The sequence below is a fragment of the Leptolyngbya sp. DQ-M1 genome, assembly GCF_039962505.1.
Taxonomy (GTDB): Bacteria; Cyanobacteriota; Cyanobacteriia; order Leptolyngbyales; family Leptolyngbyaceae; genus Leptolyngbya.
The window spans coordinates 576,716-755,738 of the sequence record NZ_JAMPLJ010000003.1 but is presented as its reverse complement, the minus strand read 5'-3'; the positions used below and the strand labels follow the sequence as shown (position 1 = coordinate 755,738).

General features: G+C 48.9%; 172 protein-coding genes, 1 tRNA gene and 1 rRNA gene (1 of these 174 only partly in view). 88 read left to right on the top strand and 86 right to left on the bottom strand.

Annotated features, from left to right (window positions below; translation table 11 throughout):
* Positions 1 to 112, bottom strand: a 16S ribosomal RNA gene (locus NC981_RS13330); the annotation flags it as partial.
* A gap of 309 nt (positions 113 to 421) precedes the next feature.
* Here NC981_RS13330 and glyQ point away from each other — a divergent pair.
* Positions 422 to 1,309: a glycine--tRNA ligase subunit alpha gene (gene glyQ, locus NC981_RS13325; RefSeq protein WP_348243217.1), complete on the top strand. Its 888-nt coding sequence runs from the start codon at positions 422 to 424 to the stop codon at positions 1,307 to 1,309.
* Between the two features lie 57 nt (positions 1,310 to 1,366).
* Here the strand turns inward: glyQ and NC981_RS13320 are convergent, their stop codons facing one another.
* The gene (locus NC981_RS13320; protein ID WP_348243216.1) at positions 1,367 to 1,546 is read right to left on the bottom strand and encodes a type II toxin-antitoxin system HicB family antitoxin; all 180 of its coding nucleotides are present in this window, start codon (positions 1,544 to 1,546) and stop codon (positions 1,367 to 1,369) included.
* 275 nt (positions 1,547 to 1,821) lie between these two features.
* A complete protein-coding gene (locus tag NC981_RS13315) occupies positions 1,822 to 2,019 on the bottom strand; it encodes a DUF433 domain-containing protein (RefSeq protein WP_348243214.1) in 198 nt (65 codons plus the stop codon).
* 525 nt (positions 2,020 to 2,544) lie between these two features.
* On the opposite strand from NC981_RS13315, the gene NC981_RS13310 reads away from it, so the two are divergent.
* The 4 genes from NC981_RS13310 (at position 2,545) to NC981_RS13295 (ending at position 6,224) form a co-directional block, all read left to right on the top strand.
* The gene (locus NC981_RS13310; RefSeq protein ID WP_348243213.1) at positions 2,545 to 2,937 is read left to right on the top strand and encodes a hypothetical protein; all 393 of its coding nucleotides are present in this window, start codon (positions 2,545 to 2,547) and stop codon (positions 2,935 to 2,937) included.
* A gap of 154 nt (positions 2,938 to 3,091) precedes the next feature.
* Positions 3,092 to 3,574 (top strand): DUF4079 domain-containing protein, encoded by a 483-nt coding sequence (locus tag NC981_RS13305; protein ID WP_348243212.1) that lies wholly within the window; start codon positions 3,092 to 3,094, stop codon positions 3,572 to 3,574.
* A 312-nt stretch (positions 3,575 to 3,886) separates the two neighbouring features.
* Entirely contained in the window at positions 3,887 to 6,115 is a 2,229-nt protein-coding gene (locus tag NC981_RS13300; protein ID WP_348243211.1) for a ComEC/Rec2 family competence protein, read from the top strand.
* A gap of 24 nt (positions 6,116 to 6,139) precedes the next feature.
* Positions 6,140 to 6,224 (top strand) — tRNA-Ser (locus NC981_RS13295).
* Positions 6,225 to 6,227: 3 nt separating this feature from the next.
* Here the strand turns inward: NC981_RS13295 and NC981_RS13290 are convergent.
* Positions 6,228 to 7,307: a glycosyltransferase gene (locus tag NC981_RS13290; protein WP_348243210.1), complete on the bottom strand. Its 1,080-nt coding sequence runs from the start codon at positions 7,305 to 7,307 to the stop codon at positions 6,228 to 6,230.
* A gap of 337 nt (positions 7,308 to 7,644) precedes the next feature.
* On the opposite strand from NC981_RS13290, the gene NC981_RS13285 reads away from it, so the two are divergent.
* A complete protein-coding gene (locus NC981_RS13285) occupies positions 7,645 to 7,827 on the top strand; it encodes a hypothetical protein (RefSeq protein WP_190377259.1) in 183 nt (60 codons plus the stop codon).
* Here the strand turns inward: NC981_RS13285 and NC981_RS13280 are convergent.
* The 3 genes from NC981_RS13280 to mug are packed head-to-tail and all read right to left on the bottom strand — an operon-like array spanning position 7,824 to position 9,712.
* A complete protein-coding gene (locus tag NC981_RS13280; RefSeq protein ID WP_348243209.1) occupies positions 7,824 to 8,528 on the bottom strand; it encodes an SGNH/GDSL hydrolase family protein in 705 nt (234 codons plus the stop codon). The genes NC981_RS13285 and NC981_RS13280 overlap by 4 nt on opposite strands.
* The gene (locus tag NC981_RS13275; RefSeq protein WP_348243208.1) at positions 8,525 to 9,106 is read right to left on the bottom strand and encodes a cytochrome b; all 582 of its coding nucleotides are present in this window, start codon (positions 9,104 to 9,106) and stop codon (positions 8,525 to 8,527) included. The genes NC981_RS13280 and NC981_RS13275 overlap by 4 nt, the downstream gene beginning before the upstream one ends.
* 48 nt (positions 9,107 to 9,154) lie before the next feature.
* Positions 9,155 to 9,712: a G/U mismatch-specific DNA glycosylase gene (gene mug / locus NC981_RS13270; RefSeq protein WP_348243206.1), complete on the bottom strand. Its 558-nt coding sequence runs from the start codon at positions 9,710 to 9,712 to the stop codon at positions 9,155 to 9,157.
* 274 nt (positions 9,713 to 9,986) lie between these two features.
* Between mug and lepB (NC981_RS13265) the strand changes: the two genes are divergently transcribed.
* Positions 9,987 to 10,580, top strand: a complete 594-nt coding sequence (gene lepB / locus NC981_RS13265; protein WP_190377256.1) for a signal peptidase I — start codon at positions 9,987 to 9,989, stop codon at positions 10,578 to 10,580.
* On the opposite strand, the gene NC981_RS13260 is transcribed toward lepB (NC981_RS13265), so the two are convergent.
* Together NC981_RS13260 and NC981_RS13255 are read right to left on the bottom strand one after the other, a co-directional pair.
* On the bottom strand, positions 10,577 to 11,809 hold the full coding sequence (locus tag NC981_RS13260; RefSeq protein WP_348243205.1) for a dihydroorotase: 1,233 nt from the start codon (positions 11,807 to 11,809) through the stop codon (positions 10,577 to 10,579). The genes lepB (NC981_RS13265) and NC981_RS13260 overlap by 4 nt on opposite strands.
* A 79-nt stretch (positions 11,810 to 11,888) precedes the next feature.
* Positions 11,889 to 12,659: a DUF1350 family protein gene (locus NC981_RS13255; protein WP_348243204.1), complete on the bottom strand. Its 771-nt coding sequence runs from the start codon at positions 12,657 to 12,659 to the stop codon at positions 11,889 to 11,891.
* Positions 12,660 to 12,814: 155 nt separating this feature from the next.
* Here NC981_RS13255 and NC981_RS13250 point away from each other — a divergent pair, with 155 nt between their 5' ends.
* The 3 genes from NC981_RS13250 (at position 12,815) to NC981_RS13240 (ending at position 17,480) form a co-directional block, all read left to right on the top strand.
* Positions 12,815 to 14,233 carry a HAMP domain-containing sensor histidine kinase gene (locus NC981_RS13250; RefSeq protein WP_348243203.1) on the top strand — a complete coding sequence of 473 codons (1,419 nt, stop codon included), beginning with the start codon at positions 12,815 to 12,817 and terminating at the stop codon, positions 14,231 to 14,233.
* A gap of 188 nt (positions 14,234 to 14,421) precedes the next feature.
* Complete coding sequence (locus NC981_RS13245; RefSeq protein ID WP_348243202.1) at positions 14,422 to 15,195, top strand: (2Fe-2S) ferredoxin domain-containing protein; 774 nt, start codon at positions 14,422 to 14,424, stop codon at positions 15,193 to 15,195.
* Positions 15,196 to 15,278: 83 nt separating this feature from the next.
* Complete coding sequence (locus NC981_RS13240) at positions 15,279 to 17,480, top strand: ATP-binding protein (RefSeq protein WP_348243201.1); 2,202 nt, start codon at positions 15,279 to 15,281, stop codon at positions 17,478 to 17,480.
* A 12-nt stretch (positions 17,481 to 17,492) separates the two neighbouring features.
* On the opposite strand, the gene NC981_RS13235 is transcribed toward NC981_RS13240, so the two are convergent.
* Positions 17,493 to 18,026 (bottom strand): hypothetical protein, encoded by a 534-nt coding sequence (locus tag NC981_RS13235; protein WP_190377250.1) that lies wholly within the window; start codon positions 18,024 to 18,026, stop codon positions 17,493 to 17,495.
* The gene (hisB, locus tag NC981_RS13230; protein ID WP_348243253.1) at positions 18,026 to 18,658 is read right to left on the bottom strand and encodes an imidazoleglycerol-phosphate dehydratase HisB; all 633 of its coding nucleotides are present in this window, start codon (positions 18,656 to 18,658) and stop codon (positions 18,026 to 18,028) included. The genes NC981_RS13235 and hisB overlap by 1 nt, the downstream gene beginning before the upstream one ends.
* Before the next feature lie 110 nt (positions 18,659 to 18,768).
* On the opposite strand from hisB, the gene NC981_RS13225 reads away from it, so the two are divergent.
* Together NC981_RS13225 and fghA are read left to right on the top strand one after the other, a co-directional pair.
* Positions 18,769 to 19,878 carry an S-(hydroxymethyl)glutathione dehydrogenase/class III alcohol dehydrogenase gene (locus tag NC981_RS13225; RefSeq protein ID WP_348243200.1) on the top strand — a complete coding sequence of 370 codons (1,110 nt, stop codon included), beginning with the start codon at positions 18,769 to 18,771 and terminating at the stop codon, positions 19,876 to 19,878.
* A complete protein-coding gene (gene fghA / locus NC981_RS13220; RefSeq protein ID WP_348243199.1) occupies positions 19,878 to 20,714 on the top strand; it encodes an S-formylglutathione hydrolase in 837 nt (278 codons plus the stop codon). The genes NC981_RS13225 and fghA overlap by 1 nt, the downstream gene beginning before the upstream one ends.
* Here the strand turns inward: fghA and NC981_RS13215 are convergent.
* Positions 20,656 to 22,080, bottom strand: a complete 1,425-nt coding sequence (locus NC981_RS13215) for a hypothetical protein (protein ID WP_348243198.1) — start codon at positions 22,078 to 22,080, stop codon at positions 20,656 to 20,658. The genes fghA and NC981_RS13215 overlap by 59 nt on opposite strands.
* A gap of 239 nt (positions 22,081 to 22,319) precedes the next feature.
* The gene (locus NC981_RS13210; protein WP_348243197.1) at positions 22,320 to 23,750 is read right to left on the bottom strand and encodes a hypothetical protein; all 1,431 of its coding nucleotides are present in this window, start codon (positions 23,748 to 23,750) and stop codon (positions 22,320 to 22,322) included.
* A gap of 78 nt (positions 23,751 to 23,828) precedes the next feature.
* On the opposite strand from NC981_RS13210, the gene NC981_RS13205 reads away from it, so the two are divergent.
* Positions 23,829 to 24,110 (top strand): hypothetical protein, encoded by a 282-nt coding sequence (locus tag NC981_RS13205; protein ID WP_348243196.1) that lies wholly within the window; start codon positions 23,829 to 23,831, stop codon positions 24,108 to 24,110.
* A gap of 12 nt (positions 24,111 to 24,122) precedes the next feature.
* On the opposite strand, the gene NC981_RS13200 is transcribed toward NC981_RS13205, so the two are convergent.
* Complete coding sequence (locus tag NC981_RS13200) at positions 24,123 to 25,640, bottom strand: UbiD family decarboxylase (RefSeq protein ID WP_348243195.1); 1,518 nt, start codon at positions 25,638 to 25,640, stop codon at positions 24,123 to 24,125.
* Positions 25,641 to 25,936: 296 nt separating this feature from the next.
* Between NC981_RS13200 and NC981_RS13195 the strand changes: the two genes are divergently transcribed.
* Positions 25,937 to 26,251, top strand: a complete 315-nt coding sequence (locus NC981_RS13195; RefSeq protein WP_348243194.1) for a hypothetical protein — start codon at positions 25,937 to 25,939, stop codon at positions 26,249 to 26,251.
* A 46-nt stretch (positions 26,252 to 26,297) separates the two neighbouring features.
* Here the strand turns inward: NC981_RS13195 and NC981_RS13190 are convergent, their stop codons facing one another.
* Positions 26,298 to 27,302, bottom strand: a complete 1,005-nt coding sequence (locus NC981_RS13190; RefSeq protein WP_348243193.1) for a RodZ domain-containing protein — start codon at positions 27,300 to 27,302, stop codon at positions 26,298 to 26,300.
* Between the two features lie 159 nt (positions 27,303 to 27,461).
* Here NC981_RS13190 and NC981_RS13185 point away from each other — a divergent pair, with 159 nt between their 5' ends.
* A complete protein-coding gene (locus NC981_RS13185; RefSeq protein ID WP_348243192.1) occupies positions 27,462 to 27,947 on the top strand; it encodes a class I SAM-dependent methyltransferase in 486 nt (161 codons plus the stop codon).
* A gap of 90 nt (positions 27,948 to 28,037) precedes the next feature.
* On the opposite strand, the gene petH is transcribed toward NC981_RS13185, so the two are convergent.
* Positions 28,038 to 29,279: a ferredoxin--NADP reductase gene (petH, locus tag NC981_RS13180; RefSeq protein ID WP_348243190.1), complete on the bottom strand. Its 1,242-nt coding sequence runs from the start codon at positions 29,277 to 29,279 to the stop codon at positions 28,038 to 28,040.
* Positions 29,280 to 29,551: 272 nt separating this feature from the next.
* Between petH and NC981_RS13175 the strand changes: the two genes are divergently transcribed.
* A complete protein-coding gene (locus NC981_RS13175; RefSeq protein WP_348243189.1) occupies positions 29,552 to 30,799 on the top strand; it encodes a hypothetical protein in 1,248 nt (415 codons plus the stop codon).
* A 315-nt stretch (positions 30,800 to 31,114) separates the two neighbouring features.
* Positions 31,115 to 32,125, top strand: coding sequence for a phosphoribulokinase (locus NC981_RS13170; RefSeq protein ID WP_190377238.1), 1,011 nt, complete (start codon positions 31,115 to 31,117; stop codon positions 32,123 to 32,125).
* Between the two features lie 262 nt (positions 32,126 to 32,387).
* Here the strand turns inward: NC981_RS13170 and NC981_RS13165 are convergent, their stop codons facing one another.
* Entirely contained in the window at positions 32,388 to 32,546 is a 159-nt protein-coding gene (locus NC981_RS13165) for a hypothetical protein (RefSeq protein ID WP_348243188.1), read from the bottom strand.
* Positions 32,547 to 32,574: 28 nt separating this feature from the next.
* Between NC981_RS13165 and NC981_RS13160 the strand changes: the two genes are divergently transcribed.
* From NC981_RS13160 to NC981_RS13150, 3 genes are all read left to right on the top strand, one after another.
* Positions 32,575 to 33,003 carry a hypothetical protein gene (locus NC981_RS13160; RefSeq protein WP_348243187.1) on the top strand — a complete coding sequence of 143 codons (429 nt, stop codon included), beginning with the start codon at positions 32,575 to 32,577 and terminating at the stop codon, positions 33,001 to 33,003.
* Between the two features lie 191 nt (positions 33,004 to 33,194).
* Positions 33,195 to 36,278 carry a valine--tRNA ligase gene (locus tag NC981_RS13155; RefSeq protein WP_348243186.1) on the top strand — a complete coding sequence of 1,028 codons (3,084 nt, stop codon included), beginning with the start codon at positions 33,195 to 33,197 and terminating at the stop codon, positions 36,276 to 36,278.
* Positions 36,279 to 36,582: 304 nt separating this feature from the next.
* Positions 36,583 to 37,041, top strand: a complete 459-nt coding sequence (locus NC981_RS13150; protein WP_348243185.1) for a hypothetical protein — start codon at positions 36,583 to 36,585, stop codon at positions 37,039 to 37,041.
* On the opposite strand, the gene NC981_RS13145 is transcribed toward NC981_RS13150, so the two are convergent.
* On the bottom strand, positions 37,038 to 38,273 hold the full coding sequence (locus tag NC981_RS13145) for an O-antigen ligase family protein (RefSeq protein ID WP_348243184.1): 1,236 nt from the start codon (positions 38,271 to 38,273) through the stop codon (positions 37,038 to 37,040). The two genes, NC981_RS13150 and NC981_RS13145, sit on opposite strands and share 4 nt — an antisense overlap.
* Positions 38,274 to 38,285: 12 nt before the next feature.
* Complete coding sequence (locus NC981_RS13140; protein ID WP_348243183.1) at positions 38,286 to 39,128, bottom strand: hypothetical protein; 843 nt, start codon at positions 39,126 to 39,128, stop codon at positions 38,286 to 38,288.
* A gap of 190 nt (positions 39,129 to 39,318) precedes the next feature.
* On the opposite strand from NC981_RS13140, the gene NC981_RS13135 reads away from it, so the two are divergent.
* Positions 39,319 to 40,371, top strand: a complete 1,053-nt coding sequence (locus tag NC981_RS13135; protein ID WP_348243182.1) for an FAD-dependent oxidoreductase — start codon at positions 39,319 to 39,321, stop codon at positions 40,369 to 40,371.
* 80 nt (positions 40,372 to 40,451) lie between these two features.
* On the opposite strand, the gene NC981_RS13130 is transcribed toward NC981_RS13135, so the two are convergent.
* Positions 40,452 to 41,054 carry a peptidoglycan-binding domain-containing protein gene (locus tag NC981_RS13130; RefSeq protein WP_348243181.1) on the bottom strand — a complete coding sequence of 201 codons (603 nt, stop codon included), beginning with the start codon at positions 41,052 to 41,054 and terminating at the stop codon, positions 40,452 to 40,454.
* A gap of 169 nt (positions 41,055 to 41,223) precedes the next feature.
* Between NC981_RS13130 and lepB (NC981_RS13125) the strand changes: the two genes are divergently transcribed.
* Positions 41,224 to 41,802, top strand: coding sequence for a signal peptidase I (gene lepB, locus NC981_RS13125; RefSeq protein ID WP_348243180.1), 579 nt, complete (start codon positions 41,224 to 41,226; stop codon positions 41,800 to 41,802).
* Between the two features lie 3 nt (positions 41,803 to 41,805).
* A complete protein-coding gene (locus tag NC981_RS13120) occupies positions 41,806 to 42,345 on the top strand; it encodes a Uma2 family endonuclease (protein WP_348243179.1) in 540 nt (179 codons plus the stop codon).
* A gap of 9 nt (positions 42,346 to 42,354) precedes the next feature.
* Here NC981_RS13120 and NC981_RS13115 read toward each other — a convergent pair whose 3' ends face one another.
* Genes NC981_RS13115 through NC981_RS13105 form a run of 3 tightly spaced genes read right to left on the bottom strand, consistent with a single transcriptional unit; the run spans position 42,355 to position 45,675 of the window.
* Positions 42,355 to 43,074, bottom strand: a complete 720-nt coding sequence (locus NC981_RS13115; protein WP_199298557.1) for an ABC transporter ATP-binding protein — start codon at positions 43,072 to 43,074, stop codon at positions 42,355 to 42,357.
* 1 nt (position 43,075) lies between these two features.
* The gene (locus tag NC981_RS13110; protein WP_348243178.1) at positions 43,076 to 44,293 is read right to left on the bottom strand and encodes an ABC transporter permease; all 1,218 of its coding nucleotides are present in this window, start codon (positions 44,291 to 44,293) and stop codon (positions 43,076 to 43,078) included.
* An 11-nt stretch (positions 44,294 to 44,304) separates the two neighbouring features.
* Complete coding sequence (locus NC981_RS13105) at positions 44,305 to 45,675, bottom strand: efflux RND transporter periplasmic adaptor subunit (protein ID WP_348243177.1); 1,371 nt, start codon at positions 45,673 to 45,675, stop codon at positions 44,305 to 44,307.
* 565 nt (positions 45,676 to 46,240) lie between these two features.
* Between NC981_RS13105 and NC981_RS13100 the strand changes: the two genes are divergently transcribed.
* On the top strand, positions 46,241 to 47,275 hold the full coding sequence (locus tag NC981_RS13100; RefSeq protein WP_348243176.1) for a hypothetical protein: 1,035 nt from the start codon (positions 46,241 to 46,243) through the stop codon (positions 47,273 to 47,275).
* Positions 47,276 to 47,302: 27 nt separating this feature from the next.
* Here the strand turns inward: NC981_RS13100 and NC981_RS13095 are convergent, their stop codons facing one another.
* The 3 genes from NC981_RS13095 to NC981_RS13085 all read right to left on the bottom strand — a co-directional run bounded on the left by NC981_RS13095 (position 47,303) and on the right by NC981_RS13085 (position 50,030).
* Positions 47,303 to 48,157: an alpha/beta fold hydrolase gene (locus tag NC981_RS13095; RefSeq protein ID WP_348243175.1), complete on the bottom strand. Its 855-nt coding sequence runs from the start codon at positions 48,155 to 48,157 to the stop codon at positions 47,303 to 47,305.
* A 123-nt stretch (positions 48,158 to 48,280) separates the two neighbouring features.
* Complete coding sequence (locus tag NC981_RS13090; RefSeq protein ID WP_348243174.1) at positions 48,281 to 48,556, bottom strand: hypothetical protein; 276 nt, start codon at positions 48,554 to 48,556, stop codon at positions 48,281 to 48,283.
* A gap of 268 nt (positions 48,557 to 48,824) precedes the next feature.
* Positions 48,825 to 50,030 carry a homocysteine biosynthesis protein gene (locus NC981_RS13085; RefSeq protein WP_348243173.1) on the bottom strand — a complete coding sequence of 402 codons (1,206 nt, stop codon included), beginning with the start codon at positions 50,028 to 50,030 and terminating at the stop codon, positions 48,825 to 48,827.
* Between the two features lie 38 nt (positions 50,031 to 50,068).
* Between NC981_RS13085 and NC981_RS13080 the strand changes: the two genes are divergently transcribed.
* Both NC981_RS13080 and NC981_RS13075 read left to right on the top strand, forming a co-directional pair.
* The gene (locus NC981_RS13080; protein ID WP_348243172.1) at positions 50,069 to 50,401 is read left to right on the top strand and encodes a DUF565 domain-containing protein; all 333 of its coding nucleotides are present in this window, start codon (positions 50,069 to 50,071) and stop codon (positions 50,399 to 50,401) included.
* 102 nt (positions 50,402 to 50,503) lie between these two features.
* A complete protein-coding gene (locus NC981_RS13075; RefSeq protein ID WP_348243171.1) occupies positions 50,504 to 50,731 on the top strand; it encodes a hypothetical protein in 228 nt (75 codons plus the stop codon).
* Here NC981_RS13075 and NC981_RS13070 read toward each other — a convergent pair.
* Complete coding sequence (locus NC981_RS13070) at positions 50,728 to 51,723, bottom strand: J domain-containing protein (protein ID WP_348243170.1); 996 nt, start codon at positions 51,721 to 51,723, stop codon at positions 50,728 to 50,730. The two genes, NC981_RS13075 and NC981_RS13070, sit on opposite strands and share 4 nt — an antisense overlap.
* A 98-nt stretch (positions 51,724 to 51,821) precedes the next feature.
* Positions 51,822 to 54,278 (bottom strand): molecular chaperone DnaK, encoded by a 2,457-nt coding sequence (gene dnaK / locus NC981_RS13065; protein ID WP_348243169.1) that lies wholly within the window; start codon positions 54,276 to 54,278, stop codon positions 51,822 to 51,824.
* 160 nt (positions 54,279 to 54,438) lie between these two features.
* Here dnaK (NC981_RS13065) and NC981_RS13060 point away from each other — a divergent pair, with 160 nt between their 5' ends.
* A complete protein-coding gene (locus NC981_RS13060; RefSeq protein ID WP_348243168.1) occupies positions 54,439 to 54,942 on the top strand; it encodes a L,D-transpeptidase in 504 nt (167 codons plus the stop codon).
* A 44-nt stretch (positions 54,943 to 54,986) separates the two neighbouring features.
* On the top strand, positions 54,987 to 55,547 hold the full coding sequence (locus NC981_RS13055; RefSeq protein WP_348243167.1) for a Uma2 family endonuclease: 561 nt from the start codon (positions 54,987 to 54,989) through the stop codon (positions 55,545 to 55,547).
* A 43-nt stretch (positions 55,548 to 55,590) separates the two neighbouring features.
* On the opposite strand, the gene NC981_RS13050 is transcribed toward NC981_RS13055, so the two are convergent.
* Positions 55,591 to 56,193 carry a DUF4126 domain-containing protein gene (locus NC981_RS13050; protein WP_348243166.1) on the bottom strand — a complete coding sequence of 201 codons (603 nt, stop codon included), beginning with the start codon at positions 56,191 to 56,193 and terminating at the stop codon, positions 55,591 to 55,593.
* Between the two features lie 148 nt (positions 56,194 to 56,341).
* Here NC981_RS13050 and NC981_RS13045 point away from each other — a divergent pair, with 148 nt between their 5' ends.
* Entirely contained in the window at positions 56,342 to 56,701 is a 360-nt protein-coding gene (locus tag NC981_RS13045) for a tetratricopeptide repeat protein (RefSeq protein WP_348243165.1), read from the top strand.
* 294 nt (positions 56,702 to 56,995) lie between these two features.
* Here the strand turns inward: NC981_RS13045 and NC981_RS13040 are convergent, their stop codons facing one another.
* Together NC981_RS13040 and NC981_RS13035 are read right to left on the bottom strand one after the other, a co-directional pair.
* Complete coding sequence (locus tag NC981_RS13040) at positions 56,996 to 57,208, bottom strand: hypothetical protein (RefSeq protein ID WP_348243164.1); 213 nt, start codon at positions 57,206 to 57,208, stop codon at positions 56,996 to 56,998.
* Positions 57,209 to 57,259: 51 nt separating this feature from the next.
* A complete protein-coding gene (locus tag NC981_RS13035; protein ID WP_348243163.1) occupies positions 57,260 to 58,432 on the bottom strand; it encodes a DNA double-strand break repair nuclease NurA in 1,173 nt (390 codons plus the stop codon).
* A 107-nt stretch (positions 58,433 to 58,539) separates the two neighbouring features.
* On the opposite strand from NC981_RS13035, the gene bchD reads away from it, so the two are divergent.
* Entirely contained in the window at positions 58,540 to 60,576 is a 2,037-nt protein-coding gene (gene bchD / locus NC981_RS13030; RefSeq protein ID WP_348243251.1) for a magnesium chelatase ATPase subunit D, read from the top strand.
* Positions 60,577 to 60,632: 56 nt separating this feature from the next.
* Positions 60,633 to 61,553 (top strand): alpha/beta fold hydrolase, encoded by a 921-nt coding sequence (locus NC981_RS13025; RefSeq protein WP_348243162.1) that lies wholly within the window; start codon positions 60,633 to 60,635, stop codon positions 61,551 to 61,553.
* Here the strand turns inward: NC981_RS13025 and NC981_RS13020 are convergent.
* On the bottom strand, positions 61,489 to 62,472 hold the full coding sequence (locus NC981_RS13020) for a DMT family transporter (protein ID WP_348243161.1): 984 nt from the start codon (positions 62,470 to 62,472) through the stop codon (positions 61,489 to 61,491). The genes NC981_RS13025 and NC981_RS13020 overlap by 65 nt on opposite strands.
* Before the next feature lie 325 nt (positions 62,473 to 62,797).
* Here NC981_RS13020 and NC981_RS13015 point away from each other — a divergent pair, with 325 nt between their 5' ends.
* The 4 genes from NC981_RS13015 (at position 62,798) to NC981_RS13000 (ending at position 68,991) form a co-directional block, all read left to right on the top strand.
* Positions 62,798 to 65,122, top strand: coding sequence for an ATP-binding protein (locus NC981_RS13015; protein ID WP_348243160.1), 2,325 nt, complete (start codon positions 62,798 to 62,800; stop codon positions 65,120 to 65,122).
* A 69-nt stretch (positions 65,123 to 65,191) separates the two neighbouring features.
* Positions 65,192 to 66,076, top strand: coding sequence for an isoaspartyl peptidase/L-asparaginase family protein (locus NC981_RS13010; protein ID WP_348243159.1), 885 nt, complete (start codon positions 65,192 to 65,194; stop codon positions 66,074 to 66,076).
* 19 nt (positions 66,077 to 66,095) lie between these two features.
* Positions 66,096 to 67,367 (top strand): ATP-grasp domain-containing protein, encoded by a 1,272-nt coding sequence (locus tag NC981_RS13005; RefSeq protein WP_348243158.1) that lies wholly within the window; start codon positions 66,096 to 66,098, stop codon positions 67,365 to 67,367.
* Positions 67,368 to 67,449: 82 nt separating this feature from the next.
* On the top strand, positions 67,450 to 68,991 hold the full coding sequence (locus NC981_RS13000; protein WP_348243157.1) for a hemerythrin domain-containing protein: 1,542 nt from the start codon (positions 67,450 to 67,452) through the stop codon (positions 68,989 to 68,991).
* A 96-nt stretch (positions 68,992 to 69,087) separates the two neighbouring features.
* Here the strand turns inward: NC981_RS13000 and bioB are convergent, their stop codons facing one another.
* Positions 69,088 to 70,038, bottom strand: a complete 951-nt coding sequence (gene bioB / locus NC981_RS12995) for a biotin synthase BioB (protein ID WP_348243156.1) — start codon at positions 70,036 to 70,038, stop codon at positions 69,088 to 69,090.
* Between the two features lie 190 nt (positions 70,039 to 70,228).
* Between bioB and NC981_RS12990 the strand changes: the two genes are divergently transcribed.
* The 6 genes from NC981_RS12990 to NC981_RS12965 all read left to right on the top strand — a co-directional run bounded on the left by NC981_RS12990 (position 70,229) and on the right by NC981_RS12965 (position 75,283).
* Positions 70,229 to 70,786, top strand: coding sequence for a biotin transporter BioY (locus tag NC981_RS12990; RefSeq protein WP_348243249.1), 558 nt, complete (start codon positions 70,229 to 70,231; stop codon positions 70,784 to 70,786).
* Between the two features lie 51 nt (positions 70,787 to 70,837).
* Positions 70,838 to 71,356 carry a signal peptidase II gene (gene lspA, locus NC981_RS12985; protein ID WP_348243155.1) on the top strand — a complete coding sequence of 173 codons (519 nt, stop codon included), beginning with the start codon at positions 70,838 to 70,840 and terminating at the stop codon, positions 71,354 to 71,356.
* 190 nt (positions 71,357 to 71,546) lie between these two features.
* A complete protein-coding gene (locus NC981_RS12980; RefSeq protein ID WP_348243154.1) occupies positions 71,547 to 72,911 on the top strand; it encodes a gluconeogenesis factor YvcK family protein in 1,365 nt (454 codons plus the stop codon).
* Positions 72,908 to 73,366, top strand: a complete 459-nt coding sequence (gene tsaE, locus NC981_RS12975) for a tRNA (adenosine(37)-N6)-threonylcarbamoyltransferase complex ATPase subunit type 1 TsaE (protein ID WP_348243153.1) — start codon at positions 72,908 to 72,910, stop codon at positions 73,364 to 73,366. Before NC981_RS12980 ends, tsaE begins: the two co-directional genes overlap by 4 nt.
* A 32-nt stretch (positions 73,367 to 73,398) precedes the next feature.
* The gene (locus NC981_RS12970) at positions 73,399 to 74,598 is read left to right on the top strand and encodes an NAD(P)/FAD-dependent oxidoreductase (RefSeq protein WP_348243152.1); all 1,200 of its coding nucleotides are present in this window, start codon (positions 73,399 to 73,401) and stop codon (positions 74,596 to 74,598) included.
* 43 nt (positions 74,599 to 74,641) lie between these two features.
* On the top strand, positions 74,642 to 75,283 hold the full coding sequence (locus tag NC981_RS12965) for an HAD family hydrolase (protein WP_348243151.1): 642 nt from the start codon (positions 74,642 to 74,644) through the stop codon (positions 75,281 to 75,283).
* An 80-nt stretch (positions 75,284 to 75,363) separates the two neighbouring features.
* Here the strand turns inward: NC981_RS12965 and rpsF are convergent, their stop codons facing one another.
* Positions 75,364 to 75,681 (bottom strand): 30S ribosomal protein S6, encoded by a 318-nt coding sequence (gene rpsF / locus NC981_RS12960; RefSeq protein ID WP_190377202.1) that lies wholly within the window; start codon positions 75,679 to 75,681, stop codon positions 75,364 to 75,366.
* A gap of 191 nt (positions 75,682 to 75,872) precedes the next feature.
* Between rpsF and NC981_RS12955 the strand changes: the two genes are divergently transcribed.
* Positions 75,873 to 76,664 (top strand): fumarylacetoacetate hydrolase family protein, encoded by a 792-nt coding sequence (locus NC981_RS12955; protein ID WP_348243150.1) that lies wholly within the window; start codon positions 75,873 to 75,875, stop codon positions 76,662 to 76,664.
* Here NC981_RS12955 and NC981_RS12950 read toward each other — a convergent pair.
* The 6 genes from NC981_RS12950 to NC981_RS12925 all read right to left on the bottom strand — a co-directional run bounded on the left by NC981_RS12950 (position 76,661) and on the right by NC981_RS12925 (position 84,630).
* The gene (locus tag NC981_RS12950; RefSeq protein ID WP_348243149.1) at positions 76,661 to 77,146 is read right to left on the bottom strand and encodes a Tic20 family protein; all 486 of its coding nucleotides are present in this window, start codon (positions 77,144 to 77,146) and stop codon (positions 76,661 to 76,663) included. The genes NC981_RS12955 and NC981_RS12950 overlap by 4 nt on opposite strands.
* Before the next feature lie 109 nt (positions 77,147 to 77,255).
* Positions 77,256 to 77,453 carry a hypothetical protein gene (locus NC981_RS12945; RefSeq protein ID WP_190377199.1) on the bottom strand — a complete coding sequence of 66 codons (198 nt, stop codon included), beginning with the start codon at positions 77,451 to 77,453 and terminating at the stop codon, positions 77,256 to 77,258.
* 280 nt (positions 77,454 to 77,733) lie between these two features.
* The gene (locus NC981_RS12940) at positions 77,734 to 78,762 is read right to left on the bottom strand and encodes a two-component system response regulator (protein WP_348243148.1); all 1,029 of its coding nucleotides are present in this window, start codon (positions 78,760 to 78,762) and stop codon (positions 77,734 to 77,736) included.
* Positions 78,763 to 78,932: 170 nt separating this feature from the next.
* A complete protein-coding gene (locus tag NC981_RS12935) occupies positions 78,933 to 80,453 on the bottom strand; it encodes an ATP-binding protein (protein ID WP_348243147.1) in 1,521 nt (506 codons plus the stop codon).
* A gap of 272 nt (positions 80,454 to 80,725) precedes the next feature.
* Positions 80,726 to 81,901, bottom strand: coding sequence for an FIST N-terminal domain-containing protein (locus tag NC981_RS12930; protein WP_348243146.1), 1,176 nt, complete (start codon positions 81,899 to 81,901; stop codon positions 80,726 to 80,728).
* 62 nt (positions 81,902 to 81,963) lie between these two features.
* The gene (locus NC981_RS12925; protein WP_348243145.1) at positions 81,964 to 84,630 is read right to left on the bottom strand and encodes an RNA helicase; all 2,667 of its coding nucleotides are present in this window, start codon (positions 84,628 to 84,630) and stop codon (positions 81,964 to 81,966) included.
* Positions 84,631 to 84,803: 173 nt separating this feature from the next.
* Here NC981_RS12925 and dnaA point away from each other — a divergent pair, with 173 nt between their 5' ends.
* The 3 genes from dnaA to NC981_RS12910 all read left to right on the top strand — a co-directional run bounded on the left by dnaA (position 84,804) and on the right by NC981_RS12910 (position 88,043).
* Entirely contained in the window at positions 84,804 to 86,189 is a 1,386-nt protein-coding gene (dnaA, locus tag NC981_RS12920; protein ID WP_348243144.1) for a chromosomal replication initiator protein DnaA, read from the top strand.
* Between the two features lie 155 nt (positions 86,190 to 86,344).
* Entirely contained in the window at positions 86,345 to 86,749 is a 405-nt protein-coding gene (locus NC981_RS12915) for a hypothetical protein (protein ID WP_199298559.1), read from the top strand.
* A 94-nt stretch (positions 86,750 to 86,843) separates the two neighbouring features.
* Entirely contained in the window at positions 86,844 to 88,043 is a 1,200-nt protein-coding gene (locus NC981_RS12910) for a DUF2252 family protein (RefSeq protein WP_348243143.1), read from the top strand.
* A gap of 3 nt (positions 88,044 to 88,046) precedes the next feature.
* Here NC981_RS12910 and NC981_RS12905 read toward each other — a convergent pair whose 3' ends face one another.
* From NC981_RS12905 to NC981_RS12890, 4 genes are all read right to left on the bottom strand, one after another.
* Positions 88,047 to 88,931 carry a tetratricopeptide repeat protein gene (locus tag NC981_RS12905; RefSeq protein WP_348243142.1) on the bottom strand — a complete coding sequence of 295 codons (885 nt, stop codon included), beginning with the start codon at positions 88,929 to 88,931 and terminating at the stop codon, positions 88,047 to 88,049.
* 66 nt (positions 88,932 to 88,997) lie between these two features.
* Positions 88,998 to 90,545 carry an ABC transporter ATP-binding protein gene (locus NC981_RS12900; protein WP_348243141.1) on the bottom strand — a complete coding sequence of 516 codons (1,548 nt, stop codon included), beginning with the start codon at positions 90,543 to 90,545 and terminating at the stop codon, positions 88,998 to 89,000.
* Between the two features lie 284 nt (positions 90,546 to 90,829).
* Complete coding sequence (locus NC981_RS12895; RefSeq protein ID WP_190377190.1) at positions 90,830 to 91,777, bottom strand: ABC transporter permease; 948 nt, start codon at positions 91,775 to 91,777, stop codon at positions 90,830 to 90,832.
* A 3-nt stretch (positions 91,778 to 91,780) separates the two neighbouring features.
* Entirely contained in the window at positions 91,781 to 92,875 is a 1,095-nt protein-coding gene (locus tag NC981_RS12890) for an ABC transporter permease (protein ID WP_348243140.1), read from the bottom strand.
* 177 nt (positions 92,876 to 93,052) lie between these two features.
* Between NC981_RS12890 and NC981_RS12885 the strand changes: the two genes are divergently transcribed.
* The 7 genes from NC981_RS12885 to NC981_RS12855 all read left to right on the top strand — a co-directional run bounded on the left by NC981_RS12885 (position 93,053) and on the right by NC981_RS12855 (position 98,314).
* Positions 93,053 to 93,802: a ferritin-like domain-containing protein gene (locus NC981_RS12885; protein WP_190377188.1), complete on the top strand. Its 750-nt coding sequence runs from the start codon at positions 93,053 to 93,055 to the stop codon at positions 93,800 to 93,802.
* Positions 93,803 to 93,922: 120 nt separating this feature from the next.
* Entirely contained in the window at positions 93,923 to 94,672 is a 750-nt protein-coding gene (locus NC981_RS12880; protein WP_348243139.1) for a DUF3153 domain-containing protein, read from the top strand.
* A 6-nt stretch (positions 94,673 to 94,678) separates the two neighbouring features.
* Positions 94,679 to 95,761, top strand: a complete 1,083-nt coding sequence (locus NC981_RS12875; RefSeq protein WP_348243138.1) for an AI-2E family transporter — start codon at positions 94,679 to 94,681, stop codon at positions 95,759 to 95,761.
* Between the two features lie 64 nt (positions 95,762 to 95,825).
* Positions 95,826 to 96,188, top strand: a complete 363-nt coding sequence (locus tag NC981_RS12870) for a LapA family protein (protein ID WP_190377185.1) — start codon at positions 95,826 to 95,828, stop codon at positions 96,186 to 96,188.
* Positions 96,189 to 96,350: 162 nt separating this feature from the next.
* Positions 96,351 to 97,172 (top strand): ScpA family protein, encoded by an 822-nt coding sequence (locus NC981_RS12865; RefSeq protein ID WP_348243137.1) that lies wholly within the window; start codon positions 96,351 to 96,353, stop codon positions 97,170 to 97,172.
* 15 nt (positions 97,173 to 97,187) lie between these two features.
* Entirely contained in the window at positions 97,188 to 97,766 is a 579-nt protein-coding gene (locus NC981_RS12860) for a Uma2 family endonuclease (RefSeq protein WP_348243136.1), read from the top strand.
* Positions 97,767 to 98,155: 389 nt separating this feature from the next.
* Entirely contained in the window at positions 98,156 to 98,314 is a 159-nt protein-coding gene (locus NC981_RS12855; RefSeq protein ID WP_348243135.1) for a hypothetical protein, read from the top strand.
* A gap of 5 nt (positions 98,315 to 98,319) precedes the next feature.
* On the opposite strand, the gene NC981_RS12850 is transcribed toward NC981_RS12855, so the two are convergent.
* Positions 98,320 to 98,832 (bottom strand): hypothetical protein, encoded by a 513-nt coding sequence (locus tag NC981_RS12850; protein ID WP_190378953.1) that lies wholly within the window; start codon positions 98,830 to 98,832, stop codon positions 98,320 to 98,322.
* 190 nt (positions 98,833 to 99,022) lie between these two features.
* Between NC981_RS12850 and NC981_RS12845 the strand changes: the two genes are divergently transcribed.
* The 5 genes from NC981_RS12845 (at position 99,023) to NC981_RS12825 (ending at position 102,405) form a co-directional block, all read left to right on the top strand.
* Positions 99,023 to 99,307 (top strand): response regulator transcription factor, encoded by a 285-nt coding sequence (locus tag NC981_RS12845; protein ID WP_190378954.1) that lies wholly within the window; start codon positions 99,023 to 99,025, stop codon positions 99,305 to 99,307.
* Positions 99,304 to 99,573 (top strand): hypothetical protein, encoded by a 270-nt coding sequence (locus tag NC981_RS12840; protein ID WP_190378955.1) that lies wholly within the window; start codon positions 99,304 to 99,306, stop codon positions 99,571 to 99,573. The genes NC981_RS12845 and NC981_RS12840 overlap by 4 nt, the downstream gene beginning before the upstream one ends.
* Before the next feature lie 30 nt (positions 99,574 to 99,603).
* On the top strand, positions 99,604 to 100,290 hold the full coding sequence (locus NC981_RS12835) for a diacylglycerol/polyprenol kinase family protein (protein ID WP_348243134.1): 687 nt from the start codon (positions 99,604 to 99,606) through the stop codon (positions 100,288 to 100,290).
* Positions 100,291 to 100,438: 148 nt separating this feature from the next.
* Positions 100,439 to 101,041, top strand: a complete 603-nt coding sequence (locus tag NC981_RS12830; protein WP_348243133.1) for a DUF3038 domain-containing protein — start codon at positions 100,439 to 100,441, stop codon at positions 101,039 to 101,041.
* Entirely contained in the window at positions 100,996 to 102,405 is a 1,410-nt protein-coding gene (locus NC981_RS12825) for a DUF4335 domain-containing protein (protein WP_348243132.1), read from the top strand. The genes NC981_RS12830 and NC981_RS12825 overlap by 46 nt, the downstream gene beginning before the upstream one ends.
* Before the next feature lie 49 nt (positions 102,406 to 102,454).
* On the opposite strand, the gene NC981_RS12820 is transcribed toward NC981_RS12825, so the two are convergent.
* Positions 102,455 to 104,296, bottom strand: a complete 1,842-nt coding sequence (locus tag NC981_RS12820; RefSeq protein ID WP_348243131.1) for a serine/threonine-protein kinase — start codon at positions 104,294 to 104,296, stop codon at positions 102,455 to 102,457.
* Between the two features lie 581 nt (positions 104,297 to 104,877).
* Here NC981_RS12820 and NC981_RS12815 point away from each other — a divergent pair.
* The 3 genes from NC981_RS12815 to NC981_RS12805 are packed head-to-tail and all read left to right on the top strand — an operon-like array spanning position 104,878 to position 105,982.
* A complete protein-coding gene (locus NC981_RS12815; RefSeq protein ID WP_190378960.1) occupies positions 104,878 to 105,087 on the top strand; it encodes a DUF2997 domain-containing protein in 210 nt (69 codons plus the stop codon).
* A 41-nt stretch (positions 105,088 to 105,128) separates the two neighbouring features.
* On the top strand, positions 105,129 to 105,515 hold the full coding sequence (locus NC981_RS12810; RefSeq protein WP_348243130.1) for a DUF1257 domain-containing protein: 387 nt from the start codon (positions 105,129 to 105,131) through the stop codon (positions 105,513 to 105,515).
* The gene (locus tag NC981_RS12805; protein ID WP_348243129.1) at positions 105,515 to 105,982 is read left to right on the top strand and encodes a ferredoxin; all 468 of its coding nucleotides are present in this window, start codon (positions 105,515 to 105,517) and stop codon (positions 105,980 to 105,982) included. Before NC981_RS12810 ends, NC981_RS12805 begins: the two co-directional genes overlap by 1 nt.
* A 44-nt stretch (positions 105,983 to 106,026) precedes the next feature.
* On the opposite strand, the gene NC981_RS12800 is transcribed toward NC981_RS12805, so the two are convergent.
* The 4 genes from NC981_RS12800 to NC981_RS12785 all read right to left on the bottom strand — a co-directional run bounded on the left by NC981_RS12800 (position 106,027) and on the right by NC981_RS12785 (position 111,146).
* Positions 106,027 to 106,605, bottom strand: a complete 579-nt coding sequence (locus NC981_RS12800) for a hypothetical protein (RefSeq protein ID WP_348243247.1) — start codon at positions 106,603 to 106,605, stop codon at positions 106,027 to 106,029.
* Positions 106,606 to 106,700: 95 nt separating this feature from the next.
* On the bottom strand, positions 106,701 to 107,924 hold the full coding sequence (locus NC981_RS12795) for a type II secretion system F family protein (RefSeq protein WP_190378963.1): 1,224 nt from the start codon (positions 107,922 to 107,924) through the stop codon (positions 106,701 to 106,703).
* Positions 107,925 to 107,967: 43 nt separating this feature from the next.
* Positions 107,968 to 109,080, bottom strand: coding sequence for a type IV pilus twitching motility protein PilT (locus tag NC981_RS12790; protein ID WP_348243128.1), 1,113 nt, complete (start codon positions 109,078 to 109,080; stop codon positions 107,968 to 107,970).
* Positions 109,081 to 109,145: 65 nt separating this feature from the next.
* Entirely contained in the window at positions 109,146 to 111,146 is a 2,001-nt protein-coding gene (locus NC981_RS12785; protein ID WP_348243127.1) for a GspE/PulE family protein, read from the bottom strand.
* 212 nt (positions 111,147 to 111,358) lie between these two features.
* On the opposite strand from NC981_RS12785, the gene grpE reads away from it, so the two are divergent.
* The 5 genes from grpE (at position 111,359) to rsgA (ending at position 116,769) form a co-directional block, all read left to right on the top strand.
* Complete coding sequence (grpE, locus tag NC981_RS12780) at positions 111,359 to 112,033, top strand: nucleotide exchange factor GrpE (protein ID WP_190378966.1); 675 nt, start codon at positions 111,359 to 111,361, stop codon at positions 112,031 to 112,033.
* 176 nt (positions 112,034 to 112,209) lie between these two features.
* A complete protein-coding gene (dnaK, locus tag NC981_RS12775; protein WP_190378967.1) occupies positions 112,210 to 114,183 on the top strand; it encodes a molecular chaperone DnaK in 1,974 nt (657 codons plus the stop codon).
* Between the two features lie 86 nt (positions 114,184 to 114,269).
* Complete coding sequence (gene dnaJ, locus NC981_RS12770) at positions 114,270 to 115,403, top strand: molecular chaperone DnaJ (RefSeq protein WP_190378968.1); 1,134 nt, start codon at positions 114,270 to 114,272, stop codon at positions 115,401 to 115,403.
* Positions 115,400 to 115,639 (top strand): sulfurtransferase TusA family protein, encoded by a 240-nt coding sequence (locus NC981_RS12765; protein WP_068385209.1) that lies wholly within the window; start codon positions 115,400 to 115,402, stop codon positions 115,637 to 115,639. The genes dnaJ and NC981_RS12765 overlap by 4 nt, the downstream gene beginning before the upstream one ends.
* A 17-nt stretch (positions 115,640 to 115,656) precedes the next feature.
* Entirely contained in the window at positions 115,657 to 116,769 is a 1,113-nt protein-coding gene (rsgA, locus tag NC981_RS12760) for a small ribosomal subunit biogenesis GTPase RsgA (protein ID WP_348243126.1), read from the top strand.
* Here rsgA and NC981_RS12755 read toward each other — a convergent pair.
* The 4 genes from NC981_RS12755 to NC981_RS12740 all read right to left on the bottom strand — a co-directional run bounded on the left by NC981_RS12755 (position 116,766) and on the right by NC981_RS12740 (position 120,653).
* On the bottom strand, positions 116,766 to 117,995 hold the full coding sequence (locus NC981_RS12755; protein WP_348243125.1) for a DUF445 family protein: 1,230 nt from the start codon (positions 117,993 to 117,995) through the stop codon (positions 116,766 to 116,768). The genes rsgA and NC981_RS12755 overlap by 4 nt on opposite strands.
* A 39-nt stretch (positions 117,996 to 118,034) precedes the next feature.
* Positions 118,035 to 118,727, bottom strand: coding sequence for a bifunctional demethylmenaquinone methyltransferase/2-methoxy-6-polyprenyl-1,4-benzoquinol methylase UbiE (gene ubiE / locus NC981_RS12750; protein WP_348243124.1), 693 nt, complete (start codon positions 118,725 to 118,727; stop codon positions 118,035 to 118,037).
* A 101-nt stretch (positions 118,728 to 118,828) separates the two neighbouring features.
* Positions 118,829 to 119,746, bottom strand: a complete 918-nt coding sequence (locus NC981_RS12745) for a response regulator (RefSeq protein WP_348243123.1) — start codon at positions 119,744 to 119,746, stop codon at positions 118,829 to 118,831.
* A 127-nt stretch (positions 119,747 to 119,873) separates the two neighbouring features.
* Positions 119,874 to 120,653, bottom strand: a complete 780-nt coding sequence (locus NC981_RS12740) for a hypothetical protein (protein ID WP_348243122.1) — start codon at positions 120,651 to 120,653, stop codon at positions 119,874 to 119,876.
* Between the two features lie 333 nt (positions 120,654 to 120,986).
* Between NC981_RS12740 and NC981_RS12735 the strand changes: the two genes are divergently transcribed.
* The 4 genes from NC981_RS12735 to NC981_RS12720 all read left to right on the top strand — a co-directional run bounded on the left by NC981_RS12735 (position 120,987) and on the right by NC981_RS12720 (position 124,495).
* On the top strand, positions 120,987 to 121,805 hold the full coding sequence (locus NC981_RS12735; RefSeq protein WP_199298718.1) for an HpsJ family protein: 819 nt from the start codon (positions 120,987 to 120,989) through the stop codon (positions 121,803 to 121,805).
* A gap of 99 nt (positions 121,806 to 121,904) precedes the next feature.
* Positions 121,905 to 122,774 (top strand): glycosyltransferase family 2 protein, encoded by an 870-nt coding sequence (locus tag NC981_RS12730; RefSeq protein ID WP_190378974.1) that lies wholly within the window; start codon positions 121,905 to 121,907, stop codon positions 122,772 to 122,774.
* Between the two features lie 197 nt (positions 122,775 to 122,971).
* Positions 122,972 to 123,682, top strand: a complete 711-nt coding sequence (locus NC981_RS12725; RefSeq protein ID WP_190378975.1) for a DUF502 domain-containing protein — start codon at positions 122,972 to 122,974, stop codon at positions 123,680 to 123,682.
* Between the two features lie 36 nt (positions 123,683 to 123,718).
* The gene (locus NC981_RS12720; RefSeq protein WP_348243121.1) at positions 123,719 to 124,495 is read left to right on the top strand and encodes an HAD family hydrolase; all 777 of its coding nucleotides are present in this window, start codon (positions 123,719 to 123,721) and stop codon (positions 124,493 to 124,495) included.
* A gap of 80 nt (positions 124,496 to 124,575) precedes the next feature.
* Here NC981_RS12720 and psaC read toward each other — a convergent pair whose 3' ends face one another.
* The 5 genes from psaC to NC981_RS12695 all read right to left on the bottom strand — a co-directional run bounded on the left by psaC (position 124,576) and on the right by NC981_RS12695 (position 129,021).
* Positions 124,576 to 124,821 (bottom strand): photosystem I iron-sulfur center protein PsaC, encoded by a 246-nt coding sequence (gene psaC / locus NC981_RS12715; protein ID WP_009458117.1) that lies wholly within the window; start codon positions 124,819 to 124,821, stop codon positions 124,576 to 124,578.
* 167 nt (positions 124,822 to 124,988) lie between these two features.
* Positions 124,989 to 125,888, bottom strand: coding sequence for a heterocyst differentiation master regulator HetR (gene hetR / locus NC981_RS12710; protein WP_348243120.1), 900 nt, complete (start codon positions 125,886 to 125,888; stop codon positions 124,989 to 124,991).
* 321 nt (positions 125,889 to 126,209) lie between these two features.
* Positions 126,210 to 126,392 carry a hypothetical protein gene (locus NC981_RS12705; RefSeq protein ID WP_348243119.1) on the bottom strand — a complete coding sequence of 61 codons (183 nt, stop codon included), beginning with the start codon at positions 126,390 to 126,392 and terminating at the stop codon, positions 126,210 to 126,212.
* A 131-nt stretch (positions 126,393 to 126,523) separates the two neighbouring features.
* The gene (locus NC981_RS12700) at positions 126,524 to 128,275 is read right to left on the bottom strand and encodes an FAD-dependent oxidoreductase (RefSeq protein ID WP_348243118.1); all 1,752 of its coding nucleotides are present in this window, start codon (positions 128,273 to 128,275) and stop codon (positions 126,524 to 126,526) included.
* Between the two features lie 272 nt (positions 128,276 to 128,547).
* Positions 128,548 to 129,021 (bottom strand): hypothetical protein, encoded by a 474-nt coding sequence (locus NC981_RS12695; protein WP_348243117.1) that lies wholly within the window; start codon positions 129,019 to 129,021, stop codon positions 128,548 to 128,550.
* 102 nt (positions 129,022 to 129,123) lie between these two features.
* On the opposite strand from NC981_RS12695, the gene NC981_RS12690 reads away from it, so the two are divergent.
* Positions 129,124 to 129,348 carry a type II toxin-antitoxin system HicA family toxin gene (locus tag NC981_RS12690; protein WP_348243116.1) on the top strand — a complete coding sequence of 75 codons (225 nt, stop codon included), beginning with the start codon at positions 129,124 to 129,126 and terminating at the stop codon, positions 129,346 to 129,348.
* On the top strand, positions 129,345 to 129,563 hold the full coding sequence (locus tag NC981_RS12685) for a type II toxin-antitoxin system HicB family antitoxin (protein WP_348243115.1): 219 nt from the start codon (positions 129,345 to 129,347) through the stop codon (positions 129,561 to 129,563). The genes NC981_RS12690 and NC981_RS12685 overlap by 4 nt, the downstream gene beginning before the upstream one ends.
* A gap of 163 nt (positions 129,564 to 129,726) precedes the next feature.
* Here the strand turns inward: NC981_RS12685 and NC981_RS12680 are convergent, their stop codons facing one another.
* Positions 129,727 to 129,981 carry a hypothetical protein gene (locus tag NC981_RS12680; protein WP_348243114.1) on the bottom strand — a complete coding sequence of 85 codons (255 nt, stop codon included), beginning with the start codon at positions 129,979 to 129,981 and terminating at the stop codon, positions 129,727 to 129,729.
* Between the two features lie 98 nt (positions 129,982 to 130,079).
* Between NC981_RS12680 and NC981_RS12675 the strand changes: the two genes are divergently transcribed.
* Entirely contained in the window at positions 130,080 to 131,132 is a 1,053-nt protein-coding gene (locus tag NC981_RS12675) for a zinc-dependent dehydrogenase (RefSeq protein WP_348243113.1), read from the top strand.
* Here NC981_RS12675 and NC981_RS12670 read toward each other — a convergent pair.
* On the bottom strand, positions 131,123 to 131,818 hold the full coding sequence (locus NC981_RS12670; RefSeq protein ID WP_348243112.1) for a Mo-dependent nitrogenase C-terminal domain-containing protein: 696 nt from the start codon (positions 131,816 to 131,818) through the stop codon (positions 131,123 to 131,125). The two genes, NC981_RS12675 and NC981_RS12670, sit on opposite strands and share 10 nt — an antisense overlap.
* Before the next feature lie 109 nt (positions 131,819 to 131,927).
* Between NC981_RS12670 and NC981_RS12665 the strand changes: the two genes are divergently transcribed.
* On the top strand, positions 131,928 to 132,296 hold the full coding sequence (locus NC981_RS12665; protein WP_348243111.1) for an EamA-like transporter family protein: 369 nt from the start codon (positions 131,928 to 131,930) through the stop codon (positions 132,294 to 132,296).
* 2 nt (positions 132,297 to 132,298) lie between these two features.
* Here NC981_RS12665 and NC981_RS12660 read toward each other — a convergent pair whose 3' ends face one another.
* The 11 genes from NC981_RS12660 to NC981_RS12610 form a co-directional block, all read right to left on the bottom strand.
* Positions 132,299 to 133,357, bottom strand: coding sequence for a glycosyltransferase family 1 protein (locus NC981_RS12660; protein ID WP_348243110.1), 1,059 nt, complete (start codon positions 133,355 to 133,357; stop codon positions 132,299 to 132,301).
* On the bottom strand, positions 133,354 to 134,475 hold the full coding sequence (locus NC981_RS12655) for a glycosyltransferase family 1 protein (protein ID WP_348243109.1): 1,122 nt from the start codon (positions 134,473 to 134,475) through the stop codon (positions 133,354 to 133,356). The genes NC981_RS12660 and NC981_RS12655 overlap by 4 nt, the downstream gene beginning before the upstream one ends.
* On the bottom strand, positions 134,472 to 135,434 hold the full coding sequence (locus tag NC981_RS12650; protein ID WP_348243108.1) for a GDP-mannose 4,6-dehydratase: 963 nt from the start codon (positions 135,432 to 135,434) through the stop codon (positions 134,472 to 134,474). The genes NC981_RS12655 and NC981_RS12650 overlap by 4 nt, the downstream gene beginning before the upstream one ends.
* A 139-nt stretch (positions 135,435 to 135,573) precedes the next feature.
* Complete coding sequence (locus NC981_RS12645; RefSeq protein WP_348243107.1) at positions 135,574 to 136,740, bottom strand: glycosyltransferase family 4 protein; 1,167 nt, start codon at positions 136,738 to 136,740, stop codon at positions 135,574 to 135,576.
* Positions 136,737 to 138,224, bottom strand: a complete 1,488-nt coding sequence (locus NC981_RS12640) for a glycosyltransferase family 4 protein (protein WP_348243106.1) — start codon at positions 138,222 to 138,224, stop codon at positions 136,737 to 136,739. The genes NC981_RS12645 and NC981_RS12640 overlap by 4 nt, the downstream gene beginning before the upstream one ends.
* Positions 138,225 to 138,300: 76 nt before the next feature.
* A complete protein-coding gene (locus NC981_RS12635; RefSeq protein WP_348243105.1) occupies positions 138,301 to 139,686 on the bottom strand; it encodes a glycosyl transferase, group 1 in 1,386 nt (461 codons plus the stop codon).
* A gap of 24 nt (positions 139,687 to 139,710) precedes the next feature.
* Entirely contained in the window at positions 139,711 to 140,715 is a 1,005-nt protein-coding gene (locus tag NC981_RS12630) for a class I SAM-dependent methyltransferase (RefSeq protein ID WP_348243104.1), read from the bottom strand.
* Positions 140,716 to 140,812: 97 nt separating this feature from the next.
* Positions 140,813 to 141,649, bottom strand: a complete 837-nt coding sequence (locus NC981_RS12625) for a TylF/MycF/NovP-related O-methyltransferase (protein ID WP_348243103.1) — start codon at positions 141,647 to 141,649, stop codon at positions 140,813 to 140,815.
* 79 nt (positions 141,650 to 141,728) lie between these two features.
* The gene (locus NC981_RS12620; RefSeq protein ID WP_348243102.1) at positions 141,729 to 143,027 is read right to left on the bottom strand and encodes an ABC transporter ATP-binding protein; all 1,299 of its coding nucleotides are present in this window, start codon (positions 143,025 to 143,027) and stop codon (positions 141,729 to 141,731) included.
* A gap of 37 nt (positions 143,028 to 143,064) precedes the next feature.
* A complete protein-coding gene (locus tag NC981_RS12615; protein ID WP_348243245.1) occupies positions 143,065 to 143,910 on the bottom strand; it encodes an ABC transporter permease in 846 nt (281 codons plus the stop codon).
* Positions 143,911 to 143,957: 47 nt separating this feature from the next.
* Positions 143,958 to 144,500, bottom strand: a complete 543-nt coding sequence (locus NC981_RS12610; protein ID WP_348243101.1) for a hypothetical protein — start codon at positions 144,498 to 144,500, stop codon at positions 143,958 to 143,960.
* A gap of 35 nt (positions 144,501 to 144,535) precedes the next feature.
* Here NC981_RS12610 and ruvB point away from each other — a divergent pair, with 35 nt between their 5' ends.
* Positions 144,536 to 145,669, top strand: coding sequence for a Holliday junction branch migration DNA helicase RuvB (ruvB, locus tag NC981_RS12605; RefSeq protein WP_348243100.1), 1,134 nt, complete (start codon positions 144,536 to 144,538; stop codon positions 145,667 to 145,669).
* A 15-nt stretch (positions 145,670 to 145,684) separates the two neighbouring features.
* Positions 145,685 to 146,503, top strand: coding sequence for a tetratricopeptide repeat protein (locus tag NC981_RS12600; RefSeq protein ID WP_348243099.1), 819 nt, complete (start codon positions 145,685 to 145,687; stop codon positions 146,501 to 146,503).
* Between the two features lie 644 nt (positions 146,504 to 147,147).
* On the opposite strand, the gene NC981_RS12595 is transcribed toward NC981_RS12600, so the two are convergent.
* Complete coding sequence (locus tag NC981_RS12595; protein WP_348243098.1) at positions 147,148 to 147,933, bottom strand: TIGR01548 family HAD-type hydrolase; 786 nt, start codon at positions 147,931 to 147,933, stop codon at positions 147,148 to 147,150.
* A 94-nt stretch (positions 147,934 to 148,027) separates the two neighbouring features.
* Here NC981_RS12595 and NC981_RS12590 point away from each other — a divergent pair, with 94 nt between their 5' ends.
* Complete coding sequence (locus tag NC981_RS12590) at positions 148,028 to 148,327, top strand: 30S ribosomal protein PSRP-3 (RefSeq protein ID WP_190378995.1); 300 nt, start codon at positions 148,028 to 148,030, stop codon at positions 148,325 to 148,327.
* Positions 148,328 to 148,558: 231 nt separating this feature from the next.
* A complete protein-coding gene (gene glgB, locus NC981_RS12585) occupies positions 148,559 to 150,844 on the top strand; it encodes a 1,4-alpha-glucan branching enzyme (RefSeq protein WP_348243097.1) in 2,286 nt (761 codons plus the stop codon).
* On the opposite strand, the gene NC981_RS12580 is transcribed toward glgB, so the two are convergent.
* The 7 genes from NC981_RS12580 to NC981_RS12550 all read right to left on the bottom strand — a co-directional run bounded on the left by NC981_RS12580 (position 150,845) and on the right by NC981_RS12550 (position 162,042).
* Complete coding sequence (locus NC981_RS12580) at positions 150,845 to 151,432, bottom strand: prepilin-type N-terminal cleavage/methylation domain-containing protein (protein WP_348243096.1); 588 nt, start codon at positions 151,430 to 151,432, stop codon at positions 150,845 to 150,847. It lies immediately after the preceding gene.
* A gap of 93 nt (positions 151,433 to 151,525) precedes the next feature.
* Positions 151,526 to 152,080 carry a prepilin-type N-terminal cleavage/methylation domain-containing protein gene (locus NC981_RS12575; protein WP_348243095.1) on the bottom strand — a complete coding sequence of 185 codons (555 nt, stop codon included), beginning with the start codon at positions 152,078 to 152,080 and terminating at the stop codon, positions 151,526 to 151,528.
* A 22-nt stretch (positions 152,081 to 152,102) separates the two neighbouring features.
* Positions 152,103 to 153,215, bottom strand: a complete 1,113-nt coding sequence (locus NC981_RS12570) for a prepilin-type N-terminal cleavage/methylation domain-containing protein (RefSeq protein ID WP_348243094.1) — start codon at positions 153,213 to 153,215, stop codon at positions 152,103 to 152,105.
* 150 nt (positions 153,216 to 153,365) lie between these two features.
* Complete coding sequence (locus NC981_RS12565; RefSeq protein ID WP_348243093.1) at positions 153,366 to 154,154, bottom strand: type II secretion system protein; 789 nt, start codon at positions 154,152 to 154,154, stop codon at positions 153,366 to 153,368.
* 10 nt (positions 154,155 to 154,164) lie between these two features.
* Complete coding sequence (gene hpsA / locus NC981_RS12560; RefSeq protein WP_348243092.1) at positions 154,165 to 159,774, bottom strand: hormogonium polysaccharide biosynthesis protein HpsA; 5,610 nt, start codon at positions 159,772 to 159,774, stop codon at positions 154,165 to 154,167.
* A gap of 569 nt (positions 159,775 to 160,343) precedes the next feature.
* The gene (gene rpmB, locus NC981_RS12555; RefSeq protein ID WP_190379002.1) at positions 160,344 to 160,580 is read right to left on the bottom strand and encodes a 50S ribosomal protein L28; all 237 of its coding nucleotides are present in this window, start codon (positions 160,578 to 160,580) and stop codon (positions 160,344 to 160,346) included.
* Between the two features lie 208 nt (positions 160,581 to 160,788).
* Positions 160,789 to 162,042 carry an aspartate aminotransferase family protein gene (locus NC981_RS12550; RefSeq protein WP_348243091.1) on the bottom strand — a complete coding sequence of 418 codons (1,254 nt, stop codon included), beginning with the start codon at positions 162,040 to 162,042 and terminating at the stop codon, positions 160,789 to 160,791.
* Between the two features lie 121 nt (positions 162,043 to 162,163).
* Here NC981_RS12550 and NC981_RS12545 point away from each other — a divergent pair, with 121 nt between their 5' ends.
* Complete coding sequence (locus NC981_RS12545; RefSeq protein WP_348243243.1) at positions 162,164 to 163,759, top strand: sodium:proton antiporter; 1,596 nt, start codon at positions 162,164 to 162,166, stop codon at positions 163,757 to 163,759.
* Here the strand turns inward: NC981_RS12545 and xdhB are convergent.
* From xdhB to NC981_RS12530, 3 genes are read right to left on the bottom strand one after another with little or no spacing between them, the layout of a single operon-like run.
* Positions 163,756 to 166,080: a xanthine dehydrogenase molybdopterin binding subunit gene (xdhB, locus tag NC981_RS12540; RefSeq protein WP_348243090.1), complete on the bottom strand. Its 2,325-nt coding sequence runs from the start codon at positions 166,078 to 166,080 to the stop codon at positions 163,756 to 163,758. The genes NC981_RS12545 and xdhB overlap by 4 nt on opposite strands.
* The gene (gene xdhA, locus NC981_RS12535; RefSeq protein ID WP_348243089.1) at positions 166,077 to 167,492 is read right to left on the bottom strand and encodes a xanthine dehydrogenase small subunit; all 1,416 of its coding nucleotides are present in this window, start codon (positions 167,490 to 167,492) and stop codon (positions 166,077 to 166,079) included. The genes xdhB and xdhA overlap by 4 nt, the downstream gene beginning before the upstream one ends.
* A gap of 18 nt (positions 167,493 to 167,510) precedes the next feature.
* The gene (locus tag NC981_RS12530) at positions 167,511 to 167,924 is read right to left on the bottom strand and encodes a gamma-glutamylcyclotransferase family protein (RefSeq protein WP_348243088.1); all 414 of its coding nucleotides are present in this window, start codon (positions 167,922 to 167,924) and stop codon (positions 167,511 to 167,513) included.
* A 312-nt stretch (positions 167,925 to 168,236) separates the two neighbouring features.
* On the opposite strand from NC981_RS12530, the gene hpxO reads away from it, so the two are divergent.
* The 3 genes from hpxO to NC981_RS12515 are packed head-to-tail and all read left to right on the top strand — an operon-like array spanning position 168,237 to position 171,153.
* Positions 168,237 to 169,397: an FAD-dependent urate hydroxylase HpxO gene (gene hpxO, locus NC981_RS12525; RefSeq protein WP_348243087.1), complete on the top strand. Its 1,161-nt coding sequence runs from the start codon at positions 168,237 to 168,239 to the stop codon at positions 169,395 to 169,397.
* On the top strand, positions 169,397 to 169,897 hold the full coding sequence (gene uraD / locus NC981_RS12520) for a 2-oxo-4-hydroxy-4-carboxy-5-ureidoimidazoline decarboxylase (protein ID WP_348243086.1): 501 nt from the start codon (positions 169,397 to 169,399) through the stop codon (positions 169,895 to 169,897). Before hpxO ends, uraD begins: the two co-directional genes overlap by 1 nt.
* Positions 169,894 to 171,153 (top strand): Zn-dependent hydrolase, encoded by a 1,260-nt coding sequence (locus NC981_RS12515; RefSeq protein WP_348243085.1) that lies wholly within the window; start codon positions 169,894 to 169,896, stop codon positions 171,151 to 171,153. Before uraD ends, NC981_RS12515 begins: the two co-directional genes overlap by 4 nt.
* Before the next feature lie 36 nt (positions 171,154 to 171,189).
* On the opposite strand, the gene NC981_RS12510 is transcribed toward NC981_RS12515, so the two are convergent.
* Positions 171,190 to 171,564: a hypothetical protein gene (locus NC981_RS12510; RefSeq protein WP_348243084.1), complete on the bottom strand. Its 375-nt coding sequence runs from the start codon at positions 171,562 to 171,564 to the stop codon at positions 171,190 to 171,192.
* A gap of 143 nt (positions 171,565 to 171,707) precedes the next feature.
* Here NC981_RS12510 and NC981_RS12505 point away from each other — a divergent pair, with 143 nt between their 5' ends.
* From NC981_RS12505 to grxD, 3 genes are all read left to right on the top strand, one after another.
* On the top strand, positions 171,708 to 173,204 hold the full coding sequence (locus NC981_RS12505; RefSeq protein ID WP_348243083.1) for a caspase family protein: 1,497 nt from the start codon (positions 171,708 to 171,710) through the stop codon (positions 173,202 to 173,204).
* Between the two features lie 78 nt (positions 173,205 to 173,282).
* Positions 173,283 to 173,528, top strand: coding sequence for a BolA/IbaG family iron-sulfur metabolism protein (locus tag NC981_RS12500; protein WP_190379011.1), 246 nt, complete (start codon positions 173,283 to 173,285; stop codon positions 173,526 to 173,528).
* A gap of 27 nt (positions 173,529 to 173,555) precedes the next feature.
* Positions 173,556 to 173,879: a Grx4 family monothiol glutaredoxin gene (grxD, locus tag NC981_RS12495; protein WP_348243082.1), complete on the top strand. Its 324-nt coding sequence runs from the start codon at positions 173,556 to 173,558 to the stop codon at positions 173,877 to 173,879.
* Between the two features lie 35 nt (positions 173,880 to 173,914).
* Here the strand turns inward: grxD and NC981_RS12490 are convergent, their stop codons facing one another.
* Positions 173,915 to 174,157 (bottom strand): DUF6761 family protein, encoded by a 243-nt coding sequence (locus NC981_RS12490; protein ID WP_190379013.1) that lies wholly within the window; start codon positions 174,155 to 174,157, stop codon positions 173,915 to 173,917.
* 250 nt (positions 174,158 to 174,407) lie between these two features.
* On the opposite strand from NC981_RS12490, the gene NC981_RS12485 reads away from it, so the two are divergent.
* Positions 174,408 to 175,181 (top strand): winged helix-turn-helix domain-containing protein, encoded by a 774-nt coding sequence (locus NC981_RS12485; RefSeq protein WP_190379014.1) that lies wholly within the window; start codon positions 174,408 to 174,410, stop codon positions 175,179 to 175,181.
* A 6-nt stretch (positions 175,182 to 175,187) separates the two neighbouring features.
* On the opposite strand, the gene NC981_RS12480 is transcribed toward NC981_RS12485, so the two are convergent.
* Positions 175,188 to 175,643, bottom strand: coding sequence for a hypothetical protein (locus NC981_RS12480; RefSeq protein ID WP_190379015.1), 456 nt, complete (start codon positions 175,641 to 175,643; stop codon positions 175,188 to 175,190).
* A 228-nt stretch (positions 175,644 to 175,871) separates the two neighbouring features.
* On the opposite strand from NC981_RS12480, the gene NC981_RS12475 reads away from it, so the two are divergent.
* The 3 genes from NC981_RS12475 to treZ all read left to right on the top strand — a co-directional run.
* The gene (locus NC981_RS12475; protein WP_348243081.1) at positions 175,872 to 176,051 is read left to right on the top strand and encodes a hypothetical protein; all 180 of its coding nucleotides are present in this window, start codon (positions 175,872 to 175,874) and stop codon (positions 176,049 to 176,051) included.
* Positions 176,052 to 176,191: 140 nt separating this feature from the next.
* On the top strand, positions 176,192 to 177,004 hold the full coding sequence (locus NC981_RS12470; RefSeq protein WP_190379017.1) for a carbon-nitrogen hydrolase family protein: 813 nt from the start codon (positions 176,192 to 176,194) through the stop codon (positions 177,002 to 177,004).
* A 317-nt stretch (positions 177,005 to 177,321) separates the two neighbouring features.
* Positions 177,322 to 179,023: the 5' portion of a malto-oligosyltrehalose trehalohydrolase gene (gene treZ / locus NC981_RS12465; RefSeq protein WP_348243080.1), read on the top strand. The gene runs 155 nt beyond the window's last position; the window shows 1,702 of its 1,857 coding nt (coding positions 1-1,702); the start codon lies at positions 177,322 to 177,324; the stop codon falls past the right edge of the window.

Here is a 179,023-nt window from a genome sequence, read left to right as displayed (position 1 = left end):
CTCACGCGTTACTCACCCGTCCGCCACTAAAGACCGAAGTCTTTCGTTCGACTTGCATGTGTTAAGCATACCGCCAGCGTTCATCCTGAGCCAGGATCAAACTCTCCATGTTGTAATAGATGTTTGTAGCTCTGGTAATTATTTCCGGTTTTCCTTCCGGTTCCTAAACACTTAGGAACATTTTCTTGACGAAGGCTTTCCTTTCTCTGGCTTCTAAACTATTCTGTTGTATATCGGTTCAAGCACTGTGAAGTGCGTCGCTTTCGCTCGGCTTCCCTCACCGCTTAATCAATATAGCCGGAACAGAAGGAGGATGTCAAGCAGGTTTTGAAAGTTTTTTCTAATCTGTTCTCAAACAACCGCTACGGCTTGCTTTACGCGACAATGGGCAAGTGAATTTGGTTGACGAGGATAGGACATCGTGAATTTTCAGTCTGTAATTTCGACGTTGAATCAGTTTTGGGCGGAGCGGGGTTGTTTGGTGGTGCAGCCTTACGATACGGAGAAGGGGGCTGGCACGAAGAGTCCGCATACGTTTTTAAGGGCGATCGGTCCTGAGCCTTGGGCGGTGGCTTATGTGGAACCTTGCCGTCGTCCGGGGGATGGGCGGTATGGAGAGAACCCGAATCGGGTGCAGCATTATTATCAGTACCAAGTTTTGATTAAGCCGTCGCCTGACAATATTCAGGAGATTTATTTGGAGTCGCTGAAGGCGTTGGGGATTACGCCGGAGGATCATGATATTCGGTTTGTTGAGGATAACTGGGAGGATGCGGCGGTCGGTGCTTGGGGGGTCGGTTGGGAGGTTTGGTTGGATGGGATGGAGGTGACGCAGTTTACTTATTTCCAGCAGTGTGGGGGGCTGGATTGTCGTCCGGTGTCGATCGAGATTACTTACGGGTTAGAGCGATTGACGATGTATCTGCAAGGGGTGAACTCGATTTTCGATATTCAGTGGAATGATGACATTACTTATGGCGATGTGCATCTGCAAGGGGAAATTGAGTGTTCGACCTATAATTTTGAGGCATCGAATCCGGAGTTGCTGTTTACGTTGTTTAAGTTGTATGAGCAGGAGGCGGAACAACTGATGCAGCGTGGGCTAGTGTTGCCTGCTTATGATCAGGTGCTGAAGTGTTCGCATACGTTTAATTTGCTGGATGCGCGTGGGGTGATTTCGGTGACGGAACGGGCGCGGTATATTGGGCGGGTGCGGAATTTGGCGCGGCAGGTGGCGCAGCTTTATCTGAAACAGCGCGAAGAGTTAGGGTTTCCGCTGTTGAAGACGGAGAAAGTTGAGGCGGTTTAGTAGGAAAAAAGGGCGATCGTTCATCAACCGTTAGATTGTTGAGGACGATCGCTTTGATTATTTGAAGATCAAGGTAACCTGATCATCTTCGAGCGGCATCTCTATCACTTCTCGCAAGTTCTCGCGTAATTCATCTAATGTTTCACCTTGAGAATGCGCTCCAGGAAAGCCAGGAATGTGACCTACATAGAGGTTAGTGTCAGTATCTCGCTCTACTAGGGCGGTGAATGTTGTCATACTACTTGCTATATTTAGCGCCTCAAACTTTCTCAGAAGCTAGTATCGCTGAAATGATTCAGTATGCTGAGCGATCGCACATTTACGTTGAAGTGGGAAATGCGATCGCTTTTGTCATTTCGGTAAGAATCGATAGGGATTGAAGATTTGCTCAGATTGCGCTCTCGATCACTTTACCTAGTTGAATTGCATTCAACGCATCGTAAACGTTAGGAATTAGCGGAAGCAATTCAGGTAGACAATTTGTTGATGCAACCATCACAACAATTGCTACTTCAGTCTTTAGCTAATTCCAAAGCTGCGATCGCTTGTTCGCGGCTGACGGAGGGAAAGTGATCTAAAAATTCGTTGAGGGAGTCGCCTGCTTCGAGATAATCCATCAGAGTTTTGACGGAAACTCGTGTTCCGACAAAGACAGGCGTTCCTCCTAAGATTTCACGATCGCTGTGAAAGACTGGCGATGAAGATGTCATACAAATAGCTTTAGAAGCGTGTTAGTGCGAGGATAACACAGTGGTTCAGCTTGTTTGGAGTCTCATGTTTGCTCCTTGTTTTTCTTGTAGCAACTTGAAGTGATCAATTATCAATGAGGAGTTACAGTCAGTCTGCCCAAAGAAGTAAAGCATGGAGCGATCGCATTAAGTTGTTCATTTCCCCTTCGCTCTAACCAAAACTGCAACTTCTAACAGAAAATCATGCTTGTCGTTAGGAACATCGCGCTTGTCGTTAGAAACATCGTGATTTTTAACAAAAAATCGAAATTTTACTTAGAAAAATCGCGCTTGTCGTTAGGAACGTCGCGATTTTTTCAACTTAACGCATCATTTTTGCTAAGCCGATCGTGATTACGCTGAGCAAGAAGAAATATTATCAGCACAGCTACTCAAATTGCTTCAGAATCTTAACAGAGAAAATATAATTCTTCGCGCTTTTTGCTGAACTGAAACACAGTACAAATGAGCCAAGCTGACAGTAATAGTTTACAAAGGAGCGCATTTATGACTCGTCAGAAACGAACCTCCCGAATTCTCGAAAAAGCTGAACTCCGAATCTCTGGATTGAAAGCAGTCGATCCCGTAATGGACTTTGGGGATTCGCGGAGTCTGGTGCAGATGAGTTTGCAGATGAATCGATTGCGCGATCGACTCGAAGACTACAATCTCGCTTTAGCAAGGCTCGACTCGTCGAAAAAGGAGATTGATGAACTAGAGAAAAGCTTGGGCGACTTCATTGACAAGATGTTAATCGGAGTGGCGTTCAAGTATGGCAAAGATAGTCGGGAATATGAGATGGCGGGCGGAATGCGGAAGAGTGAGCGGATTCGGAAGAGCAGCGCGACCCGCATGAGAGCGAAGGCGGCGCGGATGGCTGACGAGGAGCAGAGCGCATAGTTAGAAAAGAGAAAGGTTGCACAATGGCGATCGCATCTCCAACATTAGGAAGCGATCGCTTTTTTATCAGGAAACGCTTTGAATTTCAGCACTTGAACCCTTCTTCTCATAAAATGCTCTTAATATTTCTTAACGGTGACGCAAGAGGGAGAACATGGGTACAAATTTGAGTGAAATGCTGGAGCCGATCGCGCAATTTTTTCGCTCTTTGAATTTGCCAGAGCCGATCGTTCATTGGGGACATCCGGTGATGATGGGAATTGTGGTTTTGGTGATGGGAGGCTATTCGGCTTGGGCTGGATGGCGGGGACGGTTAGCAGAAGATAAGGAAGTGGCGTTAAAGAATCGGGCGGATCACCGGAAGCTGATGCCGTTAGTTGTGCTGTTTATGACGCTGGGAGCAACGGGCGGAATCTTGTCGCTGGTGATGCAGAAGAAGTCGATTCTAGAGAGTCCGCATTTCTTGACTGGGATGGTGGTGTTGGGATTGCTGTATTTGAATGGAGCAGTTTCGCTGGCGGGATTTGGAGGAAATAAGCCAGGGTTGAGACTGTTTCACGCTTACTTAGGCACTGCGATCGCTGGAATCGTACTGCTTCACGGTGTATTTGGCATTATGCTCGGACTCTCGATCTAAAAACATTTGCAAAAGCTGATTAGGAGTTGGCTGCGGCTGACTCCTTTTTTTGTGGTTACTGAAATTTTTGGGCACTCTTAAGTCAGCGTGAGTTTGATTGAGAAAATTCGCTGCGATTGTGGATTTGGGTTGCCCCCTAAATCCCCCACGTGTGGGGGACTTAGAGAAGAGGGATTCCCTATATTTAAGAAGTGTTTTAACCTTCAAAGTCCCCCAGAATGGGGGATTTAGGGGGCAAGAAGCCGCTCAAATCGCAGCGAGAAACCTGATCAAATTCACCATAAACAGATCCTGCATGACAAAGAGTAAAAGATGGCTTCTACCAGTGTGGTCATTTGGTGTTTGGCTTACATCGTCGGATTGCTAATGACCGCAGTTCCATTTGGAGGCGCGATCGTACTCATCTCTGGTGTGATTTGTGCGCTTGTACTTTCAAGATTGAAGCTGAGACGAACGATCGCAAAGGTCTGGATTATTGCAGGATTGATTGGACTGGCGGCGGGGTTTTATCTACAGCTTCGGACACCGCAACCGAGCGCGATCGACGTGAGCCAATTTGTCCCGAAAGAGCGGCAAGAAGTGACCGTATCGGGAATCGTTGAATCGCTGCCGAAGTTAACACGCAGAGACAATCGGCAGGTTTGGCTCAATGTGACAAAGGTTGGAGAGCAGAAAGCGGACGGAAAGCTCTATGTCACGTTGTCAAAGATTGACGGAGAGGACTTGTATCCGGGACAAGCGATCGCCATTCAAGGCAATCTCTACAAACCGAAGCCGAAAATGAATCCGGGCGGATTTGATTTTCAGAAATACTTGGCGCAAGAAGGCAGCTTTGCAGGGCTGAAAGGAACATCAATTCGACTACTCGACACGAATCAGAAGCCGACATGGGGATGGTGGATGATTCAAAGGGAGATCGTGCGATCGCAAGCGAAACAGTTCGGGAACGTAGAAGGATCGCTGATCAGCGCAATGGTCATCGGTGGGCGCGTCGTTGATATCCCGGTTGATGTTAAAGATGCCTTTAGTAAGATTGGGTTGTCTCATGCGTTAGCAGCATCAGGATTTCAAGTCACGCTGATTTTAGGCGTGTTGTTAGCGTTGACGCGGCGATTTCCTAAAGCGATACAGTTTGGAGCGGGTGCGACAGGATTAATCGTTTTTATGGGGCTGACGGGAATGCAGCCTGCGGTGTTTCGAGCCGTGATCATGGGGTTTGCGGTTCTGCTTGGAATCCTGTTGGAAAGATACACCAAGCCGTTAAACACATTGTTAATTGCGGCGATTATTTTGTTAATCGTCAATCCATTGTGGATTTGGAATTTAGGATTTCAGTTTAGCTTTCTCGCAACGTTGGGATTGTTGGTTACAGTTCCGGCGATTTCAAAACGGTTAGATTGGTTGCCGAGTGTGATTGCTCCTGCGATCGCTGTTCCAATCGCCGCATTTATCTGGACATTACCTTTACAGCTATTTTCATTTGGAATCGTTTCTCCCTATTGCATTCCCGCTAACGTTGCTGCGACTTTGTTGATCTCATTTATTAGCATTGGCGGAATTATTAATGCGGTATTGAACTTGATTTCACCCGCGATCGCAAACATTACTACACCGTTCTTGTACTATCCAACTCATTGGTTAATTGCTGGAGTCAAGTTTGTTTGTCAATTGCCAGGGAATTCGATCGCAGTTGGCACGATTTCAATCCTATTAATGCTCGTACTGTATGGATTGCTCTGCACACCTTGGATATTTCCTCGATTCCAACGGCAATGGTGGGCGTTTCTTCTAGTTGGAATCAATTTGGTCTTTATTCCCGCTTGGTATGTGCGATCGAGCTTATTACAAGTCACCGCATTATCGGTGGGTCAAACTCCGGTCATGGTTGTTCAGGATCATGGACGGGTTGGATTGATTAATAGCGGTGATGTGGATGCGGTACGATTCACAATCCTGCCGTTTTTGCAAAAGGAAGGGGTTAACCGGATTGATTGGGCAGTGGCAGCGTCTCCTTCAGAAGGTTGGAGTACGTTGATCAAGGAATTGCCCATTCGATCGCTCTACGACTTCTCTGGTGAAAAACAGCCAGCCGTCTCACTTGAAGCAATCCAGCAATTAACAGCACAAAAAGGCAAGCATTTACCGATTACAACCGGACAAGTGATTAAAACAGGCACAATCGACATTCAAGCATTGAGCATCGAGCCAACGATTTTACAGCTTGGCGTTGAACAACGACGCTGGTTATGGCTGAAAGATGTACCGAATGTTAGTCAGCGGCAAGCGTTAGGCAATCATTTAAGTGGTAATGAAATTCTTTGGTGGTCGGGACGGCGATTGCATCCGAGATTGTTAGGACAAATGCAGCCGAGTGTCGCGATCGCCTATTCGAGAACAATTCACCCTGAAACGCTGCGTCAGTTGCAGGTGGGTCAAGTTCAGGTTTACCAAACCCAAGCAGAGGGCGGATTGCAATGGTCAAAAAATCAGGGATTTAGGACAACTTTAGAAGTTGATGAGCCAGAAGCTTCATTCCTGTAGTATATTAATTGAGCATATGCACCTGGAGAGGTGGCAGAGCGGTTGAATGCGGCGCACTCGAAATGCGTTTTGGGGCAACTCAACGGGGGTTCGAATCCCCCCCTCTCCGTTTCTAAAGCTGAGTTGTTTTGACCATCTGTTGCCAACGGTGTCGGATGACTAAATCGTATGGCTTCCAGACGTTGGAATGTGAAGGAGCGGGGAGTTGAGTTTCGATCGCGATCGTTGAAGGGGATAACGGCTTTGAAACTGATCGCTTTGAAGTAAAATTCCGTAGCGGGCGAGTTAGAGCTTTAGAAATCGCAACCAGTGTCACTTTATAAATTCCTGGACGCAGCAACAGCGCGAAATCTCCTTTCAAACTGCGATAGAGCCACCGAAACATCAAGCGATAATTGCCCGCAAGATAGCTTTTGCTCAGTAAGTTGTTGTAAAAAGCGGTGTTTGCCCATTGACGAACCGAACTGGGTAGCTCCGGGTGACGCGCATAGACTCGCGACATAATTAATTCGTAAAAGTGCGCCATTGTGGTGCATTTCGTAGACATACTGCCGCTATATTGCCGATAGCCGATGAGATACTCTGGAACGATCGCAAAGTGATAATGTTCAGCAATCCGGAGAAACAGATCCCAGTCTTCACAAGTTTCTAGTTCAGTGTTGTAATCCCCCACCGTATCGATACAGCTTCGACGGAACATTACCGTACTTGCATTGTCGAGAAAGTTGTAGAACACAAGAACGGCTAGAACGTTTCCTTCAACTGCTCCAAGCTGACCAAAAGGTGAGTAGCCTTTAATCTTGCCTGTTTCAGTAAGATATGTTGACCAAGAGTAAACTAATCCAATGGATTCATCAGCAGTTTCTAGACAATGAACGTGCTTTTCTAACCGTTCGGGATACCAAATATCATCAGCATCGATCGGCGCAATATATAGACCAGAAGACTGCCGAATTGCTAAGTTTCGAGAAGCAGCGACTCCTGAATTTTCCTGCTGAATCAGTTGAATACGATCATCAATTGCCATATACGATCGCACGATTTCCGCCGTGCGATCGTTTGACCCATCATCGACCACAATCACTTCAAAATTGCGGTAAGTTTGCGCCAAAATTGACTTTAGCGTGTCTGAAATAAATGCCTCAGCATTGTAAGCAGCAATAATCACTGAAACAAGCGGATTCGAGATCATTAATTTCTTCCTTGAACGCTCTGCAAATATTGTTAACGAAATGGTTTCTAATTTGCAACTCTCTCCAACTAATACCAAATTGATCTTTAATCGCTACAGATCTTGCAAGCCCCCTAAATCCCCCATTCTGGGGGACTTCAAGCCAAAGAAGGATTGAATATCTCAAAGTCCCCCACGAGTGGGGGACTTAGGGGGCAAAGGATCTGTAGCATTAACAAATTGATTGGGTACAAGGCAAAACATCTCTAACAACAGACAGAGAGTAGTTCTACTGCAGGAGACAGGATAACGATCGACAGAATCGCTACGGTAAAGCTAAGAGTTCTGATTAATCGTTATGGATTTTGAATCACGATCGCGCCGCAATTTCACATACGTTATGTGGATGCTTGGAACGGCTTTTATGCCCGTAGGTCTAAGCTTTGAAGTTGGAAGTTTTTGGCAAATTCTATTTTTAGGAGCAGGAGTTATTCTGTTTCTGATGGGTCATTTTATGTACCGGGATGCATGGAATCGTTAGGGCTTTTTAGGCAGCACTTTGTTTAAGGATTGAAACCAGCGACTTGCCATTTTTTGTTCTCCGGCTTCATTTGGATGCAGTCCATCGTATGTATCTTGCTGCACATCATATCCGCTAAATTGATCGACTAGAATGACTGGACTTGTTTGAGAATTTATCGATCGAGCCAACGCCGCAACTTGTTGATTAAACTGTTGGGTTAAGGCTTCACCACCCGACGAAGGAATCAACTGTGCAATCAGAATCTTTAAGTGAGGATTCCGTTGCCGCATTGTCTCAATTAATTGTCTCAGTTCCGCGATCGTACCGTCAAAACTCTGTCCGCCTAGAATATCGTTTGTTCCTAAATGAAGTAATACAACGTCGGGTTTAGCGACTTCTGACCAGCGAGCGATTTGAGCCAACACTTCATCCGCTTGCCAACCCCAATGTCCCTCATGATCTTGATCAAAATCAGATTTAGGCGCATTTCCTAAATAATGAGACTTTGTTGAACCGACAAAATTCACGTCATAGCCTGCGGCTCGAAGTTTAAGCCACAACGGACGACGATAACTATTGTGATTGCGATCGGCTTGTGTAATCGAATCTCCAAGCGGCATGATCCGAATGCTAGTTGGAGTGCCATCCACTGAAGCAACAGGCGTACACCCTGATATCAATAACCCCGTTACGATAGCACTCCAAAAAACCTGCTTCATGTCCGAACCGTTTTAGATTTTAGTTTCAAGAAATTGCTAAACCGTCGCCAATGAGCGCGAGCTACTTTCCATTGTGCGATCGTATGCAGAACAATGAACGCCAAAAATGTGTAAGACAGCCAAAAGTGAGCATTACGCCCGACTTCCGCCATCGCAGCATTTTGGGGAAATAGATCCGGTAAAACAATCCCAAAGAATTTGACATTGTTAGGACGGAACGAGTTTGAGAGTAAAAATCCAGTTATTGGAACTGCCCACATAAATACATACAAACTTGTATGCAGTGCAAGTGTTTTAAACCAAGCAGGCGTAAATTTTGGAAGACGCTTCGTGTATTTCTTCCACCACACCTGCAACAGCAGAAAAATCCGCCAAGTCAGCAGCGCCATCGATAGCACTGCGATCGACTTATGAAAATCGTACAGCGAACCCCGGTAAGATACAGAGCGATCGAGTTGTGACATGAACGTTCCCGTCACGAACAGAACAAGATACGCTCCACTCATCCACCAATGAACCGACATCAACTGCTTGAAAGCACTATTCAATCTAGGTTTGAGCGCATGAACGATCGACATGGCATTCCTCTCAAAGCTTAAACTTTTGTTAAGTCTAGACGCCTGAGATTAACTTTGTGTTGCAAATTCGTAAAATTCCCCATACACCTCAGCCAGATCCTTGATCTGATAGTGAGCATTCAAACCGCTCGGATTTGGTAACACCCAAATCGTTGTATTGTGTAGCAGCTCTTTTTGCAGTCCCATTTGCGCTTTCGGTTGCTTAAACGCCGTTCGGTAAGCGCTCACTCCTAAAACGGCTAGATATTTCGGTTGATATTGTTCGAGTTTTTCGGCGAGATCCTGATGCCCGATCGCTAAGTCTTCATTCGTTAACTCATCGGCTCTTGCAGTTGCACGAGCAGCTAAATTGGTTAAGCCGAAACCACGATCGAGCATGGTTCTGTCTTCAAACGGAGATAAGAGTCGATCGGTAAATCCAGCTAAATGGATGGCTTTCCAAAATCGATTCCCAGGACGGGCAAAATGGTGTCCCACGGCTGCACTGTACAAACTGGGATTAATCCCGCTAAACAGAACTTTGAGATTTGGCGCAATAATATCCGGCAGCGTTGTATTGTAAGCGGCGTGAACTTCAGCTTTTGTCGGTTTGTAGATTGAAGGCATTTTCAGAGCGAGTCGCGAACTTCTCCATCCTAAGAAATTCACGCTCAACTCTAAGCATCAAATCTCAATGCCCGTCCTCGAACTTCGGTATTGAATTTGCCGCGATCGCGCTCAACTGCCAAAAGTTTTAATCATGCCAATCGGATTGAAAAAGTAAGCACCTCTTGCTACAGTTCGGAGAATTGATACTGAAAGTGTAAATCCACCCGTGTAGATTAGACTGGGAACGAAGGTTTCTATTTCAGCCTCTAGAATCTGTAGTCGTTAAGGTGATATGAATCGCGTGGATAACCCGGCTCCTAACAAAAAAGCGCATCAGAAAAAAGACGAAAATCCCTGGGTAGAGGGACTCAAGACCATCGGTTTAAGTGCGGTTCTCGCGATCGGGATTCGGCAATTCGTCGCAGAAGCTCGCTACATTCCGTCTGGTTCGATGTTGCCCACCTTACAGATCAACGATCGTTTGATCATCGACAAGATCAGTTATCGGTTCAATAATCCACAGCGCGGCGATATTGTTGTCTTCTCTCCGACTGCTGCTTTAGAGAAACAGAATTTCCACGATGCGTTTATCAAACGGGTGATCGGACTACCCGGTGATAAAGTTCAGGTCAAAGGCAATCGGGTCTACGTGAACGATCAGCCACTCCGAGAAAACTACATCGGCAAAGACGAAGCACCCCAATATGAATGGGGGCCTCAAGTGGTTCCTCCAGATTCTTATCTCGTGCTGGGCGACAACCGCAACAACAGCTACGATAGTCACTATTGGGGCTTCGTCCCTCGCGACAAGATTATTGGCAGAGCGGTTGTCCGGTTCTGGCCCCCGAATCGTGCAGGTGAGCTTGCACCAGAACCAAAATATTAGAAACACCAAGCTTGCAGCACTCGTCCATTAATGGACTGACTGAACCAAGCGGTATTTGTGGACAGCGATCGTAGATGGGAACGATCGACTGTCCATTTTTCATTCGGATTGAACAGAATTAAATCACTCGGTTGGTCGGGCGCGATCGCGCTCAAGTCCTGTCCCAAACACTGAGCCGGACGCACGCTAAGACTCCGCCATAAATCCAACGCCGACCAGCGACCCGACTCAACTAAATTCGACCATAAAAGCGGTAACGCCAGTTCTAAGCCGATCGCTCCGGCTGGTGCTTCTCCGAACGCAACGGTTTTTTCTTCATAAGTGTAAGGAGTGTGATCGACCGCGATCACATCGATTACGCCATCTGAAACTGCCTGAATTAAAGCGTCTCGATCGTTCGGGTTGCCAAGCGGCGGATCAAGTCGCAAGCTCGGATCATAAGACTGCACAGAATCGGTACTCAGGAGCAAATGCAGCCAAGTGGTACTCGCAGTGATGGGAACCCCTCGCGCTTTTGCCGATCGCACAAGTTCTACCCCTCGCGCTGTTGAGATTCGCATCAGATGGGCTGGTGTTCCAATCTCTTCAATACATTCAAGCAGGGCAGATAATGGAGCGGATTCTGCCATAATTGGCACTCCCGGCAGTCCAAACCGCATCGAATTTACGCCTTCTCGAATCACGCCTTTTCCGGTGAGTCCTGGATCAGATGCCCAAAGCGCGATCGGCTTCTGCATGGGCTGCAAATATTCCAACAATCGCCGCACTAATGCCAAATTTGAAATCGGTTTGCCATCGCTAAATCCGATCACACCTTCTGCGAGTTCCGTGAGTTCAGTCATTTGCTGCCCCTGAACACCAAGCGTTAACGCACCCCAGCAGCTAATTCTCGAAGATTTGGTGCGAATTTGAGCGACGATCGCGCTCTGATCGATCGCAGGATTCGTATCCGGCAGAATGTTCAGACGAGTAAATCCACCCGCGATCGCCGCTGCTTGCAAAGATTCCAAAGTTTCGCGTTCTTCAAATCCGGGTTCGCCACTGTGACTGTACAAATCGATCAATCCAGGTGCGAGAACATAGCCCGAACACGATCGTCGCTCCGCTTCTTGGGGAACTTCTGAAGGCGAGAAAGACCGCACAATCCCATCTTCGAGTAGCACATCGGTCACGCGATCGACATTCGCTACTGGATCAAGCAATCGGACTTGCTGAAGCAAAACAAACATGATTTTCCATCATTGAAGAACAGACGATCGGGCAACTCCCGAATCCCCGTTTAATATTCAAGTACGTTTTGGCGCTAATTTAAGCGAACGGATTCAGCCATTTCAAAATCGTTTTTTCTAGCTGATGTAATTCCCGATAAATCTCCTGACGCATCCACTGTCCGATCGCATCGATCGGCGTAAACGAGCCTCCAACCTGCCATTTCATATCAGGGCCTAACGGCGTAAGGTGCGTTCCTTTGAGGCGATGAGTGGTAATCAGTCCCGGATAGGACTCTTCTAGAAGCTGCGCTAACGGGATCGATTGATCGATCGAATCATCCGCAAATTTAATAATCAAATTGCGTCGCACCGAATAGCGATCGCGAATCAAGGCAGTCGTCTCCGTGGGCGAAGGCGTGAATTCAACAGAGATCCCCTGCGGCTTTAGAAATTGCGAAAACTGCTCAACAAACGGAACGGCTTCTTTTGCAGCGTAGTTATTAAACGAGATGAAAATATTTCCCGCTCGCTCAACCGAAAACAAGCTACCAGCCAGCAAATGCAGCTTACAGCCCATACTGTGCCCCATGCCATAAATCGGCAAATAGCGCACTGAATACTGCGATCGCACACCGTTCAACGCTTTCTCAAAATTGATCAAAACCGACTCTGCAATCTCAGCATGATCAAACGTATTCACAAACGGAGTCGCTACGATTAGGTAGCCTTGATCACCTAAAAACTCTAGCAAACGGCGGTAAGTTAACTGTGGAGCCGTTGCGACAAAAGCGCCGCCAAGAAAATGAATAATCGCGATCGGACGATCGGGAACGAGAACCCAATTCCCAGAAATTTCTTGCCAATCCATGAGCGAAATTGAAGATTAGGGGGTATCTCTAGCCTAAACCGATTCTCTAAAATTCAACGGCTTCGGACATCGCATTGCATTTGGTACGGTTCTACGATCTTTCTTTAATCGAGAAACCAGATACGCTCTAAGGTAGTCGCAGTGAAAGTCGTGTTATGTCTGAGTGGATCTTCCCAACCCTGAGTGAAATTTTGGCAGCCAGTAATGAAACACTGGATCTTCCTGAACTTGAAGCGCCCGTTTCAGTCGCATCTCGACAACTGCGAGCAGAGCGGGAGTGGTTTGGCGCGATCGCCGCACTCGAAGCCCTCTTGCAATCGACCGAAGGCGCAGTGTTTTCTGCTCCGCTCCCAGTTCTCAGCCAGCCCGGAGTGCCTAATATCTCCGCTTGGCTGTTTACGCCCAGCGTGATGTTTTCGGGCTTCCCGTTCCAATTACCTTCTGCCGATGGCAACATTACAAAGGGTGAAACGACCGATACTCTAGCGCTGCTCCCCGGTGATCCGCTCGCATCGCAGCCGTTCTGTCTAGCGCTGACTCGTGAATTTAGCCTGTTAATGGTGCAGGGTGAAAACGGCTCCGGCGATCCGATTTTCCAGTTTTCGTTTGATCCAGAAGCGATCGATCGCGCCTGGCAAACCTTGAGACTGCGCGTGGTGCTGATGAATCCGGGACATCTTCCCAAGCTCGATCGTCTCTACAAAACCTTTCCGCCTGTCGAACCCAAATACAAATTAGTCACGCAGTTTACTCATGCACTCCTGAGCTATTTGCCAGACCCAATCACAGAATCCGAAAAGCGCACGATTCGCGCTCCTCGACCGATGCAAGCGCAAACTGCCGATGTGCTAGCAGGTGCAGATGTCGAATTGCTGCAAGCAATCTCGCACGAAGTTCGCACACCGCTCACCACGATTCGGACACTCACGCGGTTATTGTTACGCAGAAAAGACCTACCCGCAGATGCCGTGAAACGATTGGAAGTGATCGATCGCGAATGTAGCGAACAAATCGATCGCTTCAATCTGATCTGTCATGCAGTCGAAATCGAAACTTCAGCAACTAAGGTTTCATCGCTGGCGACAACTTCGCTAGAACAGGTACTAGAACAAAGCATTCCGCGTTGGCAAAAACAAGCGAGTCAGCGCAACCTCACGCTGGACGTAATTTTGCCGCAGCACATTCCCTCGGTAATGAGCAATCCGACCATGCTGGATCAGGCGTTGACGAGCTTAATTGAACGATCGGCGCGGAGTTTGCCCTCTGGCGGTTCGATTCAAGTGGAGGTGTCGTTAGCAGGACATCAGTTGAAATTGCAGCTTCAACCCCAGGCAAAGGACGATTATGTCAATTGTTCGAGCAAACACCGAATGCCGCTCTTGAAATCTCTGGGACAAGTTTTGATGTTCCAGCCCGAAACAGGCAACCTGAGTTTGAATCTGAACGTTACTAAGAATATCTTTCAGGCATTAGGCGGAAAGCTAATCGTGCGAGAACGCCCAGAGCAGGGTGAAGTATTTACGCTGTTCTTGCCATTAGAACCGAGTAAAGCGGCTACGGAAGTACGAGTTTAATAAGCATTCAAACTTTGAGATCTCCGGCTTGTGACCTTAAGCCGGAGATTTTTGCTATTGGGGATCAAAGATCGACCGTTGGTTTTTATTGAGAAGTATTTGCAAAAGCTGAGCAATTCGAGTATGTTGGTTGTCAGAGGTTATTGCATATCTTTAGCAATAACTGAGTCGTTATTTTCACTTGAACCATGACTCTAGCCCTTCAATCTGGTGAATTTCGTTTCTCTGGTCAGTTTCTCGGCTACGTCTTCAAAGATGGCTACAAAATCAAGCGACTGACGATCGCAACTTCAGAAGGCGAGTTTTCGATCAAAATGACGAAGTTAGCAAGAGCAAGTCTCAAGCAAACGCTACTTCCCGGAGAGCAGATTCAGATTCGAGGATGGAAGAAGTTCGATCGCAAAACTAACACCCTGAAATTTAAGGCGTATTGGATTCAGCCAATGTCGATTTCGGCAGCCCTTCCTTGTCAAGCAGCAGCGAAAGTGAACGCTACGAAAATCGGCCATCCCAAGCCGCAAAAGCCTGGAAAAGAAGCGATTCTGATGTGTCAGAAATCAAGCTGCATGAAGCGAGGCGGAAAAGCCGTTTGTAGCGCGATCGAAAAAGCAATTAGCGATCGTGGACTCGAAGATCAAGTCAAAATCAAGGGCACAGGCTGTATGAAAGCTTGCGGGAAAGTCCCCGTGGTCTTTATGCCCGGAAAAACGCGCTACACCAAAGTTGATCCGAAAGATGTCGCTAGTTTAGTGGATGAGCATTTTGCACTGGTTAGCAGACCTGCAACGGAACCCACACTGCCAGTAGAATCCACAACTGTTTTAGAATCCACAGCTGCTTTAGAATCCACAACTGCTTTAGAATCCACAGCTGCTTTAGAATCCACAACTGCTTTAGAATCCACAACTGTTCTAGAATCCACAACTGTTCTAGAATCCGCTCCAGTATTGGCTACCGTCTAGTTTTCAGGCATCTAACCCAAACCCAACCACATTTTTCTGTGTAGATTGGGAATTCTCGTAGAAGTTGTGCAGAAGCCCCCTCTATGAAAGTTCCCTTCATAAAGTCATCTGTACCAAGAATTTCGCTTCGCTTGGTACTGGTTCTACCATTTGTTCTACAGATTTTTGGTGCAGTTGGATTAGTCGGCTACTTGTCTTTTAAGAACGGGCAGCAGGCAGTCAACCGCTTAGCCGATGAGTTAGTTGAGAAAGCCAATCAACGCATTGATAGCCATCTCGATCAATATCTCGCTTTGCCTGCACAACTGTTGCAAATTAACGAAGATGCCCTTGCCAATGGAGAGATTAAGCTTGATGATTTCTCCGCCACTGAACGGTACTTTTGGAGACAGGCAAAAGCGTTTCCAGAGGTTGGGTTTGTGGGGTACTCCTTATCAACGGAACGATCGTCTGGAGCAGGGCGCTGGCTTGAGGGAGTCGATGTCATTTTGTTTCGGGCATTACCAGACGGGCAAGCATATGATTTTTTGCCAAATTATCGTGGCGCGATCGCCAAATTAGCGCAAACCTACACTTATCGCACGACTGAAAGAAGCTGGTATCAAAGAGCCGCAACAACCGGGAAAACAGGCTGGGGCGAAGTCGAAATCACTTCCATGAACCGACTTGAAGGCTCAATCCCGAAGGGTGAGGTGATGCTAGATGGTGTGTCGTACTACACAGCGATCGGCATGACCACGCCAATCTACGACAACAATCAGAAATTTATTGGGGTGCTTAATGTAGATCTAACCTTGGGAAATATCAGTCGCTTTTTGCGCGATTTCAAGGTCAGTCGGACTGGGCAGATGATGATTATCGAGCGGGATGGATCGCTGATCGGCAGTTCGATGCCGAGTCAGCTTCTCCGTAAGGAACAGGATCAGGTGAAGCGCTTCACCATCTTCAACAGTCCTGATCCGTTGATCAAAGCAATGAGCAAAAATTTGCAGCAGCGGTTTTCGTCGCTCACTGCCATTCAGTCACAGCAGAAATTTGCGCTCGAAATTGATGGAGCGCGGCAGTTTATCAATGTGTTGCCCTGGCGCAATGATCAAGGTCTCGACTGGCTGATCGTGGTGATTGTGCCAGAGTCGGACTTTATGGCGCAGATTGATCAAAATCTCCGCTTAACGATCTTGCTTTGCGCGATCGCGACAATTGTAGCAGCGCTCTTGGGTTGGTGGACTTCGCACTGGATTGTTCAGCCGATTTTGAGGCTGAGCCAGGCATCTGAGGAGATCGCTAAGGGAGAGCTAGATCAAACAATTCAAATTTCCAGAATTCGCGAATTGCGGCAGTTAGGACGATCGTTTAATCGGATGGCACAGCAGTTGCGCGATTCTTTCATGACGCTGGCAAAAGCCAACGAGCAATTAGAACAACGAGTTGAAGAACGCACTGTAGAGCTGAGTGAAACGCTTCGGACTCTGCGCCAGACTCAGACCCAGATGATTCAAACAGAAAAGATGTCGAGTTTGGGGCAAATTGTTGCGGGTGTGGCGCATGAAATCAACAATCCAGTTAATTTTATTCACGGCAATTTGGTTTACCTCGATCGCTATACGCAAAGCTTGTTAGAGTTAGCAGCAATTTATCAAAAGCATTATCCTCAACCTGATTCAGAAGTAATTGAAGTGTTGGAGACGATCGATTTTGAGTTTTTAAATCACGATCTTGAAAAAGTGTTTAACTCGATGCAAACAGGTACAAGACGGATTCAGGATATTGTGCTTTCTTTGCGAAATTTTTCGCGCTTAGACGAAGCCGAATTGAAAGCCGTTGAAATCGAGAGCGGCATCGAAAGCACATTAATGATTTTGCAGCATCGACTAAAATTTACGAGCGATCGACCTGAGATTAAAGTAGTGAAAAACTTCGCGCAATTGCCAAAGATTGAATGTTATCCAGGTCGGCTCAATCAGGTGTTACTGAATTTGATGAGTAATGCGATCGATGCGATTGAAGCCGATCCCAAGCTTGATCCAACGATTTGGATCAGCACAGAACTCACTCAAGATGGATGGATCGCAATTACGATCGCTGACAATGGCTGCGGCATTCCCAAGGAGATTCAAAGCGAAATTTTCAACCCATTTTTTACGACTAAACCTGTGGGTAGAGGCACAGGTTTAGGATTATCGATCAGCTATCAGATTGTGAATGAGCAACATCAGGGTCGATTGTGGTGTGATTCAACCGTGGGAGAAGGCACGAAATTTGTGATTGAAATTCCGGTTAGTTGATCGACAATTCCCTTAGCGCCGACCGACCAATCGAAACGAATTGAGAAACACATTAATGCTGGTTGCTAAGCCTTGTTCTTGATTCTCTTTCGTCGTTGTGACATTGACAAAATAGGCGCGGCGATTCACAAGATAAACGCGCCACTTTGCGACCATATCATCAGGTAGCTTAAAGCTCATTTCTCGACCTGGAAATCGATTGAGTTGAATCGTGCGAAATGAGATTAACTCTCCTTGATCTTTCGCCGCACCTTTACGAACGCCTTCGTACACTTCGTTCTGGAGGCGTTTATCGTTTCCCGGTGCAACCGGCAAATCGAGATAACCCACCGAATAGCGCACCGATTCATCGTCTCGAATCAGTTCAAAGAGCGTCAAACCATTCTCTTTACGCTCTTTGGGTGTTCCGGGCATGACCACGGAAAATCCACCACGTTGTGACGTAAACCGCTTCCAAATGCTCTCCTGAGCAATAACGCTTTTGAGTTCAACCACAGGCGATCCGACCAAAATCGCCACGCCTAACACCAATTGCCAGCCCCGCATCACAGTACACCCTTCGAGCTTGGAATTTCATGTGCCCGTCGCGGATCGGTTTCAACTGCCATCCGTAGCGATCGTGCAAATGCCTTAAACGTCGCCTCAATAATGTGATGTGAATTGATGCCATCCAACTGGCGAATATGCAGCGTCATTTGAGCGTGATTGACGATCGCCACAAAAAATTCTCGAACTAACTGCGTATCATAAGTTCCGACTCGCTGAGTGGGAATTTCTAGCCCGTAACTCAGGTGCGGACGACCAGAAAAATCTAGCGCCACTTGGATCAGCGCTTCATCAAGCGGTGCGACAAAATGCCCGAAGCGAACAATGCCTTTACGATCGCCTAATGCCTTCGCAAGCGCCATTCCCAGCGTGATTCCAACATCCTCATTTGTGTGGTGATCGTCGATCTCCAAGTCCCCGATCGCCTGCACCGTCAAATCGATCAAGCCATGCGACGAAATCTGATGCAGCATATGGTCGAGAAACGGAATCCCTGTCTTTGCCACACATTTCCCGGTGCCATCGAGATTAACCGTGACTTGAACATCGGTTTCCCCGGTTTTACGAGAGACTGAGGCAATTCGAGCGACAGGAAAAACGGAAGAAGTTTGAGGACGATCGCTAGTCTGCATGGAATCCATCACATGAAAGGCAGACTCTATTATGTCAATTTTTTACCCGTGTCTAAAGATCGAAATTGATCGACGCTACACTTTCAAGAAGTCAGACCAGGTTGGAAATTATGGATACCAAAGCGGCTGTTGCCTTCAAAGCTGGAGAGCCTTTAAGAATTGAAACCGTACAACTCGAAGCCCCGCAAGCGGGAGAAGTGTTAGTCGAAATCAAAGCGAGTGGAGTGTGTCATACGGATGCCTACACGCTTTCAGGAGCAGATCCGGAGGGCTTGTTTCCAGCGATTTTGGGTCACGAAGGAGCAGGAGTCGTAGTCGAAGTGGGCGAAGGCGTGAACAGCGTCAAACCTGGGGATCATGTGATTCCGCTCTACACGCCAGAGTGCCGTAACTGTGAATATTGTCTCAGTGGTAAGACGAATCTGTGTCAGGCGATTCGGACAACTCAGGGCAAAGGAGTCATGCCGAATGGAACGAGTCGGTTTTCGATCGACGGTGAACCCATCCTGCACTACATGGGCACTTCAACTTTCTCGAACTACACGGTTTTACCAGAGATTGCAGTTGCTAAAATTCGCGAGGATGCTCCGTTTGAGAAAGTTTGCTTAATTGGTTGCGGTGTCACTACCGGGGTCGGGGCTGTGATCAACACCGCGAAAGTCGAACCCGGTGCAAATGTTGTCGTATTTGGATTAGGCGGCATCGGCTTAAATGTGATTCAAGCAGCGCGAATGGTTGGGGCAAATATGATTGTTGGAGTTGATCTGAATTCCAGCAAACGCGCACTAGCTGAGAAATTAGGCATGACTCATTTTGTCAATCCCAGCGAGGTTGAGGGCGATCTTGTTCCTTATCTTGTGGAGTTGACCAAAGGCGGAGCCGATTACAGTTTCGAGTGTATTGGTAATGTGAAAGTGATGCGTCAGGCACTCGAATGCTGTCATAAAGGCTGGGGCGTGAGTGTGATTATCGGGGTTGCGGGCGCAGGTCAGGAAATTAGCACAAGACCGTTTCAGCTTGTGACTGGGCGCGTTTGGAAGGGAACAGCATTCGGCGGTGCAAAAGGGCGAACCGATGTCCCTAAGATTGTCGATTGGTACATGGATGGCAAAATCAACATTGATGATCTGGTAACGAAGATTCTCCCGATCGATCAAATTAACGAAGCGTTCGATCTGATGCACCGGGGAGAAGTAATTCGATCGGTGGTGACGTTCTAATGGAATTACTCAGTAAAACTCGCTGTTTCGGAGGATCGATTGAGGTGTATTCGCATCGATCGACCTCGTGCAACGCTCCGATGAAATTCTCGATTTATTTACCACAGCAAGCGAGGGAGCGATCGCTGCCGGTGCTGTATTTTCTCGCAGGTTTGACCTGTACCGAAGAGAATTTCATGGTGAAAGCCGGGGCGCAACAGTTTGCTGCAAAGCATGGATTGATCTTAGTTGCGCCGGATACCAGTCCGAGAAACACAGGGATCGCGGGCGAGGATGACGATTGGGATTTTGGAACCGGGGCAGGATTCTATGTGGATGCGACTCAAACCCCGTGGAATCAGCACTATCGAATGTACAGCTATACCGTGGATGAGTTGCCTGCTTTAATTGCTGAAAGCTTTCCGGTGAGGAATGATCGTCAAGGCATTTTCGGGCATTCGATGGGCGGACACGGTGCTTTGGTGTGTGCCTTGCGAAATCCTGAGCGTTATCGATCGGTTTCTGCCTTTGCGCCAATCTGTGCGCCGACGCAATGTCCTTGGGGTGAGAAAGCATTCTCGAATTATTTAGGATCAGATCGAGCCAGTTGGAAATTGTATGATGCAACCGAATTAGTTCAAGTGCAGAAATTTCCGCGATCGATTTTGATTGACCAAGGTACAAGCGACAAATTTCTTGCAAATCAGTTATTGCCTGAAGTATTTCAAAAAGCGTGTGAAACTGTCGGGCAACCGTTAACACTTCGATTTCAGGAAGGTTACGATCATAGCTACTATTTCATTGCGTCATTTGTTGAGGATCATGTTCAGTTTCACGCGGAAATTTTGCTTGCATAAATGCCCTGATCTTCGATCGCATTAACAAAGCAGCGAGCGGAGATCCCATCGTTAGAATCGTCGCTAAAATTCCCAGTGGATGTTTCCCCCATTCCAAACCAAGTGCAGCCGCAGTTCCAATCAATGAGAAGGCAAAACTCGCGATCGCAAAAATCGGTGCTTGTAAATTCAACGCCGCGATCGGGAGTAAAACTGTTGCATACCAAGGCTGATACCAGGGAGTGGCAACGGTAAATAAAGCAAGCGTGACCCATCCGATTTCTACCATCAATCGCTCTTCTAAAATTGATCGATTTCTGTAGATTCTGTAGAGGGTTATTGCATAGTAAATAGCAAACAAAATAATGGTAAAACGATGGAATGAAGTCAGGATGGTTTCTTGAGTAGAACTTGGCACGCTCGTTCGCATCAAAATAATTTCTAGCAAACTGTGCCATGATCCTGCTCTTAAACCTTCTACGGCTGGATTTACCAAGCTTTTCCAAGCAGCAATGGATGGTAAAAGCGTAAAGGATAAAACAAGAACAGCGATCGAAGAAATCAGCAGGAATTTTCCGATCATTTGCCAGCGTCGTTGCCGAATTAAAAATACTCCAATTAATGGAATCCAAATAATCGGCAAGGTCTTTGTTAGAAATCCAATTCCAGTGGCGACGAGAGCAAGCAGATATCGGCGAGTTTTAAGCAACTGATCGATCGCGATTAAAACAGTACATAAGAAAATATCAAGATGTGCTTCTGCCACTTGTTCAAACAGAAGAACTGGACTGAGCAAATACGCCAGCGTTACTTTGTCTCGATAAGCCTTAGTTTCTAGAATTCTCCAAATTAAGTAACTATTCAAAATGTGAAAAACTAAGCAAATAAGCTTGAAACCATAAACACCAAGAAGCAGATTAATCTCAGCTAATTTTGCAGGAATCAAAAAGAATAAAAGTGAAACAGCTCCATAGGTCGAGCTATAATTCCAGTCTACTAAATTGCTAAGACTAGAGCCAAAATCCCTCGCCTTTGTCAGATAAGGATTAACTCCATTTAGGCTCATCAGACCATACTGTAAATATAGATAAATATCATTCGTGACCGGATGAGATAACCAAGAAACCGCTAAAAATAAGCTTGCGGGCTTCAAAAGTTCGGCGAAATTTGCCGCGATCGTTTTTGAACGGAATCGTATTAGCCAAACCAGATATAAACCGCACAGCGCAAAAAACTCTACTGCTAATAAACGCTTGCGAACTAATCCCGAAAATCCCGAAATTGACACCACTCCGAGCGCATTCAGTTCATTCAGAGACAGTTGTATTGCAATTGCGATCGAGAGCGCGATCGCAACGATAAAAATTATTCTCTGTTTTAGTACCATACTTCTCCTTAGTTAACTATGCGCGAACAGAGTGCGGCTGTTTCTCTCTGACTAGGATTTGTTTTGCTCGAACTGTATCACCCGAAAACCAGCGCCGCTAATTGAGGCACTCAATCTTCATCAATCAAGGCATAAATCATAAATTTCTTGCAAATTGACTTTACCCAGAACTTCGTGGGAGGTTTGTCAATGCGTCGAGCAACCCATTATTCTATGAGGGTCGCGATTGTCGTCTTTGATTATTGCCTTACTTGTTCAAGCTCGCGTTTAGTTTCGTGCAGAAACTTTGCGTGGATCAATGCCGTAATCTTGTGTCGCATCAGGAGAACTACGATCGGGGAACCCATTGTTGGGACGATCGCAATGATTGCGAGGATGCGGGAACCCCACTCCAGACCAAGGGAAGCCGTTGTTCCGATCAGTGAGAAGGCAAAACTGGCGATCGCAAAAGTCGGTGATTGTAGATTCAGGGCCGCGATCGGAAGTAACACGGTTGCATACCAAGGCTGATACCAGGGAGTTGCAATCGCAAATAAAACGAAAGTAACCCACCCAATTTCTATCATCAATCGACTCTCCGAAATGGAGCGATTCAAAAAGATTCTGTACAGCGTTACTGCATAATAAGCCGCAAACAAGAGCAGCGTGAAACGATTAAATAAAGCAGTAATACTCGTTTGAGCAGAACTCGGCATGATCGCTCCAGCTCGCATCAGGATGCTGTCTAAGACATCATGCCATGACCCCACAGTTCTATTTCCGACACCTGGATTGAGAATACTTCTCCAAGCATCAATAGTTGGAAACAATGTAAAGTGCAAGATCAGGATGCCGATTACACTAAGAAATAGAAATTTTACGATCGTTTTCCAACGTCGCTGTCGAATTAGAAACACACCGATTAATGGAATCCAAATAATCGGTAGTGTCTTTGTTAGAAATCCAATTCCAGTTGTGACTAAAGCAAGCAAATATCGACCTGTCTTGAGAAATCGATCGACTGCGATCAAAACAGTACAGAGCATGACATCGATATGCGCTTCTGCAACTTGCTCAAACAACAGCACCGGACTGATCAAATATGCCAGTGTGACTTGATCTCGATAGGTTCTAGACTTGAGATTTTTCCAGATTAAATAGCTATTTAAGATGTGAAACCCCAAGCAGATTAACTTAAATCCGTAAACGCCAAGAAAGAGATTAATCTCAGACAACTTTGAGGAAACCAAAAAGAAGAAGAGTGAAACAACTCCATAAGTTGAACTTTGATTCCAATCGATTAAATTTGTGATACTAGAGCCAAAATCTCCAGCTTTTGTGAGGTAAGGATTAAGTCGGTTTAGGCTGATCAATCCGTACTGTAGATACATATAAATATCGTTTGTACCCGGATAAGACAACCAACAAACGGCCAAGAACGCGCTTACAGGCTTCAATAGTTCTCTAAATCGTGAAGCGATCGTAACTGGACGAAATTGAATTAACCAAGCGAGATAGAGCCCGCACAAAGCAAGGAACTCCAAGCCTAATAAGCGCTTATTTAATAACATCGAGAATCCCGATGTTGATACAATTCCAAGTATGCCGAGTTCGTTTAGGGTCAGTTGCATCGCAAGGGCGATCGATAGCGCGAGCGCAACAATAAAACCAACTTTTTGCTTTGAAATCATGCTTCCTATTGATTGATTAGGCGCAAGCAGAGCGAATCTGTTACTCTCTGGCTAGAGTCTGTTGTGCGCGAATATATCATGCAAAAACCATTAAGTCTGTCTGCCTTAAGATTGATGCAGCGAGAGTCGCCCGATCAAAAACCACCATCTCTCACTACCGTTTTGCTGATTAGCGCGATCGGGTTGCTGTTGGTGCTACCTGCAATTCTGCATGGTGTCTTTGATGCAATGGATATTCCATTCCATTTGCGCTGGACTCAACAATTTTCGGAGCAACTTTGGAGCGGCGACTTTTATCCCAGATGGCTCTACAACATGAATGCGGGATTAGGAAGTCCTGCCTTCTTTTTTTACCCGTAGGGCAACCGTGCGTTAAGGCTTGCCCATCTGATAGCCAAACAGATTTGGATCAACTTCTCCCAGCTTGAGATCGGCTAACCCATATTCCGCCCAGCGTCGATCGACCATCGCTGCCACATCCGGATCGGACTTGAGCGGATCAGCCCAAGGTCGATCGGTTTCCGGGAAAACTTTCGTCGTTGCGTCAATGCCCATCCGACTGCCTAAACCTGGTTTTTCTGTGGCAAAATCCAGCGAATCAAACGGATTTTCCGGCAAGATAAACACATCTCGCGCTGGATCAACCTTCGAGGTAATCGCCCAAACGACCGCTCTCGGATCGCGAATGTTAATGTCTTTATCCACCACAATTACAAACTTGGTGTAAGTAAATTGCGGTAACGCACTCCAAAACGCTAACGCCGCTCGTCTCGCTTGTCCGGGATAAGCTTTATCGATCGAAATCACCGCCGCTTTGTAGCTCAAAGCCTCCATCGGCAAGAAGAAATCGATAATCTCAGGCACCTGCTGCCGCAAGATCGGCGTGTAGATGCGATTGAGCGCGATCGCCATCATTGCATCTTCTTTCGGGGGTCGGCCGCTAAACGTCGTGAGATAGATCGGATCTTTGCGATGGGTCAGACAGTGAAACCGCAGTAAGGGCGCTTTCTCGTTTACGCCACCGTAATACCCCATGTGATCCCCCGCAGGGCCATCGATCGCCGTGTCTCCCGGCGTAATCGTGCCTTCCAACACAAACTCCGAATCCGCAGGCACTTCCAGATCGACAGTCTTACACTTGGCGAGGTGAACACCCGCTCCGCCATACAAGCCTGCAAACAGCCACTCAGACAGATCTACAGGGAGCGGAGTCGCCGCCGCCATGATAATTAGTGGATCAACCCCAAGCGCGATCGCCACTTCTAATTTCTCGCCGCGCTCCGCCGCTTTTCTCAAATGCCGCGTCGCTCCCCGCACTGAGAGCCACTGCACCGTCATCGTATTTTTCGACTGCAACTGCAACCGATACACTCCAACATTTGGAATCTTAGTTTCGGGATCTTTCGTAATCATCAATCCCAACGTCAGCACCTTCCCCGCATCACCCGGATATACCCGCAGTAAGGGTATTTGATTCAAATCCACCGCATCGTCTTTAAGCACGATCTGCTGACAAGCAGGAAGAAAATCACGGGCAGGTTTTGCTTGCACCACATCGTAGAGAACCTTACCTAACTCGATCGCTTGCGAAAACTTCTTCGGCGGACGCGGTTGATACAGCAGCGCTAATTTCTTACCCAGCGTTTCGAGTTCCTGCGGCGACTCCATATTCATCGCCAAACACACCCGCTCCACCGTACCCATCAAATTGACTGCAACCGGATAAGGCGACCCCTTGACATTTTCAAACAGCAGTCCAGGCCCACCATGCTGCAACATCCGATTCGCAATCTCAGCAATTTCCAAGTCAGAATCAACCAGCGTTGAAATCCGGCGCAACTGTCCGCGTTCTTCTAGCTGTCTGATAAATCCGCGCAAATCTCTCGGCATGATTGAGCAATGTAAAGAACTTCTTTCATTATGAAGGCGGAAGGAAAAGGATTGCGAACCAGATGGGCGGCGGAGCAGTCTCGCTAGTAAGAATTCCAATTGTAATCAAGGGCACTTTAGACCTAAATCTTTGTCACTCCTGACTTGTCCTTCTCTACTCATGTCTATCCAAAGAGTTCCACTCGAAGCCCTACAGAAAATTAGACAGCACCTCAAAACGATTCTGATAGTGCCAGAGTCAGAGAATCGCCCGGATAGATACACCGAGCAGGACGAACCCCCCATACCCGAATCTCTTGAAGAGTTGGGCACTTTGTTTCACTTCGGCATCTCCTTGGAGCAAACCCTCCAAATGCCCAATCGTCAGAAAAGCGTTAATCAGTGCTGGCGATGCTTGTACCGCGCTCCACGATCGCAATACACCCCCTAAACCTGAGGCTGCTTTACCAAACTTGATGGACGCGATCGACGGCGATCATTCTCCGATTTCGTTTATGATTGCTTCCCTGTTCCATCGCGAATTGCTTGAATTCGGTAAAGTTGGGCGGCTTGCGAGTTGGAGCCAGCAGCGTTTAATCAGCGCTCTTCCACCCCATCCTGGCTGGCAGTAGATCGAGCGATCGCCGTTCTTCAACCAGCCAGCGGCGGAGTTAAGCGTTAGGGCGTCGGTGGAAACGTCGCAGTTTGAACTTCCCCAGCACCGCCCATCGGTTTGAAGGTGGCGTTGTTGTAGGAAAGAGCCACTCCGCCTGCATTGCCAGCCCTCACACTAACTTGATTTTTCCCGCTCCACGATCGCTGAGTTCCCTGAGGCAGCGTTCCTTCAAATTCCGTTTTGCCATCAACCACCACTTCAACCCAGCTTTCCTCGTTGACATTCATCTTCACCCCGACTGCACCCGTTGGAGTTGGGCTTGCTGGAGCAGAAGCGGCAGGAGTCGGACTAGGAGCAACGATCGGCGGTTGAGGCGGTTGCGTTACCGGAGCGGTTGCAGTCGTTGGAGCAGGACGCTCCGCCGGACGATTGAAAAGACTGGCAGCTAGTACACCAATCACACCGAGAGCGATCGCTCCTCCTAGCGCGATTAGGGGCAATCGGGTCGTTTCTTTTGGTGCAGGCGCTTCGCCTTTTACTCTTGGCTCATCCCGAATTAGCTCAGGCTCTAACCTTTTCGGTTCATCCCGAATTAACTCAGGCTCTGACTTTTTCGGCTCGCTGCGAATTAGCTCAGGCTCTGATTTTTTCGGCTCATCCTGAATCAGTTCAGGTTCTGGCAGCTTCAGGGCGGGAGGAGGCGTAATGGGTGCAGCCGGTTTTGGCGGCACAGGCGCTTGAACAGCGGGCTTCAAAGGTGGCTCTGGGATGGAAGTGATTAAGGTTGCCGCAGAGGAAGTGGGGAGCGGAGACAAGTCTACTGTAAATTCTTTCGACAGGGCAATACCATTCAACCCGATCGCGTCTGCATAGCGCCGAATAAAGCCCTGGACAAAAACCGGTTCTGGAAGGCGATCGAGGTTCGCGTCTTCGATCGCGTTGAGGAGGCGCAGCGGAATGTAGGTCTTTGCAGCAATTTCTTCGAGCGACATTGACTTTTTCTGGCGCTCTTCACTGAGGCGAGTTCCGATCGCTTTGAGTTGTTCTTTTTGTGCTGAATTGCCCATAAGTCCTATCGCTTTCCCTTAGCCTAGCGTCACACAAAGCACTTTAAATCAAGTCTATGCAGTCGAGTCAAGCGTATCGCATCTTGTTCTGGTGTACAAAATTGCAATTGTATTTTCAGTATGATCAGCAACAGCCCAGCATTTGTAAAGTGAGACAGGATGCCGCGTAGACCAGATATTGCTTTTATTCCAACGCCTCAAAACGCGATCGAGACGCTGCTTGAGACGTTACAGGTGAATCGATCGGATGTGATTTATGACCTCGGTTGTGGTGATGGTCAGGTGTTGATTACGGCAGCTTTGAAGTACGGAGCGCGGGGTGTAGGGATTGATATTGATCCAGCGCGAATTGAAGCAGCCCAAATGAAAGCAGAACAGGCGGGAGTGAGCGATCGCCTAACCTTTCGAGAGCAAGATCTATTTGAGAGCCGATTTGAAGACGCTTCGATCGTGGTTCTTTATCTGTTACCGCATTTGAATCTCAGACTTCGACCTGCATTACTAGAACAGCTTCGACCGGGAACTCGGATTGCGTCGATCGATTTTGATATGGGCGATTGGCAACCCGAAAAAGTGATCAAACTTGAGATTGAAGAAGAAACAACTTTGTATTTTTGGACGGTTCCAGCAGCGATCGCACGTTAAGGCTAGAGAGATAAAACAACAAGAATTTCCGCAAAAAACCGGAAGAATCGCAAAATTCTCCCGGTTTTAATTCAGATTCGCTAATCGAAATTAGTACGTTTCAACGTGCCAACGACCCGCTTTCTTCATTGCGCTGCGGAACTCTTTCCACTCGATTCCTTCTTTTGCTGCTTCCGCACCGAGAGCCGCATCAATGCCGTCCTCCATGCCCTTCAAACCGCAAATGTAGGTGTGAGTCTTCTCGCTCTTCATCATCTGGAAGAGTTCAGCCGCGTTTTCAGCTACGCGGTCTTGAATGTACATTCTGCCGCCGTCCTTATTCTTCTGCTCACGGCTGATTGCAGTCGTTAAGCGGAAGTTCGTCGGATACTTCTCAGCCATCTCTTCAAGCTCTTCCTTGTAGAGAATATTTGCGCTGGTCGGAATTCCAAAGATCAGCCAGGAGAAACCTTTGAACTGATAATTGGGGTTCGCTGCTCTTTCGTTGTCCTTGAACTGTCTCCACAGATAGGCACGCATCGGAGCAATTCCCGTTCCGGTTGCCATCATGATCACATTGGTATCTTCCTCTTCCGGCAAGAGCATTTCTTTTCCGGTGGGGCCTGTGATCTTCACGTCTGCACCTGCTTCCAGGTTGCACAGATACGTGGAACAAACGCCGTAAACGGTTTCACCGGTTTCGGGGTGCTTGTACTCTAGCTGACGCACACAGAGCGATACGGTTTTGTCATTCACATCATCGCCGTGACGAGTAGATGCGATCGAATATAAACGCAGTTTTTCTGGCTTGCCGTTCTTGTCCGTTCCCGGCGGGATAATGCCGATACTTTGACCTTCCACGTAAGTCAGATCACCGCTCGAGATATCAAATTTGATATGTCGAACCGTTCCAATCCCGCCTTCACCCACTAGCTCAACATTGGAGATGCACTTTCCAACGAAGGGGTTATTGGGCTTGTAAATGTTGACTGGAACATCAGCGTGTTTTTTAGCCTTGGCTTGTGTCATCGGCTTAGATCCTGGTGTGTTGCTCTCAGTAGCATTTTCCTGCTTGACAGCAGGCGCTTTCTGTTCAACAGTAACGTTTCCAGTTCCGTTGCCGTTTGCCTCTAAAGGCTGAATGCTGACGATCTTGCCGCCCAGACGGGTAATCCGCTGCATGAATTCGTTCATGCGATTGTAGGGGACATTGATGAAAGTGCTGCCACTTTGCCGAATCGGGTAGTTTTGCTGATCGGTTGTCTCGTTTTGGCGCAATCCGACCACTTCATACCGGAAGACGCGGCTCCCAGAAGGGGTGTTCGCAGCACCCGACGCGCTGGAATAATACATCGCTCTGTGTTTCTCCGACCTAAATGAACTAAAACTGTGCTGCAAGTAGCTTGTTTAGATTAATATGCAACGTTTGGGGATCGATCGCAAATTTACCCCAACCTGATCTAAACGTGCTTAGAAGCTAAAACGACTCCCGTTCCTACTTTACAGAGGCTTTGAGACATTCGATCGCGCTAATTGTAAAGCTGAGATTAATCTTTTGTCTTGAGGGGCGCATTGCCCAGGGCGGAATGCCATTAAATTAGAGTCTGGAGAATTTAGCCCCAGTTGTGAAGCAGTTAACGATCGCCAACTTTCACCCCAAACATTCCCCCTATTTCTATGTGATTGCTGCGTTAATAATCGGCAGTTTACTTCGGGTAATTTATCCCGAAGATATGGAGTGGAAAGCAGACGAGATTTGGAATTATACAAACGGTGAAGCGCTCGCACAGGGTCAAATTCCCTTTACCTGGGTAGGAATGCCAAGCAGCGCGAAAGTTTTGAATCCAGGGTTTAGTCTGTGGATCTTTACGGCGTTCGGTTGGTTTTCCGCTTCACCGATCGAAATGGTGCAGTGGGTGATGTGGCTGAATGTTGCAGCGCTGTGGGCAATGTTTGGATTTGTGATTTGGCAAATTCTCGAAGAAGAACGATCGCCTTGGCTGTGGGGTTTAGCGATCGTGGCTGTAAATCCCCTATCGATTTTGTTTTCCCGACAGATTTGGACAACCGATTTACTTCCACCGCTTGCAGTCTTGACGATCTTAGGACATTGGTTTCGTCGGCATCCCTTTGGCGCATGGCTCTGGGGCTTGATGAGCACGATGATCGGGCAGTTGCACATGAGCGGTTTTTTTTACGGAGCGGGATTGTTTCTCTGGACAGTTTGGCGAGATTACAAAGAGAATCGCTTAGCAGAAACGGCTTGGAAGGCTTGGGCAATTGGAACCATTTTGGGATTGATTCCGTTTGCGATGTGGCTGCACTTGGTGATCGATACTTTCGGGGGTGCGGGTCGTCCGATTCTGTCGCTGTTGTTTCCGAAGTTTTATTTGCAGTGGATTGTCTTAGGGCTAGGCACAAATCTGAGTTATTCACTTGGGAAGATTATGTGGAGCCACTTCATCCAGGAGCCGCTAATTTTCGGACAGCCGACTTACTTGATTGGCATTGCTCATCTAATTCTCGTTGCGATCGGGCTTAAAGTTCTCATTGCCTTCATTCGCCGCAAGCCGCTAAATCCGCCCGTGGCGCGATCGCTCGACTTTTATTTCAATGCAATGGGAATTGGCATGGGAGGATTAATCACCTTGTCGATGCTCAACATTCCGCCGCATTATGTAGTTGCTCCATTTCCGTTTATCCACGTCTGGTGGGCAACCCACTTGCAGAACCGGTGGCGATCGCTCGTGGCGCTGATTTTGCTTCAGCTTTTTATCTCTGTGACGTTTATTGCGTTTATTCACCGAACAGGCGGATTTACGGATTCAGGCTATGGCGTTACCTACCGGATTCAAATGCAGCAAAAACAGTAGATAGTACAGTAGTACAAAGTTTTATATTTTATTAAGGCTTGTACCAGGGATCGCGATTTGGTAGAATCCCCTTAACCGATAGTATTAAATACTTATCGCTATACCTTGAGCCTTGATCGGCTGCTTGCAAGGTATTTTTTTGCGGCGACTTGGAGCAATCTCAAATCCCGTAGTAATACTTTGCGCTGTGACTCGTTAAGGTAAAGCGATCGATAAAGCAATTTGTCGATCAAACGAAGCACTATCGATGCAGCCTCGACTCTCCGGGCTGATCTCATAAACCGTCGTTGACTTTTTTGTTATTAGAGGAACCTTATGACCAGTAAGCCAGACCGCGTGGTTTTGATTGGCGTTGCCGGAGACTCCGGATGCGGTAAGTCCACGTTTCTGCGCCGAATCACAGATCTGTTTGGGGAAGATTTCGTCACTGTGATCTGCCTGGATGATTACCACAGTCTGGATCGGAAACAGCGCAAGGAAACGGGCATCACGGCACTCAACCCGAAGGCAAACAACTTTGATTTGATGTACGAGCAAATCAAAGCGCTGAAAAACGGAGAAACGATCGACAAGCCGATTTACAACCACGAAACCGGCATGATCGATCCGCCAGAGAAAGTCGAGCCGAACCACATTGTTGTGATTGAGGGCTTACATCCGCTCTACGATCAGCGCGTGCGTGAGTTAATCGATTTCAGCGTCTATCTCGACATTAGCGATGAAGTCAAAATCGCCTGGAAAATCCAGCGCGATATGGCAGAGCGGGGTCACAGCTACGAAGATGTGTTGGCGCAAATCAACTCGCGCAAACCCGACTTTGATGCGTATATCGATCCGCAAAAAGAATTCGCGGATGTGGTGATTCAAGTGTTGCCCACGCAATTAATCAAAGACGATCAAGAGCGGAAGGTTCTGCGCGTTCAAATGATTCAGCGTGATGGCATCGAAGGATATGATCCGGTTTACCTATTTGATGAAGGTTCCACGATCGATTGGACTCCTTGCGGTCGCAAGCTGACCTGTTCGTATCCCGGCATCAGAATGCACTACGGCCCCGATGTGTACTACAAACACGGCGTTTCAGTCCTCGAAGTCGATGGTCAGTTCGACAAGCTCGAAGAAGTGATCTACATCGAGCAGCATTTGAGCAAGACTTCAGCGAAGTACAACGGCGAAGTCACCGAACTGTTGCTGCAACACCGGGAATATCCGGGTTCCAACAATGGAACAGGGCTGTTCCAAGTGCTGACTGGTCTGAAAATGCGGGCAACTTACGAGCGTCTGACAAACACAGTTGGCGCAACCAAAGTACCTGCAAAGGTCTAGGACTGATTGAAATGGCGAAAGGAAGCGCGATCGCGCTTCCTTTCTTTTTGAGATCAACCAATTACGATCGCCAATGTCTCCAATAAGTTCTCCTGGGGATCAAGCGATAAGTGGCACAGCCTTTTGACTTATAATAATCCCTTAAGAATCGTGATTTATCAAAATATTTGTTTGCAGCGCCACGGGTAGGTTCTTCCGGTCGTGAGCAAGCGGTAATTCTGTACAAGAGAGGACAAGGCGCGATGGCGACGAGCCGTAGGAATCAATCAACTACTCGCAGAGCATCCAGCCGAAACAACACAGCGGCGAAAACTTCGGTTCCAGTTGATTCTTCACCCGCAACACCGGAGACTTCCACTTCAGAAGCTCCCGTTTCACAACCCCCTACTGAACCGATCGACGAACCTGCCGAGCCGTCCACACCAGCACCTACACAAGAGGAAATCCCTATGAGTAATCCAGAATTGATTGAAGCAACGGCAACACCTGCAGAAGGCAATGGAAGCGCGCTCGAAATTCTTAGCCTTCCGAGCTTGTCTGCTGGAAATCGTCCGATCATGTCGGATGATTTTGAGGTGGCAGGTACGATTCAATCGGCGGGAATTCGCCCGATCGAAGCGAGCCACATGGCAATCTACGGCACGATTATGAATGGTCGTCCGATTATGTCGAGCAATCTGAAAGTGGCTGAAATGCTTCCGGGAAATCGCCCGATTTTTTACAGCGATTTTCATGCAGTCGAAGGGTCGGAAACACTTGGGCGACCTGTGATGGCGAGTGAACCTGGATTGCTATCGGCTAATCGGCACATGGGCGATCGTCCCGTGTTTTCCAACGATCTGGATGACTCCACCGCGCTGATGGGTTTCATCGATTAATTGCTTGCTGAACTCGCAAATCAGAACCCCTGCTCCAAAGCTTGTGCTTTAGAGCAGGGGTTCTGATTTGGAGATTGAGCCTTTTGATCGCGATCGCTTGATTCATTTGCACAGACTCGATTTTTAACGCTTGCTCATGCAAAGAACCGTTTATCATAGGCTAAATGTCCCCAACCTTCTAGAAACTTCTCATGACTGCTACTCTTCCAACTCAATACAGCGCCGCAACCACTGAAGCGAAATGGCAAAAGTTTTGGGAGGAGAATCAGGTCTTTAAAGCTGATCCAAATCAACCCGGTGAGCCGTATTGTGTCGTGATTCCGCCGCCGAATGTGACGGGCAGTTTGCACATGGGTCACGCTTTTGAAAGCTCGCTGATCGATGTATTGATTCGATATCAGCGAATGCTCGGTAAGAATACGCTGTGGCTGCCCGGAACCGATCACGCCAGTATTGCGGTTCAGACGATTTTAGAACGGCAACTGAAAGCGGAAGGCAGAACCCGCAATGATTTGGGTCGTGAACGGTTTTTAGAACGTGCTTGGAAATGGAAGGCGGAATCGGGCGGAACGATCGTTAATCAGCTTCGACGCTTGGGCGTGTCGGTGGATTGGTCGCGTGAACGCTTCACAATGGACGAAGGGCTTTCGGCTGCGGTGCTGGAGGCGTTTGTGAAGCTGCACGATGAAGACTTGATTTATCGCGGCAATTACCTCGTCAATTGGTGTCCGGCAACGCAATCGGCAGTGTCGGATCTCGAAGTTGAGAGCAAAGAAGTTGACGGTAATCTGTGGCATTTTCGCTATCCGATTAAAGAGCAGGACGGCTTTATTGAAGTCGCAACCACCCGACCAGAGACGATGCTGGGCGACACAGCGGTGGCAGTGAATCCGAACGACGATCGCTACAAAGAGCTAATCGGTAAGACTTTGATTTTGCCGCTCGTCGGTCGCGAGATTCCGATCGTTGGCGATGAACATGTTGATCCGAGTTTCGGAACAGGCTGTGTTAAAGTCACACCCGCGCACGATCCGAACGATTTCGAGATGGGTCAGCGTCATCAATTGCCGTCGATCAATGTGATGAACAAAGACGGCACGATGAACGAGCAAGCCGGGGAATTCGAGGGGCAAGATCGCTTTGTAGCGCGGAAAAACGTCGTGAAGCGACTCGAAGAAGAAGGCTTTCTGGTCAAGATTGAGCCATATAAACATACCGTGCCCTACAGCGATCGCGGTAAAGTCCCTGTCGAACCGCTACTTTCGACTCAGTGGTTTGTCAAGATTAAGCCATTGGCTGATTTTGCGCTGGAATCCTTAGATGAAGAAGATTCGCCGCGATTTGTACCGGAGCGGTGGACAAAGGTTTATCGCGATTGGTTGGTCAGTCTGAAAGATTGGTGTATCTCGCGGCAGTTGTGGTGGGGACATCAAATTCCCGCTTGGTATGCGATCAGTGAGACAAACGGCGAGATTACCGACTACACACCGTACATCGTGGCGCGATCGCAAGAAGAAGCGCAGACGAAAGCGATCGCGCAGTTCGGCGAGAATGTCCAAATCAAGCAAGATCCAGATGTCCTCGATACCTGGTTCTCTTCGGGATTGTGGCCTTTTTCAACACTAGGTTGGTCGAACACCGAAGCAGAAGACTACAAGCGCTACTATCCAACCTCAACACTCGTCACTGGATTTGACATCATCTTTTTCTGGGTCGCTCGGATGACAATGATGGCGGGACATTTCACCGGACAAATGCCGTTTAAGGATGTCTACATTCACGGTTTGGTGCGGGATGAGAACAATAAAAAGATGTCGAAATCGGCAAACAACGGCATCGATCCCCTCATCCTGATTGATAAATACGGAACCGATGCCCTGAGATACACCTTAATTCGGGAAGTCACAGGCGCGGGTCAGGATATTCGGATTGCTTACGATCGCAAAACCGACGAATCCGAAACAGTCGAAGCGTCGCGCAATTTCACCAACAAACTGTGGAATGCGTCGCGCTTTGTGATGCTGAATCTCGACGATAAAACGCCTGCTCAATTGGGTCAGCCGCAGAATTTAGAACTGAGCGATCGCTGGATTCTCTCACGATTCAATCAAGTCACGCGCCAAGTCCGTAACTATATCGACAATTATGGGTTCGGTGAAGCGGCGAAAAGCCTCTATGAATTCATCTGGGGTGACTTCTGCGATCAATATATCGAGTTAGTCAAATCGCGACTGCAAGACCAAAATTCACCCACGCGCCTTGCAGCCCAGCAAACCCTTGCTCATGTGCTAGAAGGAACGCTCAAACTGCTGCATCCCTTCATGCCACACATCACCGAGGAAATTTGGCACACCCTAACGCAGACCCCGGAAAGCGATCATAAGTCTCTTGCGCTCCAAAGCTATCCCGTCCCGGATGCAGCATTCATCAATCCGAGTCTTGAGCGGCAGTTTGAGCTAATCATCAACACGATTCGCACGATTCGGAATTTGCGATCGGGAGCCGAGATCAAACCCGGAGCAAGAATCACCGCTGCGCTCTCGACCGAAGACGAGCAAGAAAAGCAAACGCTGATCACAGGACAGTCTTATATCAAGGACTTGGCAAGGGTTGAAACGCTGACGATCTCAGGAGCGGGAAATGCTGACGCTCAAAAACGATTGATCAATCTCAATCAGCCCATTCTCGCAACCGCATTGGACACGCTTGGCAACTTCTTCGGTAAACATCAAAGGATTTTGCTGTCACTTCTGCTAATTGGCGCGATCGCGTTTGCCCTCAAGCTTGCGGCGACAACGCTGGATGCCATTCACGATGTCCCACTGTTTGCCCCGCTCCTCGAAATCGTCGGGATCGGCTACACCGTTTGGTTTGCAAAAACGCGACTCTGGCAAAGAGACGATCGCCAGACCTTCTTTAAGCAGGTGAATCAATTCAAGACTGAAGTGATCGGAGAACCGAAACCGCCCGCACCTCAGGTTGCGCCCGCACCACAACCTGAGCCTGTAGACGATGCCAAAACGATCGTCGGTGTAACCGGAACCGTCAAAATCTCGATTCCGCTAGCTGGACTGGTCGATTTTGAAGCACTCAAAGCTAAGACCGAACGAGATTTGAAGAAAGTAGAGGCAGAAATTCAAGCGCTGAGGGGTCGGTTGAGCAATCCGAAATTTGTCGATAAAGCGCCGCCCGATGTGGTGCAATCGACTCGTGAAGCCCTAGCCGAAGCAGAAAAACAGGCAGAAATTCTCAAAACTAAGCTCGATCGCCTTTAAATTTATCGATTCTTAACGTTTGCGTCAGAGATGCGCCATTTCAGCATCTCTTTTTTTGTGATTCTGTGAGGTAGACCTATCAATAATTCCGATAGAAAACAGGGAGGTTATACTATTTTGATAGGTACAAACTCCGATCGCAGTTGTCAAGACTGCTCCATGAAAGTGCCCATCAGGTTAGTGCATCTACGGACGATGGAACGGGTAATCTAGCGTTGAATGCTGTTAGCACACTAGCAGGTAAGACCGCCCTGTAAATGCCCCTGAGCATCGTTCCCACCGAGACGACATCGAGAGAAAATTAATGCTGCACTTGGCGCAAATTCAAAAAAAGGGCTATCTAGGCAAAGCAGGATTGCGCTTACTGGCTGCTCAAAAGTCAGAGCATATTTGGACAAAGCTTCCTGAAGAAGAGACGGTGCTTTCCACCGAAGCCAGCGGCTTTAGCGATGGCTTATTAGTTTTAGTCGATATCTCGAACAGCAATCAGATTTTAGACATTCGAGAAGCAAAAGACTGGGTGCTGGAGTTGGTGCAGCGATATCTCACCTACGGAGTCACTCCCAGTCATTTGCAGCAGGAGATCGAGCGGGCAGAACAATGGCGACAATCGTTAACGCTTGAGAGCCAAGAACTAGCGCGACGGCAAATCGAGCTTGAGGCACGGCGCGAACAAATCCAGGTCTTAGAAGAAGAACTCAAAAGCGAGAAAAAGCAGCTAGAAACGCGAATGGCAGAACTGCGATCGCAGAGTCAGGATTAGCTTACTGCCTTCGTTTTCCAAATTCCAGCTAGTAGCACCCAGCCCATCAAATTAATCCGGGCATCGAATAGCGGCACATCTAGAAAGTTGAAGAGTGTACAGGCAAGAAAGGCAATCCAAAAGGTGAAATAAATTCGCTGGTCGAGTTTGTGTAGCTTGCGCCACTGGAGAACCCCTTGAGCCAGAATCCAGCTCACCAAGCTGTATAGCAACAAAGCTGCGGGCAATCCGGTTTCAGCAGCCATCATCAAGAAAAGATTGTGCGGGTGTCCAAGCCAAAGGTGCATTTGCTCAGTATAGAGTTTCGAGAAACTGCGGAGTCCCCAACCTGTCAAGGGGCGTTGTTCTGTCATCGACCAGGCAAATTCCCACTGGGTCGATCGCAGTTGGTTCACAGGTCGATCGCTGTACATTTGATCGTTTAACCGTGCCCAGAAAAATCGCGGCACGATCGTTCTTAACGGCAATACGATCGGCTCTGGAGCAAACGCGGCTCCTAACATCAAGCCTGTTACGGCTCCGACCAGCGCGACGATCGTTTTCCAGCCCTGATAGAGCGCAAACGCCAAACACGCTAGAACCGCAATCGCCCAAGCATTGCGCGAATGGGTCAAAATTAGCCCGATCATATTGAGGCAAAGAATCACACCTAAAATTGGCTTGCGTTCTTCTAGCCACACTCCCAAGCCGAGAATAAATACGATCGCGTAATAGCTCGCCAACACATTTGCATAAGTGAACACCGAGGACATCCGACCCAAAGGCTCACCCCCAGGTGCGATCGTCCATTCAATCAATCCCCAAAGCAACGAGGGCGATCCCCCGACCTGAAAAAACAGTTGCATCAATCCAATCAGTGTCACCGGAATGGAAGTCAGCACCCAAATCCAGGCGATTTGCCTGAGCTGCTGAGGCGATGCGATCAGTTCACCCAGTCCGGCAAACACAACAAAGAAAGGCAGGAAGTTGAACAACCCCAAAAAGGCGGTGGGACGATCGACAGCAAACGTCGCTGCCCCAATCATCAGCACGCTCAGCACCGCCAAGCCGCGATTTACGGGTTCACGGCTCATGCGCGAAAATAGCCGTCGCCAAATGTCCAGTGCCACCAATAGAACCGGAATCCCACCCAGAAACACGCTAAAAGGCAGCAGCAATAATCCAACTTGAACGACAGTCCAATGTTTCTGCAAAGCTGGATCAGGATGAGATTGAAGGCGCTGCGTTTTCAATTCCAACCTCAATCAAGCAGGTTCAAAATGCTCAGAGCGCGTTAACCGGATCTGAGCCAATGCAAAGATCGTTGGGATCACTCGCCCGTAGTTCGTGGAGATCGCCCTCCAGCCCAAATCTGCCAAGAACCAAGCCCACAAAACCGACCCTACAAAGGCAAAGGCTGCGCGAGTGGCACCATACCGCGCTGTCGCCACCGTCATTCCGCGTCGTGCAAGCTGCATCGAAACTTGCGTTTGAATCTGCGTGGCAGCAGCAATACTGCCTTGGGCGATCGCTTGCTGTGCGACCTGGTAGCGGGCAAAATGAAGAGCAAACTGACGGGCAATATGTTCGAGTAGAAGGGGTTGTACTACCGTATTGACTGCCAATGCACTACCGCCTTTCATCACTAGTGATAACGGATTTTTCTGCAAAGATATCGGCAGTTCTTCAACAAAACTGGTATCCGCCAGGGATTTTTCAATTCGATGAGTTAAAGCCGTTTGTTCACGCGATGGAAGTTGCTTCCAGGCCCGATTTAGTAAACTCAGAAAGACTTCAGCTTCGAGGTCTGTGGTAGACATCTTCGCCTCATAGGGCAGTTTTAGATAGCAGCAAACCTGAATGAGCACTTGGCGATAGGTCACTTGTCCAGTTTGGCGGCGCAGGACGGTGATACCATCAGCAGCTAGAAAGCGAAATCGATCGTCGATCGCATTTAGCCAGTCTTCTCGGTCACGGCTTTGTAGTTCGATCGGGTCAGGTGCGTTAACGTAATCCAGCGGATTGAACTTTGGACGAAATAGAATCTCGGTTAGTTCGCGCAGTTCATCATCCGTTGCCAATTCCAAAGCGGCTCTAAATTCATCCACTGGTGGTCTTCCTCCCGATGCAGCGTCAGTCTTATTCTACATAAGTGATACCAGATTGATTTGTGGATGCGACAGATTCTCGCCCCCTAAATCCCCCATTCTGGGGGACTTTGAGTATGATCTGTCGCATTCTATGTTTAATTCGGTATGAGACGGCACATCGAATCATCCTGTTTCACAACGGTTTACCATGCTCGATTCTCAGTTTGACATCGCGATCGTTGGGGCAGGGATGGCTGGTTTGTCCTGTGCCCAATCTCTTCATCAAGCAGGCTATAAGGTTGTGGTCGTCGATAAATCACGAGGTTTAGGCGGGCGAATGGCAACCCGTCGCCTGCATGGAACTCACGCAGATCATGGGGTGTGTTATCTCAAACCAAAATCGGCTCAGTTTCAAGCGTTACTGAATTGGCTTGTCGATCGCAAAGTGATTCGCGTTTGGACAGACACGATCCATGAGCTTAACTCACAAGGACAAATTCAACCGGCTGAACGTCAAGCTCCTTGTTATGCCGCAGCAAATGGGATCGCAGCGATCTCGAAATTTCTCTCGCTTGGGTTAACGCTGCGATTAAATCATCGAGTCGAACGGATTGAAGCGCGAGACGGGTGGCGATTGTGTTGTGAATCCGGGGAAATCATTTCGGCATCTGCGATCGTGGTTGCAATCCCGGCTCCACAAGCAGCAATCATTTGCGGGTCGCTGGATCACGCCTTTGTCGAGCGGCTTAAAGCAGTTGAATATTTCCCTTGCATCAGCGCGATCGCCGTTTATCCGTTAGAGCGGCAAGCAGAGGTTGAAAAACTAGGCTACAAAGCGATCGTCTGTCCGTCTGATCCGGATTTAGGCTGGATTGGGATCAACAGTACAAAGCAGTTCAATCCGGTACAGCCTGCGATCGTCGTTCAAAGTAATGCTCGTTTTGCTGCACAACATCTCGAAGAGAGCGACCTTGAGCAAGTTGGAGAACGGCTGTTGCATCGAGCAGCAGAAGTGGCGGAAGACTGGTTTACCCGCCCTGAAGTGTTACAGGTGCATCGCTGGCGCTATGCTTTTCCAGTTGCTCCGGTTGCCGATCGATACCTTACAGCAAATACCTCAAATCCTTTAGTTTGTACAGGTGACTGGTGCGGAGGAAATCGCGTTGAGAGTGCATTCGAGGCTGGACTAGCGACAGCAAATTATGTGAATCAACAACTCGATCGTCGAGTTCTTCCAGAGCAGTTTTGGCTCCGACTTTAGACCAACGCCATCAATCGCCTCACCGCAACAATGAATCGCTAACTCAGATTGCTCATTTTCTGCGTGAGCGATCGCTAGGGTTAAGGCACTCGGCTGAAGACTTCTCGAATGAATTCTTCGTCGGTAATTTGTCGAGCTTGAAGACTATTTTTTAGGGTAATGAGGTCGCTTCTAAGTTTTCGTAAAGTCTCCAATTCTGATGAAGAAGAGGGCGTTGGAGAAGGGGTTGGGGTCGCGCCGCGTGCTTCATCATTTAATCGTCTACGAACCGTTAGAGTCGCGATGCCAGTGACGGGTAAGCCGCGGGTACGCTGATAGGTTTTAACTGCACTGTAAGTCGTGCGGCGGTAATTTCCGCTGAGTTCGATCGAAATCCCCAATACTTTTTTCAGGTTGTCTTGCAGAATTCTGACCGTTTTTTCGATCGCGCTTCTGAGCTGCGGCCCGTCGTTTCCGGTTGCAGCCATGTTGCTATCGAGTTGATATTGCAAAATGGCTGCACGGGTGTAGTCTTCGATGTTGGCAAGTTGCCGCAGGGAAGTCGCGTTGCAGTCGATCGCGCCTAGAACCTCGCGATCGCAAGCGCTAACGCTGTTTCCTAATCCATCCAGTCCTCTTGGCCCAAGATAATATCCAAGTCCATCTAAATTCTCTCTAAGATCCTGTAGTGACGTGACTGGCATACTCTTGACACTCCTTTTCTAGTCAGCAAATGCGCGTGATTACAAACGGTGTATGCTCATTTTGCTACAAGAAGCAGCAACAAAATCCGTAAATAATTTGAAGCCAAAGGGCTAAACATCGAGAGTTCACAATCCTCGGTAGAATATCGCATAGTACGTTAAATGCGCTATGACTCCTGAATCTAAAGTTGATCCGGCTGTTGTTCCTTCAAGTTCTGCTCCAAAATGGAAAACTTGGTGGGAGAACTTTCAAATCTTATTTATTGCGTTGATTCTGGCGTTGTTAGTGCGATCGTATATTGCAGAACCGCGATTTATTCCGTCAGATTCGATGATGCCAACGCTGCAAATTGGCGATCGTCTGGTGGTTGAGAAAATTTCCTACCGCCTGCATCCGCCGGAGTTTCAAGACATCATCGTTTTTGATCCACCCACCCAGTTACAAGAACTTGGATATTCTAAAGATCAAGCCTTCATCAAGCGGATCATTGGCAAGCCAGGACAAACGATCGAGATTAAGTCCGGTAAGGTCTTTGTAGACAATCAGCCGCTTCTAGAACCGTATATTGCTGAAGCGCCGTCTTATCAAATGCCACCTGTCCAAGTTCCTGAAGGCTGTTACTTTGTGATGGGCGACAATCGCAATAACAGCAACGATTCTCACGTCTGGGGATTTCTGCCGCAGGAGTTCATTTTAGGTCGGGCTTGGTTGCGATTTTATCCGGTCGATCGACTTGGGAGAGTATGAACGATGCTAACTGTCAAAGATTTAGAGCAATTTCAAGCACAACATCCTGATTATCGGATGGAGTTGGTAGGCGGAGAAATTATCGTTATGAGTCCATCTGGCTACGAGTCTGATGAAGTCGCATCACGCATGAGTGGCAAGTTATTTAGCTGGGTTGATGAAAGACGACTCGGACGAGTTACTGGCTCGTCAGCGGGCTTTATCTTGCCAAACTCTGACACTCGCGCTCCCGATGTTTCGTTTGTCCGAGCTGAACGCTTGCGTCAGAGTCCTCGGGGTTTTGCAGAATTAGCTCCTGATTTGATGGTAGAAGTGAAATCTCCAACGGATAGGCTTACCAAATTGAGAGAGAAGATCCAACAATTTCTGGAGCTAGGAACGCAAGTTGGAATTCTGCTCAATCCTGAAACCCGAACTGTGGAGGTTCACCGTCCAGGGCAAAAGACGATCATGCTTCAAGACGGTGATATTCTCACGATTCCGGATCTCTTTCCGGGGTGGCAAGTTGCCGTCGAGGAGTTGTGGTCGCCCCGGTTTGATTAACCCATTTGATTAACCAACAGGTGCAACTCCAACCTCTTCTGGTGCAAGATACGGTGTGAGAACCTGACCATCTTTGAACCAAATCACGCGGCGGGTACAGCGAGCGACATCTGGTTCATGTGTCACCATCACTACGGTCATTCCACTGGCGTTCAATTCAGTGAAAATGCTCAAAATCTCTTGAGTTGTTGTAGAGTCAAGCGCTCCAGTTGGTTCATCAGCTAGTAGCAAAACAGGGCGATTGACGATCGCTCGTGCGATTGCCACCCGTTGCTGCTGACCTCCAGATAACTGCGTCGGCTTATTCTGCAATCGCTTTTCCAATCCCACTCGAATCAGCGCCTCTGTCGCTCGATCGCGCCGTTCTGCTGCGGGTACGTTTGCGTAGACCATCGGCAACATCACATTTTCGAGTGCCGACAACTGCGGCAACAGATGAAACTGCTGAAACACAAAGCCAATTTTGCGATTGCGAATGTGAGCGAGGGCGAGATCGTCGAGTTGAGCAACATCCTCGCTGTCGAGATAGTAGCGTCCAGCAGTCGGGCGATCAAGGCAGCCGATAATGTTCATCATCGTAGACTTTCCCGATCCAGAAGCGCCCATAATCGCGCAATATTCCCCTTGTTCGATCGTTAAATCAACCCCTGCTAAGGCATGAACGGTCGCTTCGCCAATCCCGTAAACCTTAGTGATTTCTTCTAAACGAATGATGACAGACTTCGGCATATTAAGCACTCCGGAGCGCAACGATTGGGTCGAGTTTGGCAGCTTGACGAGCGGGAATCACACCGAATCCGAGACCGATCGAACCCGATACCCCAACTGCCAGAATAATTGCGGCAGGCGAGACGATCGCCTGAAGCGGAGTAACGGCAGCGACGATTACAACTCCTCCGATTCCAATCACCGTTCCAATCAAACCACCGGCTGCGGACAGAATGACTGCCTCGATCATAAATTGCATCAAAATGTCGTTTCCAGAAGCCCCGATCGCTTTTCGCAGTCCAATCTCTGAGGTGCGTTCGGTCACAGAAACCAGCATAATATTCATAATGCCGATACCGCCGACGAGTAGAGAGACTCCTGCGATCGCCGCTAACATCGCAGTCAACCCACTGGTAATCGTGCCGACAATTTGCAAAATGTCTTTCTGAGTTTGCACCGTAAAATCATCTTCGTTGACAATTTTGTGTCGCCGCCTCAGGAGGTTTGTAATCTGAAATTCTGCGGCTGGAATACTGGCTTCATCTTTGGCAGAAACCGAAACAAACGTCAGATTCAACCCATACGGAGAAGTCCGTCCGGTAAGCGTACTCGACATCGTTGTGAGCGGTACATAAGCGGCATCATCCTGGTTACTCCCTAGAAATGAGCCTTTTGCTTGCAAGACACCCACGATCTTAAAGCTGACATTGCGAATGCGGATTTCTTCACCGATCGGATTGCGATCGCCAAAAAACCGATTCGCCAAATCTGCCCCCAAGGTCACTACGCGCTGATTCCGTTTCAGGTCAATTTCTGAAATAAACCGACCCTTTGCCACATCAAAGCTGCGGACGATCAAAAATTCGGGAGTCGCTCCCACGATCAGCGAGGATGAATTCCGATTGCCATAAACGACCGGAAACTGAGCATTTTTCTGAGCGGCAACTCCGGAAATCATCGGGATTTGTTCGGCGATCGCCTTGGCATCATCCCAAACTAGGGTTTGCGGTAAGTTCGTGGTTCTCTGCCGCGCCTGTCCGCTTCCCGGAGTCACAAACAAAACGTTGGGTCCCAACGATTCAAACTGCTCTGAAGCTAACCGTTGAGCCCCCTGCCCAATCCCGATCATCGCAATCACAGACGCATTGCCGATAATCATGCCCAGCATCGTCAAGCTACTGCGAAGCTTGTTGGCGGTAAGCGTCTTTGCCGCCATCTTTAAACTTTCAACAAAATCCATTGCTCGTTGCCTTAGCTATTTGCGTTGTCGATTTTCTGACCTTCTGGCGGCTGTACGAAAATGCGATCGCCCGCTTTAATTCCCTCTAAAATCTGAGTCTCGTTGTCAAAACTCAATCCAGTCGTCACGCGCTGGAATCGCGGTTTATTGTTCTCACCCGGAACCCAAACGCCCGTCTGTCCCCTCTGTGTCGAAAGTGCCGCCGTGGGAACAACCAGCGTATTTGGAATCGAATCGCCCAAAAAGTTGACGTTGGCATTCATTTTCGATCGCAGCTTATCGCGCCCCGTGAGAATGTCGATCCGCACCGAGAATGAAGTCACATCTCGTTCGGTCACGGCTTCCGGGGCAATCAATCGCACCCGTCCCTTAAAGGATTCCTCCGGATAGGCATCGACTCGAATATCGACTTCCTGACCGCGCCGGATTTGCCCGATATCGACTTCCGGCACTTTCGCCCGCACTTCTAACCCATTTGCCAGCGCAAAGATCGAAGTCGAGGCAGAACCATCCGCTCCTGCGGTTGCCTGTGTCGTCGGGGTCACAAATGCGCCCACGGTCGCGTACCGCTGCGTAATCACTCCTGAAAACGGAGCGCGAATGTACGTGTCTTCGAGCCGATTTTGTACTTGTTGAAGCTGCGCGATCGCCGCTGCTAACTGCGCCTCGGATTGCCGAATTTCTTCTGGTCTTGCACCGTTCTGCCGCTGCGCTAATTGCTGATTCGCTTGATTGAGTTGCGCCTGTGACTGGCTCAGTTGCGCCCTAGCTTGGCTCAAAGTTTGGTTCGCATTCTGCTCACGACGAATAAATTCATCGAGCGAATTTGTCGAGATTGCCCCTTGGCTTGCTAGTTCACGCTGTCTTCGGGTTTGCGTCCGGGCAAACTCTGCCGCTTGCGTTGCATCTGACACAAGACCTTGAACGCGATCGACCTCACCTCTTGCCCGCGCCACTTCTGATTCTGCCTGCCGCACCTCCTCGACACGGGTTCCGGCTCTGAGCTGATCTAACCTCGCTTGCGCTTCTGCAACTCGCGCCTGAGCCTGAGCGCGCTCAGCTTCAATATCTTTGTCGTCCATTCGAGCAACCACCTGCCCTTGCATCACTTGGTCGCCTTGATCCACAAGCAGTTGGGCAATTTTTCCGGTCGTTTTGGGGCTGAGATTGACCGTCCGAATTGGAATTACTTCTCCACTGGCTGAGATACGTGCCGTCACCGTCTTCGATTCAACAGAAATTGTGGCGGCTTCCTGACGCGGGGCAAACTGCCGTGAAACTAGAAAAGCACCCCCTGGAAGCGCGATCGCGCCTGCTGCAAGTAGCGCCAATAGCCAACGGGTCGGTTTTTTACTAACTTTGCCAAAAAGGGGAACTTGCATGAATCAAACTCGCCAAACTGAGAGCGAAGCGATAATAAGAGCACGAACTTATCTACATTTTAAAGATGCAACTTGAGTGCGAAAGATTCCTGAAGGTTGATTCTGTAAAGGATAAGACCCTTCTTCACAAATTTTAACGCGCTTTTTTAAGGACGAGCGTTTTCTAAAGCAGGATTGGTTCTCTGCACGCTTCTAGGCGATAGATTTCAATGTTGAGATTTTCAAACTGGCAGAATGCTGATTCTTTCGTGTTGATCTCAAACTAGCCAGGGGAAAACTTAAAGTTATCTATTCGAGAAATCGAAGAGCGCAGCATTAGAAATCAGTATCATGGGCATAGTGCTATTGCTGACACTGTGCCGGAAATGCTAAGAAGTTCTATAAACTGTCGTATTTTTTATTATGGCAGTTTTACCAGAACTAGGGAGATTCCGAAAAAGATGCAAAGCTGGGTGAGTTTTTTGTAAACCCGTTGCAAAGCGTTCGGATTCCGTTAAATCAGCCTGCATTCAGTACAATAAGCGCCTGAAATGCTTTTGCCCTCAGCCTGTGACGATGACAGCCTATGAGTCCCTTGCCAAACCGCCCACCCCAGCCTCCTAAACCCTATGCCGCTCAGAATGCGGCTGAAGGCTCTACCATGCCCCAACCCTCAGAAGCCTCTGATTCAAAACACACGACTGTTCAGCGCCCGTTGGTGCGCCCTGTGGCTCGTCCACAGTCGCCTGCTCCGGCTCCGCCTCCAGCAGTTGAGTCTCCGTCAGAACCAGCGTTTGATCCGGCGAGTTTGAGACAGCAACCGATTCCCGCCCCAAGCGAACCGATGCAGTATCGTGCCATTGGGTTACTGCGCGGTCGGTATAAAGCCTCGGACGAGCAATTCACCCGCGGCGAGATGATCACTGCCGATGGCACGACGATCGAAGCGGTATTGCTCGGTCGCGTCATGAGCCTGGTGAAAAATCATTTAGACCTCGAACAAGAGCATCTCTGGGTTGTGTATCCGCGCACTCGCGAAAAGCAGGAAGATTTGCACGTTCAGATTGTCGGAGTTTGGGAGCCTGAAAATCTCAGTAAGCCTGACGAGGAAGAAGCAGAATCACCTGCATATCTGCCCTCCTCGGAAGTTGAAGATAATTATTTCTCGATTCGGGGAGAAGTTATCTTTCATACACCTGAAGAGAAGTCTGTTGTGGTGAAGATTCAGCAGTCGCCGCGCAAGAAAGACGATCGAGCGAAGTCTTTTAAGCTAAAGCTCAATGGTGAGTTAAGCGGAAAAGTGGTCGGTTATTTCTGGGAACTCAACGTCCAGCGTGAAGGAGCCGATCTCGTCATCAAGAGCGCTAAATCGATCGGAATGATTCCGCCTCGCAAAAAATCGAAGGAGGAAAGCGCTAGGGAGCGCTCAGGCGGTCGTCCAGGATTTCGTCCGGGCGGAAGACGACCGTTTAGTCCGCGTCCGGGTGGAGGTGATCGCCGACCCGCAAGTGTCGCTTCTGCGCCAGAAGCACCGCGTCGATCGGAACCGCTGCCCAAGCCCGTGAAGCGTCGGGCTGAAAGCAGTCCCCCTGCGGCAGATAGCGCGATTAGTGAAGCATAGGTTGAACGGGCGGTCTTCGGATCGCCCTTATTTTTTGTAAACGATGAAGCCTGCGATCGCATCAAGTAGCGCTTCAGGTTCATCCACTCGAATCAAATGTCCGCTGTTCTCGAAGATGCGGAGATCTGAATTGGGGATCGCTTGGGCAATTTCTTCAGAGAATTCAGGCGGACAAATCCAATCGTGGCGACCTGCGATTACGAGCGTTGGAGCCGTAATTTTGTGAAGCTGATCGAGGACATCGTACGACCGCAAAAATCCGCCAAAGGCTTCGTTAATTGCCTCGATCGAGAGAATCGATCGGCGTTGAACCGCTTGAGTTGAGTCAGCCGTAAATGAGTAAAGCGGGTGCATGATGCGGAAATAATCGCTGAGCTGCTCTTCGGTTTCAAAGTTGCCATTCCAGAGATATTGCGCGATCGCGATTTGTTCGGATGTGCCGCGTTCTTGCAAGATTTCCTGAGCACGTTTGAGAAAGCGAGAATCGGGGACTGTGGCAATCACGATCAAGTGTGAGAGGTTTTGGGGGTAGCGAGTTGCGTAAGTGAGCGCCACCATACCGCCGTAGGAGCCACCGATCGCAATAATTTTCTCTAACCCTAAATACTGCCGCAGCGCTTCCATATCCTCGACGTTTTGATCGAGGGTATAAGTAGATTGATCACCTCTTGCCGATCGTCCTTGTCCACGATGGTCGAAGTAGACAAGCTGCATCTTGTTGCTTAATGCAGAAAAGGTCGGTTTGTAGGAAGTGTGATCAGCTCCAGGCCCTCCATGAATCAAAAAGGCGACTGGTTTTTCGCGCATTTGATTGCCTTGAGGAACAAGTCCTGCACCTTCAATATCGAAATAGATTTGTGTGCCTCGAATGTTAGCGTACATGAGCGTCTCAATGGGGGTTGCATCGGGAGCGCGATCGGCTCAGCAAATTAAATCTGCCGCAGAGTTCAATTTGCTGAGTTTCCGCACGGCTCAACCCGAAGCGCTGTACTTTTCTTCGTGGCTTCAGCATTTAAGCCGAAACTTTGGAGAATCCAGCTCTACAAGGTCAAGCTGCTGTTCCCGATAAAGCTCGATCACAGCATAAATCAGGTTAATGTGTACTGCTTGTAGGCAAAGATTTGCACTAAGTAAGACGAATTCTGATTCACCCGCCCAAATCAGCCCCAAACCTGCTGGATCAAAAGCTTGATTGCTAAATTTTTTCTCCAATTCAATTTTGATCTGATTGATTTGATGACGATCGATCTGCTCATCAGAAGCCTTATTAACGATAAACACAACTGTTAATTTCTTCCCAAAGTATTCTTAATTCAACTTTACATTAGTAATTTGAAACGAATCAAGTAGAACGCAAAAGCCCCGTCAAATTGCCGCTAAATCAGATTAGATCTAAGCGAAATTGCGTATAGGGCGACCTGAATGAGTTGTGAAGTGGAGGTGGGGAGCCGTTCCCTTTTCAGCCCCCTACTCCTTTTAGCGTTTACCACTCAAACAGGAACACTACAAACAGGATCACTATAGTGTTCTGCTAACTCTCCAAAGGTAATCAACTGCCGCGCATATCTTGTGGAATAAATGTTCGATCGCTCGGAATTGGTGCAACTGCCTCGGTCAAAGTAAACGTTCCAGCTTCGATCCAGCGTTTCAATTCCAAAGCGACCTGTCGCGACAGATAAACGCTGGCAAGTGGAGCAACCCGGACAGATTTACCGTCGATCGTTAATCGACCTGATTTCAACTGAGCGTAACTGACAAGCCCAAACGTTGGACGCACACGCCGAGGAATAGAAAAATCAACGATCGGAGCCACCAGATCTTTATCGCGAACGGCACAATGAGCGATTACTTCTTCACTCAGCACAGGCAATGGAATGCCAACACCCAACATTAACGAAGCACCATAGCCGCGAAAATAGCAACCCCGTACCCATTTCGCATCCATTTGTTTCGCATCACCAATCAGCGCCAGCGTAGAAGCAGGCCCGATCGGGGTGCGGTTTGGTAAGCGCTTTTGCAGCGGAAAATGTTGCGTTCCTTCCCAAGCAACATAGCCCACTCCACCACCAAGAAAGATTCGTGATCCGATGCCAATTAATTGCAGATCTGGATCATTGAGCAATGGCGAAATTGCGCCCGGATTTGAAAAGACGGCATTCCCTAAACGCGGTTGAAGTGCGCCTAAATAGGTGTACAAGGGACGATCGCCGCCGTTTACTCCAACGATAAAATTTTGGTACAGATTGCGAGGATTGAACAAATAGAATTGATTAATCGTATCGCGGGTAATCGTCGTTTCGAAGGACGAGCGCGGATAACAGTCCGTCACCTGCCCGATCGCACGTAGGTTCACCGCCTTTCCGGCAATCAAATCCTCGATCACATGACCGCCGCCGCGCTGTCGTTGCCGTACATCCGGAGACTCGCGATCGTCACTATCGAGCGGCTCTCCTCCACTGGGGTATTCAACTAATTGAGACGCGCCTAAATACAGATCCACCGCTCCAAACCCTGCATAAGCAGGCACGCCATCCATCCAGCACTGGCGAATTTTGATTGGCGGATCGGTCTGTCCTAAGTTCAGAATTGCGCCTGAAGCTTCCATCGGCTCGAAAGTTCCAGTCGTAATCACATCAACGACTTTTGCCGTTTCCGTTACGCCCATTTCCGCCACTTGAGCTTTCACTTCCTCAGCAGTGCGAACGATCGCGGTTCCACGCTGAATTTTTTGATTAATTTCGGCAAGAGTTCGCATACAGTTTGGATAGTCTTGTGATCAGGCGCACTTGAATTATGCAGAATACTCGACTGAGTACGATCGTGAATACCACTGCGGCACAACTTAATCAGGTGTTTCGCAATCCTTGGCGGCGCACGTCCTTGCTGATGATCGGACTGCTGCTCGGTTTTTTCCTTGGTAGTGCCATTTCAACCAGTGCAGGTCAGAAAGCGGAACTCGATATCGTGGAAGCTTTTTTTCTGCTGTTATTAACAGAAGCGGTGAGTCGGTTTACTTACGGGGGAAATGATCGCTTGCGTCGATCGCTCCTGATTGAACTTGCAAATGCGCTCAAGCTCGGACTGATTTACAGCTTATTTCTCGAAGCCTTCAAACTCGGAAGCTAACCGTAGATTGATTCTCGCATACCACGAGGGAGATAGGTACGATCGTCGATGCCCGCTAGAATGACAAGTGGGCAGACTGTCGCGACTGCTTGAGAACACCTGATGAATGACTCTGGAGAGACCATGACGGAAATTAACTGCGCTGAACTGTGTCAGAACGGCTGTGTTCTGGGGGATGAATGTCCAAACCGGGAGTACACCGAGAAAACCAGCCAATTTATCAGCGATACGCCGCTCGATAAGCTGCTAGAAATGGCAGATGAAGCGGTACGGAAAAAAGCGCTAGAGCGCATGTCAACCCCAACGCAATGGATTCTCCCGGAAGATTAGACGGGTAAGTCCTTCCGAGGATTAAAAGTTTCAGCTTGCCGCAGCTTCTCGTAGAGTTCGCGTTCTTGTTCGCTGAGTTCTTTGGGGACGGCGATCTGAATTTCTACAATTTGGTCGCCCCGATCGCCGTTTACATCGGGGTAGCCCTTGTTTGCCAGTCGTAAGCGCTGTCCCGATCGCACTCCGGCTGGAATCACCATCTTCACCAATCCATCGAGTGTTGGGACTTCGACGGGTGCACCTAAGACTGCTTCACTCGGCGTAATCGGCAATTTACAGCTAATGTCTAATCCTTCGAGTCGGAAAAACGGATGCGGTGAGACTTCAATTTTGAGATACAGATCGCCACCGTTCACACCTTGCTCCCGCAGCCGGACTTTTTGCCCAGTCATCATCGCAGGCGGCATATCCACTTCGAGCGATCGACCATCTTCGAGCCGAATGCGCTCCCGTCCCCCAGAGTAAGCCTTTTCAAGCGGAACCGTTAACCTTGCTTCTGCATCTCGCTTCGGCTTGGGAGGTCTCACGGTGTAACTTTCCTTCGAGGTTCCCGGACGAAATGGATCAGGTTCTTGTCTCGGAGGCGGCGGTGTTGCAGTACGGACGGTGCGAGTGGTTCGGGTCTGACGTGGAACCGGATCGAAGTCTGGTTCTGGTGCGGGAGTCTTCCGGCTGAGAACCTCATCGAAGAACTCATTGAACGTCTTAAATTTGCCATAGGTCGATTTGTCGTCTCGTCCCCCACGCCCGGTTTGAAAGCCGCGCTGTTTCCAAAAACCGCCGTATTGGTCATACTGCGCCCGCTTCGTTGGGTCGGACAATACGCCATAAGCTTCTCCCAAAGCTTTGAACTTGTCTTCTGCTGCTGTGTTTCCTGGGTTGAGATCCGGATGATATTGTCGCGCTAAGCGTCGATACGATCGCTTAATTTCATCAGCCGATGCATCATTAGCAACGCCCAAAATCTCGTAATAATTGCGGAAACTTTGCATAGGAAAACAGAGCTAGGAGGGTTGAAAAGAAGCTTAGGGACTAGAGTGTAGCACTGTTTTGAAATCTCGGCGCATTCCTCTTTGTCCCTGGCTTCTCGTTACAGCCAGTCGTCCTCATCATCCCAGTTGTCTTGCTGATAGTTGGGGCGACTGGGACGCTTGCGAGGGGTATCATCGCGGCGGGGCTGATCGCTGCTGCGGGATTGGCGATCGTTGTAATAATCGGCATCGTAATCGGGGCGCTTACGAGTTGGGGGTGAATCATAGCTGTCCCGACGCGGCGAATCGTAGTCGCTGTCTTGTCGGGGTGAACGATCCGATTGGGGGGAACCGTAGTCGTAATAATCGGAACTGCGGGATGAACGATCGCTGGTGCCGTAGGAATCCCGCGAACCGTAAGCATCGCCATACGGATCAGCACTGCGGCGCGGCGGTGTGCTGAAGTCAGAATCACGGGCTGATCGACTAGAGCCATAATCAGCATCGCGGGTCGATCGACCACTTGAGCCGTTAGCATCTCGTCCGCCTGAACTGTACGGATCGCTGTAGGAATCCCGGCGCGGATAATCTGGGCGATACAAATCAGGCTCACGCGCGGGATTCAGCGCATAACCACTGCGTCCACCGCTCCAATAGTCATCTCGATAATCGCGGCGATTGTCGTAGTAGTAATCGTCGTCGTCTTCGAGGAAAAAGTCTTTGATTGATTTGAGGATGCCGCCTTCGCCTTCTTCCTCTCTGTTTTGCTGATAAACTTCGCGATTTAGGTCGTAAAGGGCATCTCTGAGGTCGGCTTCTGCGATATCAACTCCGCGATCGTCGTTGTTTGCGAGTGCTGCTCGCAGTCGCTGCACCAGCGGTTCAATGCGATTGCGGTAAGGCTGAACAAACTGGAATCCGAAATCTAGAGTGGCTTCTCGCAGTTGGCGCTCTGCCTGATAGGTCATGGCTTCGGCACGGTTGCGCTTCTCGACTTTGGCTTTGCGGAGTTCATCAATTTCGGCAAATTCTTCGGCGCTGCGAATCATTTGCTTAATCTCTTCGTCGCTTAAGTTCGATGCCCCTTGAATGGTGATGCTCTGTTCGCGTCCAGTGGTGCGATCCATCGCCGTCACTTGCATAATGCCGTTGGCATCAATATCAAACGCGACCTGAATTTGAGGAATGCCACGCGGTGCAGGCGGAATGCCCATGAGCTTAAACCGCCCTAGCGATTTATTCCCGGATGCCATCGGACGCTCACCCTGTAGGATGTGAACTTCAACGACGGTTTGGTTGTCTTCGGAGGTTGAGAAAACGTCCGATCGTCGAGTTGGAATCGTGGTTCCGCGTGGAATCAGCGCTTTCATAATGCCGCCGATCGTTTCCAGCCCAACTGAGATCGGAGTGACATCGAGCAGCAGAATGTCCTTGACTTCGCCTGCTAGGATTCCGGCTTGAATGGCGGCTCCAACCGCGACGACTTCATCCGGGTTGACGTTTTGATTCGGTTCGAGATTGATCAACGATCGCACGACTTCTTGCACCATCGGCATTCGAGTTCCGCCGCCGACGAGTACGACTTCATCGATATCGCGGGGACTCATACCTGCATCGCGGAACGCTTCTCGCAGGGGAAGTCTCAGACGAGAGAGCAGGTCTTCGCATAAGCCTTCAAACTGCGATCGGGTTAATCGCGTCTCTAAGTGTTTCGGGCCGTCTTTATCGGCTGCAATAAAGGGAAGATTTATCTCCGTTACGCCCACGCCGGAAAGCTCGATTTTCGCTTTTTCTGCGGCTTCGGTGAGTCGCTGTAACGATTGGCGTTCTTTGCGTAAATCAATGCCTTCGCGCTCTAAAAACTGCTCTGCTAGCCAGTCAACGATCTTTTTATCGAACTCGCCTCCGCCTAACTGCGTATCGCCGCTGGTGGCTTTTACTTCAAACACACCATCGCCAACATCAAGAATCGAGACATCAAACGTGCCGCCACCGAGGTCAAACACAAGAATGGTTTCGCTTTGCACGCGATCGAGTCCATATGCCAACGATGCCGCAGTGGGTTCGTTAAGAATGCGCTTCACTTCTAGTCCGGCAATTCGTCCAGCATCGCGGGTAGCTTGGCGCTGGGCATCATTGAAATAAGCGGGTACCGTAATCACTGCACCCGTTACGGGTTCGCCCAAATATCGAGCAGCTTCGTCGGCTAATTTCTTCAGAATTTGCGCGGAAATTTCCTCGGGAGCAAAATCGCGATCGAGTCTAGGGCACTTCAGCTTGATGTTGCCCGCTTCGTCTTTACGGATTGTATAAGGAACGCGCTTCGATTCGGGGTTGAGTTCGGCATATCTGCGCCCCATAAACCGTTTCACGCCAAAAAACGTATTCTGCGGATCAAGCACCGCCTGACGACGCGCCAATTGTCCAACGAGACGTTCGCCTTCTTTACTCACGCCGACTACCGATGGCGTGGTTCGCATTCCTTCGGCATTGGCGATGACTACTGGCTTACCGCCCTCCATGACTGCCACGACCGAGTTGGTTGTTCCCAGGTCAATCCCAACGACTCTACCCATTCGCTTCTTTAACCTTTACTGCGATCATAAGGTTTGCTGGACTTATTCTATCCTGTCGTTTCCACATCCGCTGTTCAGGCTGATCAGATGTGCCGATCAGCGCTTGATTATTTTAACCAGATGAGCAGGAATGATAGAAAAAGCGTGAAAGGTGAGTGAGATGAAACGAATTTTAGCTCTCGTAAGCGGATTTTTGCTGATTGCTGGACTGCCAGTGCTAGCGGCTCCAGATTGGCGATCGACGGCTGAAATTCAACTGTCGGAACCAGAGGTTGCACCCTTGCGAGTGGTGATACGGACGAAAGCACGGCGAGCGTTTGTATATGAAGGAAAAGCGGTGGTTGCAAGTTATGCGATCGCGGTGGGTAAATCAGGCTGGGAAACTCCTCCCGGTGAATATAACGTGTTCTCGAAAGAAGTGAATCCGGTGTTCAAAAACTTTAGAACCGGAAAAATCATCAAGCCCGGACGAGATAATCCCTTGGGTGTGCGTTGGATTGGGTTTTGGACAGATGGAAAAACGCAGCTTGGATTTCACGGTACGAATGAACCGGAGCTAATCGGACAAGCGGTATCGCATGGATGTATTCGGATGCGAAATAAAGATGTGGTGGCGCTCTTTGAAAAGGTGTCGATCGGGACTCCTATTATCGTTGAGCCTTAGATTCTTGATAACCTAGACGTACTACTAACCTGGGGGATTTCGTCATGACAACCGAGGTGTTAAGACGACTATTTACGGTTAAGCAGTATCACCGCATGATCGAAACCGGAATTATTCAAGAGGGCGATCGTGTCGAGTTGATTCGAGGGGAAATTATTGAGATGGCATCCCTCGGGACAAGACACGCAGCGGGGGTTAATCGGCTGAATCGGCTATTCTTCAAAAAGTTTGGTGATCAAGTGTTAGTCGCAGTTCAAAATCCAGTTGAAGTTGATGCACATTCAGAACCTCAACCTGATATTGCAATCTTGAGACCGCGTGAAGATTTTTATGCGTCTGCTCATCCCACTCCAACTGATGTATTTTTGCTGATTGAGGTTTCAGACTCAACCATTCGCCACGATCGCACTGTCAAAATTCCGCTCTATGCCGAAGACAGCATTGCTGAATCTTGGGTTGTTGATGTGAATGCAGAACTAATTGAGGTGTATCGGCAACCAAGTGCTACAGGATATCGATCGCTTCAGACCTTTATGCGGGGTCAAGCGATCGAGCTTTTGGCATTTCCCGGAGTCTCAATTACAGCTGATGAAATTTTAGGATGAGTTTTAGCTCAGAAAATTATATTTAGCTAAGTTGCAAGGGCAGTTATTCTTGCAAAGTTTTGACTCTGCCCTGAGTCCGCCAGCGTGTGACGAACTTTGTCAGTCGATAGAATCCAAAGCTGAACAATCCAATCACCAGCAGTCCGGCGACGATCGGGGCGGTGAGCGCTAACACAGAAAGCAGAACTGCGATCGCGAGTTCTACCGCAGCGAAGATCGGATTCGTCAAGCCACCCGAAGCAGCCGTCGATGTGCCTCTGAGTAAGTTTGTTAATAACTTTGTAATGCCTGCGGTTCCGCCTCCTGCAACGATCGCTAATGTCCATTGAATCAATGGATTCATGTCCGGTGCAACCGAAGCAGCGACAACCGTTCCGGCAATCATCGCGGCGGGAGTTGCAAGCACATCGAGCGCATGATCAAACCAGGGAATCGAATATCCAATCACTTCGAGAATGCTGGCGATCGCAAACAATCCAAGTGCTTGAGAATTTTCCAGCCAGTCGAAGTCAGCAGGTAAATCGTAATGTCCGAATACAGAGACACCGCTCACAATCAGCAGGGGAATAAACACGCGAAATCCTGCTGCCGCACTTAAACTGATGCCCAAAAGAATTTCAATAATCGTGTGAAGTGTCGAGTCCACTGACTTTATCCAAATTTCTAATTCGAGTGTAGGGCGCGATCGCGCATTCCTGTCTCTGCTAACCGAATCAAATCGAGTCGAGAAATCCCTCCCACACGGTAGAGAACTTCGATCAGATACTTAAGATGCAGAGATTCAGGTGTTTGGGATGGATAGTTTAGAAAAAGGTTGTGAATGTTGTCAGCGAGAAGAATATTTAGAGGCAATCAAGCATTTTGATCAAGCAATTGGAACTGATGCAAGTTGCTCGAAGGCTTGGAACTTTCGTGGGAATGCGCTTTCTGCATTAAAACGGTATGCAGAAGCATTGAGTAACTACGATCGTGCGACGTTCTTACAGCCCGATTATCATCAAGCTTGGTTTAATCGTGGATTGTTATTGATGGAAATGGGCGCGTATGGCAATGCGATCGAGTCCTACGATCGCGCAATCGATCGCTATCCCGATCCGGCTTACATTCACGCGAGAGCGTCGATCGGATTGAAACAGAAATTAGTTTTTGTGTAAAGCAAGGATTGTCGCGACGATTCAGCCAATTTCATAGACTTATAAATCGTGCCTCGATAATCAATGTCATAAACAATCAATTCATCTTCTTCAGCATTGATCTTGAAGATAACTCTGATTTTTCCAACTCGCATTCTGGAAAAATCTTTCCACTCGCCTTTCAATGCTTTGATGTCTAGCTCATTGAATGGAATAACGTCTTCGACTTCGATCGATTCCAGGAGACGAGACAATTTCTCTCGAATCTTTTCTGCCTCCTTTGCCGACAGCTTGTTTAAAAACTTGACTGAACTCTTAGTGAAGCTTAGTTCCATGCCTCACCCAGTCACTCATGTTGACTAATTCGGAGTCGTCTAAATCGGCTGGTGTCCCTAATTTCTGCTGGATCTCTTGCATTTCCTTATCACTCACGACCGGAATTAGAACTTGACATAATTTCAGGCGTTCTTCGCGCAATACTTCGCGCAAACTTTCTTTTACGAGTTGTTTTAATTCATCTGCTTGCATAATAAATTTTCCCAACAATAGAAAACATTATTGTAATGGGCTGGCTGTGAATTATCTTCGCCTTACTTTACTGATCATTTTGCGCGAGAGTCGGAGGGTGAGATCTTCCTTCTCTGCCCAATCCTGTAGTAATCGATAAAAGGTTTGCCGATCGTCATTCTTCAAGACTGCAACCTGATCGGCCGTCTCAATCACATAAGGATATCCGCCTCCGATCGCCACTTCTGCGCGTACCCAATCTAAAACGCGCTCGTGCCAGCCTTCTTCGTAGATCCAGACAGGTAATTCAATTCGAGCCGGATAGCCATCTTGTGTGGTTTTTAGATAGGTGAAGGCAATGCGATCGCGATGTTCAAAATATAAATCTCGAATGCCAGGACGTTGAGAGAGAAAGATCGGAGTGCGATCGCCCCATTGCATCTGGTTCTTAGCGCGATTGAGCAATTGGGCATCATGGATGGTTTTGCGTTCAGGTAGCTGACACAATCGCTGTAGCATTTCTGTGAGATCTCGCGCTGTGGAAGTATCGACATAGCCCACGACAGGAACGCGATAATCTTCACTCGCTTGTAATACCGTACGAATACATCTGACATAAAAATTCTTTGTCTCTTCGTCGAATGCTTCTGCAAACGTTGCAATCAGTGAGCCATCGAAGAAGGCAAGACAAGATCGACTTCCAGCGTGTTCTTCTATGTATTGAACAATACGATCGCACTCCATTTCAAAGCGACGTAAATTGACTCGTCGATCGGCAAGATCACCCCGTCCCACTTTCAGATCATTCGGGGTCATCACATCGAGAGCAATGTCTTTTTCATACTTGCCTGATTCAAGATGATCGTTCTCGAACCAGCCAATTTGCACTAAGGCAACCGGAATTGAGAAATCTTTGCTTGGATAGATTTGAGAACCATCGACTGAAAAAGTCGAAACTCCGGTAATGCGATCGCGCACCCACTCTAAACTCTCTTCGCGATTTTGCCAGCTTAGATTTGAGTGCATCATCCATTCGGGAAACAAGCCCAACGGCTCTAACGGTCTTGCCCCACAATCTTTTATCCCCTCTAATGCTTTGAGTAAGGCTTGATCAGACTTTTGCGACATCTGAATCAATGCGGTTCCGTACTGCTGAAGCGCTTGGAGGGCAGTACGATCGAACGACATAAACTCCTCGCGCTTACGATCGAGCAAGCTCAAAATCTGGGAAGGTTTGATAGGCATGAGCAACACAGTTGGTATTTGGGTACTATATCAAACCTTTTGGAGTACAGCGAAATCGAGCCGCAGATCTTGGTATGGTGGAGATTGATAGCAATCTAAATTTATCAATGCCTGCCACGATCGATTCTCAAATTACTGCTTTTCCTCTCGCTGCCGTTGTGGGTCAAGAAGCGATCAAACTGGCGCTGCTGCTTGCTGCGGTTGATCCCGGCTTAGGTGGCGTGGTGATCGCGGGGAGGCGCGGAACCGCTAAATCTGTAATGGCGCGAGCAATTCACGCGCTCCTGCCGCCGATCGAAGTTGTGAAAGACTCAGTGAGCAATTGCGAACCGGGTGCGATCGCAGAGTGGGACGACTTCACGCTGGAGCAATTTGGCGATGCCGAAGATGTGCCAACGGAAGTGATTCGCGCCCCATTTGTACAGATTCCTTTAGGTATAACCGAAGATCGATTACTCGGCTCGGTAGACGTGAGCCAATCGATTAAGCAAGGCGAAACGGTGTTTCAGCCTGGATTGTTGGCAGAAGCAAATCGCGGCGTGTTGTATGTCGACGAAGTTAATCTGCTGGATGATCAAATTTCAAATTTATTGTTGTCAGTTCTAACCGATGGACGAAATCAGATCGAGCGTGAAGGCATCAGTTTTCAGCATCCTTGTAAGCCGTTATTGATTGCAACCTACAATCCTGAAGAAGGAACATTGCGAGAACATTTGCTCGATCGTATTGCAATCTCCTTATCGGCAGATATGGTGTTGGGATTAGACGATCGTGTTCAAGCGGTCGAACAAGCGACGAACTATTCCAATTCGCCACAAGCATTTCTTGAACAGTACAACGAAGATATTGACGCGCTGAAAACGCAAATTCTCTTGGCGCGGGAATGGCTCCAAGATGTGCAGATTAGCTTGGATCAAATTGAATATTTAGTCACAGAAGCCATTCGCGGTGGGGTTCAGGGACATCGTGCCGAACTGTTTGCGCTGCGGGTTGCGAAAGCTCATGCCGCATTAGAAGGACGCACACAGGTCAATGCAGAAGATTTGAGAAAAGCGGTGGAACTGGTGATTATTCCACGATCGACGATCGTTCAAACGCCACCCGAAGAAGCGCCACCGCCACCGCCACCGCCACCGCCTCAAGACCAATCTGATCAAGAGCAAGACCATCAGGAAGATCAAGAAGACCAAGACGAACCGGAAGATCAACCAGAGCAAGAGACTCCGAACATTCCTGAAGAATTCGTCTTTGATCCAGAAGGAGTGATTCTCGATCCAGAAGTGCTGTATTTTGCACAGATGGCAACGCGGCAAGGGAAATCCGGCAGTCGAACGATCGTGCTCTCTGAAGATCGGGGGCGCTATATCAAACCGATGTTACCGAAAGGTAAAGTCCGGCGAATTGCAGTGGATGCGACTCTGAGAACGGCAGCACCCTATCAAAAATCAAGACGATCCAGATCTCAGGAAGCCTCGACCGGACGCAAACGAGTGTTTGTCGAAGAAAGTGACATTCGGGCAAAGCGACTGGCTCGAAAAGCCGGAGCGCTGATCGTGTTTGTGGTGGATGCGTCTGGTTCAATGGCACTCAATCGGATGAATGCTGCCAAAGGTGCGGTTCTAAGTTTGCTGACTGAAGCGTATCAGAACCGAGATCAAGTGTCGTTGATTCCATTCCGGGGTGAACAGGCTGAGGTGTTATTACCGCCGACTCGATCGATTGAAGCCGCGAAACGCAGGCTCGATCGCTTACCCTGTGGTGGCGGTTCTCCGTTGGCGCATGGACTCACGCAAGCAGTTCGAGTCGGACTGAATGCAAAACAATCCGGGGATATCGGGCAAGTTGTGATTGTGGCGATTACGGACGGGCGCGGCAATATTCCACTGGCTCGATCGCTGGGTGAAACCCTTCCCGAAGGTGAAAAACCCGACATCAAAGGCGAGCTTTTAGAACTTGCAGCGAAGATTCGCGCCTTGGGCATTCAGCTTTTGGTGATAGATACGGAAAACAAATTCATTTCAACTGGATTTGCTAAAGAACTTGCCAAACAAGCGGGTGGAAAGTATCATCACTTGCCGAAAGCGACGGATGCTGCGATCGCTGGAGTTGCCCGAAACGCGATCGCCGATATCAAAACCAAGTAGCGCAACTTTGTGAAGTTTTGTACGCTTAAAGAGTACGACTACTTCACAGCGCCATCATGCTAACGGCTTCCACAGTTTCAACCGAATACAAGATCTGGATGTGGAAGGGGTTCCAAGTTGCCTATCAAACTCAGGGAACTGAAGGAACTCCAGTCGTGTTAGTGCATGGCTTTGGTGCATCGTTCTTTCATTGGCGCAAGAACCTGCCAGAACTGGCGAAAACTTGCCGCGTGTATGCGATCGACCTCGTTGGTTTCGGCAAATCGGCAAAACCAAAACCTGTTGAACAGATTGAATATACGTTTGAAACTTGGGGCGATCAAATTGCAGATTTCTGTCGCGAAGTGGTCGGAGAGCCTGCGGTTTTAATTGGCAATTCGATCGGCTGTATTGTCGTGATGCAGGCAGTGGTGGATCATCCTGAAATTGCACGATCGCTCTCCTTGCTCAATTGCTCTTTACGGTTGCTGCACGATCGACATCGGGCAACCCAACCCTGGATTAAACGCATTGGTGCGCCCATTCTGCAAAAAGTGCTGAAAAATCAAGCGTTCGGGCAATGGTTTTTCAGCCAGGTTGCCAAACCAAAAGCGGTGCGAAACATTCTGCTCAAGGCATACGCTCGACCCGAAGCGGTGACTGATGAATTAGTTGAACTCTTGCTTGGAGCCGCAAGCGACCAAGGAGCCGCCGCCGTTTTCATTGCATTTACCGGATATTCTTCAGGGCCGTTACCCGAAGATTTGTTCCCGAAATTGCCTTGTCCAACGATCGTTCTCTGGGGCGAAAACGATCCGTGGGAGCCGATCGCGCTTGGTCGCAAATTTGCCGAGTATCCTCAAGTCAAAGAATTCATTCCGCTGCCACAAGTTGGTCACTGTCCGCAGGATGAAGCCCCAGAATTAGTGAATCCTATTCTGCAACGGTGGATCGAGCAAACGACTCATGATTTTCCGCCTTCGGAGCCGTCACTGTGAGATAAATTCCACCTAAAACCACGACAAACGCGATCGCGCTTCCGATCTGAATCGTTTGCCTGAATAACACCAGCGCTAATCCGGCTGCAATAATCGGAACCGCTAAGAGCGCAACCGAAACCAGCCCGGCTGAAAACTTCTTCAGACTGTACGTTAACAATCCATGCCCTGCAACTTGCGTAATCAATGCGGCAGCAATCACGGCTGAACCACTCTGCCAAGAAGGTGGAAGGATGGCCGAACCACTGAATAGTATTGTGGGAAGAATTAAGACAGCAGCGATCGCCGCTTCGCACATCGCAATCGTTGGGGTTGTCAGTCGCGTCCGCAGTTGTTCGACGATCAGCATTTCGATCGCAATCAACACTGCCGCCAGTAAAGCCGCAGCATCCCCCCAGATTGTTGCATTCGACAAGCTAAAATCTCCCGCTCCGATCGCAACTGCACCCGATAATGCAATGACTAAACCCATCCAGAACTGTGAGCTAAACTGCTGCTTGAGAAACAACCACGCTCCCAAGGTTGTGAAGATGGGCATCATGTGAGTCAGTAATGTCGCGGTTGCGACTTGAGTATGTGCCAGTGCCCAAGCCAGCGAAACGATAAATCCTGCAAAACTAGCACCCGCAGCAATCAGTAACCTCACCTCGTGCCAACGGATTTGATCGGATTCTGGCTCTTTCCTTGGGGCAACGACTCGAATACTATTCCAACTTGCAAACACGATCGCCGCGATCGCCACTCGGTAAAATGCCACTTGATTCGCGCTCATGTCTTGCCGAGCGATCGTCATAAAGATTGAACCACTTGCAAGGGCGAACAAAGCAAAACAGAGCGTGAGGACGGAAAGAATGGACGGTAGGGTGAAAGTTTGAAACCGAGCAGGGCGCTGAATCAAATCGGTCTGAGGTTGGGTCATAACGTCGAGAATTTGAGGATAGCAATGCGATCAACACAGGCTGTTCGCCTCTCTCAAAGTATATTCTTTAAGTTTCTTAACGATTCGACCCTAAATTGTGTTTAGCCAAAATCTGCGACGGAATTTCAATAACCAAAATTGCTAAGATGGCGGAGCCGCCAGAGTACCGAGTGATCAGTGCCAGGATGAGATCTGAGCAGCTCGGAGGATCACGGATGCGTTGCTTAGAATGTGCCCCTTGATCAGTGGATCTGCTATCGGGAATATACTCATATTTTATGTCTATCATAAGACAGATCCCGTCTAGCACAGGCTTGAGTTTGACATGAACGATGCCACTGGCACCCGCGATCGCAATCGCGGCTTCAAGCAAAATTGGCTGCCATTGCTGCTTGGTGCGGGTGGTCTTGTATTCGCACACTACGCCGCACTACTGTTTCGGATACACCCAGCGGTATCGCTCTGGTTTCCGCCGTCAGGAGTCGCGATTACATTAGCGATTTGGTTTGGACCTGCCGCCGCGATCGTTGCTGGACTCGTCTCTACTATTCTCGCGCCGCTCTGGGGCAGTAGCGGCTGGATGCAGTGGGTTGGTATGACCGATGCGGTTGAACCCTTCGTTGCATGGTGGCTTTACCGTCAGTTTTGGCAGCGATCGCTGTTTCTGGGGCGGCTCAAGGATGTCAGCGCCTTTATTTTGAGTGCGCCCGTGTTTGCTTGTGCAAGTTCTGCGGTTGTAGGGAGTTTGTCTTTAGCTTTGACTGGCACAATGTCTTGGCAAGCCGTAGTGAACACAATCCCACCCTGGTGGCTGGGAAACGCGATAGCAACGATGGTGCTTGCCCCGATCGCGCTTCTGACGCTGACTCCAACTCTACAGCGCTGGCAATGGTTACCAGAAGATCTGCCTGCTCCGTCTCCCCGGTGTCAAGATTCACCCCGACTGAGAGCAGAGAAGATTGTAATTGTCGGTCTGTGTTTTGCGATCGCGCTGTTGAGCGTTTCCCAAACCAGTCAAACAGGATTTGCGTTTCAGCAATTTTCTTTTCTGAACTTTGTGCCGATTCTCTGGGCAGCACTGCGGTTTGGAGCCGTGGGGGGTGCCAGTACAGCTAGCCTTTGTGTCATCTCCGCCTTATTAAGCTATGTGCTGAAATATCCTCAAGCACTAACCCTGCCTGAATTTCCAATTAGTTCAGACGTACTGACGGTGCATAAGCTCAGTTTGCTGACTCAATGTGTGATTGGATTATTTACTGGAACCGCGATCACTCAACAGACTCAAGCGCAGGTTAAACTCGCAATTTCTCAAATCCAACTTGCAGAATACGAAGCCCGATCGCGCCTGAACGAAATTCTAGAACAGACCAATCGCACCTTAGCAAAGACGAATGCTCAATTAGAGCGAACGAATCTAGAAAAAGATCAACTGCTAGTGCGAGAGCAAGCAACTCGATCGCAAGCTGAGACAGCCAACCGCATCAAAGATGAATTTCTTGCTGTCGTTTCGCACGAACTGAGAACGCCGCTGAATCCCATTTTAGGCTGGGCAAGATTATTACAGAGCGGTAAGCTCGATGCCAGCACCACGCAAAAAGCGATCGAAACGATCAGTCGAAACGCCAAACTGCAATCGCAACTGATCGAAGATTTGCTCGATGTGTCCCGGATTCTGCGGGACAAGCTGGTGCTGCGACAGATTGCACTAGAGATTGGGTTAGTGGTTCGATCGGCGATCGAAACGGTTAGACTATCCGCAGAAGCAAAAGGCATTTCGATCGCGTTTTCGCCTCCAAACTTGGAGTCTAGGCTGTTAGTCCACGGCGATCCGAATCGATTGCAGCAGGTGGTTGTTAATTTGCTGACGAATGCGGTTAAATTCACCCCACAAAACGGACGAGTCACGATCGCACTTGAATACCCTCCGAACGAGACACTCGGTTTTGTGCAAATCAGCGTCAGTGATACTGGGAAAGGGATTCATCCAGACTTTTTGCCGCACGTATTTGAGCGATTTCGGCAGGAGGATAGCGGCACAACTCGGAATTTTGGTGGGTTGGGGTTGGGTTTAGCGATCGTGCGGCACTTGGTCGAACTGCATCAGGGCAAGGTTGAAGCAAGAAGTGAAGGAGTGGATCGCGGTGCGACCTTTATCGTGAAGCTTCCTGTATTGAATCCTAGTGCTGAATTGATGCCTGAAGTGATTTCCCTGACTCCACAGGTAACTGGATGTCTCAGCGGCTACAAAGTTTTAATTGTTGAAGATGAAGCAGATGCGAGAGAGTTGCTGCGATTTATTTTGGAAGATGAGCAAGCGATCGTTTCGCTCTCGGACTCGGCTCAAGACGCGATCGCTAAATTCTCGTCATTCGCGCCCGATTTGATTCTCAGCGATATCAGTATGCCGGGAATGGATGGGTACGATTTTATCCAGCATATTCGTGCTGTTGAGTCCTGCCGCATCCCGGCGATCGCGCTGACGGCAAATGCGAGAGAAGAAGATCGACTAAGCGCGATCGCCGCAGGATTTGATGCTCACATTGCCAAGCCGATCGTGCTGGAAGTTCTATTCACTGAAATCAAAAACCTGCTGCAATTAGCGTGTCCGGTTCCGTCGGCTCAAAACCGCGAGTCTGCTCCACGATCGTGATCCCTGCGGTAGAGATGGCGCTGATTCGCAATCGCTATTGTAGTGAGTAAATGTTGGGCTAGGGCAGAAATGAGCAGCGTAAAACCCGTGATCATTGTTCATGGCGGGGCGAAAACGATTTCAGAGGACAAAGTGGCAGCGAATCAAGCAGGTTGTCGATCGGCAGTCGAAGCTGGATGGGCAGTGCTGAGTCAAGGTGGAAGTGCAGCAGAAGCCGTCGAAGCCGCGATTCGGGTACTAGAATCGGATCAAACTTTTAATGCGGGTTTCGGTTCGACGCTGAATCGCGAAGGTGAAGTCGAGGTCGATGCTGCAATCATGGACGGAGCAACATTAGGGTGGGGGGCTATCGCTGCGGTTCAGGGAGTACGTCATCCGATCGCAGTTGCTCGAAAAATTATGGAAAAGCGCTCCCGCTTCTTGGTGGCTCGCAGTGGAGAACGGTTTGCTCACGAACATGGCCTAGAGATTTGTGCAAAAGAAGCCTTGGTGAGCGGAGAACAATACCAGGAGTGGAAAGAAGAGGCAGAAGTTTTGGATCGTCCAAATACAGTGGGGTGTGTGGCGCTGGATGCGAATGGCAACCTGGTTGCGGGGACATCCACAGGTGGAATCACGGGACAGCCTCAAGGTCGAGTGGGCGATTCGGCGGTGGTTGGGTGCGGACTGTATGCCGATAATCAGGTCGGTGCTTGCTCAACCACAGGCGATGGTGAATCGATTATTCCAGTTGTGCTAGCAAAGACTGCGATCGATGCGCTCAGACACCAGCATCCAGATGAGGCAGCCCAATTTGCGATCGAGACCTTAGTTAGCCGGGTAGAAGGTGAAGCGGGATGTATTTTGCTTGATTCTCAAGGGCGGATCGGTTGGGCGCACAATTCTCAAGATATGGCAGTTGCGTACATGAATGAGGATTTAGAGCAACCTGCTACTTTTACTCGCAAAAAATAACCTCCGACTCCGGTTCACTATGTCTTTTCAGCACACATTTCAATTTTTTCAAGGGAATTCGCTGTCCGATTTGTTTGCTCAAGACATTCAGCGCGATCGGGATACGTTGATTTTGAACTATCCTGCAACTGCAAGCTGGGCGGCATATCCAAACACGCGAAAGTATTTTTTGCAGGATGGCAGCAGTGAAGCGACCAAAACTTCGTTTGATAAGATTTGCCAAAAAGAACCTTGGAAAAATTTAGCTGTGTTGGGCGACGGGTTGCCCGGTGTGATGATTGTTCCGCCACCGCCTTTATTGATGCAATACTGGCGTGATCAGTTTGGCTTTCAATATAGTCAGATTGAACAATTGGATTGCTCCACTTATTTGGATGACCTCAGTGAGAGCGGGCAGATCGATCGTGTGATTACTCTGTTTCCGTTCGATCGATTGCTTCCCGAAAAACACGCAGTTGATCCAGACATACACTATCATCTGCTGAGTAAAGTGACTCTTTCTAAGCTAGGAGTGCCTTGTCCGAACTATCAAACCTATCAGCTTAAGCAAACTCGTCTTGACGAGATCCAGCTTCCAGAGCAGTTTCCTTACCTGATCAAAACCTCGCATGGTCTTTCCGGTGAGGGAACTTATATCATTCGTAACCCTAGTGATTTGCACTATTGTCTGGAAGAACTAAAGAAGTATCTAAGAATTCATTTATTAGAAACAATCATTGTTTCAGAGTTTGTTCAACACGAAGTTCAAAACTACTGCATTCAGTTCTATGTGAATCAACAGGGTGAGATTACGTTAATCGGTGTGACTCAGCAGCTTACGACTTCTACAGGGGACTATCTGGGCGGCTTGATTGACTATACTGACGACTTGAGCCAGTTCTCTCAATTGATTGCCAACGTCGCGCAGTATGCTCACCAACAAGGCTATTTTGGCGTGATTGGTGTAGATGTGTTGGAAGACCGAGACGGGCAACTGTATGCGATCGATGCCAACTTTCGCATTAACGGCTCTACTCCTCTGTGTCTACAGCGCCATGAGTTGTTGAAGTTGGATAAAGCGATCGCTAAATACTCTAGCGACTACCGGATGGAAGGCACATTAGATTCTATCTTGACCCGCTTAAAGCCAGAGCTAGAGCAAAAAGACTTTTTAATCCTATCAGCCCTAGAAAAAGTGAAATACGGCAAAATCTACACCGAAATTTATGGCATTGTCACCGGAGCCACAATAGAAGAAATGCAGCAAATTGAGCAGCATTTGCACAACAAAGGATTGCAGCGCTCAAGTTGAAAACGTGCTTCCTAGAGTAGAGGAAGGGTCATTTTGGGTTGAGTATTGTAGCGGCTGTAAGCCTTTCAGAAGAGAGGGAGTTATGGTGATGCCGCTAAATGCCACAAACAGAGGCGCGATCGCAATTCAGTTAGCAGAGATGCGATCGCTGCAACAATTACTAATTTCTAATGATCAATGCTTAATTAACTTAGTTAACGATGATCATATTCGCCGGCGATTGCTAAAAATGCTGGAAGACGATCAAAAAAACTTAGGCATTCTAGAGACCGTGATTATTCAGTCCGGTATTCAATCTCAGCCTAAAAGGAGTATCCAACAGCAGCTAGAAGAGATTCAAACTCAGATGCAAGATTCTAAACTGTCTGTGTTTGAGAAAGTCTTTCAGCATGAGCTTCTCAAACACCGGCAAACGATGACGGGTCTCACGATTCATAAAGCAGCACAGTTGGTTGGGGCTGATGTTGAGGCTGCGATCGCTCCGATTCACACGGTTAATTTTGAAAATCGCGCCCATCAAGAACAACTCAAAGGCTTCTTAGAAATCTTGGGTGTGCGAGAACTGACCGGACAAGAGCCAGATCAAGGACTTTGGGCACGAGTCGAAGATGCGATCGCCGCGCTCACGGGTGTCGCAGGCAGTGTGATTACTCGCACGGATGATGAGATGTCGATTCGGGATCTGTTGCTGATGGATCACACCAAGTCAGATATTTTGTTTGCTGAAATTCTGGCAACTGATGATCCGGAAAAGATTCAAGAGTGCTTTGTCCAACTTTACAAGGATGTCAGCATTCATGGTCTTGCAGAAGAGCAGATTGTTTATCATGCGGCTAGTCCCTACTATCGAGCTATGCCGGACATTGTGGAGCAAACCGATGAGGCGATCGGAATGTTAGATGAGGTGCGATCGCTTGATGTTAGAGATCCAGACTTCAAATCGAAAGTGAAGCAAGTGAGGCAGGCTGTTCGAGACCATATCAATCAAGAAGAAAAAGATATCTTTCCAATTTTGAAGCACAACTTTAGCCCAGAACAGCAAAAGCAAATGGCAACTGACTTCAAAGCAGCGAAAAGCAAACTACAAGCACACGAGCAGCTTCCACATCTACTGCAACAAACCAGCGATCGAAATCATAACCATCAATGGGAGGAAGGTTCGATAAACAATGCAATGAACAATGTAATGAACAGCGCAATGGCTTGGAAACGGATGTTTCAAGTTAAAGCAGTGATTAACTGGATTGAAGCGATCGTTTTTCTCTTTGCCGATGGTTGGATTCGGACTGCCTTGAATACTGAATCTCTCATGAATCCTGAATATAACCAACTATTCTATGGTTTTGTAATTGTGATCGGGATTGGTTATTGGTGGGTGGGTCGCGATATTTCTCAAAATCACGACATTGTTAGGTTAGGGATTATTGGTCAATCAAGCGTTTTTGCAATTCTGGCATATCACACGCTGCTGGGTAAGCTTCACCCGTTTTATCTACTTTCTGGTGTGATTGATCTGACCTTTGCAATTCTGTTTATTGTGTTTCTTTCGACTTATCGCGATCGCAATAAAACTGCTCAACTCAAAGGAAATGAGTTCGATAGAGAAGGTTCGCTTCGATATTAGATTCGGAGTTGCTCCCTAAATTCCAGGGCTGATTCATCCCTTGAAATAATCAAAAAACTCCCACGATCGCTGTAATCTGCCGTGGGAGTCTGAACCTTAAAGCGGTTTCGGCATCATTCCCAATCGATCGATAATCAGCTCCTCATCGTGCGATCGTTCTGGATTCGGAGCCGTTAACAGCTTCGCACCCGTAAAAATCGAGTTTGCTCCTGCAAAGAAACACATGGCTTGCAGTTCATCACTCATTTGAGTTCTACCTGCGGACAATCTCACCATCGCTTTCGGAAACAGAATCCGAGTGGTCGCAATCATTCGCACCAAAGCAATACCATCGATCGGAGTCGCAGTCTCAAGCGGTGTCCCTTCAATTGGAATCAAGGCATTGATTGGGATCGATTCAGGGGGCGGATCAAACGTCGTCAGAGTTTCGAGCAGCGAGAGGCGATCGTTCACTGATTCACCCAGCCCCAAAATGCCACCACAGCACACCGAAATCCCTGCCTCACTTACCGCCCGAATCGTCTCTAAGCGATCCTGATAAGTCCGGGTGGTAATAATCTTGTCGTAATATTCTGCGGACGTATCTAGATTGTGATTGTAGGCTGTTAGCCCTGCCGCTTTAAGTTGTTGTGCCTGATGCGGTTTGAGCATTCCAAGCGTACAGCAAACCTCCAGATCCAGCGCTGCCACCTGACGCACCATCTCCAGAACGCGATCGAACTGTGCCCCGTCTCGCACCTCTCGCCAAGCGGCTCCCATACAAAACCGCGTTGATCCGCCTGCTTTTGCCGCCTTTGCTTCTTCAAGCACCGAATCAATCTCCATCAGCGGTTCCGGCTTCAAGCCCGTATTGTGATGCACACTCTGAGCACAATAGCCGCAATCTTCAGGACAAGCACCGCTCTTAATATTTCCTAGAGTGCAAAACTGTACCGTGCGCGGGTCGTGGTGTTCGCGATGAACGCGCTGCGCCTCAAACAGCAAATCAGGGAACGGCTGATGATAAATTTGGGCAATCCGATCGCGAGTTTGAACAGCAGCAATCATAAGTCAACGCTAAAGAACGATTCTTTATCATTATCGATTCTGCCGTGCGATACAATCTCCACTGCCGGGTTTTGCGATTGGCGCTTCCCGTACACGACTGATGGAAAACTTCTTCACGATGACTCGTACCCCCTCCCGCCGCCCCCCGGCCCGATCGCGCCCCCGATTTCGGATTACGATCACCGATTTGATGTGGGCACTGATTGGACTGATGTTGACGATCGGAGGAACGTTGCTGAGGGCATCAATTGTGGGGCTTCCCTGGGCATCGCAATCGGTTCCGCTGTATTTTCTCGGTGTGAGCTATCAAATCGGAGCCGTGCTGCTGGTGGGCTGCCTGGGTGGGAAAAATGCGGCAGTCATGTCACAAATTGCTTATCTGACGCTGGGACTGGTAGGACTTCCAGTGTTTTCGCAAGGAGGCGGGCTTCAGTATGTCAGCGCTCCTAGCTTTGGGTACTTACTGGGATTTGTTCCAGGTGCCTGGATTTGCGGCTATCTTGCATTCAAAACAGTACCCCGCTTGGAAACTCTCGCATTTAGCGGGCTTTGTGGGCTATTCGTGATTCACTTGGTCGGCATTCTATACTTGGTGGTCGGTTCGGTGCTGCGATGGGTGGATCTCGGAACGGCTTCGATTTGGCAAGCGTTTCTCACCTATTCCGTGAATTTACTGCCGGGACAATTAGCAGTGACTTGCGCGATCGCTGTTCTAGCCTTGGTGCTGCGCCGCATCATGTTCTACTAAGCGGATCAATTTTCTGTGAGAATTGGAATCTGCTCCTCTTACCGTCACGTCATGCTAAAAAACCGCTTTTTCTGGATCGTCGCGATCGCGGGATTGATCATCGATCGGCTCACCAAGCTAATCGTGGTCAGAACGATGGCGCTGACGATTCCGCCCCAGGATATTCCAGTCATTCCAGGGATTTTGCACTGGGTTTATGTGATTAATGATGGAGCCGCATTTGGCATTCTCTCTGGGAGTCCGCTCTTGCGGTGGTTGTCGCTGTTGGCGAGTGTCGCGCTGATGGCGTGGGCGTGGTTTGGCAGACGGATGCCACGCTGGGAGCAGATCGGCTATGGTTTGATTCTGAGCGGAGCGCTAGGCAACGGTATCGATCGCTTTGTGTTGGGTCATGTGGTCGATTTTATTAAAGTTCCGTTTGTGTATGTCCCTTATCCGAATCCGTTTCCGCGCTTCATCTGGATTCAATTTCCGATTTTTAACTTTGCCGATATTTTCATCAATGTCGGCATTATCTGCTTGTTAATCGGAATTTATCGCACCCCCGACCCGCAAAAGCACCCAAATTAGATCCGTAATACTTCTGGTCTTCTAATAAATTTTCCGTAAATTCTTCCCGGTTAGCGAGGCAAAGTCGGAGAAAACAAGGTAGTTGTCAGAATAACTGCGCGTCCTCCGTTCAGGATTGCCCCGTTGCAATTCCAAACTTAGGGTATGCTGCATAGCTAGATCGAGCCATCCCGCTAAGGTTTACCCCAGCATGACGACCAATCGTTTTCTCAAAAAGGCAATGCGCGTTTCGCGTTCGTATTCGCGCCGTCTTCCCGATCGAGCGGGTCACTGGTTTAAGTGGCTGTCTCCGGGTTTGCTCGTCAAGCGCTGGATGTTTATCAGCGTCAGCGGCATTTTGATGGTGTTACTGGGTGTAGCAATCTGGAGCCGATTGACTCCGGTGTTTTATATTATGCAGTTCTCCGGCGAGTTGCTGGAGTTAATCACGAGCCTGGTTCCAAACTACATTAGCGGCCCACTGGTACTGATTTTGGGACTGCTGCTGGTGTTTTGGGGACAGACGCGCACGTTTGGATCGATTACCGAAGTTTTGATGAGCGATCGCGATGAAGATTTAGTCGATGTGCTGATTAGCCACCGCAAGCTGAATCGAGGCGCGAAAATTGTAACGATCGGGGGTGGAACTGGGCTGTCAACGCTGCTGCGAGGACTAAAAGGCATTAGCGCAAATATCACGGCGATCGTCACGGTGGCGGATGATGGCGGCTCGTCGGGACGCTTGCGGCGCGAAATTGGTGTGTTGCCTCCGGGAGATATTCGCAACTGTATTGCGGCGCTAGCAGACGAAGAAAAACTTCTAACCGAACTGTTTCAATATCGATTCAAAGCAGGCGATGGACTGGCTGGACACAGCTTTGGAAATCTATTTCTCACTGTACTCAGCGACATTACCGGAGATTTTGAAAGAGCGATCGCAGCGAGTTCCAAAGTGTTAGCGATTCGCGGTCAGGTGCTACCCGCCACTTTAAGCGATGTGAAATTGTGGGCAGAATTCGCCGATGGTCGCTACGTTGAAGGCGAATCGAGCATCACAGAAGCGCGAGGAAAAATCGTTCGCATTGGCTGTAAACCCGAAAATCCCCCTGCACTGCCAAAAGCGATCGACGCGATCGAGGACGCAGACTATATCGTAATCGGGCCTGGAAGCCTCTACACCAGCGTCATTCCGAATTTACTGGTGCCTGAAATTGCCGAGGCGATCGCGGCTCGGCAAGTCCCCTGCATTTATATTTGCAACATCATGACGCAACCCGGAGAAACCGATGATTATTCGGTTGCAGATCATATTCGGGCGATCGATCAAGCTTGTGGACAGCAATTATTTGATTCGGTCTTGGTGCAAAAAACGCCGCCTTCCTCCAAGGCGCTCTTACGATACGCTCAAGAACAGTCTCGTCCGGTTGATCTCGATCCAGATCGAGTGATGCAGCTCGGACGAAGGGTGATTCGCGCCAACATCATGACCGAGGATGAAGAAACAGGCTATGTGCGTCATGATTCGCGCAAGCTCGCACGGGTCATTCTTCGCTGGTATGAACGCTCAAGACGATGAAAACGATCGACCTCAAAACCGCCGCCGATACCCGATTGCTCGGTCTTCAGTTCGGGCAGCAATTGCCTGCGGGAACGGTGCTTTTATTGCAAGGCGATTTAGGCAGCGGCAAGACCGCATTTGTGCAGGCATTGGGTGAGGGATTGGGGATCGAAGACTCGATCGAAAGCCCAACATTTACCTTAATTAACGAATACCTTGACGGACGAGTGCCGCTTTATCACTTCGATCTGTACCGATTAGAACTGCACCAAACCGCCACGCTTTACCCCGAAATCTACTGGGAAGGCATCGAAGTAGAACCAGGAATCTGCGCGATCGAGTGGGCAGAACGACTCGCCTATAAACCAGAGTCTTACCTGGAAATTTGCCTAAGTTACCAAGCCACCGGACGTAAGGTAGAAATTCGGGCGATCGGCGCAGCAGTCATTCCGAATTTAGAATTCCGAACTTAGAATTAAGAAAGTTGCCCTTTCTCGCGTGTCTTATGTCTCACACTCCTGCAAAAGTTTGTATTCTCGGTGGTGGCTTCGGGGGCTTGTACACTGCGCTCCGTTTGCATGGTCTTCCTTGGACAAAGACCGAGAAACCAGAAATTACGATCATTGATTCGCGCGATCGCTTTGTTTTCTCTCCGTTGCTCTACGAGGTCGTTACCGGAGAACTGCAATCGTGGGAAGTCGCGCCACCTTACGAAGAACTGCTCCAAGGCACGTCGATCCGGTTCCGTCAGTCGGCGGTGACTGAAATTAACATCGAAACGCAGCAAGTCCGGCTAGAGAACGGCGGATTGCTCGACTACGATCGCCTAGTTTTAGCAATGGGCGGGGAAACTCCGTTGGATCTCGTTCCGGGTGCGGCAGAATTTGCGATTCCGTTTAGAACAATTCAAGATGCCTATCGGCTAGAAGATCGGCTCAGACAGCTAGAAACCTCAGATGCCGATAAGATTCGGGTTGCGATCGTCGGGGCGGGCTACAGTGGCGTAGAACTCGCTTGCAAGATTGCCGATAAGCTCGGTGATCGCGGTCGGGTTCGGTTGATTGAGCTTTCGGATCAAATTTTGCGATCGTCCTCTCCGCATAATCGCGAAGCAGCCACGCAAGCCCTTGAAAAGCGCAGCATTTGGACGGATTTAGAAACTTCAGTGGAATCGATCGCGGCTGACAGTATCTCGTTGCTCTACAAAGGCGTAGTCGATACGATTCCGGTCGATTTGGTGCTTTGGACGATCGGCACTCGCATGAATGAAGTCGTGAAGAATCTACCCCTCAAGCAAAATTCACGCGATCAAATCGTCGTTACGCCCACGCTACAAGTCGTCGATCGGCCTGAAATTTTCGCGATCGGGGATCTCGCCGACTGCAAAGATGCTGACAATCAGCAAGTTCCCTCCACAGCTCAAGCGGCCTTTCAGCAATCGGATTACGCAGGCTGGAATATTTGGGCATCGCTGAGCGATCGACCGCTTCTGCCTTTCCGTTATCAATATCTCGGTGAAATGATGACCCTGGGCATCAATGAAGCGACCCTGACTGGGCTTGGAATTCAGCTCGATGGTACCCTAGCTCATCTGGCTCGCCGCTTAGCTTACCTGAATCGAATGCCAACCCTCAGACATCAACTCCGCGTTGGGTTCAACTGGATCACCCGCCCGATCGTCAACACATTGACCCAAAACAATTGATAATAGGAGTTCGATTCTTTGTTGAGTTTGGCGTGATCGAGCGATGAAGCGTCCCCGTGTGGTGTTTTTTGATGCAGTTGGCACACTGTTTGGGGTGCGAGGCAGTGTTGGTCAAGTGTATCGTGACATCGCTCAGAAATACGGGGTCGCAGTCAATGCTAGCGTGATTGATAGTGCCTTCTACGAAGCGTTCAAAGCGTCTCCGCCCTGCACCTTTCCGGGAGTGGACATCTTAGAAATTCCCCAGCTTGAGCAGCAGTGGTGGAACACGATCGCACAGCAGACCTTCGATCAAGCGGGCGTGTTACACCAGTTCGAGGATTTTTCCGGCTTCTTTTCCGATTTGTATGTGCATTTCGAGACGGCTAAACCTTGGATCGTTTATCCCGATACAGTTCCAACCCTGACAAAACTCCGGAGTCTTGATATTCCGCTAGGCATTCTCTCGAATTTCGATTCTCGACTGTACAAAGTTCTCAGAGCGCTGGATCTGGCAGACTTCTTTGCATCGATCACTATCTCAACAGAAGCAGGAGTCGCCAAACCTGACCCGAAGATTTTTGCGATCGCGCTTGCTAAACATCAATGTGACCCTGGCGATGCGTGGCACATTGGCGACAGTCTGCAAGAAGATTACGAAGCCGCCAACGCTGCGGGATTAAGGGGAATTTTGCTCAGTCGATAAGACTGGGCTGAAAATTTTCATTAAAAAAACTCCGGTTTCGGAATGAAACCGGAGTTTTCTAAACTTCAAACTGCGAAATGCTAAGCCTCAACCGCCTCAGCGACTTCCGGCTCCTCTTGCTTCACCGTCAAATACCGAACCACCTCGGTACTTAACCGCATTGCTCGCTCCATCGGCGCAATCTGGTTGCCGTTCGCTCGGAAATTCATCTGCACGTAAATTCCTTCGCGCAGTCTGTCAATCTCGTAAGCCAACCGCCGCTTACCCCGATGCTGAGTCTCGATAATCTCCCCACCGTTCTCTCTCAACATCGATTGATACTTCTCGATCGCCTGATCGACTGCTTCGTCCCCGATGTCAGGACGTAAAATATACATCGTTTCGTACAACTGACTCATCAAACAACTCCTTACGGGCTAAATGGCTCTTTCAAGTTATTCGGGTAACTGCATAAATTAGTGATTCGCACTTGATTTAGGCAGAGAAACCCCAATAATAAAAGGGCAAGGAATTACAATTCTATACCAGTTTCTCGTGAATTCGTCGCGCTCATTGATCTGGTCTACCCCTATCGATTCTGGTTATTTTTATGGCACAGCGTTATGTCCGCGTTCAAACTCCTGATGGCAAAATCTACTATGGATTGCTGCAAATCGATCGCACCGTTCAGGTTTTAGACGCTCCCCCCTGGCTAAAAGGACAACCGACCGATCAGCGACTCACCAACTATCATCTGCTTGCGCCTTGTGCGCCCTCAAAAATCATCGCCGTTGGCAAAAACTACGCAGACCACGCTGCAGAAATGGGAACCCCAGTTCCCCAAGAGCCGCTCTTATTTCTCAAGCCTCCAACGACGGTGATTGCACTGAATGCCGAAATTCTATATCCCGCGCAATCTCAACGGGTTGACTATGAAGGCGAATTAGCACTCGTCATCGGCGATCGCGTCAAAGACTGCCCTGCCCAAGAAGCGCACAGCAAAATCTGGGGCTACACGATCGCCAACGATGTCACAGCGCGAGATTTGCAAAAAAAAGACGGGCAGTGGACACGCGCTAAGGGCTTCGATACGTTCTGTCCGTTAGGCCCTTGGATCGTGCGTGAAATCAATCCCGATGCGCGGCTGCAAACCTTTCTCAACGATCAGCCGGTGCAGTCGGCTTCGATCGGAGACATGGTGTTCTCACCGGATAGGCTTGTGTCTTACATCAGCCAGATTATGACGCTGCTTCCAGGAGATGTGATTCTCACCGGAACTCCAGAAGGTGTTGGGGCGATGCAAGCAGGGGATCGCGTTCGAGTCGAAATCGAAGGGATCGGATTTCTCGAAAATGGAGTCAGCTTGCGATCGCCGCTTTATCAAATCCAATTACAGGATTAGCGGACGTAGGTGTAAACGGCATCCGAGATCGTGGGAATCTCGGCATATCGCCCTAGAACGGTTTGAACGATCGAGTATCCAACTGCTGCAATCATGCCTAAGAAAACGGCATTGAACAACGTTTGGGTAAGCAGTGTCCCGAATACTGGAGAGAGTGCAAACTGCCAGATAATCTCGACCAAGCTCAGCACAATTCCAAAGAAGATCGCCTGTAAAGTATTGAATCGGATGAAGTGCGGAATGTTTTCGTTTCGCACAACGAGAGCAAACAGCGCAATAAACACAATAAATGGGACAAAGCCTGTGTAAATCGAGAGGAGAGGTCTGAGCGGCGTTTCAACGAGCACAATGAGTGGACTCAGAACAGAGCCTGTGAGCCTCAGAATTTGTCCCACAAAGCGCAAGACATCTAACAGCGGCAAAAGATAGACCAGAGAAGCAAAGATGCGATCGGACACCGTTGTAGATCCGCGCCACGACATAACTAAATTCTCCTAAGCGTTGTCATGCAAATAAGCTATGCCCAGAATAACGCACTTCGCAGACGATGAAAGAACACAGTCTCCCGGCTATCACGTCTACAGCCAAGGATTACTCGATATTGGCGACTCTAAATCCCATTTGGCACTCAAACTGCGCTGGCAGCTTTTCACCCAATCGACTAATCGCTTGACCGCAGCGCAATTGCCCTTGTCGCCATCGGGGTTGGCCGCTTTGGTCTGCCATTAAGCAGCCTTGACAGACCTGGTGTACTGAAAGGAGTTGATCGCCCGCTAGAATGACTAACATCGCGCCTCCAACATTTCGATTAAATAACAACTTAAATTCAAACCTGCTTCAGATGATGGGTTGAAGCATTGCTTTGCCGTTTCTGCGTTCATCGACTCAAGGAAGCATTACACCAATTCTAAAGCAGCTTTCCCAAAAAGAAAGATATAGCGATCTTAAATTAGTGGGGAGTGAGATGTCGTTCCCTTCTTAGCCCCCTACTCTCTACCTCACTTCTTTTAGCGCTCACAACTCATTTTAGTGCTCACAGCTCAAACAGAATTCGCCATAGCCTCTTCGCCTAAACGTGATTCTCAAGCTTAATGTACTGTTGAAACCAAACCGGTTCATTCGTCGTTTGCATCTCGATCGCTCGAATAAAGCTGCAAAAGGCTTCGATCAGCTCTGGATTGCGCCAGCCTTGGTTGGTTTCTTCAACAATTTTTCTCAGGGCTTCTTCAGAAGAAAATGCTCTTTTATAAGGACGTTCGCTCGTTAACGCATCATAAATATCGAGAATCTGAAACACTTGCGCCAGGAAGGGAATGTCATCGCCCTTCAAGCCATCTGGGTATCCAGAACCGTCCCACCGCTCATGGTGATGCCGAATAATCGGCAAAACGCCTCGCATCGTCCGTAGCGGCTGACAAATTTTTTCGCCAATCAGGACGTGCTGTTTCATAACGCTGAACTCTTCTACGGTGAGATTGCCTTTTTTCAACAGCACCGCGTCTGGAATGCCGACTTTGCCAATGTCGTGGAGGTAGCCGCCCCACATCAAATCTCGGATCTGCGATCGCGTTAACCCTAAGTATTCTGCAAACGCTTTTCCTTGCAATACCAATCGTTCACAATGATCTCCGGTATTGGGGTCGCGGCTTTCTACGGTGCGAGCGATCGAAAATAACACTTTCTCTGCGTGGTCGAGGTCTTCATTGAGCCGCTTTTGCCGAACCAGCGATTTGACTCGCGCAGAGAGTTCGAGTTGATCAAAAGGTTTCGTGAGAAAGTCATCGCCGCCTGCTTCGATTCCCTGCAAGCGCGATCGACGATCGTCGAGTGCCGTAATAAAGACAACCGGAGTTAAACGAGTCTGCTCGTCTTCCTTGAGGCGGCGGCACACTTCGTAGCCGTCCATTCCTGGCATCATCACATCGAGCAAAATCAAATCTGGAGCGGCTTGGTGCAGTTTTGCTAACGCTGAAGCGCCGCTCTCGGCTTCGATCACGTCGTAGCCTTCGATCGTCAGTAGCGCCACAGCCGTCATCCGGCTTGAAGGATGATCATCTACAACTAAGATTCTGGGTCGCTCTAAGTCCAGGTCGTTCACAAAGACAATGCCTACGTCACTGAAACAGTTTGTAAGGTGGGCAAATGACTTGAGCGCTTTAAGAAAGACCCGACACGCTCTTCTAGCCCTTTTGTCAGTATGAGCAAAGTTATGGCTAAAGCAATCAGGTATTTTACGGAGAGAACTCTTTAGGGGTGAATTCGTGCTTGTTACTGGGATTGTGAAGGAATGGTAATTCTAAATTCGGTGCCCATTCCTGGCTTTGAAATGCACTCAATGTGACCTTTGTGACGCTCTGTAATAATTTGATGACTGATTGAAAGCCCCATGCCTGTTCCTTTTCCAACAGGCTTTGTAGTGAAAAAGGGATCGAAAAGCCGGGATTGAATTGGTTCTGGAATCCCAATGCCATTGTCGCTGATGCTGATAATGACTGAGGTTGAGTCGAGTAATGCAGTCGTGATTCTGATTTGAGGACTGAAGTTCGGGTGCTGTTGAGTATATTCTTCTAGAGCATCGATCGCGTTACTGATGAGATTCATAAATACTTGGTTGAGTTGTCCGGCATAACACTCAATGAGCGGGAGGCTGCCGTATTCCCTGATAATCTCAATCGCTTTTCGGCGCGGGTTTGACTTTGTACGATGCTCCAGAATCATTAAGGTGCTATCAATTCCAGCATGAAGATCGACGGCTTTACAGTCGGCTTCGTCCATGCGCGAGAACGTCCTCAAGGATGCAACAATTTCTTTGATACGATCGGCTCCCACTTTCATTGAAATCAAAAGTTTTGGCAGATCTTCCAGCAAGAACTCTAGATCGATTTCTGCGGCTCTGGCTTGAATGTTGGGCATTGGCTGCGGATAGCAAGCCTGATACAGCTTGAGTAATTCAATCAATTCATCTGCGTACTCGCTGGCATGAACTAGGTTGCCATAGATAAAGCTGACGGGATTATTGATCTCATGTGCGACTCCGGCAACCAGTTGACCCAAGCTCGACATTTTCTCACTCTGAACCAATTGGCTCTGGGCTTGCTGGAGTTCTTGTAGCGTTTGTTCAAGGGCTGAGGCGCGATCACGAATTTGAATGTAAAGATTCGCTTGGCTAATGGCGGATCGAACGCTCTGTAGCAGATTGATTAGACCGAGAAGCGAGTCGTCATCCGGTTGAATGCGCTGATGGTATTTGGCTCGCGTACGCCTGTTGCCAATCAGAATCAGAAATTCAGGCAGCGAGGGTTTCCCGATCGCAAAGCCGACAAACTCGTCCATCTCAATTTGTTGGCTCAAGTCTTGCAGCACCGAGGCATCGTTGTCTTGCTGCACCAGAATAAATTCTGCTCCATTCACAAGCGGCTGGAAGGCTGGATGCTGCCAAGCAAGGACAAGAGATGCGATCGCAGAATCATCGTCGTAGTAGCCTTCACACTGTTCTACGGTGAAGACCTGCCCAGAATTTCTATGTAGAATCAGACAACGCTCAAAATTGTATTCGTAGACGACGAATTGCACAGTGCGCTGAAAGATTTCAGCGATCGAAAACGTTCGGCTAAACTGTCTGCCGATTTCATTCAGTCGTCGGTACCTGACGACTTGAGCATCGCGTTTTTCTTGGGATTCAATCATGCGGCGCTCTGCTCGAACGAGTCGCTTGACTTGTTCAGAAAGCTGCTGATTCTCGGCTCGAAGCCGGACAATCTCTTGCTCAGTTGAGGATAAAGGAAGCATACAAATCAATATCACCAAGCGTACTGAGGCTGCTGAAGAATACGCGAGTTCGACAGAAAGAATTCGCTCGACGCTGAACGTACCTGAATTTGATAAAAAGAATTTGCTTCGATGCTGCATCTGGGTTGCTCTTAGTTCCCCACTTGTGGAGGACTAAGAGCAAAGAGATTTTCTAGGCTTTAGTGATGACTAACTCTTAAAGTCCCCACGAGTGGAGGATTTAGGCGGCAAGAAGCCGCGTAAACCGCAGCGAAGAATCTGTCGAACTTGCGTTAATAAATTGCTGCAAGAACCAGTGTGTAGTTGTGAAAGCTATTTCTATTCTGAAGTGGAGCAATTTCGCCGTGAGTGTACAATCCAATCCAGGGAAGGGAGGTACCAACCTGCTGCTGCAAATGTTGCTCAAGGTGCTGCTTTTTCACTTCACCTAAAACAGATTTTCCGCGTCCGTAGCAATCAAACTGGAAGATCAGCTTCGCAGGTCGATCGCCAAGTTGCGTATTCACAGTTTGAGCAATTAAATCAATGCCTTGTGTAATCTTCTCGACATCGCGGCGAGTAATCCAGATGCTACTTCCTTCTACAACTTCGGTTTGCAGCGTTACGGAACCTGCAACTTCATCTCTACTGGGCAAGTATCGAATGAAAAATTCGTCTTGTGCCTCGTTGGGTGCTTTCAGCCCAAAGCAAAAGGCAACGATCGTTCGATCCCACGCCTTGATTTCTTCGTCGGTGAGATACTCTCTCAGCACGTTGAGCACGGGTTGACCATCGATTTCATAAATTCGGTTCCCTTCAGCACGAGTGATTTTACGCTCATAGCCGATCGGAACGCAGCCATGATTCAGCGCCCAAACCAAATTGCAGTGACCGGAAATCAGCGTGGCAACGACCCCATCGGAAAACACTTGATCATTGCAGTATTGAAACGTCTCCCGCATTTCAGCATCACTGCCTGCGGCTCCTCCTAAAAGGGGAAGTGAGCGCGGTAGTTCCGATTCGATGCCGTCACGTAGGAGATCGAAATTCACCGCCATACCATCGGTGAACACGAACATCGCTTGGCTGTCATCGCTGAGATCAACCGATAATTTACTGGCGATCGTTTTTCCAACCTCGGTGGCATCGTCTTGCAATCCCACCGCATACCGAGTGGTGAAGCGAATTTCGTCGGAGCGAATCACCATCACTGCGATCGAGAAATTCGATTCATCGGCTTCGTTTTGCACAATAACGCCTTGCCCTGAACAGCCCGCTAGTGGGCAGTGTCCGGTGGCTTGACGCACGGTTTCAACTATTGTTTGCTGATCGTATCCAAGCGAGGCAAAGAGAAAAACGAAATCCGGCTGATCAATGTGGGCGGCGCTGAGCGCTTTCTGTACTGCTTCTTTTGCGGCTTGGGTGACGTTGCGAAGATGACTAATCCCAACACCAGCTTGAGTTCCCATTGCAAGTTTTTAAAAACACTTCAAACTTAGAGTGCCCAACGTATACTCTCATGAACATAAAATTATTCCACCCCTTCATTCACCGGGAAGCGATCAAGCAGTTGAATAGCGCGATTGGCATTGGAGCGTAGCGCTTGTGTGAGGTGTGGGGTATGGGGGATTTGAGAGAGCAAATCTAAGGTGCGGCGTAGGATTCTGACAACATCACCTTCATCGAGGCTAGTATTGCTGCATAGTTCTAACCAGTCTGTCCCCAGCGCCCATTGTTCCACCAGTCCCAGCAGTTCGTCTTCGAGCCAGACGGGAAGGGCAACCTGATAACGGCGTTGGAGTTGAAACAGTTGGCGGCGAATGCTGCGGAGTTCGCTCAGGGCTTCGAGCACAGGTTCAGAGACATCGTAGCGTGTCCAGGTGTCTGGGCGTGAAACCTCAGTCACCAGTGCAGCACAGGCGGCAGCAAGATGATGGGGATCAAGATGATCAAGATCGCCAGACATCAGTGCTAAACCGAGCCAGAGTTCGTTATCGCCTCGGATTGCTGCGGTGGCTTGTCCGAGAGTCGTTGGGGCTAGGTCGTCGAGACAGCCAAATCGCCGCAAGATTTCGATCAGCGCGACGAATTCTTCCCAGTGGCGCTGCGTTTTTTCGTCGAGTTTAGCTTGGCGATCGGTGATCTCTTCTTGCAAGCTTTGCATCCTGCGTTGACGTTTGAGCGTTTGCGGACGATCGCCTCGTTGGTGAACCGGATGCGCTTCGATTTGGGCTTGTACGGCTTTGAGGCGTTGCCCTTGGGCATAGACTTCAGGTGCTTCGTCGGGCAGTCCGGGTGGATCGGGGACGAGTTCGGCGATCGCTAAGCTGTCTTCTGTCCCTTTGCGGGCTTGTCCAGCCTTGAGCACCAGTTCTGGCGGTGGTGTCAGATGATCGACCTCTTTTAAGCGAGGAATTTCACCGCGCAGGGCGGCAACATCTGAAACCGAGGCAACATACCAGCGATTGTTCTGTCCTAAGCAGACGAGATAAGGAAACTGACCAGAGCCAGAAACTTTCGTGACGAGAACGGCAGGAATGATTGTGCCTCCGTCACCCTTGAGCGCCAAGATCGTACCCGCAACCGCAAACTGTAGCGCGATCGCTCGTTCTCCCGCCTGCATTTCATCCGCTTGATTTTGCAGCGTTTTAAGTAGGCGTTTTTCTTCTTTAAGGCGTTCTTGCAGTTTTTCGTACTGAGCAAGCAGTTTCCAATCCACCTCAGAGACGATCGATTGCAGTTGGTTGAGTTCAAGTTTGCAGCGTTCGAGTTCCTGCTGCTGCGGTCGCAGATAGAGCGTAGAAAGATATTGCCCAAAGCTTCGTTCGATTAAGGCTCTGGTTTCTTCGATCGAATGCGTTTGCAGCAAGTTCAATACCATGCCGTAACTCGGTGTAAATTGGCTCACCAACGGATCAGCTCCGGAGGTTGCAAGATATGCCGCTTCTTTTGACCCCTCGAATGGGGTTTGCACTGTAACGACATAGCCGCGATCGTCCATGCCGCGCCGTCCTGCCCGTCCTGACATTTGCAGAAACTCAGACGGATTGAGCAGGCGGTGTCCGGCATCAGTGCGTTTAGACAGACTGGAAACGACTGTGGTTCGAGCAGGCATATTGATTCCAGCCGCAAGCGTCTCAGTCGCAAAGACGACTTTGATCAAGCCTTCTTGAAACAGTTCTTCGACCAAACCTTTCCAAGCCGGTAAAATTCCCGCATGATGGGCAGCGACTCCGCGATACAGGGGTTCGACTTGTCCAGCGCGACCTGCTTCGGGGTTGCGATCGAGAAACGCATCAATTCGCTCTTTCAGTTGTGCGGCTTCTGCTTCATTCACTAGCGTCAGATTGTCGAGTTCTGTCACCGCTTTATCACAGCCGCGCCGACTGAAAATGAAATAAATTGCAGGCAGCATATCTTTGGCTGCAAGCTGACTAATCACAAAGCTGAGGCTGGGACACTCTGGACGAGGTGCGCCCCGCTGGTTCGCGCCTCTGGGGCGGTATTCACTTCGCTTTGGCTTTAAGCGGGGACTTAAGCGCTTGCCCGATTCATCCAGCAAGGGAAACAGCCCTTTCGTGTTGCAGAACGAAAACTGAAGCGGAACTGGACGAAAATCAGAATAAATTAGCTCTGTCGCGCCGTGAACTTGAGCAATCCAGTCGGTGAGTTGATCGCTATTTGCGACCGTTGCAGAAAGAGCAACGAGCTGAACTTCCGACGGGCAGTAAATAATTGACTCTTCCCAAACTGTCCCGCGCTGACGATCGTTCATGTAGTGACATTCGTCCAGCACGACGGCTTCGACACCCACTAGAGAGGTTCCCACTTCGCCGATCGGCGTTCCGTACAGCATATTGCGGAAGATTTCGGTCGTCATCACCAGAATGGGGGCATCGCGATTAATCGAGACATCGCCGGTGAGGAGTCCAACGTTTTCGGCTCCGAACTGATCGCGAAAATCCCGGAGTTTTTGATTAGAAAGCGCTTTGAGTGGGGTGGTGTAGAAGACGCGCCGACCTGCTGCTAATGCTCGATGAATCGCATATTCTCCGATTAATGTTTTTCCTGAGCCTGTAGGAGCGCAGACGACAACAGATTTTCCCGCTTCTAGAGCCGCGATCGCTTGGCGCTGAAATTCATCGAGTTCAAACGGATAAAGCTGAGCAAGATCGACTCTAGGAGAGGGAGTATTCACAACAGGGAGTAAGCCGTAAAAATCAAGGAAAATATTTCTTTATCCTAGCGCGAGGATTGCAGTTCTTGACTTTCACTCTCGGTCGCTAAGAGATCTTAAGCACTTCGTTATCCGCTCACCGGCAAAGTAGAGTAAATTATTCTATGCTTTGGTCTGGGGTTCGGAGCGGAAATATGGCGGTAGAAAGCTCGTCGATCGATGCGATGTGGTCGCAAGTGCTGGAAATTTTGAAGCTCAAGTTTAGTCCGCCAACCTTTGACACTTGGGTCAAAACTGCCGTTCCAGAGGAGTTGACCGAGAATTGCTTGACGCTGCGAACGGCGAATCCGTTCGCGAAGAACTGGATTCAGAAGCATTACATGAAGACGGTTCAAGAAGCCGTTCACAGTATCGTAGGGCGACCCGTTGAGGTACAGTTTCGCTTTGTGCCGAACGCAGAAGGTGACGATACGGATTTGTTTTACCCGTTTGTAATTGAGTCTTCGGCGCAGTCGGAATTACCGGTGTTGGCGATGCGATCGAGCCATTCCGCCGATCTCAACTCGAAGTATGTGTTCTCGCGTTTGGTCGTGGGGCCAAATAACCGCATGGCACACGCAGCATCGCTAGCGGTTGCGGAATCTCCGGGGCGCGAGTTCAATCCCCTCTTTCTCTGTGGGGGAGTTGGATTAGGCAAAACGCATTTGATGCAAGCGATCGGGCATTACCGCATCGAAATTTCGTCAGATGCCAAGGTCTTTTATGTCTCAACTGAAAAATTCACGAACGATCTGATTACAGCAATTCGCAAAGACGACTTACAGAGTTTTCGCGATCGTTATCGGGCAGCGGATGTGTTACTGGTTGATGACATTCAGTTCATTGAGGGCAAAGAATACACCCAGGAAGAATTCTTCCATACGTTCAATACGCTGCATGAAGCGGGTAAACAGGTGGTGCTGGCTTCCGATCGTCCCCCGAATCAGATTCCTCGTTTGCAAGAACGGCTTTGTTCTCGCTTCTCGATGGGGTTGATTGCAGATATTCAACCGCCGGATCTCGAAACCCGGATGGCAATCTTGCAGAAAAAAGCCGAATACGAGAATATGCGCTTGCCGCGTGAGGTGATCGAATATATTGCCTCAAGCTATACCTCGAATATTCGGGAGCTAGAAGGGGCATTAATTCGAGCCGTCGCGTATATCTCGATCTCTGGCTTGCCGATGACGGTGCAAAATATTGCCCCAGTGCTCAATCCTCCGGTTGAAAAGGTTGAAGCCTCGCCGGAAGTGGTGATTCAGGCAGTTTCCGAAGCGTTTGGGGTGTCGATCGATGACCTCAAAGGCAACTCACGCCGCCGGGAAATCAGCGTAGCGCGGCAAGTTGGTATGTATCTGATGCGGTATCACACCGAGCTAAGCTTGCCCAAAATCGGCGAGGTCTTTGGTGGCAAAGATCACACAACCGTCATGTATAGCTGCGAAAAGATCGGACAGCTTAAAGAGAAAGATTCCAGTATGGCGCAGACTTTACGCCAGCTTGGGGATCGAATTAATCTTGCGAGCCAAGGGCGAAAGTGATGGTATCGAATATAGCGATCGTCCTGTTCGAGAACTGTCCATTACCCATGACAGAATGAAAAAAAGCTTTTAGATTGTAATCACACAAGCCCCCTAATTATTTTTTTAAGATCGTGTCTGATATTCTGTCTCAGCTTCACCAGGGGCAACTGCTAATGGTGAATAGCCGTAGACGAAATGGATTAATTCTTTTTAAGCAATTTCACGCTGAGTTTGCAGGGCCGGGAGCAGCGGTCGGTAACCTGTTTGATCGAGATTGTAAGGCGGTGATCGAGGTCGGGGATTCGTCGCCACTCATTGATCCGAGAGCGCATGAAGAACGCCAGAAGGCGTATCTAATTCGCCGTCAGTGGATTCGCCTGACGCAGCAGATTACCGACAATCCGATGCCGTTTCAGCGGGCACAAATGATTTTGAATCAGTTTGAGAACTATTTTGGTGCGGAAATGGTGGCGCGGTTGCCGAGTGAGGCGTTTGCGCTGATGGTAGGTGTGTTGCCGCAAACGGTGGAAATTGTCAGATATTACCCGGACTATCCAGGACTGAAAGGACGGGGCTAAGTAGATTGGAGATGTTGAAATTAATCTCAGAGATTAGGCGATCGCAGATCCGATTGTTAAAATTGGAACCTAATTTCTGAGTGAATCTCTGCAAATGCCAAATCAATCTGTTGTTGATCGGATTCGGGAATTCAATCGAGGACGCAATCTCGAATGGCTGAAGCTGAAATACAAAGCGATGCAAAAAGATGCGTTTGGATTTCTGCGAGGAACTTGTCATTTGTTTTATCAGGATTTGCCTGTGGAGGGCATATTTCGATCGGCTCCGCCTGTTTGGATCTGTGGCGATTTGCATTTGCAGAATTTCGGCACGTTTAAAGGAGACGATCGTCTCGTTTATTTCGATGTGAATGATTTTGATGAGGCGCTGTTAGCCCCCTGTACGTGGGATATTACGCGACTTGTAACCAGTATTATTGTCGGTGCTCATACGCTGAATATTAGTGATGAAGATGCACTTGCGCTTTGTGACTACTTCCTTGAAATCTATACAAAAGAACTCTCAACCGGAAAAGATCGAACCGTACACAGCGAAATTTCAACGGGATTGGTGAAAGAGTTAATCGATAGTTTGAAAACGCGAAAACGCAAAGATTTTTTAGATGAGCGAACCGAGATCGAAGGCAAACAGCGATCGCTCAAACTGATCGAAGGTAAAACTACACCTGTAACCGAAGCCGAACGTCAAAAAGTGACGGACGCGATCGCCGAATGTGCCGCGACCCAGCCGAACCCGGAATTTTATCAAGTTCTGGATGTGATGCACAGAATTGCGGGGACTGGAAGTTTGGGACTCGATCGCTATGTGATTCTAGTTGAGGGCAACGGTTCACCGAATCAGAATTATTTACTGGATCTCAAGGCTGCCCGATCGTCTTCGCTACAACCTTATACGCCTTATTCACAGCCTAACTGGAAAAACGAAGCCGATCGAATTACCGCCATCCAAGACCGATTTCAAGAATCTCCGCCCGCGTTGTTGACTTCCTTACTAATTGGGAATCAACCTTACGTTCTGCGAGAGCTTCAGCCGACTGCCGATCGAGTCAATCTTGAAAGCAAAGATGGCAAAACGAAGCAGCTTAAAAAAGTGATCAAAACAATGGCAGAAGTGACCGCTTGGGGACAAATGCGGAGCACCGGACGACAAAACTCTGCGATCGCAGATGATCTAATCGCGTTTTCTCAAACTGCTCAAGAATGGCATCCGAATGTGATTGACTATGCGCGATCGTATGCGGCACAAGTTGAACAGGATTATCAGGAGTTTAAAACCCAAGCGGAAGAAGTGTAATCTTTACTGTCTCGCTTGTCGTTGCCGCGCTATCAATTCCTCGTACATTGCCTGAGTGCCAAACTGCCGCGCTAACTCGATCGCTCTCTGCATATCGGCGTGAGCGGCTTGAGCTTGTCCGGCCTGCTCGTAGGCGCGGGCGCGGTACTCATACGCCTTGACGTAGAACGGATTGAACCGAAGTGCAGTCGAGAAATCAGCGATCGCCGATCTATAGTTCTGCATCCCAAAGTACGCAACTCCACGATCAATATAAGGACGCTCTGATCCCGAAGGCATTAATTCAACTGCCTGGTTAAGCGTGCTCAAGGCTGCCCGAAAGTTGCGATCGTTAATTTGGCGATTTCCTTGTTCAATCAGAGCCCACATTTGAGCTTTTGAAGGTCGTCCGGCAGTCGCGACGGAAAGTTCAAGAATGCTCAATTCACTGTGATATAGATGGCGGGCTGTTTGGTGAGCGAGTAGAGCCGCGCTTTTTTCGGTGTCCAGCTTTGCTTGGCGATCGTCACCCAATCGCGCTCTCACCAGCGCCAACCCTGAATAAGCGATCGCAGATTTCGGCTCGATTTGCAAAATTCGACGATAGCTTTCGAGCGCCTGTGAGAGTTCACCGCTTTGCAGTTGTGCGAACCCCCGTCCGCTATACGCCTCTTTGAAACTGGGATCAAGCTGAATCGCCCGATTAAACTCTGCGATCGCGGCTTGATAACTCCGGTTCTTGAGATGCCTTAATCCTTGCTCAAAAGCACGATGGCTTGGGGGAGTTTCTTCTGCAAGCGCCGGAGGTGTTACTTGGGCAAGACTTTCGGCTGGTGCAATGAGCATCGGAGTCAAGAGGACTGCAAACGCGAAATGCGGTGCAAGCAACGATCGCCAAAATAGTTTCATAAAGGCATCTAGTCAGAAGCGGCGATCGCTCTGTAAATTTTCTACAGCATCGCCGTGTGCTTCTTATTAGTGCCCAGTCATACTGCGTCCGATCTCATTAAAGTCCGCATTGTCAATTGTACTTTCGTATAAAAATCGTCCGCCGCTAATGACGAGGATACGATCGGACAGTTTTAGCAGTTCGTCTAAATCCTCGCTGACGAGCAGCACTGCAACACCGCGATTCCGCGCTTGAAGAATCTGGTTATGAATGTCTTCGACTGCCGCAAAATCTAGCCCAAAGCAGGGGTTTGCAGTAATCAAGAGCTTGACGTGATCCGACGAGAGTTCCCGCGCTAAAACCGTTCGCTGGACGTTACCGCCTGATAAATTTCGTACCGGAGTTTCTGGAGAAGGCGTTTTAATTTTGAACTGTTGAATCAGCCCTTGCGCCGCTTCCCGAATCGCCTTGAAGATCAGCAGTAAGCCTTTTGATTGAGGGGGACGATCGAACGTTCTCAGCGCTAAGTTTTCCGCCACGCTCATATGCGGCACACAGGCATTTTTTAGCGGCTCTTCGGGCAAGAGAAATACGCCATGCTGAAACATTTGCGATCGGCTTGCCTGATAGAGTTCCCCGTTGACGATGACTTCGCCCGATGTTGCGGCGCGCTGTCCCGCTAAGACCTCCACAAATTCGCGCTGTCCGTTGCCGGAGATGCCTGCAATGCCAACAATCTCGCCGCTACGAACATTGAGGTTAATTCCTGAAACCGCTTCGAGTCCATTGTCTTTATCTGCATGAAGATCGCGGACTTCGAGCACCGGAACCGGATTATCGTGCGGCACTTTCTCGACGGGTTGCGCCTCCCGCCGTTCGCCCATCATCATTTCAGTAATATCGGGAACGGCTAGAACGCTCATGCTGCCCGTGCCTGCAAGCTTGCCGCGCCGCAGAACGGTAATTTCATCGGTAAAGCCTGTGACTTCGCGCATTTTGTGGCTGATGAGCAGAACGCTCAGTTGTCCTGCGCTCACTTGTTCCCGCAGCAATCCGAGAATTTCGTCGGCTTCGTTCGGGGTGAGAACTGAAGTCGGTTCGTCCAGAATCAGAATTTTGCTTTTGAGATAAAGCAGCTTGAGAATTTCTAACTTTTGTTTTTCGCCCGCTGCTAGCTGTGAAACCGATGCGTCTAGGGGTAACTGAAACGGAGAAGTTTGCATAAATGCCGCCAGCTTTTCTGTTTCCGCTTTCCAGTTGATCACTAGATTGCCGCCTGATCGTGCAATCACCAAATTTTCTGCAACCGTCATCGCTGGAACCGAGGTGAAGTGCTGATACACCATGCCGATTCCGTATTTCTGGGCATCGCGGGGAGAAGCGATCGTGCAGTCTTGTCCATCTAGCTGAATACTGCCGCTTGTGGGGGTGTAAAAGCCCATAATGCACTTCACAAGTGTACTTTTTCCGGCTCCGTTTTCCCCCAAAAGCGCGTGAAAGGTTCCGGGCTTGAGCGTCATCGAGACGTGATCCAACGCCGTAAAGCTTCCGAAGCGCTTGGTCATTTCCCGAACTTCGAGCAGTGGCGGGAGGTTTTGAGTGTTTGATATGGAAAGTTCAGTTGCGGTTGTCATAGGTTTAGATGCGATCGCTTTGTCGGGTTGTACACGCCATTCCGTAATTCTGGCGGAATGGCTGTACGGATTCGAGAAACCAAAATTGTTTTAGAGAAACCAAGATCGTTTTGGAGAAACCAGGATTGTTTTAGAGAAATCGGTTTGGGAATCGAGAAACCAGAATTGTTTTAGAGAAAACAGAATTGTTTGAGAAAAATCAAGTCTGTTTTAGAGAAACGAAACTGAGAATCGAGAAATCAAACTGAGAATCGAGAAATTAAACTGAGAATTGAGAAATTGGATTAATTCAGCGTTCCCAATGCCCCCGGCGCACCCGAAATTGTGCGTTTTGGAGAACAAGTCAAAATCATAATCACCAGCGTCAGAACATACGGTGCTGCATTAAACAGATAGGTACCCCCGTCAATTCCGACTGCTTGTAGCGAAGGCCCGATCGCCTGTGCTCCACCAAACAGCATCGAAGCCCACAAACACTGAACCGGATTCCATCGGGCAAAAATCACCAGCGCTACCGCCATCAAACCCTGACCGCTCGAAATCCGCTCCGACCAGCTTCCGGGATAATACAGCGACAAATACGCTCCACCAATTCCCGCCAAAAATCCGCCTGCCATAATGCAGAGCATCCGCACCCTAGAAATCGAAATCCCCATCGCCAATGCTGCATCAGGATTATCGCCGACCGCTCGGATGAACAGCCCCCAGCGTGTAGCCTTGAAGAACCAGGACATTAACGGCGCGATCGCAATTCCCAAGACAAACAGTAAGTTAATCCTGAAAGTCTGCTGCATTTGCGAAATGCCTGTCCAATCTGCAAGCCCGATCGACGGTAATCCGGGTGCAGAAGGCTGAATAAACGGTTTACCCAAAAAGAACGCGAGTCCACTGCCGAAAATAATCATCGCGATGCCCACCGCAACATCATTCACTTTTGGCTGTTGAGATAACCAAGCATGAATGAATGCCAAGAGCATTCCAGCAATTCCCGCCGCCAGCACACCGAGCCAAGGAGAGATTGCACTCCCAACGGTGCCTTGAGTCAAATACGACACCGCATAAGCGCTCATCGCGCCCAGCAGCAAATTGCCTTCTAAACCGAGGTTAATCTTGCCGCTTTTCTCGGTCAAACATTCCCCCAAGCTGACAAACAAAAAGGGTGCGCTTCCTCGCAGCGTTCCCGCTACGATCGCTAAGGGCACTCCCCACCATCCGATCGCTTCTGTTGCCATGTGTTAACCTCCCTGAATGGCTGATGTTGCGGGCATTTTTGGTTCTGGTTCTTTGAAAATTTTGAACCGTCCGTACAGCGATTCGCTATACAGCACCACAAGAAAGACTAAGCCTTGTAAAACAAAGACCGTTGCATCCGGCAAATCTAATCGTCGCTGCAAGATACTGCCGCTTGCGAGAATTCCACCGAATAGAATGGCAATAATACTGGCTGCGATCGGATTATTTCGGGCGACAAATGCCACTAGAATTCCTGAATATCCGTAGTTGGCATTGAGAGATTCATTCGCGCGTCCATGTACGGCGGCGATCTCAACCATTCCTGCCAGTCCCGCACAAGACCCTGCTAGAAAACAAATTGCCAGCGTTAACTGTCCGACGGGAAGCCCAGCAATTCGCGCTGCTTTGACGTTGCCACCTGCCGTCCGCGCCGCAAATCCAAACGTCGTGCGCTGAATCAGAAAATAAGCAATCACACAGGCAAAAATTCCATAAATTAATCCGTAGTGAACTCTAGGAAATAGCGGAATGGTGCCTAAGCGATCGAGATCCGGAATCGCGTAGCTAGAAGGTTTATTCAACGAACTCGGATCGCGCATCGGGCCTCCAACCAGATGATTCAACAGCGCGATCGCAATATAGTTCATCAACAAACTGCTGATGGTTTCATTGACGGCGCGGTAATGGCGCAATGCTCCGACTGCTCCGATCCACAGTCCGCCCCCGATCATGCCCGCAATCGCCATCGAGACTTGCGTAACGACCGCAGGCGCTTGATTCAGGCTGGAGAGTCCGACGATCGTCGCTGCAATTCCGCCGATGACTAACGCCCCTTCATTGCCGATGATCACCAATCCCAAACGAGCGGGCAAGGCTGTACAGAGCGAAGTCAGCATCAATGGAGCCGCTCGAAGCAGAGAGTTCTGAAACGACGACCAGTTCCCAAAGGCAGCTTGATAAATTGCAGAATAAACCTCAAAGGGATTTGCACCCGCAGCAAAGCAAAATATTCCAAACAAAACCAGTGCGAAGAGTAGAGCCGCGATCGGGATACAAATCGCCTCCAAGGTTTTGCGCCAATTTCCGACAGTGAGCATCTCAACAACCTATCGCTGAATTCCCCATATTTTTACTCGTTTACTGCGTCAAAATTGTACTCCTGCTCACGAATACAAAATTAGTTACTTATAGACAAAGTTAGTTACTCACATCGTTGGATTGCACATTCAAAATTGCGCGTTAGCCTGAGCAGTAGCAATCTCTGACTTTACGTTATGAATCTTTTAACTCAAGTTCTGCATATTATTGGCTCAGGTGCAAGCGCTTACATTCTGTCGAGCAGCATTCGCGACTCTAAAACTCGTCCGAATCTCATCGCTGGTTTTCAGATGGCAGAATCGGGTTCAGTGCCGTTTTTACAAGCACTCCGCGATCGTGCCGCCACAGAAGGAGAAACTTGGCTAGCTGAACGGCTCGATCGCCACGCCAGCGATGAAAAGCGGCATGGTCAAATCTTTGCTCACGGGCTGAAACAACTGAATCGCCGCGTGATGGACTTTAGCAAGATGCGAGAGCGAGAGCTGGACGAACTCGGCGAAAAACGGAGTCCGTTTTTTGACGCTTATTTCAAGGGCTATTCTCAAGAGCAATTAAAACCTCAGAATATAGAGTGGAGTACGTTTCTTGCCAGCACTTACATTCTCGAACTCGATGCCAGTAAGGACTTTTTACGACTTGCAGATGCACTTCCCAATGATGCGGTCAGCGCAAATTTGAAAAAAGGAATCATCAGCGTTGCTCAGGATGAAACCGGACATGCAGCCTATCTTCGCGAAGCAATGGAGCGACGATATGGAGCGCGTGAAACTCAAAAGCTGATTGATGAATGGCGCACTCGTAAAGTGGATGCCATGCTTGCGGCGATGCAAGGCTTCATCAACAAGGGCGGAAAGATGGCACAAATGGTGGAAGAAGGTGCGCCTGTCGATATGACTGAGACACAAGCAGAGCCAGTTGCGGCATAGTCGCTTCTCAAGTGGGAACAATCGAAGCGGGCAATTTCTTAATTCAGATGAAGCGAACTATCCACGATCGCCGATCGTGCGCCATCATAGAAATCGCTCTTCTCGATTGTTCCTGCGGATATGATTGCAAAACTCTCTCGGTTTTTGAAACATTGCGTCATCTTACTGGGTGTCTGTCTGGTGACGACTGGATGTGTAAACTATGATGTCGGGATTCAGTTTGATAGTCCCAACCGAGGCGCGATCGTGCAGCGAATTCAACTCGACGATCGCTTAAGCACGTTTACGAGCGGAACAGCGCAAACCTGGTTAGCCAACCTTGATCAGCGAGTCAAACGACTGCAAGGAAAGACGCGCAAACTTTCAAACCAAGAAGTTTTGGCAACCATTCCATTTAGCAATGGGCAGGATTTAGAGAAGAAATTTAATCAGTATTTTAGTGCTGAGCTAGCTGCGAAAATCCGTAACAAAAAGCCTTTGGAATTGCCGAAGATTGATTCTAAATTAGTAGTAAAACAAGGCAACTTTATTCTATTTGAGCGGACGCGATTAATTTACGATGTGGATTTACGATCGCTCGGTATCCCTGCTCCTGATGGTAGTGCTTTAGTCAATCCAAATTCACTCTTAGATTTGCAATTTAGTTTAGATGCACCCTGGGGTGCGAAGAGCATCACAAAAGGGGCTGTCCGTCGCGAGGGTAAACAGTTAGTTTGGACGCTTCAGCCCGGACAACAAAATCATATTGAAGCTGCATTCTGGATGTTAAACCCATTAGGAATTGGAACCGTAATTGTTGCTGCGATCGTTGCTGTTGGAATCTATTTTAAAAATCAGCAATTACCGCCTGTGGCAAAGCCAGCGAGTTAAGACACTATGGCGCGTCGTCAACCTGATTTACAACGATGGTTAGTGATTGGATTGATTGGCCCGATCGCTGCTCTGAATATTTGGTTGTTAAGCCAGCTTTTCATTTATTTTGATCATTTAATTGCGGTGTTGACGATTGCAGCAATTCTGTCATTTCTGCTAGATTATCCAGTCCGCGCTTTCCAAAAAGTAAGAATTAAACGCCAAGGTGCGATCGTCATCGTCATTTTGATTACGATCGCACTTCTGGCAATCCTAACGCTGACTCTGATGCCGATTCTATTGGCTCAAACCTCGCAATTACTCGAAAAAATCCCCGGTTGGTTAGAATCGAGTCGATTGAATTTGGATGCTTGGGATAGTTGGGCAAAAGCGCGAAATTATCCGATCGATCTCAAAGGTTTTGGCAGTCGATTAAGCACTCAAATCGAGAACCAAATTCAAAACTTTGCGCCGCAAGCATTAGGTCTTGCGTTGGGAACAGTGACCGGATTAGTAGACACAATCTTAGTCATTGTTTTGGCATTTTATATGCTGCTATATGGAGAAAAACTTTGGCAGGGATTGCTTAATTTAATTCCGCCTAAGATTGCTGTGCCTTTTGGTGAATCACTGCGGAAGAATTTTCATAACTTTTTCTTGAGCCAAATTCTTCTAGCGCTATTTATGGCATTAGCAGTCATTCCCGTATTTACTGCTTTAAAGGTTCCATTTACCTTAGTTTTTGCCTTAATCATCGGTGTTGCTGAAATTATTCCATTCATTGGTGCGGCGCTTGGAATTGGAGTGGTAACGCTGTTGGTCGCGTTTCAAAATGGCTGGCTGGCGTTGCAGGTGGCGTTTGCGGCGATCGTTCTTCAGCAAATTCGCGACAACCTGCTTGCTCCGAAAATTATGGGAGACTTTACCGGGCTGAATCCGCTTTGGATTTTTATCGCGTTGTTAATCGGGCTGCAAGTGGCGGGCGTGTTAGGAATTATTGTTGCGGTTCCCGTCGCAGGCACGATTAAGGGCACGATCGATGCGATTCGGCTTGCGGACTCTACGATCATTGTTGAACCTGAAACCAAACTGCCACCGCTTGATTAGATTTTCTTTTGATCAGTTTGGAGCGAAGCTTGCTAGACTAGCGGCGTGATTTGGAGCATCAGCGATGAGACAGATTAACTTTTTAATCATTTTCGTGATTTGTTTAGCTCTGGTTTTTTTCGGAATTGAGAACACCGAACCCACGACGATTCATGTCGTCAAAGATATTCAAGTTCAAGCGCCTTTGTCGATCGAGCTAATTTTAGCGGGTGGAATCGGTGCGGTTTTAGCGTGGGTCTTTAGTGTTTGGTCGCAAGTTCAGCGAATGGTTGAAATTCGTAAAGAAGTGACGGTGCGCGAAAATCGCATCCACGCGCTTGAAGACGACCTTGAGCGCTACAAAGCAGAACTCGAAGAGCAGCAGCGCCTCTTACCCGCCGCTCAGACTGTACAAGATGCAGAAGCTCGCGAGATTTACGCTCAGTAGGACGCGAGAATGTCGCTCTTATTAATGCCCCTCGCATTCCTGAATCTAGACGAGTTAACGAGTCGAGATTGGAGTTTTTGTGTACCATTGACCCTATTAGCCTTTATTGTGCTGGCTGCTGTTTATTTCGCACGGGTCAAGATTCGCTAATTCTCCCAATCTATGCCAGTTTCTCTCGCTCAAGACGCGATCGCGCTTTTAATTGATTTAGCTGAACGCGGTGAAATTGATCCGTGGGATGTGAAGGTGATCGATGTGATCGATCGCTTTCTGAGTGAGCTTGCCCCAGCGACCGGACGAGAACTCTACGAAGCGAATCTCACCCAATCGGGGCAAGCATTTCTCTATGCGTCGATGCTGCTCTTGCTCAAAGCCAACACTTTAGCGCAAGTAGACACCACGCCAGAGATTCCAGAGTTTCCCGAAGGTGACGAATTTCTCGATTCTTTAGAGTTGGGTCAAACGGCTTTGCCGCTCAATTTGGAGCGCCAGTTACGCCGCAGAGCCGTCGCCCAACCTCCTCAACGGCGGCGCGTCACCCTCAAAGAACTCATCGAACAACTGCAAATTATTGCCACTGCGCTGGAAGAAAAAGAGCCGCGCCATCGAGCGAAGCGCACCAAGATTCCGAGATCAGAAGCCGTCAAAGCGATCGCCGCACTCGCCCACGAAGAGAATTTGTCAGAAATGGCGGTAGCGATCGAGGGCTTTTTTGCCGATTACTGGTCGGAAGTTGCTAAAGGGCAAGACTGGATTGATTTTGAACTGGTTTTAGAATTCTGGGTGGCACTGCAAGAGCGCAACAATAAGATCGATCCACATCATTCGGAGAATCATGAGCGCGTGGGTGTCTTTTGGGCGTTATTGCTGCTTTCCGCCCAATCAAAAGTGGAATTATCGCAGGATGAGTTCTATCAAGAATTGCGAGTGAAATCGCTGGTCGGCTTACCAATGGAGCTTGCAGAAAGCGTCTTACTGGATTAGCAAGGAGGATAAGCGATGTCTGCACTAATCATCAATCTGCGTCCGACGATCGATCTCACCGACGATGAATTCTACGAATTCTGTCAGCAAAATCCAGATCTTAAGCTTGAGCGCACTGCGAACGGAGCATTAATTATCATGCCACCGACAGGAGGAGAATCAGGATACCGTAATGCAGACTTGATAACAGATGTCAGCATTTGGAATCGACAAACAGAATTGGGAGTTGTTTTTGATTCTTCAACGGTCTTCAAGCTGCCGAATGGAGCTAATCGATCGCCCGATGTGACCTGGATTGAGTACGATCGCTGGAATACGTTAACTCCTGGACAACAAAAGAAATTTCCGCCGATCGCGCCTGACTTTGTGATCGAATTGAGAGCCGAAACTGATGCTTTGAGCGATCTTCAGGAGAAAATGCAGGAATACATGGACAATGGAGTGCGGCTCGGTTGGCTGATTGATCCACAAACAAAACAAGTTCAAATCTACCGCCAAGGTCAACCCGTCGAAATCTTACAAAACCCATTCACGCACTCTGGTGAAACGGTCTTACCCGGACTTGTTCTCGATCTCAGCCGCATTTTTCGCTGAATCAGATCTGCAAAGCTTTAGGTGATCGACAAAAAGGAGCAATTTTTTCTCACAGCCGAGCTTCTGAGAGTCGCGATCGAGTCTTTGAGCCTCGTCCATAAAGTTCTGAGAGTCGGCAATGAGCTTTTAAGAGTCGCGGATGAGGTTTTGAGAGTCGTGATCGAGTCTTTGAGCCTCGTCCATAAAGTTCTGAGAGTCGGCAATGAGGTTCTAAGACTCGTCAATCAGTTTCTGATACCGAATTAAACATAGAATGCGACAGATCATACTCAAAGTCCCCCAGAATGGGGGATTTAGGGGGCGAGAATCTGTCGCATCCACAAATCAATCTGGTATGAGAGTCAGCAATGAGTCTGTGAGACTTGTAAATGAGTCTTTGAGATTCAGGGTTGAGTGTTCTGCTCGGCTGGCTAATCGATCCAATTCCTCAACAAATCAAGATCGATCGTCAAGAGCAACCTGTAGAAACGTTGCAAAGTCCCGACATCCTCTCAGGTGAAACCGTTCTACCAGAATTTGTTCTCGATCTCAGCCGCATTTTTCGCTGAATCACTTAGGATGAAAACCGCTCTAACCAGCGTCGAATCCTAACTTTACCCGCAACATAAAATGGCAGTTGATAGTGTTCTGCCAACAGCCAAGAGACAAATCCGAAATGACAAGCAAACGTTAATGTGATCCAAAACCTCGGAAACCAAGCACCAGAACTGCCATCAAGCGGTACAAAAACTTGTGACGGCAACCAAATCAAACTCGGTGGCAGCACCACTAATGCCAGTCCCACCAGCCAAATCACGATCGACAAATCCACATCAGTTTGATTCGCCGCCTGCCATTTGCGCCCATTCCACCGCCACGTCATCGGCTGCGAACTATCCTCCACATGAACCGTCTGCTCGTTCAAGTTCGCCGTGAAAATATGACGACAGAAATTACAGGCAAACGCATCCATCAGCGTTAATCCTTCCACCTGTCCATGACGACAAATCGGGCAGGGGTAAGCTTCTTGATAATTCAATGTCCGTCGATCGAGCGACACAGTTGGAACCGACTTCGGATGCTGCATGATTCGCCCTAACAAATTTGATTTGAACTAACGCCTCTCTTAGTCTATCGATTTTCTCAAAACCAATGCTGATCCCCCAACATCCCTTGAACTTCAAATCGTTGCCGCCTCAGATCTCATTTGCGAATTGAGCATTTCCACCTAGAATGGAATTAGAGATGAGTACATATACACAGCGTAGGATATCGTTATGTCAGACGGTGAATCTCAAGCACAAGCGCCGCTCTCGGAACGCGAGTTGCAGGTTATTGAATTAGTAGCCGCTGGCTTAACCAACCAAGACATCGCGGAAAAACTAGAAATCAGCAAGCGAACGGTTGATAACCATATCAGCAATATCCTGACCAAAACTGAAACCGAAAACCGCGTCGCCCTCGTTAGATGGGCGCTCCAATGGGGCAAAGTTTGCCTTGATGAAGTGAATTGCTGTACCCTGCCTCCTTACAATGCGAATGGAAACGGAAAATCGCTGTGAGTTATTCAGTTCAAAATCCAACCCTACCGCTGGCAGTCTACCGCGAAGTTGCAGCCCACCTCACTCAAGTCGATGGCGTTCAAACTCGCCTCACTCCCCAGGCTTCCCAGCAATTTGAATACACGCTGAGCCAAATTGGCAGCCTGGAAATCGAATTTTCTGATCCCAATAACTCGCAAGTGCGAAACCAAGTAGAGAAAATTTTGGCGCATTATAGCGATCGCTATGGCGCATGGACGATCCTTTCTGACAGCCAAACCCGATAAAGTGAAAACATCGGGTTAGATGGAAAATCTGTGGATTCTAGCTGGACTCATTCTCTATTTGGGCAAATTGCGATCGTCCTCCTCTGGCTTTCGCTAGTCGGCGTGTGTGCCGAAATTGCCAATCGATCGACCAACAGTAACGAACTGGTTCGCAAGGTGATTCACATCGGCACAGGCAACGTCATTCTGATTGCCTGGTGGCTGAATACTCCGCTCTGGCTGGGTGTGGGGGCCTCAATCGTCTTTAGCGCAATCACACTGCTCTCCTATTACGTCCCAATCCTGCCCAATATCAACAGCATTGGACGAAAAAGCTTCGGGACGTTCTTCTATGCCGTCAGTATTGGCGTTTTAGTCGCATGGTTCTGGACGATCGCTCAGCCACAATTTGCCGCGATCGGAATTCTTGTAATGACCTGGGGAGACGGATTCGCCGCATTGATCGGACAGCGCTTCGGCAAGCATTCCTATCACCTTTGGGATATGAAAAAAAGCTGGGAAGGATCTGGCGCAATGGCAATCATTAGCGCGTCCGTTTGTGCCTTAATTTTGCTAGGAACGATCGGTAATCTCTGGCAAATCTGGCTGATTGCGCTAATCGTAGGATTGAGTGCAGCCGCATTAGAAGCATTCTCGAAATTTGGCATTGATAACTTAACGGTGCCGATTTCGAGTGCAGCGATCGCGTTTTTCCTGACTCAGAACCTGCTCGGTTGAAACTCTATCTATTGGCAGAACTTTTCTCGTCCCTTGCCTGATCTGTGGTTGAATTTAGGCGAGGAAACAAATTGAAATTGAACGCAGTCGCTGTTTCAAGACCTGTAACCATCCGCCCATTCTCAAGGGTGTTCCTTAAGCTGAATTTATGACCTCGATTGTGCAGCCCTCCGCCTCTCCCTCCAACTGGGAAAACCATCACCTTTCCGCCCAGCCCAATCCCGACCAGTTAGACAACATCAAAGCTCAACTGGATCTGATTTTGCTGGCAATCGAAGCGATCGCCAATCTCTCCTCAGAAGCCATGCTGCAAGCGGCAACTGAATTGAATCTCGAATCAATGATTAGCGATCGTGTCTCACTCTGGCGGCTGAGGCAATCGAGTCCCTTGCGGAAAGGACAAGGCGGACGCAAAAAACTGGATGTCGATGAAGCAAGGGCACTCACGCTGATTATCTGTCACCTCGCAAAACAGCAAAATGAACTGATTCGTCGTGCTGTGGCTCTGCTCGAACAACTCACCGAGCAAAATCGCGAACCCCATCAAGCGGCGCTCTTAGGCAACTACCTGGACACCTTCCAAAACACCTACCAAGAGCGCATGGAACAGGGCGATACCGTTTCCACGGAGATCCTCACCCAGCTTGCTCTAAAATTGCTGATCGATTTGCTCTTTTATGGCAGTCCGCAGGGCGTTCGACGGCTTTGGCTAACCTTGCTCGATCGCTCACTGCCCGCCTCTCCGAACTGACGTGCTTAACTGTTGAACCCATGCCCTCACCTAACTCTGTGATTCGCCGTTACACTCCACCCACCTGCACTTTAGAAATTGCCGCGAAAGACTCACCGCTTTCCCGCTGGATGGGACAATCGGTGCTAAAGAATCTTCGCTTTAAACTCAGCTTTGACGATCCACGAGTCAGCGAGGATCAATGGGCTACCGTTCGAGGCGATCGTGTCCAACTCGAAGCCCTCAGCGATGCCGTCAGCCACTACGTTCAAAACTTCCTCAGTCAGTCCAGTCGTTTCAGCCAGTATTCCACAACGACTGTTGCAGAACCCGCTCCCGATTTAATCGCTCAGTCCCAGCAAAATTCTGCGGGAATCTATCTGCAACCCAAGGGTTTAATCTCCCACCAGCTTTATCTCGGCACCCTCGCTAACGATGCTTCGGGCGCAATGCTGCAACTGAGCGCAGTGCAACTCGCAGATCTCGCAGCGGCTCTCGACGAATATTCTGCAGATGTCACAGCTTTGCCAACTTTAGAAAAACCTCGTTGGCTCAACGCGACACCCGCCTGGGGCACGATCGCAGCCGGATTAATTGTTGCAATCGGTATTACCGCCTCGATCGCGCGCGTCTTCGAGCCATCTGCCCCAACTCAAATCGCCACCAGTCAAGGAGCCAGCAGCAACGATCAGCGGCTTCCGGTTCAACCTTTGCCGAGTCCGACCGCACCCAACACGATCGCAACCCTGCCAACTGCTCCACCTCCGCTCACTTCCCTGCCTCCCGGTACAGCCGTGCCGACTCCTGGTACCGCTCCGACAACGCCAACCCAGCCTGCTCAAGCTCCAAGGCTTAAAGTCTCTCAAGAACCCGTGGTGACTGCTCCCCCCCCTCAGCTTGAGATTCCCGTGCGAGATGTGCCAGTTGCGGCGATTCCCGACCAGACTAAAGCACCCGCGACTCCGCCAAATGCAGCGGCTCGATCGGCGAATTCCGACACGGCTCCCGTTCCGCCAGCTACCGGAGATGTCCAGATTGCCGGTCGCAGCGCTTCTTCACCTGCTGCTGCTAGTCTTCAAGCTCCCCCCTCTCTTGCAGCAGGAACAGCCATTCCACAAGTTGCCGAAGTGAAAACATTCTTCCAGAAGAACTGGAACCCCCCCCAAGGCATGACCGAGGATGTCGAATATCGCCTCACTATTAAGCCTGATGGCACGATCGATAGAATTGAGCCGTTGGGTGAAGCTGCGGGTCGCTTTCTTGACTCTGCATTTCCGGTTACTGGTCAGGCGTTCGTCTCGCCGATTAAAGGGGGTGGCTCACCTACAATCCGGTTACGCCTCACTCCAAAAGGCGTCGTTCAAACTTTCCTGGAAGCACAGTAGAAAAAGGGCGATCGTACTGCACGATCGCCCTCACCACGCTGGTAACGCTTTAATAGATCTCGAATGCTAGAGCAAAGGGCTGCTTGCGCTTTGAGGTGACTTCAACCGTGTATTCTCCATCCATCGGCAATCGCCCCTGCCAGTGGTGCGCCTCTGCTGAACGGCTCTCAACTCGCTGTCCTGTCGGAGCCAGCACAGCCACAGAAACATCGCCCTTGAGCGAACGAACTGTCATAATCTGACGACCAGATGCCTTGAGCAAGTATCGTTGTCCTTGTTTTGGCTGAACTTCCCCGGTGACAGTGGTTTGATTCTGCCCCCTAGGAAACTGGATATGCTGAATCTTGGAGTCTACAAACTGAGAAGCGGGCGGAATTGCCACATCTATCGAATATGCTCCGGTTCCAGTCACTTCGATCGTATATTGACCCGTTTTTGGCAGCTGACCCATCCAACTGCGGGTCTGGTTCGATGATTTATTGATCGGCTGTGCGTTTTGCTGAAGCAAGTTCATAAGGACACCCGTTCCCTCGATCGTCACCGCCATAAACTGTCCTTGAGACGCTTCGAGGGTATAAGACTCAGAATTTCGCTCGTCTAAATTTCCCACTACTACTGCCGAAATGGCACCCGGCGCAAACTGAATCTGCTGGGGCTGACCATTACTGGTGATTCCAGATTTGTTGCGAAATGGCGCATCGGTTTTAATCTGCTGGGTGCTGGGGAGTGGCTCAGTGACTCTAAATAAATGCAGCCCGATTCCGCCTGAGATGATCAAGCTAGAGGCGATCGCGCTCGGCACCGCCCAGCGGTTCATCCTTGCCAATCTTCTGTTTGGATGCTTAGCGGTTCCAGGCTTCGGCTTGTCTGCTATTCCACGACCTAACTGAGTTGCCATCAGCAGAGAAGTTTTTCTGGTCGTAGTAGATTGCTTCTGACTCAGATCCCGCGCTGCGGGTGCGATTTCTCGATCGATTGATTGAGAAGGTTCCAGGTTTGGATTGAGCAGCGTTGTTTTCACTGCGGCTTGGATCAACGGCTGCACGTCTGCTAAGGCTGCTTGAGCAGATTGATAGCGATCATTTGGATGTAGCGCCAGCATTTTCTGAAGTGCGTTGGCGAGTGGATCACTCAGCTGCGTGTAGGGCTGCCATCGCCAGGTTAAAGTTTGGCTATCGAGCAGCGCTTGTGGCTCTCGTCCAGTTAACAGTACCAAGCAAGTTGCACCTAGCGCATACAAATCGCTATGCGGAAAGACATTTCCGGTTTGCAGCTGCTCCGGTGGAGCATAGCCAATCTTACCCACGCGAGTCATCGTCGAAATGATCGGCCAATGGCTTGCTGCTTCCTTTACGGCTCCAAAATCAATCAAGACAGGCAGCCCTTGAGGGGGGATAGCCTCGGCTGGAATTACGCGCTCCGGCAGTTTCAGAATGATATTTTCCGGCGAAATATCTCGGTGGATGATGCCGCGATCGTGTAAATAAGCCAGAACAGGCAATAAATGACTCAATAAGTAAAGAATCTCAGCTTCAGAGAACGTCTGTTGTTGCGATCGACGCGCTTGTAGCAGGCTGCGGTAAGTTTGCCCCTGGATGTAAGACTGTACAAGGAAGAGCCGTTGGTCGCTCTCAAACGCTGCCCAAAACTGTGGAATCTGCGGATGCTGAATTTGATAAAGGGTACTCGCTTCCCGTTGAAACAGCGCTTTTGCTTTCTCTACCAGGGTGTCATCCCGATACGGAACCGTGAACTCTTTGATGACACACAATTCATTGAAGCGTTCCTGATCGGCCGCGAGATAAGTCCGCCCAAATCCTCCTTGACCGAGAACTTGTTTGATCAAATACCGCTGCCGTAACAGGGTTCCTGGCGTGATAGAGGGCACCATGTTGGTTACAGAGTTCTAGAAACAGGACAAAACGTGACTCGTTGTAACAATATTTACACATAGTTCATGAATTCCCCCGTAGGGCAAGACCCCTCACTTGCTACTTTTGAAATCCGGCGATACTCCTGATTCAATTCGATCAGGCTGAGCAGCATCTGGGGATCAGCCTATTGATAGAAGTCTGCGAGAATTAAACAAATGCATACTTCTGTAAAGCGTCCCGCGAGCTTACCTCGCAATTCTGTTGGATCAAGAGGTTATTGCGCCCTCGCTTCAGTCTTCGTCAAGCTGGAAGGGGATGCAGACTTTCGCTTTTCTCTTCTGCTTCTTCGTGAAGAAGCATTGAGAGCAATCCGGCATTTATAACCTGTACAGAGTTGCGATGTCTTGACTCTAATTTGAAGTTAAGCGAAACTGACAATTAATTAGAAGCTACTTCTATTCACTGCAAAGTTCTGTAACGTTTTAAAGCGAAATAGCTAAGCTCTTAAAAACAGGTAAATTTCGATAAATCCCATTGAAATTTATCTCTGAAGTGAGGTCGCTGTTTTGCTGGATATTTCTTACCTTGGGCAAGCCACATGGAAACCTTAGAGTTCATTATTTATCCAGATGGTCGAGTGCAGGAAAAAGTGACCGGAATTGTGGGAACCTCCTGCGAGGAAGTCACAACTGCGATCGAAGCGCAATTGGGTCGAGTGATGGCTCAAGAGCGCACCTCTGAATACTTTGCCCAGACGGTCAAACCCTCCGAAACCATTAAGACCCAAGCAACCTACAGCGATTGGTAAGTTTGTTTAAACCCCTTGCAATTTGAATCATAACCACTGCCATGTCACACTTTAGCCAAATTAAAACACAAATCCGTAATCTGACTTCTTTGCAGTCCGCCCTGTCTGATTTGGGCATGGACTGGAAATCTGGCCCCCGTGATGTCCGAGGTTATCGCGGTCAGACTCAAGCTGCGGAAGTCGTCATCGAGCAGGATAACGGCTACGATGTCGGATTTGCCTGGAACGGTCACGAGTATGAATTGGTTGCCGACCTGCAATTCTGGAAGCTCGATCATTCAGTTGATCGTTTCTTAAGCAAGGTGACGCAGCGTTACGCGTATCACACGATCGTCAATGAAAGTGCTCAAAAAGGCTTCCAGTTGTCTGAGCAGCAAAAGAATGAAGATGGCTCGATTCGCCTCGTCCTACAACGCTGGAGTGCGTAATGCCTGACTCCTTTCAACTGCCTCAAGAGGAGCATTTCTCTTCTGACCTTGCTCCTGAACGTTCAGGTCTAGAGCCTGAGTTGGGTGGGTTCCTGCGGGAAGCGGAGGGACGATCGGGCCTAGAGCCTGAGTTGGGGGGAGTTTTTCGACAGCGCGGAGTTTACGTTGACGAGATTACTTGCATTGGCTGTAAGCACTGCGCTCACGTTGCACGAAACACGTTCTACATCGAGCCAGATTATGGTCGATCGCGGGTCATTCGACAAGATGGCGATTCTGAAGAATTGATTCAAGAAGCGATCGACACCTGTCCGGTTGATTGTATTCACTGGGTCAACTATGCCGAGTTGAAGCAGCTAGAAGAAGAGCGCAAGTATCAGGTGATTCCGGTTGCCGGATTTCCGGTTGATCACGCGATGATTGCTGTGAATCATCGCAAGCAGAAGTCGAAGCGCAAGCCAAATTAGATCGAGCAACTGGAAAGCTCCAAGTGGTTTATCACTTGGAGCTTTTATGCTTCAGCTTGGTTAGAGAGTGTTGTTTCCAGCGCTTCAGCAGAGTTCTCAGGGGCTGCTTGAATTGCAAACGGTAAGTGTGCTCCAGTTAGACCCCGCTTAATCCGCTCAGCAGTTTGCTCGAATACAACGAAAAGCGGATAAATTTTCTCTGCGCCATCGTTGAGAAAGTGCTGATATCGCGGTGGCATTACCCATTCGTATTCTCTGCCCAAGGCTAGCTGTGTGCGTCGCCATCGACCGAGTAGATCTGAGAAGTCTTCATCAGGTCGGTGGATAAACACGAAGATTTCTTTACCCGTTTTAATCTTCCACTCTGGATCACACATGAGAATTGCCAACTCACAGGGTAGGAGCTGGGATTCGGTGGCTGTGATGTTGGTCGCATCGATCGCGTGGACGGTCTGACGGATTCGCACGATCGGCAATGGAATTGTAATGACGCTCTCTTCGGCACGACGCATACTAGGAATCATTTCAAGATAACTACGATGGCACTTTAAAAGCTCGATCGCTTCGAGCGAATGGCTATAGGTAGCAAGTAGTTCCTCGTACTGGGCTTTTTGAACGGAAATTTCCATAGCATTCAATCCAGAGAACAAAGGTCAGATGCTAGCAGTCTCAGCGCCAACCACCTGACCCAAATCACTATGAAGAGCGCGATCGTGGTCTAACCCAGCTTGTCGAAAATCGCGAACATTGGTAGGTACATCGCAACTAGAATACTTCCAACCATGCCGCCAAGAAATAGAATCATAATTGGTTCCATAATGCTCGTCAGGGCTTTGACGGCTTGTTCTACTTCATCCTCATAAAAATCAGCCACTTTCATCAGCATCTTGTCAATTTCTCCAGTTTCTTCTCCAATGCTGATCATCTGAATTGCCATTGCTGGAAAGACTTGCTCTTTTTGGAGCGCGATGCTGATCATGCCGCCTGTTTGAATTTCTTTGCGGGCTTCGTCGATCGCATTTGCCACAATCTGATTGCCTGATGTGTCTCGCACAATCTCTAAACAAGTGAGGATCGGAACCCCGGAGCGTGTTAAGGCACCAAAGGTGCGGCAGAATCTTGCGGTTGCCGTTTTTTGGATCAAATCTCCAAACAATGGCATCTTCAGAAAGAAGCGATCCATCGTCTCTCGTCCAACCCGCGTTTTGTAGTATTGCTTATAGGCAAAAACGATGAGCGGAATAATGATTAAGAGACTAAAGGCGGCAGGACTCGTCAGAAATGCACTGATGTCCAGCATTAACTGCGTGAAGGCGGGCAAGTCGCCTCCAAGCTGCTTGAAAATACCTGCAAAAATTGGGATGAGAAAGATCGTCATTCCTAGAAAGATCGCTGTTGCGAGAAAGCCAACGACAACCGGATAACTCATCGCGGATTTAATTTGGTTCTGCAATCGAGCGACATCTTCGAGCAGCTTGGCAAGACGGTTAAGCACTTCATCTAGCACCCCACCTGTTTCTCCGGCTTGCACCATACTGACGTACAAGCCATCAAAGCATTGAGGATGTTTCCGCATCGCGTCGGATAAGTTCACCCCCTGCTGAACATCGCTGCTAATCTCCATTAGTGCTTTTTTTAGCTTGGGATTTGTGCATTGATCCGCTAGTACGCCTAGCCCCCGAACCAGGGCAACCCCTGCATTAACGAGGGCAGCAAATTGGCGGGAGAAAACCGCTCGATCTTTGACCGAAACAGAGACCAGTGAAGTTTGGAAATTTTCAAAACTTTTATTGATGTCAAAGCTCTCATTTTGCTTTAGTTCTTGCACAAACAGTCCTTGTTCGCGCAGTGCCGATCGTGCTTCGCTGAGAGAATCAGCAACGATTTTTTCTTTTTTGGCGTTTCCTTTGGCATCTCGGACGCGGGCAACGTAGATTGGCATAGGATTTCAGTAGGAGTGGTGGGAACGAAGTGCGAAAGTGGGACTAGCGCTTGACTGCGGCTCCGGCGGCAGCGCCGTTTGGTGTTCCGCCGATGAGGCGTTGAAGTTCGTCTGGGCGGGAGGTTTTAGAGGCAGCGGCTTCAAAGGTGATCAGTCCTGCTTTGTATTGATCAGCAAGGACTTTTTCCAGGGTCTGCATTCCCAGCTTTCCGCCCGTTTGAATCGCAGAGTAGATTTGCGCGGTTTTACCCTCGCGAATCAGGTTTGCGATCGCAGGAGTTACGATCATGATTTCTTGCGCCATCACTCGTCCGTATTCACCGGGTTTTGGATTTTTCTTGGGAACCAGCGTTTGACTGAAGACAGCAACCAGCGAGTTGGAAAGCTGGACTCGGACTTGAGTTTGACGCTCGGAGGGGAAGACATCGATCATCCGGTCAACAGTTTGAGCTGCAGAACTGGTATGCAGCGTTCCAAACACTAAATGACCTGTTTCAGCCGCAGAAATCGCCAGCGAAATGGTTTCTAAGTCCCGCATTTCACCCACCAGAATGATGTCTGGATCTTCACGCAGCGCGGCTTTGAGGGCATTGGCAAAGCTCTTCGTGTCTTCACCGAGTTGACGCTGGTGAACCAAACTTTTAATCGGCTCGTACACGAATTCGATCGGGTCTTCGATCGTGAGGATGTGTTCAGCGCGGGTGCGATTGATCAAATCAATCATCGCTGCCAGTGTGGTTGTTTTTCCTGATCCAGTCGGGCCTGTCACCAGAATCAATCCTCTTGGCTTTTCGGACATTTCCCGCACGACATCTGGCAGATTCAGCTTCTCAAAGTTCGGAATTTTGGAACTGAGTGCTCGTAAACAAGCGGCATAGGTTCCGCGGTCTTTGTAAACATTGACCCGGAATCGTGCCAGTCCACGAACGCCATAAGAGCAGTCAAGCTCCCAGTTTTGCTCTAAGTTCTTACGCTGTGTGTTGTTCAGCATACTGAAGATCAGCCGTTGACACTCTTCGGCGTTGAGAACCTGATCGCTGATCGGCTGAAGATGACCACTGATGCGGAAATAGGGCGGCAGTCCAGCCGTCAGGTGCAGGTCTGAACCGCCCATTTCGATCAGTTGTTCCATCAAGTCTTCGATCATTAATTCCATTTGATTTGCTCCTGATTGCTAGATTGAGAAAATTGAAAATTAGTTCACTCTGGAGGACAGCTAGATCAATCCTGAAAGCGGGGAGTCGTGCAGTAACGGCAATCGAGCCAGTCTTGCTGTAGCTCTGCACCACAAGTCCGGCAGGTAAGTGTACTTTTGCGCTTCGCTTTGAGTTCTGCTTCTAGCCCTGTGTCAGTGAAAGTGACACGCTCGACTTCTTCGAGGGTGCAAAGTCCCTGGCGCACAAGTTCTAAGCTGTAGGCAAGCAGGGTTTGCATTCCTTCTTCGACTGCGACTTCTTTGATGCGCTCGGTCGGTGCGCCCTCAGTGATTAGGGTTTGTAGACTCTCGGTTACGCGCATGACTTCGTAAACACCGCACCGCCCTTTGTAGCCCACCCCGTTACACTTTTGACAAAGCTGACTCCCTACCTTTGCGTCTTGAATTTCTTGTGCTGTTAGTGTGTTCGCTTTATACAAGGTCAACTGAGCATCTCGCGCACCGGTTAAACCAAATCGCGCCAGTTCTGCTTGAGTGGGAGTGTAAGGAATGCGGCATTCATCACAGACCTTTCGCACGAGCCGCTGAGCGACAACGCCGATCAGTGCACCAGAAACCATGAATGGTTCAACGCCCATTTCATCCAGTCGAGCGATCGCACCTGCCGCATCATTGGTGTGCAGGGTCGTCAAAACCAAGTGACCCGTTAACGCAGCTTCGATCGCGGTTTTTGCGGTTTCTTTATCTCGTGTTTCACCCACCAGAATCACATCGGGATCTTGTCGGAGAAAGGCCCTCAAGATTGCGGCGAAGTCCATGCCTTTTTCGCGGATCACTTGAACCTGGGTGATGCCGGGAAGCGAATATTCGATCGGATCTTCTGCTGTACTAATATTGACTCCTGGATCATTTCGCTCTGCCAGGGCTGAGTAGAGCGTCGTCGTTTTTCCTGACCCAGTTGGACCTGTTACCAGGATCAATCCAAACGGTCGCCGCACCATTTCTTGAACCGTATGAAGCGAGGTTTCGTCGGTAATCAGCTTGTCCAAGCCGAGCTGAGTGGCGGAGTTATCGAGAATCCGAAGCACCACTTTTTCGCCGTATCGACTGGGGAGCGTGTTCACCCGGAAATCTACCTTGCGTCCATCAAAAATTCGGCGAATCCGACCGTCTTGGGGCTGGCGACGCTCGGCAATATCGAGTTGAGCAATAATCTTGAAGCGGGCGATCACAGCCGGAATAATCTTCTTCGGGAATGGCTCAAACGCTTCTCGCAAGACACCGTCCTTGCGAAACCGAATGCGGAGGGATTCTTCTTGTGGCTCGACGTGAATGTCAGACACCGCCATTTGCAGGGCTTTGATCAAAATCTTGTTCACCAGCGCAATGATCGGAGCCGCTTCTGCATCTGCTGACGCATCGAGATCCATTTCGGCGCTGTCGTCTTCTTTCAGTTCTGCCAGTCCTTCTAAGCCTTCAAGGTCAGAGCGAACATCGACCCTAGATTGCGCTTCGAGCTGCTTTTCCTGTTCAAGCCGTGCATCCATGTAGCCTGACATCAGGCGCTGGTAATCGTCGATCGTAATCACCAATCGCTGAAGCCCCAATCCCTTTGGACGCAGAATTCGATTCAGCTCATCTTGAGCGGCGAGGTTGTCTGGATCAACCATTGCCACCAAGAGCGACGGGGGATTGCCCTCGTTTTGAGAAAGCGGGATGAGATTGTAGCGGCGGCAGAGTTCGACCGGGATTAATTCGCCGATCAAGCTGCCGATTTGAGTTGCGGAAACTTGATTTAACTCAGGATCTAGCGATTCAACTCCGTAGAGAATCTTCAACTCAAACAGTTGCTGCTTTTTATATTGACGAATCAGATCGGGCGACAACTGCTGTCCGGTCATCGCCTCTAGAACTGCGGTAAGCGGTCTACCTGACTTGCGGCACTCGATCAGTGCCTGCTGCATCTGCTCGTTATTGACATAGCCAGATTGAATCAGTTTGTTACCAAACGGCGAAAAGTTGTTTTGGACAACAAGAGCACGCCGGGCAGAAGAAGAATTTGTCATAACGGATGAACGAAGATCACCATATTGAGAATGCCCAAAATGTTTTTTGAAGAACGCATGAAGCCGATCGCTTCATTTCGGAGCGAGATTAAATCCAGAGCAGTGCGATATGATGCTTAACGGTTATAAGCGGCGCGGCATCCAGCATCCCATTCGCTAGGATGAGAGAGGCTTGCTTAAGCCAGCGTTCTATACAGGGGAATTAGCGCACAATGATCGACGAACAAAATCAGCAGCAGCAGCCCGATGAAGTTCAAGCACCCGTCAGTGAATCTTCTGATCCTCTATCTGAGCCAGCGAGCGACGCTGTGGAAACCAACTCTGGTGTAGAAGGTTCTACTGACCAAGACACGACGGATTATGAAGCGGCGTTTATGGAGCTACGATCGAACTATGCCGCTAAAGAACGAGAAATCGAAGGACTGAAAAAGCAGGCGGAAGAACTGAACAATCAGTACATGAGAATCGCCGCAGACTTCGAGAACTTCCGTCGTCGCACTCAGAGAGAGCGAGAAGAGCTAGAAACGCAAATTAAATGCAATACGGTGAAAGAGTTGCTGCCTGTGGTGGACAACTTTGAGCGTGCTCGATCGCAGATCAAGCCCCAGACCGAAAGCGAGTCGAATATCCACAAGAGCTATCAGGGTGTTTACAAGGATATGGTCGATCGCCTAAAGAAAGTCGGAGTAGCACCGATGCGGGCAGAAGGTAAGGAGTTCGATCCAAACCTGCACGAAGCAGTGATGCGCCAACCGACGAGCGAACATCCTGAAGGAACGGTCGTAGAAGAGCTAATGCGCGGCTATACGCTCGATGACAAAGTATTGCGTCATGCGATGGTGAAAGTTGCCGCACCGCCCGAAGACGAATCTACTAGCCAAAGTTAGCGACCTGTGAAAGTACGACGATCGACAAGCGTGGCTTGTCTGTGAACGCAACGTTAAGAAAATTCTGAAACAGGGAAACCTTTGTAAAGTTAGTTCAGCTTTGTCCGTAGCTACGGAAAACTAACTAGGAACCTTGCGTTCTGCGTTCACCTCGCGTACTTTCGGCAGCGCTAGATATGGGAAAAGTCATCGGCATCGACTTAGGAACAACGAATAGTTGTGTAGCTGTGTTAGAAGGCGGGCAGCCCGTCGTCATCACGAATTCTGAAGGCGGAAGAACCACGCCAAGCATGGTGGGATTCGGTAAAACGGGCGGTGCCCAAGGGCACAGCGAAGCTGTCCGTCTAGTCGGTCAATTAGCAAAACGGCAGGCTGTCACCAACGCTGAAAACACGGTATTTAGTATTAAGCGCTTCATCGGACGGCGATGGGACGATACACAGATTGAGCGATCGCGAGTCCCCTACAACTGCGCGAAGGGCAAAGACGAGACCGTGGATGTGCAAATTCGCGGTCGCCATTACACCTCGCAGGAAATTAGCGCCATGATCCTGCAAAAACTCAAGCAGGATGCAGAGAATTACTTAGGCGAATCAGTGACACAGGCGGTGATTACGGTTCCTGCTTACTTTAGCGATGCTCAGCGTCAGGCGACAAAAGACGCAGGCACGATCGCTGGACTCGAAGTGTTGCGAATCATCAATGAACCGACTGCGGCAGCTCTAGCTTATGGAATGGATAAGCAAGATCAAGATCAGTGCGTTTTAGTCTTTGACTTAGGCGGCGGCACCTTTGATGTCTCGATCTTGCAGCTTGGGGATGGCGTATTTGAAGTAAAAGCCACATCAGGCAACAATCATCTGGGCGGTGATGACTTTGATGCTTGTATTGTAGATTGGCTAAACGAGGTGTTTCAGCAGCAGGAAGGCATTAACCTGACTGAAGACAAAATGGCGCTTCAACGGCTAAGAGAAGCGGCCGAGAAAGCAAAAATCGAGCTTTCCGGGACGCTCAGCACTTCGATCAATTTGCCGTTTATCACCGCAGACGAAACAGGACCGAAACACCTGGAAATCGAGTTGACTCGTGCCAAATTTGAGGAGCTGTCAAGCCGATTAATTCAAGCCACGATCGATCCAATGGAGCAGGCGTTAAAAGATGCGAGCTTGTCTACGGCAGATATCGATCGCATTTTGTTAGTGGGTGGCTCGACGCGCATTCCTGCCGTTCAAGAAGCACTGAAGAAGTTTTTTAACGGCAAAACCGCCGATCGCTCTGTGAATCCTGACGAAGCGGTAGCGCTGGGAGCTGCAATTCAGGCGGGAGTTTTAGGCGGTGAAGTCAAAGACCTGCTGCTGCTTGATGTCACACCTCTGTCTTTGGGAATTGAAACGTTAGGGGAAGTGTTTACCCGCGTGATCGATCGCAACACCACGATTCCCAGCAGCAAAACTCAAGTCTTCTCAACTGCAACCGATGGACAGACCTCGGTTGAAATTCATGTCCTGCAAGGGGAGCGGGCAATGGCAAGAGATAACAAGAGTCTGGGCAAATTTCAACTGACTGGAATTCCGCCCGCACCCAGAGGTGTGCCTCAAATTGAGGTGGCATTTGAAATCGATGCCAACGGAATTCTGAAAGTTTCGGCCCGCGACAAAGGGACAGGACGCGCCCAAAGTGTGGAAATCTCAAACACAGGCGGCTTGAGCAATGCTGAAATTGAGCGCATGCGGCAAGAATCCGAATTCTTTGCTGAGGAAGATAATCGTCGAAAGCACCTCGTAGAACTGAAGAACCAAGCAGACAACTTATTCCACAGCTATGAAACGACGCTGAGAGAAAGCGGCGCATTCATTAACGATCGTCTGAAAGTGCAGGCAAACGAGAAAATTGTGGGGCTGAAAAGCGCGATCGCTGATCCAAAGGTTAGTATCGATGAAGTAAAGACGCATCTCGACGGGTTGCAGCAACTGTTGTATACCATTGGTTCATCAGTTTATGAAAGTGCTCAACCTTCCGAAAATTCTGCCTTTGAAATGCGCACCACTTCTGGTATGAATTTTGAAGATGAAACGGTTGCAGCAGATATGAGCCGATTCAGCTTTGAGACAGATGCGACCGTCACTGCGGATTACGAGACAGTCGATTAGTTGAGCGTGTAGGGTAGTAATATAGGGAGTCTAGACCGTTGCCCTACGCCTCTTTTTAGCCCTCTTACCCCCTGAATCTCTACCCTATGGCTCGTGATTACTACGAAATTCTTGGCGTTTCCCGTGATGCGGACAAGGAAGAAGTCAAGCAAGCCTTCCGTCGTCTCGCTCGAAAATATCACCCGGATGTTAACAAAGAGCCTGGTGCAGAAGAGCGCTTCAAAGAAATCAACCGCGCCTATGAGGTGATTTCTGATCCAGAGATGCGGGCGCGGTACGATCGCTTTGGTGAAGCGGGTATTGGTTCTGCCGCCGGTGCAGGGGGCTACCAAGATTTCGGCGATATGGGTGGCATTGCTGATATCTTTGAAAGCTTCTTTAGTGGATTTGCGGGTGGGGCACCTGGGGGTCAAACCCGACGGCGAGGTGGCCCAGTCCGAGGCGATGATCTGCGGCTAGATTTAAGGCTAGATTTTCGCGAAGCCGTGTTTGGCGGTGAAAAGGAAATTCGGATCAGCCATCTGGAAACCTGTACGAACTGTAGTGGCAGTGGTGCGAAGCCAGGAACTCGCCCTAAGACTTGCTCAACTTGTTCGGGTGCGGGTCAGGTTCGTCGTGCAACTCGGACTCCGTTTGGCAGTTTTACTCAAGTTTCCGTTTGTCCAACCTGTAACGGTACTGGGCAGATGATCGAGGAGAAATGCGAAGTTTGTAGCGGCAATGGACAGCGACAGGAAACGAAAAAGCTCAAAATCACCATTCCGGCAGGTGTCGATAATGGCACTCGATTGAGAGTATCAGGTGAGGGTGATGCGGGGCAGCGCAGCGGGCCTGCGGGCGATTTGTATGTCTATCTCTTCATCAACGAGGACGCTGATTTTCGTCGTGATGGAATTAATGTTCTGTCGGATGTCAAAATTAGTTATCTACAGGCAATTCTGGGTTCTCGGATCGAAGTCAAGACGGTTGATGGTGAAGAGGAGTTAACGATTCCTGTGGGGACTCAGCCGGGAACGGTTTTGACGCTAGAGAACAAGGGCGTACCGAAACTTGGGAATCCGGTGAGCCGTGGGGATCATTTGATCACAGTATCGGTGGATATTCCAACGCGAATTAGTCCAGAAGAGCGAGAGCTGCTGGAAAAACTGGCAAAAATTAGGGGCGATCGCGTCGGAAAAGGCGGTGTTGAAGGCTTTATCGGGAAGATTTTTGGCGGATGAGTCAAGCAGCAGAAACCTCAGATGTGCAGATGGATTTACGCGGGACACCTTGCCCGATCAATTTCGTTCGCACCAAGCTACGGCTAGAGCAGATGACTCCGGGTTCGCTGTTGGAAGTTTGGCTCGACCCGGGAGAACCGATCGAGCAGGTACCAGACAGCCTGACGATGGAAGGCTACAAGATTGAGAGTATCGAGGATCGATCGAGCTTTTTTGCTGTCAAAATTCGTCGTTAATCTTCCGTTGAGATCTTATGAGTTTTGAAGACTTCAGCAAGATTTTGGAAGGTGATCAGCCGCGCCAAATCACAGGTACGGTTTTAGCAGTGCAAGCGAATTTCTATCAGGTGCGACTTCAGGAGGAGACGCTACCCAAATTAATGTTGCTTTGTACTCGACGAACCCGGCTAAAGAAGATCGGGCAGCGTGTCATGGTGGGCGATCGCGTTCTCATTGAGGAGCCAGACTGGAACGGAGAGCGCGGCGCAATCTCGCAGGTGTTTCCGAGGCGCTCAGAATTGGATCGTCCGCCGATCGCCAACGTCGATCAAATTTTGCTTGTATTTGCGCTTGCCTCTCCGACGATCGAGCCTTATCAACTGAGTCGATTTTTAGTTAAAGCCGAGTCAACTGGAGTAGCGGTTTGCTTGGCGTTAAGTAAGAGTGATTTAGTGTCGATCGACGAGCAGGAATGCTGGAAAGCTCGACTAGGCGAATGGGGCTATCAGCCGATTTTTATCAGTGTTCATCAACAACTTGGCTTAATTGAGTTAAAGCAACGTTTAAACCAGAAAATTACCGTTGCCTCTGGTCCTTCTGGTGTTGGCAAATCTAGCTTAATCAACCAGATTATTCCTAATATTGATTTGCGGGTGAGTGCGGTTTCTGGAAAGTTAGAAAAAGGGCGGCATACGACGCGCCACGTTGAGTTATTTGAGCTTCCAACAGGCGGATTACTTGCAGATACCCCAGGATTTAATCAGCCAGATTTGTGCTGTTTGCCCCAAGAATTAGTGCAGTATTTTCCAGAAGCGCGTCGAAGACTAGCAGAGGGAAGCTGTCAGTTTAGTAATTGCTTACATCGAGACGAGCCTGGCTGTACTGTGCGAGGAGAGTGGGAGCGGTATGAGCATTACTTGAATTTTCTGGAAGACGCGATCGTATATGAAACTCAATTGAATCAGCAATCTGATCCCGATGAGGTTCTAAAGCTCAAAACAACGGGCAAAGGGACAGAATATGAGCCGCGCTTAGAACTGAAAAAATACCGGCGCGAATCTCGTAGAAATCGACAGCAATCTCTCCGTAAGCTCGACATTGATCAGCTGATGAAAAGCGAGGAAAACGAGAATTTAGATGACTCTTAGCGGAGTAAGAGTGAGGCGGATTGCAGCGCCCCGATCAGCAATCCCAAAACTCCACCAAGATTCACGATCGCCTGCAATTCACTCCGAACAATCCCGTTGATTGCGGCTTCTAAATCGGCTGGAGAAGTTGCTTTGACTCGATCAACAATGACTTGATCAATATTCAAAATTGGAATGGCTTGAGCAACAATATTTTCTAAATCTTTTTCTAGATAACGCTCCAGAATTAACGCTAGTTCTTCGCTCACAAGCTCCAAAGAAGAATTGACCGCTTCTGAACTTTGTAATCGGTTTAACACTACCGACGCAACATTCTCCCAATCGACCGATTCACTCAGTCCTTGCAGGACTTCCGAGCCTCGATCTTGCAAATAATGTCGGGTGCTATCTCGCATTGTTTTACGAAGTTGCCTAACGGTAGAAACAGGTAGATTTTGGAGTGAGATATTTTGCAGCCATTCTTTAAAGCGCTGTTTCACACCGAGCGAAAACATTAGCTCAGACAAAACAGAATTGCTGGCTTCTTTCTCATCTAAACAAAATGTTCTCAGTCGAGTGAGAGTATTCCGAATGCCGAATAAATTTGCAACAACCCAATAAGTACCACTTGTTTTTTCTCGGAAGCCTTCATCGATCACCTGGATATTACGATCGGTGAGAAAATCTACCAAAGTTTGACGCAAAACATCCGGCGGAATTACCATTTGAATCAGCCATTCCGAGAGCTTTTCTGCTTGGTCTTCGGTAAGCTGAAACTCCAGAATAACTTGGTCGAAAATATGATTTAACTGGTCTTCAAGAAATTCTTCTTGACGCGCTAAAACTTTCAGCAATCGCGGCAAAGACTGACCAAATAGGTCTCTCAAAATATTGCCTAAAATCTTTGCTGTTTTTTGCCCTTTGCTTTCCTGAACTTGCTCGATCGCGAGTTGTAATAGCCAAAGAATTGCTGCCTGAACTCGCTCCGTCTGTAAAAGTCGTCGCGCCAAATTCTGCAATTCTTCAGGAGTCAATAATGACCCCATAATTGTGTCAGAAATTCGCTTTGCTAAGCGCTCCTGATTGCGAGGAATGAGTCCGGGCGTAAACGGAAGTCGCTGTTTGCCGAGGTAAAGCGCTCGATACGGGCGAAACAGCATTTTAATCGCAATATCGTTGGTGAAGTAGCCAATGACTCCACCAACCACAGGAGGGCCTAGAAAAAGCCAGAGCGTCGAGAGATCCACAGGGACTAAGAAGTAATGAGGGGTAAACAGGCGATCGCCTTATTTTGTAATCACCAATACTCCCATCGTACCGCCCGCGATCGGATAATGGGTAGCACTGGTAAAACCCGCTTGATTTGCTAAGCCAACCTGCTCTCTGCCTGTCGGAAATTTGTCGAGACTGGGTGAAATATAGGCGTATTCCTCAGTAAAGCCAAAGCGCTGAGCAGCCGGAACCACCACTTCGTCGAGATACCACTGCTGAAACGCACGCACGAGATTGCTGTCTGGGCGGTGCATATCTAGAATTGCGGCTTTTGCTCCAGGTTTTAGCACTCGGTGAATCTCTTTGAGGCTGCCAAGAATATCCACGACGTTCCGCAAGCCGTATCCCATCGTCGCGCAATCAAAATGATTATCAGAAAACGGTAAATCTAGAACATCGGACTTGACCCAGTGAATGGGAGGTTTAATGCAGCGACGTTCACTACGATCGCGGGCAACTTCCAGTTGAGCGGCAGAAAAATCAACGCCGTACACCTGTCCGGTTCTACCAACAACTTCCGCTAACATCTGGGCAATATCGCCGCTACCACAGCATAAATCAAGGGCAATATTTCCGGGCTTGGCACCGCTCCACTTCACGGTCATACGCTTCCAGATGCGATGCTGTCCAAAGCTCAGACCGTTGTTAAGCTCGTCGTAGACTGGAGCGATACGATCGAACAACGCTTGAATATGATCAGAATTCATTTATGATGAGTGCTTCTCTAAAATTGTTCTGTTTAAAATTCTAAGTTTCGGGCGGTTCAATTGGGACGAGCAATTTTAGAGAAGCGGCTCATCGGGCTAGATTAGGCAGCAACGGCACTCTTGATCGAACGGGTACAGGTTAACGCCAGAGCGACTTGCTGGGCTGAGAGATGCAGTAACAAAAGCTCATCTTCTCGCAGACTTTGCGGCTGTTTCCATTGCAGGGAGAGCACCGCGAGAACTTCGCCTCGGAGTGTGACTGGAACAACGAGATGGGCGCTGAAGGCGACATCGTTAGTTTCCGTGACAATTTGCATTTGCTGAGTTGCGATCGCGTCTTTCACCGCTTGCGATTGCACGAGATCGAAATCGCTGCTCATGCCATAAGTTCCCGCAATTGTTAGAGTACCATTTTCAACCAATTGGACAGTGCAGCGATCGGCAGCGAAGTTTTCACCAAAGGCAGTCGCGATCGGCTCTAGCGCGCTTTCCGGGGTGCTATGGCTCTGAGCAACAGAAACGATCGTGGACAACAAAGCGGTTTGCGACTGCGATCGGCGTAATTCTTCCGTACGCTGTTTGAGCAATTCGTAAGTTTCGGCTGCTCGTTGCACGACGGCTTTGAGTTCGTTTGGATCCCAAGGCTTTGTGATGTATTTGTAAACTTGTCCAGAGTTAATTGCCTCGACTAAGTCTTCAACATCGGTAAACCCAGTCAGAATAATCCGCATCGTATCGGGGAATTCGGGCACGGTGCGGCTGAGAAACTCTGTTCCCTTCATTTCGGGCATCCGCTGGTCGGAAATAATAACCGCAACCTCGCCCTCTTGCGCTAAGACTTGCAGCGCATGAATGCCACTTTCTGCTTTCAGAACATTGAATTCGCGACGAAAGGTTCGGTAGAGCAAATCGAGGTTATCGGGTTCGTCATCGACGACGAGCATTTTCGTTTTCTTTGGTCGATCGAGCATCATGAATTGGCGGCTAATGGGTTCTAGTTCTGGAATGGTGTATTCCATGCGATCAGCACTCCTTCGCGTCACGGGAGACAGAGGTTTCAGTATCCCTAGTCTTGCCAATTTGTCCCGATTCGTAACAGCTACAGGCACGAATTCAGGCTGCGACGGCCTCACATTCCAGTTTGCTCTAAGCGGAAATTCTCAAGACAAATCCGCCGTTTGTCGTCACAATCAAATCTTCGCCCAGCGTTGCAATCCCTGATGGAATTTGATATTTCGCTTTTGCTAAATCCGCGATCGTTTTCACTTTTCCATTTGCATCGACCTGGACGACTCGCCCAGAATTGGTTGTTGCAGTTAATTGACCGCGCCAAATCGTGACATCAAAAGGAATTCCAAACCCTTGCGCTTTGAGATCCACGATCGTGCTTGCTTTGCCTTTTTCGACTCGTACCAACTGCCCGTAAGATTGCGCCACGACGATCGATTGATCCTGTACCACTAGACCGAACGGATTGCCAAACAAAGTCAAATTGGCGATCAGGCTAATTTCTCCGGTTGGGCTGACCCGAATCAATTCACTCGCTGAATCAATCACATCGGTTGCCAACGTCACAATGTAATCACCCTGCTCCACTATTACCCCAAAGGGCGCACCATAAAATCCGCTCCGTCGCGTCAAATCTGCGATCGTTTCGACTTTGCCATCAGGTTGCACTCGCAATAAATAATGTTGAGGGAGATAGCCTGAAACCGTCACAATCAAATTTTCGCCTTGCTCGCTAATTCCGAATGGCACACCTAACTCAGCTTGCACTAAATTGACGATCGGGGCTTGTTTTCCATCTGGCGTAACTCTTAGCAATTGTCCATCTAACATCGGTACAATCACGTTACCTTTACTGACTGCCACACTTTGCAGCGTATAAATATTTAGCTTTTGAGCGATTACTGCAACTTCAGTCATCGGAGAGGTGGGAACAGAATGGATTAATCGACACCATAAAGCCAAAACCCTAGATGTTTCAAGTCAGAAAAGCTTGTGATTTCTTGACGCGGCAATGTTACCCTCTACTTGCGGTGCAACTCTCAGATTCTCATCGCTCTTTCGCGCAATTTTTCTTCGGTATTCCTGCGCTTGAATCGTGAGATAACCCATGTAAAATGACTGAGTTTCTAAGGCGACTTTATGCACTTTCCTTAGAAAAATGGCGCAGAGGTCTCAATTGCCCAGAGGGTTTGAGTGATTTGCGATGCCCTAGACAGATGCCCTAGACAACCGTTAGAACTGTAAAGCCCGATGAAAGCAACGAATTCTCTTCCTACCGCCCCCTTCATCCTCCGAATTGTTGGCATTATTTTGATTTTGTCAGCGCTGGTGGACTATATTTCTCTTCTAATTCCCCCGAATTTTTCGGACAAAGCCTGGTTTGCCAGTGTAGTGACGCAGTTTGTCGATCGCGGTATCATCCCGATGGTCGGACTCGGTTTCCTATCACTGAGCGCATTTCTTGAAGCGGGTTCTCTCGCTTTAGGCGATCGCGCCAAACCGTTTACGACGTTTCGCTTCTGGGCGCTTCTGCTCTCGCTTCTGCTGGGACTGGCGTTTCTGATCGCGTTCCCGCTGCATTTGAATAACACCCGTCAAGTTTCAGACCAAGCATTAGAGCGCATTGATCGAGAATCCAGAGATGCTGAAACCCAGCTCAATGCCCAAGTTCAGCAGCGACAAGACCAAATTAGTGCAGCTCTGCGCGATCCCAATCAGGCGAAGCAGTTGGATGACCAGCTAAGACAAATCGATGCTGCGATCGCAAGCGGTCAACTCAAAGGCGATCAATTAACTCAAGCACAACGCGCTCAGAAAGAACTGCAAGCGCTGAAAGCAAATCCGGGCTCGGTTGCCGATCGCGCTAAAGAATTTCGTAACCAGCAGCTAACTCAACTGCGCGAACGTCGCCAGCAAGCTGAGAGTCAGGCTAGAGGTGAATTTTGGAAAACCGGAGTTCGAGTTGGAATTAGTAGTCTCTTGCTGTCACTGGGCTATTTTCTCATTGGTTGGACAGGCTTGAAGGAGATGGGAGTTCTCGGTGGCAAGCGCAAGCCTGTGATGCGCTAAATTCAACCCCATGAAAGATGAAGCGTGAAAAAAGGGAGAAATAGAGAAGGAATTTAACCTGAATATTCGTCCCTTTTGCCCTCTTCATCTTTTTGTTTTATGTTCTCCATCTTCATCCTGACCCATAACGAAGAAGTCGAAATTGCTGCCTGTATTGAATCGGCGCTGTTATCAGATGATGTAGTGGTGGTTGATTCTTATAGCGACGATCGCACGATGGCGATCGCGCAGTCTTATCCAATTAGAACGGTTCAACATCGATTTGAGAGCCACGGCAAGCAGCGTACTTGGATGCTGCGATCGGTTCCGGTGAAATACGAGTGGGTTTACATTCTTGAAGCCGATGAGCGGATGACTCCGGAACTGTTTCAAGAGTGTCTGGATACGATCGCGACGGCTGAACACGCAGGATATTATGTCGCTGAGCGGGTGATGTTTATGGGTCACTGGATTCGCCGCAGTACCCAATACCCACGTTATCAGTTGCGCCTATTTCAGCGCGAGAAGGTGTGGTTTACGGATTACGGACATACCGAACGCGAGGTGGTCGAAGGCTCGACTGGATTTTTGCAGGAAACCTACCCGCATTACACTTCTGGAAAGGGCTTTAGTCGCTGGATTGATAAACATAATCGCTATTCGACGAACGAGGCGATCGAAACGCTGCGTCAACTGGAATCTGGTTCGATTGATTGGCGATTGCTCATTTTCGGACGTTCAGAGGTGGAGCGGCGACGCGCCCTTAAAGATCTTTCATTACGCCTGCCGTTTCGTCCGTTAATTCGATTTTTCTATATGTATTTTCTGCTGGGGGGCATTCTCGATGGCTATCCCGGTTTTACTTGGTGTACCTTACAAGCATTTTATGAATATTTGATCTTGCTCAAGATGTGGGAACTCAAAAATTCGTCAGTCGAAGCCCCCAAAATTCCTGAGCCTGCTCACGTTGCATCTCAAAATGTAAAATAATATACTAATTCCATTCGGATATGGTCGAAGGGGAATCAATGATTAAATAATGAGATTCAGCTTAGAAACCTTCCTAAAGTTGCAACATTTCTTTACAGGCTTTAAAAATAAAGTAGCGCGGCTACAATCAGTGCTTTGGGAGCGTGCTAACTTTTGTCTCCGCTCCCAAATTATATTAATGGCAGAAATTGCCCCAGATGAAGGAGAGTAGGGTGTCTGTGATCCATCGTCTTAAGCAAGACCTCAAAAACGATCTGATTGCCGGGTTGCTCGTTGTCATTCCCTTAGCAACGACGATTTGGTTGAGTTATACGATCGCGACTTGGGTCATTAATTTTCTCACTCGTGTTCCTAAGCAGCTAAACCCGTTTGACGGCTTGAACCCATTTTTGGTGAATCTGCTCAATTTTGGAGTGGGTTTAGCGGTTCCGTTGCTCAGCATTCTATTTATCGGGCTGATGGCGCGAAATATCGCCGGACGTTGGCTGCTTGATGTGGGCGAACAGGTGCTACAAGCGATTCCGCTTGCAGGGGCAATTTACAAGACGCTGAAGCAGCTTCTAGAGACGATTCTGCGCGATTCAAGCGGTAAGTTTCGCCGCGTGGTGTTGGTGGAGTATCCGCGTCAGGGCGTTTGGTCGCTTGGATTTGTCACAGGTGCAATCGGAGCTGAGGTGCAATCGCACTTTAAGCATGACATGCTGAGCGTGTTCATTCCCACGACTCCGAATCCCACAACAGGTTGGTATGCGGTTGTGCCTGAAACGGACGTGATTAACTTGTCGATGCCGATCGAAGATGCGTTTAAGGTGATTATTTCTGGCGGCATTGTTAGCCCGGATGCGATGAACGCGATCGTCACGACCAGCACGAAGCGCCCATTAGTTGAAGCGATCGCGGACGAATAATGCGCTACTTTGAGGAAGTTGCCATTTTCTAACAAAATGTCTGTGATTCCCCGCGTTCTAGCGCTCGATTTCGACGGTGTGATTTGCGATGGGCTGAAGGAGTATTTTCAGACTGCTTGGAAGGCTTACGCGCAAATTTGGCAGGTTACAGCGCCTCCAGACGCAACGATCGCACCTGCATTTTACCGATTGCGTCCCGTGGTTGAGACAGGCTGGGAAATGCCGCTCGTGATTCGAGCGTTGGCTACAGGAATCACCGAAGCAGAAATTTTTCAGAATTGGACTGCGATCGCGGCTCAAATCGTTACAGACAATCATCTGAAGCCTTTAGAGGTGGGTGCGATCGTTGATACGATTCGAGATCAATTAATCGCAACAGATCTAGAAAGCTGGCTCGCAGAACACGAATTTTATCCAAGAGTTCTGGAGCGGTTGCGATCGGTTCTGAGCAGTTCAACCGATTTCGTAATTATCAGTACCAAAGAAGGGCGATTCATCAAGCAGCTACTACATCAACAGGGAATTGAACTCAGACCTGAACAGGTCTACGGTAAAGAATCGAAGCGCCCTAAGCCGCAAGTTTTGAGTGAACTGAGACAAGCGTATGGAGAAACGGCTTCAATTTGGTTCGTTGAGGATCGCTTGAAAACCTTAGAAGCAGTGGAGAAACAAGAAACTCTCACGCAAGTTGAGTTATTTCTGGCGGATTGGGGCTACAACACGGCATCGGAGCGGCAGCAGGCAAAAGAGAGCGATCGCGTTCACCTGCTGTCTCTGGCACAATTTAGTCAGGACTTCTCAGCCTGGATTTAGGGCAAAAAAAAAGAGGGCGATCTGCCCCCATAACTTTGAACCCACATAAATGAAAAATGATTGCTGTATGAAGTTTTGCCTTAATAAGCCAGACCCATACTGCGTGTTGTTTCAGCGCCGAGGTAAACCCGAATGCTGAGGAAGTCGGTCGGACAAGCGGTTTCGCACCGCTTACAACCAACACAGTCCTCGGTACGAGGCGAAGATGCGATTTGACCCGCACGACACCCATCCCAGGGAACCATCTCTAGAACATCGGTCGGGCAAGCCCGAACACATTGCGTACACCCAATACAGGTGTCATAGATTTTGACCGTATGCGACATATTATGGAAGGCTCCAGATTAGTGCTTATGACTTGGCATCATCTGTTAGTTCTGAAATTCGCGATATAAACCGCTTACTCTCAGAATCAATGCCTAGTGTACTCTGGCGTGTTGTTACACTCTTTCAGACAGTTGCAAAACTTTAAATTGCGTAATGTGAGGGCTGATCACAATTCAGCAGAACCAAACACCATTTGCACGACAAACGGCTCTCCGCCTTCTGCATGGTAGCGATCCGCCCAGTTACGAATGATTTCGTCAAGTTCTGCGATCGCGCTTTCCACCCGATCGCTTGGAATATCCAATTCTTCTAACACGCGCATCACCCGCCCTTGACGCTGTGCCCAGTCCTGCATCAAACGGAAAAACCGCGCTGTGTCCTCGATCATGACGTAGGCGCGTTCTTCGTGGTCATCTGGAGAATAGGAAGACCGAGTGAGCGCATAAAACGGCATTCCCCAAGGCGAGTCGATGCGGGTGACTGTGCCAGAGTACAAAAGCCGTCGCTTAATATGTTCTGCCAGCGCTTCACTTAGGGGCATTCGTTGTTCTTGGAGCAGATCTTCTTGCGAGCGAGTATGCAGAAATTCGATCAACTCTAAAAACTGGAAAGAATTGATCAATTGAGCATCTGGAAGATTAGGCGGCAGTTTTCGTTCGATCAGGCGCTTTTCGTCCGAAGTCAAACTTGTTCCCGGAACCCGCGATCGTCCAGGCAGCCAAGAATAGTGTTCCATCCAGACGTAGGGCAACTGAATCAAGTACCGAGGTTCTTGAGACCCTAGCATTTTGAGTAATTTGCCTTCACTGAGGGCTTGCCGGACTTCTTCGACGATCGCTTTGACTCGTTTTGGTTCAATATGGTGCAAATGCCCCGTCATCCGGAGATTGCCATCCTGCTCCAAATACGTCATATAAATCGCACATTTGGCAGCCGTGGCTGCGGCATCGAGAAATGCACCATGTCGGTGTCCGCCGGTTCGCATAGCGCTAAAGGCAAGATACAACATGATCTGATCGATCGCGCTAGGGCTGAGCAATTTGATCAGATCGAGGTCATTGGTCATATCAAGCGCCACCCCTGAAACAGGAACACAGTCAAAACAGTCGTAAAGTTTAGTCTACCGTGAGAGACTGCAATCCGTAATCGCACGGACTTTCTGTAAGGCAAAACTTTATAGTTAGGAAGCCGCAGCCAAGTTTACGTTAATGTGTGTGATGACAACTTGCTGTCTTGAGCTTGCCCAACTTCAGCCGAAACTCAACAGTCGAATTCTATAGCCTTTGTTTCTAGGATGGAAAGTTATTTCTGATTGGGAAACAAACGTTAGAAGGGTTGTCTGCGTTCTGAAGAACCTTTTTTCGGAAACCCTTACCGCACGAAAAGATTAGAGTTCGTTTGTCACAGCGTCAGTATAAATTCGTCCGCTCCCTCTATGCTCAACAAACGGCTGAACCTCTTGAGCAACATTAAACTGAGAGGTGGGATTATTGCTATTTTCAGTGTGCTGACTGACAGTAATTACTCCGACAAGCGAGATAAAAAGCGCAACCAGAACTTGAGCATTCATAGGAGATACATTCTTAGGGTGACATATCCCTTTACATCTATGAAGCTTTTAGATCAGGACGAAACAAATCAACCCAATAAAATTCAGTAGCTTTACTAGATTGACAACTGTTAGTGTTTGTCTAAGAACTTCTAGTTCAGTGCTTCTACTAAGACCCAATTTCCTGAGTGGTTAAATTTGCCAAATCCATTCAGTATTTGCCCGGATGGGATGTTTTGGAGTTGAGTATTGATTTCTGTTTCTAAAGTGATAAGTGCCCAACTTTGATTGGGGCGATCGCTCAAAGTCAATTCATAGTCCTGTATTGCTTTGCGATCGAATCTTCCTGAAAAGCGTTGAGCCGTTGCGCTGGGAGATAGCGTTCTGGAGTTTGCAGGGCATTCACCGTGATTGGGATAGCTTTCTGGGTGGTCGATATAGTAGCGTTGCCAGTACAGCCATTCGGGGTGAGAGGGTGACAGGTTGAACAGTGGGAAAATAGCAGCAGGGGCAGTCGGGTCACTGATTAAGGCGAGTTGGAGCGATCGCACATTTAACTCTCGCGGCTGACAGTTTTGCTCGATGCAGAGTGCGGCTGCCATCCCTGCGGCTTGTCCGATGCCTAAAACGACCGGCTGTAATCGGGTTGCGCCGTTTGCCATGTGAGTGACGGAGATATTTTTTTCACAGGTGAGAAAGCCGTCGATCGTTTGTGGCACGAGGCAGGTGTAGGGAATTGTGAAGGGCGTTCCTGTCCAGCGTCCCCCCCAGCGAATTGATTTTGGCTTGAGCGGAATGTCGCCGCTCGGATAGTGATGATCGTTGGCGTAGTTGCCGATCGCGATCGATTGACAGAAGTTTTCGGCATATTCGCAGCCGATCGCTTCGACTCGATAGGGTAAGGGGGCGACTCGTTCTTGCGGCAGTAAGTCTTGTTCACGTAGCGTGGTGATTCCAATGAGTCGGCGACTTTCTCGATAGTAGGGATGAAGTGCAAGTGCGCCTGTCGGGAAAGTGTCTTCTGCTAGTCCGTAGCGGTTTCCGAGCTGGGATTGGATGAAGTGGGCGAAGCTGAGAGAGTGATCTTTGGCTTCCTGGTGGAATTGGGTGCAGGTTTCTCGGTTGAGCAAGCGTTCCAAACCTTCGCCGTAATCGTTGCCGGAGATGGGCCAATTGATCATGAAGCGATCGCCGGGTAAGCGTCCGTAATTGAGAAAGGCTTCGGCTCCGTAGTTTGTCCAAGCTTTCTCGAATTTGGTTGGATCGTAATTTAGAGGTTTGGGGATTTCGGGCGCGTTTGATGCGCCAAAGCCGCGCATCACAACGACCCAAGTTGGGGCTTGGGCTGGGTAAGTTTGAGTGAGTGTGTTGGGTGCGATCGGGGCACTGGGTTCATTGAATTCGGATTGCAGTTCCCAACCCCAGCGATAGGGAATGCCTCCGAGTTCGAGTAGATCACCGAGTTCGGTGGCATCGATCGTGATTTTTGCCTCGACTTTGACGGTTTGGAATTCGACTCCGAGGATGCAATTATCTTTTCTTAAAACTTTCTCTGGAATTTCGCCTTGAATCCACTGTAAATTCGGCAAGGCTTTCACCCAATCGGCAAAGATTTCGGCTCCGATGTGCGGCTCATACGTGAAGAAACTCACCCAAGCATTATCGAGTCCTCCAGGCTGACGCTGTTCTAGTTCTCGTAAAAACGCGCCCCAAATTCCGGTTTGAAAGGCTGCGAGTTCGTTGCCATCTGGAGCAGTAACACCTGCACTGGTGAGCATTCCGCCGAGCCAGGAGAATTCGCTGACTAAAATTGTTTTGGCTCCCCGCCTCGCGGCTTGGATTGCTGCGGCTATCCCTCCGGTTCCGCCTCCCACGACCAGCACATCTGTAATCAGTTCCCGCATTGTTCACCTGAGCTAAAAATCTTCTCAATCATCTCGGTTAACGGAGCTTTGAGCAATGCTAACTAACCTGAGTTCGGGATAAGGAATTGCCAAAAACCTTGATTTCTCGTACCTTTTGGCTCTGATGACCGTGAAGCCATTGTCAATAAAGCTCACAATTGCGATTGTTCTTAATTAGAAAAGTCTATTGAGAACAATATGTAAAGCAGTAGTCCGGCTAAGTCCTGCCCCACCGAGCTTTCAGCATTTTGCTTAACCCGAACTCAGGTTAACTAGAAATATTTAGTTGTTAGAAAGCCAGCCATTAGCCCAATTGCAAGAAAGCAAGTAAATACTGGGGTCACTTCAATATCTTCATCGACCACGATCGAGCCTTGTAGGTAAAACATCTTTCTACCTATAGCTGGCAACCGGCTCAACAACAGCATTAAAGATGGAATAGAAATGATCACAAAAATGTCCAAAGCAGACAAGCTTCTTAGATATGTATCGACTAAAAATATAAAGAGAAAAGAGACACCTATTTCTAACAGGAAGGGTAAAGCCCAAAAACACAAAAGAAATAAATAGAGAAAGAAACCTACAGAAAATAGCTCCTCTCTAGCAGAATTAAAAATCAATTTAAGATAGCCAGTATGGTGGAAGTAAATGGACATATAAGCTCGATGAAAACACCAATGCGTGAAGATGATCAGTGCTATTAGCAATATTCCAAAGAAGTAAGCAGTCAAAATGGATAAGAACATCACTCTTACCTCAAACACTATTCAGTATTCTAAGTGAGAGGCTCGATCGCTGTTTAGATCATCGCGTCTCAGAGATAATGGAACTTATCAAGACCCTCTGAAATGCCCAAGAAAATTCGCGAACTGAAAAAACTCATTCAAGATGCGGGCTATGTTTATCAGCCGAAGCGCGGCAAGGGAAGCCACACCTACTGGAAACATCCTCGCTTACCAGACGATCCCTTGGTCATTCCCGGCAAAGATGGAGATGATGCTCCAAAATATTTAGAGAAAGAAGTCACACAAGCATTGAAGCGGTTGGAATCGCTGGAGGACTCTGAAGAATGAAATTTCAATACAGTATGGTGATTCAGTGGTCAGAGGAAGACCATCTCTATTTGGTACATCTCCCTGAGTTTCCCTCACAGTATTTCGTCACGCATGGCGAAACTTATGAAGAGGCAGCGAGACACGGACAAGAAGTGCTTGAAATGTTGATTGAGGATTATCAAGAAAGTGGGAAACCTTTACCTAAACCTCAACGCGCCATCAGTGCGGCATAAATTGGTGATAGAGTCTCGATGCACCGCTTCTCTAGTTCCAAGGGGCGATCGTCGAAATCAGTTGGTTAGCATTCTTTCGATAAACTAGAAAATCTTGATCGATCAAATGACTCATTGATGGCACTGATCTTGACGATTGATTAGGGCAACGATCGCACCCGTATCAAGAATGACCTGTTGACGCATTTTCTCCGTATTCTTCCATATATTCGGGGTTGGTTGATAGATCGCTTGCCCCTTCCCCTCGACCAATGTACTCTCCTGCAACGTCAAGGAAAGACTGGGGAGTTTCCAAAAGCTCAGAGGATTGAGCGTGTTTATTCTGAAGGCTAATCACAAGATCTAAAACAAGTTGTTGCTCCTCGGAGGAGAGCCGTTGTAAACCATCGAGAACCTGTTGTTGAACTGAGGCGGACATAGGCGACAACTGAAATGAAAGTTTTTTTCAGTTTATCTAAGGAAGCTTGGTAGTTAGTGATAAAGTCTCGATCAACCAATCAAGCAATTCATCCAACTATGAAAGCGCAAGTCTTTCGTGGAGTGAATCAACTCCAGTACGAAGATGTTCCAAAACCCGAAATTGCAGCCGACGAAGTGTTAGTACAGGTTCAAGTCGTGGGCTTGTGTCAGTCGGATATTAAAAAGATCAAGTATCCCTTGCTAGAGCCGCCTCGGATTTTTGGGCACGAAACCGCAGGCACGATCGCGGCTATCGGCGCTGAAGTGAAGAATTGGAACGTTGGTGATCGCGTCATCGTTCTTCACCATATTCCCTGTATGCACTGCGCCTATTGTCTGAACGAGAATTTCTCGATGTGTGAGGTGTACAAGAACATCACGACGACAGCCGGATTTGTGCCGAGCGGTGGCGGATTTGCGGAATATGTGAAAGTTCCGGGACATATTGTGCGAAACGGGGGATTGATGCGAATTCCCGACGATGTGACGTTTGAGCAAGCGAGTTTTGTTGAACCGACGAATTGCTGCTTAAAGGCAGTGAAGAAAGCGCAGATTCAGCCAGGACAGACCGTTTTGATTACGGGAGCAGGGCCGATCGGTCTGATGTTTATCATGCTGGTGAAATATTTTGGAGCAAGCGCGATCGCCACCGATTTGCTCCCGTCCCGGATCGAGAAAGCGCTAAGTGTCGGAGCCGATGCCGCCTTTGATGCGCGTGATCCTGATCTTTCGAGCAAAATTCAGGCGATGACTCAAGGAATGGGAGCCGATGTTAGTTTGTTGGCGGTTCCCAGCGATAAAGCATTCTTTCAGGCGATCGACTGCACCCGCAAAGGTGGGAAAATTCTCTTCTTTGCAGAGTTTCCCGATGAAGTCGAAATTCCGATCAATCCAAATGTGCTGTATCGACGCGAAATCGATTTGATGGGCAGCTACAGTTCCTCGTATCGGGTGCAGCAACTAGCCGCAGACATTGTGTTTCAACGGCGAATTGATGTTGATGCGTTGATTAGCGATCGCTTCCCACTTAAAGATTTAGCGAAAGCGGTCGATCGTGCAGTTTCTCCAACACCCGATACCTATAAGATCCTGATTTATCCTCAGCAATAAGGAGTCACATCTTCGCCGCATTCATCCGCAAGGTAGGACAGCGCCCGGAAGCGAATTCCGACTAGCTGATCATAAAGCGGATTCAATTTACAAAGCGGCGGGATGTGAATCACCTTGTGTCCGAATAGGGTAATCGTGCGCTCGAAGGGACACTGGGGCGGAATCATTTTGCAGATGAATCGAGCCACTTTCGGATCGTGAATCTCAGTGCGATCGAGCCACGATCGCACTGGTTTCAACACATCTAAATGGGGCTCTGAATGAGGATGAAGATTGGAGTGAGGAGCGTGAGTTTCAGACGACTGAGCGCAATCGCACAAGGTCAGCCGCAGACTTTCTAGAATCTCAGTTCCACAATTCAACGTGCGGCAAAACTGCTCTAGAATTGCATCTTCGGCTGAGGTATAAGAACCATCGGCTAAAGATACCATCACCGCAGTTCTCAAGAAGTTCTCAGCTAAGTCTGCATCTGATCCGAAGCTCGCTCGCAGTTCATCGTCAGAAGCAGCAGGGAACGATCGTGCGGCTCCTTCCTGAATTAAGGGATGATCCGTGAGCGAGACAATCAACTCTTGCTCAGCGGCATCGAAATTGTCATCTGCCCAAGCTAAAGTCAGCAAGCAGCGTAACCAAACTGAAATCTGCTCATCGGTGTAATTGGGTCTAACAGAGGTTGAAGAGTCCATCGGCTTGTATTTCACTTCAAGACAAATCGTAGCTTAAGAATTGGATTTCCTGGTGGGTGTTCAAGCGGGCTGTACACTGAATATGAAATGAATGACTTAAGGATTACTTGTGAGTGTTCAAGAATTTTTGCTGTTTCTAGGTTCGATCATTGCTGGTGTGAGCGGTCAGTTTTTTCTCAAGTCCGGGGCGCTGAAGCTCGGTCAAGTGACAGCGAGTAATGCAATCAGTCATGTTCTCGGAATTGCAACAATACCTGAACTGGTCATTGGTCTTTGTTGCTACGGAATTGGCGCGATTTTGTATATCTTATTGCTCACTCGTGTTCCGTTAAGTATTCTCGCGCCTGCGGTAGCGTTGCAGTATGTATTCTCAGTGATGATGGGAAAATTTCTGTTTAATGAGTCGATTCCAGTAATTCGCTTATTTGGAGTGGCATTTATTATTTGTGGCGTGGTTATGCTGATGGCGAAGAAGTAGGCTTACAAATACTGGCTGAGAATTTCAGCGGTTTGAGCTGCCGTTTTTTGCCAGCTAAAGTTTGAGGCACGATCGAGTCCTTTGAGGTGCAGTTGATGGCGTAGTTGGCTATCAGTCACTATCAATTTCATTGCCTCTGCGATCGCGCTTTCTTTGTACGGATCAACGAGTAGTGCTGCATCTCCCGCGACTTCAGGCAGTGAAGAAAGATTTGAGGTAATCACTGGAGTTCCACATGCCATTGCTTCTAGCACAGGTAAGCCGAATCCTTCCCATAAACTAGGGAAAACAAGCGCGATCGCACGATTAATTAATTCGGGCAGTTCGGCATAAGAAACATAGCTGAGAAATTTGACGCGATCGCGAATTCCTAGCTCCTCAGCTTGTGCCTCTAAACTAGGGGTAAATCTTGGATCGGGTGAGCCTGCAATCCAAAATTCATAGTCTTCTGGAAGTTGAGAGAAAGCGGTGAGCAATCGCCCAATATTTTTATAAGCGTCGTGTCTTCCCACGTAGAGAAAATAGTTTTGCGTTGGCAGATCGAGAAACTTGAAATGTTGACTGTCGTAAGCCAGTGGAACAACAGTGATTTTGTTGGCTGGGATTTTGTAGAATGCGATCGCATCATTTGCGGTCGATTCTGAATCACTCAAAATATGCTGAGCTTGATTCAGAACGTGAGGAATATAGTATCTGTAATACTGTGTTAGAGGAGACGTAAAGCGTGGGAATCGCAGCGGAATAAAATCGTGTAAGGTCACAACGTAGCGGCATTTCGTGAAGATTGGGGCTTCAGGAATTGGAGAAAAAATAAGGTTGCCTTGAAGCTTTTGATAGATTTTAGGCAGATCAAACTGAGTCCATTTCAAGCGCTTAAAGTGTCCTTTTTTTCCTTGATCTGGAGTCAACTGATCTGAAATTTTATAACAGGAATAATCAGGAATATCTTGTCCAGTTAATAACACTGGTTTAAGAGGAGTTAAACCAGGCAATAGATTTTTGGCATACACTGTATGACCTGTGGGCTTTGAGGCTAAAAATGCGAGGTTGATTAATATCACAGAATCGATCGATAAGCTTCTAACGTTGCTTTTGCTGTCTTTTCCCAAGAATATAATTTAGCTTGTTCTTTGCCTTTTTGAATTAAGCGATCGCGGAAGGGACGATCGTGAATCACTTTAAAAATTGCTTCTCCGATCTGCTGAATATCAGTCGGCTCAACTAAAATTGCCGCATCTCCCGCGATCTCCGGCAATGATGAAGTATTACTGGTGACAACGGGCGTGCCCAAAGTCATTGCCTCTAACACGGGCATTCCGAATCCTTCATAATGTGATGGATACACAAAAACATCAGCATTCTGATAAAACTGAGCGACCTGAGCATCTGTTAGATAGCTTAAATGCCGAATCGAGGAGCGATAGAAAGATTGTTCGATCTGCTGAAAAATCGGTTCGTAAAGCCAGCCTTTTTGCCCGATTAGAAGTAGCTCATGGTCGATCTGATAATTTTTCTTCAAGTATTCAAACGCAGAAATCAATGCCTTGATATTCTTTCGAGGCTCGATCGTGCTAACAAACAAAATATAAGGCTTAGACAGTTCTAATTTAGGGTTTTCAACTGGAGAATAACGGCTTGCTAGATGAGTCACCCAAATTCGACTCGGATCAACACCTAAATATTCAACAATATCCTGCTTAGAACTATGTGAAATGGTTAGAACTAAATCCGTCCATTCAAGGCATTTCTTTAAGCGATCGGTATAAGCCCTCACAGTAGAGTTGGAATACTCAGGATATCTAACAAAACTCACATCATAAATCGTAGTCATCTTGCGCCTTCCCGGAATCGGAAAAACGGTGTAGTTTGTTCCATGAACAATGTCAGCCTGATTAAAATAACTTTCCAAATAATGAGCGGACAGCAATGGAAACTGAATAAACAGATTTGAAATTCGCACCGGAAATGGAAACAGCCTCAGATTAGAATACGGCTGCAAATACTCTGGAAACGCTAAATCTCTTGTGAGCCAATTCTTCAATCGAGGCTGATAAATTAGCTCCAAATCAAAAAATTCAGTTGCTTGCAACGTTGTTAAGCCTTGGACTAGATTTGCGACATAAAGTCCCATTCCACTGGGTTTTGACATCCAAGGCGTAACATCGATCGCAACCCTCATGACTCGCTCAATTCCTTCAGATCGTGATCGACCATTAACTCCACTAACTGTTTAAAGGAATATTGCGGCTCCCAATTGAGCTGTTGACGAATTTTATCGATCGACCCGACTAACTGCACTTCTTCATCGGGTCTGTAGAAGTTTGGATCAACTGAAACATAGTTCTCCCAATTTAACCCCACACAATCAAACGCCGTCTGCACCAATTCTCGAACCGAATGCGTTTCGCCACTCGCAATAATGAAATCATCTGGCTGCTCTTGCTGCAACATCATCCACATCGCTCTGACTGCATCTTTGGCGTAACACCAATCCCGCTTAGCATCCAGATTTCCCAGCTTCAATTCCTTTGCCAGTCCCATCTTAATCATCGCCGCTCCGCGTGTGATTTTGCGGAACACAAACTCAGTTCCCCGTCGTGGAGATTCATGCGTGTAGGTCACACCACAGCAGCTATAAAGACCGTACTGTTGCCGATAGTTGATAGTCATCCAGTGGGCATACGCCTTCGCGACACCATAAGGATTTCTAGGTCGAAAAGCAGTGCGTTCCGTTTGCGGCGACTCGTCGGGTTGCCCAAACACTTCACTACTGGAAGCTTGATAAAATCGAGCATCCGGCTTACAGCGGCGAATCGATTCCAGCAGCCGAGACACACCCAAGGCGGTGTATTCCGCTGTTAAAGCGGGCTGTGTCCAGGAGAGTGGCACATAGCTTTGAGAAGCTAGATTGTAGAGTTCATCTGGTTGTGCGTAAGAAATAGCATCCATCAGAGAACACTGATCGAGCAAATCACCCGACAAAATCTCGATCGTTCCCGATAGATGACTAATGCGATCGACGTTGCCCGAACTCGATCGTCGTACTAGCCCAAACACTTGATAGCCCTGCTGCAACAGAAGCTCTGCGAGATACGACCCATCTTGTCCAGTTAATCCGGTAATCAATGCTCTTTTCATCGTACTTGCCACTCCTTCACACACTCAATGCCTCAGTTCGCCTTACAGCTTACTCCGGTTTGCCTATTTTGCAATGCTCCTCTGCAATTGCAACAATCATTGAATTGCCAGTAGCCCACAAAAAATAGCAAACGATCGCTCACGTATTGTACTGAATTGTCTCAATCAAGTTTTTCTGAATTTGCTCGAATGAATAATTCCGCAACACATATTGTCTGGCTAATTTGCCCATTCTTTCCTGCTGGCTTGGGTTTGATAACAGGTCTTTAAGGTGATGCTCAAAGCTGGTGTAGTCGGCGTAAATTCTACCGCCTTCGCTGCGCTCCGCATGTTCAACTAGAACTTGACAAGCGCCATTCACTAAAATTGGCGTAACTTGTGCCATTGCTTCTAAAGTCACAATACTAAAGCTTTCGTAAGGAGAGGGCATCACAAAAACCGATGCGCCTGCCATCAACTGAAATTTCATCGTCGCTGAAACAAATCCAAGAAACTCAATATCCTCGCGCTGCGGCAGTACCATGTGGTTCTGTCCGGTCAAGATTAACCGCAGCTTCGACGGGTAGCGTTTCTTAAACCGAGTAAAAAACTCGATCAACTCGGCACAGCCTTTACCTGCGTCGATTCGACCGCAGTACAAGATGTAGGGATAGTCTAATTCCATGGGCGAGTGTAAGTCTGTATCGATCGCCATTGCAATCACTTTTCCGGGCAATTTCCCCCAAAGGGCCTGTCCAAATTGTTGCTCCGCGTGGGTCAGCCAAATCAGCGATCGTGCCTTGTGAACCATATCCCCATAGACGCGAAAATAAGCGGGCGCTTCATCGTGCAGCGTTGGCGCAATCAGAACCTTCTCAGCGGGCACTTGTTCGACCCCAAAATAAGTTGGGGAATACAAATACGTGAAAAAGAGAACGGCTTCGTACTCTGCATGGCGATCGCCCAGAAATTCGAGCAGCGGCGTAGAATGAGGCCCCTGCTGTCGGATGTATTCTTCCTGGAGCGCAGTTGTCCAATAGGAGAGCGATCGACCCCGATGAAAATCATGCAGCAAGCGATTGTGCAGTCCTTCCCAAAAGGCAGTGCGTTCGATCGTCACCTCAAACCGAAAAATCCGGATATTGCCTTGGCTCTCGCACTCAGCGGGTAAATCGTTTGCCCAGGTTTTGTAGTCCAGCGCAGTTGTCGTGAGAATATCCACCTGAAATTGATTCTGCAACAGGGTCGCATATTGCCAAGCTAGGGACTCTGAGCCACCGACAATACTCGGATGACAGCGTTGAACAACCAGTGCAATTCGTTTCATTTCGACTCTACGGCTAAATGATTGATCAACTGAAGAAATTTTGCTTCGATTCTGCGATTAGAAAATACCTCTTCATAGCGCTGCCAACCCAATTGACCGAGTTGACGGCTTACAGACTCGCTGGTTGCAATTCGATCGAGCGAACCCGCAAGTAGGGCAGGATCAGCTTGCGACCACACTAAGCCCGCTTTATCGACCGTGTGTGGAATGGCAGTGGAGCCATAAGCGACGATCGGTAGCTTAATCGACATGGCTTCGACTAGCGGCACACAGAATCCTTCGTGATCGCTTGTAATCATGAAAGCGTGCGATACCAAATAATACGATTTCAGCGCCTCCGCAGAAACGCCTCCAGTGAATACGACTGCATTTGCAAGTTCTAATTCTGCAACCTTTTGGTTCAGAAAGTTACTGTACTTGTCTAAGCGGGGATCGGCTTTACCTACAATCAGTAAGCGACTGTTGGGGTTGTAATAGCGGTAATAATGATGAAAGGCTTCAATTAACGCAGCGTGACCCTTGTTCGGAGCCAATCGACCCACCATGAGAATGTTGAACTTGCCATCGTGGTAAGCGCTTAGAACCGAAGAATCCGGCTCTGTAAACTGCAAGCTGTCAATATGATGAAACGGGGGCAAGACTGAACTATTTTCAGGCGATACACCCAGTTCAAGTAGCTCACCAGCGTTATAGGCAGAATCTGATAGATAAGTTGCTCCTGGAATGTTGGCGATCGTTTGAAGCTGTGCGCGTCCAGCCCGACAGACGTTGGTATAGTCTGGGTTAAAGTTCTCGAAATACTGCGGCGGTGTCACGTTGTGATATTTAATCACTTTCTTGCAGTCAATTTCTCGAATCGGAACTAATGCAGCATCCCAACCCACAGAATAGTGATAAATCAATATATCGGAAGGTTTAGTCAAGAATGATTTGATTTGACTGATATGCTTCACGTCTACAGCGGATGTTGTCCAGACATCGCAGAAGATTTGACACACATAGCCCTGCTTCATTAAGACGTGATACATTCCCATCACATCGTTTCCCACGGCATCGCCATCGACTAAGCAAGGAGTCAAAACAGCAATCCGAATCTCTGAATCTCTGCGATTTACAAAGGGATCGATTGGCGCTTCAACCACCGGAGGCGGAGCGGGTTGAGGAGATCCCATCGGTGTTTCAACCACTGGGGGCGGCGCAGGCTTGGATTGCACAATAATCGCTTTAAGCTTGTGCTTTTTTGCGGCAAGCGATTGGCGCGCTCGTGAACCGAAGTGTTTCACTCGTCGAGCGATCGCTAACGCATACCGCTTACTTCTGCCCTTAGCCCTTTTCCACAGCGATGGGCGAACGAGCATTTGGACTGGCTGTTGGATGATCGAAGAAGCGGGAGGTGGAATCGGAATTAGCGGACGATCAGCGACATCTTCAGTGATTTGCTGCATCAATTTATCAACATCAATTTGAATTTGATCCGCTCCCATCTCCACCATTCCTTTGTTGAATCACATCAAGGATTCGGTCAATTGTACCGCTCACGATCCTGTCTCTAGTGAGAAATTACTGCGCTAATGTATCTGTTTGTCCCAGCGATCGTCGCAGCTTCCACCACAGATTCCTGAATTGCCAAAACTTACTATTCTCAATTGCCTGCAACCGCAGATGAATTTGATCAAGCATACCGTCTTTCTCGCAAATTTGTTGTTGCTGCTGTTCGATTGTAAGTTGTTGTTGTGCGATTGTAAGTTGTTGTTGTGCGATTGTTTGCTGCTGCTGTTCGATTGTGAGTTGTTGTTGTGCGATTGTCTCTTGTAGTGATGTTTGTATCTGTTCGACTTGAGCGTGAAGTTGATGGATGGTTTGATTGGCTTGATGCAATTTCTCAGTTAAAAGCGGAATGCTATCGATCCAATAAGACTGGCTTTGAAAATACGCAGCCCGATCAAAGGGTGAATCTTCTCCCGTAATGCCACGCTTCAACTCGTCGTAGTAACCCCGTCGGCTGATCCAATCGATCGAGCTGCCATCGTGAAATGTTCCAAACGCATAGGGTAGCTGGCTTGTGACTTCGTAACCGTTTTTTAGCAGCTTTTCACGATACTGCGTTGCCATTTTTCCCCAAGGTGAATCAATTTGCTCCTCATACGGCAGCAAACTATACTTTGAAATTTGATAGGGATTGGACAAATTCCAACCGCTAAAGTGAATAAATAAAAGTGGTTGTTGATTGACCTGAATGTTACCGTTGCCGTCATCCTCGAATTGACGATCGTAAAAGTTCCAATGCCCGATGTTTGTCCCCGGATGCAGAAGTAACTTGAAGTCCCGGAAATACAGAGGCACAAAATTAAGCCAAAGTTGATCAACAAACAACCCGCGTGGATCAGCGATCGAGAGATCCGAAAAACCGTAATGAATTAATCTTTCTTTCCACCAATTGATAAATCGATAGGTTTCTTCAGTTCGCCGCAGTCCTAGAAATCCCCCGTTGTACATTCCTGCATTGAGAAAGCAAGCTTCATGAGCCGCATACTCAATTTCAACCGGAGTTTCTGCGTGGGGTGATAACAAGATTGAAACATCAGAAAGCTGATCAAAAATCACGTCTAACGAGTGACAAACCATTACATCAGAGTCTAAGAAGATCCAGCGTTCAGCATTGAGTGTTTCAAAAACGTATTGATGTAAAAGCCCCCGTAAAGCACAGCAGAACTCAAACGGCGTATAGTAAAACGTCATACGCTCGATCAGATTTTGATCGGGTAATTCTTCAAGCTGAATTAATTTAAACGGCTCGATCGCTGGATCAAACGTATCGTCGAGTCGATCTGCCAATAACACATAAAGTTCTGCATCAGGGTTATGCTCAAGCAGCGTTTCTGCTAGCGTTCTTGCATAAGCTAGATGACTTTTTGTAATCGTAGTGCAAACAATTTGCTTTGACATTCTCAATTAAATCTTTAGAACATATTACTCATTGATGGGTAATCCAAGCCGCCGTTTGACGTGAAACCAGCTTCGCCGCAACTGCCAAAACTTGCTGCTTTCCATGGCTGCAATTCTCGCTTGTGCAATTCCAGCTTCTTGTTGAGCTTGAGCTAACTGAGCTTGCAAGTGTTGAAGCTGAATTTGGTCGTTTTGTTGTCCGATTCGTGCAGCTTCCGCGTGGCACATCGCGTGCATTAATACTTGAAAAGCCCTCTGCGACAAACTCATCTGATTGGTCAGTTGCGATTCATCCACACCCACGATCGCTAAATAACCATCTGCGTCTTCGATCGACGAGAGATGCTCTAAGTAATGCTGTCCAAAAAACCCGTCAGGCAAGCTATTTTGGTACGCATCAAACTGGGACACTTTAGCCTTGGGGGCGATCGGCTTCACGAGACAACTGGCAATCACGTAGTGCTGTCCGAAAAATACCGCTTCCCCAAACAAACTCAAAAATAAATCGCGAAATTCGGTAAACCGAAAGCGATGCAAATGATAAGCGCTAATCCAGGGTGAAACGCGATGATCGTTTGGACAGGACAGAAACATTTGCCCACCGGGTTTAAGTAAGCGTCGTAACTCCGCGAGGAATTGCCGAGGATGCTGGAGATGTTCGATCGTTTCAAACGAAACAATCAAATCAAACGAAGCATCTTCGAGCGATCGCACATAATGAGCATCCGACTGGAGATAAGACACTTGGGGATGCTGATAGTATTTCGAGGCAAAATCGATCGAGCTTTGATCCACATCCACGCCAATGACTTCTCGTGCCCCCTGTAGCGCCATAAATTGTGTTCCGTACCCTGTACCGCAGGAAATGTCTAAGACTCGTTTTCCGTGGACAAAGGGCGCAACCATCGCATATCGGATCAGGTGGTCAACGTTGGCGATCGACGTATCCTCTCCCGCTTGAACAGGAATATGGCGTTCACCTGTCGGCATATAATCAGCAATCGGAGTGGATAAATCGCTAGAAGTCATGAATGCCCGTGTTTTAAGGGTGCGTAACGTATCCAGTAGTATACCAACTGACTGAAGACTTGGCTGATCGTGCGGTCTGAATTGCCTCTGACGGTCGTTAAACTAATTGCTTCAGACGAAACCACAGCGATCGAAGTTTCCAAAACTTGCTAGTTTCCATTGCGGTGATCGTCGATCGGGCTTGTTCGAGTTCAAGCTGGAGCGTTTGGAGTTTCTGCTCTAGGGCTTGAAGCGTTTCAAAGGACTGATTGCCCGAATGGTTGACTTGAGGAATGGGGCTGCGGTTATTGGATCGACCTTTGATCCAAAACGCTTGATCGGTTCCAATCCGCTCTAAAAGAGGCTTCTCGCCTTGTCGATTGCAAAAATCATAAAAGGCTTCTCGACAGCCTTCCCAATGGCCAAAGTCGTCGAGAACTACACAGCCGCCGATCGCAAGGCGGGGATAGAAGGTTTCGAGAACCAGTGTGACCGAATCGTACCAGTCAGCATCACAATGCAGGAGCGCAATTTGCTGCGGTAACTCTTGCTCGAATGTGGTTTCAAACCATCCGGGTTTAATCGTGTAGGAAGATTCGCTAGTGCCAACCGCACTGAGAACGGCTTTTACGTCTGCGATCGTTGCCACGCATTCACCGATCCAGCGTTTTGCGTCTTCGCCATCTTTTTCAGTCGTCGTCGGCATTCCTTCAAAGCTGTCATACAGCCAAAGATGCCTTTGTGCGAGAAACTTCGATAGAATCGCTGCTGAACCACCCTTATAGGTTCCACACTCAACAAAATCTCCTGGAATTGCATGAGCATTCAGGTAGTGACAAAGCGTCGCGAGATTTTCAAGTCGATCGGGCGTACAAAGGGTGTAAGGTTTGACTTGCTCAAGCGAAAAGGCGGACAGAAGCATTATGGGTAGCTCGACTGTAAGCGATGAACTCATTCTGCGCTAACCCTCAGACAGGCAGCTAGGGTTAGACTGTTGGGTTTGACAGGTTAATTCGGATTACTGTTAATTCGGATTACTTTAGTTCAGAAAGGGCTTCCTGCGATCGTAAATCCATCGTTCTTGTATGAATTTCAAACTGCGGGGACAGATTCACCATGCCGTTCCAGTGAATTGAATCTGGATTTTGTAGCACTTTCAGCGTCATGGTGTCATGCAGCATTAACAGCGATCGCTTAAATTCATCGAGTCCGATTCCACCATCCGCAACGCCGAGGGTAATTGTGTACTCGCCCGTGGGAAGTGGAACTTTGAACGCAAAGCGCACTTCGATCGCGGTTCCTGCCGTCACTTCTCCAATCGTTTCCTGCATACACCAGGTATTGGATTCAAACACCACTTCCCCGGTGCGATTGCGAATCTTAAAACCCACGTGCGGATCTTCAGCCGTTTCGAGAAACAGAAGCCCGATCGCAAGTTTAATTTCAGCATCGCTAAAGACCGTGTGAATGATGCGATCGTGCTCATCGAGTAGCTGAACGAATTGGGGCTTGACTGAGCCTGAACTCATCACTGCGGTTTGATCAGACTTTCCTTGTGAATCGGGCATGGTGATAGCAATGCTGTTTGGAGCCTGATCTTTTCGCTTTAATAGTTTTGCTTCGTATAAATCGACAACTTGGCGGGGTGTGGCATCTAAAACAACTTTCCCGTGTTCGATCAGAATCGCGCGATCGCATAACTTACAAACTGCGCCCGAATCGTGCGACACAAACAACAACGTCACACCCGATTCTTGCAGTTCTCTCAATCGCGTGAAGCATTTTTGCTGAAAAAAGACATCTCCAACCGCTAGCGCTTCATCGACAATCAAAATATCCGGATCAGTGTTGACGGCAACCGCAAAAGCCAGTCGAATAAACATCCCGCTGGAATAGGTTTTAACAGGCTGATCGATAAAGTCTCCGATGTCAGCAAATCCCGTAATTCTATCGAATCTTTCCTCGATTTCTGCCTGACTCAATCCCAAGATTCGACCATTAAAAAATACATTTTGTCGTCCCGTAAACTCTGGATTGAATCCGCTACCTAGCTCTAACAGTGCCGAAATTCGACCGTTGACCCTCAAGCTTCCCGTGGTCGGAGTCAACGTTTGCGTAATCACTTGCAGCAGCGTACTTTTCCCCGCACCATTTTGTCCGACAATCCCAACCGTTTCGCCCTTTGAAATGTCTAAGTCAATGTCTCGAATCGCCCAGAATGACTCAGCCCGGCTCTTTCCAGGCAAGAGAATTTCTTTGAGTCGATCGACCGGACGAGCATACCGCTTATAACATTTCGAGATATTCTTTAGGGAAATCGCGATCTCGTCCATAAGCCTCCTCTTAACCTCACTCCGCTTAATGCCCGAATCAAACCACATCGGCAAACGCCGGACGCAACCGCCGATACACCCCAAACCCGATCGCAAACGCAACGACTGCGACTGCCCACAATACGCCCAATTCCTGCCAGTGCTTCATGTCACCGACGAGAAATAAATCGCGATACACTTCAACGATCGTCGTCATCGGATTGAACCAAAATACCCAGAACCGCCAAGTTTCAGGAATTAACGACGCAGGATATACGATCGGGGTGACATAAAACCACAAACTCAGCAGCACCGCGATCGTTTGGGGAATGTCGCGCAGAAAGACCGTCAATCCGGCAAACAAGTAGCCTAATCCCGCCGTGAACAGCAACTGCGGCAACAATACCACGGGCAACAGCCACACCGTTGAGTGAATCGTCTTGGCGCTGATTGCCATAAATGTAATCAGCAACATCATGCCAAACGAGCTTTCTACCAGCGCCGTACAAATCGGAACCAAAGGCAACAACGCCAGCGGAAACACGACTTTCTTAATCAAGTTTGGCTGACCGATGACCGAACCGACTGCACCACTCAAGCCCGCAACAAAAGCTGTCCAAGGAATTAACCCCGCAAACAACCACAATCCAAACGTAAACTCGTTAGTTGGGAGTCCGCGAAGACTCAGTTTGACTTTAAGAACGATCGAAAATAAGTACGTGTATACTAATAACTGTGCAAGCTGATGCAGAATCGCCCAAGCATTCCCTAGAACGGAGCCTTTGTATTTCGCTTCTAAATCGCGCTGAACTAGGGTCTTGAGCAAGTCTAACTTCATCCACCAATGCGGCGGCACAGGCAGTAAATGTAAAACCCTTCCAAACTTACGCGCCGCAACTTTCACAGGGATTAGCACAGAGAACTCCTTTCACCTCGCTTTTGGTCAGGATATCAGGTTGAGAGCGCAGATTTGATTGCTTCTAACATTGCGGCTTTTTGCTCTGCGTCATATTTCCAACGCTCTAGAAAGCGCTGATACTCTCCGGTTCCGGTCTCGATCGTCGTTTTCAATTGATCGAGATGTTGATCAACTTTGGACGATCTCATTTGCTTAATAATTGCCTCTGTTCGACGTTGTACCCGTGCTGAACCTGCTGCCATCTGTAGGTTTTGGTTGCGCGTATGGGTCAGAATCATTCCCGTAGACATGGCTAAGTTTTTTGCCAGTAAATCTCCGACAGTCTCCTCGGATCTCAGCAGTGCTGACACAACGGTTGGCAGGATTTGATCAATAAACTCGCGATCGTCGGATAAATAAGTAACAAAAAATCCTCGCGCACCATTCTCACTTTGTACTAATGCAGTTATGATTCGTTCAAGTTCAGGTTCCGGTACACGACGTTGTTCGACTTCTTGAAGAAGTGATTGAGTGAGTTCGATCGCGCCCTCAAACGAAATCGAATCCGAGACGGAAAAGGTAGACGGAATCTCCATGTTCGCAATGTCTCTAGGTATGATTGTTCACAATTATGGCGATCATTTCATCTAAAAAACAGCCTAACGATCGGGATAAAGCTTCTGCGTCCTCTGGCGAGTTGTCCGTCATGGTGCAGTCTGTCCCCGCTGGTGATACTCAATCCGCAAAGACAACCATTCTCCAAGCCGAACCGGAGCCTGAAGAACGCAGCAAACTCGAAGAAAAAATCCGTCCGCAGTCGCTCCATGAGTATGTCGGACAAAAAGACCTGAAGGATGTGCTGGATATTGCGATTCGTGCGGCGAAATCTCGCAATGAACCTCTAGATCACTTATTGCTTTATGGACCTCCCGGACTGGGTAAAACCACCATGTCGCTGATTTTGGCGCAAGAGATGGGGGTGAAGTGTAAAATCGCCAGCGCTCCTGCTTTAGAACGTCCTCGCGACATTATGGGCTTGCTGATTGGGCTTCAGCCCGGAGATGTTCTATTCATTGATGAGATTCATCGGCTGGCGAAGGTGGCAGAAGAACTACTTTATCCGGCAATGGAGGATTTTCGGGTGGATATTCCACTCGGAAAAGGCAAGAGTGCCAAAATTCAATCGCTGCCACTACCGCCGTTTACGTTAGTTGGAGCAACAACGCGAGTCGGAGCACTCACTTCACCGTTGCGCGATCGTTTCGGTCTGATTCAACGCCTGCGCTTTTACGAAATCGACGAACTCTCGCAAATCGTTCTCCGCACGGCTGCCTTGCTCAAGATGAAGCTCACCATCGACGGAGCCGAAGAAGTCGCTCGTCGCTCCCGTGGCACGCCTCGAATCGCCAATCGCTTGTTGAAACGAGTCCGCGATTATGCTGAAGTAAAATCTATGCGGGACATCGATCGCACGATCGCCGCCGAAGCGCTTCAACTCTTCAATGTCGATCCCTGCGGTCTTGACTGGACAGATCGCCGCTTGCTGAGCTTTATGATCGAACGACACAATGGTGGGCCGGTCGGACTTGAAACGCTTGCGGCTTCGACTGGCGAAGATGCCCAGACGATCGAAGAAGTGTATGAACCGTATTTAATGCAGATTGGGTATCTTAGCCGTACTCCCCGTGGTCGCATCGCCACGGCTGCCGCTTGGAAACACTTGGGCTATACTCCGCCTGATAACCAGTTGGCGCTTCTGTCTTAAAGTCTTGGAGGTTTCATGTTTCGTCATCTGTTCAAATCCTTGCTGATTGTCGCGATCGCGCTCTCTTTCGCGTGGTATCCGGTTCCGGTCTTGGCTGACTCTGAGATGCCGTCTGTTACTTCAGTTTTCGAGCGGTTGGCAAATCTCAGACAGCAAGCGTTTGAATCCACCAATAAAGGTAATTTTGCCGCTGCTGAAACCTTTTGGACGGAACTGATCGACCTGATGCCTGACAATCCTGCGATTTGGAGCAATCGCGGTAACGCTAAAGTTAGCCAAAACAAACTCGAAAGCGCGATCGAAGACTTCAACAAAGCGATCGAGCTTGATCCAAGCGCCCCTGACCCGTATCTCAATCGCGGTACGGCATTAGAAGGATTAGGCAAATGGAATGAAGCGATCGCCGATTACAACAAAGTCCTCGAGCTTGATCCAAACGATCCGGCGGCATACAACAATCGCGGCAATGCGGAAGCCGGACTCGGACAATGGGAGATTGCTGCAAAAGATTTCCTCAAAGCTGCCGATTCTGCCCCAGACTATGCCTTTGCTCGTGCGAACTATGCGCTGGCTCAATACCAACTTGGACAGACTGAAGAGGCAATTCGCACGATGAGAAACTTAGTTCGTAAATATCCGAAGTTCGCGGACATGAGAGCAGCCTTGACTGCCGCGCTTTGGGCACAAGGCAAACAAGGTGAAGCAGAGAGCCAGTGGGTGTCTGCGGTCGGACTCGACAAACGGTATAAAGATCTTGACTGGGTGAAGACTGTCCGCCGTTGGCCACCGACAATGACGAGTGCTTTAGAGAATTTTCTCAGTCTCAAATCGTAAGAATTGAATCGAGATTGCGATCGCACAATGACCCGCAAGGATTAAACTTGCGGGTCACAATTTTTGGGTTTAATTTGCCTAAGCTTAAAAAATTGGCACAGTTTAACGTCAGTTTGACAGAAGTTTTTGGCTGCGTTTGAATCTACGGGTCGCCCCCTAAATCCCCCATTCTGGGGGACTTAAAGCAAAGCCATTCCCAAATATGGGGAAGTTCTCCAATCTTCAAAGTCCCCCAGAATGGGGGATTTAGGGGGCATGACTGGACATCAATGAAGCGAAAAATTCGTCGAACTTCTAAGAAACAGCTCTGTTTCTTTCACCCTTCCCCAAGCGCATCTTTGCTGGAGACTCACGCCAGCTTAATCTTCGTTTGAAATTCCGACCAGCTTCATCACGATCGCCTTTTGCTTTTTCATAAGGATCTTGATTGTTCTCAAAAACGATAAGCAAATAAGCTAAAAATCGCGATCGTCGTTACAACAGCATTAATAAACCTAATTCATTGAAGCCCAACCTAAGAAACAGGAAGCTTGTCGTAAGAAACAGGCAGTTTGTTGTGAAAAAAAAGCAGTTTTTCATCAGAAACGAACAAATGGATCTAACGACAAGCAGCACGTAAGTTAGATCCACCCTGAAATTTGCAATTAACTTTGGGTGATTACTTGTTTTACAACTTCTGGAGTTAACTCTTTCACGTTATTCAGCACGATCGCCGCTCCTGCTTGTCTCAACGTTTCTCCGTAAGCGATCGATCGCGCCTCTGTCTCTTGCACATGCGGCGGCAAAACTCCAACCCCGATCCATGATCGCTCTGGATGAATCTTTCTGGCTTGAACGATCGTGTACATATCTGCAACGGTATCCCCGACATAAAGCACCGGAGCATCCTGATTCTCTAATCGCTCCAGTGTTAGAAATAACCCCGTTGGATCAGGCTTTCCGGGCGCATCTTCCATCGCAATCAGCACCGGGCACTCTAAGCCAATTCTTTTTTCCAACACATACCGCGCTGATCCTTGAGTTGCACCGCTAAAAAATCCCCAGCGAATTCCCGCTTCGCTCAGTTCATGCAGATAATCTGCACTCAAAAGCAACGGTTCTTGGCAAATGTAGCCTGTCCAATTCATCGGATCAGTCCCTCGGTAGCGCGACTGAAAGAATTGAACGATCGCGCTGTAATCCAAATTCGTTCGATCGCGCTCCTGTCCCTGTGCCTCGAAATAGCGATAAATTAATTCCTGCGACGCTTCCCAATCGTTATTCCAAACCCCTTCACCCTTCAGCGCATCAATCTCCTGCGACGAAGGACGATATTGCCCTGCTGTAAACTGCTCCACCGTATCCGCCAGCGCCCGACGATACGATCCGCTGACATCTCGCACCACCCCGTCAATATCAAACACCACAACCGCCACGACACTTTCTCCCACTTTCTATGCAGCGATTTCCATCATCTACCGAAACTGTGCGGTAGAATAGCTGATCGTAATATTCCAAGCTTGGGACTGCGCTGGAGGTTAGAAGTTGACGAAGTTTATTCTAAAAGTTTTGTGGCTCGACGAAAACGTTGCGCTGGCAGTAGATCAAGTCGTGGGTAAGGGAACAAGCCCGCTGACTTCTTATTTCTTCTGGCCCCGCAACGATGCCTGGGAACAACTCAAGACCGAGTTGGAGAAAAAACACTGGATTTCAGAAGTCGATCGCGTCGAATTGCTTAACAAAGCAACCGAAGTCATCAACTACTGGCAAGAAGAAGGCAAAAATCGCCCCATGGCAGAAGCGCAAGCCAAATTCCCGGAAGTCGCCTTCACAGGTAGCGCCTGAATCTGATTGCCTCGGAATTTTCATAATCGAAATGACTCCCGACTTCGATTACATCAGTTGGGAGTCTTTTATTACAATTCCTTGTAAACGGACTCAGCAGCCAAAGCTAACAAAAAGAATTGAGACTTTCACAATGATTTGCTAATTTCTATTACAGAACTTTTACATTAAAGTTTAATCACGTTCCAGTTTTGAACTAATTAACACAACCCACTTAAGGTAGGTAGCTTCATGTCGATGACGATCGCCCCAGACCAGGTAGAGCGGATTGTAGGAAACCAGCACCATGATCCGTTTGAGGTGCTTGGCCCTCATCCAATCGAGCGAGACGGCGAAACGGTCTGGGTGGTCAGAGCTTATCAACCCACTGCCGATGCGGTTTCTGTGATCGTGCCAGAATCCCGCGCTGAATACCCGATGCAACCCTTGCATCATCCTCACTTTTTTGAATGCACGATCGACATACCAGAACTCGCCAACTATCAACTCCGGATTCGACAGGGCGAACACGATCACGTCATCTACGATCCTTACGCCTTTCCGTCTCCCTTCCTCACCGAGTTTGACTTGCACCTGTTCACCGAGGGCAATCACCACCGGATTTACGAAAAACTCGGCGCACATCTCACAACCCAAAACGGGGTTGCAGGCGTTTACTTTGCAATCTGGGCACCCAACGCCCGCAACGTCTCTGTTTTAGGTGATTTTAACCACTGGGACGGACGACAGCACCAAATGCGACGGGGATCAACCGGAGTCTGGGAACTCTTCATTCCCGAACTCGGCATCGGCACTCACTACAAATACGAAATCAAAAACCAAGCGGGTCACATCTACGAAAAATCCGACCCCTACGGATTTCAGCAAGAAGTCCGTCCGAAAACGGCTTCGATCGTCACTGATCTAACCGATTACACCTGGAACGACCAAGACTGGCTCGAAAAGCGCCGTCATACCGATGCTTTAACCCAACCCATCTCGGTTTATGAAGTTCACTTAGGCTCTTGGCTTCATGCTTCTTCTGCCGAACCCGCCCGCTCCGCCGACGGCGAAATTATTCCGCCTGTAATCGTCACCGACCTTAAACCCGGAGCGCGATTCCTCACTTATCGAGAACTTGCAGAGAAACTCATTCCTTACGTCAAAGAACTCGGCTTTACTCACATCGAACTTTTGCCGATCGCAGAACATCCCTTCGACGGCTCATGGGGCTATCAAGTCGTTGGACATTACGCCTGCACTTCCCGCTACGGCACCCCGCAAGATTTCATGTACTTTGTCGATCAGTGTCACCTCAACGGCATCGGTGTGATCGTAGACTGGGTTCCCGGACACTTCCCCAAAGATGGGCATGGACTCGCCTTCTTTGACGGCACTCACCTTTACGAACACGCTGACCCCCGCAAAGGCGAACACAAAGAATGGGGAACGCTGGTCTTCAACTACGGGCGCAACGAAGTGCGGAACTATCTTGTTGCCAATGCGCTCTTCTGGTTCGACAAATATCACATTGATGGAATTCGCGTCGATGCGGTTGCCTCCATGCTCTACCTGGACTACTGCCGCAAAGACGGAGAATGGGTCGCCAACCAATACGGCGGACGAGAAAACATCGAAGCGGCTGAGTTCTTGCGCCAGATGAATCATCTAGTGTTCAGCTACTTTCCAGGAAGTCTGTCGATCGCGGAAGAATCAACGTCCTGGCCCATGGTTTCCTGGCCCACCTATGTGGGCGGCTTAGGCTTCAACCTCAAATGGAACATGGGCTGGATGCACGATATGCTGGACTACTTCCACATGGATCCGTGGTTCCGCCAATTCCACCAAAACAATCTCACCTTCAGCATTTGGTATCATCACAGCGAAAACTTCATGCTGGCGCTGTCGCACGATGAAGTCGTGCATGGCAAGAGCAACATGATCGGCAAAATGCCGGGTGATGAATGGCAAAAACTAGCCAATTTACGCTGCTTGTATGGCTATATGTTTGCCCATCCCGGTAAGAAAACGCTATTTATGAGCATGGAGCTTGGACAGTGGAGCGAGTGGAATGTCTGGGGCGACCTTGATTGGCATCTGCTGCAATTCGAGCCGCATCAGAAACTAAAGCACTTCATGACGGTGCTAAATTCGCTTTACCGATCGGAACCCGCGCTCTATGTTCAAGACTTTTCTGAAGAAGGATTTTCATGGATTGACTGTAGCGACAACCGCCATAGCGTCATCTCTTTCATTCGCCGAGGAAAAGAACCAGGAGAGTTTATTGTAGCGGTGTGTAATTTTACCCCACAGCCTCATAGTCACTACCGCGTGGGTGTTCCAGAGGCGGGCTTCTACACCGAACTGCTCAACAGTGATGCTCGCGAATTTGGCGGCAGCAATATGGGCAATCTCGGCGGCAAATGGACAGACGAATGGGCTTACCACACCCACCCCTACTCGATCGACCTCTGCCTCCCGCCTTTATCCACCCTGATCTTCAAACTCGATCGCAAAAAGACTCCAGCAAAGCAGTGATTAGTCACAGGGATTATTCTGGCGAGTCGGTCGGTTCTCTCCTTCTCGGACTGTACCGAGGAGGTTAGAGACGATCGCGCACCGCTTAGTGCCCCCTCCTGATGGCGTGGAGAAGGTTACGCGACCCAGTTGCCCATCGACTCCTCCCCGGTGATTAAACTGAATTCGATAGATGCTATTGTCTCGCTGAAGTAGTGTTGTATCCGGCGAACCAAGTAGCCTCACCCCATCAGGAAGGTTCTGCCAGGGCTGAACCAACGGATTTGCGTTCGTTGGATAGACCGCCCACTGAGCTTGCTGCCCTTGCTGCCGAAAACCGACTTCATACGGAATGTTCTGCTGCTTTGCGCGAGTTTTCCCCTCGGATAAGGCAGTGACGGCTTGGCTTCGAGCTGCGTTGAGGCGCTGAGTGTTTAACTGGGCTTGCCAAGCAGGAGCCGCGATCGCCGCTAAAATGCCAAAGAGTGCAACCACGACGATGGCTTCTAACAGCGTAAACCCCTGACTGGACTGCCACGGGTTTCGCCGCAAATAAGCTTGAATGATTTTGTGTTGCTTGGTGTGAATTTTGTGTCTAAAGTCGTGCATGACAGAAATGGAGCGTCACATCCATGATGGCTTAATTCCTATCAATTCAGGACTCAAATTTAAGCGCTTTAACACAAAATTCAAGTTCCAAAATTAAGGCGCTGCTGGGCATGCTGCATCTGAATTTTCTGCGGTTGCACCTAGCAACGTTTCGACGGAGACACATCGCCTTGGATTGACTCCGATCGCGGCTCCGATCGTAATCGCGTAAGGCACCGGACTAGCGACAATAGCACCGTAACCATCAAAAATCAGAGTTGCTCTGTTTCGATCAGTCCCTTGATCGCCCCAAAGACGAATGATGCCAGGTTGAATGCTGCCATCACCGAGCGTTTGCCAATTGGTAATTTGATTGATATCAACTGAGTTATTCGCTGCAGCGACGATCGCATATCGAGGTTGACCATTGTTATTGTCAAACACGACTGCGCGATTCACTTTGGTCTGTTGTGCTTGAGACTGGGCAGTCCGAATTGCTTGAGCGACTTGACTCCGAGCCGAACCCACTCGCTGTTGATTGATGAATGCAACCCAGTTTGGAGCCGCGATCGCAAACAATATCCCAATCAAAATCATGGTGATCAGCACTTCCAGTAGGGTGAAGCCGTTTGTCGTAGAGTCAGATTTGAAAAAAGATTGCCTTTGCATAAATTTAACCTGGAGTAAGGCATTACTGCGTTTTGTTGGTGACACCGCGAGTCAAGACACGGGTTTCGAGCGCGATGGGCACTCTGGGGCGATTTGTAGCCCCGATATCCGGTACACCAGGTCTACCCGCCGCATCTCCCTGAATTCGGATGACAACTTCCTGATTGAGATCGCCTTCTCGGTCTCCTCCCCGAACATAGACATAAAAACCGCGTGGAGGATCGGCTGTGGCTGAAGCTCCGTCCCGTGGAGTCAAAACGAGACCTTCTGTTGATCGATTAGGCGCTCGTCCTCTACCAGACGAGTCAGATGGGTTATACAATCCAACCCAGTCTACAAAGTCTGTTAGCGGTAAGGTGTTGGTATTATTGCTTACGGGTCTACTGGTTTGTAGTGGAACTAGGGTCGTCTGCGACAGCGAAGACCGCTCAACGGGCCAAGCGAGAAAACTCGTTTCTTTTCCGTCAGTTCTTCCGCGTGGATTGACCCATCCTGTAACTGGCGCTGGCGACTCTGTTGTGGGAACACTACTCCCCGTAAATTGAGGCAGGTGGTAGCGCACAATTCTGGCGCGACCGCGACTCACACGACCTGTGGTTTCCCGGTTGAGCGAATAGACGACGAGGGTGTACATTCGCTCAGACAGACAGGGGACGTTCTGAATCGCAACAGGAAGCGCAGCCGAACTGGAATAAGCATCGCTATTTCTAGTGCAAACAGCCTTTAGTTCATCGGGCAGTGGATCAACGCGCCAAAATGCCAATACTGGAACATTATTAGTCGTGCCGAAACCACTGGTGCCAACAATAGTTTCGGGTAAGTAACTCCTTAATCCAGGGCAGCGCGTGTTGTTCGGGCTGGCTGGACGATCGAGCAAACAGTCGCCATCATACACAAAGACGGCTTCGCGCACATCACGGGCTATATAGTCGATTGCTGCTTGTAAATCGCGCTGGGTATCGCTTCGAGCCGATTCGCGCAGATTCGTTTCAATGAGCTGCACCACGATATACAAGAGTCCAGCCGAAATGAGTGAACCCACGAGCATCGCAACGAGGAGTTCTAAAAGCGTAAACCCACCTGCTTTGGTACGGAGATGGTGTTTTTGGTATCGCTTCAAAAATGACTTAATCATTTCTTCTCTACAGTAAGGTTGGGCAGGGATTTAGAGCATTGCTGGACGAGAATAAAAGCCTTGCATCTGCCCGAACCTTGATAGGAATCGGGCAGTATTGTCACGTTCTGTAAGAAGAACAAGGTATCCTTGCATTTAGCGATGCCAAACTTAGCAGGCTCCAGTCGTCTGGCTTGCGGCTGGACAGAGCTTGCGGTAAAGCTCTAGATTCTGGCTCTCGCTGCTGCGAACGATCGTCGAGTAGAGGACGGCTAAGGGACGGTTACGCTGATTGCCAAGACCATTTGTGCCGCGCAAAGAAGCAGGCTGCGTCTCACCTCGCTGTGCAGTTAACTCGTCTCTTGCAATCGCCGAGTACACTCGAACACCCATCACAAATCCTGTGAGAACTTGCCCTGTTGTGCCTTCAAATCGATTGCCATTTTGGTCAAATCCTTGGCTACGAAAGGTTTGCAGCAGATAATCGCCAACACAGTCACCATTTGTATCCAATTGAGCGAACGTTCCGATCGCGCTTGGAATGCTACCAACATTGGTACAAGCCCTGGTAGAGATGACTCCAGTTCCAGCAGTATTGGGTGCAGCAGGGAACCGACCTGAAGTAGAGTTACGCACATCTGCTTCGGTTAAATTCGCTACAGAGGGAGGAAGATTGGCAGTTTCGCCGCGCTCGATGATGACCCGGACACGATCGATTTCGCCTTGTGCCAGCTTTAAGGCTTGCTCTGCCCGTTGGACTTGCACTCGTGAGGCGACTGCCCAGAAAATCGGGGGAGTGATGCTGACCATTGTGATGGCGATCACGACGATCGCAATTAAGCTCTCGATCAGCGTTAAACCTGCATCTGATTGCTTAGCGATCGTGCCGTTGTGAATAAGGCGGAGCGCCCCCAGTCTAGAGGGGAGAGGTGTTTGTCGCTTTGTGAATTTGGATACCATCTCAACCTCCTCACTTACTTGGACAGCTTGTATTCAGATTGAGAGCCGATTTTGCTGCATTGCATAGATTGGCAATATACGGATCGCTTGCAGGCGGCTCAACGTAATACTCACTCCGATTCTTACTTGCCGAGACAAAGCGGGCAGCAGCAGGGCTAGCTGGACTAAATTGCAGCCCGACGTCGTAGCCCCAGCTTCGCTTGGGTGCCCTGTAATACGGAATATTCTGTTTGTCCGGATCAGATGCTAAGTTGGCACCCCAGCTAGAAAGCGATGGTTCGATGTTCTCAAGCTCAAACGGAGAGGTTGCATAGTTGGCGTAGCTCAGTTGAATCAAGGAGCCTGAGAAGAACAATTGTTTACTGTCCCAATCTTCTAAGAATCGTGGGAAGTTGTGTAAGCCCCCGTAGCCCTGTTTTGAACGTGAGGGATTGATGCCACTCACAATGATGGAGTTGACTCGGGTTTCAAGCGCATTTAATAGATTCGGTTCTCTCATGCCGTCGGTTGTTCCATAGCTGGCATAGACACTATTCTCACCAACGTCCTGACCGTAGCCGTAGTAAGCTCTTTCGGGAAATAGAACGTTGAAGGCAACAGGCGGAAGCGGTTTTTCGCGCACCCCTGGTGTGTTGGAATCGCCCGCCGTAATGTCTCTAGCACGCACCACTAGCGGTTGCCCAGACCGTGAAATCTTGATCGGGGCAGTGATGTCAACAAAGTGCTGTGTGGTATTGGGGTTGGATGCGTTTATGTCACCACGGCGTTCTGCGATCGCATCATATCGGGAGTTCTCACGCACCCAAGTCCAACCGTCTCGGTTGCCTGCGGTCTTCGCTAGAATTTGCTGAGCAGGGCGATTCTGGTTGTGGAAAGAGGTGTTGATTGCGTCGGCACAACCAGGGTCAAACAAGCCGCTGTTTTCGTGGTAATAGTCGCGCTTCCTATTCGTATCCGTTAAGTTCGTAACAGATACCGGGAAAGAATCTGGGACTGGGTATCTCGCAGTGCCGCCGAGACTGAAGCCGTTCCCGATCACATCCGTGTTGGTATCGCGATTGTAACGAACGAACGTATCCGCGATCGAGCCGTCACAGAAGCCATTAGACAAGATCGTGATGCTGTCTGCCAGAATTTCTGACGGTCGCCAACGATCTCTATTCGGTGCTGCAAAGTTCGGATCAGGCCTGTTGCGGGTGTAGAAATTCGAGTAATCGTCATTCAGAAGTTGAGCTGCAACAGTCCCATCAAACTCCTCTAAACGGTTGCCCGTTGTATCGTCGTCACCGTCCTGATGGTGGTTGAAGTCGCCCTGAATGTATACGGGCTGGTCGGTAAAGAACGACAATCCCTTGATATTGTCGGCAGCATTAATAGCTGTGCCTTCAAGACTGTCATTGCGCTTGAGTTGCATCCCATTGCGGAGTCGGAAGCCGTGCATTCGTCGATCGGGATCGGGGAAGCGATCGACCGATTTTGTCGAAATGCCGTTCTCTCCAGAATTGAGATCGCTTTGAGTGGTTCTGGGGGGCGCAGGATTGACGGGTCTCACTTTTGGATCTTTCGGATTTGCCGGATCTCGCAAATCCATCTCGCAGCCCGTTGTTGTACAAGCGGGTCTAGAAATCGCATCTTCTCGAACGGCATCTTCCCGGAAAGCGTAGACAATCCCGCTTTGAGGTAGCCAGACCGCAGTTTTTGATCCAACTTGCGAACTGCGGAGCATTCCTAAGTCAACGTCCAGTGTCCGCACCAGCATTAACTGTCGTCCATCGAAGAACGCTCGATCGAGGAATGGAACTGCAACACGGGTTAGACTTCCGGTGGGGCTATCTGCTTTGAGAATGATATTGGTTGAGAAGTTTGCTTTCGTTGCAAAACTTCTGGGTGAGCTGTTGGTTGGTAGATCCCAATCCATCATTGTTGTCGGACGAGGGGTGAGTGCGATGCTGCTTACCGAGTAGTCTTCGATCGGAATGACCCTAACCGATTCACCTGTTGGACTTGCGGGATTGCGATCGTCCGGTTTACGGCTGAGATCGTTGTACGCATTGCAAACTGGAGTATTGGTGTTCGGCGGACAAATCGGCAACGTGAATGACACGCTGGGATGACCTGCTCGACCTGTTGCTTTCGTGCTACTGATTCGCTTGAATTCAGCTTGAATCGAAGCCACATAGCTGTCTGCGATGTAAGGCTCAGTCGTGGGTTGTGCATGATCAAAGCCGTCTGTAGACCCTTCACCGTTATAGTCGTGATCAACCTCTGGGAACAGATAGTAAAGAGCAGGGAATTTGGGCAAGACTTGGGTTCCGCTCTCATCTAGTGTTCCGCACAGTTTCGACAAGGCAAATCGATAATAAGCCAGGTCACGTTTCAGTCCGTTGCTGCCTCTGGAAGAAGGGAAGACCGTGTTGTAGTCTCTCGGATCTGTGGGTAGAGAAACAGGAGCTAATCCACTGGCACTTAGCGTCGTTGAGGATCTGGAAAGAACGGGATCTGCCGACATCCCAGTTCTGAGATCAGTGTCACCATCTAGACCACCAGTGAAAACAAATTGATCGGGGTCGCAAGCCGTTGGCATTGTGATTGGATTATTCATCCCCCCTGGAAAGACGGTGTATTGTCCGAATCTGGGTGATGGCTTGAATCCATAGGTGCGATCGCGGCGAATCTGATGATTGAGCATGATTGTCTCTGCCAGTCGCATCTCAGCCACGAACTCTGGATGATCTGGTCTAAGGTTGTCTCCGTTTGTTGCCGTTCCTCTGGTTAACAAATATTGTCTTAGTGCACCGATTAGCGCCTCTGGGGTTACGCCTTGATAATCTTTAGGGTTATACAGGTTTGCTCTGCGGTTTCCCGCCACAGAGTAGTCATAGGTTGCAAGCTGCTCTCTAGGGAGAACTTCTGGGTTGGAGCTTGTCGCACCATCGTTTACTCCATCCATGAGCCTCCAGAGATCGCGTCCCAGTTTTGCCATCAGGCGCTGTCTGTTGTTACCTCTGCTGCCCATGTCTATATCGTTTGGTGCATTTAGTCCATTGATCGCGCTGGGATCGAATTTCTGGATACGATCAATGTTGTAAGCCAACATTCCGAGCGTACAAGATGCCGTTTGAATGTAGGTGCGATCGGCGATGCTGAGCTTAGTGAAATCGTTGTTAGCAGCTTTTAAGTTCGCAAGTGCGCGTTTCAGATTAGAGTAGTCTCCCCACATTGAAAGCGCTGGGTAAGGGTGAATTTCTGCTGCATTTGGCGTAGGAGGAAACGCGCCGCTCTTGAGGACGCTTCCGATCGTTTGGTGATCACCTGCGAAATTCGCCAAGTTTTGTAGCGCTAACCGCAGTGAACCAGTTTCGTTTTGAACTGCGGTTAGGAAGCCGCTGTAATCTCCGCCCGGAGTTGTAAATTCCCATCCATTCGTTCCGACTCCTGTAAAGAAGTTGGTGAGTAGAGAAGTTGCCGTGGTATCTGCGACACCACTATCGTTTGTGCCAAAGAACTCAGACGGACGGAATGTGACTGCCTGCCGCAGTGACCAAACGGTTCCAGGATGTGAAGTGGTTGCAAGACAAGCTACCGGATAATCTAAATCTTCGGCAGAATGATAGACGGCGGTGCTTTGAACTGCTGACAGATTATCACGCAGCGATCGGCGATGCAGATCGACATGAGAAAGCTGTCCGGTTGGAGTGACGGGATACGGCTTGACCGTGACGGGATAGAGCGGGTCTCCCTCGTGTTCGTAAGTATCTTGATCAACCGTAGCGCTGCTGTTTGCTACATAGTTATCCCCGTTTGGATTTCGGGGTGCATACCAGGTGAACAGGTTGCCAAGCTCTAGTCGCTGTCCTACCAACAGTCTCAGCCCTGTCACACGCGCACGTCGCTCCCAGTAGCCATCCAGCCCAACGCCTGAAGCCTCAGCATCATCTGGGGCGACTGTATCGTTGAGCATGACCGTATTGCCTGAATCGATCGGCTGTCCATACTTCCCATCCGGCACAATTTTATTCGGTTCGCTGCCGTACTTGGGCTTAGGTCCCCAGAGGTTATCCGCTCGATACAAGTCGTCTACATAAGGCGCATCCGCTTTCTCAATAACAACCCGCTGCGGCAGACTACCTCTTTTCAGATCCGGCAGATTTTGTTTCGCTGGATTTACGTTCTTAACCCGATTATTGCGATCTTGGTTGCTAATGTTTGCAGCGACCGGAACGTTCGTGTAGCCATTTTCCAGCAGAACGGCTTCTGGATCAGTCGTGATGCGGTACAAGTCTTGTCCAGCTTCGTCTGAGACGTTATCTGTTGTACTGGTGAGCTTGACTTGGCTATTACCATTATCTGGAGTGTTACTGTGAAGGTGAATGGTGCTGCTGTCATTGGTATTTGATTGACCATCTTGCATCGCCCCTGCTACCACAAGTCCGAGCAAATCATCTTTTCCTTCCCGTCGATCGGTCACACTAATTTCAGAAGCCGATGGTGTGAACAAGCAGGAAGACGGAGAACTGATCAGGTACGCGGTGAACTTGTCTTGAGGTTCTGGTGCTCCGTCAGCCTTCAGCCCAGCCCCAATAATCAAGTTACCCTCGGTGTGCATTGCGCCATTCCACCTGAAATCGGCACCCGGATAAATCTCTAAGTCATGGCGGAACCAGGCTCCCCATTTGTTGCCGCGATCGAGTTCGCGATCTTGGGTAAATTCCAGTGTGGCTTTCGTTCCGCCTGCGTTGCCCGGAATAACTAGCGCATCGACTTGGAAATTCTTTCGTAATTTCGAGGTGGTAGTTTTGTCTTCAAACCAGCCTTCAGGCCCCGCATTGCCGCCACCAGAGTTTCTAGCGCAACCTAAAGCCCCATCGACGCTGAGCGGTGCTTGTCTGACCCAGCGATTTCCAGCTTTGACTGCATCGTCTGTTTCTTCCAGCATTTTAGTTGCGATCGATTTTGCTGGAGTACCCGCGCTGCTGTTCGCTAGGTCGGGGAGGGGTGTATTTAAGACGATCGAGTAAACAACCGTGGAATCCTGGGTATCGAGTTTGCCATCACCATTGGTATCTGTACGGAAATACCAGGCGTTATCGACTTTGCCATCTTTGTTGATGTCGATGCGGGTTTCATCAGGAAATGTGTACGCATCAACTTGGTTGCCACTTGCATCTTTGTAGGGCAACTGCGCGAAGGCTTCTCCACCTGGCTTGGTACTGCGCGGCATGGTGTCATTGTTGAGCAGCATAGCTTCGAGCGTCGCTTGTGAAGGGATACCGCTCGGCAAGCGTGTATCTTTAGTGGCATCGAAGAGGAATTCGAGCTTGGAACGGGCGCGATCGATAGCGGGAGTCGCGGCGTTGTAAATCACTCGCTGCTGCGCTTCGCCAATTACTTGCACATTGCGGTTATATGCCCGGAACGTGAGCGCGCCGACCGTCAGCGCTACAACTAAAATCAGCAGAACTGTGGTCGGCAAGATAAAGCCTGATGTAGAAAGCTTGCCTCGACGCTGATAGAGCAAAACGTAGCGCAGAACTCTATTTACAAAAGATTTTGTGATCTTGCGGTAGAGTCTTCCGCCTTTGCGGAAGAAGCCCTGGAATGTAAGTTTGCGATTTGACATAGCTGCTGAATTGGCAGAAACAAAAGTGACGATCGAACAACACTCGATCCGAAGGGGCAATTCGCGATCGCAAATCAACAGGGGCAAAGAAAATTAAATTGACGAAATCTATTGCTAGATATCGTCTGATTTTTCCTTGAGGAAGAGGCAAGATGATGGTCTGAATTTAATCAAAACTTCATCACTGCCGAGTGACTTCTTCTACTGTCTTCATAATTTGCGGCAAGGTCATCCGAGAAGACACGCGCTCTCACGATCGGTAGTAGCTAAAGGATGAGTCCGGTAAGCTACGTAGGATGATGTTGGATATTCGGTGCGTCTCAGAGTGGCGCGGTTTCTTGATCGAGAGAAAGCGCGATGTATGTAGATTACCCATTCGCCAGGGAACGCTATCAGGCACAAGGATTTTAGCAAATGAAGATAGCAAAACTGGGGTGAAGCCGTGGAAAGCTTACCCCAGTTTTATACGCTAGACATCACCGCAAAAACACCTAAGCGATCGGAGAATCAATGCTTGCGGTGCAAAAAGTTAATTGTTGCGAATCTGCCTATGTTATTTGGCAAACGTTCTACAGGCGGCTCAGATCGATCCCTGCTTCTTTAGCGAACACGTCCAGACTCTTGTGTTCTAGCGTTTTGATGGCTTTGGTGGAGAGGCGCAGTTTGATCCAGCGCTTGCCCGTTTCCCACCAAATGCGCTTGACTTGCAGGTTGGCTTCTTGGAGTTTCTTGGTGCGGCGGTGTGAGTGAGACACTGCCATTGCGTTATTGGCTTTTTTGCCCGTGAGTTGACATCGACGTGACATCGCTTGATCTCCGATTAGTTCAGATTAGGATTTATTACAGTCCTCCATTATAGGGAATGGAGGACATTTGGCAAAAGATTGATAGGGAGCTGCTTCGATGAAAGCGTTGGATTGCCCCCAAATCCCCCACGACTGGGGGACTTTGAGAAAAGGAAGCTCTCCAAATTGAAGAAGATTTTTAGATTTAGAGTCTTCTAGTCTGAGAGAGTTAGCCCAACTCGGTGAGGGCACGATCGACTGCGGCAAGGGCGCGATCAATTTCCTCAGGGGTGACGATAAGCGGGGGAACAAAGCGCAGGACTTTTAGACCGGCTGGCACGAGCAGAACGCCTTCTTGAATTGCGATTTTAACCACATCGGCGGCAGTAAAGGCGCTGTCTGCTGTGAGTTCCAGACCGTTGATCAGTCCCCAACCCCGAACCTCTGCAATTCGCGATGGATATTTTTGAGCCAGTTGAGTCAGTCCTGATCGCAGTTGTTCGCCCCGCGCTTGGACGTGAGCAAGCAGATCTTCGCGCTTGATCGTGTGGCAGACCGCAAGCGCAACGGCACAGGCAAACGGGTTGCCGCCAAAGGTGCTGGCGTGATCTCCGGGTGCGAAAACATTGCAACGAGATTTGCAGAGCATTGCACCGATCGGAATTCCACCGCCTAGACCTTTTGCTGAGGTGAAGATGTCGGGTTCGATGCCGAGATTTTCGTAACCCCAGAGTTTGCCACTCCGTCCCATGCCGACCTGCACTTCGTCCAGGATCAGGAGAATGCCTGTTTCGTCGCAAATTTGACGAATCGCTTGGAAATAAGCTCGATCGCCCGGACGCACACCGCCTTCACCCTGTAAGCCTTCCAGCATGATTGCGGCAACTTGGGGTTCCGATTGGTCGAGTTCAGCGATCGCACTTCTCAGGGCTTCCAGGTTGTTGTACGGTACGTAGTGGAAACCAGGAACGAGCGGATTAAAGTTTTGCTGGTATTTCGGCTGTCCGGTTGCGGTGATGGTTGCAAGGGTCCGTCCGTGGAAACTGGCATTTGCCGTGATAATTACGGGATTGGAGATATTTCGGACGGTGTGAGCGTACTTCCGAGCGAGCTTGATCGCAGCTTCGTTGGCTTCGGCTCCAGAGTTACAGAAAAAGGCGCGATCGGCACAAGAATGCTCAACCAGCCATTTCGCCAGTTCGCCTTGGGGTGCGTTGTAGTAAAGATTGGAGACGTGGATCAGGGTTTTGGCTTGCTCGGTGACGGCTTCGATCAGGGCGGGGTGAGCGTGACCGAGGGTACAAGTGGCAATTCCAGCGACAAAATCCAGATATTCGCGTCCTTGGTCATCCCACACGCGGCAACCTGACCCGCGAACCAAAGTCAACGGGAAGCGGGCATAGGTGGTCATGACGTAATCGTCAAATTCTGCGATCGAAAACGGTGCGGGAGTGGGAGATTTTACAAGGGTTTCTGGACTCACTGGTTTTGATCCTCAAATGCAAGTCAAAAGAACATCTTAATGGAAGTTCTTCAAGCGCGGAAACTCGCCTAGATCCAGTATGGTCTTTACAGACGATTCAGGGCAGAAGCATCAAGAAATGATGACACAGCAAATTTTGGCGATCGCAACGAGCGATCAGGGGCAGTTCGCGCAGTTAGTCACCGTACTGATTATTTTGCTGCTGGTGGCAACGATCGTGGCTTTGCTGTCGCGACGGTTGCAGGTTCCGTATGTGACGGGATTGGTGCTGGCGGGTGTGGCGATCGCGGAATTTTTGCCGCGTAAAGTGGGGCTGGATTCGGCGCTGATTATTAATTTGTTTCTGCCAATTTTGCTGTTTGAGGCGGCGATTAATACGGATATTCGGCGGTTGAGAAGTACGCTGATGCCCATTTTGCTGCTGGCGGGGCCTGGTGTGCTGATAGCGGTAGGGGTGACGGCGATCGGCTTGAAGTTTGGGCTGGCGATCGCGTGGATTCCGGCGCTGTTAGGGGGAGTGATTTTGGCGATTACGGATACGGTATCGGTGATTGCTGTGTTTAAAGAAATTGCGGTGCCATCGCGGTTAATCACGATCGTCGAAGGCGAGAGTTTATTTAATGACGGAATTGCGCTCGTTTTATTTAGTTTGATTTTGAAATTTAACGCTACTGGAAATATTACAGTCATTGATGGAATTCGTGAGTTTGTGGTCGTAATTGTCGGTGGGATGGTGATCGGTTTGGTGCTGGGCTACTTGGGTGTAGGACTGTATCGACAATCCGAGGACGATCCGCTGAGTAGCATCTTGTTGACGGTGGCAGTGGCGCTGAGTGCGTTTCAGTTGGGTCAATTTCTTCAAGTGTCGGGCGTGGTAGCGGTTGTGATTGCCGGATTGATGATTGGGAATCTGGAGCGCTCTCAAAGTGTGTCGGCATCGAGTCGGATTACGGTGCTGAGCTTTTGGGAGTATGCCGGGTTTGGGGTGAATACGTTTATCTTTTTGCTGATTGGATTGGAGCTTCGGCTCGATGCGTTGGGTCGCGCTCTACCTGCTGTGTTGCTGGCGGTGTTGGCGTATCAAATCGGTCGATTGCTGGCGGTGTATCCGCTGTTGGCGCTGGTGAAAGTGTTCGATCGACCTGTGCCACTCAAGTGGCAGCACGTGTTGTTTCTGGGAAATATTAAGGGTTCTCTGTCGATGGCGCTGGTCTTGAGTTTGCCAGAGGAGATTGTGGGCAGAGAGTCGCTGATTGTGATTGTGTTTGGAGCCGTTTTGTTGTCGCTCGTGGGTCAAGCAGTCGGACTACCCCTCGCCGTGCAGCGATTAAGGCTGTCGCACACGTCCGAAGTGCAGCAATGGATTGAAGGCTTGCAGTCGCAGTTAATGACCGCAAAGGCAGCACAAGATGAGTTGGATACTTTGCTGAAGAGTGGAGTGCTGCCGAAATCGGTGTATGAAGAATTGAGATCGAGCTATCAAATCCGGATCGCTGCCGCAGAGCGATCGCTGCGAAATTTTTATAATCGGCGATCAGAAAAGGCAACGGAAATTGCGATTCGCGATTCGCGCTTTGATGCGGTGCGGCGGCGATTGTTGTTGGCGGAGAAAAACGCGCTGAACGATGCCCTCAGAAAGCGGATTTTGTCTGAGGAAGTAGTGCGCCCGCGCTTGAAAACGATCGACGAGCAGCTATTAAAAGTTGAGGACGATTAACGAACTTCGCTAAGTGCAGGTTGAATTGAACTAGCGCGAACTTGCTCGATCGCCCACAGAATCGTTTCGGGAGTCGCAGGAGAGGGGATCGGCACAGAATCGACTTGCCCAAATGCCGCGATCGCCGATCGAATCGCTTCACGCACCGACAGCGCCAACATAAACGGGGGTTCTCCGATCGCTTTACTGCCGTAGATTACGCCTGTTTGGGCTGCACGTTGTAATAAGTGAACATTGAAGGCTTCGGGCACTTCGCAGATCGTTGGAATTTTGTAGGTACTGGGCGCATCGGTGCGGAGCCGTCCTTGAGCATCCCAGACCAGCTCTTCCATGGTCAGCCAGCCCATGCCTTGAACAAAACCGCCCTCGATCTGACCGCGATCGACCAAGGGATTGAGCGATTCTCCCACGTCATGCACGATATCCACCTGACGCAGTTTGAACATTCCCGTAAAGCCATCGACTTCGACCTCGCTGACTGCTGCCCCGTAAGCGTAGTAGTAGAAGGGTCTACCTTTTCCGGTCGCGCTATCCCAAGTCAGATTTGGGGTGCGATAGTATCCAGTGGCTGAGAGCGAAACGCGATAGCCGTAAGCCTGGTTGACTACTTCGTCGAATGAGATGCGGGTGCTGGGATAGCTAGGGCAGTAAATCCAATCGTCCTCGAATACTAATTCACTGGGCGTATCGAGTTTGAGTAACTGCGCGGCAACAGTCGCAAGCCGATCTTTGAGGGTTTCGCAAGCAATTCTGATGGCTTGACCATTGAGATCAGCCCCACTGGAAGCGGCAGTCGCGGAAGTGTTGGGGACTTTATCGGTGCTGGTGTGCATCATACGGAAACGATCGACGTTCACACCCAGAGTCGTTGCCGCGACTTGCAGCATTTTCGTATGTAAGCCCTGCCCCATCTCGGTTCCACCGTGATTCAGTTGAATGCTGCCATCGGTGTAAATGTGAACGAGTGCGCCTGCTTGGTTGTATTGGGTTTTGTTGAAAGAAATTCCGAATTTAACTGGAGTAATCGCAAGTCCGCGCTTTTTGTAGCGATTGGATTGATTGAATTGAGCGATCGCGAATTTTCGCTCTCCAAAATTGGACTTCTCTTGAACTTCGCTCCACACGCGATCGAGGCGGTTATCCACAATTTCTTGACCGTAGTGTGTGGTATTGGTTTCGCCGGAACCGTGATAAAAGTTGCGCTCTCTCACGATTTCAGGTGCGAGATTGAGGGTACGGGCGATGCGATCGACAATATCCTCAATCACAACCATGCCTTGAGGCCCGCCAAAGCCCCGGTAGGCAGTGTTTGAGACTTTGTTGGTGTTGGCGATCGAGCCTCGCACTTCTAGATTTGGGATGTAGTAAGCGTTATCGACGTGCAGCATTGCCCGTAGCAACACAGGCGGCGACAAGTCTAAGCTCCAGCCGCCATCAGCATAGAGATCCACATCGAGCGCTGTGATTCTTCCAGTCTCCGTGAAGCCAACCTGATAGGTTCCGAGAAAACCGTGGCGCTTTCCGGTGAGGGTCATATCGTGCGATCGCTTGAGCTTCACCCGCACCGGACGACCTGTTTTATGAGCGGCAATCGCAGCGATCGCGGCGTAGGGATTTGCTTGAGATTCTTTGCCGCCGAATCCGCCGCCCATGCGAATACAGGTGACGGTGACTCGATTTGAAGGCAGATTTAACACATGACCGATAATGATTTGGGTTTCGGTGGGGTGTTGGGTTGATGAATAGACCTGATAATTCCCTTCACCATCTGGAATGACCCAACTTGCTTGGGTTTCAAGGTAAAAGTGATCTTGACCATTCATTGAAACTTCGCCGCTCAGCGTGAAGGCAGAAGTGGCAAGGGCGCTTTGCGGCTCGCCGCGTTTAATCGTGGGAAGTTTTGAATGAAAGCTGTCTTTTGCGATCGCATCTTTGATGCTCAAAATTGGCTCGATCGGTTCGTAGTCGATCTTAATTTTCGCTGCTGCTTCTCGCGCTGCATCTTCGGTTTCTCCAACTGTCCAGACAACAGCTTGACCCCAATAGCTAATCTCATCCGTCGGTAACAAAATTTCATCGTGAACAATCACGCCTGTATTATTCAAACCCGGAACATCTGCCGCAGTCACGACTGTGACAAAGCCTTCGACTTCGGATGCGGCAGCATGATCAATCCTGAGAATCTTCGCTTTGGCGTGAGGAGCCATCACCGGATAAACCGAGAGCATTCCAGTGGGTAAGCGTTGCTCATCGGTGTAGATGGCTTTTCCGGTGACGTGGAGGGCTGCGCTTTCGTGGGATTTATGCTGACCGACGCTCATGATTGATCCTCCGTTTCTACAAAGAATTTTTCAAACAAATTTGCAACCAGCAGCTTTCGATAATCTGCACTGCCGCGTAAGTCAGTTAATGGAGTAAAGATCTCTTTTAATAAAGGTTTGACTTGTTGAATGGTTTCGATCGTCCAAGGTTGACCGACTAGCGCGTTTTCAACTGCGATCGCTCTCACTGGAGTGGCTGCAACTCCGCCATATCCCAATCGAGCATGAACAATTTTGTAATCAGAATCGAGATCGATCGTGAAAGCAGCCGCGACAATGCTAATGTCATCAGTTCCACGCTTACCAATTTTGTAAGAGTGATTCAAACGCTTAACAGCAGTTTCAGAAATTGTTTTTGGAATCGTAACTGAAGCAATAATTTCGCCCGATTTTAGGTCAGTCTGACGATAGCCTTTGAAGAATTCCATTAATGGTAACGATCTCACCCCGGTTAAACTCGCGATTGCGATTTCTGCATCAAGCGACAACAAAACCGGAGGTAAATCCCCAATCGGTGAAGCAGTTCCAATATTGCCGCCGATCGTCGCTCGATTTCTCACCTGTCGCGCTGCGAACAAATGCAGCATTTCATCGAGGCTGGGAAACATCCCGTGTAGATTGGTTTCGACTTGATAAAGTGGGACGGCTGCACCAATGGTGACACGATCGTTGGTTTGCTCAATTTGCTGAAGTTCCGTCACCCCTTCCAGCGAAATCAAAATCGGAAAAGTTTGACGATGATGGCTCATTTCTAAGCCTAAATCCGTTGCTCCCGCCACTAACGTTGCATCTGGATATTGCTGCAATAACTCTAAAGCTTCGGACAACTGCGTTGGACGATAAAACTGCTGTTCCTGATTGCTGTATGTAATCGGGCTGAGATCTAAGTCCGCTTGCTTCAACCGCTCAGAGAACTGATCTGAAGGTTGAGCATTCGTGACTTGCTGCGCTGCCCGTCGAATCGGTAGATAACCTGTACAGCGGCACAAATTCCCTTCGACTGAAAGATCATCAACATTGCCCGCATAATACGCAGCAAACATACTCATGATGAAACCAGGCGTACAGTAACCGCATTGAGAACCACCCGTTTCAACCATTGCCGCTTGCACCGGATGCAATTTTCCGTTCGCGATGCCTTCGATCGTGACGACTTCTCGACCTGCGATCGCCCCCATCGGAATCAAACAGCTATTCACCGCTTGATACGTGGGATCTCCCGCAGCATCGCGACCGACGATCGCGACTGTACAAGCGCCACAATCCCCATCGCCGCAGCCTTCTTTCGTTCCGGTGCGGCGAGTTTGGTGGAGATATTGCAGCAGGGTCATCGAAGGCGACACATTTTTTAGACAAAGGCGATCGCCATTGAGAGTGAGAAACAATCGATGCTCTAACGCCTGATTCATCATGAAAAGGTACTCAATTAATCAAACAGCGGCAGTTCTCGCCTTGTACGCTGCCCAGCCGCCATAAGTATTAGAAATGTCGGGCAGATTGTACTCATCGATCAGTGCCTTGGGATACAGGAAAGCGGTCACAACTTCGCCGTTATCCAAATACACATCGGTCGGATACATATTGGGTGGCTCATTTGAAGCAAGGTAATCGAACTGGGCTTGCGTCATCTCGTACACTTCCCCAGGAATCGAAATTCCGCCCGATTCCACTTCATGAATCGCAGGGTGCCAATCCTCTCCCGCAACGTGCAAGCGGTAGCGCGGTTGCGTTGCAGCAGTCCGAATAAATTCTGCACCTTGTAAATTCTGATGATCAGGCTGTCCCCGGAGGGCAGAGCCACAAATAAAGACACGACGATTTCCGGGGGTCACATTGCTCGTCACGATACCAACTCTCCTTTTGTCATGGTATGGAACTTTCAAAAGAACGGTTTCACCGTACTGCTCTGGGTTAGCAACTCTTTATTTTTTAGCGTTGCATGACCTAGACCGCTCAAGCATTGGAATCTCTTTAGGTTCGCAAAATAGATCCTTCTCAATGCCGAGAACGGAATTTAATTGTATACAGTATGCTTGAAATCTGTAACAATCAAGGGGTGAAAATCTGTCAGTGAAAAATCTGCCCGGAGTTCACCCGCTTTTCGGGCGGATCTGTGAAAGATAAAGATCCGCTCAATCTCTAGGGGGAATCGCTATATGTATCGCTTAAAGGTCGTCGTGATTGGTGCCGGAATTGGAGGACTCACTGCTGCGATCGCGCTTTCTCAGTCTGGATATGAGGTCGAGGTCTACGAACGCGCACAAGAACTGCGTCCACGGGGGGCTGGAATTTCGCTCTGGTCGAACGGGGTCAAAGTGCTGAATCGCTTCGGACTGGGCGAAAAGATTGCGGCGATCGGGGGTCAAATGGATGCGATGCGATATCTCAGCAGCCAAGGCGAAATCCTGAATCACATTTGCCTTCTGCCTTTGATCGAAGAAGTGGGACAGCGCCCTTACCCTGTTGCACGCGCAGACCTGCAAGCGATGTTACTCGATGCGTATCCCGGCAAAGTGAAGCTGGGACATCGCTGTATTGCAGTGGAAGAACACGGGGAGCAAGTGACGGCAACCTTTGAAAATGGACATCAGGCGACCGGTGACTTACTGATTGCTGCGGATGGAGTGCGATCGACCCTGCGGCAATATGTGCTCGATCGCGAAGTGCAGCCGACTTACCGCGATTATGTGAACTGGAACGGATTGGTCGAAGTGGATGAAGCTTTAACTCCCGCGAATACTTGGACAATTTATGTGGGCAATCATCAACGCGCTTCCATGATGCCCGTGGGCGGAAATCGCCTGTATTTCTTCTTTGACGTGCCGCTACCGTCGGGAACCAGTGCGCCACCTGAATTAATTCGCTCTGAACTGGTGGAGCATTTCCAGGGATGGGCTGATCCGGTTCAAGCGTTGATTCAGCGCCTCGATCCCGAAAAAACAAATCGCTTAGAAATTTCGGATGTCGGCCCAGTCGATCGCATGGTGCGGGGACGAGTGGCACTGCTCGGTGATGCGGCTCATGCCACCTGTCCAGATTTGGGGCAAGGGGGCTGTCAGGCACTCGAAGATGTGTATATGCTGAATCACTTTTTGCTGACCACAAACATTAGCGTTGAAGATGCCTTGAAGCGTTACGAAAGCTCTCGCAAAGATCGCACCAGTTCGATCGTCAAAAAAGCTCGGAATCGTGCCGAGGTGATTCACGGCAAAGATCCTGAAATTACCGCTCAATGGTACGACCAACTGCGCCAGGAAGCTCCTAGCGCTGTCACAGGTGCGATCGCCAAAACGATTCTTACAGGGCCGCTGCAATAATGTCTTACTCGCTCGAACAACTCAATCAACTGAATCAATCCGCCTTTAGCGAAGCATTAGGCGAGATTTTTGAACAAACTCCGACGATCGCGGCTCAAGCCTGGGAAAAGCGACCCTTCAAGGACGTGGATGATTTGCATCAGAAAATGCTTGAAATTGTCAGCACTATGAGTAATGAGCAGCAACTCGCCCTGATTTGTGCCCATCCGGATCTAGGCAGTAAAGCAAAAATGGCGGAAGCCTCGGTGCAAGAGCAAGCTGGAGCCGGACTCGATCGCCTCACACCCGACGAGTACGATCGCTTCCACTCGCTCAATCAGCGCTACAAATCTCAGTTCGGGTTTCCCTTTATCATCGCGGTCAAGAATCACACCAAAACCAGTATTCTCGAAGCGTTTGAAACTCGTCTGCAACATTCCCAAGCCACAGAGATGCGACAAGCGATCGCTGAAATTTCCCAGATTGCTTATTTTCGTCTTTTACAACAGGTGACAGTATGACCCTGACCCCCTTACCCTTATCCACGACAACCCGCTTATCGATTAATGGCGATCGCCTAAATCGCAGCATTGCCGACCTCGCCGCGATCGGCAAACTCGAAAACGGTGGAGTCTGCCGGATCGCGTTCACAGATGCGGATGTGCAAGCGAGACAGCAGGTGCAAGCCTGGATGGAAGAAGCTGGCATGACGACGCGAATTGATGCGGCAGGAAATGTGATCGGTCGCTATGCAGGTCGATCCGAGAATGCTCCCGCTTTAGCAACCGGATCACACATTGATACCGTTCCAGTTGCAGGTGCATTTGATGGTTGTTTGGGGGTGTTGGCAGGCATCGAGGTTGTGCGGACACTCAAAGACAACAACGTTCGCTTAAATCATTCGATCGAAGTCATCGTCTTCAGCGACGAAGAACGATCGGTGATTGGCAGTAAAGCGATCGCGGGTGAAGTGCATGAAAATCCAGCGTATTACGTCCGATTGGATGGTTTATCGATCGAGCACTGTTTAGCTAAAGTCGGTGGCGATTGGTCGCAGATTGCCACGGCAAAACGCAAAGATCTTGCTGCATTTGTGGAACTGCACGTTGAGCAAGGCGGCGTTTTGGAAAATGCTCAAGTTCCGATCGGCGTGGTTACAGGTGTGGTCGGTCAATATCGCTTTGCAGTCAAGATCAAAGGTCGCCCAAACCATGCGGGAACAACTCCGATGAATCTGCGGAAAGATGCGTTAGTCGCCGGAGCGCAAATTGTTCTTGCAGTCAATCGACTCGCGTTAGAGACACCGGGAGATCAAGTTGCAACCGTGGGTTATTTAACCGTTTCCCCCAATGCGACGAACACTGTGCCTGGAGAAGTCGATTTAATGATCGATCTGCGGGATTTGTCGCAATCGCACTTGGAACAACTGGTTGGGCAACTGAGAGCAGAAATTAGCGCGATCGCCGATGCCACCGGAACCGAAATCGAAATGCGTCAAACCTTGCACATTCTTCCGACGCTAGCCGCACCGGGAATTATGAACGCGATCGAGCAGGTGTGTCAAACGCTCAACCTATCGAATATGCAGCTTCCGAGTCGTGCCGGACACGATGCCCAAGAAATTGGACGAATTACGGATATGGGGATGATTTTTATTCCGAGTCGTGCGGGAATTAGTCATTCTCACGAAGAATACACTTCGCCTGAAGAATGTGTTCAAGGCACGAACGTGCTGCTACAGACGTTTCTGCGCCTAGATCGAATGTACGCACATTAAAAGAAATCGCCCTGAATTCAGGGCGATTTTGTCCAACTAAAATCCCAGCAATCCAGCAGAATTTCGATAGTAAGTCGCCCAGCGCCGAGCATCTGGAAGAGACTGCCACTGCGATCGCGTTACCCACAGCGTCACCACCGGAGCCGCCATTCCACTATTGCGCCCCACGATTACAATGGACATCTCGCTAGCTAACAAATCCCGATCGAATCCCCGTTGGGCGGCAGTTCGCGCCACTAACTCCGCTCGTCGCACCAAGCTTTCGTAAGTCTCACTCGACCCTCGATCGAGTGTCACCTCAATCCGAGACGTATACGCCTCAGCCGCGATCGGCGCAACGATCGCATCAATACTCCACATCGCACACCCAAATGTCAGCAAACTCAGAACCAACGAAGAACGAAAAGCCATAGGAGTCAAAGAACGAACAACAATAGAAAAGCTGCGATTCATGTTAGTTGAGGGTTAGGTTTTTGTTGCAAAAAAGCGTTTTTTTCATATGATGTGTTAGCGCGAGAACTGCGCGAGTCTCTAGAAACAGTCGAGGTGTTGGGATGAGCAACTATTGGGCGATCGCTATCGGAATCAATCACTACCAGTTCCTTCAACCCCTTCATTTTGCCCAACCAGATGCCCAATCTCTCTGTGAAAACTTGGTCGGTGATGCTGGTTTTTTACCCGAACATTGTTTGTTGCTTACCGATACTTCACCGGAATTGTTCGAGCATTCCACCGATCCCACCTCCGCAAATTTACTGCATTGGTTAGCCGTTCTTAAAGATAAGCTCCAGCCTGAAGAGGGTCTGTGGTATTACTTCAGCGGCTACGGTATTTGTACAGATGGCGAAGATTATTTGCTTCCGATCGATGGCGATCCTACTCGCGTTCAAGAAACAGGAATATCAGTCCGATCGCTGTTTCAAACCTTGCGATCGCTCCCCACTCAAAAGATTCTGGTGTTGCTCGATATCAATCGTTCGGCATCCGTTTCCAACGAAAAAGTTGGAACACAAACCATCGCGCTGGCGCGTGAATCGGGTATTCCGACGTTTTTATCTTGTCGTCCTGAGCAGTTCTCTCACGAAGCACCCGCCCACAATCACGGCTTATTTACTCAGGCATTGATCGAAGGATTGAGATCGCATCAATGCTCTACGTTGTCTGCTTTAGAAGAATTTCTCAAGGCGCGTCTGCCGGAATTGTGCGATCACAACGATCGACCCATTCAAGATCCAGTGCTAGTCGTCTCCGACCCACAGCAGCTTTATCAAGTCATCATGCCTGTAAACTGGGCGGAAACAGAATCCTGGGTAGCAGCATCCTCAAATCCATTTGCCATCCAGGATGATTTATATCTGAGCGCAGACGGCGATCCGTCATTCTATAATTTCGCGACTCAACCGACGATCATGGGCGCAACCGCAGGAGATATACTGCCCCACGAAGATCTTCCAGAACAATTTATCCTTGATCCAGTTGAAATCGAGCCAGACCCCGTACCCGACCTGAGCTTGCCTGAAGCCCCAACTCAATCTGAGCCAGACCCAATTCCACCTTTACCCCCTGAAGAACCTCAGTACAATCAGATGTTTTGGGAGCGGCTAATCTTTGGCGGAAGTGCAATTCTGCTGATCTTGCTGCTCGGTGTGTTGTTCCGCAACTGGTCAGCCTTTACGGGAGGTCAGCAGACTGCAAAAACTGAAGCTTCTCCCCAAGCGATCGTCTCTCCAAGCGCATCCGCCAATCCAGCGACAAACTCCTCCGCGCAAACCCTGAACGAAGCCCGATCGCTGATCAAGCCCACCCTCGCGTCTGATGCCAGTAAAGCCATCGATCGCGCCCGTGAAATTCCCCCTAGTGATCCGCTTTACGCTCAAGCACAGCAAGATATCGATCGCTGGAGCCGTAACATTCTCGACATCGCCCGCCAACGTGCCGCCCAGAAGCAGTTCCAGCAAGCGATCGCCGCTGCGCAACTCGTTCCCAAAGATCGCCCTCAAGTGTACGCCGAAGCACAAAAAGCCATTCAGCAATGGAAAAGAATTCGATAGCAAGTTTTTCTCTATATCCGCTAGCATCAACCGCTAGACTAGAAAAGCGAGCGATCGATTTAACCACGAGGAGAAAGCATGATTAGCCCGGATCAAGTTGAGGCAATGATCAAAGCAGGAGTGCCGGATGCCCAAGTTACAGCGGTCAGCCCAGATGGTGAACATTTTGAGGTGACGGTAATTTCCCCGGCATTTGCTGGAAAGCGGCGAGTTCAACAGCACCAACTGGTCTATGGTGCGGTTCAGCAAGCGATGGCATCCGAGGCAATTCATGCGCTTTCACTGAATACCTACACGCCCGAAGAATGGGCAACGAAAAACTGACGTTTCCTTTACCCCCGTAAAATTCCTATGACTACCGACGTTCAAGATCGAATCAAAACCCTCCTGACTAACAACAAAATCGTTGTGTTCATGAAGGGCAGTAAATTAATGCCAATGTGCGGCTTTTCTAATAATGTCGTGCAAATTCTCAACACTCTCGGTGTTCCGTATGAAACCGTAGACGTGCTGGAAGATTACGAGATCCGCCAAGGTATCAAAGATTTCTCGAACTGGCCCACCATTCCCCAGGTGTATATCAATGGGGAATTTATCGGCGGCTCGGACATCATGATCGAAATGTATCAGAAAGGCGAACTGCAACAACTCGTCGAAGTTGCCCTCGCCTCCTAATCTCAACAAAGAAGGGGCACGATCGTGCCCCTTCTTTATCGATAATCTGGTTCCGGCATCACGCTGTCAAAGTTAGACGGATCGTAGATGTAGCGCGTAATTTCCTCTTCAAGCCGATTGATTTGATACGGCTCTAGAACGCTAGCCTGTCTGAGTGCCGACAAATAGCCGTCCAGATAAAGCCGCAGATCATCAAAGCGATAGCCACGGTTCCAGAGTTCGACGAGGTTGTCGGAGAGGCGTTGATAGTAACGGATCGTCAATGAATCTTGAAGCATATGCGATCGACGAGAATATAGATGCCGTTTGACATCGGACTCACAGTGGTATTACCTAACATTAACATTTTGTCCCGGAGTCTCTCGGTTTGTATCGAAATTCTACAGATCGGTATAGCAATTTTACAGATCGGTATACCGAGGGGTGGGTCATCGTCTAAACCCGTTTAAGTGGGGTAGCACCCGTTACAAACCGAACCGGATAAGCTTTGTTACCCTTATCTCAAGCATTTTGAGGATATTAGCCCCCGTGGGAGCCATTCACATACAAATCGTTGAGGGAAATCCGCACCTGCGATCGCTGCTAGGATGGCATCTTCAGCAGACGGGCTACCAAGTGCATCAATCCGCTGATCTGCACCAAGCGCGAGAAGTTTTTTTAATTCGCCAACCGAATCTGGTGATCCTCGATTCTGAGATGCCTTTAGGTGACAGCCTGGAATTTTGCCGCTGGCTTCAGCAGCAACAGTGTTTAATTTTGATGCTCTCTGCACGGACAGCCGAATCTGATATTGTCGAAGGTCTGCGATCGGGCGCGGATGACTACCTGACTAAACCTTTTGGAATGCAAGAGTTCCTTGCCCGAGTAGAAGCACTGATGCGCCGACAACGAGTCGCGGCACCCCCGATCAACCTCGATTTTGGCGATTTGAAGATCGATTTAGTGCATCGACGAGTGCGATTCAAAGGCGAACTGATCGAACTCACGCCGCAAGAATTTAGCTTGCTCTATGTCCTAGCGCAGGCGGGTGGAGCGGCGCTGAGCCGGGCTGAACTTCTACAACGCGCTTGGCCCGATGAGATCGACAATCCTCGGACTGTGGATACTCATGTGCTCTCACTGAGGAAAAAAGTTGAAATCGATCCGCGTCAGCCGAATCTAATTCAAACCGTTCGCAATGTCGGCTATCGGCTCAACCTGGAAGTTTTGAAGGCGGTTCCGCCTGCTCAGAATGGTCATATGGCGCGGAAACCGGCGGCTCCGATGCCCCGGATGGCTTCGGCTCCCCGTCCCCGCCTCTAGCGCAATCTACCAGATTTCAGAGTCGTCTGAGCGACTAAATACGCCCCAGTTGACCGCTTCCTTATCCGGGCAGGTTTCAGCTCCTTCTCCGACTCCGTAGGGGTGCATTCCACAGATCAGCAAGCTTTCTCCGTAATACTGTCCGTGAAAGTGACGACAGCCCGAACAGACCGGATGCTGCTTCAGCATCGGTTCGACGGTTTGGGTAACAGGTTGCGTGATGTCCTCGATCGCTCCTCCGATGCCAAAATACGCCTCTAAAATTGGGCTAACTAAGACCGTCAGCGATTGCTCAACCTCATCGACGAGCGCCGAGTTTAGATGTGATGAAACTTCTTCTGAAAATTCAACCATTCCATTCAGCGCTTCGGTCACATCTAACGCCACATCGAGAAAAAAACCTTCAATCTGATCCGCGATCGTGTCAAACATTTCAAACCAGTCTTTTTGCCATTCATTCATAACAGTGATTGCCGGGGAAATTGCACAGAATTTATAGGTTTAACCTGCTCTTGACGATCGCGCTCGATCGCTCATTAGGCGTGATCATAACTTGAATGTTTGCAATGCAACCGTGAAGGAATTTTACGCTTTCTGTGCTTGGATAAATTGAACTGTGGCTTTCGTTAGAGGGCGAATCCTATCTTGCATCGCTAAGGTGAAAACGGATTTCAAGCATAGGAGTTGGATATGAACCGGGCTGTAGTGTCGCTCTTAGTGATGACGTTGCTAATCTTATTTGTGGTATCGCCATTTTCGGCATTGGCGATGCTGATGATGTTTTTATTAGTTGCAGGAATTGCGGGCACGATTAACTCGATGGTGCATCTCGTGGTGCATCATAATCCGCCAGAGCGATCGGATTTATAGAAAAGATATCTCGATCGGGATCACCGCAGTCTAAAGTAGTAAGTGAGCAATTTCCAGAGGTGATTTTGCTCACTTAAAGCTGCTTTAAAAACTCGGTAAAATTTAGAGCTATTCTCTAACCTATTCCGTGAGTTGATCCTATGAAGTCTTACTTAGCTGCCGCTGTACAAATGAATAGCTTGCCTGATCTGCACAAGAATCTGGCACAAGCAGAAGAATTGATTGATCTGGCGGTTCGCCGGGGCGCAGAGTTAATTGGTTTGCCCGAAAATTTCTCGTTTTTGGGGGACGAAGAAGCCAAGCTTGCCCAGGCGGAAACGATCGCGCTTGAGAGTGAGAAATTCCTCAAGATGATGGCGCAACGCTTTCAGGTGACGATTTTGGGCGGTGGCTATCCGGTTCCGGTGGAGCAAGGCAGGGTTTACAACACAGCCCTGTTGGTGGCTCCGAATGGTCAAGAACTTGCCCGCTATCAGAAGGTGCACCTGTTTGACGTGAATCTCCCCGATGGCAATACTTACCGCGAGTCGGCAACCGTGGTAGCCGGAACGCGAGTGCCGCCAATCCACCCGTCGAAAGAGCTGGGCAGTATTGGCCTGTCGGTGTGTTACGACGTGCGATTTCCTGAACTGTATCGCCAGATGACTCAGATGGGCGCAGAGGTGTTGTTTGTTCCAGCTGCGTTTACGGCGCATACCGGGAAGGATCACTGGCAGGTGTTGTTACAGGCAAGAGCGATCGAGAATACGTGCTATGTAATTGCGCCTGCTCAAACTGGACGACACAATTCGCTGCGGCAGTCTCACGGGCACGCGATGATTATCGATCCGTGGGGTGTGATTTTGGCGGATGCCGGAGAAATGCCGGGAGTGGCGATCGCGGAAATCATTCCAGGGCGATTAGAGCAAGTCCGGCGACAAATGCCGTCACTGCAACATCGGGTGTTTCTTTAGACTTAAGAAATGTTGCTGCGATCGGCACCATTTTTAGATGGCTTCGACATCAGAATAAACTTCTTCTGTCGAAGCCCGAAAGCTTTCTAAATTTTTTGCTTAAGATCCGGGGCAGCGCTCAAACCGAAGCGAAAAATTTCCTTGCAGCGATCGTCCGATTGGGTGTTTGCTCTGATAAAATTTCATCCCTTGACTCCCACTTCAGATAGATAAGCCAATCGGGGCAATTCAGATACTGTGACAGCAAGCTGATTGTAACGTTTTTCAACGTGCGGGAACAATTGGCGGGAATTTGCTGAACCTTCATCGATATTGCTATGAAAGTAGGGGCTTGGTATTTAGGCGACGATCGCGCTGAGTTTACGGTCTGGGCACCGCGATCGCAGAGTGTGACCTTGGAATTGGGTGAGCGATCGGTCGAATTGGCGCAGAAGGCTGAGGGATATTGGAGCGCGATCGTTTCTGATGTCAAACCGGGGGCGCAGTACCGTTATCGGCTGGATGATCAGCAGTCTTATCCTGATCCCGCCTCGCAATTCCAGCCATTCGGGGTGCATGAAGCTTCAGCAGTTGTAGATCATCAGTTTGAGTGGCATGACGGGGAATGGAAAGGGATCACCTTAGAAGAGATGGTGATCTATGAGTTGCATGTTGGAACGTTTACGCCAGAGGGAACGTTTGAGGCAATTATTCCGCGATTGCAAACGTTACAAGAATTGGGAATTACGACGATCGAACTTATGCCGATCGCACAGTTTCCCGGAGACAGTAGAACCGACGATCCAAAGGCTTATCGCAACTGGGGATATGACGGGACTTATCCTTATGCGGTACAGAATTCTTATGGCGGTGTAGCGGGTCTGAAAAAGCTAGTTGATGCCTGTCATCAACACGGAATTTCTGTGATGTTGGATGTGGTGTACAACCATTTCGGTCCTGAAGGAACTTACATTCATCAGTATGGGGATTACTTTACTGAAACCTACAAAACCCCTTGGGGTCAAGCAATTAACTACGATGATGCTCATAGTCATTGTGTTCGCAGCTATTTTATAGAAAATGCGCTGTACTGGCTGAAAGAATTTCACATTGATGCGCTGAGATTAGATGCGGTACACGCAATTTGCGATCTTGGTGCACGACATTTTCTATCCGAACTCGCAGATCGCGTTGATGACCTTTCACGCCAGCAGAACCGCAAGCTCTACCTAATTGCTGAAAGTGATTTAAACGATGTGAAATTAGTGCGATCGAAGCAAGCGAATGGATTTGGATTAGATGCACAGTGGAGCGATGATTTTCATCATGCTTTACACGCTTTGTTAACGGGATCAGATGTTGGGTATTATCAGGATTTTGGTACCTGTGAAGATCTAGCAAAAGCGTATCGTGAAACGTTTGTTTATGACTGGAAATATGCCCCCCATCGGATGCGCTTTCATGGTGCGCCTGCAACCGATTGTGCAATGACTCAATTTGTGGTTTGTATTCAAAACCATGATCAAATCGGTAATCAAATGAAAGGAGAGCGGTTATCGCAATTAATTTCATTTGAAGGCTTGAAGTTGGCGGCAGGAGCAATCATTCTTTCACCATATATTCCGCTGTTGTTTATGGGTGAAGAATACGGAGAAGAAGTGCCCTTTACCTACTTTGTCAGCCATTCTGATCCTGAGTTAATTCGACTGGTGCGGCAAGGCAGAAAAGCAGAGTTTAAACACTTTCATTTTGATGGTGAACCGCCTGATCCTGAAGCTGTGCAAACTTATGAAGAATGCATTTTGCAGTGGGAGCGCCATCAGGCCGGGAAGTATAAAACCCTCTGGGAGTTTTATCAGGAATTATTGAGAATGCGTCGATCGCTGCCTGCATTAATCAATCGCGATCGTGATTCGATTTCAGCTTGCGCTGAAGAAGAAAAGCAGTTTGTTTGGTTGCAGCGATCGAGCGCTGAACAAACGCTGTTAATTCTGATGAGTTTCAACCAGTCGGAGCAAACTTTTGAGTTTCCAGATGGGC

Coding starts and splice junctions, on each gene's coding strand:
- NC981_RS13135 (WP_348243182.1), top strand. CDS start 39,319: ATGCTCGATTCTCAGTTTGACATCGCGATCGTTGGGGCAGGGATGGCT.
- lepB (WP_348243180.1), top strand. CDS start 41,224: ATGACTCCTGAATCTAAAGTTGATCCGGCTGTTGTTCCTTCAAGTTCT.
- NC981_RS12810 (WP_348243130.1), top strand. CDS start 105,129: ATGTCACACTTTAGCCAAATTAAAACACAAATCCGTAATCTGACTTCT.
- NC981_RS12470 (WP_190379017.1), top strand. CDS start 176,192: ATGAAGTCTTACTTAGCTGCCGCTGTACAAATGAATAGCTTGCCTGAT.
- NC981_RS13320 (WP_348243216.1), bottom strand. CDS start 1,546: ATGACAACATTCACCGCCCTAGTAGAGCGAGATACTGACACTAACCTC.
- NC981_RS12685 (WP_348243115.1), top strand. CDS start 129,345: ATGAAATTTCAATACAGTATGGTGATTCAGTGGTCAGAGGAAGACCAT.
- hpsA (WP_348243092.1), bottom strand. CDS start 159,774: ATGTCAAATCGCAAACTTACATTCCAGGGCTTCTTCCGCAAAGGCGGA.
- hetR (WP_348243120.1), bottom strand. CDS start 125,888: ATGACCAATGACCTCGATCTGATCAAATTGCTCAGCCCTAGCGCGATC.
- NC981_RS13080 (WP_348243172.1), top strand. CDS start 50,069: ATGCAGAATACTCGACTGAGTACGATCGTGAATACCACTGCGGCACAA.
- NC981_RS12885 (WP_190377188.1), top strand. CDS start 93,053: ATGAATCTTTTAACTCAAGTTCTGCATATTATTGGCTCAGGTGCAAGC.
- uraD (WP_348243086.1), top strand. CDS start 169,397: ATGTCTTACTCGCTCGAACAACTCAATCAACTGAATCAATCCGCCTTT.
- NC981_RS12635 (WP_348243105.1), bottom strand. CDS start 139,686: ATGTCAAAGCAAATTGTTTGCACTACGATTACAAAAAGTCATCTAGCT.
- NC981_RS12655 (WP_348243109.1), bottom strand. CDS start 134,475: ATGAGGGTTGCGATCGATGTTACGCCTTGGATGTCAAAACCCAGTGGA.
- NC981_RS12690 (WP_348243116.1), top strand. CDS start 129,124: ATGCCCAAGAAAATTCGCGAACTGAAAAAACTCATTCAAGATGCGGGC.
- NC981_RS12915 (WP_199298559.1), top strand. CDS start 86,345: ATGGTGAATAGCCGTAGACGAAATGGATTAATTCTTTTTAAGCAATTT.
- NC981_RS13190 (WP_348243193.1), bottom strand. CDS start 27,302: ATGGGCAATTCAGCACAAAAAGAACAACTCAAAGCGATCGGAACTCGC.
- NC981_RS12880 (WP_348243139.1), top strand. CDS start 93,923: ATGATTGCAAAACTCTCTCGGTTTTTGAAACATTGCGTCATCTTACTG.
- NC981_RS13005 (WP_348243158.1), top strand. CDS start 66,096: ATGTCTTTTCAGCACACATTTCAATTTTTTCAAGGGAATTCGCTGTCC.
- hpxO (WP_348243087.1), top strand. CDS start 168,237: ATGTATCGCTTAAAGGTCGTCGTGATTGGTGCCGGAATTGGAGGACTC.
- fghA (WP_348243199.1), top strand. CDS start 19,878: ATGGAATTACTCAGTAAAACTCGCTGTTTCGGAGGATCGATTGAGGTG.
- ruvB (WP_348243100.1), top strand. CDS start 144,536: ATGGCGATCATTTCATCTAAAAAACAGCCTAACGATCGGGATAAAGCT.
- NC981_RS13210 (WP_348243197.1), bottom strand. CDS start 23,750: ATGATTTCAAAGCAAAAAGTTGGTTTTATTGTTGCGCTCGCGCTATCG.
- dnaA (WP_348243144.1), top strand. CDS start 84,804: ATGGCGGTAGAAAGCTCGTCGATCGATGCGATGTGGTCGCAAGTGCTG.
- NC981_RS13150 (WP_348243185.1), top strand. CDS start 36,583: ATGCTGCACTTGGCGCAAATTCAAAAAAAGGGCTATCTAGGCAAAGCA.
- NC981_RS12695 (WP_348243117.1), bottom strand. CDS start 129,021: ATGTTCTTATCCATTTTGACTGCTTACTTCTTTGGAATATTGCTAATA.
- NC981_RS12610 (WP_348243101.1), bottom strand. CDS start 144,500: ATGGAGATTCCGTCTACCTTTTCCGTCTCGGATTCGATTTCGTTTGAG.
- NC981_RS12575 (WP_348243095.1), bottom strand. CDS start 152,080: ATGCAAAGGCAATCTTTTTTCAAATCTGACTCTACGACAAACGGCTTC.
- NC981_RS13170 (WP_190377238.1), top strand. CDS start 31,115: ATGACCAGTAAGCCAGACCGCGTGGTTTTGATTGGCGTTGCCGGAGAC.
- NC981_RS12820 (WP_348243131.1), bottom strand. CDS start 104,296: ATGGTGCCCTCTATCACGCCAGGAACCCTGTTACGGCAGCGGTATTTG.
- NC981_RS12785 (WP_348243127.1), bottom strand. CDS start 111,146: ATGACAAATTCTTCTTCTGCCCGGCGTGCTCTTGTTGTCCAAAACAAC.
- tsaE (WP_348243153.1), top strand. CDS start 72,908: ATGAAAACGATCGACCTCAAAACCGCCGCCGATACCCGATTGCTCGGT.
- NC981_RS12725 (WP_190378975.1), top strand. CDS start 122,972: ATGAAGGAGAGTAGGGTGTCTGTGATCCATCGTCTTAAGCAAGACCTC.
- NC981_RS13130 (WP_348243181.1), bottom strand. CDS start 41,054: ATGCCAGTCACGTCACTACAGGATCTTAGAGAGAATTTAGATGGACTT.
- NC981_RS13160 (WP_348243187.1), top strand. CDS start 32,575: ATGAGTAATCCAGAATTGATTGAAGCAACGGCAACACCTGCAGAAGGC.
- NC981_RS12830 (WP_348243133.1), top strand. CDS start 100,439: ATGACCTCGATTGTGCAGCCCTCCGCCTCTCCCTCCAACTGGGAAAAC.
- rsgA (WP_348243126.1), top strand. CDS start 115,657: ATGAGTTTTGAAGACTTCAGCAAGATTTTGGAAGGTGATCAGCCGCGC.
- NC981_RS13250 (WP_348243203.1), top strand. CDS start 12,815: ATGTCTGAGTGGATCTTCCCAACCCTGAGTGAAATTTTGGCAGCCAGT.
- NC981_RS12580 (WP_348243096.1), bottom strand. CDS start 151,432: ATGCACGACTTTAGACACAAAATTCACACCAAGCAACACAAAATCATT.
- NC981_RS13290 (WP_348243210.1), bottom strand. CDS start 7,307: ATGATCTCGAATCCGCTTGTTTCAGTGATTATTGCTGCTTACAATGCT.
- NC981_RS13275 (WP_348243208.1), bottom strand. CDS start 9,106: ATGTCGATCGTTCATGCGCTCAAACCTAGATTGAATAGTGCTTTCAAG.
- NC981_RS12515 (WP_348243085.1), top strand. CDS start 169,894: ATGACCCTGACCCCCTTACCCTTATCCACGACAACCCGCTTATCGATT.
- glgB (WP_348243097.1), top strand. CDS start 148,559: ATGTCGATGACGATCGCCCCAGACCAGGTAGAGCGGATTGTAGGAAAC.
- NC981_RS12900 (WP_348243141.1), bottom strand. CDS start 90,545: ATGACAACCGCAACTGAACTTTCCATATCAAACACTCAAAACCTCCCG.
- NC981_RS12700 (WP_348243118.1), bottom strand. CDS start 128,275: ATGCGGGAACTGATTACAGATGTGCTGGTCGTGGGAGGCGGAACCGGA.
- NC981_RS12970 (WP_348243152.1), top strand. CDS start 73,399: ATGTCTCACACTCCTGCAAAAGTTTGTATTCTCGGTGGTGGCTTCGGG.
- NC981_RS12745 (WP_348243123.1), bottom strand. CDS start 119,746: ATGGAATACACCATTCCAGAACTAGAACCCATTAGCCGCCAATTCATG.
- NC981_RS13085 (WP_348243173.1), bottom strand. CDS start 50,030: ATGCGAACTCTTGCCGAAATTAATCAAAAAATTCAGCGTGGAACCGCG.
- NC981_RS12795 (WP_190378963.1), bottom strand. CDS start 107,924: ATGCCAATCTACGTTGCCCGCGTCCGAGATGCCAAAGGAAACGCCAAA.
- grpE (WP_190378966.1), top strand. CDS start 111,359: ATGATCGACGAACAAAATCAGCAGCAGCAGCCCGATGAAGTTCAAGCA.
- NC981_RS13115 (WP_199298557.1), bottom strand. CDS start 43,074: ATGCCGAAGTCTGTCATCATTCGTTTAGAAGAAATCACTAAGGTTTAC.
- rpmB (WP_190379002.1), bottom strand. CDS start 160,580: ATGTCACGTCGATGTCAACTCACGGGCAAAAAAGCCAATAACGCAATG.
- NC981_RS13315 (WP_348243214.1), bottom strand. CDS start 2,019: ATGACATCTTCATCGCCAGTCTTTCACAGCGATCGTGAAATCTTAGGA.
- NC981_RS13280 (WP_348243209.1), bottom strand. CDS start 8,528: ATGAAGCAGGTTTTTTGGAGTGCTATCGTAACGGGGTTATTGATATCA.
- NC981_RS12980 (WP_348243154.1), top strand. CDS start 71,547: ATGACGACCAATCGTTTTCTCAAAAAGGCAATGCGCGTTTCGCGTTCG.
- NC981_RS12570 (WP_348243094.1), bottom strand. CDS start 153,215: ATGATTAAGTCATTTTTGAAGCGATACCAAAAACACCATCTCCGTACC.
- NC981_RS13055 (WP_348243167.1), top strand. CDS start 54,987: ATGACAACCGAGGTGTTAAGACGACTATTTACGGTTAAGCAGTATCAC.
- NC981_RS13225 (WP_348243200.1), top strand. CDS start 18,769: ATGGATACCAAAGCGGCTGTTGCCTTCAAAGCTGGAGAGCCTTTAAGA.
- dnaJ (WP_190378968.1), top strand. CDS start 114,270: ATGGCTCGTGATTACTACGAAATTCTTGGCGTTTCCCGTGATGCGGAC.
- hisB (WP_348243253.1), bottom strand. CDS start 18,658: ATGCAGACTAGCGATCGTCCTCAAACTTCTTCCGTTTTTCCTGTCGCT.
- NC981_RS12490 (WP_190379013.1), bottom strand. CDS start 174,157: ATGCTTCAAGATTCATTGACGATCCGTTACTATCAACGCCTCTCCGAC.
- psaC (WP_009458117.1), bottom strand. CDS start 124,821: ATGTCGCATACGGTCAAAATCTATGACACCTGTATTGGGTGTACGCAA.
- NC981_RS13110 (WP_348243178.1), bottom strand. CDS start 44,293: ATGGATTTTGTTGAAAGTTTAAAGATGGCGGCAAAGACGCTTACCGCC.
- NC981_RS13200 (WP_348243195.1), bottom strand. CDS start 25,640: ATGCCGAGAGATTTGCGCGGATTTATCAGACAGCTAGAAGAACGCGGA.
- NC981_RS13255 (WP_348243204.1), bottom strand. CDS start 12,659: ATGGATTGGCAAGAAATTTCTGGGAATTGGGTTCTCGTTCCCGATCGT.
- NC981_RS12845 (WP_190378954.1), top strand. CDS start 99,023: ATGTCAGACGGTGAATCTCAAGCACAAGCGCCGCTCTCGGAACGCGAG.
- NC981_RS12625 (WP_348243103.1), bottom strand. CDS start 141,649: ATGAGTTCATCGCTTACAGTCGAGCTACCCATAATGCTTCTGTCCGCC.
- xdhB (WP_348243090.1), bottom strand. CDS start 166,080: ATGAGCGTCGGTCAGCATAAATCCCACGAAAGCGCAGCCCTCCACGTC.
- NC981_RS12675 (WP_348243113.1), top strand. CDS start 130,080: ATGAAAGCGCAAGTCTTTCGTGGAGTGAATCAACTCCAGTACGAAGAT.
- NC981_RS13305 (WP_348243212.1), top strand. CDS start 3,092: ATGGGTACAAATTTGAGTGAAATGCTGGAGCCGATCGCGCAATTTTTT.
- NC981_RS12730 (WP_190378974.1), top strand. CDS start 121,905: ATGTTCTCCATCTTCATCCTGACCCATAACGAAGAAGTCGAAATTGCT.
- NC981_RS13015 (WP_348243160.1), top strand. CDS start 62,798: ATGAACGATGCCACTGGCACCCGCGATCGCAATCGCGGCTTCAAGCAA.
- dnaK (WP_190378967.1), top strand. CDS start 112,210: ATGGGAAAAGTCATCGGCATCGACTTAGGAACAACGAATAGTTGTGTA.
- dnaK (WP_348243169.1), bottom strand. CDS start 54,278: ATGGGTAGAGTCGTTGGGATTGACCTGGGAACAACCAACTCGGTCGTG.
- NC981_RS12895 (WP_190377190.1), bottom strand. CDS start 91,777: ATGGCAACAGAAGCGATCGGATGGTGGGGAGTGCCCTTAGCGATCGTA.
- NC981_RS12720 (WP_348243121.1), top strand. CDS start 123,719: ATGTCTGTGATTCCCCGCGTTCTAGCGCTCGATTTCGACGGTGTGATT.
- NC981_RS12505 (WP_348243083.1), top strand. CDS start 171,708: ATGAGCAACTATTGGGCGATCGCTATCGGAATCAATCACTACCAGTTC.
- NC981_RS12645 (WP_348243107.1), bottom strand. CDS start 136,740: ATGAAACGAATTGCACTGGTTGTTCAACGCTGTCATCCGAGTATTGTC.
- NC981_RS13185 (WP_348243192.1), top strand. CDS start 27,462: ATGCCGCGTAGACCAGATATTGCTTTTATTCCAACGCCTCAAAACGCG.
- NC981_RS12815 (WP_190378960.1), top strand. CDS start 104,878: ATGGAAACCTTAGAGTTCATTATTTATCCAGATGGTCGAGTGCAGGAA.
- NC981_RS12870 (WP_190377185.1), top strand. CDS start 95,826: ATGAGACAGATTAACTTTTTAATCATTTTCGTGATTTGTTTAGCTCTG.
- NC981_RS13035 (WP_348243163.1), bottom strand. CDS start 58,432: ATGCCTATCAAACCTTCCCAGATTTTGAGCTTGCTCGATCGTAAGCGC.
- NC981_RS12965 (WP_348243151.1), top strand. CDS start 74,642: ATGAAGCGTCCCCGTGTGGTGTTTTTTGATGCAGTTGGCACACTGTTT.
- NC981_RS12600 (WP_348243099.1), top strand. CDS start 145,685: ATGTTTCGTCATCTGTTCAAATCCTTGCTGATTGTCGCGATCGCGCTC.
- NC981_RS12630 (WP_348243104.1), bottom strand. CDS start 140,715: ATGACTTCTAGCGATTTATCCACTCCGATTGCTGATTATATGCCGACA.
- NC981_RS13010 (WP_348243159.1), top strand. CDS start 65,192: ATGAGCAGCGTAAAACCCGTGATCATTGTTCATGGCGGGGCGAAAACG.
- bioB (WP_348243156.1), bottom strand. CDS start 70,038: ATGATTGCTGCTGTTCAAACTCGCGATCGGATTGCCCAAATTTATCAT.
- NC981_RS12905 (WP_348243142.1), bottom strand. CDS start 88,931: ATGAAACTATTTTGGCGATCGTTGCTTGCACCGCATTTCGCGTTTGCA.
- NC981_RS13060 (WP_348243168.1), top strand. CDS start 54,439: ATGAAACGAATTTTAGCTCTCGTAAGCGGATTTTTGCTGATTGCTGGA.
- ubiE (WP_348243124.1), bottom strand. CDS start 118,727: ATGAATTCTGATCATATTCAAGCGTTGTTCGATCGTATCGCTCCAGTC.
- NC981_RS13235 (WP_190377250.1), bottom strand. CDS start 18,026: ATGCGGGGCTGGCAATTGGTGTTAGGCGTGGCGATTTTGGTCGGATCG.
- NC981_RS12950 (WP_348243149.1), bottom strand. CDS start 77,146: ATGTCGTGGCGCGGATCTACAACGGTGTCCGATCGCATCTTTGCTTCT.
- NC981_RS13240 (WP_348243201.1), top strand. CDS start 15,279: ATGAAAGTTCCCTTCATAAAGTCATCTGTACCAAGAATTTCGCTTCGC.
- NC981_RS13020 (WP_348243161.1), bottom strand. CDS start 62,472: ATGACCCAACCTCAGACCGATTTGATTCAGCGCCCTGCTCGGTTTCAA.
- NC981_RS12475 (WP_348243081.1), top strand. CDS start 175,872: ATGAACCGGGCTGTAGTGTCGCTCTTAGTGATGACGTTGCTAATCTTA.
- lspA (WP_348243155.1), top strand. CDS start 70,838: ATGCTAAAAAACCGCTTTTTCTGGATCGTCGCGATCGCGGGATTGATC.
- NC981_RS13260 (WP_348243205.1), bottom strand. CDS start 11,809: ATGTTTGTTTTGCTTCAGCAAGTCCGATTGCTTGATCCAGTAGCGAAT.
- NC981_RS13245 (WP_348243202.1), top strand. CDS start 14,422: ATGACTCTAGCCCTTCAATCTGGTGAATTTCGTTTCTCTGGTCAGTTT.
- NC981_RS13215 (WP_348243198.1), bottom strand. CDS start 22,080: ATGGTACTAAAACAGAGAATAATTTTTATCGTTGCGATCGCGCTCTCG.
- NC981_RS12565 (WP_348243093.1), bottom strand. CDS start 154,154: ATGGTATCCAAATTCACAAAGCGACAAACACCTCTCCCCTCTAGACTG.
- NC981_RS13105 (WP_348243177.1), bottom strand. CDS start 45,675: ATGCAAGTTCCCCTTTTTGGCAAAGTTAGTAAAAAACCGACCCGTTGG.
- NC981_RS12935 (WP_348243147.1), bottom strand. CDS start 80,453: ATGCTTCCTTTATCCTCAACTGAGCAAGAGATTGTCCGGCTTCGAGCC.
- NC981_RS12640 (WP_348243106.1), bottom strand. CDS start 138,224: ATGGGAGCGGATCAAATTCAAATTGATGTTGATAAATTGATGCAGCAA.
- NC981_RS12545 (WP_348243243.1), top strand. CDS start 162,164: ATGACACAGCAAATTTTGGCGATCGCAACGAGCGATCAGGGGCAGTTC.
- NC981_RS12945 (WP_190377199.1), bottom strand. CDS start 77,453: ATGTTAGTCATTCTAGCGGGCGATCAACTCCTTTCAGTACACCAGGTC.
- NC981_RS13285 (WP_190377259.1), top strand. CDS start 7,645: ATGGATTTTGAATCACGATCGCGCCGCAATTTCACATACGTTATGTGG.
- NC981_RS12860 (WP_348243136.1), top strand. CDS start 97,188: ATGTCTGCACTAATCATCAATCTGCGTCCGACGATCGATCTCACCGAC.
- NC981_RS12850 (WP_190378953.1), bottom strand. CDS start 98,832: ATGCAGCATCCGAAGTCGGTTCCAACTGTGTCGCTCGATCGACGGACA.
- NC981_RS12805 (WP_348243129.1), top strand. CDS start 105,515: ATGCCTGACTCCTTTCAACTGCCTCAAGAGGAGCATTTCTCTTCTGAC.
- NC981_RS12765 (WP_068385209.1), top strand. CDS start 115,400: ATGAGTCAAGCAGCAGAAACCTCAGATGTGCAGATGGATTTACGCGGG.
- NC981_RS12705 (WP_348243119.1), bottom strand. CDS start 126,392: ATGAATGCTCAAGTTCTGGTTGCGCTTTTTATCTCGCTTGTCGGAGTA.
- NC981_RS12735 (WP_199298718.1), top strand. CDS start 120,987: ATGAAAGCAACGAATTCTCTTCCTACCGCCCCCTTCATCCTCCGAATT.
- petH (WP_348243190.1), bottom strand. CDS start 29,279: ATGTATTATTCCAGCGCGTCGGGTGCTGCGAACACCCCTTCTGGGAGC.
- NC981_RS13100 (WP_348243176.1), top strand. CDS start 46,241: ATGAGTCCCTTGCCAAACCGCCCACCCCAGCCTCCTAAACCCTATGCC.
- NC981_RS12680 (WP_348243114.1), bottom strand. CDS start 129,981: ATGTCCGCCTCAGTTCAACAACAGGTTCTCGATGGTTTACAACGGCTC.
- rpsF (WP_190377202.1), bottom strand. CDS start 75,681: ATGAGTCAGTTGTACGAAACGATGTATATTTTACGTCCTGACATCGGG.
- NC981_RS12990 (WP_348243249.1), top strand. CDS start 70,229: ATGTGGGCACTGATTGGACTGATGTTGACGATCGGAGGAACGTTGCTG.
- xdhA (WP_348243089.1), bottom strand. CDS start 167,492: ATGATGAATCAGGCGTTAGAGCATCGATTGTTTCTCACTCTCAATGGC.
- NC981_RS12670 (WP_348243112.1), bottom strand. CDS start 131,818: ATGGACTCTTCAACCTCTGTTAGACCCAATTACACCGATGAGCAGATT.
- NC981_RS13095 (WP_348243175.1), bottom strand. CDS start 48,157: ATGTACGCTAACATTCGAGGCACACAAATCTATTTCGATATTGAAGGT.
- NC981_RS13045 (WP_348243165.1), top strand. CDS start 56,342: ATGGATAGTTTAGAAAAAGGTTGTGAATGTTGTCAGCGAGAAGAATAT.
- NC981_RS12890 (WP_348243140.1), bottom strand. CDS start 92,875: ATGCTCACTGTCGGAAATTGGCGCAAAACCTTGGAGGCGATTTGTATC.
- NC981_RS13025 (WP_348243162.1), top strand. CDS start 60,633: ATGCTAACGGCTTCCACAGTTTCAACCGAATACAAGATCTGGATGTGG.
- mug (WP_348243206.1), bottom strand. CDS start 9,712: ATGCCTTCAATCTACAAACCGACAAAAGCTGAAGTTCACGCCGCTTAC.
- NC981_RS12740 (WP_348243122.1), bottom strand. CDS start 120,653: ATGACTGAAGTTGCAGTAATCGCTCAAAAGCTAAATATTTATACGCTG.
- NC981_RS12865 (WP_348243137.1), top strand. CDS start 96,351: ATGCCAGTTTCTCTCGCTCAAGACGCGATCGCGCTTTTAATTGATTTA.
- grxD (WP_348243082.1), top strand. CDS start 173,556: ATGACTACCGACGTTCAAGATCGAATCAAAACCCTCCTGACTAACAAC.
- NC981_RS13000 (WP_348243157.1), top strand. CDS start 67,450: ATGGTGATGCCGCTAAATGCCACAAACAGAGGCGCGATCGCAATTCAG.
- NC981_RS12500 (WP_190379011.1), top strand. CDS start 173,283: ATGATTAGCCCGGATCAAGTTGAGGCAATGATCAAAGCAGGAGTGCCG.
- NC981_RS12480 (WP_190379015.1), bottom strand. CDS start 175,643: ATGAATGAATGGCAAAAAGACTGGTTTGAAATGTTTGACACGATCGCG.
- NC981_RS12955 (WP_348243150.1), top strand. CDS start 75,873: ATGGCACAGCGTTATGTCCGCGTTCAAACTCCTGATGGCAAAATCTAC.
- NC981_RS13070 (WP_348243170.1), bottom strand. CDS start 51,723: ATGCAAAGTTTCCGCAATTATTACGAGATTTTGGGCGTTGCTAATGAT.
- NC981_RS12650 (WP_348243108.1), bottom strand. CDS start 135,434: ATGAAAAGAGCATTGATTACCGGATTAACTGGACAAGATGGGTCGTAT.
- lepB (WP_190377256.1), top strand. CDS start 9,987: ATGAATCGCGTGGATAACCCGGCTCCTAACAAAAAAGCGCATCAGAAA.
- NC981_RS13155 (WP_348243186.1), top strand. CDS start 33,195: ATGACTGCTACTCTTCCAACTCAATACAGCGCCGCAACCACTGAAGCG.
- NC981_RS13300 (WP_348243211.1), top strand. CDS start 3,887: ATGGCTTCTACCAGTGTGGTCATTTGGTGTTTGGCTTACATCGTCGGA.
- NC981_RS13120 (WP_348243179.1), top strand. CDS start 41,806: ATGCTAACTGTCAAAGATTTAGAGCAATTTCAAGCACAACATCCTGAT.
- NC981_RS13310 (WP_348243213.1), top strand. CDS start 2,545: ATGACTCGTCAGAAACGAACCTCCCGAATTCTCGAAAAAGCTGAACTC.
- NC981_RS13040 (WP_348243164.1), bottom strand. CDS start 57,208: ATGCAAGCAGATGAATTAAAACAACTCGTAAAAGAAAGTTTGCGCGAA.
- NC981_RS13075 (WP_348243171.1), top strand. CDS start 50,504: ATGAATGACTCTGGAGAGACCATGACGGAAATTAACTGCGCTGAACTG.
- NC981_RS12790 (WP_348243128.1), bottom strand. CDS start 109,080: ATGGAATTAATGATCGAAGACTTGATGGAACAACTGATCGAAATGGGC.
- bchD (WP_348243251.1), top strand. CDS start 58,540: ATGCCTGCCACGATCGATTCTCAAATTACTGCTTTTCCTCTCGCTGCC.
- NC981_RS12510 (WP_348243084.1), bottom strand. CDS start 171,564: ATGGCTTTTCGTTCTTCGTTGGTTCTGAGTTTGCTGACATTTGGGTGT.
- NC981_RS13205 (WP_348243196.1), top strand. CDS start 23,829: ATGCAAAAACCATTAAGTCTGTCTGCCTTAAGATTGATGCAGCGAGAG.
- NC981_RS12875 (WP_348243138.1), top strand. CDS start 94,679: ATGGCGCGTCGTCAACCTGATTTACAACGATGGTTAGTGATTGGATTG.
- NC981_RS12930 (WP_348243146.1), bottom strand. CDS start 81,901: ATGGGAACTCAAGCTGGTGTTGGGATTAGTCATCTTCGCAACGTCACC.
- NC981_RS12910 (WP_348243143.1), top strand. CDS start 86,844: ATGCCAAATCAATCTGTTGTTGATCGGATTCGGGAATTCAATCGAGGA.
- NC981_RS12620 (WP_348243102.1), bottom strand. CDS start 143,027: ATGGACGAGATCGCGATTTCCCTAAAGAATATCTCGAAATGTTATAAG.